Genomic DNA, 230,686 nt, shown 5'->3' with positions numbered 1-230,686 from the left:
AGAACGATCGACGGACCGAGCGCCACCTCACCGCGGAATATCACTGCGACGGCACTGATGAACGCGATGAACGTGAAGAAGCCCAAGAATCCGAGCATGAGTTCGAGACGTTGTTGAAGTCCCAGCGGATGCATCAGCTCTTCACCCCTCCTGCGGTCAGGCCAGACACGATGCGCCGCTGGAAGACAAGCACCATGATGACAAGGGGAATCGTGACGATCGTTCCGGCAGCCATGATCGCCGCGTACGGCTGGGCGAATGGGTTGTCTCCCGCGAAACGCGCAATCGCCACCGTCACTGGCTCGGTGGAACGGTTCGACAGCAGGCTCGCCAACAGGAATTCGTTCCACGTGAAGATGAAAGCGAGAATCGCCGTGGTGAAGAGTGCTGGCGCTGCCAGCGGAAGGATCACGATCCGGAAGGCCTGCGCCCGCGTCGCGCCATCGACTCGGGCCGCCTCCTCTAATTCCCACGGCAGATCACCAAAAAACGACGTCAAAGTGTAGACGGTCAAGGGCAGCACGAACGAGATGTTCGGGATGACTAGCGCCTGATACGTGCCGATCCAATTGATATCAGTGAAAAGCTGGAACAAGGGGGTCACCAGCGACACGGTGGGGAACATCGCTGCGGCAAGTATCACACCAGTGACGACATACTTCCCCCGGAAATCAAGCCGGGCGAGTGCGTACGCGGTGAATATTCCTAGCAACAGCGCAATGAGGGTGGTGGCTGCACCGATAATCAAGCTGTTGATGATCGCGGCCATGAAGTCATTACCCGCGCGGGGTGTCAGAGCGTTGCGGAAGTTCTCCAGTGTGACATGGGTTGGCCACGGTGTCGTACTGAACGTATGCCGCCGGTCCCGAAGTGCGGTGACGACCATCCAGTAGAACGGCGCGAGCCCCCAAACGAGTATCAGCCCGACGCCGCCGTATGTCCGCAGTATCTGCACGCGCCGTTTTCGGGCGGCAATCGCACGTGCGGAAGCGACGCTGCGTGAACGGTCTGCGGGGCGTCGCTCCGCGACCGCCACGGCTGGCTTAGTCACGTTACGCTCCCTTCCCCTGTGCATCCTGTGTGCGGATCGCGTTGGCGCCCAGCCACTTCACCATGATGAAGGCAACCGCGAAGATCATCAGGAACACGAGCGTGGAAAGTGCGGAGGCACTATTGAAGTTTCCTTGCCGAATGTCTGCGACGACAAGGATCGACACAGTAGTCGTGGGTGATGCACCTGATACACCATGCAGAATTGCCGGCAGGTCGTACATACGGAGCACATCCAGCGTGCGAAACAGGATCGCTACCATCAGCGCGGGTTTGACGAGCGGCAACGTGATCTGGGTAAAACGCTGCCACGCGGTAGCCCCGTCGACTTTCGCTGCTTCGTACACGTCCTGCGGAATCATCTGCAGGCCTGCCAGGATGAGGAGCGCAACGAAGGGCGTGGTTTTCCACACGTCGGAGATGATGACGGCAAATCGCGCGGGCCATTCCTCCGTCAGCCACCCAATCTGACGGCCCAGGAGGCTATTAGCGATGCCCTGATCTGCGAAGATGAAGTACCACAGCTTTGCGGTGACGGCGGTGGGAATCGCCCATGGGATCAAAACGCTCGCCCGCAGCGCGGAGCGGCCCACGAAGGATCGGCTCATGATGATCGCCATCCAGAACCCAAGAACCACTTCGACTGTCACGGTGACGGCGGCGAAGAAGAACGTCACCCCCACGGATTCCCAAAAGTTGGAGCAGAGCGTGCCGGGTGGACACGCGATGGTCTCCCCCAATGAGGTGGTGGTTTGCTGGAAGACCCACTTGCTGTAGTGCGTGAGGCCAGCGAATCCGCCGGGTACGAATCGGCCGGTTTCTTGGTCGAAACCCTGATCACTGCGAAAGGACAGGTATACCGCTCGTAACACGGGGTACGCGATCACGACCGCAAGAATCGTCATCGCCGGAGCGACCAGGTACACCGGGCGCCAGTCACGTTTCTTGCGTGTGGCGGCCCCGGGACCCGTCCGCTCACGCAGCGAGGGGCCAGAGGCTTCGCCTCCGGCCCCAGCTGTTTCAGCCAAGTGAGTCTCCTTCAGTCCCCCAGGGCATTACCGTCCCGCGGCATCAATTGCCGACTGCATGTCCGTGATCGCCTGATCGACGGACTTATCACCGCGGATCGCCGCATAAGCGTTGTCGCGGATGGCAGTCGAAATCGCCTCGTAGAACGGCGTCACCGGGCGTGGTTCCGCGTTCTGCAGCGACTCCTTCAGCACCTGCAGGTATGGGTACTCAGCAAGGAGTTCCTCGTCATCGTAGACGGACTCGAGCACGGGCGGGAACGCAGCCTCCATGAAGGACCGCTGGTTCTCCTCGCTTTGCACGAATTCGATGAAATCGCGTGCGGTGGCTTTGTTTTCAGAGAACACACTGATCCCATTGTTGTATCCGCCCAGCGTCGAAGCACCGACACCATCCTTGCCAGGCAGTGGGGCGACACCGAAGTTGTCTGCTACCTCGGACTCGTCCCCCTCGGCGATCGCATACATGTAAGGCCAGTTGCGCGCATACATGGCGTCGCCGCCGGTGAACGTGAGGTGCGTTTCTTCCTCGGTGAAGCCGGTGGCGGCCCGGGGAATCACGCCGTCTGCGAACGCATCGACGAGCGTCTGGAGGGCTTCGCGAACCTCCGGCGAATCCACCTCAGGGGTCTGGCCGTCGTCGCCTACGATCGCGCCGCCGAAGGCGTTGACGGCCTCAGACACATTGACGGTGAGGCCTTCGTAGTTGCGGAACTGGCCGATGTAGCAAGCAATTCCCTCGTCGAACGCTTCCGGGCAGCTTTCGATCAGTTCGTCCCACGTGGTCGGAGCCTCCTCTACGAGGTCCGTCCGGTAGAACAGCAAGGCGCCATTGGTATTTTGCGGAGCCGCGTACAACGTGTCGCGGTAGGTGGCGCTGTCCACCGTGGCCGGGAGGATCCCCGTCGTCTCGACCGCCATCTCACCTTCGAGCGGCTGCAGCCACCCGTTCGCGGCAAACTCAGCCGTCCAGACAACATCGAGGGCCATGACGTCATACTGTCCGTCTTGCGCCTGCAGTGACTGGACGAGGGCATTTCGCTGCTCGTCCGCTTCACCTGGGAGTTCAATGAACTCGACCTGCTCCTCTGGATTAGCTTCATTCCAGCGGTCGATCACCTGCATCATCACGGCGGCGTCATTACGCCCCATCGCGAAGGTGATCGGGCCGCGGCCGTCGAGGTTCTCCTCTGCCGCCTGGTCGGCGCTGAGTGGGTTGGAGCACCCAGTCAGCAAGAGCGCCGTGGCAGCGCCCGCAGCGAGCAGCGCTCGAGGAATCAAAGACATCGTCACTCCAGTTCTGTGCGGTCTCAATGCGTTTCACTACGCGAAACTCCGGCCGGCGCACCGTGTTCAGTAAGGTTCATGCGGCCACACGCAGCAAATACCATCGGCAACAGTGTGCACTGCCACAATCCCAAATAACGGCATTTAGGTCTCGACACCGCATCGATCGATCACCGCCTCCTGGTCACGCCCGATTTACGACGTATCGGCGTCGTGTTCCCCCGCTAGACTTCCCGCGGTAACCGAACACCCCCCTGACGCTTACTTCGCCTCCCTACTGTCCGGTGCAACTCGCAGCCCGAGATCCCGTACAGGAGCGCTAGTGATACTGCAGCCCCTCTCGCTTTTCGTCGCGCACGACGGGACCTCGTCCCGGTCGCATTTGACATGCAGGTACCGATGCGGCGATGCGTGCGCACAACCAATTCCCAACACCTCCGAGAACCCCTATTTCCGCGACGTCGCCCGGCGTACGCTGGATCGGCGCACTGTGCTGCGCGGCGGAGCCCTCACGATGCTGAGTGCCGGCGCGCTATTCGCGCACAGTACCGGCACGGCTGCCGCCCAGCCGGGGTCTGGCGGGGCAGCTGGGGGTTCGTCACTGGACCACATTCCCCCGCCGCGCGGCCTCGATTATGAAGCCGTCCCGCCAAACACTGAAGACGCCGTCGTAGTGCCCCGGGGTTACAGCAGCGACGTGGTGATTCGCTGGGGCGATCCGGTACTGCCCGGAGCGCCAGAGTTCGACTTCGCGAACCACACCGCCGCCGCGCAAGAGAAGCAGTTCGGTTACAACAACGACTTCGCAGCACTACTGCCGATCCCAGGCGCGGCGAGTGAGTACTTGCTCGTCGTCAACCACGAGTACACCACTGAACCAGCAATGTTCTACGGTTACGACGAAGCAGCACCCACTGAAGAACAAGTGCGAATCGCATGGGCAGCACACGGTCTTTCGGTGCTGAAGGTGCGCGGTGAGGCGGGATCCGGAAAGCTCACGCCAGTCATCTCCGAATTCAGCCGCCGGATCACCGCGACGACCGAGTTCACCCTTACCGGTCCCGCCGCGGGCAGCGACTTTGTCCGGACCTCCGCGGACCCGGCCGGAACAACCGTGCGAGGCACGCTCAACAATTGTGCGGGCGGTGTGACACCGTGGGGAACGATCCTGTCCGGCGAGGAGAACTTCAACCAATACTTCGCGAACGGTGACACCATCAGCGGGGACGCTGCCCGCGCACGCGTCAAACGGTACGGCATCACGGGAGCCGCTTCCGAGCGCCGCTGGGAAAACTACGATCCGCGCTTCGACCAGGCCAAAGAGCCGAACGAACCGAATCGGTTTGGCTACATCGTCGAAATCAACCCGTGGGACGCCACTTCCACTCCGGTCAAGCACACCGCCCTGGGGCGATTCAAACATGAAGGCGCGACCATCCACGTAACCGCCGACGGGACCGTTGTCGCGTACATGGGTGATGACGAACGCTTTGACTACATCTACAAGTTCGTTTCCTCACGAAAGATAATGCGCGGTGATGGCGCGTCCGCGCTGCGGCATAACATGGCGATCCTCGACGAGGGCACCCTCTATGTCGCACGATTTCTGGGCAACTCGCCCAGCGCAGAGATCGATGGCTCCGGCGAATTGCCCTCGGATGGCGCGTTCGATGGGACCGGTGAGTGGATTCCGCTGCTCCGGGCTTCCGCAGATTCCGCGGAATCCCTCGTCGATGGATTCTCGGTGCAAGAGGTCGCCGTGTTCACTCGGCTCGCCGCGGACACGGTCGGCGCGACGAAGATGGATCGGCCGGAAGACATCGAAGCGAATCCCCGGACCGGAAAGGTTTACGCGGCCCTCACGAACAACACCAGGCGGGGTACCGATAACTATCCATCGGCCGACGAGGCGAACCCGCGCCACAACAACAAAAACGGGCACATACTCGAAATCACTGATGACCACGCGGGCACTGCGTTCAGATGGAACCTGCTGCTTGTCTGTGGTGATCCAGCGGCGGCAGATACGTACTTCGGCGGCTTCGATAAGTCCCGAGTCAGTCCCATCTCATGCCCGGACAACGTCGCGTTCGATCCCTACGGAAACCTCTGGATATCCACCGACGGGAACGCACTTGGCGCGAACGATGGCCTGTTCTCGGTGGTGCTGCAAGGCCCGCGGCGCGGTGAGACCAAACAGTTTTTGAGCGTCCCCGTCGGCGCGGAAACCTGTGGGCCTATCGTCACTGAAGACAGGGTGGTTGTCTGCGTGCAGCACCCCGGTGAAAGTGACGACTACACCGCCGAATCCCCCGGATCACATTGGCCGGACGGCGGCGATGCGCAACCCCGGCCCGCCGTCGTGGTGGCGTGGAAGGGCTAGCGCCGCTCCACCCACAGAGTCTGGGTGATCGGGAGCATGCCGCCCTCGCCCAAGCACGTTGCGAATGAGGGCTGGCCCACTGGCATCCAAGGGCCAGTCACTCGCATCGTGGTGAAGCCGTGGCTGCTGCCCCCAATCTGGGGGAACACGCGGTCGACGCAGTCCATCACAATGCGATGTTCACCGACGCCATCGAGGCATAGCGACAGGCCCGCGACACCCATGGGAAGCGAAGGACAATCCGCTGGCTGTTGAGCCTGTCCCGCTGCGGCCGCGGAAAACAATCCGCCCAGTGTCAGCGCCGCAACGCTTGCCCCCGCAGCAGCCATTCGCCGAATCTTCATGCCCTAAGCCCCCTCAATACATTCCTGTAGCAGGACGTTTCGTTGGGCACATGCTAGCCCGTCGGGATGCATCCGGTTGGGCATACGCAATCCCCTTCTCCTGATCGCTCCCGTTTCTCCCCCTCCGCTGGGCCGGTCGTCTGCCCCGCTCCCAACCTCCGGGCAGGCGACCGGATCTGGACGTGAGCATCCGTTTCAACTGGGGTTATCTGGGTCGATCACCTGACCGGGCACCGACCAAAAATGATTCGGGCATGCCCGCGGGCAGGGTGACCCGGGAGCAGGCCGAGGCGCCTCACTCCCAGAATTATTCCGAACGGCGATCGCAAACGCGTCACACTTCGATACCCGTCGCATCCCACGACTAGCCTGAGCCTTATGCCTCTCGCACTCATCACTGGAGCAAGCCGCGGACTCGGCGCGGCGATCGCGCAGGAACTCGAATCTACGCACCGATTGCTGCTAGGGGGGCGTCACGCGGAGGCGCTCAAACCTCTTGCCGGACACCTTCCCGATGCCACGCCCTGGCCGGTTGATCTGACGGATTTTAGTGCCGTTACAGCGGCGTGCGAGGGAATCGATGAACTCGACGTTCTAGTTCACAATGCCGGCTATGCGGAAATTGGGAGCATCGCCGACACCGCACTTGACACGTGGCGCGACACGATGGAACTCAATGTGTTTGCCGTTGTCCACCTCACGCGAATGCTTTTGCCGGCGCTACTCAGGGCGGGCGGCCACGTCGTCTTCATCAACTCCGGCGCCGGGCTCAGGGTCCGCCCCGATTGGAGTGCTTACGCCGCTTCCAAATTCGCGCTTCGTGCGTTCGCGGAAGGACTGCGCGCGGAGGAGCCCCGACTGCGCGTCACGTCAATTCATCCGGGACGCATCGATACCGACATGCAGCGCGCGATCGTCGCCGCCGAAGGGAAAAGTGAGTACACGCCTGACGACTTTCTCAAGCCGTCAACTGTGGCCCTCGCTGTCGGCAACGCGATCCGAACGCCCGCTGACTGCCATCCCACGGAGATCGTCTTGCGGCCGATCAAGCGGTAATCCGCTGTCAGAGGATGGGTGTGTAGCCAATGCCAGAATGTACATCCGCAGGCCCAGCTGCCCCCGGCGCGCACACCACGGTCACACCACCGACCTCACCGAGGACTGGTGGCACCAGAACTTTCGGGATGATCGTGTATGGGCCGACCGGCACACCTTGCGGGGCAGTAATACACAGCTGTCCCGGAGAGTGGATTTCGACCGCGGTCGCGATACCGAGGTCCCATGCAGTGACGGACGGTGCCGCCGCTGCTGCACCAGCGAATCCCAGGCCGATACCCGCTGACAGCGACAGTCCCGCGGCTGCTCGAACGACAACCCTCTTCATGGCCGGACTCCTCGCGCTGAGTGAGACGGTGCAGGTGATCAAATGGTAACGCTGCACCTTCTCAAACGGGACGGTTCCGGCGAGGTTACAGCACCACGTTCACCATTTTTCCCGGGACAACAATCACCTTGCGCGGCGTCCGTCCCTCAATGAACCCCGCAATCTTGCTGTCCTCCAGAGCCGCAGCTTCGACTTGCTCACGGGACGCATCGGCAGGCACGGTAACGCGGCCGCGAACCTTTCCGTTGATCTGGATTGGGTATTCGACGGAGTCTTCTGTCAGCCAGTTCTCGTCCGCGATCGGGAAGGGTCCGTGGGCAAGAGGGCTTTCGTGCCCCAACCGCGACCACAATTCCTCGGCGGTGTGCGGAGCTAGCGGAGCCATCATCAAGACCAGCGGTTCCACAGCGGTACGAGGCGCACCATTGGGAAACGCTTTGGTGAGGTGGTTCGTCAACTCAATGAGTTTCGCGCCTGCGGTGTTCATTCGCAGCGACGCGTACTCCTCGTCAACCCCAGCGATGGTCTTGTGCAGAATCCGCAGCGTGCGCTCGTCTAAGTCCTCGCTGGTTACGCGAAGCTGTCCGCTGCTTTCGTCCACCACGAGCCGCCATGCTCGTTGTAAGAAGCGATGCGCACCGACCACGTCTTTAGTGGCCCAGGGACGCGACGCGTCGAGCGGACCCATCGACATCTCATAGACACGGAGCGTGTCCGCACCGTAGTTCTCCGCAATTTCGTCAGGAGTGACGGAATTCTTGAGGCTCTTTCCCATCTTGCCGTACTCCTGATAAACCTCGACCTCATCACCGTCGACGTTTCTCCAGAAGAATGCGCCTTCGCGTTCCTCGACCTCGTCCGCAGCCACATAAACGCCACGAGAATCGGTGTAGGCGAAAGCCTGGATATACCCCTGGTTGAAGAGCCGACGATAAGGCTCGCTCGACGTTACGTGCCCGAGGTCGTGGAGCACCTTGTGCCAGAAGCGCGCGTAGAGCAGATGCAGCACCGCATGTTCGACACCCCCGACGTACAAGTCAACGCCACCTGGATCGCGTGGCCCATGTATCTCTGGGCGCGGACCAACCCAGTACGCCTCGTTCTCCTTTGCGCACAGTTCGTCCGAGTTTGTGGGGTCGATATAGCGCAACTGGTACCAGGAACTACCAGCCCATTGCGGCATCACGTTGGTGTCCCGCCGGTACTTCTTTAGCCCGTCACCCAGATCGAGTTCGACGTTGACCCAATCCGCAGCCTTGGCCAGCGGCGGAGACGGCTCCGAACTCGCATCGTCGGGATCGAACGTCACCGGGGCGTAGTCACTCAGAGCCGGGAGCTCCACTGGCAGCATTGACTCTGGAAGCGCATGTGCCACACCGTCCTCGTCATAAACGATCGGGAATGGCTCACCCCAGTATCGCTGCCGCGCGAAAAGCCAGTCGCGCAGTTTGTACTGCACTGTCCCCTTGCCCCGGCCACGCTGCTCGAGCCAGGCGATCATGTGGGATTTCGCCGCCTCGACTGCTAAGCCATTGATATCGAGACCTTCAGCGTTAGCGGAGTTCACCGCCACACCGTCACCCGCATACGCCGCCTCGAGCGGGGCGTTCGGGTCAACTCCCGGCTGCGAAACGACGCGCACGATTTCGAGGCCGAATGCCGTCGCGAACTCGAAGTCACGCTCGTCGTGGCCGGGAACAGCCATGATGGCACCCGTCCCATAGCCCGTGAGGACATAGTCCGCGATGAATACCGGGATCTCATGACCGTTGACTGGGTTCGTCGCATACGTCCCCAGAAATACGCCGGTCTTGTCCCTGTTCTCTTGACGTTCGAGATCCGATTTCGACGCGATCGCCGCACGGTACGCGGATACCGCGGCCGAGGGCGTGCGCGCTCCCCCCGTCCACCGTGAATCCACGTCGTCGGGCCACCTGTCAGCGACTAGTGCGTCCACCATGTCGTGCTCCGGAGCGAGGACCATATAGGTAGCGCCAAAAAGCGTGTCCGGCCGAGTCGTGAAGACTTCGATGTCGCGGCCAAGCGGTGTGGCGAATTCCACGTTCGCTCCCCGCGAGCGACCTATCCAGTTACGCTGCATTGTCTTGACCTTGTCCGGCCAGTCAAGCAAATCGAGATCGTCGAGCAACCGGTCCGCATACGTGGTGATACGCATCATCCACTGCTGCAGATGTTTCCGGAAAACGGGGAAGTTCCCGCGCTCGCTGCGGCCATCAGCTGTCACTTCCTCATTTGCCAGCACTGTGCCCAAGCCCGGGCACCAGTTGACAAGCGCATTCGAATGGTAGACCAGCCGATAGTCCTCTAAGACCGCATGCTGCTCGGCCGCCGTGAGCACTGCCCACGGCCGCCCCCCGGGCACTGCCCGGGCACCTGACTCGAACTGACCGATCAGGGTATCGATATGGCGTGCCCGACCAAGGTCGTGGTCGTACCATGCGTTATAAATCTGCAGGAAGATCCACTGTGTCCAGTGGTAGAACTCCGTGTCCGTGGTCGCAACGCGGCGACGTTCATCGTGACCCAGCCCCAACCTTCGGATCTGTGCGAGGTAGCGCTCGATATTGGCTTCGGTCGTCGTTCTGGGATGCGTACCCGTCTGCACGGCGTACTGCTCGGCTGGCAGCCCGAAACTGTCGAACCCCATTGTGTGCAGCACGTTGTGGCCACGCATGCGGTGGTACCGCGCGTAGACATCCGTCGCGATGAAACCAAGCGGATGCCCAACGTGCAGTCCAGCACCCGACGGATACGGGAACATGTCAAGTACAAAGAGCTTGTCGTCCGGCACCTCCCCCGCCAGCGGGCCGGCTGGGTTGGGTGCGTGAAAAGAACCCAGTTCGTTCCACCGGGCCTGCCAGCGGCGTTCTATCTCGCCTGCCAATTCAGCTGTGTAGCGGAACGGCGGCGTGAGATCGCGCGCGGCTTCATTAGTGCCCGCCCTGGTGTCTGTCCCTGTATCACTCACTGTGACTGTCTACCTACCGAGTCGTTACGCCGATGCGTCCGCCTGAATGCGAACACGATGCCCCGCTAAGCCTACTGGCATGTCTCCCCAGATTCCGACTCTGGCCGCATCCACCGTATGCTGGTGCGGTGCTAGTCGCTGCAATCGTGCTGTTCCTCTTTGCTGCCTACCTACTGACGTCAGGTATTGCGGGCGCACTTCAGCGTCTCCCGCGCAACCGATTCTTCGGCGTCCGGGCCCCAGAAACGATGCGTGACGACGCCACTTTCAGCCTCGCCAACAAGGTTGCCGCGCCCACCATGATTGGCGCCGCGACCATCCTCACGTTCGGTGGCGTAACCGGTCTGATTTTGCGTGGGTGGGTTGGGGCGATCGTGGTAGTTGTCACCGTGGTCGCCGCCGTTGTGGTGGCTGGTGCGGGTGCGAACATGGGTATCAGCGCCGCACGGCGGATGCCGCAGCCATCCTCGTCTGGCTGCTCAACGTGCGGCGGGTGCTCGCTCGCTGCGGCGTGCTCCCCCGGCGATCAGTGCTCCGACCAGAGCTAATTCAGATCCGGACATGACCGGACAGCGCTCGGAGGCGCCACGGGCATGCTCGCGGGCAGCCACATCCCGCCCGCAACGGTTGTGTCACACGCAGGTCGCGATGGAATCACGCGATTCAGTCTCAGCTGCGGCAACAGAGCGGACACCTCGCACAGCCTTTAGATTCGTCACGTGACTCATCTGCTATACGGCCACAGTGACGAATTTCGCACGACATACCACTAACGCTGGCACTAGGTTTGTTGAAGTGAACAGACTCGCCCGCTACGGAATTGATGGATTCATCCTCGCGATATTCGCAGCTGTCGTAGTCGCGAGCATATTTCCCGCGACCGGCGTGTGGGAAACAATCACGCTATGGACGATGCGCGCCTGTATCGCCCTCCTGTTCTTCTTATACGGCACCCGGATAGCGCCGAGCGATGCACTGAAGGGCCTAGGCCATTGGCGATTGCATTTGGTTGTTCTGTTCACGACTTTTGCGATTTTCCCGTTTATAGGAATCAGTCTGCAGTTTCTCGAACCTGCTGTCCTGACCCCTGGCTTATACGCGGGATTTCTCTTTCTTTGCCTGCTGCCGTCGACTGTTCAGTCGTCCATTGCTTTCACGTCGATCGCCCGCGGCAATGTCGCCGGCGCAATTGTCAGCGCGTCGGCCTCGAATCTTCTCGGCGTTCTCCTGACCCCGCTGCTGGTCATAGCGCTAATGAATACCACCGGGCATGCCCAAGTCAGTCCGAGTGCCATCGTCAACATCGTTCTTCAAATTCTCCTGCCCTTCATCGTCGGTCAGTTTGCACGCCCGTACGTCGGTGGCTTTCTTATAAAACACGCGCGCCCCACTAGGCTGGTGGATCGTGCGTCGATTGTTCTGGTGGTTTATGCCGCGTTCAGCGAGAGCATGCGCGAAGGAATCTGGCAGATTGTGAATGCCCAGCAGGTGATCGTGGTCGTGTTTCTCTCCTCTATTGTCCTCAGCGTTGTGCTCATCCTTACGGCTCTCGCCGGCCGGTTCCTCGGCTTCACGCGCGCGGATCAGATAGTCATCCTGTTCTGCGGTTCCAAAAAGTCGCTCGCGAGCGGTCTGCCGATGGCCACAGTTCTCTTCTCCGGACAAGCTGTCGGGCTGATTGTCCTGCCGTTGATGATCTTCCACCAGATACAGCTCGTCGTCTGTGCGATTCTGGCTTCACGGCTCGGTCGGGCCGCGGAGTCCCCCGGTCATCCGGCCTGACCAGGAATTTCCGTTTCTATGGGGCGCTCGATCAAGGCCCAGGAACGTGACCGGTCATGCACACGGGCACCCTGCCGACCGGCACCTGCCCGCAGCGGGCACCCTCAGGCGGCTAGCGCATGTCCGGTCACCCGACCACGGGCGGGGGTGCCCGGTCTGCCGCCCGATCTGGTGCCCGGGCGTTCCATGAGCAGTGCCCGGCGGGCGACCGGCTCTAGTTTGCATAACGGGGGAGGGGAGGGGCGCCGCCGCACTACCATGGGTAGATGGTCCCGGAAGCGCACGACGTCCACGGCATCATTTCCAAATGGATGCTCGCCGACGGTTTTGACTTCGTCCTCGATCTCGATCGATCACACGGATCGTGGCTCGTGGATGCACGAGATGGCACTGAATACCTGGATATGTTCACCTTTTTCGCATCGTCGGCCCTCGGCATGAACCATCCGGCACTCGCGAATGATGCCGGCTTCCGGGAGGAATTACTTCAAGCGGCCATGAATAAGCCCTCGAATTCGGATATGTACAGCATTCCGATGGCGCATTTCGTGGCGACTTTCGCCCGGGTTGTCGGTGACACCCGATTACCGCATCTGTTCTTTATTGACGGTGGCGCGAATGCAGTGGAAAACGCACTCAAGGCGGCCTTCGACTGGAAGAGCCGGCGTAATGAATCGCGCGGTCAGAACCGGGCCTTTGGTTCCCGCGTTTTGCATCTCACGGATGCCTTCCATGGACGATCCGGCTATACGCTCTCGCTAACTAATACCGAACCAGTCAAAACGGATCGCTTCCCCAAATTCGAATGGCCACGAATTCTGTCCCCCTATCCAGGTACCGATCGCAACGGGCACCTGCGTGACGTGGCCAAACTCGAAGAGCAGGCGCTCGGGCAGGCCCGGGCGGCGTTCGCGCAACACCCTTATGACATCGCCTGTTTCATTGCCGAGCCAATACAGGGCGAGGGGGGTGATCACCACCTGAGCGCCCGTTTTCTCAAGGGAATGCAGGCACTGTGCCACCAGTACGACGCATTGTTTGTTCTCGACGAGGTCCAGACGGGGTGCGGCCTCACCGGCACGCCGTGGGCCTATCAGCAACTCGGGCTCGAACCCGATATCGTTGTATTTGGTAAGAAGGCTCATGTCAGCGGAATCATGGCCGGGGGCCGCATCGATGACGAACCCGATAACGTCTTCACGGTCAGTTCACGCATCAACTCCACCTTCGGAGCGAACCTTACCGACATGGTGCGGTGCCGACGCATTCTCGAGGTCATCGAAGCCGACGGGCTCATCGAGAAAGCAGCAGAACTCGGCGCCCATCTCCAGCGGTCCCTCGCCGGTCTCGCCCGCAAGCACGCTGTACTTTCCGACCCGCGCGGACGGGGCTTGATGTGTGCGGTCACGCTCGCGAGCAGGGGTGTGCGTGACCGTGTTCTCGCTGATGTTCAGCGCCGAGAGCGCGTCTTCCTCCTCGGCTGTGGCGAACGCAGTATCCGCTTCCGCCCGTCGCTCGCCGTCACTGCCGACGAGCTCGATGCAGCGGTTTCTGCACTTGACCGCGCGGTCGCGAGGTGTGCGTGACTAATTGCGATCGAGCTCAATCGGGTGGGTGGCGAGCATCGACAGCGGGGCTGATTGGCGTCGGAGTACCCGGCCCCACAAATCCGCCCGGGCAGGGGAGAGCACGTCCGCGGGCAGGCTGGGCATGACCATCCAATCGTCACGTGCCAGCTCCGAATCGAGCTGACCCGTCGTCCAGCCAGCGTAGCCAACGAAGACGCGTACGCCCTCAACGATTGGCGCGATGTGCTCTGGTTCCGCATCAAGATCAACCATCACCGTGCGGCCTTCTATTGCACGTATCCCGTCCACGCCACGCAGCAGCGCACCTGGTTTCAAGATCCCGAGACACATCGCAGAATCGCGTTTCACCGGGCCTCCGATAAACAGTGCCTTCGGCCGCGCCGACAGCCCGCTCCATTGGGGCAGCACGTTATGCACTGCCGTCTCACTGGGACGGTTCAGCACCACGCCAAGGCTGCCCGATTCGTTGTGCTCGATGATGTATATGACCGTGCGCCGAAAGGTCGGCTCTAGCAATTCGGTTGACGCCAGCAGGAGACTTCCCGGCGTCACGGTCCGATCAAGTCTTGCCCGATAGTCCTCGGGATCCTCCCAGCTCGACACATCCCTATCATGGCACCGGAGGGCGGCGCGTTCGTAACGAACGCGGTGTCTGTAGGAGAATTCGCTGACCGAAACCGCTCGCCGTACTGGATGAGACAATCGGGCCCGATACCAGGGCGGGAGGCAGGAAGCGCGTGACAAGTCGGCTATCCGAGTTTGCTGACGCGCTGCGTCACTCGCCGGGATTGCTCCGGCTCGCCTTCGTACGCTGGGTAAACCAGTTTGGCGATGGGTTTTTCCAGGCCGCTCTGGGCGGCGCGATCCTGTTTAACCCGGAACGCCAGACGGAGCCCGCAGCGATCGCGGTGGGTTTCGTTGTCCTCTTGCTGCCCTACTCGGCCATTGGGCCGTTCATTGGCACAATGCTCGATCGGTGGGACCGCCGCAATGTGCTCATCTGGGCAGCTGTGGTTCGATGTGTGCTCGTCCTGGCGGCCAGCGCGGTCCTGTTCGCGTCACTCAACGGACCGACGCTGCTTCTGATCGCACTCGGCGCGATCGGCGTTAGCCGATTCGTTCTGGCCGGGCTCTCGGCGTCGCTGCCAAATGTGGTCGCCGCACGATATCTCGTCCCGACGAATGCTGTCCTCGTCACCCTCGGCGCCGGGTTCGCGGGGCTTGGGGCGGCAGCTTCGATTGCCGTTGTCGCGGTGGTGGGGGAGGGGGACTTTGGGTCCGGAATCGCGACGGCCACTTCGGTAGTCGCACCCGTCGCGGCAGGCGTCGCTGCCTGGGGGTTCCGCGCAGGCGCACTGGGTCCAGGACGCGTCACCCTGATCCTCGCCCGCTCGGCGCGAGCCTGGCGAACTGAGGCCGCCGCCGTCGCCAGAGGACTCGTGACGGGCGCCCGCGCGGTATGGGACGCGCCAGGCGTCACCACGGCCCTTTCGGCACTGGGGGCACACCGCATCGTATTCGGCATCAACACGCTGATTATGGTGCTAATCCTGCAAGACCCGGAGGGTTCACTCGTCCTTCCTGGTGGCCTCGCGGGATTCGGTCTGGCGATCGCAGCAGCGGCCAGCGGCATGGTGCTCGCGGCCGTTCTCGTCCCCTTCCTGATTCCCTTGCTCGGCCGGACCCGCACCATTGTGTTCGGTGTCGCCCTCGCACTGACCACGCAACTTGCCTTCGTCCGCATACTCGAGCAGGACGCCCTGATCCTTGCAGCGTTTCTGTTAGGGATCGCTGGTCAGTCGATCAAACTCTGCAGCGATGCCGCGATGCAGATCGAGATCACCGATGACAAACGGGGCCGGGTCTTCGCACTGCAGGACATGGTGTTCAACGCCGCGTTCGTCGCCGCGATAGCGGTGGCGGCCGCATTCGTCGCCCCAGACGGAAGGTCTGTGTCACTGGTATACGGCGGCGCCGTCATTTATTGCCTCGCCCTTGTGGGGATCGCTCTCAATGCGCGGCGACGTCCACCCGCCCGAAGATGGTGGCGGCGCAGCTAACAGATGTCAGTCCGCCCGCGGTTTGCTGTGCCACCAATCGAGCAAGGCTTCCTCCGCCTCCTCCCGGCTGAGGGGTCCCCGCTCGAGTCGCAACTCCTTGAGGAACTTCCACGCCATACCCACCTCAGGGCCGGGGGAAAGACCGAGGAGCTCCATGATCGCGTTGCCGTCAAGGTCAGGCCGGATCCGGGCCAGATCCTCGCGCTCCTGAATAACGGAAATGCGCTGCTCTAAGTCATCGTACGCACGCTGCAAGGCCATAGCGCGCCGCTTGTTACGAGTGGTGCAATCCGCCCGAACGAGTTTATTCAAGCGGCTGAGGAGCGGGCCGGCGTCAGTGACGTAGCGGCGCACAGCAGAATCCGTCCACTGGCCCCGTCCATAACCATGGAACCGCAGATGCAAGTACACCAGCCTCGAAACATCTTCGATTAGCTGTTTTGGGTATTTCAGCGCGCGCATGCGCTTGCGCGTCATCTTTGCTCCAACCACCTCGTGATGGTGGAAACTGACACCGCCTCCTGGCTCGTGCTTTCGCGTCGCCGGTTTACCGATGTCGTGCAAGAGCGCTGCCCAGCGCAGCACCAGGTCCGGGCCATCGTCCTCCCGCTCCATAGCCTGCCGCAGCACTGTCAGCGAATGCGCGTAGACGTCCTTGTGCTGATGGTGTTCGTCTATCTCCAGCTTCATTGCCGGTACTTCCGGCAGGACACGATCGGCGATGCCAGTGTTAACAAGGACCTCGATGCCGGCAATAGGGTCAGCGCCGAGCATAAGCTTGTCGAGCTCAGCCCGAATGCGCTCCGCCGTCACCCGGTTGATCTGCTCCGACATATCCCTGATCGCGGCGTCGACACGTGCGGACAGCGTAAACCCGAGCTGAGCCACGAATCGCGCCGCACGCAGCATGCGCAGCGGATCATCGTGAAACGAATCCTCCGGCGCGCCAGGTGTGTCGAGAACACCAGCGGCCAGGTCGTTCAAACCACCCAGCGGATCGGCGAATTCACCAATGCCAGCCACTGTGATTTCGACCGCCATCGCATTGACGCGGAAGTCGCGGCGAACCAGGTCATCGCGCAGCGAACTCCCATAGTTGACGTCCGGTTTGCGCCCGATTCGGTCGTACGAATCCGCACGGTAGGTGGTGATCTCGATCTGCACGCCCCCCTTGTGGGCGCTGACCGTGCCGAACGCGATACCGGTATCCCAGACGGCGTCCGCCCAGCCGAGAAGAGTCTCGCGGACAGCCTCCGGCAGTGCGTCCGTGGTGAAGTCCAGGTCCGTGCCCAGGCGGCCCAGGAGGGCATCACGCACCGAGCCGCCCACGAGGTGCAGTTCGCTACCCATCGCACCGAAACGTGCGCCGAGTTCGGCAAGCAGCGAATCATACTTGCGCAGCGCGACGGCCGCCGCCGCCAGCCTTTCTGACGCAGCGTTTCCGGGGTATGTGCCATCGTTCGCCAGTGGAACCACGCCAAGACACCCTACCGTTACTTGTGATGCTGGCTATTGTTGGCCGTGGTGGGTTGATCGACAGGCACCCACGTTCACGCGCCGCGGAACGTGATTTACGCAGATCACTATGCTGCGCACGCCAGGCATACGCTACTTGACCGGGTGAACGCATGCTTCCGGCTACCATGACAAAGTGTCCCCCGATGAACGAGCCGCGCACCCGCAGTCGCGCCGCCGCCGGCCCAGGCGCCGGGGCGGGCGCGGGCAGCGCCACGCGGCTCAGGAACAGCCGGGCACGCCCTCCACGAGTAGTTCTGAGTCGACCGTCGACAGAGACAAGCACCCTGGCCTGTCGGCGCATTCAGCCGAACGCAAGTCTGACAGTACACAGGCAGGCGCTAAGAACGGCTCCGTCCCCACGCCTAAGCCTCGCCCAAAGCCTCCGGCTCCCGCCACAGCGGGCCAGCACCGCAGTAATCGGGGCCGCCGCCTCCGCACAGTGCGCGAAACTTCCGCTGGAGGCCTCGTCATCACTGGATGGGAAGGGGGGCGCGACAAGCTGCGCGCCGCTTTGATCGGACGGCTCGACCGGCGGGGCCGCTTACTCTGGTCGCTGCCGAAAGGGCATATCGAACGAGGTGAAACCGCGGAGCAAACCGCGATGCGGGAAGTCGCTGAAGAAACCGGCATTCAGGGCCGGGTACTTGCATCGCTCGGAAGTATCGATTACTGGTTCGTCACCGAGGGGCGGCGCGTCCATAAGACAGTGCACCACTTCCTCATGCGGTTCCTCGGCGGGGAGCTATCCGACGCCGATCTCGAGGTTTCTGAGGTCGCATGGGTCCCGCTCTCAGAACTCGATTCCCGCCTCGCATACGCAGACGAGCGCAAGCTGGCGCGCCTTGCCGCAGAACTCATCGCCAGCATGGCATCATCTCTCGACGGCCTGCGCACGCTGGCAGCAGACGCTGCGAACGCCGTCATGCCTGATCACGACGATGCGAGCGGCGCAGCAAATACCGATCCTGCTGAGCACGCCCGGCCACGCAAACCACCAGCAGGTCGCCCAGCAGCGCAGCTCCCGGAAAAGCCGGATCAACCATCGACATGACATCACTGGATACACCGCTGCCCGGCACCGCGAGGCTCCCAGGCAGCTCCCGTCGAAACGCGTGCCGGACGCTCTGCGCGTTTCTGGCTGGTTTGGTCATCCTCCTCGCCGGCGCGCCGATAACTGCCGGCGCGCAACCCGACGGAGTAATCGACACGGACGGAGCTGCTCTCGCACCGCTCAGCGTCACTCTCGATTCGATCTCACCCGCGGTGGTTACAGTGGATTCGGCCCCCACCCTGGTAGTTACGGGCACCATCACGAACACCACTTCGGGCACCTTACGCACCGTTGCTGTCCGGCTGCAGCGCGCCGCTGCAGTGAGCTCCCAGCCAGAGCTCCGGCGCACAGCGAACCTGACAGAGGCGGACTACCGCATAATAACGCCGACTGTTCCTGTTGCCACCGAGCTTGAACCTGGGGAGTCTGCGCGTTTCACGATCACCTTTCCTTACCGCTCCGAAGCAGGCAACGCGCTGCACATCGCTCAGCCCGGCGTGTATCCGCTTCTCGTTAGCACCACTGCTGCGACCGTTACGGGTGCGGGCCTGCGCTCGGACGAGGCCCGGTTCCTGCTTCCCGTGCTGGGCCTTCCCCGATCCGACAGCGAGTCCGCGGCCCCGGATACCGACTCGCCCAACACGGCGAGCGGAGCAGCTGCGGTCTCCGAGGCACCGGTCGCGCCGACGGCGCGTGACCCGTTGCCTCTAACGATGCTCTGGCCGCTCGCCGAAACGCCCCGGATCGCCCCGGGCGGCACCGGTGATGTGCGCAATACACGGCTGCTCGATGATTCCCTCGCCGATTCAATACGGGCCGGGGGGCGGCTCGACACCGCACTGCGATCCGTAGAAGAGGCCACCGCGCGGGGAGCGCCTTCTGCCGCGCAAGTCGCCGACGCGCTGTGCCTCGCGATCGATCCTGATCTCCTTATTGCTGTGGACGCGATGCAGCGGGGCTACCAGGTACTCATGGATCCGAACGACCCGATCGGACCGACGCGGCCGGGGACGGGCACTGAAGCTGCAGCGGAGTGGCTCGAACGCCTCCGTGCCCTCGCGGGTGAAATCTGCACGGTCTCGCTGCCGTATGCGCAAGTCGACCTCGAAGCCATCGCACGGCTCGGCAATGCAGGCTTCTCCGCCCAGGCGCTCGTGGCGCCCGACGACATTCTCGCGGCTGTACTCGGCGCAGAGCCGGTTCGGTCAGTGACACTGCCCGAGGCGGGGCTGCTCAGCGAGCGGAGCGCGGGCATGCTCGCGAGCACCATCGGTGGCACCGTGCTGCTGGCGCGCAACCAAGTGGTCCAGACTACTTCTGACGAGCAACGAAGGGCATTTGCGCGGATCAGTTTGCCGACTGCCAGCCAGCCCGATCGGGCACTGTCCGCCGCGCTGTTCGACCCCGTCACAGCCAGCGCAATGGCCGCGGTGGGCGGGGCACCACAGGTGCCTTCGTTCGTGACGGGTGACGCCCGGGCTGCCGCCGAGGTGCCACGAATCCAGCGAATGCATGATGGCCTCGGCGCCCTTGTTTGGCCCGCGCTTGCTCCTGCCGTCGCGGACGATCCGCAAAACGGTACTGAAGTCCCTGAACCCCTGCTCGTCGTGCCGCCACAGAACTGGGAGCTCGATCCAACCGAGGGTTCAGCCCTGTTGCGAACCCTGGCGGATCTGATCGGCGCCGGCCTGATCGCACCTGCGTTTCTCGGTGACATCGCGGCCGAAGCCGCGCGCGGGGACAACCCGGACGCGATCGTGCAGTATCCCACCCAAAACGATGCCGACCGGATCGCCGACGACGTGCTCGAGCCTCTTAGCGCTACCACCAGCAAGCTCGAGCATCTGCGCTCCGCATTGGTCGCCGATCCGGCAAACCCGTTGACTCCGGAGGCTTACCTAGCGCCGCTGTGGGGGGACCTACTGCGCGCGCTCAGTGCGGCGGATCGTCGGGTGATAGATGCTGACGGCAGTACGAGTCATGCCGCCGCTGACAGTGCCGCGCGCTTGCGGCTTACCGCGGTGCAAGAGACGCTGAACTACCTGCACACTCAAGTCACGGTGCTGAATCCGGGGGGTGTGTACACACTGGCTTCAGGGCAGAGCCCGTTATTGCTGGTCGCTCGTAACGACCTGCCAGTTCCTGTGCAGGTGCGACTACTGACTTCAGCCCCGCCCGGGGTGAATATCGTCGACCTCGGCGTCGAGCAATTGCCGGCCCGCAGTCATCGCCAACTCTCTATCCCCACGGAGGTGAGTCACACGCGACAGTTCGCGGTCGATATTCAACTCACCACACCGGACCACCATGTACTCGGAGAAGCCATCCGCATATCGGTACGCTCCACCGCGTACGGACAAATAATGACGATCCTGACCGCATGCGCCGGGGCGCTGCTGCTGGCGCTCGCTGGACGCCGGCTGTGGCATCGCTTCCGCGGTCAGCCCGATCCTGCTGATGAAGGTCACGAACACCCATGACGGATGGCACGCCGTACGACGGCTCCGTTTCGCGCAGCGAAGACGGCGTCAGCGATGACACTACCGAGTCCGGCTCGGCGCCACCGGTGCCATCGGCAACCTCGCGCGCCCCGTGGGAACGGTACCCGGAATCCCTCTACCGTCGGAGTGCGCGCGTTACCCACCGTCACGAGCGCGGCCACACCCTCCCGCAGTCACGAGCACGGGACGCACGGCCAACCGCTCTGGGTACGCCGGCGCCCGTGCCGCAGGCGCACGCATCTGCCAGTAAGACCACCCCGAAACCCATGACCGCGGACATGCCCGCTGCCCCGACCGCGCCCGTGACCGGGCCTGGTAAAAACGGCCTTACCGCTGGTCCGCAGCTGCCCGGCGACATGCCCGCAGCTCCGGGAGGCCCGCCCGCGAACAGGAATGATGATCGGACGCTGCTTCGGTCGACCGGCTCCATGGCGATCCCCACGTTCATCAGCCGTGTGACCGGACTCATCCGTACGGTGCTGCTTGTTGGCGTTCTTGGTGCCATCGCAGGAGACGCATTCAGCGTCGCGAATCAGTTACCGAACATGGTCGCGGAACTTGTACTTGGTGCGGTTCTCGCGGCGATCGTCGTGCCGGTACTCGTGCGTGCCGAACGCGAGGACGCGGACGGCGGTGAACGCTTCACTCGCCAGCTGATCACACTGGCAGGCACAATCCTGCTGGGTGCGACTGTCGTGGCAACCCTGTGCGCGCCGCTGCTGGTGAGGCTGATCCTCAACAAAACCGAGTCTGTGGTACACGAAGGTCTGGCCACGGCTTTCGCGTACCTCTTGCTGCCGCAAATCATGTTCTATGGGCTAACGGCCGTTTTCGCGGCCGTACTCAACACTCGCGGCGTGTTCGGGCCCGGCGCCTGGGCCCCCGTCGTCAATAACATCATCGCGATCGCGACGCTCGCCGGCTACTACGTCATCTGGAACCAGCCCGACGACCTCTCTGCGCAAGAAGTTCTCTTCCTTGGGGTTGGGACGACGCTCGGCGTCGTCGCACAAGTGCTCGTGTTGTGGCCGGCCCTACGGCGTGCCAACGTCCCGTTGCGGCCGCTTTGGGGTCTCGACGACCGCCTCAAGAAGTTCGGCAATATGGCGCTCGCGATCATCGTGTACGTGGCGATCAGCCAGCTTGGGCTTATCGTCACAATGAATGTCGCGTCCGGATCCTCCGAGGGCGCAGCTTTGATCTACACGACCGTATGGCTATTTCTACAGGTGCCATACGGCGTGTTGGGCGTCGCGATCCTCACCGCAATCATGCCGCGGATGAGCCGCAATGCGGCCGCTGGTGACAATAGAGCCGTCGTCAACGATCTGACGACGGCGACTCGCATCACGATGGTCGCGCTCATTCCGGTGATCATCTTCCTGATGGTGGCCGCGCACCCGATCGCGCAGGGCGTGTTCGCGGTCAACAACTTCACTCCCGAAGAAGCCTCCGTTCTGGGCGATACCCTGGCATTATCTGCGTTCACCCTCGTCCCTTATGCTCTGGTGCTGCTGCACCTCCGCGTCTTCTACGCACGTCATCAAGCATGGATCCCGAACCTGATCATCGTCGGTATCACGAGCGTCAAAATTGTCCTGTCGCTACTGGCCCCGCAGATCGCGAATGACCCCTCTCAAGTAGTGGCGTTGCTGCACTTCGCCAACGGTGCTGGCTTCGTGGCGGGCGCCGTTGTAGGCGCTTTCCTGCTGCGGCGCAGTCTCGGGCCACTGCAGCTTCGCTACACCTTCAGCTCGATGTTCGTCGTCTTCGCGGCTGCGGTCAGCGGCGCGGCGGTCTGGCTGGTGCTAACGCTGCTGTTCAGCACGAACGAGGTCTTCCAGAGTTGGGGACGACTGGGAGACTTCGCGGCCGTGTTCTACGCAGCCGTCATCATTTTCGGTGTCACCTTCACGATCCTCCACAAACTGGGGGTACCCGAGGTAAAGCTCGTGTGGGGGCTCGTCGTTCGCATCGTGGGACGGGTGCGCCGAAAGCCGGCTAAGCCGCTCGCGCACGGTAGCGGAAACAACGAATCCGTAGACGCTCCGCAACAGCACCCTCATTCCCGGCCCAACCTGCCGTACGCTGGGCCGGAACACACGAAGCAAAGCGAACAAAGCAACTCCGACACCCGTGCGAACGTGTCACCCGGTGTGGCTGAAGGAATAAACATGAAGGACTCAACTGACGCCCCGACAGAGCTGGAGAACGCTCCGGCCCCACAACAGCAGGGTGACAAGCACGCGGGAGAGTCCCACGCCCCGGAAAGTGCAGGTCATCACGAGGAAGATCATGGTCTGACGAGCTCTGCGGGCACGCGGCGGCCACGTTTGATTCCGGGCACGATCGTGGCCGGGGGTCGCTACCGGCTGGTGGAAGAACATGGCCGCGCGCGCGGGTTGCGCTTCTGGCAGGCCTGGGATCTCAAGCTGGAGCGCGATGTGGCGCTGACATTCGTCACCGCCGCCACGACTGCGGAGTCTGAACACGGTGGGGAGCGCCACGATGTTCTGCTTGCGCGCACTCTGCGTTTGGCAAAGCTAGATTCACCAGGCCTTGCGCGTGTTCTCGATGTCGTCAAAGGCCGTGCTGGCGGCATCGTCATTGCTGAGTGGACGCCTGGACAGTCGCTCGGTGAGATAGCGCGGACGAACCCGTCACCGGCCGGAGCCGCACGGGCAATCCGGACGCTGGCCGGCGCGGCTGAAGCGGCCCACCGCTCCGGTACCGCACTGTCGATTGACCATCCTGACCGAATCAGAATCAATTCGGCGGGTGACGCTGTCCTCGCATTCCCAGGTACCGCCGCTGATGCTGATCAGTACTCCGATGTGCACGGGCTCGGTGCCGCGCTGTACACGCTCGTAACCGGGCACTGGCCGCTGGCCGATCCCGGACCGGTTCTCGCGCATGCGCGCGCGGATCGCAGCCATTCCGGCGCCTCCTTCGCGCAAGCTGGGGAAACGGTGGGCGGCCTGCCTGCCGCAGAACTCGGAAGTGACGGCGCACCGGTTGATCCGCGTCGTATTCGCCCGGAGGTGCCCTACGAGATTTCGGCTGTCGCGTTGCGGGCACTACAGCCGAGCAGTGGCATTCGTACTGCTGCGACGGTGCAGCAAATCCTCGACCAGGCGACCATGGCGGATCAGGCGACCGACATGATCCCGGTAATCCGTGCGAGCCAGGCCAAAGTGCGGCCCCGCGCCGTCCGCATCAAGCCGCAGGCCGTCCTGATGACACCGGAGGAGCGGCGGCGCCGGTCAATCCGCGTCGTTGCTGTGCTTACGCTACTTGCGATCGGCACCGTATTGATCTTGACCATAGCGATCAGTCAGCTGACACAGCTACTCATGGGTTCGGGTCCGAATACGCCGATCTCGCGACAGCCTCTAGGCTTCACCACGGAGGAAGGTGCACCTGATGCGCAGGGACAAGCACGTCAAGTCACGTTCTCTGTGTTTCCCTCGAATGTGACGGTGTTTTCTCCTGAGCAGCAGCCTGACAACCCAGGAAGTGCTGGTCTAGCCATCGACGGTGACCCTGACACCGCCTGGACGACTTCCCAGTACTTCCAGCAGTTCCCGGCGTTCAAGAGCGGTGTCGGACTCATCGTGTCGTTCGATGACGCCTTCGAGATCTCACAGGTGGAGGTTCGGACTGATCGGGTGGGGTCGAATGTCGAAATTCGCAGCGCCGACAGCACCGACCCCACGCTGAATTCCACGGATGTTCTCGGTACCGCTGTTCTTGAGGATGAGGTCACTCGGATTCCACTGAGCGCCACAGAGGCAAGTCGATATTTGCTGATCTGGATCGACGAACTCAGTGAAGCCGATGGACGGATGCAATCAAGCATCAACGAACTGAGATTCACAGCGCGACGCTGACTTTGCGTAAACGGGCCGCTTGTACTGCACAGCGGCCCGTTTTGCTCGTCTTGAGCGACTCATCCCTTATTTCCGTTTCGATTCGTATTCTGGGTCACTTTCGGGTTATTCTTCGCAAGTGCGACACACAAGGGGGGTCGCCACAGGTGAGATGTCGGACTCGGAATTGCTGGCCGCGCATGTGTCGGGGGACTCGCGCGCCTTCACTGAACTCGTCCAGCGGCATCGTCGCTACCTGTGGCGAATAGCGAAACGAACAAGTTATAGCGCTGATGACGCTGCCGATGCGCTGCAGGACGCGTTACTGTCAGCCCATCGCATGGCAGGCACCTACCGGGCCGATGCGGCGGTGCGCAGCTGGCTGCATCGCATTGTCGTCAACGCATGCCTTGATCGCATCCGGCGCAATCGCGTGCGAGCCACGGTCCCACTCGACGACGAGCTGTCTGCGCATATCCGCAGGCGCGACGATCCCATTGGGGAGTTGGAACTCACTCTCGACATCGAGGCCGCGCTGTTTCAATTGCCGCCCGAGCAGCGCGCCGCGATCGTAGCGGTCGACGTCGAAGGCTTTTCCGTAGCCGAGGCCGCTACCAGGCTTGGCGTACCCGTTGGCACGATCAAGAGCCGATGCGCGCGTGCCAGACTGAAGCTCGCACAATCGCTTAATTATTTGCGCATGGAAGGGAACCAAGCGGTCAGCCAGATCGTCTATCCCTAATGTGCCTAATGGAAAACACGCCCAGAGTGCGAGCAGTCACTGGGCGGCAGGGGAGCGGAGTGGCCAGTGAACTCGGGTGACCAGGTTCGGCGTGCCGCCTCTCAGGGCGTTCCGGAGCCGCCTTTCAGCTGCGAAGAGCTAGCATCCTATGCCGGCGATGTGTACGACAGCGCCGTCTCAGCGCACATGGAAGCGCATATTCACGCTGACCCACTGTCTGGTCCTACTCTCGAAGCTATAGGTCGTGTACAGGGCGCTCTGGCCGCTATTCGCGTACCAGAGGACGGGGATGAGATGCCACCGTCGGTTGCGCACCGCATCGAGGTGACGCTTGCAGGCATTGCGCGAGACGCCGACACACCGTGCAATGTAGACGTCACCACAGATTCCACGTCAGTAGTGCGCATGCAGGCGCGGCATACTCGGGCGCGGCGCGCACTCGCCATCGTGGGAACCGTCGCGGCTGCCGGCATCGCGATCATCGGCGGGACGGGCATCCTGGGGGACCGGGTCAGTGACGACCGTCTCGGCCCACCGGCGAATGCTCAGTCTCAATCCCCGCTGAGTGTCGAAGCGGACCATTCAGTCGCTGGTAACCCGCCGGGAATAACGACCAGCGTTTCTGGCGGCATGCTATCCGCACTGAGCCAGCGGGAGCCTGGCCTTCTTGACCACTCAGCGGTAGCCGAGTGTGTAGCCGCGCATGGGTTCACTGGGAATGTGCAGGTTATCGGGACCCGACACGAAGTCATAGATGGCGCGGATGCTGTCGTTCTGCTCCTGCCCGATACTGAGAGCTCGCGAATCGTCGCGCTTACCGTGCGGCCCGACTGTGCCTCGGATAATCCTGCGCTGGTGAGCCGGGTTCTCCTGGGGTCATAGTTTCAGGTTGTCCGTCCTGACGTGGGAATTTTTGGGGTTAGTTGAAATTAGTTAGAAGCTGTCCGAAAGCGGTAACGTGTTATTTGTGACACGTTCTGGAGACCTCGAAGCAGACCTCTCCGCGTCTGAATCGAAGGGTGAAGCTCCCCCAGCGAAACGCAAGCGCGGCAGACCCGCGATCGTGACTGGCGAGCAAATCTGTGAGACGGCGCTAGAAATGGGAGTCGCTACCATCACAATGACGTCGGTGGCCAGTCAGCTCGGAGTCAACCACGCCACTTTGTATCGCTACGTGACAAGCCGTGATGATCTCGTTCGTCAGGCGATCGACCTTGCAGTATCCCGGACAGACTTCCCGGAGCCAAGCGACGATGGCTGGCAAGACTTTCTCTACAAGACAGCAAACGCCCTCTGCGGCTTGCTCGATCAGTATCCAGGTATCGCAACCGAACTGGCGGGGGGGACTTTCACCCATCAGGTGCTGCATCGCGGCGCCGAGATGATGGCCGGTCTCGTGCAGATGGGATTCACGCCAACAAATGCAGTTCTGGCGATGGATCTGATCACAGACCTCGTTGTCGATCATGTCCGCAAGTCTGAGCAACTCGACGGCCGGGTACCTTCCCAATCCATGCCGTCACGTGACGAATTAGCCAAGGAGTGGACGGGACCAACCGACACATCAGAGGAAGAAGCGTCACTGGGAGATATCATTGCAGCCGGACGCGCGGCTATCGGTATCGAGCCGCACGAGTGGCTCGATAACAAGCTGCGTATCCTTCTCGCCGGAATCGGTGCGGAGATAGCTCCCCGCTAAGTGGCGCCGCACCGCGCCACCGGGAACATCGCAGACTACCCTGTTGTTGACCACGTTACGAGTGTCAAGCACCTCGATGAGCGAATTTGCAACGACCGGAAGGCCTGTATGACTACCGCCGCGCACAGCACCAGCGACACCAGCGCTGAAGTGCAAGACGTCATCATCATTGGGTCAGGACCCGCTGGCTACACGGCTGGCATCTATACGTCACGCGCCCAACTCAGCCCGCTGATGTTCGAAGGAACCCAATTCGGCGGAGCTTTGATGACAACTACCGAGGTCGAGAATTTTCCCGGCTTCCGCGAGGGAATCATGGGTCCCGCCCTCATGGATGAAATGCGCGAACAAGCGCTGCGGTTCGGCACCGATATCCGAACTGAAGACGTTGAGTCGGTCCAGCTTGACGGTGACATCAAGATAGTCAACGCCGGCGGAGTCGAGTACCGTGCACGCGCAGTGATCCTTGCGATGGGTGCGGCAGCGCGCTATCTGGGAGTCCCCGGTGAGGAACGCCTACTAGGACGCGGTGTCAGCGCTTGTGCAACATGCGACGGATTCTTTTTCCGCGATCAAGACATAGCCGTAGTCGGTGGCGGCGACTCCGCAATGGAGGAGGCGACATTCCTGACGCGCTTCGCGCGCAGTGTCACGGTCGTGCACCGCCGCGAAGAGTTCCGCGCGTCGAGAATCATGCTTGAACGCGCCAAAGCCAACGACAAGATCACTTTCGTCACGAACGCGAGAGTTGAGGAGGTGCTCGGTGAAAGCAGTGTCAGCGGGCTGCGCCTCGTGGACACAGTGACTGGTGACCAACGCGACCTCAGTGTCACGGGAATGTTCGTCGCGGTAGGCCATGATCCCCGGAGCGAACTCGTGCGTGGTCAAATCGACCTAGATGACGAGGGATACGTGCTCGTCCAGACGCCAACCACATACACGTCGCTGCCCGGCGTTTTCGCGGCAGGAGATCTTGTCGACCGCACCTACCGGCAGGCGATCACCGCTGCGGGGACCGGGTGTGCCGCCGCGATCGATGCCGAACGCTGGCTCGCAGAACACTCGAGCAGCGACGTTCGCCACGGTGAGAATGCTGAGCACACTGACAGCGCTGACTCGGCAATGGCTCTCACCTAAGCTCGCCCCAGAACACATCCAAGGAGTTGTCCACAATGTCCACCATCAACGTCACTGATGCCACGTTCGCCAGTGATGTCCTCCAGAGCGAGAAGCCGGTCCTGGTTGATTTCTGGGCGACATGGTGCGGGCCGTGCCGCATGGTTGCACCTGTGCTCGAGGAGATTTCGAAGGAGAAGGCCGACCAGCTAACGGTCGCTAAACTCGACATCGACGCGAATCCTTCAGTGCCGCGCGACTTTCAGATCCTGTCGATTCCCACGATGATTCTGTTCAAAGGTGGTGAGGCCGTGAAGCAGATCGTTGGTGCCAAATCAAAGGCCGCGCTGCTCAAGGAAATCGAAGACCTGATTTAGTCGTCACCTGCGCGGGTCAGAACCCTTTAAGATAGGAATGCCGCAGACCGATCGCTGGCGTGCCGGCAGGGGGCAGTCGTCCCACAGAAATCGCGAGGCATGTACGCCAGACCCGATCACGAGAGTGAGGCCCGCAGGATGCCATTTCTACAGCTCGGAGACTCTGGCTTAGATGTCGCCGAGGTGCGGGCGAAACTGATCAGCCTTGGCTTCCTTCACGACGACGATGATCTTGCGGAAGCCCGTACCGTCTTCGATTCAGCACTCGACACGGCGGTGCGCGGCTTCCAGCAAGAACGTGGACTTTTAGTCGACGGAATCGTCGGAAAGGCCACTCTGCGGGCGCTCCAGGAAGCCGGGTACCGCCTCGGCGCCCGCATCCTCGCCTACCACGTCTCAGCACCCCAATACGGTGATGACGTCGCAGCACTGCAAACGCGGCTTCAGGATCTCGGGTTCTACACGGGGCTGATTGACGGCTATTTCGGTCCCGAACTCCATACGGCGCTGAGCAGCTACCAGCGTGAGTTCGGTCTTGTTGTCGACGGGATCTGCGGCCCCGAAACACTACGCTCGCTAGAAATGCTGGGTGCACGGGTGACAGGCGGCTCACCTCACGCCATCCTGGCCGAAGAGGTAGTGCGGCAGTCCGGCCCTCAGCTACGCAACAAGCGCATCATTCTGGATCCTGCCCTGGGGGGTCGCAACCACGGGCTCACAGTGGCTGGTCCCTACGGCCAGATCACCGAAGCAGAGATCCTTTGGGACCTCGCTAATCGCCTCGAGGGCCGGATGGGCGCAACCGGCATGGAGACCTTCCTCTCCCGGCCGAAGCATAAGGACCCCTCGGTCGCGGACCGTGCCGCCATGGCGAACACTCTCAACGCTGATCTCATGATCTCGCTCCAATGTGGTCACAGCGATTCGCCGCTAGCCAGTGGTGTCGCCACTTTTCATTTCGGTGTACCGGATGGTTCGGAATCGATGATCGGTGCCGTGCTGGCTGGCTACGTGCAGCGCGAAATCGTTGCTCGCACTCAGCTTTTGGACTGCCGCTCACACGGCCGCACGTGGGACCTCTTGCGCATGACGAAGATGCCTACCGTTCAGATCGATGTTGGTTACATCACGAATGGCAGCGACGCTGCCCTATTGGCTGACCCCAAAATGCGCGACGTACTCGCAGAATCGATTGTCGTGGCTGTGAAGCGTCTCTACTTGCTTGGCAAGGATGATCAGCCGACAGGCACGTTCACATTCGCTGAACTTCTCGCGCATGAACTTGCGGTAGAAGGCAAACGCGACTGAAGACGTCGTAGGCCTCTACGGTGCGCCTGGTGGGGGAGGACCCGCCATCGACAGCGTCGAGGTTTCGAGCAATCGCATGAGGGCTGCCTCAACATCTGCCTTCCATCCGTGCGCACTATCGAGTTCGAGGCGGAACCGCGGATACTCGTGGTGCGGCGCAACAACAGTGAAATCCGCATCGAGCAACCTATCCGCTGAAATCATGCACGTCTCAGCGCGACAGTCGCCTGGATGATTGTGTACCTCCCCAGAGGCATGGGTACTACTCGGCTCGTCTCTGATATGTCCGAAGGCCTCAATCGCACGTACCCCGCGGCGGACTAGATCGGTGACCACTCCCCGGATGAGGAGCTCATCAAAGCCTTCCAATGCCGCTATACCGTCCAGGTACAGCGTCGTCAGAAGAACGGCGTCTGGACTGACAGGAGACGTGGGAAAGAGGCGTGCGCGGGGTACCACACCTGGAGGTGCGTAGACTGCACAGCCTGAAACTCGTGCCAGCGGTGCGTCGCCGCGATCGAGGTAAAGCAACTGCCCGCATGATCCCCAATTGAGTAGTACAGAGGAGACCCACGCTTCCTTTTCGAACTCCGCGTCGCAGAACGACTTCGATTCCAGAACAGCATCGGGATCCATCTCCCAGAAGATGCACCTGCGGGTATGGGGCGGCAGCTCCTTCAACGTGTCGAGCGTGAGGGGGACAACCCGTGTGGACACAGCGCTCGCTTTCTTCGATGTCCTCGCCCGACCGTTGGGTGGGTCGCGTTATAGCGGCGGCCCAGCGGGGGAGACTCGCTCTCCCGAACTAAGAATACCTGTCCCGAGGCTGCGGTTTTGCGAGCTTTCGCAGCCAAGAGCTGCATAATGTCGAAAGATCGCAGCTGTTGCACGCACTAAACAGGTCTGTAGACCCGGCAACGTCTAGGGACGAAGTTGTACACCCCTGGTTGGGGGAGGGGAGCCGGAAGTGGCCTCGCTCATGAGCGAGCGGATGATGGCTCTAATCCTCTGCCTGCATCAAGCTGACGATGCGCTGCAGGTCGTCGACCGACCCGAACTCGACCACGATCTTTCCCTTACGCTTCCCGAGGCTAACCGTCACCTTTGTGTCGAAGCTGTCTGACAGCCGATGTGCGAGGTCAGAAAGTTCCGGGGGCTGCTGGACTTTAGGACGCGGCGTTACCGCGTCCGGTGTGCCATTGCGTCTGTTCATGAGGGTCACGGCTTCTTCGGTGGCCCGCACAGACATCCCTTCAGCCACAATCCGCGCAGCGAGTTCCTCTTGGGCCTGGGCGCCGCCGTCGAGCCCTAGCAGCGCTCGCGCATGCCCCGCGGACAGGACACCCGCAGCGACGCGGCGCTGTACCGCAATTGGCAGCCGCAGAAGCCGGATCATATTCGTGACGACTGGCCGGGAGCGGCCCAGCTTCCCCGCAAGCTGATCGTGCGTTACACCGAACTCGTCGAGGAGCTGCTGATACGCCGCGGCCTCTTCAAGTGGATTCAGTTGAACCCGATGGATGTTCTCGAGCAACGCGTCTCGCAGCAGCGCGTCGTCTGCTGTTGCGCGAACAATCGCCGGTACGGTGGCCATCCCGAGTGAAATACTCGCGCGCCAACGGCGTTCGCCCATCACGAGCTGGTATCGACCGTGAAGCTCCCGAACGACGATCGGTTGCATCATGCCGAATTCCCGTACTGAGTGAATCAGCTCCTGCTGGGCCTCGTCGTCAAAGACCTGCCGCGGCTGTCGGGGGTTAGGATCGATCAGCGCCGGATTGATCTCGCGATATGTGGCAGCTGGTTCGCCATCTGCTGTTTCACGTGAAACTAGCCTGCGGTCGTGAGGGACCAATCTAGCGTTATCTGGCGATTGCCCAGTGAGAGCCGGGCGCGGGGACCGGTTGTCGCCGCCGATGATCACGTCTGCTGCGGCGTTACCCAGCTGAGGAGCGTTGGTTGGTCCGGTGGGGATCAACGCTGCGAGCCCACGGCCCAATCCGCCTTTGCGATTCTGGCTCATGCTTCCTCACTCATCCTCGCGGAGGTACTCATGATGGTGCGCGTTGCGAGTTCGCGACCGGCATCCAGATAGCTCATCGCTCCGCGCGATCCCGGGTCATACTCAATCACGGTCATGCCGTAACCGGGCGCTTCTGACACCTTGACACTGCGTGGAATCGCAGTCTTGAGAACGACATCACCGAAATGTTGCTTCACCTCAGTGGCGACTTGTTCCGCAAGTTTGGTGCGAGCGTCATACATGGTGAGGAGTATGGACGATACATGAAGCGCCGGGTTCAGATGCGCGCTAACGAGTTCGATGTTCCTCAGCAGCTGGCCTACACCCTCCAGCGCGTAATATTCGCACTGGATTGGAATGATGACCTCGGTAGCGCCGACCATTGCATTCAGGGTCAGGAGGCCGAGGGATGGCGGGCAGTCTATGAGGATATAGTCGAAAGCGAGGTCGGCAGCGTTAGCCTCATTTAGGGCCTCCTTTAAGCGCGATTCACGCCGTTCGATTGAGACGAGTTCAATTTCTGCGCCTGCGAGATCGATGGTGGCGGGCACACAAAAGAGGTTGGCGTTCAGAGGACAGGTCTGCATGGCGTCGCCAACAGAGATTTCCCCAATCAGCACCTCATAACTCGATGGCACTCCAGCGCGGTGGTCGACTCCCAACGCTGTACTCGCGTTGCCCTGCGGGTCAAGATCGATTACCAGCACCTTGAGACCGTGAACTGACAGTGCAGCCGCCAGATTTACGGTCGTGGTCGTTTTTCCTACGCCACCTTTCTGGTTAGCGACTGTCAGAATGCGCTGTGCGGCAGGGCGGGGGAGGTCGCCGGATGCGCCGTGGAGGACCCTGGTAGCTCGTTGCGCCGCGGCCGCAATTGGGCTGTCAGCAAGGATGTCGTCGATGGCGCTAGTCGACGTCGCACTTGTGAAGGTTGTATCCGCGAGGTTCAAACCGCCCCCGGTTTCACGTGAAACACTGCCAACGTGGTCAGTGGACATACTGACTACTTTCCCTTCCGACGTGATGGACGCTTACGGTGTCCGGACTTCTTGACGCGAACCACTGTTGTGGGAACTTCGAGGACATGTTCTCCGCAGCGCACGACATCGACGTCATCCGCACCAAGTGCTTTCAGACCGCGCATGTCACGAGCCACCTCGTCACCGGCGCTCTCACCCTTGATCGCGAGAGCGGTGCCCTCATCATGGAGTAGCGGCAACGACCATTTCATAAGCTGGAGGAGGGGTGCTACTGCTCGGGACGTCACCACGTCGGCGCCGCCAACCTCGGTGACAACCTCCTTCTGTTCCGCCCGGCCGCGAACCACGACGATGTCTAACTCAGTTTCTTCCAAGAAATCCAGCAAAAACTGGGTTCGGCGTAGCATCGGCTCGACAAGGTTGACCTTCAGGTCTGGACGCGCAATCGCGAGCGGGATGCCAGGCAGGCCGCCACCGCTACCGATGTCTATGGTCACGCTGTCTTCAGGTATCAACTCACCGATCGCCGCACTATTCAACAGGTGGCGGTCCCACAACCGATCAACCTCACGTGGGCCGATTACTCCGCGTACGACACCTTCTGTTGCGAGAAAATCATGGTATTTGACAGCAAGAGCTGTTCGTTCGCCGAAGATCGTGGCCACAGCAGCCTGGAGCTGTTCGGGGATTGGTTTCACGTGAAACATCCAGTGTCGGGTTAATGGGACGGGAACTACAACTGTGTAGTTCGAACCCAGTGTATGTGACGAGCAAGTGCCGTGCGAGACGCACCGCGCAAAGCCGCCACAGCCTGGCACCGGCCTTCGACGTCCGGATCACCTTTCGATCAGCAATATAGCCTGCGGGCCACAAGAAGCGGAGCGATCTGCCGTCACGTGACGAATTGTGGCCGGTGTGCGGGAACCGATCTATATCAGACAACGGGGACCGGTCTCATTCGACCGGTCCCCGTTGATTTCACCTAGAGGTGGATGTCAAGTTTAGTCCTTCAGTACAACCACCCGACGATTCGGTTCCTCGCCCTCGCTCTCGCTCTTGACCCCTTCCACCTGAGCGACCGCATCATGAACGATCTTCCGCTCAAATGGCGTCATCGGTTTGAGCGCTTCCTTAACTCCAGTGTTCTGAACCCTGCGAGCGACGGTCGCGCCTAGCGAGGCCAAATCACTGCGTCGGCGCGCGCGCCAGCCAGCCACGTCCAGCATTAACCGACTACGCCCGCCTGTGGACTGCTGTACTGCAAGTCGTGTGAGTTCCTGGAGCGCATCGAGCACTTCGCCATGACGACCGACGAGTTTGTTCAGATCCTCGCCGCCATCAATCGCGACAACAGCCCTGTCACCCTCGACGTCTAGGTCGATATCTCCGTCGTAATCAAGAATGTCGAGGAACTGTTCCAGATAGTCTCCGGCGATTTCGCCTTCCTCGACCAGTCGTTCTTCTAGATCGTCGCTGACCCCACCAGCGACCGCTGATTCGGCGTTAGTCACGTCGCCATCTCCTGACTTCTGCGGAGTCCACGCCTCCGCTCCCTACTACGTTGAGAAATTCAGCCCACGCTTAAGCCACGTGAAAGCATCAAAATTAGCGTCGGCGTTTACGCTTCCGCGCCTTAGGATTGCGTGCCCGATTCGGAGTGTTCGGTCGAGCCCCGGCTTGCGGCTTGCGGCGGTCAGCAGTGGGGGAGGAGCTTCCTTCTTCTACAGCAGATGCTCCGTCCTCCGATTCAGAGTCCGCGCCGTCGTTATCGGAGGCCGCCTTACGTCCAGCAGCGCCAGGTTTGGCTCCGGGGCGAGGTGCGTAACTGTCGCGGCGCTCGATAGCTTCTTGACGCTTTTGTTCTTCCTCAGCGTCGATCGCCTTATACACAATCTTCTGCTGCAGCAAGGTCCACGCGTTGTTTGCTACCCAGTAGAGAAGAATCGCAACAGGAAGAAATGGACCACCAACCAGCACACCGATCGGGAATACATAGAGCGCGAGGCGATTCATGATCGCGGTCTGCGGCTGATCTGCGACAGCAGCCGACTGTCGCGACACCGAGTGCTTCGCGTTCAGGTGAGTAGCAATCGACGCGACGATCATCAAAGGAACCGCGACGAATCCGATGGCGACACGGCTCGGCGGGGATGCCGTCAGGGTCGAGGCCTCGAACGCGCTGAATACGTCGTCTCCGTGCGCAATCGCCGCGGAGAGCGGGGCACCGAACAGCCGCGCGTCAAGGAATGACCGCACATCGTCAACGCTAAAGACATAGTTTCCGAGATTCGCATTCAACTCGGGATCGAGGTGGAGCCGGCCCGGGCCGTACCCGCCCGTTCTATTGAATGACATCAGCACGTGATACAGGCCGATGAAGACAGGGACCTGGGCCAGCATCGGAAGACAGCCCAGCAGCGGGTTAAAACCGTGCTCTTTCTGCAGTTTCTGCATCTCGAGCGCCATCCGCTGGCGATCTTTACCGTACTTCTTACGGAGTGCTTTGATCTGCGGTTGCAGCTCCTGCATCTTCCGCGTCGTACGCACCTGCTTCACGAAAGGCTTGTACAACAGAGCACGAATCGTGAAGACGAGGAAGATTACCGACAGTGCCCACGTAATACCGTTGTCCGGACCGAGCCCTGGAATGAAGCCGAAGACTGTGTGCCAGAACCAGAGAATTCCGGATACGGGATAGTAGATGAAATTGAGCACTGGTCTAGGCACTCCTCGTCACTTCGTCACGCGCCGCCGCATCGCGGGCAGTGGCATGACCATCGGTCGTCTCACGTTCCGGCACAGGATCCCATCCACCCGGATGCCAAGGGCCACATTTCCCAAGCCGGAAAACTGCTAACGCGCCGCCTTTGAAGGCGCCATGCTGCAGCACGGCCTCGGCCGCGTATTCACTACATGTCGGTGTGAACCGGCATGAGGGGAGTCGATAAGGGGAAATCCACTTTTGATAGAAGCGCACCAAACGTAGCAAAAGGCGGGCGGGCAGTGCGCGCATGCGGCCCAAAAGTTTTGTTGCTGCAGCCGGTTCGCAATCAGAAGTGGTCACCGGGCACCTGCCAGCGCGTTCACTTTCGTCAACGCGCGCTCGGCTTGCCGGGATATTTCGCGCACCGAGGCTCTCTTCGCGCCCGGGAGTGCGCGTACCACGACATCCACGTCCGGATCCACATCGCGGCAAACACAACTCATCGCGTGCCGCAATACGCGCGACACGCGATGCCTCTCGACTGCGTTTCCGACCGACTTACTCACTATGAGTCCGAATCGTGGCCCCCCGGTGCGCACAAGTTGGTTGTCGCCGACCCGGAAGATGTATAGCACGATATCTCGCTGGCCGACCTTAGTCCCTCGGCGAACTGTTTCTGTGAACTCACGATGCGATCGCAGCCGGTTCGCCGGTGGCAACACCTGAGCTACTCGCGGAAGTTACACCGCTAGTTCAGCGCGACCCTTGCGGCGACGTGACGAGATAATCGCCCGGCCAGCACGCGTGCGCATCCGGAGCCGGAAGCCGTGAACACGCGCGCGACGCCGGTTGTTCGGCTGAAACGTCCGCTTGCCCTTCGCCACGGTCAACACTCCTAAAAATCGTGATTGCATCGCTCGATGCAACAAGTCTTGTAACGTCTGGTGACTGCACGAGACTACTCACCTCGCGAGCGCCGGTCAAACTGAGCATCCGCTCACATACCGAGGCAAGCACAATTGTCGAGCACGGTCGGCGACTCTTGTCCAATCTATCGCGGCTGAGCAGCAAGTATTTGGAAAACGTTGCAAGGGCGCGCTTGATGTTGTTAGCGTCTCGGATCACATGCTCTTTGCGGCCAGTGGTCCAACAGATGACAACTGCCCAACGGGCCCGGAAACTGAACACACGTGGACCTCGACAACCAGGCGCGCGCAGAGCAAGCTGCTGCGTGTAGGGTCGGGGTTCATCTATAGTTCTCCACACCTGTGGATAACTGTGTGGACAGTTGGGCTCCCCAATGTTTGGGGAGCAGTTTCGGTCAGTCGTTCGGACGTTGAAGCCAGTGCAGTCAGGACGGCGGGGGACGGACAACGAACGAACGTACGCGGGCAGTCGACGGAGCAGCGGAGGGGTTACGCGGTGGAGAATGATCCACGTGCTCTCGCGGACATCTGGATGAAGGTGGTTGAGGAGCTCGCCACCGGAGCATCCACAGAAGGTCCCGCACGAATTCTCAGCCGGAAAGATCGAGCACTCCTGCCACTGGTTAAGCCCCTAGACATCTCTAACGGCTTCGCACTCCTCGCCGCACCAACAGCGTTCGCGAAAAAAGCAATCGAAAGCAGCTTGCGCGAGCCGATCACCGATTCACTGAGCCGGCACCTAGGCGAACCAGTTGAACTCGCCGTGCGCATCGCAGCATCATCGGACATAGCTCCGGTGTTGACTGAGCCCGCAGCTGCAACTGACGGAAGCGGTTTCACGGCGCCAGACACAGACTTTGACTTCCGTGAGACTGTTGCTGGCAATGGATTTGCGGAAAGTGCCCAAACAGAACACAACCCAGATGACTCCTCGCTGGGTTTTGGAAACGACACGTTCGATACTGACACCATCGATAGCGCCTCCGCCGGCTGGCCGAATTACTTCAGCCAGACGCCGCGGCCGCCGCGGACAGTGTCAGCGAAATCCAGCCTCAATCCGAAATACACCTTCGACACATTCGTCATCGGTGCGTCCAACAGATTCGCGCATGCGGCGGCTGTTGCAATCGCCGAAGCTCCCGCGCGGGCTTACAACCCACTGTTCATATGGGGTGAGTCAGGGCTGGGAAAGACGCATCTCCTGCACGCGACCGGGCACTATGCTCAGCGGTTGTTTCCCGGCATGCGTGTGAAGTACGTGTCCACCGAAGAGTTCACCAACGACTTCATCAATAGCTTGCGTGACGACCGTCGCGTCGCTTTTAAGCGCCGCTACCGCGAAATTGATCTCCTGCTCATCGATGACATCCAGTTCATCGAGAACAAAGAGGGTATCCAGGAGGAGTTCTTCCACACCTTCAATACTCTCCACAACGCGAACAAACAGATCCTCATCTCTTCAGACCGGCCACCGAAGCAACTTGCGACGCTTGAGGAGCGGCTTCGCACACGCTTCGAGTGGGGCCTCATCACTGATGTTCAACCACCTGAACTTGAGACGCGAATTGCTATTCTCAGCAAAAAAGCCCAGATGGACCGCCTCGATGTACCCGACGATGTGCTCGCGTTCATCGCTAGCCGGGTTGAACGCAACATCCGGGAGCTCGAAGGTGCGCTGATCCGCGTGACCGCATTCGCATCGCTTAATCGGCAGGCAATCGATCTGCATCTCGCTGAGGTCGTACTGCGCGATCTTGCACCAGATTCGCGGACGCTTGAAATCACCGCGGCCACGATCATGTCTACAGTCGCCGAATATCTCAGTATCAGCGTGGATGAACTCTGCGGACCCGGCCGAACTCGTTCGGTCGCCCAGGCCCGGCAAATCGCCATGTATCTGTGTCGCGAACTGACTGATCTGTCGCTGCCCAAAATCGGCCAGGCCTTCGGGCGCGACCACACAACCGTAATGCACGCCGACCGCAAGGTCCGGGCGGATATGGCCAACAGCCGGCGCGTGTACGAACAGGTTCAAGAACTCACCGCTCGCATCAGGCAGCGGTCGAAGATTTGATCTGCATTTTATCGCTACGCCCCGGGCGCTTTTGAAGCCCTTTTGTGCAGCTCACAGTGACGGCAAGCCGGCACCGCGTGCCCTTGTGGATTAATTCGGCATCCCTGGTCACCTCCAAGCCACACAGAACCTCACTTCGTCGCAATACTGACGGCGTATTTGCGGCCCACCCGTTCGGGATATGTCGTTGAGCACGACACACCTGGGCGACACGCCGGCGTAAAGTAGTACTCTCGTACCAGAATGTTGCCTGATACTGTCCGCATATGGCTGTGGATAGCCGTGTGGATAACTCAAAACTCTTGTGTGTAAGCCGGCCTTTTGTCCCCAAGCTCCCCAGCAATCCACAGCCGCGCTCGAGTTGTGCACCAGTCATCAACGTGTTAGTCCCCAGCAAGCGATGCGGCGCTAGCTGGGCGCTTGCGTGAGTATCCACAGAATCCACACCACCTACTACTACTGCTTTGATCTCTTAAGAGAGAAAAGATAAAAAGCAGGGTCTGTGGAAGAGTCCGTTGTGCATGCCTCGACGGCGCTACAGACCACTCCGATGAGCATCGGTACACCCACCGGACAGCGACGAGGTAACCCGTTACAGTGGGGATCCGATGCTCTACTGTTGTGGGGCATCGCCTGCGCCGGCCGGCTTTCGCTGGCTGCCTGGCAGTTGCGAGTGCACCACAATTGCGGTGGCCCTTCTTGAGCGGTGAGAGGACACGTCGAGCCCATGGAGCTTGCGAACCTGAAGTTTCGCGTCGCCCGCGACGATTTCGCTGATGCAGTCAGCTGGGTTGCCCGAAACCTTCCGAGCCGGCCCGCGGTGCCTGTCCTGGGTGGTGTGCTGCTCGATGCGTCAGAGTCCGGTTTGACGATATCCGGATTCGATTACGAAACTTCCGCTCAGATCACCATTCCGGCTGAAATCGCAGGTGCGGGCCGGGCCCTGGTGTCGGGCCGGCTCCTCGCCGACATCACTAAAGCGCTACCCGCCCGGCCTGTCGATGTTGATGCCGACGGCGCGCGTGTTCACATTGTTTGTGGGAATGCCAAGTTCAGCTTGCCCACGATGCCAGTTGAAGACTATCCGCAGCTTCCTGTGGTGCCGGAGCTGACGGGTTCACTTACCGCAGATGTTTTCACCGAGTCCATCAGCCAGGTTGCAGTCGCTGCCGGCCGGGATGACACGTTGCCAATGCTCACGGGTATTCGTGTCGAAATCTCAGGTGACACGGTGGTTCTTGCGGCGACAGACCGGTTCCGGCTGGCGGTCCGAACTATCACATGGCAGCCCGAACAAGCGAGCACTGAAACGGCAGTCCTCGTGCCGGCAAAGACACTTTCGGAGGCCGGAAAAACGCTCGGAAGCGGGAATTCGCAGGTGCAACTTGCACTAGGCGCCGGCTCTACGCTTGCCGCAGAGGGATTGATCGGAGTGCTGGGCTCCGGCCGTCAAACAACGTCTCGGCTGCTTGACGCAGAGTTTCCGAAATTCCGCCAGTTGCTGCCGGCATCACACACCGCTCTTGCGGTGGTTGAGATCGCACCGCTGGTCGACGCCATCAAGCGTGTGGCTCTGCTCGCTGAACGCGGCGCCCAGGTCCGGCTGGACTTTTCTGAAGACGGCGTCCAGCTTTCTGCGGGCGGTGATGACGCGGGTAAGGCTGAGGAATCCTTGCCGGTCGAGTTCATCGGAACACCGCTCGTCATTGCCTTTAATCCGGCTTACCTGCTCGATGGGCTGAACGCGCTCCACACAGAAAAGGCAGTTCTGGGATTTACACTCCCAAGTCGACCGGCCGTTCTGAAGCCGGCGCCGGCTGATTTCGAGCCACCGGCCGAGGCTGATGGTGCGTACCCAGCTGTAGAGAGCGACTACACGTACTTGCTGATGCCAGTCCGTTTGCCGGGGTGACAGCCTCTTGTTCGTTCGCCATCTCGCGCTGCGCAGCTTTCGGTCGTGGTATGACGTCACCCTTGACCTGACGCCGGGATGCACGGTATTCCTCGGCCCGAACGGTCACGGTAAGACGAACCTGCTCGAAGCTATCCACTATTTGTCAGCGCTTGGTTCGCACCGGGTCGCCACCGATCAGCCCCTGATTCAGGAGGGATGTGACGCGGCCCGGATAACGGGCATCGCCGTGAATGCGGGCCGTGAGTTGCGTGTCGACGTCGAACTGCACGCCGGGCGGGCGAACAAGGCAAAGGTTAATCAGGCGCCGGTGCGCCGGCCCCGGGAGATCCTGGGCATCGTGCAATCGGTACTGTTCGCGCCGGAGGACTTGAGTCTGGTAAAGGGCGATCCCGGGGAGCGCCGGCGATTCATCGATGAGCTTCTCGTGACCCGCCGGCCGCAGCTCGCCGCCGTGCGCGCTGACTATGACCGGATCCTCCGACAACGCTCAGCGTTGCTGAAAAGCCTGGGCGCCAGCCGCGGTCGCAAGTTAGATTCCAGTGCCCTCACCACGCTTGAGGTGTGGGACGGCCACCTCGCTGAAACAGGATCAGAACTCCTGGAGGCCAGGCTGGCATTGATCCACGAACTTCAGCCCTTCGTCACCGATTCGTATGCGGGTATCGCGCCCGGATCTCGGCCAGCGATAATCGAGTATCGATGCAGCCTCGGTGACGAAGCTCTTGGTCAGGTGGCCGGTGATCGGGCTGGGTTGGCAGATAAGATTGTCGCGGTGTTGCGCGCGAATCGCGACCGTGAGCTCGACCGCGGCGTGTGCTTGGTAGGCCCGCACCGAGATGATCTCGAATTGCGGTTGGGGGAGCAGCCGGCCAAGGGGTATGCGAGCCACGGTGAAAGTTGGTCATTTGCCCTTGCACTCCGATTGGGCTCGTTCGGCCTCCTGCGCGCGGATGGTACTGATCCAGTGCTTCTTCTCGATGACGTTTTCGCGGAACTCGACACCAAACGACGTGAGGCGCTGGCGCGCCATGCTGCCGGAGCGGAGCAAGTGCTGATCACGGCAGCGGTCGAAGATGATGTCCCGGCCGTGCTCGCGGCCAGTGTCCGTGGTGTCCGTGCTGAAATGTCAGACCCTGGCGATAACGTCGTGCGTCGGGTATCACGACTCTCAGATTGGAGCCGTAGTGAGCGAGTCTGAGTCGCAGCCGGAGGCGGGTCAGCTGCGCGGGATTGACCTGGTCAAGAAGGTCCTCGAGGATGCGAGGGCACGTTCAGGAAGTACCCGCGCGGTTGCCCAGTTCGGTGGATCGAGCCGTGCCCAGGCTCCTGTCCCGCGGCGACGTTCGGCTCGCCGCAGCTGGTCAGGACCACGACCTGATGAACGAGATCCGCAACTTTTCGGCCAGTTGGCTGGTTCGATCGCGAAGCGCCGGGGCTGGACTGAGCGGGTTTCCTCCGGAACTGTACTCGGGCGCTGGGAGGCTGTCGTTGGCTCAGACATCGCGAGTCACGCCACTCCGCGTGCCCTCGAACACGGTGTTCTCACCGTCCAGGCGGAGTCCACAGCATGGGCGACGCAATTGCGCTATATGCAAGGGCAAATTCTGGCCCGGATTGCCGCAGCAGTGGGCGACGGAGTTGTCACGAAGCTGAAGATCCTCGCTCCGGCTGCGCCTAGCTGGCGTAAGGGGGAATTGCATATCCGTGGCCGCGGGCCGCGCGATACCTACGGCTAGAACCGTGTCAACTCGGCTGAATCATAAGTTAGTGCTGTTGGCAGCACGCCGCTTCAGCACAGGAACAGGGCTTTTCCGCTCTGACCGACTAAGATAGTTAATTGATCATCCGCCACTCCCGGCCCGCTTGCGGGGCGGTACTGATTCTGTAGAAGGAGAGCTACCAACCCGTGGCTGCTCAGAAGTCCGGAAAGAGAAGTGGCGCCCAGACAGATTATGGTGCGTCGTCCATTACCGTCCTCGAGGGCCTCGAGGCGGTACGCAAGCGCCCCGGTATGTATATCGGGTCGACTGGTGAGCGCGGGCTGCACCATCTGATATGGGAGGTCGTAGACAACTCCGTCGATGAGGCGATGGCCGGTCACGCGACGGAAGTCCACGTTCGGCTCCTAGAAGACGGTGGCGTGGAAGTGCGCGACGACGGTCGCGGTATTCCCGTCGAGATGCACGCCATGGGCCGGCCCACGGTGGAGGTTGTCCTTACTCAGCTGCATGCCGGTGGAAAGTTCGATTCCGACGCGTACGCTGTTTCCGGCGGTCTGCATGGCGTCGGCATTTCTGTCGTCAACGCTCTGTCCACACGCCTCGAAGTCGAGATCGACCGCGATGGCAACCACTGGACACAGGACTACAACTATTCGGTACCTAGTCCGCTGGACAACGCTGGAGCGTCCACTCGCACGGGCACGGTCGTCCGCTTTTGGGCGGATCCGGACATCTTTGAAACGACGGAGTACAACTTCGAAACGGTGTCGCGCCGGCTTCAGGAAATGGCCTTCCTGAATAAGGGCCTGACAATCGTTCTTGTCGACGAACGTGTTAGTGCTTCTGAAGTGACGGACGAAGTCGTGAGTGAGACGGCTGAACCCGTGAAGCACCATGAGGAGGGCGAACCGCCGCCGCAGCCTGAGCACAAAGTCAAGAAGCGGGTGTACCACTATCCCGGTGGGCTGCAGGACTTTGTCAAGCACCTGAATCGTACGAAGCAGCCAATCCACGGCACCGTAATCGGCTTCAGTGCCTCCGGGTCTGGACACGAGCTTGAAGTAGCCATGCAGTGGAACAACGGCTATTCGGAATCGGTGCACACCTTCGCGAACACGATCAACACGCATGAAGGCGGCACCCACGAAGAAGGGTTCCGGGCGGCACTCACCACGGTGGTGAACAAGTATGCGCGTGACAAGAAGCTGTTGAAAGAGAAGGAAAACAACCTGACCGGCGACGATATCCGGGAAGGTCTCGCAGCAATCGTCAGCGTGAAGGTCGGGGAACCACAGTTCGAGGGTCAAACAAAGACCAAACTCGGCAACACCGAGGTTCGATCGTTCGTTCAGAAGACCTGCAACGAGCACCTTGCGCACTGGCTTGAGGCGAATCCGACTGAGGCGAAGATCATCGTGTCGAAGGCGGTTTCCTCCGCACAGGCGCGGATGGCTGCCCGGAAAGCGCGCGAGCTGGTACGACGGAAGAGCGCAACTGATCTTGGCGGGTTGCCAGGAAAGCTTGCTGATTGCCGTTCTAAGGATCCCGGTAAGTCGGAAATCTACATCGTGGAAGGTGACTCCGCCGGCGGCTCTGCGAAGTCGGGCCGTGACTCGATGTACCAGGCAATCTTGCCGATCCGGGGCAAGATCATCAACGTCGAGAAGTCGCGCATCGACAAGGTGTTGAAGAACAACGAAGTGCAAGCGATCATCACTGCGTTCGGCACAGGCATCCACGATGAGTTCGACATCGCGAAGCTGCGGTACCACAAGATTGTGCTGATGGCCGATGCAGATGTCGATGGGCAGCACATCTCCACGTTGCTGTTGACCTTGCTATTCAGGTTTATGCGGCCGCTCGTTGAGCAGGGCCACGTTTATCTCGCGCAACCACCGCTGTACAAGCTGAAATGGCAGCGTAGCGAGCCTGAGTTCGCCTATTCGGACCGGGAACGGGATGGTTTGCTGAAAGCCGGCCTCGAAGCGGGCAAGAAGATCAACAAGGACGACGGCATCCAGCGCTACAAGGGTCTGGGTGAGATGAATCCAAAGGAACTGTGGGAGACCACAATGGACCCGACAGTCCGGGTGTTGCGGCAGGTCACCCTTGATGACGCTGCTGCTGCGGACGAACTGTTCTCGATCCTGATGGGTGAGGATGTCGCGGCGCGCCGCAGCTTTATCACCCGAAATGCGAAGGATGTCCGCTTCTTGGACGTTTAGCTGTAGCTGGTCGGCTCGGGGCGCCTCCGCCGCCAATCTGACCAGCGCCGATACGCTAACGTCAGCACCTGTGAGCTGGCCCTGCGCAGCACAGTGAAGTGCAGCGCTATGCGCAAGGCGGCTCCAAGAAACAAAGAAGGATTTGATGACCGACACCACGTTGCCACCGGATAGCGGCGCCGGCGATCGCATTGAGCCTGTCGATATCCAGCAGGAAATGCAGCGCAGCTACATCGACTACGCGATGAGCGTGATCGTCGGGCGTGCATTGCCAGAGGTGCGTGACGGACTCAAACCGGTGCACCGCCGCATCCTTTATGCGATGTACGACAATGGCTACCGGCCCGAACGCAGCTACGTGAAGTCAGCACGTCCCGTGTCTGACACGATGGGCAACTATCACCCACACGGCGACGCCGCGATCTACGACACGCTCGTCCGAATGGCACAACCGTGGTCAATGCGGTATCCGTTGGTGGACGGCCAGGGTAACTTCGGCAGCCGCGGTAATGACGGTGCAGCAGCCATGCGGTACACGGAGTGCAAACTCACTCCGCTCGCTATGGAAATGCTCCGCGATATCGACAAGGAAACTGTCGATTTTGCGCCGAACTACGACGGTAAGTCCCAGGAACCGACGGTACTGCCAAGCCGGATACCGAACCTGCTGATGAATGGTTCAGGCGGCATCGCGGTCGGTATGGCGACGAACATTCCGCCGCACAATCTGCGTGAACTGGCCGATGCCATCTTTTGGTGCCTTGAGCACCACGAAGCGGATGAGGAATCGACCCTCGAAGCCGCTATGGAACGGGTCAAGGGGCCGGACTTCCCCACGTCTGGTCTCATCGTCGGCACGCAAGGAATCAAGGATGCGTACACGACAGGTCGCGGATCGATCCGGATGCGCGGTGTCACGGAAATCGAAGAAGATAACCGCGGCCGGACAACAATCGTCATCACTGAGCTGCCATATCAGGTCAATACCGACAACTTCATCAACGCGATCGCCGAACAGGTCAAAGATGGAAAGCTTGCCGGCATCGCCGATATCCATGATGAGTCGTCTGACCGGGTTGGGCTGAGAATCGTCGTCACAGTCAAGCGTGACGCAGTTGCCAAGGTCGTACTCAACAACCTGTACAAGCACACTCAACTTCAAACCAGCTTCGGCGCGAACATGCTATCGATCGTTGAGGGTGTACCGCGCACATTGCGCCTGGATCAGATGCTCCGGCTCTACGTCGCACACCAGATCGACGTTATTGTCCGCCGCACCCAATATCTGTTGCGTAAGGCCGAAGAGCGTGCGCACATACTGCGTGGCCTGGTCAAGGCACTCGACGCGCTAGATGAGGTCATCGCCCTCATCCGGCGATCACAGACGGTGGACATCGCGCGCGAAGGCTTGATGGAGCTACTCGACGTCGATGAGATTCAGGCCGATGCCATTCTCGCGATGCAGTTGCGCCGGCTCGCAGCGCTCGAGCGCCAGAAGATTGTCGACGAACTCGCGGAAATTGAACGTGAGATCGAAGACCTCAAAGACATTCTGGCGAAGCCGGAGCGTCAGCGCAGAATTGTGCATGACGAACTCGCTGAGGTTGTCGAAAAGTTCGGTGATGACCGCAGAACCCAGATCATCGCCGGTGACGGCGGTGATGTTTCCGATGAGGACCTCATTGCCCGTGAGGATGTAGTCGTCACCATCACGGAGACCGGTTACGCGAAACGGACCAAAACGGATCTTTATCGTTCGCAGCGCCGCGGGGGAAAGGGCGTCAAGGGCGCGGACCTCAAACAAGACGACATGGTCCGGCATTTCTTCGTCACGTCAACCCACGACTGGATCTTGTTCTTCACGACAAAAGGCAGGGTTTACCGGGTCAAGGCGTACGAACTGCCGGAAATGAGCAGAACTGCGCGCGGCCAGCACGTGGCAAACTTGCTCGCCTTCCAGCCGGGTGAGCACATCGCTTCGATCATCGTCATTAAGGGTTATGAAGACGCGCCGTATCTTGTTCTCGCGACCCGTAACGGATTGGTGAAAAAGTCGCGCCTCGCAGACTTTGATTCCAACCGTAGCGGCGGCATAGTTGCCATCAACCTGCGTGAAAACGACGAACTCGTCGGCGCGGTGCTGTGCTCCTCCGAGGACGATTTGATTCTTGTGTCCAGCAAAGGCCAAGCGATTCGCTTCGCCGCGACGGACGAGGCTCTGCGGCCGATGGGCCGCGCTACCTCGGGTGTACAAGGTATGCGCTTTAACACCGACGATCAGCTGTTGTCACTCAATCTGGTGCAGGACGACATGTTCCTACTGGTGGCGACATCCGGCGGATACGCGAAGCGCACTCCCCTCGACGAATACCCAACGCAAAACCGCGGCGGTAAAGGCGTTCTGACAATTCAGTTTGACGCCCGGCGCGGACACCTAGTCGGGGCGATCATCGTTGACATGAAGGACGAGTTGTACGCCATCACTTCCGGGGGTGGCATCATTCGAACCGCTGCCAGCCAAGTGCGCAAAGCTGGACGTCAAACCAAGGGCGTGCGCTTGATGAATCTGGGTGAGGGTGACAGTCTGCTTGCCATCGCCCGGAACGCGGACGAGCCAGAAGAAACCAACCCATCAGAGGAGTCCTGAGTGGCAGCCTCAGACCACACCACCGAGAACAAGCCTGACAGCACCGCAACCAAGAGTGGACAGTCAGCGTCAACGGAGAAGGCGAAGACGGCGCCGCCCCGGCGGCGTCCGCCAGTGACGGTCACAGCGAAGCCCACCCAGGCTGGTTTGCGCGCTAGCGTGCAAATCCGGGAGATTGATCCATGGTCGACACTGAAACTCTCCGCCATCATTTCGGCGGCTCTGTTCTTGGTGTGGATGATTGCGGTCGGCACCCTCTACCTGGTGCTCGAGTTCATGAATGTCTGGGACCGTCTCAACAGCGCGTTCCTGGACCTCGTGGATGAGGGCTCGACGGGCGAGATCATCAGTGCTGGCCAAGTGTTCGGCTGGACGGCGGCGATCGGGTTCATCAATATGATCCTTTTCACCGCCCTGCTGACACTGGCATCGTTCATCTACAACCTGTCATCCGACCTGGTCGGTGGCGTCGAGGTGACGCTCGCCGACCGCGACTGACGACCTACCCTCGACTCGGGATGAGAGATCGCTGAACTGCTGTTTTGGTACTTTGCGGCGCAGTAGGGTAGTCTCGCTTCTCGGTTCAAGGGCCTATAGCTCAGGCGGTTAGAGCGCTTCCCTGATAAGGAAGAGGTCGGAGGTTCAAGTCCTCCTAGGCCCACTCCCGGTAAGGTTCTCGATATGCGTATTATCAAGATCCTCGCCGCGGCAGGCATCGGAATAGCCGTGGGGCTTGGCATCGTTAAGCTTGTCAAAACCCGCACCGGTGAATTCGAGTCTGAAACTTGGCACACCCTGCCTTTCGGGGGGGTCGCCAGCAACAATGAGGGGCCTTAGCTCAATTGGTAGAGCACCGCCTTTGCAAGGCGGGGGTTAGGGGTTCGATTCCCCTAGGCTCCACAACATCTTTTTTGACGCCCCGGCCATTCGCCGGGGCGTTTTTCGTTGAGCGGTTGACAGATGCCCGCACGCTGGGAATCTGTCCCAGCCGTGCACTGGGCAAATTCCCAAAAGAGGGCGGATTTGATCGTCAGATGCGCCACTCGCGCGGTGGACACTTGGGCCCGATTAGGCGGTGGGGTAACAGGGTAGCCACCTGAGACTTATCTCAGCAGACTTACCAGGAGGTCGCCGCCCATGACCACCGCTCGACTATTTGACACTCACCCTGGACTCACCCAAGCAGCGGGCTCGCGTGACGTGTTTGCCGCGTGTATCGAAGCATGTGAACAGTGCGCAGCCGCATGTACATCGTGTGCCGACGCCTGTCTCGCCGAGCCAGGTATTGCGCACCTCGCTGACTGTATCGGTTCCAACCTCAATTGTGCGGATATATGTGCGACAACCGCTCGCATAGTGGCCCGGCAGCAGGGGGCAAGCAAAACCGTGACGCTTTCGCTGGCCGAGCTGTGTGCTGAGGTCTGCCGTTCGTGCGCTGACCATTGCGAGCAGCATGCCGATTCATACGAGCATTGCAGGATCTGCGCAGAGATATGCCGACGCTGCGAAAACGCTTGTCGCGAACTGGCCCGAGAGCTGGGTTAAACGCGCAACACCGGCCACAAGGTGACTGGGCTCCCGCGTGTGGAACGATATCGTGAACGGAACGACGCTGGGAGTTGTCACCTGTGAAGTCACGTTCTGCGGTGCTATCCGCGATGGGGTTGCCGCGCCCATTCGGTGAATCGGAGCCACTGCACATTATGAGTCTCGACCTCGCAGAGCCGGGGCCCGATGAGGTGCTCGTACGTATCGATGCTGCTGGGGTCTGTCACTCGGATCTATCCGTCCTCACCGGTCAGCGACCGCGCCCCATGCCTATGGCTATCGGCCACGAGGCAGCCGGCAGCGTTCTACGTACTGGTAACAACGTCGACGAGATCTTGCCGGGAGATCACGTCGTTCTGGCGTTTATGCCGCATTGCGGGGCCTGTACCAACTGTCGAGCTGGCCGGACCACCCTGTGCACGCCGGGGGCTGTTGCGAACCGGGATGGCTGTCTTCTTGGTGGAAACCGCCGCCTAAGCACCTCGGACGGGCCTGTCAATCACCACCTTGGCGTCTCGGCATTCAGTGAGTACGCGGTCGTTCACCGGTCATCCGCGGTAGTGATCGACCGTGACATACCGTTTGATATCGCTGCAGTGTTCGGTTGCGCGATGCTGACGGGGGCCGGCGCGGTGTGGAACACAGCCGGCATGCAACCCGGTGATAGTGCGTGCGTCATTGGCCTCGGCGGCGTAGGGCTCGCCGCAGTGATGGGAGGCGTGGTGGCAGGCGCCAGCACGCTGGTTGCAATCGACCCCGTTGAATCGAAACGTGAGTTGGCGCTGCAACTCGGCGCGACGCATGCATGCCACCCGGAGGATGCCGCTGAGGTTGTCAGTCGAGCGACCGAAGGTGGTGTCCGGTGGGCGATAGAAGCTGCCGGCGTGGTATCCGCCATAGAGCAGGCCTTTTCGCTGCTGGCTCGCGGTGGTGCCGTCGTATCCGTGGGACTGCCCGCGCCAGATGCTGTCCTCTCGTTACCAGCCGTCGCATTCGTAGCCGATGCCAAGAGTCTCATAGGGTCCTATATGGGGTCTTGCGAGCCGCAGCGCGATATCCCGAAGATGGTGGCGCTCTGGCGAGAAGGGAAGCTGCCCGTGGAGAAACTTGTTGACGGCCGCTACCCGCTGCGCGAGGTCAACGCGGCAATGGATCGTCTCGCGGAGGGCGTTGCAGTGCGACAGATCCTGCTTCCACATGGGGAGGAACGGGCGTGACCCTGCCAGATCCCGCGCACTACCGTGTGCTGTGGCCAATGGACACGCGCTGGTCAGACAATGATCACTACGGTCACGTTAACAACGTTGTGTACTACTCCTACTTCGACACTGCGGTGAACGCCTGGCTCATCGATGCCACTGGTGAGGACATCCGAAGGCTGTCGGCGATTGGTATTGTGGCGGAAACGTCTTGCCGGTACCACGCGGAACTGTCGTTCCCCGACCGGATTCAGGTGGGGATTGCCTGTGAGCGTCTCGGTAACCGCAGCATCACCTATCACCTGGCAATTTTTCGGATGAGCGGCGCCGGGCTCATCCCGGCGGCAGCGGGCCGCTTCGTCCACGTCTACGTTGACTCGGATACGCGCAAAGCCGTTGCGATCCCGGATGTCATACGCGCGGCGGTGGCAGAGCAGCTGACCAGCTGACGTTTCACGTGGAACGATGCGCCTGATCGTGGGCATGACCGGGCGGACAACGATCATCTGCCCGAGCCATGCCCACTGCGCTTTTACGCGTCTTTGCCCTGCGTAGCGGGCTGGGTTTCAATAATCTCGTCGGCTTCGATCACCGTCGCCCCGGCGTGCGCCGATGCGGGCTCTTGGGGGCCTGATGATTGGGGCTCCGGGGCAGCGCTCCCTGCGGCTTCAGGACTCTCAGCAGTGTCAGCTTTGCGGTCCGCCCACCATTCACGGAAGGTGCGGCGGCGTTCTCGGCGCCGATGCCGTGGGGCAGCGATCACCACGGTGGAGGTTTGCATAGGCGCAGCGGCGGTGCCTCCCGCCGCTGGTTGCGGCTGGGCTGCGGCGGCGGGTTTGGCGGTCTCGAGCATGCGGAGCGCCGTGCGCAGATCGGATACCCGTTCGAGCCGTTCCTGAGCAAGCTGTTCCGCAGCCGCCCTGCGCGCTGCTTCACTTTCTGCCCGTGTCTTCGCCACGACTAGTTCGGTCTCGAGCTCATGCACTCGGGCCGTGAGTTTGACCACGTTCGGCGAATTGCCTGCGGGATCCTTGTTGTCGTCGTTGTCGTCTTTGGCTGGTTCGTCAGGCGGGGCAGGGCGGTCGGGCTTGAACCCAGCGGCGAGAAGATCCTCGAGCGGAATTTGCCAACCATCTTCGGTCTTGACTGCACCCGGCAGTTTGCCGCCGTCTAGCGCACGCTGAATGGTTGCTCGGCCCACTCCGCATCGGCGCGCGGCTTCGGAAGCTGACCAGCGCGGACGAGTTCCAATCGTGGAGTTTTCGGTCATGCTCGTAATGGTGCCCGGTCGGGTGTCCGGTCGCCGCTCGGACACGCCCAGAGGCAACAAGATTGTAGTTTTCGCGCCAAACTGGTAGCGCGAAGTGATGATAAAAGGGTTACGTCCGTAACTACTGCGTTGCGCTCTCGATGTCCGGTCGCGGACAATGCGTGGACGGGATGATCACAGTTAAGCAGAGGAGAGTGAGTGTCGCAGCTGCACACTGCCGTGAACACGGCAAAGGTTCGCCGCCGCGAGGGTCATGTCGTCCTCGGCGGTGTCCGTCTCGGGATCACCGAGTTCGGCTCGGGCGGACGGCTCGTGATTCTCGCGCCCTCGCTGCTGATGTCCCGTCGAATGCAGGAACCGTTCGCGCGGACACTCGCGGAAAAAGGCTTCCACGTCGTGTGCATGGATTCAGCCCTCACATCGGCTAAACGCCCCGGCGATCCGGAAAACTACAGTTCAGAGGCGATCGGCCGGCGTATGGTTGCACTACTCGACGCTATGGGTGGCGAAGTAGCAGTCTTCGGCGGAACCTCGCTTGGTGCGAATGCGGCGCTGGAAGCTGCTCTGCAGGAACCACACCGTACGGTAGCAGTCATTGCGGAATCCCCGATGCTAGACAAGTCGACAGTGAAGTTCGCGCCTCTGCTCCTCATCGCACACGAAGTGGTCACCCTCGGCAAGCCTGCGATCTGGCTAGGACGCCAGTTTGCTGAGCTTTTGCCAGCACGCAGCCTTGCCGCGCGTTTGGTTAAAGACTTCCTCGCAGTCCCGCCTCAGGAACACGGCGCGATGATCAAAGGGCTCTTCCTGGGCAGGATCGCGCCGCCGCGGCGGCGCCGCCGCACGATCTCGCGCCCCGCACTGGTCATTGGGCCGGAACGGGCGTTTTTGCACTCGCGTTTTGACGCACTACAACTAGCCCGTGAGCTACCGGATGCGCACCTGCAGCCCGTGCCGAGTTCATGGACGCTGCGAACTCGCCCGCAGAGTGCAGCGCCCGCCGTCGTCAGTTTTCTCACTGAAGCGTTTGCGTCGCCTTGGGTGATCGCCAGAACCGCGTACACGCCAAATATCGGTGATTCACACCTCAATTGAGCGACGTCGCGGCCGCCGCCGGCAGAGTTGAGCGTTAGGGTGGCTGAGTGGCAGCCGCAAGCGTGACGATCCACGGTGATACGGACGATCGTATGGGCTCGGTCATCGACGAATTCCGGACGAATTTCGAGCGTCACGGCGACGTCGGTGCGTCCCTCGCTGTTTACCAGCATGGGCGGCCGCTGATTGACATTTGGGCTGGGGTTCGGGACAGACGCAGCAGCGCGCCGTGGGAACGAGACACTTGTGTGCCTGTGTTCTCGACAACGAAAGGCATCGCTGCGCTCGTCGTCGCGGTGGGGGTTTCGCGAGGCTTTCTCTCCTACGACGCGCCGGTCATCCAGTATTGGCCCGAGTTCGGTACGCACGGAAAAGACGACGTGACGGTGCGGCAGTTGCTCGATCACCAGGCTGGCCTCGCTGCCCTGACGCCGCCTTTACGCACCGCGGACCTGCTCGATCTCGATCAGCTCGCCGTGATCCTCGCGAACGAGGTGCCTCGCTGGACCCCAGGCACCCGACTAGGAGAGATGGTTATCACGCGATTTCGCTGGGCTTTTTCCTCAACGAGATCTTCCGCAGAGCCGAACCGCAAGGCCGTACGATCGGGCAGTTCCTAGCCGATGAAATCGCGAAGCCGCACGATGTGCAATTCATGATCGGTCTCCGCGAGGACGCGAACATCGATGAGTTCGCGGTGCTCGAGCGCGCACACCGGCGGCTGGTGATCAACAACATTACGGAAGTGCCGTGGCGGGTAGCCTTCGACGTGGCTATGCACGCGGGAGCACGACGGCCACAGCTGTCGGTACTCGCACTAACGAACCCGAAGGTAGGTTTCCCGCATTTCGCGACTCGGCGGTCCTTTCTCGCGCCGGAGATCCCGTCTTCGAACGGCGCTGGGACCGCCCGGGGGGTGGCGAAGCTGTACTCCGCGGCGGTATCGGATGATGGGGATGCGCTTTTCAGCGCGGACGTCCGTGAGGCGCTCGCCGCGCCGTCGAAGCGCGGTGCTGTGCCAGACAGCGACCTGGTGTTGCATGTACCGAGCCGATATCACCTCGGTTTCCGGAAGCCGCACCCAACGTTCGTCTTTGGCGCGACTCCTGGGCCCGGCGATGGGGACGGGCGCGCGTTCGGGACTACCGGTATTGGTGGGTCGATGGGTTTCGCGGATCCCGCAACGGGAATCGGATTCGGGTACGTGATGAATCAGCTTGGGGTAGCGATGCTCGATGAACCCCGCAATCGGCGCATCCGTGCGGCGCTCAACCGTGTCCTGGGTGTGTGAGGCACTCGAGACCGCCCCACACACCGGCGGCTCAGGCGGCGAAGTACTTCTCAGTGTCGGATACGAGCGACTTGAAGGCGAATCTGACGATCGGGTTGGCGAGAGCCAGGCCAGGACGCAGCGGGAACTGAGGCTCGATCCCAAACGTCCACGTCAGCCGAGTTCCGGTGGCCGACTTTTCGAGGAGCGTTGCCTCGCCGAAACGCTTTAGCCCGGGCGCGGATGCGGTGACGACGGAAAATGCGTGCTCGTACCGTTCGCCGGGGTTCTCCTCCCACAGGAAGAACCGTTCGTTCACGGTCGCCAGCCCGGGCTGGAGGGTAAGCCTGCGCATTGTGCCTGGACCGAACGGGCGTTCTGTCAGGTAACGGGCATCTTTGACGAGCGTGCACCACGACAGGGGCGCATCACCGGCCAGCCCAGCCCATACTTCATCAATTTCGGCCGGCAACTCCGTGACGAACTCATAACGGTATGGCGCATTCCGGAGAAAGTCGTCGTCGACTTCCTCCAGCTTGAACAGTGTCATCATGCACGACAGTCTATGGCGCCGGTTCGGACTACCGGGCCAGGGTTCTGCACTTCCGCTCGTGTTAGGACGCTGGTGCGTCGTAGTCCTTCAGCGTGGGAGGCGTGGGCGCGGGCTCGTCATATGCCTCGCCGCGGCGCATGAACATCCGGACTCCGCCGGCGACCCCGGCGACGGCCGCGGCGGCCACAATCGATTTTCCGAGCGTGCCACCGAGTGGCGTTGATTTCTTGCGACGCTTTCCACCCATGGTGTCCTCCGTGTCGTGTTGTGTCGTACGGCCGGATCGTGCGGTGCCCGAGCACATGCTCTGAGTAAACGGTTCTGTGCCGACCACAGTAATCATCGTTGATCACGATGGCTCGCGTGGAGTCAGCGGGGCGCGCGTCACGAACCGCACGGAGATGGCACGATGGAGACCGTGACTTCACCACATCAGACCGCTAGCGCGACGTTGCATACGAACCGCGGCGACATCACCATCTCCCTGTTCGGCAATCACGCTCCCAAAACGGTGGCCAATTTTGTTGGCCTTGCGAAGGGCTCCGCAGAATACGGCTCAGCGAACGCGTCGGGCGGGAGCAGCGGCCCGTTTTACGACGGTTCAGTGTTCCACCGGATCATCGATGGGTTCATGATCCAGGGTGGCGATCCGACTGGCACCGGCCGCGGCGGACCGGGGTATCAGTTCGGTGACGAGTTCCACCCGGAACTTCGTTTCGACCGGCCGTACCTGCTGGCGATGGCGAACGCCGGGCCGGGCACCAACGGCTCGCAGTTCTTCATCACGGTGACGAAGACTCCGCACCTCAACATGCGCCACACCATTTTCGGGGAGGTGACTGACGCGGATTCTCGTGCAGTCGTCGACGCGATCGCCACAACCGCAACCGATCGAGCGGACCGGCCGCTCGAGCCCGTGGTGATCAACAGCATCACGATTTCGGAGTAAAAGAACCATGTCTCACCCCGGCCGGGGAGGAGGACCAGTGCCCCAGCCGGGGTGCGTGCGTCACCCAGATCGACCAACCGGTTTGCAATGCAACCGATGCCATCGGCCTTACTGCCCTGAGTGCTTGCGGGAAGCGCCGGTGGGCTACCAGTGTGTGAACTGCGTCGCAGAAGCCGCTCGGACGGTACCTCGTGCGCGCACGATAGCCGGCGCACCGATGCCGACGCGTGAGCAGCGTCCGGTTGTCACCTACGCCCTGATCGCAGTCAACATTCTTGTGTATGCCATCACGGTCGCGCAGTCCGGCAACCTGATGGCCAATTACCGTGGCTCAAGCATCTTCGAGATGTTCGCGTTATTCCCGCCGCTGGTTGCGGCTGGTGAGTATGAGCGGTTAGTTGGCTCTGGATTTCTGCATTACGGATCGGTCCACCTGCTCGTTAACATGTTCGCGCTCTTTATTGTTGGGCGCGAGGTGGAGTTCGTTCTGGGGCGCGGTCGTTACCTCGCCGTCTATGCAATCGCTCTCCTCAGCGGTTCAGCCGCGGTGATGTGGATGCAGGTTGAGGCTGTGACTGCCGGTGCCTCGGGTGCGGTGTTCGGGCTTTTCGGTGCGCTCGCTGTTATCCTTACCAGGCTCCGGCAGAACCCGACCGGGATTCTTGTCATCATCGGTCTCAACGTGTTCATCAGTGTGACCATCCCGGCGATCTCGTTGTGGGGTCACATGGGTGGTCTCGTCGCTGGCGCAGTGAGCGCAGCAGCTTTGCTGTACCTGCCGAAGGTGGTGGCGAGCGGCAAGCAGACGACTGCTCAGAGAGCGAGCCGGCTCGGGCTGATAGGCCTCGTTGTCGTCACCGTCGCGGTCCTCGCAAGTATCGCGGTGCGCGTAGTGGTGCTGCGCGAGGCGCTCTGGGGTCTTTAGGGGGCCGTTAGGGCCTGCTATGTATGGTTCCCTCAGTCGGCGGGCAGTTCCACAGCTGAGACCCCATGCTGTGCCAGCGCGTGAATCACAGTGTGCGGTTCGGTGCCCAGATCCCAGCGGCTGAGGATGATCAACCGGTCTGCGGGCGCGCGCAGCTCGATTTCAAGCATCGGTACGCGCCGGCCCCACCGGGGATAGTGCACGAGCCGCACCCGCTCGATTTCGTCGTCGGACAGCGCATATCTCTTGCCGAGAAAACTGTGAAACTGCACGATTGGCTTCGCGGAGGCAGTGTCGCTGCGGTGCCCTGATCGCACCGCGAGGCGCGGGCGCGCGAGAAAACCCGCGGTCGCGACCCCAAGAAGCAATGCCGCGGCAAGGCCGGTGAGAAAGATCCCAGCGGGTTCAGAGCGCAGGATGACAGCGAGTACGGCCATCACACAACCGCCCGCGGCGGCGGCTATGAGTGCCGCCCGCTGCGGGGCCCATTCTGTTTGTTCCACACCCTGTGGAGAACTTGGCCTGTTATCCACAGGGATTATCCACAGGTGGGGATAATTACACAGATGTAATTTCTGCAGGTCAGCATCGTTATCGCCAGCGCAATGTCATTACTAGGCCAACAATCCACAGGCCGAAGCCGATTAGGAAGTTCCACGGCCCCAAGCGGTCGAGCCAAGCGATCTCACTGCTGGCGAGGTAGTACACGACCAGCCACACGAGGCCGGCGAGCATAAAACCAAGCATCACAGACACGTACAGCGTGCTGGACGGTCCCTTGACCTTCACCGGTGTGCGGGTCGCTGGACTCGACAGGCGGGGGCCTGGCTGATGGTGATTGTCGTTCTTCTTGCGAACGCGTGACTTCGGCATTTTGTCCTCGGTTTGTTCTCCAGGGGAGATTTTCGTGCGGTGTTCTGAGCGGTAATCCGGGCGAACCGGTCCGCGCGCCTCGTAAGAGGCCTATACAACACGCTAACCTAGCCGGAAGAACAACGGCATCATCGACGGGACTAGTTGTGCGGTGGAACTGGCGATACGTGGTGCCGCTGGTATGTGTGGCAGCGGGTTTCCTTCTCGCAACCACGCATGCTGTGTCGCAGGGCAGCGAACTACGCGGACAGCCCGGTTCGCGCCTTTCCGACCTTGTTCGCGACGTCCAGGGGGCGGCACAACAGGCGGAACAGCAGCGTGCCATTCTCGTCGAGCGCCTTGCTGGCGCGCAGGACCAGGCTGCAGCCGCTGATGATCAGGTGGCCGCGGCTTTGGACCTGATCGAGCCGCTGGCAGGCCCTGGCGCCCTCACTGAAGTCACCGGGGCTGGAGTTGTTGTCACGCTGACCGACGCACCACGCGACCAGCACGGAAATTATCCTGCTGGTGCTTCGCCCGATGATCTGGTGGTGCATCAGCAGGACCTCCAGAGTGTCCTCAACGCGCTGTGGTCCGGTGGGGCACGGGCAATCGCTGTCCAGGATCAGCGCATCACTGCTTGGAGTGCACCGCGCTGCATTGGGAATACGCTACTGTTGCACGGCCGCGCATACAGCCCTCCATACGTCATCACCGCCATAGGTGACCCGCGCTTGCTCGAAGAATCCCTGGAACGGGAGCCCGGAGTTCGGCTCTTCCGACAGTACGCGGCGCGTTACGGCCTTGGTTACCACGTTGACCTGGCTGACGGCCCCGACGAACTCACGGTGGGAGCCTTCGAGGGCCGCGACGTCCTTCGGCACGCGCAACCGCTCCAATAGGAAGCGTCCGCAGCGCGGCGGTTGTCACCTTCCCACCGGGTACCCTGCTTCTATGCGGATTCTCGTCGTCGACAACTATGACAGCTTTGTCTTCAACCTGGTGCAGTACCTCGGCCAGCTTGGAGTTGAGGCTGATGTGTGGCGCAATGACGACGACAGGTTCGAGGGCGCCGAGCGCCTGCGCGAGCATGCCCGCACCTACGATGGAATCTTGCTGAGCCCCGGCCCAGGCACACCTCAGCGAGCGGGTGTGACCATGCCGTTTGTCGAGGCAGCTGCGGCTGAAGGGACGCCGCTGCTCGGGGTGTGCCTGGGGCATCAAGCGATCGGGGCCGTGTTCGGCGGGGTGGTCGACCGTGCCCCGGAGCTGCTGCATGGGAAGACATCGATCGTGCACCACTCCGGCAAGGGCGTGCTCGCGGGCCTGCCTGATCCCTTCACCGCGACGCGATACCACTCACTGTCGATTCGTCCCGAGACAATGCCCGACGTGCTTGAAGTCACAGGGGAAACGGATAGCGGCGTGATCATGGCGCTGCAACACAAATCACTGCCGATACACGGTGTGCAGTTCCATCCCGAGTCGGTGCTGACGGAAGGGGGGCACCGCATGCTCGCGAACTGGCTCGAGATGTGCGGTGATCGGCCAGAAGAGCAGCTTGTGGGCCGGCTGGAGCAAGAGATGGCTGCCGCGCTGGGTACTGCACTCACTCACTGAAGCCCCCGCAGACGGGTAACCACTCGCTATTGCGGGATGCCGAGTTCGCCCACCTCGACCGCGATGGTGTCATTACGCCCAATCGTCGAACCTGCTGGCTGCTGCTGAGAAACGATACGGCCCACTTCTGCTGGGTTGAGCGTGGCGCGAGGGCTGTCGGAGAGCCCATCGCCTGCCCAGCCCGCCGCGCGGAGGGTATCGAGCGCTTCGGAGGGCCTGCGACCGACGAGATTAGGCATGGTAAGCCGCGCCCCGTTCGACACCCGTATCGTGACGACGCTGCCGCCGACGGCTTGCGTTCCGCCCTGCGGGGACATATTGGCGACGGTGCCGGCTGGCTCATTGGAATCGATCTCTTCAATATCGACTGCGAAGCCGGCGCCACTGAGGTTGGCTTCCGCGATCACGACATTCTGGCCGGTCACATCGGGAATGCGGACTAACGCCGGCCCGGTCCCGATTGTGAGCTGCACGGTGGTACCGACGGTTACGGAGACGCCGGATGAAGGATTCTGCCGCACCACGAGGTCCCGGTCAGCGGACGGGGAAGCTACCCGTTCGATGTCCTCGTCGATGGCGAGCCCCGCATCCTCTAATGTGTCGCGCGCCTCGTCAAGCGTCATTTGGACGAGGTCGGGCACGGGCACCCGCCCGGGCCCGCTCGACACGTAGACAGTAACGCGGCTGCCGCGTTCGACCTGCGCACCCGACGCTGGTTCAGTACCGATGACGTTGCCTTCAGGCACCGTTGAGTCGGGCCGGAACTCGGTGATCACATCGAAGCCGAGTCGCTGCAACTGGCTCTGCGCCTCTGCGGAGGAAAGCCGAACCACCGACGGCACCATCACGGTCGTTACCGGTTCGTCACGTTGCATCCAACGCACCGCAAATGCGGTGGACGCGAGCAGTACGAGCACGAGTGCCGCAAGGACCGTGCGGCGAACCCAGCGGCGGCCACGCGGGACGAGGTCCTGCGTCGGGAGCGGTGATTCAGCGGAGACCGCTCCGATACCGATGATGGTGGTTCGCTCTTCATCCGTCATGACAGCCGGTGCGCTCGGCTTTTGTCCTTCAATGGCACGCAGCAGATCGCTTCGCATCTCGCCTGCTGTTTGATAGCGGTTAGCGGGGTTTTTGCTGATGGCTTTGAGAATGATCGCGTCCAGCTCACGTGGCACTGTAGACAGCACCCGCGACGGTGGCAGCGGATCCTCCTTCACGTGCTGGTAGGCAACCGCCACGGGCGAGTCACCCGTGAATGGGGGCTGTCCTGTCACGAGCTCGTAGAGAACGCACCCGAGCGAGTAGATATCAGAACGCGGGTCGACCTTCTCCCCACGCGCCTGCTCCGGCGACAGGTAGTGGGCGGTCCCGATGACAGTGGCGGTCTGCGTGACCGTATTCGTGCTGTCTGAGATCGCGCGCGCGATGCCAAAATCCATGACTTTCACAGAACCGCTCCGTGAAATCATGACGTTCGCTGGCTTGACATCCCGGTGAATGATGCCTTTGTTGTGACTGAAATCCAGCGCTGTACACACATCAGCGATGACGCGCATTGCGCGGCCGGGCTCCATAGGGCCCCCGAGGCGGATGAGGTCTCGCAGCGTATCGCCGTCCACGTATTCCATGACGATGTAGGGGACGGGACCCGCATCAGTGCGGGCTTCGCCTGTGTCGTACACGGCAACAATGGTTGGATTGTTCAGCGCAGCGGCGTTCTGCGCCTCCCGGCGAAATCGCAGATAGAAACTCGGATCACGGGCCAGGTCAGCGCGCAGCACTTTGATCGCCACGTCGCGCTGCAAACGGTGATCGCGCGCTAAGTGCACCTCGGACATCCCGCCGAACCCGATCGTGTCGCCGAGTTCGTAGCGTCCCGACAACTGTCGCGGCGTAATCATGGTCCGGCGTCCTCGGACATGTCCGGCGCAGCTGCGTCCCCAGCGGTCTCGGTCGAACCGGTCGTCCCGTCGAGCTCAGCGGGCGCGGCCCCGGCGCTGTTCCCCCGGCCCGGGATGATGCGCGGAATCAAGCCTTCCGGAGTCTCGATCACGGTGCCAGGGTCTTCAGGCTCTGGCGTTTCTTCCGGGGTAGGTGTCGGGCTGGGTGTTGTCGGTTCCGGTGTCGTGGTCTCCGGGGGTGTGGTCTCTGGCGTCGTTTCGGGTGGAGTTGTGGGCACAATCGGCTCAGGTTCCGGCTGGATCGGAACCTCCGTGGGGACGACCGGCGGCGTCACCGGGTCACGCGTATCGGTGATGCGGCTCATCATCCAAATACCTGTGGTGATGAGTGCCAGCATCAGGAGCGCAGCGGCTCCCCACGCAACAGCTTTCTGCCCGGTAGAGAGGCCCGCGGGCGGGGGAGTCGCGTAGCCGTGGGCAGCGCTCGCTGGCGCGTACTGGTACGCCGTGGGCGACCGCGGATCGTCGGCTCCCCCCGGCGGCATGATGCGTGTCTGACTCGCTGCGGCCGCAGCGCCGGCACCACCAGCGGCGGCCCCCGCTGCGGCGACCCCGCGCGGATGAGGCGGTTGTTTACCGGCCCGAACTTGGGCAACTGCCGAAGCGAACGCGCCACCGTTGGGATACCGCGCAGCAGGATCCTTCGCGAGTGCGACATCGATGAGCTTGCGTACCTCAGCGGGGACGTCCGAGGGCAGGGGAGCGGGCGCCTCATGGAGATGTTTCATCGCAACGGTGAGCACGCCCTCACCCACGAAGGGCCGCTTGCCCGCGATGGCCTCGTACCCCACCACTCCGAGCGAGTAGACGTCGCTGGCGGCGGTTGCTTTCTGACCCGAAGCTTGCTCAGGCGAGATGTACTGGGCTGTGCCCATCACCAGTCCAGTTCGCGTTACGGGTGCGGCGTCGATGGCTTTCGCGATGCCGAAATCGGTGATCTTCACCTGTCCGCTGGGCGTAATCAGGATGTTCCCGGGCTTGACGTCGCGGTGCACGAGCCCTGCTTCGTGCGCCACCTGAAGTGCGGTGCCTGTCTGCTCGAGCATATCGAGCACCAGTGGGATAGGGATCTTCCCCATGCGTGAAATCACGGCATTGAGGGGTTCACCGCTAATCAGTTCCATGACAAGGAACGCAGTGGAGCGCCCAGCTTCGTCGCTAGTTTCGCCGTAATCAAAAACACTGGCGATTCCGGGATGGTGTAGCTGCGCTGTCGTGCGCGCCTCGATCCGGAAGCGCGACAGAAATTCAGTATCTGAGGAAAGCTCGCTTTTCAGCACCTTGATAGCGACACGGCGATCGAGGACGGTATCGAGCGCTTCCCATACCTCTCCCATGCCGCCACTGGCGATGAATCGCTGTAACCGGTAGCGATCCTTGATAACAGCTCCGCTGTTCAGCGTCACTTCTAGCCCCCCTGCAGTGCCGCCTGGATGACAGCACGGCCGATCGGTGCGGCGACGGAGCCACCGGTTGCTGCCAGTGCCCGGTCACCGCCGTCTTCGACAATCACAGCGATAGCGACCTGCGGGTTGTCCGCCGGTGCGAATGCGATGTACCACGCATGTGGCGGAGTGTTGCGCGGGTCGGTTCCATGCTCAGCAGTCCCTGTTTTGGACGCTATTTGCACACCAGGAACGCTCCCCGCACCGGCTGTGTTGAGCTCTGACGCAATCATGAGCTGCCTGAGAGTCTCCGCCACAGCGGGAGAAACCGCGCGCCCCGCTTCTTGAGGCTCGCTAGATTCCAGCACGGAAAGGTCGGGACCCTGTAGCTGATGAACTAGCTGAGGCTCCATACGCATACCGCCGTTAGCGATTGTGGCGGCAAGGACCGCATTTTGCAAAGGCGTCACCGCGACATCGCGCTGGCCGATGCTTGATTGACCGAGGGATGCGTCATCCGGAATTTCACCCACTGTGGACCCCGCTACTGTGAGCGGAATCTGTGTTTGCCCCGAGTCGAAGCCGAAGGCTTCCGCTGTGGTGCGTAGTGCGCTCGCTCCCGTGTCGATGCCCATTTCGACGAAGGCCGTATTACAAGAGAGCCGGAAGGCCTCGAGCAGCGTCGCTGTCTCGCCGCTCCCGCAGCGTGCACCCCCGTAGTTCTGCAGCGTCGTCGTGGTGCCAGGAAGGGTGTACTGGGGCGCCGCCGTGAACTGATCGTTTGGTGTCACGCCACCGGCCAGCGCCGCCGCGGTAGTGATGACCTTGAATGTTGAGCCCGGCGGGTAAGTGCTCTGAATCGCACGGTTGAGAAGGGGGTTTCCGGGATCGCTTTGGAGCGCTTGCCACGCCGCGCTGCTCTCTGCCGGGTCGTGGCTTGCGAGCGGATTCGGGTCGTAACTCGGTGTGCTTGCCATCGCGAGCACTTCACCGGTCGACGGGCGCAGCGCCACTACCGATCCCGTGTAGCCGCGACTTGCGAGTGCGTCGTATGCGACTTGCTGGACAAACGGGTCCAGAGTCGTGACGACGTTGCCGCCGCGTGGGTCCCGGCCGGTGATGAGATCGACTAGCCGCCGGCCGAAGAGGCGGTCGTCGGAGCCGTTGAGCAGCGCATCTTCGGCGTTCTCCAAACCAAAAGACCGGTACTGCATCGAGTAGAAGCCCGTCGCGGGCGCGAACGCGCGGGGGTTGGTCGCATCATCCGGATAAACCCGCTGGTACCGGAAGCGAGTGTCTGTCGGTACCGAGGAGGCAAGTACCTGGCCAGCGGCGGAAATTTGGCCGCGGTGGCGCGAGAACTCGTCTATGAGCACGCGGGAGTTGAACGGGTTGTTGCGCAATTCGTCTGCGCGGAAGACCTGTACGTATGCCGAATTGGCGATGAGTGCTAGCACCATCACCATGACCGCGAGCGACACTCGGCGAAGCGACGTGTTCACGTTCGCTTCACCATCGTGGTGGGCGCGTCAGCGATAGGTCCGGGACCGGCGCGGCGAGCCGGTTCATGCGGGTTGCGGGCCTCGTGTGAGATGACAAGAAGTATCGCTACGAGGATGTAGTTCGCGAGCAGCGACGAACCTCCGTATGACATGAAAGGCGTGGTTAGCCCGGTGAGGGGGATCAGCTTCGTCACCCCGCCGATTACGACGAACACCTGCATCGCAAGGATGAAGGACAACCCCGCCGCGAGCAACTTTCCGAAGCTGTCGCGCACCGCGATGGCCGCACGCATACCGCGGATCATCACTATCAGGTACAGGAGCAGAATAGTCGTGAGTCCGACGAGGCCGAGTTCTTCGCCGATCGTCGCGACGATGAAGTCTGTCTTCGCGAAGGGGACCTCCGACGGGCGGCCGCTGCCCAGCCCGGTTCCGAACAATCCCCCGGTCGCGAGGCTGAACAGTGACTGGCCGATCTGATACCCGGTACCGAAGTAATCGTCGAATGGGTCACGCCATACGTTGACGCGGACGCGGACATGCCCGAAGAGTGCATAGGCGACTGTGGCGCCTGTAAGGAAGATCGCAGCGCCGATGATGATCCAGCCCACGCGCTCTGTCGCGATGTACATGAGCACCAGCACGGTGGTGTAGAGGAGAAGCGACATGCCGAGGTCGGTCTGAAAGACCAGGATGCCGAGCGCGATACCGGCGGCGGCGAGGATCGGCCCGAGGTCGCGCAGGCGCGGGAAATCCATTCCAAGGACATGTTTGCCGGCGGTGGTGAACAAGTCGCGCTTCGCCACGAGTAGCCCGGAAATGAAGATGAGCAGCAGAATCTTAGAGAATTCCGCGGGCTGGATACTGATGAAGGGGAGCCGGATCCAGATCTTCGCCCCGTTGACTTCAGAAATGCTTGCCGGCAGGAACGCGGGGATTGCAAGAAAAACAAGCCCGACTAGTCCCACCGTGTAGCTGTAGCGGGCAAGCCGCCGGTGATCCCGCAGGAAATAGAGCACCGTGATGAACACCATGATGCTGACTGCCGACCACAGGATCTGTTTGGACGCATCCGGCGCTGGGATAGCCCGTCCAGCCGTGCGGGCGGCCTGCTGCTCAGCGAGGTCAAGGCGATGAATGAGAACGATTCCCAAACCGTTGAGCAGCGCGACGATGGGCAGAATGACCGGATCGGCGTACGGAGTGAACTGCCGGATCGCGACATGCGAAATAGCGATCAGCGCCACGAAGGCGCCCATATACCGGGCGAACTCGCCGGTGACGGCCTGTTGCAGGCTGGCCTGAACGAGGATGAACGCCACGCTGACGATCACGGCGACGAAACCGAGAAGAATCAACTCGGAGTTGCGGGTGCCGGACAGCCCGAGCCGCGCGAACGGCTGGGGAGCCGCAGCCTGAGGTGCGCTGCCCGGGGACTGAGGGGATAGTGGTTGCGACATCAGCGGCCCGTCCTGCAGGTAAATCCTGGTATCTGCAGCTGGCTTCGGCCCGGCGCTGGTGGAGTGGCCTCGTCGGGAGGTTCTGCGCCACCTGGAACTTCCGTGCTTGGTGTTCCCTCCTCCCCGGCCTCGGCTGCTGGGTCCGCGTTGTCGGTATCACCGGCAGCGGGCGGCTCTGCCGTCGCTGGGCCCCCGGGCGTTTGGCATACGGGAAGCAGTTCGCTGACAGCGAGTTGTGCCAGCTGGTTCTGCGCATAGGTGAGGGTGCCGACCGGAAGGCCCATTCGCACCTGTTCACGCGCGGAAGGCACAAGGTCATTGACGGTGAGGATCGCGCAATCCGAACCAGCGGGCGGTGCTTCGTCCGCGCCGAGCAGCGTCAAGGTGCCTGCATCATCAACACAGCTCAGGTTGTTCACCTCCTGGAGCGGTATGCCCAGAAAGGAACCGGTGAGGCCGCGCATGATCGCAACGTTTCCGCCGGATTCGCCGACGTAATAGTTGTTGCGCACGACTGTTCGCGCCACGAGCGCACCTGCGACGAGAAGCACTAGTACGGCGGCGAGGGCGATCCACCGGAACGGATGCTTCTTCTTAGGGGCCTCCTGCTGATGCCGGGCTGGCACACGCCGTGGTTTCGCGCGAGGCGGGCGCATCGCGGCGGCGCGGCCCGCGGCTGTGTTGGGCAGGGGAGCGTCATCTTCTTCCCCGGACACCGCACCCGCAACGATCGGCCGAGTCTGGCCGTAGTCCACATCGATGACGTCAGCAACAATGACGGTGACGTTGTCAGGTCCACCACTGCGCAGTGCGAGTTCGATCAGCCGGTCCGCAGCATGTGCCTGATCGCCCTCGAGCAGTGTGGTAGCGATTGTCTCGTCACTCACGACGTCCGACAGCCCGTCAGAGCACAGCAGATACCGGTCCCCGACGCGCACCTCCCTGACCGTCAGTGTCATTTCGACATCGTTGCCGGTGAGCGCGCGCATGATGAGAGACCGCTGCGGATGCGTATGGGCCTGTTCGGCCGTGATTTTGCCCTGATCGACGAGTGATTGCACGAACGTGTCATCGCGGGTGATCTGTGTGAGTTGCCCGTCCCGCATGAGGTAAGCCCGCGAGTCACCGACGTGCACAAGGCCAAGCTTGGTTCCGCCGAAGAGAATCGCGGTAAGTGTGGTCCCCATGCCCTCGAGGTCGGGTTCCTCTTCGACTTGGTGCGCGATCTCTTCATTTCCTGCCCGAGTCGCCGCGGCGAGCTTACTGAGCAAGTCTCCCCCGGGCTCGTCCTCGTCGAGCGGGGCCAGGGCACTAATCATCAGCTGGGAGGCAATTTCCCCGGCGGCGTGACCACCCATGCCGTCGGCGAGCGCGAGCAGGCGTGCGCCAGCGTAGACGGAGTCCTCGTTATTTGCCCGGACCAGGCCCCGGTCGCTGCGTGCCGCGTAGCGCAGAACGAGGGTCACGGCCGGAGCTCAATTACAGTCTTGCCCACGCGGATGGGCGTACCCAGCGGGACGCGCGCGGCTGTTGTCACTTTCGCGCGGTCCAGGTAAGTGCCGTTTGTGGAGCCAAGGTCCTCTAGGTACCAGTCGTTTCCTCGCGGAGATAATCGGGCGTGCCGGTTGGACGCGTAGTCGTCGGTCAGCACCAGTGTCGAGTCATCGGCGCGGCCGAGCAGGATCGGCTGCTGGCTGAGTGAGATGCGGGTGCCAGCGAGGGCGCCTTGGGTCACGACCAGCGTCCGGGCGACTTTGTTACGGGAAAAGATCCCGAGCCTTGACCGGCTGGGCGTGCTCCGTGAAGGGATGCGCAACCCCGTGCCGGCATAGATGTCCGCGCGCAGCACCCGCAGCACTGCCCAAACGAACAGCACAAGGAGAAGGAGGAATCCGCCGCGCGTGAGTTGCAGCACTATACCCTGCATTGGTGCGCACCTCCTCTTCCGTGCGGTCCGGACTGCTGACTGTCAGTTAGTGCATCACATCGGCGTCCGCGCCGCTGTGGCACGCCACATGTGGCCGGGATGATTCTGGCAGGGACCCACCCTACCGTTCTGTCCGAGACAATCTCACCGCCTATTGTCCACAGAAAACGTGTCGGGGTGGGTCCCCCTCAAGAATTCAGTTGATACGTACGATGATCTCGGAATGGCCTACCCGAATAACGTCGCCATCCGCAAGCTGCCACACCGTGATCGGAGAGCCGTTTACGGTTGTGCCGTTGGTTGATTTCAGGTCGGACAGCAATGCGAGTTGCCCGTCCCAGCGAATTTCCGCATGCCGCCGTGACACGCCGGTGTCAGGGACCCGGAACTGCGCGTCCTGGCCTCGCCCGATGACAGTGGCGCCGCGCCGGAGCGTGAGGCTTCTGCCACTGCCGTCACCGAGTTCAAGGACGGCAGTGAGCGCGTGGTGCGACCACTGCGTGGTCCTGCGGTGTATCGGAGGGGCAGGCGGGACCGGTGCTTCTGCCGGATCGGCTTTTTCAGACGCGAAGTCAAGATCGTCGTAAACCGGTTCCCCGTAATCGGGGTCGTAATAGGTGGACTCGCCCTGTGGTTCGGATGTTGCCCGCCCCCGTGAGCCGGATCGGTAGGCGGCCGGATAGCCCGTTTCTTCGTGGCTGCGTCCGCGCCGTGAACCGAACAGGTGCCGGCCAATGCTGCGGACGGCATCGCGCTGTGGGGTCATAGAGGCAGCTCCTGACTGTTGGTTTTCCTCAAGCTCCGGGGCGGGCTGGGGGTGTGCGTCTGCGCTGTGTTTTGCCTGGTCCGGCTGGCCGGTGCGGGCAACGGGCCACACGGCGCCTGATTGCGGGGCTACGTCAGGGTCGACTGTGCCGCGGGCACGGAACTGGCCCGTGTGTAGTTCATCTGACATGTCGAAGTGCACGCGCACCGCGGCATACGTCTGCCAGCCCTGCTCGGTGATGTACTCCGCGAGGTGCCGGGCGAAGACCCGTTCGGTTAGTTCACGGTCATTGGTGAGGCGTTCGTGGTCGGACGCACCGATCGTGACCACAAAGTTATTGGGTGCGAGAAGGTAACCGCCGTCAAGCTTCTGGATGCCGTCGGTGGCGGCGCGTTTCAGCGCGGCCTCGATTTCCTGTGGGACGACCTCGCTGCGGAACAATCGGGCGAACGCGTCCCCAACGGCCCCTTCGAGTTTCCGCTCGAAGCGGTCGAGCATCCCCACGGGGGCCTCCTCTCTGGCGTCCGTCCGTCGACATGGCGAAAGCGACCGGGCGGCAGATGACGTCACCGCTGCCTCCAGGTCGCGGGATTGCTGCCTTCAATGGTAAGTCGAATACCCCTGGATAGGAGCTGTCGCGACGGCGTCTTAGCCGAGCCGTAATCGGATAGGACACACCTGTGACCTGCTGTTTATCGTTTGGTGGTGATTCGTGCTACTGTTTCCCGGTCACTCCGGGCGAGTGGCGGAATTGGCAGACGCGCTGGCTTCAGGTGCCAGTGTCCGTAAGGACGTGGGGGTTCAAGTCCCCCCTCGCCCACCACGCTGGTCGCAGCTGATAATGCTTCGCTGCGGCCAGCGAAGCACGTTCTACGCCCGGGAGCCGGTTCATTGGTGTACTCTCATCAGGCTCATCTCATCTTTACACTTTGTGCTGTTGTCACTGTTGACGAGATCACGATTCAGAAATAAATCGCCTGGTCAGAGCATCGGTAACGTACCCTAATTTGCTCAGACTGTAGCTCCCTGCCTTATCGTGGAGGCTTGAGTTGAGCGCAACGAGGCGCCAGCTCGCATGGACGACTGTATCCGGGACGGCGCGGGCATAACCGTGCGCCGTCTTATACGGGCACTTCATCACCGTAACGCCCTCGTCCGAGAAACTCACGTACTTCGATCCAAACAGGATTGAATTGCGCGGAGGACAGACCGAAGACCCCAGCCGCGAAAGCGACCCATGAAGCAGATGCCCGGCCGCTACGGCCTTTACGATCCCGCCAACGAGCATGACTCGTGTGGTGTGGCCTTCGTCGTCGACATGCACGGTCGGCGAAGCCGCGACATCGTCGATAAGGCGATCCTCGCGCTGCTGAACCTCGAGCACCGTGGAGCCGCGGGTTCCGAACCGAACAGCGGCGACGGTGCAGGCATCCTGATTCAGGTGCCGGATCGGTTCTACCGCGAAGTTGTCGACTTCGAACTTCCAGAGCCGGGCGCGTACGCGACTGGTATCGGTTTCTTCCCGCAAGGCGCATGGGCTGCGAAGAATGCGCGCAGTGCATTCGAAAAGCTCGCCAAGGCTGAAAACCTCAAGGTTCTCGGCTGGCGCGAGGTGCCCGTTGATGCATCCTCACTCGGCCGCATGGCGCGTGACGCTATGCCGACGTTCTGGCAGCCGTTCATCACCGGCGCGGATGCTCCGCTGACTGGTTTGGACCTCGAGCGCCGCGTCTACGTCCTCCGCAAGCGAGCTGAGCACGAACTCGGCAAGGAAGGCCCCGGGCAGGACGGCCCCGGCCGCGAAACGGTGTACTTCCCGTCGCTCTCCGGGCGCACCATCGTCTACAAGGGCATGCTGACCACGCCGCAGCTGAAGGTGCTGTACCTCGATCTGCAGGATGATCGTGTGGAGAGCGCGCTCGGTATTGTCCACTCGCGCTTCTCGACGAACACGTTCCCGTCCTGGCCGCTCGCGCACCCCTTCCGCCTCGTGGCGCACAACGGTGAGATCAACACCGTCAACGGCAATGAGAACTGGATGCGCGCCCGTGAGGCACTGATTGAGTCGGACGTGTTCGGTGCCGATGCGCTCGAGAAGATCTTCCCGGTGGTGACACCGGGGGCGTCGGATACCGCCCGATTCGATGAGGTGCTGGAGCTGCTGCACCTCGGTGGCCGCCCCCTCCCGCACGCCGTCCTCATGATGATTCCGGAAGCCTGGGAGCGTCACGAGTCGATGGATCCGGCCCGCCGGGCGTTTTACCAGTACCACGCGTCCCTGATGGAGGCGTGGGACGGTCCCGCCTCGGTGTGCTTTACCGACGGTAGCCTCGTGGGCGCGGTGCTTGACCGTAATGGTCTGCGCCCGTCGCGAATCTGGGTGACCGACGATGGCCTTGTTGTCATGGCGTCCGAGGTTGGTGTGCTCGACATCGAGCCGTCCCGCGTTGTGCAGAGGATGCGTCTGCAGCCCGGCCGGATGTTCCTGGTGGACACCACAGAGGGCCGCATCGTCAGCGACGACGAGATCAAGGCGGAACTCGCGGCCGAGCAGCCGTATCAGGAGTGGCTCGATCAGGGCCTCCTGCCGCTCGACAAGCTTCCCAAGCGTGTCCACGTGCATATGCCGCACAAGCGAGTGTTGTTGCGCCAGCGCGTTTTTGGCTACACGCAGGAAGAAGTCAACCTGCTTATCTCACCGATGGCGCGTACCGGCGCTGAGGCGATCGGTTCGATGGGTACCGATACACCGGTCGCCGTGCTTTCGGCCCGCCCGCGGTTGTTATACGACTACTTCCAGCAGTTGTTCGCGCAGGTCACCAACCCGCCGCTCGATGCAATCCGTGAGGAGCTGGTTACGAGCCTGTTCGGGACCATCGGCCCTGAGGGTGACGTACTGAACCCCACGCCACAGTCGTGCCGGCAGATCGTGCTGCCGCAGCCAATCCTCGACAATGACGATCTCGCACGCCTCATTCACGCGAACGACGACGGGCATCTGCCGGAGTTCCGCTCCGTGGTGGTCTCCGGGCTGTTCAAGGTGGCCGACGGTGGCGATGGGCTGCGCAAAGCGCTCGCCGAGATGAAGCGTCAGGTGTCTGACGCCATCGAAGGCGGCGCCCGCATTATCGTCCTCTCGGACCGGAATTCGAACGAGCATTTCGCACCGATCCCGGCGCTGCTCATGACCTCGGCGATCCACCACCACCTCGTCCGCGAGAAGACGCGCACGAAGGTTGGTCTCATCATCGAGACGGGTGATGCGCGTGAGGTTCACCACATGGCCGTGCTGCTCGGCTATGGTGCCGCCGCGATCAACCCCTACATGGCCTTCGAAACGATCGAAGATTTGGTCGAGCGTGGCCAGCTCAACGGCTTCGGTTTCGAGGAAGCGGTTGCGAACTACATCAAGGCGGCGGGTAAGGGCGTCTTGAAGGTGATGTCCAAGATGGGCATCTCGACGCTGTCCTCCTACACCGGTGCGCAACTGTTCGACTGCATTGGTTTGTCGCAGGGGCTGCTCGACGAGCACTTCACCGGTACGCGCTGCGCTATCGAAGGTATCGGGCTCGACGAGATCGCGAAGGACGTTGTTGCGCGTCATAAACTTGCGTACCTCGAGCGCAAGGAAGAACGTGCACACCGTGAGCTCGAAGTGGGCGGTGAATACCAGTGGCGTCGTGAGGGCGAATACCACCTGTTCAACCCCGACACCGTCTTCAAGCTGCAGCATGCGACCCGCTCCGGCCAGTATGAGGTCTTCAAGCAGTACACGAAGCTCGTTGACGACCAGTCCCAACGGCTGGCATCGCTGCGTGGCCTGTTCAAGCTGCGCGAAGGCATCCGTCCGCCGGTACCGCTGGACGAAGTCGAGCCAGCCAGCGACATCGTGAAGCGTTTCTCCACAGGCGCTATGAGCTACGGCTCCATCTCCGCGGAGGCGCACGAGACGCTCGCGATCGCGATGAACCGCATCGGCGGCCGTTCGAACTCGGGCGAGGGCGGTGAGGATGTCAGCCGTTTCACTCCGGATGAGAATGGTGACTGGCGGCGATCCGCGATCAAGCAGGTCGCGTCGGGCCGGTTCGGTGTCACGTCGAACTACTTGACAAACTGCACCGACATCCAGATCAAGATGGCACAGGGCGCGAAGCCCGGCGAGGGTGGCCAGCTGCCCGGACACAAGGTGTACCCATGGGTGGCCGAGGTGCGGCACTCCACCCCGGGTGTCGGCCTGATTTCGCCGCCACCGCACCACGACATTTACTCGATCGAGGATCTGGCGCAGCTGATCCACGACCTGAAGAACGCCAACCCGCAGGCCCGCATCCACGTCAAGCTGGTCGCCGAAGTGGGCGTCGGGACGATCGCCGCAGGTGTTTCCAAGGCACACGCGGACGTGGTTCTCATTTCCGGTCACGACGGAGGCACGGGTGCCTCCCCGCTGACATCACTGAAGCACGCGGGTGCGCCGTGGGAGCTCGGTCTCGCGGAAACGCAGCAGACACTGCTCATGAACGGTCTGCGTGACCGCATCGTCGTCCAGGTTGATGGCCAGATGAAGACGGGCCGTGACGTCGTGGTGGCCGCTCTGCTCGGTGCTGAAGAGTATGGGTTTGCTACCGCGCCGCTCGTGGTGTCCGGCTGCATCATGATGCGTGTCTGCCACCTCGATACCTGCCCAGTCGGCATCGCGACCCAGAACCCGGCCCTGCGTGAGAAGTTCAACGGCAAACCGGAGTTCGTCGAGAACTTCTTCTTCTACATCGCTGAAGAGGTCCGGGAATACCTAGCGGCCCTCGGGTTCCGTTCGATCGATGAGGCCGTCGGACAGGTACAGATGCTCGACGTCACGCCGGCGGTCGATCATTACAAGGCATCGAAGCTTGATCTGAGCCCGATCCTCGTCCAGGGAGACTCGTACTTCGAAGACCAGGATCTGTTCTGCACGAAAACGCAGGATCACGGCCTGGAGAAGGCACTCGATAACCAGCTCATCGAGCAGTCGCGTGACGCGCTGGAAAACGGCACACCGGTGACGATCGAAACGAAAATCACCAACGTCAACCGCACGGTGGGCACCATGCTCGGCCACGAGGTGAGCAAGCGGTACGGCGGGGAGGGTCTGCCGGACGGGACTATCTCGATCAAGCTCACCGGTTCGGCTGGCAACAGCTTCGGTGCCTTCCTTCCAGCCGGTGTCACGCTCGAGCTGACCGGTGACGCCAACGACTACATCGGCAAGGGGCTCTCCGGCGGCCGCATCATCGTGCGCCCACCGCTCAACGCACCTGCTGGTTTCGTCGCGGAAGAGAACATCATCGGCGGCAACGTGATTCTCTACGGTGCTACCAAGGGCGAGGTTTTCCTGCGCGGTGTCGTAGGCGAGCGTTTCTGCGTGCGGAACTCCGGCGCTGTTGCGGTCGTTGAAGGTGTCGGCGACCACGGTTGTGAGTACATGACTGGCGGCAAGGCGATCATCCTTGGAAAGACCGGCCGGAATTTCGGTGCCGGGATGTCCGGTGGCGTCGCCTACGTGTACAACCCCGACAACACGTTCGATGCGAACGTGAACCCTGAAATGGTGGACGTCGAGGACCTGGACACCGATGACGTTCGCTGGCTGTACGACACGGTCGAACGGCACCGTGATCTCACAGACTCGGCGGTTGCTGCGCGGATCATGTCGAACTGGTCGCAGGAAGTGAATCACTTCGTCAAGGTGATGCCACGCGACTACAAGAAGGTGCTCCAGGCGATCGCCACCGCCAAGAGAATGGGAACAGACGTGAACGAAGCAATCATGGAGGCCGCTCGTGGGTGATCCAAGAGGCTTCCTCAAGCACGGCCGGGAGCTCCCCGTCCGGCGTCCAGTTGCACTGCGACTGCTGGATTGGCACGAGGTTTACGAGCCGTTCGACCGCACACTGCTCCAGACGCAGGCGAGCCGTTGCATGGACTGCGGTATCCCGTTCTGCCACGAGGGCTGCCCACTTGGGAACCTCATTCCCGAATGGAATGACCTCGTGCACAAGAACCGGTGGCGGGAGTCAATCGACAGGCTGCACGCGACCAACAACTTCCCGGAGTTCACCGGTCGCTTGTGCCCGGCTCCGTGTGAGGCTGCATGTGTGCTTGGCATCAACGAAGACCCCGTCACAATCAAGCAGGTCGAGGTTGAGATCATCGACCACGCTTTCGACCAGGGCTGGGTCGAGCCGGTGCACCCCACCCGTACTACCGGTAAATATGTCGCTGTGGTCGGTTCCGGTCCCGCGGGTCTTGCCGCCGCGCAGCAACTGACTCGGGCTGGTCATGCGGTGACCGTGTTCGAGCGCGCTGATCGCATCGGCGGGCTCCTGCGCTACGGCATTCCGGAATTCAAGATGGAGAAGCGGCACATCGATCGCCGTCTGGCCCAGATGGAAGCCGAAGGCACCATTTTCCGGCCCGGCGTCAACGTGGGTGTCGACCTTCCGGTCGCGCAGCTGACCACTGATTTCGATGCTGTCGTGCTCGCTGGCGGCGCCACGAAGTGGCGGGACCTGCCCATCCCAGGCCGTGACCTCGAGGGCATCTACCAGGCGATGGAATACTTGCCGCCCGCGAACCGCGTGCAGCTCGGCGACATCGCGGACGTCCCGATCAGCGCGAAAGGCAAGAAGGTCGTCATCATCGGTGGCGGTGACACCGGTGCCGACTGCCTCGGTACGGCTCTTCGCCAGGGTGCCGAGGTCGTGCACCAATTTGAGATCATGCCGCGGCCACCGGAAGAGCGTCCGTCGGCGAACCCGTGGCCGACCTACCCGATGATCTACCGGGTATCGTCAGCGCACGAAGAGGGCGGCGAGCGAGTCTACTCGGTGAACACCGAAGAGTTCATTGGTACGGACGGCAAGCTCACCGGTCTGCGTGCGCATGAGGTCGAGATGGTCGACGGCCGGTTCCAGAAGGTTGAGGGCAGCGACTTCGAACTCGAAGCCGACCTCGTATTCCTCGCCATGGGGTTTGTTGGCCCAGAAAAGGAAGACCTTCTCGACAAGCTCGGCGTGGATTACACCGACCGCGGCAATGTTGCCCGCGACGACAACTGGGGAACCAGCGTGCCAGGTGTCTTCGTAGCCGGTGACATGGGCCGTGGCCAGTCGCTGATCGTGTGGGCGATTGCGGAAGGCCGTGCCTGCGCGGCGTCCGTCGACAAGTATCTCGAAGGCGATACAGCACTCCCGGCCCCGGTGAAGACCACCACGGTGCCAATTCGCTAACGGATTATCAAGGTCCTGCGAACGAAGCTCGACGGTCCCGAACAGAAGCGATTCTGTTCGGGACCGTTCGTCGTTCGGTGCCGGTGTGCAGGACACAGGCGGTTACTCACACGGCAGTTACCGCGTCTCGGGTGATGTCAGCAACTGACCGCAATCCGCTCAGTCCCAGTGTGAGATCAAACTCGCCAATGATATTGCGGATGACATCCTCCGCGCCGTGTTCCCCTTCGAGCGCGAGACCCCACACGTAGGGCCGGCCGAGCAACACCAGATCGGCGCCAAGCGCGAGCGCTTTGAACATGTCCGCACCGGTGCGGACACCACTGTCGAAAATGACGGTGAGGCCGCCGGCCGCTTCCGCGACGGACGGCAGCGCTGACAGCGATGCGATAGCGCCGTCGACTTGACGGCCGCCATGGTTGCTCACCACGATGCCGTCAACACCTATATCGGCGGCGTGCCGCGCATCGTCTGGATGCAAAACGCCCTTGAGGACGATCGGCAGTTCTGTTCGCGCACGCAGGCTCTCGATGTTGTCCCACGTCAGGGAGGGGCGAGAGTACGTCTGCAGAAATGTTTCCACTGCTGTACGCGGCTGCGCGGAGAGCAGGTTGGGGATGAATTTGCCCGGATAGTGGTGCGTCATATTCAGCAGGGTCTTCACGGTGCTTCGCGTGATCTTGACGTCCGGGCGCCCAACAGGCTCAGTCACAATGCGCTGCTTGACCATTTGTACGAACACGGGATCACTCGTGTATTGCGCTATGCCTTGTCCCTGCGAGAAAGGCAGCGAGCCCAGATTCAGGTCCCGTGGCCGCCAGCCAAGCATCGTCGTGTCGAGTGTGACGACGATCGCTTCGGCACCACAGTTTTCCGCCCGCTCCACGAAGCTCCACACGAGCTCGTCATTTGTGCTCCAGTACAGCTGAAACCATCGGGGCGAGTTGCCCATGACGTCGGCACAGTCCTCCATCGGGAAAGACGCTTGGTTGGAAAAGATGAACGGAACGCCAGTTGCTGCGGCTGCCCGAGCCACCGCAAGATCGCCCTCTTCATGCGCGAGTTCAAGCACACCAATCGGAGCGAGCGCGAGGGGGGCAGGCAGTGTGCGCCCGAAAACCTCGGTGGTGAGGTTACGCTCGGACACGTCACGGAGCATGCGCGGAACGATCGCCCACCGGGTGAAGGCGTGACGGTTGGCTTGCATCGTGAGTTCAGCGCCGGCGCCGCCGGCGAGATATGCGAATGCGCTCGCTGAAAGCGCGTCGGACGCAGCTTTTTCTAGCGTGGCAGGGTCCGTGGGGATATTGGGCGCCAGGCCACTGACACCGTCGCGGTAGATCCGATTTTGGCGTTCACGTCCGGCGCCGTGCGGCGGTGTAGCTTCGTGTGCGGTCACAGCAGCGAGTCTAGGCAAGTGACTCGGCGTTATCGCCCGAAACGCCGCTCGTAATCTTCGCGTTCGCGGCGGCGCCGCTGAGTCTCGCGCTGGCTGAGCAGAGCTGGGTCGAGACCGTGGCTGAGCAGGCGGTGCCTGCGGTAGACATAGGTCAGCGCGACGAGAAAGTACACGTAGGGGATGAGAAGCAAGAGCATCATCGCAAAGATGATCCAGCGCGGGCCCGGAATGAGCAGAAACAACGTTAGCAGTGGTACGAGCGGAATGACTCCCCGAATGAGGTAGCGGCGCGTGGCCCCAGGCCCGACGAGGTCCGCGCGCACCCAATCCTGCAGCGACGGCGGCAGCGTACCGCCACAGACGTACTTAACGTGCTGAACGACATTCGGTTTCATTGCGGTGCCGTCCTTCATTGCGCGCGAACCGGCCCGAGCAGCCGCTGCACATAGTCGCTGGAGAAAATGGCCTCGGGGTCGAGGTGGGATCGTGCTTCAGCAAACCGATCCCAGCCCGCGACACGCGGCGCGAAGTCACGTGCGGTAAGCGAATGACGTTTCCCCCAGTGCGGCAGGCCGCCGAGTTCGAGGAGAATCGACTCCGCGGCGGCGAAATAGTCCTCCCACGGAAGTCCCACGTATTGATGTACAGCAACGTACGCCACCGGGCCTGCAGCTGCAGGGGAAAGCAGTGCGGTGTCGGAGCCGGCGAAGCGCACCTCGATCGGTGAAGCGACGGGCAGCCGTCGTGCCTGGATTACCGCGAGAATTCGCTCAATCGCGTCGATCGCCCGCGTGACCGGCACCGCGTATTCCATTTCGGTGTAACGGACCCGGCTGGACGGCGTGGAGAGGCGGTCGCTGTCGTCGATACGCTCGCCCGAGTTAGCTAGCGCCGCGATGCCCTGCGACACCAGCGGCGCCACTTTGGGTTTCGTTGCGGCAATCCGAAGCATTGAGCCGAGGGCGGTGGACTCGAGAATGTCTCGCTCAAACCACAGGCGGAGCGGGTTCTCGCGCTGCGCTGGGGCGTCGGTGCGAGTGGATTCGAGCAGCAGTGCGCGGCGCGTGTAAGGGAACAGGAACAGTTCTGTGTGGTCGGTAGCGGCTACCCGGTCGAGCAGTTCAGGCAGCAGCGAATCGAGGATGCGCGGTGTTTGTACCCGATGCAGACGGAAGGCGGGCACCGTTTGCAGCTCTACCTCGGTGACCAGGCCTAGCGCACCGAGATTCAGCAGCACAGCGTTGAACATCGTGCCGGAGCCGGTGTCGGCCGCGGGAGCTTCGATCTCACGGACTGTGCCGTCAGCGGTAACGAGCCGCACTGCCCGCACCTGAGACGCCAGCGCAGCGAAGTGGGTGCCGCTGCCGTGGGTACCGGTCGCGAGCGATCCACCAAGTTGTTGTTCGTACGCGCCGCCGCAGTGCGCGAGAGCCAGTTCCGTCCGCGCGAGTGATTCCGTGAGTTCGCGCAGTGTGATCCCGGCCTGCACACGCACGCGGCCGGACGCCGGGTCAACGTCGAGAACCCGGTTCATCCGGCCTGCGTCGATGAGTGTTCCGGTCGTCGCGCACAAATCATTGAACGAGTGGCCCGCGCCGGTTGGGCGGATCGGAGCGTTTCCCTGCTCCCGCAGCGCTACGATGAGCTCGGCCGCGGCGTTCTCTGACTCGGGATACTCGATCGCCGCAGGAGTGCAGGAAACCTGACCGCTCCAGTTTTGCCAGGTACCTGACACGAGTTCCTCCCTTGCCGGGCCGCGCTATGGCGTGCTAGCGCCGTACGCGTTGCCCCAATCGATTGTCACGCAGGAACCACGACTACGCCATCGTCATCGCTGTGCACCACATGGCCGGGGACGAAACGAATGCCGCCGATGTCTACTGGCACATCACGCTCGCCTGCACCGGTTTTCGTGGACTTGCGTGGATTGGTACCCAGAGCCTTGATTCCGATATCGAGTGTGCGCAGCACCGCCGCGTCGCGGACCGCACCGTTGATGATGAGGCCGGACCACCCGTTGCTGCGCCCGAGCTCCGCGATGAGGTCCCCGACCAGCGCGGTGTGGACGCTGCCGTCGCCGTCGATAACGAGCACCCCACCGTTGCCGGGCTCACCGAGTATTGACTTGAGCAAAGCGTTGTCTTGGAAGCACTTGACGGTCGAGATGCGCCCGGCGAACTCCGTGCGGCCACCGAACTGCGTGAACTGGGTGTCGCAACTCTGGATCTCGGGGCCGATCTGATCGGCGAGGTCAGCGGTTGCGGTGAACTCAGTTCCAGTCACGGAAATCATCCATCCTTCATTGGTTGGTGACGGTCTTTGCGCCCAAACTAGCCGATTCCGCGTTCGTGTGGCTGCCCGAGTCACCATGTCCGAGTCAGCCAAGCTCGAATGTGGTCACCCCAAAGATCCGATCGGCGGGAAGGCCAGGCTCGGGTCCGCGGTACATTCGTGCAGTTTCGAACATTGGTTCCATCCTGTATTTGCGCGCGAGGCGCGTTGCTGCGGCGTTGGTCTCGGGCACGTCGAGGAAGATGGTGCTGCCCGGGCCGGCGCGGTGCGCGAGACTCAGCAGGAGCTCTTCTGCGGCAACGAGCTCCCGCGCGAACAGGGGACCGATCTTCCAGCCGGTGCGGCACTGCCGGATCGTTCCGTACGCGTTGAGACCACCGCTGTCAGCGAGCACTCGTGTCTGTCCGTGCAGCTGGCTCCGCCATAGCTCGACAAAGCGCGGACGCGGAACGGGGAAGTGCTGGGCATCAAAGTCGGCGAGCACGTCGAGTGGGACCGTGGAAGCGTCCGCGGTTGATTCTGATGTGCGTCCGGGCAGGGTCCCCGCGAAGCGAATGTTGCGGTGTGCCAGGACGAAACCAGACTTGCGGTAGTTCGGTTGCTGGTCGACAACGCCATCGAGGCCGACAACGGGAATGTTGTCGAGGTGGCGCATCCCGTGCTGCCACAGTTGGTAACCGAAGCCGCGCCCGCGCTGCTCCGGCTCCACAATGTAGAAGCCGATGAAACCGAATCCGCCGCTAGACCCGGGGTATGTCACCGCCGAAATAGTGGCGATAAGCCTTCCCTCCAGGTAGCCGCCAAAGAATCCGGCCGGATCGGCCGTGCCGAATGTGTCAGCATCGTCAAGACCAGGATTCCAGCCCTCAGCCGCCGCCCAGTCAACCGCATGCGCTATGCCGGTGCGGTCGAGCGGGCGTATCTCGAGGCTGCGAGCGCCTGTCACAGTGTCTCAATTTACTCGCTTGCATTCTCGGTGAGCATGTCAATCGCATTGGCGGTAAGACTATTGAGGATGTGCTCGCGGGTGAGTGCGACGATCCCCGGCCCGTCCTGAGCGATGATCAGTTCTACCATCTTGTGGTGTTCCTGATGATCCACGGTGCGTGGCCCGCTGCCGACAGGGAGTGCGAGTCCGAGCCGGCGATAGCGGTCGGACTTGTCCCAGAGGTTATCGAGTAGGCCGATGAGCAGGTCGTTGTGGCTGGCGGCGTAGAGAGTGCGATGGAACTCCCGGTGGGCCGATAGTGCTTCTTCGCCCCACTGCTGGGTTACCGGCAGCAGCCGTGCCGCCGTTACCCGCAATGCGGTGATGTCGTCTTCGGTGCGGCGCTGACTGGCTAGTTCAGCTGCGGCAGGTTCGAGGGCGAGCCTGACCTCGAATAGCTGACGAGCCTCAGCGACACTAATCGGTGCGACGCGCACGTCTCGGTGCGTTACCAGTTCGACGAGGCCTTCGCTGAGCAATCGGCGAACAGCCTCGCGAATCGGCGTAATGCTCATGTTCAGGCTGTCGGCGATGTCGTACTGGGCCAGTCGCGAACCGGCTGGCAATTCACCCGTGAGGATCCGGCTGCGTATTTCGTTGTAGGCCACATCTCCTTTGCTGGAGAAAACGTTGAGTGACCTCGTCATCGCTACCTCCGCGGCGGCGAGGATGGAACCTCGCCTTGTACTGAACTTGCAACTGAGTCTACTATGTTTCTCGTAATTTATAAGATATGAGACTGGCGTGGGAGGAGCAGACCGATGGCGAGTGTCCTCATAACCACCGACTACCTTGTGCCGGGCGATGATGTCTACTCGCGGCTCACTGCAGGTGGTCACAGCGTTACCTTCGCCCCACACGCTGGTCCCCGCGGCCGCGCCGGTGAACTCGCGCTGTTCGGCGGGTTCGATGCGGCCATCGTTGCGAACGAGCCGGTGACGTCTGCCATGCTCGATGCGGCGCCGACCTTGCGCGTCATTGCACGCAGCGGGGTGGGGTACGACGCGATCGACACAGTCGCCGCCGCTGAGCGGGGGATATGGGTGTGCAACGCGCCTAACGTCAATCACCATGCCGTCGCGGAGATGACGATCGCCCTCATGCTCGCCATTGCGCGTCGCTTGCCGGACGTCATATTCGGCGTGCGAGAGGGCGAATGGCCGCGCCAGGGAGGCACTGAACTCCGTGGCCGCACGCTTGGCGTCGTTGGATTCGGGCCGAGTGGCCGGGCGGTAGCTGACCTGGGGCGAGCGTTTGGGATGCGCGTGCTCGTTACGACATCGCACCCGCACAGCGACGGGGATGGGGTCGAGTTCGTTGATCTTGACCACCTGTGCCGCCAGTCGGACTACGTGTCGTTGCACTGCAAAGCTGACGCAACCAACATTCGTTTGATCAATCGGGGCAGGCTGGCCACGATGAAGCCGACCGCGGTGCTCATCAACACTGCCCGCGGATCACTGGTCGATGAGACCGCGCTCTGTGACGCGCTGGAAAGCGGCGGGCTCGCCGGCGCGGCACTCGACGTACTCGAAAACGAACCGCCCCCGCCCGATTCTCGTCTCCGCCGGCGCAGCGACGTCATCGTCACCTCGCACCTGGCGGGACAAACCGCTGAAGCCCGCAAACGCGCCGGCATCAGCGCCGCGGAGAACGTGCTGGACGTACTGGATGGCCGCCCGCCACGTTCCCCGGTCAACGCCCCACTGCTGGATTCGCGGTCCTGAAACCGCCCACACAACAGAGGAACAGCCACATGGCACACAGATACCGCATCGCCGTCATTCCAGGAGACGGGATCGGCACCGAGGTGGTACCGGAGGGGATCCGGGTGGTTGACGCGGCAGCTGAACGGTTTGGCTTCCGCGTTGATTGGGAATTCTTCGACTTCGCCAGCGCGGACTACTACATGCGCCATGGCACGATGCTGCCACAAAACTGGTTCAACCAGCTGGTCACCCACGATGCGTTGTTCTTCGGTGCAGTCGGGTGGCCAGAAATCGTCCCTGACCACGTCTCGCTGTGGGGCAGCCTCCTGCAATTCCGTCGTCACTTCGACCAGTACGTCAGCCTCCGGCCAGTCAAGCTGCTTCCCGGCGTGCCCAGCCCCCTGAATGGCCGCAAGCCTGGTGACGTCGACTTCCTGGTCGTGCGGGAGAACACAGAAGGCGAATACTCCAGCATTGGCGGCAAGATTTTCGAGGGCACGGATCGTGAAACCGTGATTCAGGAAACCGTAATGACACGGACGGGGGTAGACCGGATTCTGAAGTATGCGTTCGAACTCGCACAGCGCCGGCCCCGTAAGCGGTTGACATCCGCGACGAAAAGCAACGGAATCTCCATTACGATGCCTTACTGGGATGAGCGTGTGGAAGCGATGTCCGCGTCATACCCGCAGGTAACCGTCGATAAGTACCACATCGATATTCTCGCCGCGAATTTCGTTATGCATCCCGACTGGTTCGACGTGGTGGTGGCGAGCAACCTTTTCGGAGACATCCTTTCCGATCTCGGCCCTGCCTGCACGGGGACGATTGGGATCGCGCCCAGTGCCAACATCAACCCGGAACGCCGATTCCCCAGCTTGTTCGAGCCGGTACACGGCTCGGCACCGGACATCGCGGGACAAGGAATCGCCAATCCAGTGGGTCAGATCTGGAGTGCCAGCATGATGCTCGAGCATCTCGGTGAAGCCGGCGCCGCGGCCGCGGTGCTCAACGCCATCGAATCCACGCTCGCGGGTGCTGAACGCACTCCCGACATGGGGGGAAGCGCCAGCACCGAGAGTGTCGGGAAAGCGGTTGCCGCCGCGGTGATGACGTCCACTTCGTAGCGTGACGGGCGCATCGGCATGGGACGGGACACACTTTTCGGGCATGCGAGTAACCTGAAGGCGATTTCCGACCACTCTCCCAGCAAGGAGAAGACATGGCTGCACCGTCTGCCGAGACGTTTGCGCGTCTGGCTGACCTCGCCGCGATCACCGATCCGGCGGCGCGCTCGTCCCGAACCGTGTACGAAGTATTCACCGGTAAGGAACTCGCGAACGTCCCCATCGCCACAGCGGAGGATGCCACGGCCGCTGTGGAGCGTGCGCGAGTCGCGCAGAAGGAATGGGCGAAGGTTCGCGTCGCGGAGCGCGCGAAGATCTTTAACAAATATCACGACCTCATCCTGGCCCGCCGGGAATCGCTGCTCGATCTGGCTCAGGCCGAGACTGGGAAGGCGCGAACCTCCGCACTCGAAGAGGTCATCGACATTGCGATGACGTCGCGCTATTATGCGCGGACCGCGGCGAAGACGCTGGAGAAGAAGACAGTCCAGGGCCTCTTCCCGGTACTGACGAAGACGACCGTCAACTACCGGCCAAAGGGCGTCGTCGGTGTCATCGCGCCGTGGAACTATCCGATGACACTCGCAGTGTCAGACGCGATCCCGGCCTTGCTCGCAGGCAATGCGGTGGTCGTCAAACCAGACAGCCAGACCCCCTTCTGTGCGCTTGGTGTGGCCGAACTCTTGTACGAGGCAGGTCTTCCGCGCGATTTGTTCGCTGTGGTTCCAGGGCCCGGGTCGGTCGTCGGGACAGAACTGGTGAACACCTGTGACTACGTCATGTTCACGGGCTCGACGGAGACGGGCCGGACGCTGGCTGAGGCATGCGGCCGCCGGCTGATCGGTTTCTCCGCCGAACTGGGCGGCAAGAACCCCATGATCATCACCAAGGGTGCCGACCTCAACCACGTTGCGGACGCCGCAGTGCGTGCGTGTTACTCCAACTCCGGGCAGTTGTGCATTTCGATCGAACGTATCTACGTGGAAGAGGATGTTGCCGACGAGTTCATCACGCTTTTCGGTGACCGCGTCCGCAATATGGTGCTTTCCGCCGACTATGACCTGGGCGGTGAGATGGGCAGCATCATTTCGCAATCACACCTCGACACGGTCAAGAAGTTCGTCGACGACGCAGTCGAGAAAGGCGCCACCGTCGTGGCGGGCGGCAATGCGCGGCCAGACGTCGGTCCCCTGTTCTTCGAGCCCACTCTACTGACGGATATCACCCCCGACATGATGGTGTATCGCACCGAAACGTTCGGTCCCGTGGTGTCCATTTACCCCGTCAAGGACGTGGACGAAGCGATCGCACAGGCCAACGACACCGAATACGGATTGAACGCCAGTGTCTGGGCCGCCAATGAGGCGGACGGTGAAGCCATCGCAGAACGTATCAATTCTGGTACGGCTAACGTCAACGAAGGCTACGGTCCCGCATGGGCGAGTTACGGTGCGCCGATGGGTGGCATGGGAGTGTCAGGTGTTGGGCGGCGGCACGGTGCAGAAGGCCTCACCAAGTTCACGGAAGTGCAGACGGTAGCGACGCAACGACTGCTTGACCTGGGAGGTCCAAGCTGGCTGGACCAGAAGTATTTCTCCGCAGCACTGCCGTGGGCGGTGCGGGCAATGAAGTATCTGCCCGGCCGGTGATCGGCACCCGCTAACAGCCGGGCCGGCCCGCGGGGACTTAGCGTCGCCGCGGGCCGGCCCGTTTCGCCTTCAGATGCGTGCCGGATCAGCGGTTGCGGATTGCGCGAACAATGAAGAACAACACAATCGCAGCGATCACCGCGGCGACGGCAGTGCCTGCCTTGCGGCCATCGCTCTCATCGAGATCCGAGAGGGAATCGAACGTCGCTTGCCGTAGCTCCGCCACGCGGTCCTCAACCGTGGCGCGCGCCTCGGCGGCAGCCGAACGTCCTGAGTTCACCGCTTCAGCAGTCTTCTCCTTCACCGCGGCAGCCTTGTCTGTCACAGTGTCCGCCGCATCCGAGGCTGCGGATTTTGCGGACTCCGCAGCGTTGGCTGCCGCGTCCTTCGCGTTCGCCGCCGCTTGGTCACCCTGACCCTCAGCTTCGAGCGAAGCGTCGTCGGTGACAGCTCCAGCAGCTTCCTTCGCTGTACCTTTCACCTTGTCCGCAGTGTTCTCGAGGTCTGCCATTAACCGCTCCTTCGCGCCAATTGGGATGCCCGTCCGGGCACCTCGCCGTCTGACTGGCTGCAACCCGACCTTACCCGTGTTGCTGCTCGTGCGTCGGCCGCACGGCCACAGGCGGCGGGTACCCACTGAGATGCAAACGTAATCCTAATGAGACCTGGCGACTACAGTGACTCCATGCCGAAACAACCGGGTGACGCACCGGATGTCGTATCGATCCGGATCGAAGCAGCCACAGAAGCTGTGTGGGACGCCGTGAGCGACCTCCCCCGTATGGGCCGTTACAGCCCGGAGAACCGGGGTGGCTGGTGGATCAAGGGTGTGCCGCGTGCCACCGGATCCTGGTTCCAGGGCCTCAACCGGCACGGGCTGGTGCCGTGGCTCACTCATGCACGCGTCATCGAGGCGTCGCGCCCGTCGGTGTTCGCTTTTGATGTGCTGGAATCCCGTGCCCGGTGGACCTACCGGATCGTTGCGGAGCAGACGGAAGACGGCCGGCCCGCGTGCATCGTCACCGAAACGCGGGAAATCACGAAGCGCCCAGCCTGGCTGGTTCGGGTGTTCTCCGGCTCTGGCCTTATCGGCAAAGACCGCGACAGACTCATGGTGTCGGGTATGCAAGCGACGCTGGACGCCGTCAAAGCCGCGCTCGAAACTGATGCGCCGCCGCGGCAGTCCGGCTCAGGCTGACGAGGCGAGCGTCGCGGCCAGCCCGAACGCTACGGCCATCATTGCGACCTCGATAGCCGCGCGCCGCACCGACACGGCAGTGTCACCGCGGTGCCGCCGAGCGTCAGCCACCCATACTCGCCGCCACAAGTAGCCTAGGCTGAGCAAAACTGCCAGCAGGCCTGCTTTGGCGAGGATGATCCGGCCGTACCCGCTCGTCACAAGCTCCGCCGGTGTGCTGAGAAGCAGGGTGGAGGCGATCCCGCTGACGCCCACCGTCGCGACGAACACTAACGCCCAGCGCGAGAACGCGGGCAGCGAGACTGACCATTCCGTCCTCGACCGCAGCAGCAAAGCCTGCCCGCACAGCAGGCCGCACCACAGTCCGGCCGCAGCCGTGTGACCTGTGATGAGCAGGGCTGTGAGCGCCTCATGCGAAGCGTGACCAGCCAGTGGCATCGCTACAAGCCCGAGCAGTGCGATCGCGGCAGCAGGCATCGTCCACTGCGCCGGATCCGGTATCCGGCCGTGGCTGAGAACAGCGCCGACCAGCGTGAGCAGAGCCGTGCACACCAGGACGAGCACCACGATCCGGCCGGCGACGACGTGCGTCACATACGTTTGAAAATCGCCGATATCCAACTGCGCGACACTCACCCCGGCCAGTTCCGCCGCGTCTGCTGCTGCGAATGCGAGAGTGGCGCCGCACCATCCCGCGCTGCTGACGGCGATCATCCGCCAGCGGCGAATTTCGCGCTGAGCGGCTCGCTGGCGCTGGATGTGCTCACCGCGAAGCAGCCACGGCAGTGCACACAACCCCACCGTCACGACACCGCCAATCACAGCGAGCGTACGTGCCGCACTTGCCGTCATCGCATCGTGCCCGGTGATCAGCGCGGCGGCGAGGCTGCCGCCGATCGCGAGGGGGATCGCGAACCACAATAGGTGCCGGGTATCCCTGCCAGTGTTCGCCGCCGTCGCTGCCACGGGTACGCCAGCTTTCGTTATCGGTCAGACCGGGAGGACCGCAATATCACAGCGACGCCACCGGCGAGAACAACGACCGCGCCGATGATGAACGGCCATACGGGCAGTGGTGAGTCGTCGTCGGCGGCGGCTGGTTCTGCCATCTCACTGCCGGCATCGGGTGTAGTGCCTGGCTCCGGTGGCAGAGAAGTGCCGTCACCAGCCTCGGTCACGACGAATTCGACCGTTCCGCTAACTGGGTGGCTGTCCGCAGAGATGACGCGGTACGCGATGGTGTAAGTGCCGGCAGGGCCAGCACCCGCAACGCCGACACTGACAGTGTCACCGCGTACCTCGACGTCCTCGCCGGACCACCGATTTCCCTCAGAATCAGTGAGAGTGACGGCGGCAAAGGACTCCTGCAGGGGTTCGTTGAACTGAAGTGATACACGGTCGGGCAGGCTCGCGACGGCCGTGTCTGCTTCGGGGTCGCTGCCAATCAGCACGGAATGGGCACCCGCTGGTGCCGCGAGGGCGACGGTGGCAATGAGGCTGAGGGCCGCTATTCGCAGCATGGTGGATGGGGCAAAGACACGTTTGATCATGTGTTCTCACTGGGAAGTCGGGAATGGACCGGGCTGCGCGTCAGGCCGACAGCGGCGGGCCCCGCAGTGAAACAGATGACCGGAGGAATATTAGCGCGCAGCCAGATGGCTGAACCCAGTGCGGCACCAGTGATGTGCGCGGCACGGCAGGGGCGCCAATGAGCACCGCGATGAGGATGCGCATCGTCGCGGAGGCAACGCCTGCCAGGTGATCGGCCCACATCATGAGCCCGGCACACGCGAGAGTTGCGATGACGTGAGCGGCTAGCATCGCCGGCGACAAGAGTTGCGGTCCGGCACCAGCCTCGTGGTGGTGGCTGACCAGGTGCAACGCGGCATGACCAGCGAACTGCCCAGCCAGCAGCACCAGACTCAGCAGTGACCAGCAGCCCGCACGAATCGCGGCGACCGCATGATGGCCCGCGATCGCCGCGATGAGAAGCAGCACAACGAGTCCGGCAACGGTGAGCACGCCGCCGGCCGCGCCGTGTGCAGCGACGGTGACCCCCGCGCACACAAGCGCGGCCAATGCCGACCGGACGCTCGTCATGCGGAGATCATCGCAGCCAGGCGGGCGCGTACGCCAATCGCTGTCAGCGCACCCCTAGCCGTGCGAGGAGGTCTGCCTCGATACCGTCAAGCTCGGTTGAGATTGCCTGATGAGCGGCGCGCCGGCGCGGCGGTGCCATTCGTTCAGCAGCACGCACAGCGGTGTTCAGCTCACCAAGCCGACCGGAGATGGCGTCTGAGAACTGCTTCACTTCAGCGTTTTTGGGCTCGCGGTCAAGCACTTCGCGGGTGGAGGCTTCGGCACCCGCGATGCGGGCACTGAGCTTCGCGCCATGGCCGGTGAACTTGCCCAGTTCATCGAGGGGGACACCGAAAGCACGCGCGCGGCGTTCGTCGAGATACCCGCGGACAGCTGTCACACCCCGATAGACAACGGGGACGAGTACTGGCGCCAGCACCCGGGTGACCCCGACGAAACGCCTGGCCCTGCTCACCGTCACTTTTCCTTCCGCTGCCGCCCGAGCTTGCTGCTCTGCAGCTTTGACTTGCTTGTCGGCGAGTTGCAGCTGAACCTTCTCGGAACGTCGTTGCGCACGCTCCTGCTGCTTCGCGAGTTTGCGTTCCTGCTTCAGCGCCTTATTCCACTTCCTGGACTCGTTCTTCGCCGCAAGCTTCGCTTCAGTCTTCGCTTTTGCTTTGAGGGCCTTCGCCTCTGCTTTGCGCGCAGCGCGACTGGGTTTCTTGCTGAACAAACCCATCCGAGTGTCCTCCCTAGTGGCGGCCGAATCCGTGACGATCGCATCCAGCGGCGACCGCGTGTATTCGCTACTACCCTAAGGCAGCTAATATGGTTCGTCATCGTGAACCCGAACTCTGGTGTCCGCATTTTGCTCGATGCGAACCTTCTGACGCGCTGCCGTCATCGAGTGCACCTCGATGCAGAGGCTGCCAGAGGACGGCTGCCCGCTGAACCCCGCCGGCCAGTACCACCAGGGGTGCGCCAACGGCAGGAAGCAGCGGCTTTGCACCGCAAAGCGGTGCATGAGGCGATGCACGCGCTGCACCATGGAAGCTGGGTAAGCATCGATATGGACCAGTCGGCGCGCAGCCGGGAGGAAGACACGCTGCGTGCGTGCGCAGCGGGCGTGTCATGGATCTGGGGTGGGACGCTGCCGTTAGGCCCAGATGGCCAGCGTGGCCAGTCCGAACTGCTGATGCGTCAACCCGACAGTGAACGCTACGTTCCCATCATCGTTGTCAATCACAAAGTCACGGATCCCGGCCAGGGTGCTGTCACATCACCGCTCGACATGTTCGCGCCCGAAGTGGACCCGGCGCGAAAAGTCCGCCCCCAGCTCCGAGATCAGCTGCGCCTCGCCCACATCTACCGCCTACTGCAAAACGCCGGTCTCGCAGCGTCTGATGCGATCGGTGGCGCGATCGGCTACGACGCCGACTGCATTGTCGTGCATGATCTGTTGCGCGAAATTCCATCGTTCGGCCACAGCCTGCTCGCCGAGTACGACGCTCGGGTCACCGACCGTATCGCCGTCATCAACGGAACCAGCGAGACTGCGCCCACTCGAATCGGCGAGTGCGGCCTGTGTGAATGGTGGCCGCAATGCAGCGCGGAATTGACGCGCCAGCATGATGTTTCGCTCGTCGTCAATGGTGCGCAAGCGGATTCGCTGCGCACCGCCGGTGTCAGTACCATCGACCAGCTCGCGCGCTGGGCCGGGGAACCGCCGGAAGAGTGGCCCGGCGGCGGGTTCCCGGAGGCGCAGATTTTCGCGCAAGCCTGGCTGCATGATGTGACACTCGTCCGCAAGGTTGACCGCGTTGCGGCGACTCGCGCCGACGTCGAGGTCGACATAGACATGGAGAGCTACCAGGATCACGGCGCATATCTGTGGGGAACGCTGCTCTCTGAGCCGGGACGGCCGCCTGTGTACCGGGCATTCGCCACGTGGGAGGCGCTGCCGACGCATGACGAGGGCCGCAACTTCGCTGAATTCTGGGATTGGCTGACCAAGATCAGACTATCCGCCGCTCGGCGCGGCCTGACTTTCGCGGCGTACTGCTATTCCAAGGCTGCGGAAAACCGGTGGCTCCTGGATTCTGCGCACCGATTCCGTGGCATGAATGACGTTCCTTCCACCGCGGAAATCACCCATTTCATCGAATCCGACGAGTGGATCGATATGTTCGAGGCGGTATCGAACCAGTTCCATTGCCCGCAGGGCCGCGGCCTAAAGAAGATTGCACCCAACGCCGGCTTCGCATGGCGTGATCCCGAAGCGGGCGGTGAAGCGTCGATGATCTGGTACCGCGACGCGGTGGGATACGAGGGCGAGGCAGTCGTCGGCCAACGGGAACGAATTCTCCGATACAACGAAGACGATGTATGGGCAACGCGGGTTCTCCGAGAATGGATGACCAGCGGTGCGGCGGCCGCGGTCCCGAGTGTTGCTGACCTTGCGGAACAAATGCGGCTGCTCCCTCCCGCGCCGGGGGACAGCACTCAGGTCACCTGAGCGAGCTGCGCCCCGGGGTATTCTGTCTGCATGGCAACAGGTGGGGGCTGGATTGAGCGCTGTGGCGCGTCCCGGCTGTTGCCGCTGTTCGCAATAGTCGGTACCGCGCTGCTGCTCGCGCAGAGCCCCACAGCAGCGATGAGTGCGGCTGCTGTTGCGTTGCTGGTCGCAGCGTCGGCTCCCGGAATGACACGTGACCTGGTGGTTGTGTCCGCAGCGGCCGGTGTGGTCGCGCTGCGCGTGCGCAAAGTGCGGCACACTCTCAGTCGTCAGTGCTCGGCCGACTCACCGGGACGTCCCGGGAAGCCGCGCGCACCCGGCGCCTGCCCTGCCGCTGTGCTGCCGTGATTTTCCTGGCCGAGCCCTGTGGGGCGTCCGGCTAAGAATCCCTGCAGCCAGCCCGGTTTCGCATCGTCACCGCTGAACGCGCCCTCAGTTGCGCGCGGCGGGAAATTCACCTGCGGCAGGGGTTTTATATGTTCGATTTCATTTACTATCCCATTTCGGGAATCCTGTGGCTGTGGCATTATGCGTTCGAGCAGGCAGCTGGCTTGAGTAGCGGCCCTGCATGGGCGCTTTCCATCGTTTTTCTGGTCTTCACGATCCGGGCGCTGCTCTATCGTCCGGTGGCGGCGCAGATGCGGATGAGCCTGAAAATGCAAGAGCTGCGCCCGCAAATGAAGGCGCTGCAAAAGAGGTATGGAAAAGACCGCCAGCGCTATATGGAGGAGGTCCAGAAACTACAAAAGGAGCATGGGCTCAACCCCCTGATGGGGTGTGTGCCCGTGGTTGTGCAAGCTATTGCCTTCCTGGGGATTTTTCATGTCCTCCGGTCGTTCAACCGCACGGGTTCTGGTTTCGGCCAGATCGGGATGACGCCTGAACTCAACGCCACGACACCGAACTACTTCTTCAGCGTTGATCAGGTGCACTCGTTTCTTAGCGCGCACGTGTTCGGTGCCCCGCTCGGTGTGTCGGCTTTCGGCCCGCTAAGCGCACCGGATGCGTTCGCGGTGTTTGGGCTCACGCCCGCCGCGAGTGTTGTCGCTGCGGTTGCGCTGCCACTTGGATTGGCGATCGCGGTGATGACGCACGTCAACGCGCGTGCGTCAATTGCACGTCAAAGCCCGGAACTCGCAGCGAGCCCCCAGACGGCCATCATGAACCGCATCATGCTCTGGGTGTTTCCTGCGGGCGCCCTCATTGGCGCGCCGTTTATGCCCGTAGCGATCCTGATTTACTTGCTCAGCAATAACATCTGGACGTACGGGCAGCAGCATGTCGTGTATCGCCACCGGCGCTGACAGCGTGGCGGGGTTAGCCGCAGACGGCTCCGTTGGATGCGGAACCGACCAGTTTCGAGTACTTCGCGAGCACCCCGCGGGTGTAGCGCGGGGGCAGCGGCGCCCAGCCGGCTTTACGCTGCTCCAGCTCGTCAGGGTCGACGAGCAGGTCGAGCGAGCCGTTTCCGACGTCGAGCCGGATCTGATCGCCATCCTGCACAAATGCGACCGGGCCGCCGTCGACTGCCTCGGGCGCGATGTGCCCCACACACAGCCCAGTGGTGCCGCCTGAGAAGCGCCCGTCCGTGATGAGGAGCACATCTTTGCCCAGGCCAGCGCCTTTGATCGCACCTGTGATTGCGAGCATTTCCCGCATGCCGGGGCCGCCCTTGGGCCCTTCATAGCGAATCACCACCACATCGCCCGCGGTGATCGTGCCGTCTTCGAGCGCGTCGAGAGCGGCACGTTCTCGCTCAAACACCCGCGCGGTGCCGGTGAAGATGTCGGCATCGAACCCGGCTGATTTCACGACCGCACCACCCGGCGCGAGCGAACCCTGCAAAATGGTGATGCCGCCCGTCGGGTGGATTGGTTCGCTGAGGTAGCGCAGCACCTTTCCATCCGGGTCGGGCGGATTGATACCAGCCAGGTTCTCCGCCATCGTTTTGCCGGTGACCGTCAGACAGTCACCATGCAGCAATCCCGCGTCGAGCAGTGTCTTCATGACTACCGGCACGCCGCCGAGTTTGTCGACGTCCGTCATGACGTATTGACCGAACGGTTTCACGTCCGCGAGGTGCGGGACGCGCGACCCGACCTTCCGGAAATCGTCGAGCGTGAGGTCGACCTGTGCTTCGTGTGCGATCGCCAGCAGGTGCAGCACCGCGTTTGTCGAACCGCCGAGCGCCATGACAACCGCGATCGCGTTCTCGAACGCCTCTTTTGTCATGATGTCTGAAGCGGTGATGCCGCGGCGAAGCAGGTTCACTACTGCTTCACCCGAGCGGCGCGCGTAGCCGTCACGGCGACGATCAGTCGCTGGGGGCGCCGCACTGCCGGGCAGCGACATGCCCAGCGCTTCAGCGGCGCTCGCCATTGTGTTCGCCGTGTACATACCGCCGCATGCACCCTCGCCGGGACAGATGGCTCGTTCGATCGCGTCGACGTCTTCGCGGCTCATGAGTCCCCGTGCGCACGCGCCGACCGCTTCGAACGCGTCGATGATGGTGACTTCCTTCTCTGTCCCATCCGACAACTTGGCCCAGCCGGGCAAGATCGAACCGGCGTAGAGGAAGACGGCGGAGAGTTCGAGGCGCGCCGCCGCCATCAGCATTCCGGGCAGTGACTTGTCACAGCCCGCGAGAAGCACCGACCCGTCGAGGCGTTCCGCGTTCATCACCGTCTCGACGCTGTCAGCGATGATCTCGCGCGATACGAGGGAAAAGTGCATGCCTTCGTGGCCCATCGAGATGCCGTCGGACACCGAGATTGTCCCGAACTCCATCGGAAAACCACCCGCCGCGTGCACACCGTCTTTGACGGCCTTCGCGAGCCGATCCAGCGACAGGTTGCACGGTGTGATCTCGTTCCACGACGAGGCGACACCAATCTGGGGTTTGGCGAAATCATCGTCGGTCATGCCGACGGCACGCAGCATCCCGCGGGCGGCTGCCCGTTCCAGTCCGTCGGTAACGTCGCGGCTGCGCGGTTTGATGTCGACGGTGTTTTCGGAGGTGGTCATCACTGCTCCTGTGAGTCGCTGTGGGGGCTGAGTTGCGTGGACTATCGCGGCGCCATCCGAAGTGCGCCGTCCATGCGAACAGTTTCACCGTTCAGGTAGTCATGTTCAACGATCATGCCTGCCAGCTGGGCGAACTCGTCCGGGCGCGCGAGGCGGCGCGGGAACGGAACGCCTGAGGAAAGGCTCTTGCGGAAATCCTCACTTACACCAGCCAGCATGGGGGTATCGACGATTCCTGGTGCGATCGTGTTCACGCGGATGCCGAACTGCGCAAGATCACGCGCGGCAGGAACCGTCATGCCGTGCACCCCGCCCTTAGATGCGCTGTACGCGATCTGCCCGATTTGCCCTTCGAATGCGGCAACAGAGGCGGTGTTCACGATGACGCCGCGCTGCCCGAACTCGTCGACCGGCGTGGTATCCGCTATCGCCTGCGCCGCCAGTCGCATGACGTTGAAAGTGCCAAGCAGGTTGACCGTAATGACCGTGCGGAACAGCTCAAGATCATGGGGCCCTTGTTTGGAGAGGATGCGGCCTGCCCAGCCGACTCCCGCACAGTTGACGACGATCCGCAGTGGTTTATCGCCGCCCGCTACCTGATCGACCGCAGCCGTCACGTCGCTGTCGCTGGTGACGTCGGTGGGGATCATGGCCACACCCGCCGGTGCGGAATCGCCTGCCCGATCAATGGAATTGGCGAGGTCTAGGCCGTAGACGGTGGCGCCTTTTGTGGACAGCAGCGCAGCGGTAGCTGCGCCGAGTCCCGAAGCGGCACCTGTCACGATGGCGGCGGTACCTGAGATTTCCAAAGCGAACCCCTCCCTGCAGGTCTGAAAGATACTTCAGACGCTGTGAACAACTCTCGGAACCAACTCTAGGCCGCGCCGAAAACGAAGCCCGCCAGTATCCGGAAATCTGTGGATACTGGCGGGTTCTGCGGGAGGCGCCGGGTGATCAGCCTTGGGTGGCACGGCGGCGCAGGACGTACGTGCCACCGGCCGCAGCCCCAGCGACACCGACGGCCCCGGCGACGATCAAGCCGACGGGGATTCCGCCGCCCGATTCACTGCTCGCGCCGAGCAGCAAGCTAGCGGGGGGAAGTTCGCCCGCGAGTGTGCCGTCGCTCGCGAGGTAGTCGACCACCTCAAACGTCCCTTCGGGTGTGTACAGACCCGCGAGTACGACATTTGTGGAGGTGGTAACCGCGATGGTGTCGGAGACGGCGACGATGTCGATGCTGGTTAGTGTCTCCTCGCCGAGGTCGATATCGACGCGCTCAGTGGGGCCGTCACTGACCTTCTTCCGGGCCTCCGCCTCTGCTTCACGGGCGAGTTCGAGCTCGGCTTCCGCTTCGGCAAGCGCAGCAGCTGCAGCTTCAGCCTCTTCCTGTGCCCGTGCTGCCGCTTCTTCGGCAGCCTCGAACGCCTCGTAGGCCGCAGTTGCTTCTTGCTGTGCCTTCTCCGCAGCGGCACGCTTCTCCTGTGCTGCTTGCCGCTTCTCACGAAGTTCCGCCTGGGCAGCATCGGACTCGTCGGCGGCCACAGCGAGACGTGCGGCGGCGTCGTCGTACTCCTGCTGAGCGGCGTCAGCGGCCTGTTGTGCAGCGTCTCGGGCTTGCTGTGCGGCGTCGCGTTCCTGCTCGGCAGCGGACAGCGCCGCGGTCGCCGCTTCGGCGGTGGCTTGCTTTTCTGCTGCGACCGTCAGTGCTGCTGCGTGCTCAGTTTCGGCGGCCTTGAGTTCAGCTTCCGCTGCTGCCTGTGCCTGCTTCTTGGCCCTCAGTTCTGCTTGCGCTGCCTTGCGCTCTTGGCCGCGCAGGTCCTTGAGCGCGTCCTGAGCGGCCGCGACCTCGTCCTCTGCCGACTTCAGCTTGTCGGCGGCGGCCGCGACATTGTCCTCCGCTGCGCGGACGGCGGCCTGCGCGTTGCTGAGTTCCTCCTCTGCGGCCGTGTCTGCGGTAGCTGCTTCTTCGACCTTCTCTTCGGCTGCTTCGAGGCGTTCGGTCGCCTCGTCGAGTTCATCCTGCGCTTGGTCGAGTTCCGTTTTCGCCGCCGCGACTTTCACCTCGGCGTCGGCTGCTTGTTTTGCGGCCTCCTCGGCCTTTTTGCGGGCCTCTTTACGCTCAGCGATCGCGCGTTCAGCCTCAACTGTCGCGCGCGTGTATTCGACGCTTTTCTCGGCGAGTTTCTTTTCGGCCTCGGTGGCGGCGGCGCCGGCCTCTTCCGCAGTTTGCTGCGTTTCCGATGCTTTTTCCCGTGCTTCGGAAACGGCTTGTTCTTTTTCAGCGGTGTTTTTTTCCGCGTCAGCAACCGGGTCGGTCACCGTGGCTGGCGGGTTGCTTGTGGTGGCGGCGGGCGCTGGCACGGTGGTGTCGGGGGAAGGCTCAGGTACGACTGTGGGCTCGGGTGCGGGATCGTTGGCGGCGGGTGACGCACTGGGGCTGGGGTCTTGAGGTGCATGTGTACTGCCCACGCCGGAATCTTCTTCGTCAGCGAGCGCGATGCCCGGAGCGGCAATGCCCATCGTGCCCACCGATACCGCTATTGCGGCCGCAATGCTCACGGTACGTAGCCGGCGTGAGATCTTTGTGGGCAAGGGGGCCTCCTCGGTTGTCAGCGATGTCGAGCGAATTGACTATCGCATGAGTGTCGCGGAGGAATTGGTCGGTGTTACCTAATTCGTAACGGTTCGAAATGTAAGTGATCCATATCACCTAAAATTGTCAGTCGAATAGTCGACATTTCCCTTTTTTTGCGGTCGTATTTGTCGTCAAAACAGCCCACACCGTTCTACGCTGCCAGCAGCATCGCTAGCACTGCGGTGTCGGGGTGTTCGTTCGGATCCACACCGATTCGGGTGACAAGGGAGGTCACTGTGCCGTCCGCTTCGGCTTCCGCCCAGGTGGCTCGGTGCCCCAGCCCCAAGTGAGGCAGCCCGGGCAGCAGTAGGCAGCCGGACGCGGCGCCACTGCATTCCGGCAGCGTCGGCGTCGTTTCCGACGGCGGGTGCAGCATCAGCAGTGCGGGCGGCTGTTCGGTGGCGAACGTACCCGGCGCCAGCGCATGTTCCCCGAGCACGGTTCCCGCCGCGAACAGCAGCCCCACGACGTCAGGCACGGAACTTTCGGGGTGGTCTTCGCGCGCTCCGAACACCGTTGAGGTCGGCAGCAGTCCAGGCAGGGACGCCACGCGCACCGCGAGGATCAGCAGCTGCGCCCACTCCTTCGTCGTCTCGGGCCAGCGCCCGCTGAGCAAGAAACCTTTGAGAGTGCCGCCTTGCTCAAACGGTGACATCTCTACCGTGTCCCGGTCCATGGTTACCTCCCGACCGTCCGCTTGGGGTGGGTGTGGATCAGGTGAATAGGACTATGAACAATTATCCCGCTGTCACACAAGGCCATGCGAGTGCTAACCCTGTTCGGCGGCTGTACATGCCCAGGCAATGTTTTTCTGTCAGAGTGGGAAGGCTGGGTTCAGATGGTGGGCAGGGGCGAGCAGGAGAGGATGGCGCGTGATCACTGAAGATCTCGATGCAGTGGTAGACGAATGGCCTGACCGGATCCGTGAGGGGTCTTTATCTGCTGTTGCTCGACAGGCCGCCGATTTATCGCTTCCAGACCTGGTGTGGGTGCTGGAGCGATTACGCGTGCGTGACCGCGCGATCGTGTTCCGCGTGTTGCCCAAAGGACTTGCGCACGAGGTCTTCGAACGCTTCGATGACGGTCTGCGAGGCGAGTTGTTTTCTAGCCTGCGTGACGACCAAGTGGTCTCCCTGTTCGCGGATCTCGACCCCGACGACCGCGTCCACGTCATGGACGAATTGCCTGCTAGCGTCGCAAAAAAGCTGCTGCAGGGGCTGTCCAAACACGAGCGGGAACTGACCGCGCCGATACTCGGTTACGAGCGCGGATCGATCGGCCGGTGGATGAGCACCGAGTACGTGCGCGTTCTCGAGAACCAGACGGTAGCTCAGGCGCTCACGCAGATCCGCCAGCGCGGGCGTGACGCGGAAACGATCTACACGATTCCCGTCACCGATCCCGCGAAGCGGCTCGCGGGTGTGGTGAGTTTGCGTGAACTGATGCTCGCTGATCCGGAAGTTCACGTCAGTGACGTGATGAGTGAACCGATCAGCGTCGCCGCGACCGAGCCGGAAGAGGATGCTGCGCGCCGGTGTCTCGACGCGCAGGTGCTTGCGATGCCGGTGGTGGACCGGGAACAGCGCCTTGTGGGAATTCTCACAGTTGATGACGCCGTCCGAATCACCACCGTCGCGGAAGAGGAAGACGCGGCCCGCGCGGGTGCTATGGAACCGCTCGGCCGCCCGTACCTCTCGACACCTGTTCGATCGATCGTGCGTGCCCGCGTCGTCTGGTTGCTGCTGCTCGCAGTATCGGCTGTGGCCACCGTTGGTGTGCTCGACCACTTCGAGGACGACCTCGCGGCCGTGGTGACTCTTGCGGTGTTCATTCCGCTGCTCATCGGTACTGGCGGTAACACTGGATCGCAAGCTGCGGTGACGATTACACGCGCGCTCGCCCTCGGCGATGTGCGGCCGCGTGACGTCGGCGTGGTGCTGTTCCGGGAGATCCGGACGGGTGCGTTGCTCGGTGCGATGCTCGGCGCTTTGGCGTTCGGGGCGATCGCCTTGGTTGCGCTGGCGGTTGACGGCTACACGATGGAGATCGGCACCGTGGTGGCTGTTTCAATGCTCGCGATCTGTACCCTGGCTGCCTCGGTCGGCGGCGTCATCCCCCTGTTCGCCAAGGCGGTCAAGATCGACCCCGCCGTCATGTCGACGCCGTTTATCGCGACATTTGTCGACGCGACAGGCCTGATTCTGTACTTCGTCATTGCCAAGGCAGTGCTGGGTATCTGACATTCACAAACAACTGTGCCCCGGGCAGTTTCGCCCGGGGCACAGTTGTTAGCGCGAGATGTCGTGGCGTGTCAGCCGACGATCAGGCCGTTCGTCTGTGAGCGCGCGCGCTCGAAGCGAGCTGCGACGTCGTTCCAGTTGACGACGTTCCAGAACGCGTTGACGTAGTCACCCTTGACGTTCTTGTACTGCAGGTAGAAAGCGTGCTCCCACATGTCGAGCATCAAGAGGGGCGTGAGACCGATCGGAATGTTGCCCTGCTGGTCATACAGCTGCACGATGACCGGACGCTGACCGATCGAATCGTAGGCCAGGATGGACCAGCCGGAGCCCTGGATCGCGTTCGCATTCGCGCTGAAGTGCGCGCGGAACTTGTCGAACGAGCCGAAGTGTTCGTCTATCGCAGCCGCCAGCTCACCCTCGGGCTTGTCGCCGCCGTCCGGGGACAGGTTCTGCCAAAAGACTGAGTGGTTGGTGTGGCCACCGAGATGGAACGCGAGGTTCTTCTCATGGAGGTTCACAACAGTGGCGAGCGTATCGTTGTCGCGAGCTTCGGCGAGCTTCTCGAGTGCGGTGTTCGCGCCGGTGACGTACGTCTGGTGGTGCTTAGAGTGGTGGAGCTCCATGATCTGGCCCGAGATGTGGGGTTCCAGAGCGGAGTAGTCGTACGGCAGATCCGGAAGCGTGTAGACAGCCACGAGCGTCCTTTCTACGCGAGCGCGCGAGCATCCCTCGATGCCCGCAAGGCGGAGTGTTGAATTTTTCCAATACGGTGCCAACTCTTCTTGATCGACACACTTTCTGCAACAACTTCGCGCTGAGCGAATTTCCGTTTATGCAGAGTTCGTGCCGCCGAATTTTATTTATCCGAGCGTCTAATTTTGTCGGCAGTTTCTGGCGGTCAAAGCTGCTCTGCGGGCGCGGAACGCGTAGCATCGCAGATATGTCGTGGTTCGATGAACTCACAGGCCGTAAGCGAACGACCATGATCACCCCTGAGCAAGCACTGCCCGGCCGGGAGACGCCCCTGCGGCTTTCCGGTATCCACGCCGTCAACGGCACCCGGATCGTTCCGCCGTTCCCCCAGAAGACGGAAACGGCTGTCGTCGGTGAAGGCTGTTTCTGGGGTGCGGAGCGCAGATTCTGGAAGTTGCCAGGCGTCCACGCCACCGCAGTCGGATACGCGGGCGGGTACACGCCGAATCCCACCTACGAGGAAGTGTGCACCGGGACGACCGGCCACACCGAAGTGGTGCTCGTGGTGTTCGATCCCGAGGTCATCAGCTACGAGCAGGTACTGCGCCAGTTCTGGGAAAGTCACGATCCGACGCAAGGCATGCGCCAGGGTAACGACGTGGGCACCCAGTACCGTTCAGCGGTGTACACGGTTGGTGACGAGCAGAACGCCGTGGCCCAGGCGTCAGCGGAGGAGTACCAGAAAGCGCTCACCGCCGCTGGTTACGGGCACATCACTACGGAGATCGCGCCCCTCACGGCGTTCTATTACGCCGAGGAGTATCACCAGCAGTACCTCCACAAGAACCCGGCTGGGTATTGCGGGCTCGGAGGCACGGGAGTCAGCTGCCCAGTCGGCCTGGGGGCCTAGTACCGCCCCCGTTTCGCCGCAAAATCACCAGAAACGGCCCAGATTCACGGGTTGATGCCGTGAATCTGGGCTGTATCTCGTGAGCCTACGCACCGGTCAGGGAAGTGGCTGTGCCCGCATGACGGGTTCCGCAGCACGCGCGGCGTCCAGTTGCGCGTCGCACCGCAGCAACGCTGGGCCGAGACGCAGGGTTCCGGATACGACGACTCCAGCCCGCAAGCCGCCGCGCCCGATGAGCGCCTTGCGCATACCGGGCGCGACCATTGTGTCCATCCAGGAACATGGATGCGCCGGACGTCCACCGTGGAAACGGACCGTCGACTCCCCGCAACTGATCGTGAAGTCCTCGCCCCGCAGCTTGTCGAGTTCCACACCCCGGACGACGACGTTCCGGCGTGCCAGCTCAAACGGCGCCACCGCATTTTCTCCGCCGTGTACGTGCTGCCAGGCGGCCTGCCACGCTTCCGCGGCGAGGAAAGTCACCGCGGCTTCGGTATGCGCGCGCACATTGAAGAACCGGTCGCCGCGGACGCCCTTGCCAGCGACGCAGTCTGCCGACTCCGGCAGCAGCGTTTCAACGTCAGCAGCACCGTCCCGCGCACGGCCAAAGTAGGCGTGCGCGGGAGAGACCAGCAACTGCACAATCTCGATCGGGTATGTCGCCATCAACTACGAGGTTCCCAGCGCCACCGCTTCCGGGCAATCGACACCGCGATCCAGGTCCACAGTGCCGTGATCAGCAGTGCGCTGACCACTGGCGGCAGCGCGGTCAGCGCGCCCTGCGCGATCACGTCCTCCGACGCGCCCATACCGCGTGCGAGCAGACTTGTGAGCGAGGCGAACGGGATGGCACTGACCAGGCGGCCCTGCATCTCCTCGAGTGGTTGCAGCACGAGGTTCGCGCCCACCGCGCCGAGGATGATGAGCGGCATCACGGTCCACTGCACACGCTCGATGCTCGGTGCGATGCTGCCTGTCGCGACGCCTGCGGCGACAGCGAGCACCGCGGTCCCCAGAAGTGCAAGCGCCACATAGCCCGGCTGCTCAGGGAAGGGGGCGCCCAGCGCGAGGCACCCGCCCAGCACGATGAGGCCCTGGATTGTGCCGATGAGAATGAGGGGCCCCGCTATCGCGCTCAACATTTGCGGTGGTGCCAGTTCACTCGTTCGCAGCCGCTTGAACAACTGTGTTTCCCGCCGTGCCGTCACCACCGATGCACTCGTCACATACACCGAAAACAACAGCGCGAGAATGCACATGGGCGCGGCGATCTGTGCCCACTGCTCCGTGGTTTCAGGCTGCGCGAGAATCGGGAATATCATCACGAACGCAGGCGCGAACACCATGGTCAACAGCGTGACGCGCTGGCGCACAATCATTGTCAATTCGAATCGCATCATCCGCAGCGTGCGGGTGGCGGGATGCATCGTTGCGGTTGTTGTCATGAGTTGGCTCCTTCGCTGAGCGACTGGCCGCTGATCTCGAGAAACACTTCTTCAAGCGACGCCGGCGTGGCGCGCAGCGGGCCCAGTTGCACACTGTCCGCGGCGGCTGTGTTCATGAGCCACGTGAGTGCGAGCTGCTGATCGGTGCTTTCAAGCACCAGTACGTCTTTCCCGCGCTGCACGTCGCGGCGCATATCGACGCCATCCGGTGGGCGGTGATGTGCTGGCGGCCAATAGATATCGTCAACCTCCACGGTGACGCGCGCCGGGCGGCTCGCAAGCACCTCGCTGAGGCTGCCCGTGACTGCGATTTCCCCGCCGTGCATGATCGCGACCCGATCCGCGAGCGCCTCTGCCTCCTCCAAATAGTGAGTGGTGAGGACGATCGTGGTGCCGGCGCTGCGCAGATCACCGATCACCGACCACAGAGTGCGCCGCGACTCCGGATCAAGTCCGGTCGTCGGCTCGTCCAGAATGATGAGTTCCGGATCACCCCAAATCGCCAGCGCAAGGTCGAGCCGCCGCCGCTCGCCGCCCGAGAGTGAGGTGACCGAATGGGTGCCACGGTGATCGAGCCCGACTGTATTGAGCACGCGGTCCACGTCGTCCGATCGGGATGACAGGGACTTCCACAGCTTTACGGTGGCGGTCACGCTGATTTCGCCGAAGAAGCCAGCTTCCTGCAGCACTACGCCGGTGCGGGAACGAACCACCTCGGGGCGTTCCCGTGGGTCGGTGCCGAACACCGTCAGTTTGCCGGACTCTCTGGCGCGGAAGCCTTGCAGTATCTCAAGTGTTGTTGTCTTACCGGCGCCGTTGGTACCAAGGAGCGCGAAGATCTCACCACGTCGAACCTGCAGGTCGACGGAGTTCACCGCGCGGTGCGCGCCGTACGAGTAGCAGATGCCGCGGGCATCGATCACGGCGTCGCGTGACATGCCCGTAGCTGATTGGTGTGGAGACGCGAGCTTTTCCATGCATTCAGCGTCGCCCCTGCGATACATAGTCGTTAGTCCCCAGCATCACGGGCTTTCCATGACAAATGTCAGCGCGAACTTGTGACCGCCGCATACGTGCTGGTGGGGTGCCTCTGCAAGAATCGACAGCGTGACCACGCTGATGTCGCGGACGTGGCATTCCCGCTCCCAAGTGGATCGTGTAGCGCTCTACACGATCGGCTCGCTGCACGCCATCGTGTGGATGTTCGTGGTGGTGTTCCTCGCAGGACTCGGGCTGCCCCGGTCGCCCATTGAATTCGCCGCCCTTGCAGTCATTCTCGCGACGGGAGCGACGGCAGCGTACGTCCTTCAGCTCGGGATCCGTCGGTGCAGGTACGGCACGACTGTCCAAGCGTGGCCGGTCGTTATTCTCGGGGCCTTGCTTGCAAGCGCGGTGCTACTTGCCGCCTTCGGCAACGGGGAAGCGGTGAACTGGGAAGTTCAGGTCTCGCATTCGGCGCTCGTGCTGAGTGTCCTCGCGGTGTCACCGCTGGCTTCCGGGCGCCGGGCGGCCGCGATCGCTGTTGGGGCGGCTCTCCTTTCGTACGTGATCGTTGGGGAAGCACCGCTTGCGCTGCTCCTCGGTGGGGCGGCACTGTTTCTGATCGCGACGACGCGCATCTCCCTGTGGATGCTGCGGGTCGTCGACCAGCTGGATGCCGCGCGAGCCAAAGAAGCAGCTCTCTCGGTGGCTGAAGAAAGGCTGCGATTCGCTCGGGACCTGCATGACGTTGTCGGGCGGGCACTGTCCGTCATCAGCGTGAAAAGCGAACTCGCTACCGTGCTGGCGGACCGGGACGCTGAACGGGCCGCCGAGCAGATGCGTGAAGTCCGCGAACTCGCGAATGATTCGCTGCGCGAAATGCGTCAGCTCGTTCGCGGCTATCGTGGACTCGACCTCGCAGCTGAGGTTGACGGTGCGCGTGCCCTGCTGCAGTCAGCGGGCATTGAGGTCACGGTCGTGGGGAACGTCGCGGCCGTTCCGGAACGGTTCCGTGAACCCGCAGCGTGGATGGTGCGCGAAGGGGTGACGAACATCTTGCGGCACTCGGTAGCGCGCACCTGCACGATTACTGTCGCCGCGGACGGTATTTCACTGCACAACGACGGTGCGCCCCAGAAAGAGACAGACGATGCCGACGCGGATTACGGCAACGGACTCGCAGGTCTGGCCGAGCGGATGTCCGCAGCAGGCGCCGCGCTGAGTTCGCGACACAGCGGTATGGAGTTCGAGCTCCGCGCCGAGTTTCCACAGGCGGAAAGGGAGGCGTGATGAACGATGACCGCGGCGTCATCAGTGTTCTCCTCGCTGACGACGAAAACCTCATCCGCGCGGCATTACGGACCATGCTCGACCTCGAACCTGACATCGACGTCGTCGCGGAAGCGTCAACTGGTGAAGAAGCGCTCAGCAAGGCGCGAGCATTCACGCCGGACATCGCGGTGCTCGACCTGCAAATGCCGATACTCGACGGCGTCGAGGTGGCTGAACGGCTCCGCGAACACCTTCCGAACTGCGGCGTTGTTATCGTCACCAGCCACGGTCGGCCCGGTTACCTGAAGCGAGCATTGAGTGTGGGTGCTCGCGGATTCCTGCCCAAGACAACGTCAGCGAGCACCCTCGCCGACGTGATCCGCAAAGTCGCGGCGGGTGGACGTTTCGTCGACCCGGAAATCGCGGCGGAAGCTATCAGTGCGGGTGACAGCCCCCTCACGCCGCGCGAAGCTGACGTCCTCGAACACGCGGCGGAAGGCGCCTCAGTCGACGAGATCGCGCGCCGGGTGTCTCTCTCACCGGGAACGACGCGGAACTACCTGTCGTCCGCGGTGTCGAAACTTGGCGCAGCGAATCGGTATGAGGCGTGCGTGATCGCGCGCCGGTTCGGGTGGATCTGAGGGGCTGGTTGCAGCCCGTCTGTCAGCGACAAGTCGGTGCCCTCGGTTTCGGATTCAGCGCGAAGAGGTCTTGCCTATCCCTAGGGGATCCTTTGGACTTGGGTTGAGCGTGTCCAGTTTCTCGGGAACCGCTGGACTGGCCTACTGGCCAGGGAACGTCTGAACCGTGTGCTGCCTTACGCCGATTAGCTCGAGCAGGGCAGCCCGCAGAGCCGTGGCTGCGATGCAGCTACAAGCTTGCGGGCAGGTACTCGTAGTTCGTCGCGCCGGGACGGGCATGGCCCAATGCGTCAAGAAGGCTCCGCGGTGGTGTGGCGTACACGGACTCGTAGTCGACCTCGCCCAGGTCTGGATCAGCTCTGAAGGCGATGCGCTCGCGGGCCAGATCGAACTGCGCGTCGACACCAGGCTTGTTGCCTCGCGCGTCAATCCGCGACCACTTCCCGTCAACACAGACACCGACGAGTCCGTGGAGAACAAATCCACCCGGGACGTCGTCACGGAGCTTCTGGTAACACAACCCGGCAGGAACGCCCTGTGCCCGAAGCAGTGCAGCCAGCAGATGGGCCTTACCATGGCAGATCGCGTTACGTGCAGCCAACACATCAGTGGACCGGTACGCGGCGCTCCAGGTTCCAGCATCACGCGAGTGCGCGATCTCGTCTCTCACGAACGTGAAGGCAGCTTCCGCGCTCCCCAGCTCCGTGGCCAGGTCACGGATCGGGGTGGACTGGCATGCGATCACATCATCCGCGGCGAGGTAATCGGCGAGGCTGCTTGAGGTTGGCACGGGGATCACAGGCGAACTGTAGCGCGAGATGGTGGCTGCTCCACAAAGGCAGCGATCTCCCGGAGGCTGGGGTCGTAGCCCTGAGAGGTGTCCACTTTCAACGCCGGGACGTCGACAGATATGGGTGCGAAGCCATTGCCGTGCCTTGGTTGATGTCGTCGCGGATGATTGCGGGGCGGCCGCGTCCGCGAGCAAGTGCATGGGCGAGCGTGGTCTTGCCTGTTCCGGGACCTCCGCTGACGACGTCGAGTATGGGCAATGCGCTCCTGCATTAGGTATACCGACTCGGTGACCATGGACAAATGGTTCAGATTGAGGTGAGGTTTGACCAAAACGTACACAGGCTCCGAACAGCATATGGTGGTCCAGCCCGTTTCGGCAGCCTCACGGACGCAGCAAGGCGTCTGGGGATCCGGTCCAGCGGAGTTCGGGCGGCAGGTGACTCAAGTCGTTGTACATGCTGATGCTGGGTGGTCCGCCGGGTCGGTGCTAAATGACAGTCAGTGCGGCGTTGGCGCTGCTGAGTCCGAGCCACCCTTGGCATCGACCGTCACACGGAGGGCGTCAGCGAAACCGGGTAGGACACCACACTGGACGCCGGAGTGTCAGGATCGATCCGGCTGCCGGTGCCGCTGCGGGTCGAGCGGCTCGAACCACGAATTGCCCACGCCGAACATGCCTCGCTGCGGTATCCAGAAGTCGCCGAGCTTGGCCTGCTCAGGCAACGGAGCGTCGTGACCGAGGTCTGCGCCATTCACCGTTGCCGTGATAGTGCGGACAGTCCATACCAGCCGCGGAGTGGCGCGGAACCACTGTCCGTTCGGCACGTCGCCGACCAGCCCAACCTTGCCGACTCCCAGGAACGGCCCCGCGACCGCACTCATGCCGCGCAGCACCCCCGCGTTGCGCCACATGCGCTCCGGCATCACCCTGCCCATGGCGTTCATCATTCGCGTCCGGGTTGTCGGCACAAGTTCAAACTCCCAGTCGATTACGCCTGGCACACTGACGCGCATCGACGAATCACTCAGCCACTCCATCGTCACCGCACACTGGTCGGTCCCGACGAGGGCCGAGCTGAAGTATCGGCCGCAACTGACGGCGGCAGGGGCGTCGCTATAGATGGACCAGTTTCCTTCCGGATCGCGATGCCACACGGACTGATACCCCGGCCCCACCGTGGTCGCGTGGAAGCGGCGGGTGGCGAGCAGATGCCCGGACGAGAACGGTGCCCCCATCACGCCATATCCGGTGAAGCGCTCACCCAGGCCGTCGACAAGCTTCCGCCTGCCTTCTGCAATCTCTCGTGGTGACGGCGTCATGACGGCTCCGTTTCTGCCGCGCACTACACAGCTCGACCTGTGCGTCAATTATGCGCCGGTGAGGCGCCAGGCATAAGTGGCTTCGCCCGGCGCGCGCTTGACATCACGATGCCTCTTGTAAAACGGGTGCGATGTATGTCACTGTGTGTAAACAGCTCCTGCTTGTTGCAGAGGGTCCGGCCATGGTTCAACGAGGCAACGTGGCCACCGCACCCTTCATCGCGCCTCGGTCAACGAAGACAGGGACATGGGAACAATCACTTTCGTTTCGCACGACGGCGAATCCCAAGAGGTTGAGATCGTCGAGGGCAAATCACTGATGCAGATTGCGACCAGCAACGGTGTCGATGGTATTGATGCGGACTGCGGCGGTGAGGCCGCCTGCGGCACGTGTCACGTCATTCTCGACTCCGAGTGGTTCAGCAAGACGGGCGGGCAGAGTGAGGATGAACTGCAGATGCTCGACATGACGCCCGAGCGTGAGCCGACGTCGCGGCTCTCGTGCCAGATCGAGGTCTCCGAGGATATGGACGGTATGACCGTCACGCTTCCCGAATTCCAGATGTAATTCCTGACATTCTCGAACTACAGCGAGGTAGACGAAATGGTTGACGTTATTGGGCAGGTCAAATCTAAGGTCGAGCAGATTGTGCCGATTGACCTCTTGGTGCGTGGGGCGCACATGTACAACCGTGCGCGCCGGGTCGTGGATCCTCGGGAACGGTCACCAAAATTCGTCGAGAGGCCGATCCCGGACGGCGCGGAAATCCCGCTGTCGGAAATCGATATGAGCAACCCGTTCCTGTACCGACAGGGGCAGTGGCTTTCGCACCTCAAGCGTCTGCGTGACGAGTCGCCCGTGCACTACCAGACGAAGGGCCCATTCGGCCCGTTTTGGTCGGTCACTCGCTACGAGGACATCCTTGCGATGGACAAAAACCATCACCTGTTCTCTGCCGAGCCGTACATCATCATCGGCAAAATGCCGGCGGGCTTCGACATCGAGATGTTCATCGCGATGGACCCGCCGAAGCACGACATTCAACGTAACGCGGTGCAGGGCGTCGTGGCACCTAAGAACCTCAAAGAGATGGAAGGCCTTATCCGGTCCCGCGTCCAGGAGGTGCTCGACGAGCTTCCGGTTGGCGAGCCGTTCAACTGGGTGGACCGCGTGTCGATTGAACTGACCAGCCGAATGCTCGCGACGCTGCTCGACTACCCGTATGAGGATCGTCGCGAACTTGTCATGATGTCCGACTTGGCGTCGGGCGTACCGGGGGCGACCGGCGGCACGTCCGACCTCGATGAAACGTTCGATGCCGCGTATCCGCTTATGCGCAAGGTCCTGGATCTGTGGGGCGAGAAGGAAGCGCGCATCGCCGCCGGGGAAACCCCGGGCTTCGACCTCATCAGCCTGATGCTGTCCGACGAGAACACCAAAGACATGATCCATCGTCGTCCGATGGAGTTCCTTGGCAACGCTGTGCTGCTCATCGTGGGTGGCAACGACACCACCCGCAACTCGATGTCCGGTGGCGTGTATGCGCTCAACAAGTTCCCGGACGAGTTCGCCAAGCTCAAGGCCAACCCGAAACTGATTCCCAACATGGTCTCGGAAATCATCCGCTGGCAGACCCCGCTGGCGTACATGGCGCGCCGGGCTAAAGAAGACACCGTTATTCGCGGCAAGCAAATTAAAAAGGGCGACAAACTCATCATGTGGTACGCCTCGGCCAACCGCGACGAGCGCCACTTCGACAATCCCGATCAGCTCATCATCGACCGCAAGAATGCTCGCAACCACATCGCGTTCGGTTTCGGTGTCCATCGCTGCATGGGTAACCGTCTCGCGGAGTTGCAGCTGCGCATTCTGTGGGAGGAACTCCTCGAGCGTTTCGACGACATCAAGGTGCTCGAGGAGCCAGAGATCGTGCAGTCGACATTCGTGCGCGGCTATTCCAAGCTCATGGTCGAACTGACGAGAAAACAGCAGGTATAACAGTGCGCGCTATCATCGTTGGCGCCAGCCACGCCGGAGCCCAGCTTTGCGCGAGCCTGCGTCAGGAAGGCTGGGACGGGGAGATCCTGGTCATCGGCGACGAGCCGACACTGCCGTACCACCGCCCACCCCTGTCCAAGACCTACCTCGCGGGCAAGTCGTCCCTCGACGAACTCCTGATCCGGCCGTCTGATTTCTACTCGAAGAAAGACATCGCGTTTCGCCACGCTCGCGTAGCGAGTATCGATCGTGAGGCACGTTCGCTCACGTTGAGTGACGGCGAAAAGGTCAGCTACGACAAGCTGGCGCTCTGCTTGGGGGCGCGGCCGCGGACTCTGTCGCTTACGGGTACGGAGTTGGAGGGTGTGCACTACCTGCGGGATGCCGCCGACATCGAGGCAATCCGCGGGGGCGTCGAGGGAGCCCGCCACGTCGTCATCATCGGGGCTGGTTACATCGGTTTGGAGGCGGCCGCGTCGCTGCGCAAGCTGGGTATCGGCGTGACTGTTCTGGAGAGTGCTGATCGCGTTCTGCAGCGCGTCACCGCGCCGGAGGTATCGGCGTTCTACACCCGTGTGCATCGCGAAGAAGGCGTTGACATTCGCACTGGCATTGAGATTTCCGCGATCGAGGGCGAGGACAAGGTCCGCGGTGTGCGCCTCGCGGACGGCGAGCTTATCGAAGCCGATCTGGTCATCATCGGCATCGGCATTGTGCCCAACACTGAGCTTGCCGAGGCCGCGGGACTGGCGGTCGACGACGGGATCATCATTGACGACCACGCGCTAACGGACGACCCCGATATTGTCGCTGCCGGTGACTGCACCAGCCACTTCATGCCCCGCTACGAGCGCCGGCTCCGACTGGAGTCGGTGCCAAGTGCAGGTGAACAAGCGAAGGTAGCCGCCGCGACCCTGTGCGGCAAAGACAAGAGTGTCACCGCTCTGCCGTGGTTCTGGTCAGACCAGTACGAACTCAAGCTCCAGATCGCCGGACTGAACGAGGGATACGACAGCGTCGTCTTGCGTGGCGATCCGGAGTCGGGCCGTAGCTTCACCTGCTTCTACTTCAAAGGGGATGAGCTGATCGCCGCAGACTGCGTCAACAGGCCCCAGGAGTTCATGTTCAGCCGAAGGGTCATCGGCGACCGGATACCAGTCGACCCGAACCAACTAGCAGATCCCGAAAACGCGATCAACGAATTGTTGAAGGCAGCGCTAGCCAGCAAGACGTGACGATAGCCGTGGCCCTAATTGGTGGGGTCCTCGCCGACCCGTATCAGAAGTTTCCCGAGGTTGCGCCCGCGCAGCAGGCCCCGGAAAGCCTCTGGTGCGTTGTCGAGCCCGTCGACGATGTCCTCGCGGTAGCGCACTGACACGTCCCGCACCCAACCGGGCATGTCGTTGAGGAATGCGTCCTGGTGAGTGGGGATGAACTCGTCTTGGATGAATCCGCGGACGGTCAGGCTGAGCGTCAGCACCCGGCGCATGAAGCCCGGGAGGCGGTCCACCCCGGTCGGGGTCTCAGTGTCGTTGTAGCCCGCGACCAGCCCGCACACAGGTATCCGCGCGAAGCGGTTAAGTCGTCGGGTGACGGCGCTGGCGACGTGGCCGCCCACATTCTCGAAGTACACGTCGACCCCGTCAGGTGTTGCGCTCGCGAGATCATCCTCGAACGTCTGCGACCGATGATCCACGGCGGCGTCGAAGCCGAACTCGTCGATGAGGATCCGGCATTTCTCCGGACCACCAGCGATGCCCACTGCCCGGGCACCGTGGATCTTCGCGATCTGCCCCACGGCAGAGCCAACTGGGCCCGCTGCCGCTGCGACGGCGACCGTTTCCCCCGGCTTGGGGCGGCCGATTTCGAGGAGCCCCCCGTAGGCGGTGAAACCTGGCATGCCCAGCACGCCGAGCGCAGTGGAGATAGGTGCCGCGGCCGGGTCGAGGCGGCGCGTGTGCTGCGCGTCGGCAACGGCGTGGGTCTGCCAGCCGGTGAATGCGAGCACGATATCGCCAGCGTGTCGCTTGTCCGAACGTGACTCCAGCACTTCACATACGGTGCCGCCGAGCATCACGTCCCCGATACTGAGCGGCTGGGCGTAAGACTTGGCGGTGCTCATCCGGCCGCGCATGTACGGATCCAGCGACAGATAGATCGCGCGTAGAAGGACCTGTCCCTCACCGAGTTCCGGCAGCTCCTCGGTCGTGAATTTGAAGTCGGAATCTTTGGGCTCGCCCACAGGGTAGGCCGCTAACCGGATCTGGTTTGTTCGCATCGTTCGCCTCCTCGTTCAGGCTGGGCCAGGAGTCTGGCGAGTTCTCCCGCGCATCGCCCCCAGCTTAACGGCGAGCTAATTGGACTCCTCTACCGTGGCGGTTAGGGCACCTCATTAGTACTGGACGACATACCTCAGTACCAATTAGAGTTCGATTCTAGGAACGGGCTCGTGCAACTCGTGCCGCTGACCTCTTGATCTCAACCAAGGGCGCCGTTGCTCCTCTCGGTGTGCGGGGCCGTCTTCACTCTCCTTCGAAGGGGCTTTTTCGTGACTAATGCTGTGATCGTCGATGCTGTGCGGCTCGCCTCGGGCAGAGGCAGGCCGGGTGGCGCCCTGTCCGGCACCCACCCTGTTGAACTACTCGCGCACGTGTTGCGAGCAATCATCGACCGCAATGGTCTCGATCCCGTCCTCGTCGACGACGTCATCGGGGGGTGCGTCAGCCAGGCCGGGGAGCAGGCTGTGAATATCTCCCGCACCGCGCTGCTGTCGGCCGGCTTCCCTGAGTCGGTGCCCGCAACCACCGTGGATCGCCAGTGCGGGTCAAGTCAGCAGGCTGCGCACTTCGCCGCTCAAGGCGTGATTGCTGGCGCCTACGACATCGTGATCGCCTGCGGCGTTGAATCCATGAGCCGTGTGCCGCTCGGCAGCGCGACTCTCGGTCAGGACGTCTCCGGCCCCGGCATCGCTGGTCGCTACCCCGAGGGGCTGGTCAACCAAGGCATCTCTGCCGAGTTGATCGCCGCGAAATGGAAGTTCGACCGGGAGAGCCTCGACGTGTTCTCGGCCGAGTCCCATCGCCGGGCCGCCGCTGCAGCCGCGAGTGGCTTCTTCAACGGCGAGGTCGTGCCGATCACGGTGCGCGACAGGGACGGCAACCTCGTCGCCCACACGGTCGACGAGACGGTCCGCGCTACAACCACCACAGAAGGGCTCGCGGGGCTGAAACCGTCGTTCCATACCGAACAGTACGCTCAGCGTTTCCCGGAAGTGCAGTGGCACATCACTCCGGGCAACTCGTCACCGCTGACCGACGGTGCGTCTGCGGTACTGATCATGAGTGAGCACGCCGCGAGCAAGCTCGGCGTGACGCCGAGGGCGCGGTTCCGCTCCTTCGCCATCGCCGGCGACGACCCCCTGTTTATGCTCACCGCGCCCGTACCCGCGACGAAGAAGATCCTGACCCGATCGGGGCTGGGCATCGACGATATCGACGCCTACGAGGTGAACGAGGCCTTCGCGCCGATCCCGCTGATGTGGGCGCACGAGTTTGGTGCCGATCCTGCGAAGCTCAACCCCCGCGGTGGCGCGATCGCCCTCGGTCACGCACTCGGCTCCTCTGGAACCAGGCTGCTGACCACCCTCGTGGGTCACCTCGAGTCGACAAGCGGCCGCTACGGTCTCCAGGTCATGTGCGAAGGCGGCGGCATGGCCAATGCCACCATCATCGAACGCCTCTGATCCCGTCGAGTTGCTGTCAGACCTCGCATCACTACTGTCCACTCGTGAAAGGTACTCTCATGGCCCTGCCCCCGATCCTGCGTGACCGCCTGCGCCTGCCGGTCGTGGCGTCGCCGATGTTCATCGTCTCCGCGCCTGACCTGGTCATCGCTCAATGCACCTCAGGTGTCATCGGCTCGTTCCCCTCGCTCAACGCGCGGCCGCAGGCACTGCTGCGCGAATGGCTCATCTGTATCACCGAGGCGCTTGCAAAACACGACGCCAACCACCCTGAGTCGCCCGCCGCGCCGTACGCGGTTAACCTCATCGTGCACAGATCAAATGACCGCCTCGCCGAGGATCTTGCGACCATCGTCGAGTTCGAGGTACCTGTTGTTATCACCTCCCTCGGTGCCCGTACCGACGTCAACGACGCTATCCATTCGTACGGCGGCATTGTCCTGCATGACGTCATCAACAACACGTTCGCCCGCAAGGCGATAGAGAAGGGCGCTGATGGGCTCATCGCAGTTGCCGCCGGTGCGGGCGGTCACGCCGGGACACAGTCCCCGTTCGCGCTGATCCAGGAAATCCGCGCATGGTTCGATGGCCCACTGCTTCTTTCAGGCTCGATCGCACACGGCCGGTCGATCCTCGCCGCCCAGGCCGCAGGGGCCGATCTTGCCTACGTTGGCTCAGCATTCATCGCAACGGAAGAGGCGAATGCCGACAGCCGCTACAAGCAAATGATCGTCGACTCGAGCGCGTCAGATGTTGTGTATTCCAACCTGTTCACCGGAGTGCACGGCAACTATCTGCGCGGCAGCATTGAAGCGGCCGGCCTAGACCCAGACCACCTTGAGCAGTCCGATCCCTCAGCGATGAACTTCGGTACCGGCGACAGCATGAACTCCGCCCCGAAAGCCAAGCCGTGGCGGGACATCTGGGGGTCCGGCCAGGGTATCGGCGCGGTCGATGCCGTGGTCCCTGCCGCCGAGCTGATCGCGAGACTCACCGACGAGTACGACGAAGCTAAAGCTGCGTTGGCACGACAGTAGTCGAAGTTTCGAGTTGACGAAGGTCTCCGGGCCGCCCCATATCAGGACTGTCCCCCAAAGTGGACTGTGGCACACGACACAGTCGCTAATAGCCTTCGCTTACCCGCTGAAAATGCGCGTTCAAACCAAGCCAAAGCCCATGAAATGGGCGGAATGGAGTAATTGTGAGCGGAGACGTGAAAGAGGTCGGAACTGGTATCAATCTCTTCACTGCGGGTGAGGTGAGTGGAGTCGCACGGTGGTTCAACGATACGGCCGATGTGTTGTCGATCGACGACGATGACCTCGAGGACACCATTGCGTTTGTCAGCAAGGGCGGAATGACCTTCCTGTCGCCGATTCTGCCTGACTTGCGCGCGATCGTCTGTACCGCGGGCAGCCGCGAGTCACACCTTGCGATTCTCTCCCGGGAATCCGACGTGCCCTGTGTGCTCGCAGCCGACCTGACTGGAACGGTTTCTGACGGTGACACCGTCGTGCTAGACCTCGCCGATAGCGAGACGGCACGCGTGTCAGTCGCGGCAGCTGGGGCGGTGACCGCATGACTGCCCAGCTAAGCACTGCACCGTCGAATCTCCAGGCGCTCTATACGGACCCGGATTACGAGCCAACACTTGACGAGTGGAACTGGCTCGTGCAAGTTGCCGGCGCAGCGTACAAGTCCGAGCTCCAGGCCCGTACCGTGTTCGAGTCGGAACTGTTTGGGATGAATACCTACATCCTGATGTCGATGATGGAGGACTACCTCCGCGTTCCCGAGCGTATGCGCATCATCCGACAGCACGCCACGCCCACTGAGCTGGTGCGCAAAGCGCTGCCCATCGGGAACAAGCGGAGCTTCATCAATCTTGCGGCCACTCCGCTGCACTATCTCACCGGCCGTGAGCTGTTCGTCGATCTTGGCGAAGATAGCTTGTCCGACGGGCTTGACGATCAGCTTGAGGTCCTGCGCTTCTGGCGTGAGGCGACGATCGCGATGCGCACCGACGGTGTGCTCTTCAATATGGATGCAGAGCCTCCGAACAGCTCGCACGTCATCAACGACGATTTGCTAGCTGAGATCCGGGCCAGTCTTCTCCCCGCGGACGCAGGAGTGAAAGCAGGCATTCGCAAGTTCGGGGCACGGCTGACGGCCTACGCGTTCCTCGAGAATTGTGATGCGCGTACCGCTGTGTGTGATACCGGGCCGTATCAGCTCGAAGACGGTAGCTTCCTCGCCCTACGTGAGACCTGCGCGGACGGTGATGGAGACTTCCCGTGGGTCGACGGTATCCGAGAAACACTTCCGTACCACCACTTCGTCATCGCCTACCGGTTGCCCGCCACGGTGAAAATGGACAATAACGTCTGGGGCACAGCATGGTTCACGCCCAGTGACTACCAAGCTGAGATTATTGAAACCCGTGTGTTCTGCACTGACGGCGGTGATCTCAGACCGCTTGATGCGGACGAGGTCACGGTCGCTACCAACGCAATTCGGAAGGCACACCGCGCGCTGTACCAGCGGCTAGCCGAAACCGACCCGGAGGAACGCAACCTTTACGCGACGCAAATGTACGCGTGGAAGCTCAAGGCGTGGGCCCGCCTGGCGGGGTGCTACGACGAAATCGATTGGTCAATCACACCGCGGATTGCCGAATCTTACAAAAAGTTCAGCGACCCGGATCTCGCACTGAAATTAATTGGCGGCGTTTTTGTCCCGCAGGACCGAGACGGCTGCTTCCGGCCGCTGGGGGGATGAAATGGCGATTCTCGGAAAAGGGATCCCGTCATACACATTCGACCCGGTGACTGGCACAGTTAAGCACTTCCGTTCGCCTGAAGATGTCATCGCGTCGCTGGATACAGACCTTGAGTCCACCATCGCGCTCGTCGCTTCCGGCGGCACGACATTCCTGTCACCCATCCTGGGGCAGTTGGGCGGGATCGTTTGTCTCGATGGAACGCTCCGCTCACACCTCGCAATCGTGTCACGCGAATTCGAGGTCCCGTGCCTGGTCGGAACTGAGCTATCGGAGGATCTCGCTGACGGCACGGAAATCACACTCAGCATTGAGGAACAAACGGGGGTGATCCTCACACCGGAAACTGACCCCGTGACGTGTCTGGGATCTGGTGTGAGCGAGGCATGGTGGGAGTACATCCGGCGCGTCGGAGATGAGATCGCAGTCAAGGACTTCAACGTTGATGTCTCAGCCGACGCGCTCGGTGAACTCATCGCGGAGCGACTCACCGACGATCGTCTCGACGACCTCGTCACCCACATGGGCCGGGCATTAAAGCCTGAACTGACGCGTCGTTCTGGCTTTACGTCCGAACTCTTTCCCATGCTGCCTTACATGTCATTGTCGGTCATCGAGGACTTCCATAGTTACGCCGACCGTATACGAGTGATCGACGCGGCCATGCCTGCTGAAGAGCTGGGCCGACAACTGCGTCAGGGCCCCAACAAGATCAGCCCACTGTGGATCTGGATGATCGGTTACCACTATCTGTGCGGCCGGGAATGCCTGATCAAAATGGGTAAGGTCGCGCCGGGAGAGCACCGGGAGGACATCCGCACTGTGGTGGACTTCTGGCGCCGACTGACTCTGGCGCACCGTGGTGACGGCACACTGGACTACAAGGACGCCGGATTCACCAACCGCTACCTGCCCTCCCGCGTTGTCAACGAACTATCAAGCGCGGCAATCAAGTTGGACCAAAGTTCCTTGAAAGGCCTCAAGCGGCTCAACGCCACGGTATCGGGATACTCCTTCCTCTACTTCTGCGACTCACGCGTGGGGATCTGCGACTCCGGTCCATATCCGGCTCCAGGGGAAAACCGGCAGACCATCGTCCGGGATTATCTCTCGCTCGGCCCCAGTTCTTGGGCATATCCGTGGGCAGAGGATCTTGATCCGCCCTATGCGGGGCTGACCATGGTCCTGACGTTCGATCGCTCGAAGTTCACCGAGTTCGAAATCAACGACTGGGGAACGACATTCACCGAACCGGATCAGCTCCTCAGTGCGGTCGACGAGGTTGCCGTGTATGGGTACAACACGGATGGCACTCGTGAACTGATTGCGCCGCAACGGTGGGCGAGTATTGCGGCCGAACTGAGCAACTGCCATATGAAGCTGTACCAGCGATTCGCCGCGATGGACCGTAGCGAGCGAATCATGGCCGCCACCACTATGTACACCTCGGGTCTACGTCCTTTTGCAGCCTATGCCGGAGTTACCGACCGCATCGACTGGTCCATGTCCCCACGGACGCTTGCGCTCTATCCCGATCCGCTCGACGACGATGCCGAGGCAGCGGCGATCTTCGGCGGTGCGCTGGTCGCTCACGAGGATCCGAGTTCATTTTCGTCCATCCATTGATTTCCAGCTGAGAGGAGGCGCGGAAATGCGCCAATCCATGCAGAAGCTCGTTCCCGCAGACGAACTGCTGTGTCACCAGACGCCCGAAACATTCGCGACGATAAGCCAGGCTGATGTTGCGTGGACCGAGAAGCTGTGGTCCTCGCTGTTTGCCCGTGACGGTTCGCTGCAGGTCGATATTGGTTTGGGTAAGTACCACAATCGGAATGTGATTGACATGTTCGCGGGCATATCCCGCGGGACAGAGCAACTCACGGTGCGAGCCAGCCGGCAGCTGGATTCCGACCCGGAGCGGGTGGGTGTTGGGCCTCTGGATTACGAAGTGATCGAGCCGCTCCGTAAGGTTCGGTGGGTATTGCAGGAGAACGATGTGGCTCCGTTGCGGTTCGACCTCACAGTCACCGGAGTGATGCCACCCTTCCTCGAGCAGAAGGATGCCCAGCGTGAGCCGCAGGGTTTCCGTGTGCAGAGTGATCTGCTCCGCTACCACCAGGCTTCTACGGTGAGCGGCGAGGTGTGGATCGATGATGAGCGGATAGAGGTACACGACGATCAGTGGTTTGGTTTCCGGGATCATTCCTGGGGCGTGCGGATGGACGTCGGAGAACCTGCACCGGATGTCTTCAAGAAAGAGCGGCTCAAAGGCGATTTTCTCCTTACGTGGAGCCCGATGTGGATGCAGCGTCCCGACGGATCGATGTACGAAATCCATCATTACCTCCAGTGGGTGGATGGCGCCGTGACGTACTTCTCCGGATTCGAGAACCACGCGGACGGCACTCAGACTCCGCTGTACGGGCTGCAGGACGACCTCAAATACGACCCCGTCAACCGCCGTCTCCTTGGTGGCAAGATGACCTTCGACGCAGGCTGGGGCCAGACTCGCACCATCGAGATCGAACCCGTGAGCGACATCGGATTCCATCTTGGAACGGGGCTCTACTTCGGATTCAAGGGCCAGCGCCATGGCAGCTGGCAAGGACCGCTGCACCTGGACGGTGAGCGCTATGCCGACGTGTCGGATCCAAAGACCGCACGTGAGGTGCACCAGCTGCGTGACTGTGTGATCCGTTGCCGCGAGGGCGATGCCGTGGGATACGGCATTTTCGAGTCGATGGTGATCGGTGAACATCCACGCTACGGGCTGACGAAGGAGTCGTCCTTCCTCTAACTGGAGTGGGTGAGTGGGCCGCGGACGAAAGACGTCCGCGGCCCTTTCGGTATTCCCCTCTTTTAGATTCGCTGCGCCCGGGCGAGGAGTGCCAGCTCCATCCGTGACTTGCACCCGGTTGTGGTGAGAATTCGGGTGACGTACTTCTTCACGCTGTCTTCGGCGAGGGAAAGGATCTCGGCGATCTGCGCATTCGACAGACCGTCGGCGACGAGTCGGGCGACCTGCCGCTGCCGTTCGGAAAGCTTCGCCAGCGCAGCTTGCGGCCTCGACGGGGGCAGACCGCGTGCCATGGCTGACATCTGCCGGCTGAGCAGCCGAAGTGCGGCAGCCTCCGCGGGGCCGATCTTGCCCGGTTCCGGGTCGAACATCCCAAGCAAAGCAGTGTGCCCTGAGCTCAGCTCCAGGCGGAGTGCGGCTGCGGTTTGCATCCGCCATGTGGCGGTGAGGAAGTACCTGACATAAGCGTCAGCAGCGCTCGGAAGGCGTCCCATGGACTGGAGCTCATCGAGCGTAGAAACGCCACTGGAGACGAGTTGGCGCATCGCTGCCGGCGTGCCGAAGACGTCGTGGCGGGCCCACCGGTCTTGGTACTCGGGCAGCATCTTGCTGGTCTTACCAGCAGTCAGGGGAGTGGTGTCCTCGAACACTGTGTGAAAGGTCGGCCCCGCGAAAAATGAGACATGCTTCAGCGCAAAGTGCTCGCTGATCGCGTCGACCGCTCGTTCTTTGAAGTCGGGTAGGCAGGCTGCGTCGGCGCACTGTTCGAGGACATCGAAGGCACGCTCGTAGTCCGCTTTGTGGAGGTTGGCTCGAGCCGGGGACCGGGTGTGGGATGTGGGCCTAGCGGTTGGCGATGTCCCAGAAGTGTCCCCCAACGTGGACTGGGTCACATTGCCGATACTAACTAGTTTTGTCTCACAACGACAACTAGCCGGAGATAAATGCCCAGGCAGGGCCCGTTTCCCCGGCGCCAGTGGCACCTTCGCCACCCTTGACACGAGTGAGGTGACATGTCCGACTCTGTGGTTGCACCCCCGAAATGGGGATCTACTGAGATGCTGCCATTGCCCGGCCGCTTCAACACCGCAGTGCGGTTGTTGGCAGCACAAAGACTTGCTGCGGCAGGGGAACAGTGGAAGAACGTCGTATTCGAACGACAGTTTGATCTTTTCTCCCTCGACGACGCACGGGCCATCGAGCAAGAGGCCCTCGACTCCGGATACCGGTTCGAATACTCCGCGACGGTATCGCTTGAATCCGAGCCAGATAAGTACAAGAGCGCCGAACGTGCGGCACGGGCGTTTGCGGAGGGACTGGACTCAGACGGTCGTCGCCAGGTGGGCGTGGGCGACAACGTCATCAAGAAGTCTCAGACGATCACCGGCCCGGTAGCTCTGGTCTCAACCGTCGATCAAGTCATGGAGTTTCTCGCGGATGGAATCCCGCCGGGCACCATCGCGGTGATCGACGACTCGGGCGGAACTCTGACCGCGCCGATTATTGAAGGCTTCGCCGGCGTGATCTGCCTAGGCGGAACGGTGCGCTCTCACCTGGGCATCCTTGCCCGCGAGTACGACGTCCCGACGCTGATGAACTGCAAGATCGACGACTTGAAGAACGGCGACGTTGTCGAGATCGAAGTCACCGCGGCACCACCGGCGGCAGACGCCTACGAGACGGGTGACACCGGGCATGCCCGGATCTGGCTGATCGAGAACGAAGGCTGAGACCATGGCGAACCTGAACTACCGCACTTTGCTGGAAACCAACAACTACCTGCGGAACCTCTCTGACACCACGTACTGGTTGTGCATCACGCGCACCGTGCAGGAGTCGAAGCTTTTCCCGATGAACCCGTACATGCTGGTGAGCTACCTCAACGGCTTCTACCGGCTGCCCACGCTTCTGCGGGAAATCGACGCGGCGACTCCGGCCGAGGAACTCGGCGACCGCGCCCGCGAGGTCAGCCTCAAGGTGGACACTGTGAACGCCGCGTGGGGAATGCCCGCGTTCTACCTCATCGGCCGGGAAATGCTGATGAACTGGGGGCTGCTGCGGCCCGCCGACGCCGTTGAGGATGTCGTCGACGTGCTCGATTTCTCGCGGCGGTTCAACCTCGCATACCACCGCAATGACGGTCACCTCACCAACAAGGAGTTCGGCGATCGCAGCCAGTTCCTTCCCGAGCGAACCCTGCAGGTGTTCGAATCAGATCTGCACGGTGTAGTCCCCGGTGACCGGCTACATACCGCCGCGACCAAACTCGTCGCCCAGTTGTCGCAATATGCGTTTCTCGCGCATTGCGAATGCCGCATCGGTCTGCATAACAGCGGCCCGTACAACTTTGGCAACAACCGCCAGATGATTATGCGGGACTTCTTCGACCTAACCGAGGGTGACTATCCGTGGCTTGACGGCATCGCCACGCGGCTGCCGTTCAACAACCTCTCGATCCCCATCGTCTTTAAGGGAACGAATTTCCACCTCATGGATGACTGGGCCTCGTTCGAGGCAGAACCTGGATACAACGCCGCGAACATCGAAGCCGTCGGAATGTATACCTCGGACGCGCTGACCGACGGCTACATCCCTGTGGGCATGGAGAACGCCGACACCCTGGCTGACACGATGGAGGAGTACCGGGAGATCCTCAATGAGGCGACCACCGATCTGTGGAAGCGGATCGCGAATTGGTCGCGTGAGCAGATGATCGACGCTGGCGCTCTGGTCTATTCGTCGGTAGCGAAGGACTTCGCGCACCTCGCCGGGACTTACCGGCAGAGCGATTGGTTCGAAATCGACGATCGAGTGCAGCGTTTCAAGCCGCTGCTGAATGACGAATACGGGCGCGACAATCTCGGTGAAATGGTCGGTTTGCTCGGTCTGCCCCACCAGACGAGCAACGAGTACACCATGGCCCGATACTCAAGCCAGAACCGAAACATGCTCACCGGCATCCCGTACTCGGTCCTTACAGACAACGATTACGCCCCGACTGCCGGAGACCAGTTCTCTGGCTCATCCAGCTTGCCTGGGAAGACGGGACTATGGACCACCAGCGCAGGGCGGATAGATCTCGACGAATACAACCGGCGAGCAAAGGGATTCACCCCTGCCGTACTCGAAGGCTCCCGCCGCTACCTCGATGAGGAGTGGGTGAAGTGGAACTACGGCACCGCACCGGCAGACGAGTTGTATCGCCTCACCCAGCGGGGGTCACGAAACCTTGAAGGCCGGGGTTCCGGACTGCGACGCGCTGATCTGCCGTCCTCCGGGGCGAAGGAGAACGAGAACGATGCAGATCGGTGACCTGATCCGTCGCGCGGGGCGGCAGTACGGTGCCGCTCCCGCGCTCAATGACGGGGACCGAGTGGTGAGCTTCGCCGAGTTCGACGAACTCACTGACCGGCTCGGCCACGCCCTGCTGGCCCGCGGTCTCACCGCCGGTGACCGTGTCGCGGTACTGATGCCAAACGGCATCGACGGCGTCGTTGTCTACTACGCGCTCGCAAAGGCGGGTCTGGTCCGGGTACCACTCAACGTTCGTGAGACTGCGCACGAACACGCCTACAAAGTGGAGGATTCGCAAGCACGCGCCCTCGTCTACGCCGGCGAGCCACCCGCCCAGGTTGAGGTGATGATTTCCGCAGGCGACCTCCCGCGCCTCATCGAAAGCGCACCACACGGTCCGTGTGACGTGCGGCGCGAGCAGGATGCGCCACTGCGGCTGGCATACACCGGCGGCACCACCGGCAAACCCAAGGCTGTCGTGCTCACGACACGTAGCGAGCTTGCCGAGGTAAGCAACTTCTTGGTCGACCTGCTGCCCAACCTGCGACCAGACTCGGTGATGCTGCATGCCGCACCGATAACCCACGGCAGTGGAGCCTTCTTCCTGCCGCACTTGGTCAAGGGGGCACAGAACGTTATCGTCCCGAAATTCTCGCCCGCCGCGTTCCTCGAGGCCGCACAGAAGTACCGAGCCACATCGACTTTTATGGTGCCGACGATGATCGCCATGCTGCTTGAAGACTCCGCGACAGCGACAGCAGATCTTGCGCTCGAGCGGCTGTGCTACGGGGGCGCACCGATCGCCACAACGGTGCTCCAACGTGGAATCGATGTTCTCGGTCCGGTATTCGCGCAGTTGTACGGTCAGGCAGAGGCTCCACTCGCGATTACCTGCCTGCAGCCATGGGAGCACACCCCCGAACGCCTTACGTCCGCGGGCAAGCCTTACACCTTCGTTGAGGTGCAGGTTCGGTCGACGGACGGCACGGTGCTCGGGCCTGGTGAGGTGGGTGAGGTCCTGACACGGGGCCCGCACACGATGAGCCAGTACTGGCGCCGTCCCGAGGCCACCGCCGAAACGATCGAGCCGGACGGCTGGCTGCACACCGGAGACATCGGCCGCTGGGACGCAGATGGCTACCTGCACCTGCTCGACCGCAGGCACGACGTCATTATCTCAGGAGGCTTCAACGTCTACCCGCGTGAAGTCGAGGATGCGCTGCTGACACACCCCGCCGTGGTTGAAGCCGCAGTGGTCGGCCTTCCCGACGACAAGTGGGGTGAGCGAGTCGCCGCCGCTGTGGTCACTCGGTCCGATGCTCAGCCTGACGAAATTCTCGAGTTCTGCGCTGACCGGCTCGCGGGATTCAAACGCCCCCGTTCCCTAGAGATCTGGCCAAACATCCCCACCAGTCCGGTCGGGAAGTCTCTGCGCCGCCAAGTGCGCGAGCGAATGGTCGCCGCGCGGGCGTGACCCCTACAAACCTTAAGGACCCATCATGCTCGACCCCTACGAACTCACCGTACATACCCTCACCTTGCGGCAGTTAGGTTCTGCCGAGCAGCTCGGCGAGATCAATGGACTGCCGGTTACCGATGTCGAGACGGCGCTAGAAAAGGCCGTAGTCGAAGGTGCTGTCATATCAGCGCGCGGTAGCTACATGATCACACCTGCAGGCCGCGAATTCCTCGACGGTGTCTATCCGCGAGCCTTCGGAGCACTGCGCTCGAACCCCGCCATCACCGACGCGATGGACTCGTTCGAAACCGGCGTGAACAAGCAGGTGCTGGCACTTACCACTGACTGGCAAACCATTGAGGTCGATGGTGAACGGGTCCCCAACGACCACGGTGATCCCGACTACGACGCCAAAATCATCAACAAGCTCGGCCGTGTGCACGAGAAGACTGACAAAGTCCTGCGGCCGCTGGCCGATGCGGATCCGCTGGTTGATCGATTCCTCGACCGGATCGGTGCCGCCCTTACTCGCGCGGAAGGTGGCGAGACGGATTACGTCAGCGGTGTGCGGGTCGACTCGGTGCACACCGTGTGGTTCCAGATGCACGAGCACATTCTCCGTCTGACCGGAAGGGAGCGTCCCGAATGAGCACCGCGACGAGCTTGCGCTGGGTGGTGGTGCCGGATGCCGCCGAAGCCGAGCCGAGCCGTGACCTGGTTGGCGGCAAGGCGTGGAGTCTGTGGCGCATGCGGTCGCTTGGTCTGCGGGTGCCTCCTGCCTTTGTCGTCACCACTGACGCCTGCAAGGCCTACTTCGCCGACGGCCGCCTCCCCGAGGGGCTGGACGAGGAATTGGTGACGGGAATCCGCTTTCTGGAAGCGGAACTGGGCCGTACATTCGGTGGTAGCGAACGCCCATTGCTGGTGTCGGTGCGGTCCGGCGCAGCTGTCAGCATGCCCGGCATGATGGACACGATCCTCGATCTCGGGTGTAACGACGAGGTCGAGGCCGCGTTGGAAGCGGAAAGTGGCGATCTTCACTTCGCCGCAGAGGTGCACCGCCGGTTTGCCGGGTTCTACGGGCGGCTGGTGCTCGGCTGTACCGAAGAGCTCGATGAGCTGACCGACACTGCAGCCGTGCGGGCGGTTATCGCCGATGACGTCGGCATGAGCATTCCGCAGGATCCATGGGAGCAGTTACGCGCGGCGGTAGCGGCGGTATTCCAGTCGAGCCGCTCCCGGCGTGCCCTTGCTTACCGCAAGCACTATGGGATTCCTGACGACCTCGGCACCGCCGTCACCATTCAGGCGATGGTCTTCGGCAACCTCGACGACAAATCCGGTACGGGAGTTCTTTTCACTCGCAACCCGGTCGACGGCACCCGGGAACCCTACGGCGAATACCTCCCCGGAGGGCAGGGAGAGGACGTTGTCTCCGGCCGGGTGACTCCGGAACCGCTGTCCTATCTGGCCGCTCGCTGGCCGACGGTGCACGACGAACTGCTCGAAGCCGCCGAGTGCCTTGATCGTGAGGGCCGAGATGCTCAGGACATTGAGTTCACCGTCCAAAGCGGTGAGCTGTTCCTGCTACAGTCCCGGCCAGCCAAGCGCACAGCTCGCGCTGCGGTGCGCATCGCTGTCGAACTCGTCGACGAGGGTGTCATCGAGCCGGATGAGGCTGTTTCTCGAGTCACCGCTGAGCAGGTCCGCACCCTGTTGCGGCCGGAGATTGCTCCGGGTGCCGCTGACAGCGCAGAAGTCCTCGCGACCGGTGTTCCCGCTAGTCCCGGTGTCGCCTCAGGTCTCGTCGTGGACACCCCAGAGGCAGCGCAAGCCAGCCCAGGCTGCATTCTGGTTCGCAAGTCGACCAGCCCGGAAGACGTGCACGGCATGATCGCGGCTGCCGCGGTGATCACCGAGCAAGGTGGTGCCACCTCGCACGCTGCCGTGGTGAGCCGCGCGCTCGACACACCATGCGTTGTCGGATGCGGTGCGGGCACAGTGACGGGCTTAGTTGGCCGCACCGTGACGGTCGACGCCACCACCGGCCGCGTCTACTCCGGTGAGTTAGCGACCTCGGCAGTCGCGGAAAGCGAGGACGACGATCTGCGACGCCTCACTGAGTGGGCCGAGAGCCGGACGCCGGTGCAGGTAGGCACCAACGTCGCAGTCGAGCCGGTATTCGATGCGGACATGATCCCGGCTGAAGAACTTGGTGAGCAACTGCCCGACATCCCGCCCGGGACAAAAACCGTGCGGGGAGCGCTCTTCTGCGCCCCGGACGGCGTGCGTGCCGCTCTGGACGCGGGTGTCGAGGCAATCGTCACTACTCACCGGTTGCCGGTGCTGCTCGCTGCGATCGCACACCAAAGGAGAACGTCATGACTACACCGGAGCGAGTCACCCATCGCGAGGTGCGGGAGATCCTGCGCACGTTCCAAGAGTCCGGATGGACCGCCATGACCCTCGAACTCGACGGCATGCGCGTAACCGTCGGCAAGGACGGTCCCCCGGCCACCAGAGATCGAGTTGCGGTTTCAGCCCCGGTGGCCAGTTCTCCCGCGCCTAAACCTGCCACCGCAGTCAGCCCGGCGCCCTCAAGCGCGCAGACCGCCCCGGAGGTCCGCCCAGCGAGCCCGGCCACTGCTCCGGCTGCACCGGCGCAGACCCCTGCTGGCGATACCACTGGCTGCATTGAGGTGCGAGCCCAGACGGTGGGCGCTTTCTGGACGGCCCCGAGCCCCGGCGAGCCGCCGTTCGTGGAGGTCGGTCAGACCGTCGAAGCCGGGCAGCAGATCGCGATCGTCGAAGTTATGAAGTTGATGAACCCTGTAGTCACCCCGCAAGGCGGTGAGATCGTGCAGATCTGCGCCGCCAACGCGGAGCTGGTTGAGTTCGACCAGCTGCTATTCCTGATTAGGCCGAACGATGGTTAGCCCGTCCATCCTGACCACCCCATCAGCACCCCACGTGCCCCTGCGGCGAGTCCTTGTCGCTAACCGTGGAGAGATCGCGGTTCGGGTAATCAAGGCCTGCCGAGCCAGCGGCATCGAGACGGTAGCTGTGACCTCGACCGTGGACCGCGATGGACTTGCCGCCCGGATGGCCGATCGCGCCGTGTGCATCGGCCCCGCTCCGGCAGCGAAAAGTTACCTGGCGATCCCCGCGGTGCTCACCGCCGCGCTCGGCACCGGATGCGATGCCGTACACCCGGGTTACGGATTCTTGTCTGAAAGCCCGGAGTTTGCTGCCGCCTGTGTCGCAGAAGGACTCACCTTCGTCGGTCCGCGCCCGGAAGCGGTTGCGCAAGCCGGTGATAAGGCACGTGCGCGTGAGCTAGCTCGCTCAGCCGGCATTCCTGTTCTGGCAGGTTCGCAGGTTCTCAGCTCGACCGAGGCGGCCGTCTCTGCCGCAGCGGACCTCGGCTACCCCGTTTTGGTCAAAGCTGCCGCTGGCGGTGGGGGCCGGGGAATGTCCGTGGTTGAGAATGAGGCGGAACTTCGGGCACGCTTTCCGTCCGCGGCGGCAGAAGCACAATCTGCCTTCGGTGATGGGCGGCTGTACGTCGAACGGTTCATCCGCAACGCCCGCCACATCGAGGTCCAGGTGCTCGGAGACAAGCACGGCTCGGTCATACACCTCGGTGAACGAGATTGCACCTTGCAGCGGCGTCACCAAAAGGTGGTGGAGGAATCTCCGGCCCCTAACCTGCCAGAATCGATTCGCCAGAACATCCGCAGCAGCGGCGTAGCGTTCGCCGAGGCGCTGGGCCTCGACAGCGCGGGAACTGTCGAGTTCATTTACGACGCCGACACCCATGAGTTCGCGTTCCTCGAATTCAATGCGCGAATCCAGGTGGAACACCCGGTCACCGAGATGGTGACCGGTGTGGATCTCGTAGTCGAGCAGCTACGCTCGGCGGCCGGTGAACCGCTGAGGTTCACCCAGGACGACATCACCTTGACCGGGCACGCCATCGAGGTCCGGATCACCACAGAAGACCCGGCTCGGGGGTTCATACCCAACCCCGGCACCGTACAGACCTGGGATCCGCCAAGGGGTGACGGCATTCGCGTCGACACGCACTGCGAACCCGGTTACACCGTCACTCCCTACTACGACTCACTGCTGGCCAAAGTCGTGGCACACGGCCGCGACCGTGACGTCGCGGCGGATCGACTGGCTGCCGCCCTCAGGAGGCTCGGCGTGACTGGTGTTCCGACCACGGCCGACTTCGCCTGCCACGCGTTGAATCATCCGGACTTCCGGGCCGGCATCGTTACCACCGATTGGATTGCCTCTCGGGGCCTCCCCGAATATTTGGAGAAGATCTCATGAGTTACCTCGACAGCGCTCCGCGCAACGCCGACGGCAGCCGGCGCAAGATCGATATCGTCGACCAGACTCTTCGCGACGGGCCACAGAGCTGGTGGGGTATGCGGCTGCGCAAAGATATGGGCCTGCCCATCGCGTCCGAGCTGGACCGCACTGGATTCCACACTATCGACCTCGCCGGCAGCTCGATCTTCGAGGTGCTCGTGCGGCACTGCAAAGAAGATCCGTGGGAGCAGCTGATTTCGCTGTCCAAGGCCATGCCGAAGACGACCGTCCGTGCCGGAACTCGCAGCAACGGAATCGTCACCTTCGGGCTTACCGCCGACAGTGTGATGGACCTGTGGGTGCAGCGGCTGTGCGCCCACGGCATCGGCAGTTTCTGGATCTACGACGGCTTGTTCAATATCGATAAGATCGGTCGACTGGTAAAGACTGTGCAGGCTGAAGGCGCAAAAGCGCTGCCGTGCATTCTCTTCGCCGATACGCCGTATCACACTGACGAGTACTATGCCGACCGCACCCGCGAGCTGGCCGGTCTCGGCGCGGACGGTATCGAGCTCGAAGACGCGGCCGGTTTGCTCACTCCCGAACGGACGCGCTCGCTTATCGCCGCTATCAAGGGAGCCGCGGGAAATCTGCCAGTGGAGGTGCATTTCCACAGCAACAATGCCTTGGCGCCGCTGAACTACCTCGAAGCCGTCTTCGCTGGCGCGGACCGCGTACATACCGCCAGCAGGCCCCTCGCTGCAGGTGTGTCCTTGCCATCGACTGAAAACACGGTGGCGAACCTCCGCTACGCAGGTTTCGACGTCGATCTCGACGAGTCGCGTTTCGCCGCGGTCGAGCAGCACTTGCTGCGTGTCGCGGAGTACGAGGATCTGCCGGTCGGCCAGCCGGCCGAGTACTCACTGTTCCAGTACCGGCACCAGCTCCCTGGCGGGATGGCGGGCACCTTCAAGGCGCAGCTGCGTGACCGTGGCATGGAGCACCGGTTCGAAGAGGTTCTCGATGAGATGTCGAGGGTACGTCAAGAACTGGGGTTCCCGGTCATGGCGACTCCGTTCTCGCAATTGGTTGGCACCCAGGCCGTGCTGAATGTGGTGTCAGGATCGCGCTACTCGGTGGTGCCCGATGAGGTGATGATCTACGCGCACGGTTTCTACGGCAAGCCGGTCGCGCCGATGGATCCCAATGTGCTCGACACCATCATGAGCTCGCCCAAGGCGAAGAGCTACCAGAACTGGGAGCCACCGCAGCCGAGCTTGGCCGAACTGCGGAAGAAGTTCGGTGAGTCGATCAGCGATGACGAGCTGCTCCTGCGGATTCTCGTGCCGGAGAACGACATTGACATTATGCGCGCGACGCCACAACGTAACCGCGACTTCGCCCCGATGAGCAGGCAGATGAAGTACATCAAGGAATTGGTGGAGACATCGGTAGGTGCCTACCTCCATATCGAGGCTGAAGACTTCTCGCTGACGCTCGAAGGGAACCACCGATGAGTGAATTGGGCGTAGGCCGCCCGACCAAGCGGCGTGCAGGCTCCGCGGTGGGCGGTTTGCCCGTCGCGGATCCCCGGCCAGTTCTCGATGGTGATGCGGTGCTTGGGTCGAGATGCACGGTGTGCCGCTACCCGACCGCGCAACAGCATCTTCCGTGGTGCCCGGCATGTTACGGGGCGACCGAACCGGCTCGTTTCACCCGTGCCGGCACGGCATGGTCATCGACGGTGGTCACCATCCCTGTGGGTACTCGGCGGCCACCCTTCGGGCTGGCGTACCTCGACCTTGATGACGGCCCCAGGGTGCTTGTTCACCTCGATAAACCAGCTGCGATCAAACTCGGTGCGCGACTTGAGATCACGGGAACAGACGATGGTGACCTTATCGCTACTGTCGCTGACGCGGAGGTGCAGTAAATGAACCAGGCGATGTTATGGGGAGTTGGTACCTCATCGTACGGCCGCTTCCCGGAACAGCGTGTCGAGTCGCTCGCGTGGACCGCGGTGGCCGAGGCAGTTACGGACGCTGGCATCCGGCCGGACGCAATCGACGCGATCATCGTGGGATCTGTGTTCGGCCCACCCGGGGTGGCTACCCGGGTTCAGCGCGGGCTGGGGATCCCCTCGGTGCCGATGTGGACCGTCGAAAATGCTTGTGCGAGCGGCACAAGTGCCTACCACGAGGCAGTCGAGGCGGTGCGGTACGGCAGATTCAATTGTGTGCTGGTGCTCGGCGTCGATCAGATGTCAACCTTGTTTTCGGGGGCCATAGTGCCTGAAGCGACTGACCCGGAAGGTGCTGCGTCGCTGCCTTTGCCCGGTCTGTACGCGCTGCAAGCGCAGCGGTACGTCGGCGAGTTCGGTGTTACCCCGGAACAGCTCGCCGCCGTCGCGGTGAAGAACAAACGAAACGGGATGGACAATCCCCGTGCGCAGTTGCGTGACTCGGTGCCGACGATTCAGGAAGTGCTCGACTCGCGCATGATTGCTGAGCCGCTGACCTTCCTGCAATGTTGCCCCACCAGTGACGGTGCTGGCGCGGCCATCGTCGGTGGCGACCGCGGCAACCGCAGCGATCTGCGGATTGAAGCTTCCGCCATGGTCTCGGGAGCTCTCTGGGACCAGCGCAGTGAGGACGTCTGGGGATTCGCGAGCGTCAGCAGAGCCGCGCAAAAGGCATTCGACCAGGCTGGTCGTACACCCCAAGAAATCGACGTACTCGAAGTACACGATGCCTTCACTATTGGAGAGATCATCACCCTCGAAGCGCTCGGGCTCGCACCCCGCGGCAAGGGTGCCGAGCTCGCACCCTCCGGGCACACCACCCGCGATGGCGCCCAACCGGTCAACCCGAGCGGTGGCCTGCTCTCACGAGGGCATCCGCTCGGTGCTACGGGTATGGCGCAGCTTGCGGAAATCGCCTGGCAACTCCGTGGACAAGCAGGACCGCGACAGGTTGACCGGCATCGCGTGGGGCTCGTAGAGACGATGGGTGGTGGCGCCGCAGGAATGGATGGCAACGCGTGTGTCGTCACGATCTTGTCGACACAGTCATGACTGCCACCTACGCAGGTCTTCTCGGGTTCCGGGATGTCGGCGGCCTGCGCACCCACGATGGTGGGCGTGTTCGGCGAGGGATCCTCTTCCGCAGCGGGACGCCACAGTTTCTCGATGGTGAGTCGGCACGTGCCTTGATTTCCGATACCGGGCTCCGCTCGACCATCGATCTACGGCTACCTCTTGAGGTAGAGGTGGAAGGGCGAGGACCGCTCGACGAGTTGCGGGTTCGTCATTATTCGCACCCGTTCAGCATTGGCGACCGTGTAGCCGCGGATTCGGCTGTTGCGCCGATGGAGGACGAAGACCCGCTGGTCACCTTGTATATGAATTACCTTTCCAGGGACGCTGCGGGAGTAGTGTCGCTGCTCGCTCGGCTTCTCGAGCCGGACGTGCTGCCGGTCCTGGTCCATTGCACCGTCGGCAAGGATCGGACCGGGGTTGCCGTTGCGCTGCTCCTGGAGACGATCGGGGTGCGTCGGTCTGACATCGTTGCCGACTACGCCGCCGCTCCTGATGACATTGTCGCCTCCATGCGCCGGTTGCGGCAGATGGCGTCCTACGGTGCCGCAGCCGACCTTTACCCATCGGCGGCATGGACCGCGCCCGCTGAGGCGATGGAGCGCTTCCTCGGCAACATCGACCGGCGATACGGCGGTGTCCTTGCACTGCTCCAAGACCACGGCATTGGGGCGCAGGAGGTCCGCCGATTAACTGATCTGCTCATTTCCCACGACTGACAATTAGGAAGGACATCGGCATGCAAGTTGTCGAGACCATCGTCATCAGTGCAGCACCGGACGAGGTGTGGAAAGTCGGCGGGGACACTGCGAACGTCGCGGAATGGATTCCTGCGCTGGAAAACTCCCACCAGCGCGGCGATCTCAGGTACGCCACCTTTGCCAACGGAGGCGGGGAGGCAACGGAGCGGATCGTCGAACACAGCGATTCCCAGCGAAGCTACACATACGAGTATGTCACCGGGCCGCTGCCACTGACGTTCTATACCTCGACTTTCACCGTCAACGGTCACCCCGACGGAACAGAAGTGGTGTGGAGCGCAGAGTTCGCATCCACATCTCCGGAGAGTGAACCCGGCCTCGCGGATGCGATCTCGGACATTTATCGCTCCGCGCTTGTCGAATTGGCTAGCCAGGTAGTCGGCAACTCGACAGCGAACTGAGCCACTGGGACCTCCACCACACCGCGCGACACAATAACGAGGGGAAGCCACCGATTGTGGATTTCGAATACAGTCCCAAGGTACGAGACCTGCAAGAACGCCTGACCACATTTATGCAGGAACGGGTGCTGCCCGCCGAGACGATTGCTGAGCAGCAGCTCGCGGCTAAACCAGATCACTGGGGCGCGCCGCCAATCGTCGCGGATCTGAAAGCCGCGGCGAAGCGCGAAGGTCTGTGGAATCTCTTCCTGCCCACCCGCGAGGGGGCAGGCCTAACAAACCTCGAATACGCGCCGCTCGCGGAATTGACCGGTTGGAGTCCACTGATCGCCCCCGAGGTGTTCAATTGCAATCCGCCGGACACCGGAAATATGGAGCTCCTCCACCAGTACGGCAGTGACGAGCAGAAGCAGGAGTGGCTCGAACCGCTTCTCCAGGGAGAAATCCGGTCATGCTTCTCGATGACCGAACCTGAAGTCGCGAGTTCAGACGCGAACAACGTGCGGCTGGAAATCACCGAGGACGGGGATGACTGGGTGCTGACCGGACGCAAATGGTGGTCCACGGCCGCATTGCGCCACGACTGTCAGGTGGCGCTGGTCATGGGCATCACAGATCCTGACGCTCCCGTCGGTAGCCGACACAGCATCGTCCTCGTTCCCATCGACACTCCGGGACTGACGATCACGCGGTCCACCACCGTGCTCGGCTTCACCGACCGGCACGAAGGTGGTCACGGTGAGGTCGTCTTCGACCGGGTGCGGGTGCCAAAGGCGAACCTTCTCGGACCGAGAGGGAAGGGCTTCGCTGTCGCGCAGGCGCGCCTTGGCCCTGGCCGCATCCACCACTGCATGCGGTTGATAGGTATGGGCGAGCGCGCCATCGCGCTTATGACCGAACGCGCCCGCACCCGTGTCGCATTCGGTAAGCCGCTCGCGGACGAGGGAGTAGTTCAGGCGACCGTCGCCGATGCCCGCATCCACCTCGACGCGGCCCGGTTACTCGTGCTGCGCGCTGCCTGGCGGATGGATACGGAGAGCGCGAAGGCTGCTCGACATGACATCGCTGCCGCGAAAGTGATGGTGCCGCTTACGGTTAAACAGATCGTCGACGACGCAATACAAATCTTCGGCGGTGCGGGCCTGTCGCAGGACACCATCCTCCCCGTGTTGTATGCGCAGGCCCGCTACCTGCAGATCGCCGACGGCCCCGATCAGGTGCACAGGCGCTCGATCGCCCGCGCGGAGTTCGCGGCGACACCGGTGATCAAGGAGCTGTGGAACAGTACCGGTCACGGTACGCGTCGCGGCTGGCCTGGCTGATTTCGCGAACCGCGAGGGGATGCAGCGGTAAACCAGCCTCAGCGCCAGGTGTTTTGTTGTCCGCGCGTCGTAACAAGAAACATGCGGCGCTCAGCCCGAACGCGATGAGCATGGCCGCAGCGGCCCACGGTGTGATCCAGCTGTCGTACGCCAGGGCTGCGACAGAACCTCCGAGGCCGACGAAACCAATTAGCAGCAGGACGTACCCGATTTCAGGTAGGGGCATTCGTCGAAAAGCGGAACGCAAGAGAACTCCTTTCGCAGTAGTGCAACGCTACGCGTAGCGTATCGATACGTTTAGTGTAGCGTTGTTCGTATGGATGCGCACCCAAAGCGGCCCACGGGCACCGACGCGAAGATTGCTGCCGCAGCGCTGAACCTGCTGCGTGAGGCTGGACCCGGCGCGGTGACGATTGAGCGGGTGACCCAGAAATCCGGAGTAGCCAAAACAACGATCTACCGCCGGTACCGCGATCGGTCGGAGCTACTGCGTGACGCTCTGACGTCGCTGACCGCAGAGGGGCCGCCTCGTTCAGGTCTGTCGAAGACCGATCGGCTCGCGGGGGTGGTGACACAGTCGGTCGATGTGATTGACTCCGGCATCGGTCTCGGAGGAGTGGCGGCGCTGCTGACAGAAGAAGATCCAGATTTCGCGGCGTTGTTTCGCGAACTCCTCACTGCCGCACGTGCGCCCATAGCAGCCGAAATCGAAGCGCTGGCAGCCGAAACCGGCAGCGACGCTGACCCAGACACAGTAATCGACATGATCGTCGGCAGCTATGTTGCGGAACGAGCACGAACGGGAACGGTCGAAACCTCATGGACCGCGCGGATCACCACTGCGGTCGCGGTAGTGCTCGGGATACAGGGTGCCGCGCCGACCACCGCACCGTGAGTGCCAAAGCCATTGAGGACGCTGTCAAGGGGTGCCACGGAACTCGGCATACAAGTCCGGCAGAAAACCGGCGAGATGGTTCATCTCGGTCGCGCAATGCTCCAGCAAGGCTCGCCCGAACTGGTCACGCGTCCGGTAGCGCCCAATTGCCGACACCGACGGCCGCAGCATCACCCGTCCCACCGGACTTGTCAGGACACGCGCGGCCAGGGGCTTAGAAAGAGACTGGGCGGGGACGGGGAGTACCTCGGCATGGCCGAGGAAGAAGCGCGACCGCATCTCGCTGCCATGATCGGTGGGCCGGACCTGGTGGACGAGCCATCCGCCCGCGACCGGCAGGTCGCTGGTCCCTACACGCGCACAAATGTGCGTGACGCCAGGTCGCTCGGCAAAGCCAGCCTTGGAAGGGTCAACGAACCGAATAGCCAGGCGTGTGAGCGCCTTCCCCACGTATTCGTCAACGTACGAGACGTTGTTGATGTAGCGCTGTCGGTCGCTGAGCGTGCGGTCGCCGCTGCGGTCCTCCCCTATGGTGGCGAACAGGTGCGCGCGAGGGTGCCAAAGCTTGTACCGAGCACTGTCCGTGGAGTGCCAGCCAAACCACCAGTCCCACATGTCGGCGGTCACGTCAGGCATGTTGGTCAGGCAGCTGACCACGAGCGTGCCGCGTTCCGTACGAGTCCAGCCCGTCTCCATGCGGTGGTAACCCGGTGCAGCGAGCCGGGCCACCGCGTCGTCAATCTCGTAGCCGCAGTCTGCGGGCGAAGGACCGCTGGTCAGCGCGTCACGCACATGTTCCTGAATCGGGCGGGGTTCGGAGTGAAAATAATGGGCGAACGGTCGGCTCGAGTCTTCCCGCGTGAAGCCGAGTTGCCGTCGCTGCGCCGTGTAAGAGCTGGGCAGTGCAAGTCGGTCAGCTGGGGTGATCCGGTAGTCCATGGGCCCTCCTCGCAACGAGAATGAGGCAGAGTGGGCCTCTGGATGTGACTTTATCCCCTGCTCGGCACCCCGCTGAGTCTGTTGGACTGAGATATGGGCACCACGCGTCAGGTCGAGTTTCGGCGGTTCCCGCCTGCGCGGCGGTTTGTGACGGGTGCGATTCGTGCTGGGCGCCGGATGGCGCTCATGCACGGCCTGGTGGATGTTGATGTGACAGCTGCGCGTCGCCTGCTGCATGACTGGGATCCGCCGCTGTCGCTGACCGCGTTCGTCGGCGCGTGCGTTGCTCACGCGGCCGCCGACTTCCCCGAAGTGCACGCATACCGTGACTGGCGCGGCCGTCTTGTCCTCAACCGCGACGTGGATCTCGCTGTGTTGGTCGAACGGAAGACGCCGGAGGGTCCGGTGCCCGTCGGCCATGTTCTGCGAAATGCCAACCACCGCACCGTCGCTGATTTGAGCGCCGAACTCCGATCGGTGCAGAACGCGCCGGAGAGCAGCATCAGCGAGCGCCGATTCGAGCGGCTGGCTGTGCTCGCCCGAATTCCGGGGATGGCGTCCCTGTTTTTCCGCGCGTCTCGCAGGTCAGTGCGATTGCATCAGATGACGGGGACGGTCGCCGTCAGCTCAATCGGAGCATTCGGTGCCGGCAGCGGGTTCGGAATCGGGGTGCCGACGATGCTGACCCTGACTGTCACAGTGGGGGGAATGAGTGAACAGGCACGTGTGGTCGAAGGCCAGATCCGGGTCAGGGATATCCTCGATCTGACGATCAGCATCGATCACAACATCGTGGACGGTGCTCCCGCCGCCCGGTTCGGCGCGGCGCTGCGCGCGCTGCTGGAAAGCGCCGAAATTCTCAACCGGTCGTAGGTCACTCGACCCACACCCTCATTACGCAACTGCGGCGGGAATAGGCTTCGGCATACGCCCCGGCCACGATGCGCCTGACGTGGGCGAGTGTCCGGTTCGTTGCGAAGAGATTCGCGCGCGCCCAGCCAATGGACGGACCGCTGCGCGGTTGATCGCAGCGGGGCACTGCCTGGCACAATGCCCGAAGAGCATTGGGAGGTTGCGGTGGAATGGATCCTGGCGGCGGTGGGTACCGCTGTCATCGTGGCTGCGGGTTTCGGGGCCGCCTACGCTCCGCGGATGCGCGAGCATGCATTGCGTAGGCGCACTGCCTGGTCGGCCGCGCGCTCGGCGGTGGATAGCGCGGCGGTCAGCCGGGACGCCGCCCGTCGCTCAATTGCCGAGGCCGAGGAGTTGTTCCACCGGGCTGAGCTACTGGTTGCCGCTCAGGGGGGCGTCGAGGCCGCATTAGAAGCAAAAGAGTGTGCTGCGCGCGCCGACCGACTGTGGCAGGCAGCCGCTGATGCGTGAGCGGCTGATGTGGGTGCGGTGGGTGTTCCTCGCTATCGCTGTTGCCGTGCTCGTCGTCTTTCTCGTCGCGCAGCGTCAAAGTCAGGGAGTGGACGTCAGCTACGGGCAGTCACCGTCGGATGGGGACAGGGTCATGGAAGGCGACGCGAATGAAGTGACGGATCACGAGATCCCGTCGACCGCTGATATTCAGCAACGTGTTGATAGGGATCGCATTGTGATCTTGCCGGGCTCTGTCGCGCATTGGGACGAACGGCGCGTCTCTGAGGCACTCGGTGACAGTGACCTTCGTATCCTCGTGGCGCCCCCGGGGCTGAGCGAGGACCAGAAGAACCAGATTGACGACGTTGAAGGCGTCCATATCCAGATAGTCGGCACCAGCGTGACCGGCGGCATTCTCGTGGCGGTCAACAACACCATCGCCGGGTGGCGTGCGGAGTACGCAACGGGCGACGTCACCAACCTGCTAGTGACGCTCATCGCGAGGGAGCTAGACGCTGAAGACCCGCAGGATATCGACTTGCTCGATCGACGCGCGATTACCGAATCCGAACTCGCTGCGATCGTCGAGGACCTGAGCGCGGGGCGTCCGCACATCGCCGCCGGCGCGACACTGGAAACAGTGCCCGAAAACGCTAACTGGGCATTCCCCGACGCGCAGCTGCTGGTGGCGGCCTTCCCGCGCCAGGAGTTCGGCGAGTCGATGCCGGACTACGGCGCCGCGCTACATGAGCGTTTCCCAGGTCAGCCAATCGTAGTGATGTACGGCGCCTGGATCGAATACCACGGCCCAGCTGCGGAAGAGTTCGCTGAGATCGCCGCCGCGAGCTACTACGCGCAATTCGGTGGCCGACTGAGTCGCTGGGACTACCCGCAGCAGAATGTGCTCCACGCCTACCTCAACCGGGTCACGGATATCCGCTACTCGGGCATCTTCGACCGCGCGCTCCCGTATCAGCCGTTTGATCCGCTGCGGGTGGCACTGCCCGCTTTGCCGTGGCTTTTCGGGGGCAGCGTGCTGGTCTTCCTCGCGATGTCGCTCCGGCCAATCCTCGGTTCGGGTGCACCGCCGCCACGAACCGCGCCCGCGCGTCTTGCCTTCCTCAACACGCTCGCCGTTGAGATTTCAGGCCTGTCACACGATCCGTCACTCGTCCGGGGCATCAAGAAGCTGCAAGCCGCGTCCTCGGCGATCGATGATGATCTCCCGCGCCCGCACGTCACGCGTCTGATCGGGCAGGCGGAAAACGACCTCGACGAGACCGCACGCAAACTCGGGCGGGAAGACCTGCGCCCCAGGAACTATGTTGCCGGGAGTGACCTATGAGCGCATCACGGGTCATAAAGTTCTTCCGCACGCCGTTCGGCCTCGCTGTTGCGGCGCTAATGGTGCTCGCGGGGTGGTCCTTGTGGACAGCCGGGGCCGCCGACAACGACCTGCAGCGCGCGGCGCGGTCTGGCTCAATCTATGCCGCCGCTGGTGTGGAGCTGAACACTGAGGCCGCCGCTGAGGTCATCGGCAACCGCAGGCTTTTCGTCGCATTCCTTGAGCCGGACGCAGACCTTGCCCGTGCGTGTCGTCAGGTGAGCAGACCGGCGGAGGGCACTCTCGCGCTGCTGTTGAGCAGCAAGGAGGGAAGCGACAGCTATAACTCTTACGGCTGCTCGCTTCTGCCAGGTGAAGGTACTGACGCGTTCGGCCGCGCATTCGTCGCTGAGTCCATGATCCGTCGGGGTATCAACGTGTTCGCCGACCGCCCGCTCGACGCGCTCAAAGTCACCGTAGTGAACTACGACATGCTCGTGAAGGCGGGTACGGTGCCAGACCACGCGCGCACCATCAGCCCGTCGTTGCCGCGTTACCTGATCGCGCTCGCAGCCGTCGCTGCCGTCCTCGCCGGCTCCGCACTCGCGTACCTGGGTGCGCGCCGCGCCGGGAAGCTCGCGGGGCAGCGTGCCCAGAGCCGCGCCGCGGCCGGTGACGCACAGTCGTCGTTGAACGCCAGAGCGGCGGTCCTCGCCAAACACATCATCGAACTGGATCGCCGCTACGAGGGCGCCGCCCACCGGGGCTTTGGCGCCGAGTACCGCGCAATCGTGTCCGAGTACACCGACCTCGTGGAGGAGCTGGCCGAGGAGTCCAGGCCGGCCGACGAGCTCGCAACGTGGGTAGACGACTTGATAGAGCGGTGCCGGAAGGTGAATTAAGGCCGGTGAGCTGGAGCGCTTAGGATCGGCCCTATTCGCCCGCGTCGTCAGCGGGGTCAGTAAGTGAACAACGAAGCGCCCGACAAAATTTCAAATAGGCGAACATTTCGCGTAGTGCGCTTGCGCCAGTGTGTCTCCTGGATCAATGTGAAGCCACCGATTTTGGTGGCCCGCTTCATAAACGACGCGTGAGTGCGTTTCGAAGGACACCCGAGGTCACGAATGGTGTCACGATCATGTCGATCCACGCTTGGAGCAGAAATGACGACTACCAACGTACGGGAAACAGTTCCACCCGCCGATGCAGATTCACTCACACCGAGTGCGCGACGGGGAATTGTTGCAGCCTGTATAGGAAATTTCCTCGAGTGGTACGAATTTGTCCTTTACGGATATTTTGCAGCGGTATTCGCTGTCCTGTTCTTTCCTAATGATGACCCTGCTGTCGCGATGATGATGACCTTCTTGGTCTTTGGCATAAGTTTCTTTGTAAGACCCTTAGGTGGCGTTGTTTTCGGCTACATAGGCGACAGATACGGCCGGAAAGTCACACTCTCCGCTATCATTCTAATGATTTCGCTCGCCACGGCCGCGATGGCACTGGTTCCTCCGTACGCGTCGATTGGGGTTCTGGCACCGATCTGCATTCTCCTGCTTAGGTGCCTTCAAGGGCTGTCCGCCGGAGGGGAGTGGATGGGTGCCGCAGCTTATGTGGTTGAATCGGCACCCGCGGGTCGTAGAGCATTCTTTGGCAGTTGGCAGACAATCACGATCGTGCTGGGAATGGCGGTCGCAGCTTCGACATCGTTCGCCTTGTCCGCATTGCTATCACCTGAGGCATTGTTGTCGTGGGGCTGGCGCATACCGTTTCTTGCCGCTCTGCCGCTAGGGCTGATCGGCTTGTATATCCGGCTCAAGCTGGAAGAAAGCCCCGAGTTTTCGGAGGCTCGTGCGGAGGCCGCAGGCCCAGAGAAGTCACCATTGATGCAGGCGATCAAACAACATTGGCGCTCAATTCTTTTAGTAACCGCCCTGGTGTGTGCGCCCACGATGTGTACTTATGTTCTGCTTATCTACTTGCCAACGCTTTTGACGGAAACCTTGGGTGTCGAGACCGCCGCCGCACGTGGTGCGATTCTCGTCTCGATGCTGATCCTCGTGGCGCTCGTGGTTGTGTTCGCGCGGTTGTGTGACAGGTTTGGCCGTCGTCCGTTTATCCTCGCCGGCGCAATGTGGGTGCTCGTCGCCGCGGTGCCCGGTTTCATTTTGATTCATCAGGGCTCCTTGTTCGCCATCATCGCCGGTGTAGTGCTCATCCTTATTGGTGACGCGATGATGTTGGCGCCGCAACCAGCATTGTTCTGCGAGTTGTTCCCAACCACAAAGCGGTATAGCGGACTAGCGATCGGATACAACCTGGGAGTGATGATTTTCGGCGGGGCTGGACCGTTCGTGGCAGCCACGCTGGTGAGCTTGAGTGGCTCGACATTCGCGCCATCCTGGTACCTCATGGTTGGAGCCGCCATAAGTTTGGCTGGTGCTTGGGTTGTGCACGAGACGCTCGGCGTTTCATTGCGCACTGGGCGTCGCCAGACGAGCTCATTGCTTCATGCACAAGAGCCGTTAGCTAATCCCCAATCAGTTGGAGAATCAGTACGGTGAGCGGCGCGAATGATGGATTCTGCCGATATGCCACACCCCAATCCGTCGCCGCTCCAATCGGGCGGTTCAGTCACCTCGCCATAACCGGTCCTGACGCAAGCCTGGTTTTCGTGTCGGGCCAGATCGGTATGCGGCCCGGTGGCGCGATAGCGGGAGGCATGTTCGACCAGACCATCCAGACCTTTGCCAACATCGAGACGCTGCTAGCTGAGATCGGAGCGTCACCCAGGCAGATCGTCAAAATGACCACGTATCTCGTGGGGCCAGACGAGTTTGCGCAGTTCGCCGCGGCGCGCGCCGAGGTGTATCAGCGGTGGTTCCCGGACGGATTGTATCCGGCACATACAGCCGCGACTGTGGCCGCGCTGGCTGCTCCGGACCTCATGGTTGAGATTGACGCAATTGTGGCGGTGAGTAAGTGAGGCCAGAAGATTTTCGGCTGAAGTTTCCAGCACTGCAGCGATTTACGTGGCTCGACACTCCCGGGGCGCCACCCGGCTCCCAGGACGTCACGCGTTCAATGGAGACGCTAGCTCACGGTTGGCTACACGGCGACTTCTGCTGGACAGACTGGGACGCCGCGGCTGACAAGGCGCGAATTGATTTCGCCAACTACATCGGGGTGCACCGATCGATGGTTGCAACAGTTAGCTCGCTCAGTGAGGCTGCGGCAACGGTGGCCGGCTCGGTGCCAGCAGGGGTGGTTGTGTTGGCTGAGGACGAGTTTCGGAGCAATCTGCTGCCGTGGTGGGGTACGGGCCGGTCAAGCGTGCGTGTGGCTAGGCGTCGCGAAGGTGTCTCGAGAACACAAAGCCTGATTGAGGCCATCGACAGTGATGTGGTTTTAGTCGCAGTCAGCGAGGTGCTGTCTAACGACGGTGAACGAGTGGATCTCGCGAAGGTGCGGCAAGCGTGCGCTGACAAGAATGCACGTCTGTTCGTTAATCTCACTCAGTCGCTCGGCGTGCTCAATACGGATTTAGCTGAGCTAGATGCTGACTACGTAGCGGTGCACGGCTACAAGTGGATGTTGTGTCCTCGCGGTGCTGCGTGGCTGGTAGTGCGTGAGGACCGGATGGATGAGATGACTCCGCTCGTACCGAGCTGGAAAACGACGGGCCCCCCTGTCGGGTACTTCGGCGGGCCATACCGGCAAGCTGATGACATGTCGCGGTGCGACGCTGCGCCAGCCTGGTTCTCGTGGATCGGTGCCCGGTCAGCTCTGAAACTGCTGGCCTCACTTGGGAGAGGCCAGGTAGAGCAGCATTGTCTGCGGTTGGCCGCGGCGTTTGCTGAACGCGCAGATGTATTGGGATTTCGTGACGCCTCCCTAGGGGCGCCGTCCCATATCGTTTCCGTCGAACTGGGTAACCTCGATCCAATCGCCGTCAACTATGCACTAATGCAGAGGAAGATCAAGGCCACGGTGCACAATGGTCGTCTTCGCGTTGGCTTCCACTACTTCAATAGCCCGGACGACGTTGCCTGTGTTACTGACCTTTTGACGGATTTGCGCTCACAGTATTAGGTGCCAGACGCCGCCTCGTACTGGACTAAAACGAGGCGGCGAGCAGGCGGCTGACATCCTATCTAGCGAGCTGGCCATCGCCAATAGTGAACACCGTCTTCCCGAATCCACTCCCAACAGCCATGTCGCGGAATGCATCTGGTGCTTTTTCGAGGGGGCAAACCGCATGAACAATTGGGGCAATGCGGTGGCGTGTGACGAACTCGATCATCTTCTCGAACTCCGGAGCACTGCCCATTGATGTGCCCTGTATGGAAATCTGACGGAAAAACAGATCACGGAGTGACAGGTCTACGTCCGGTGTGCTTGTCGCACCGAAACTCACGACTCTTCCGCCTGGGCGGACACTACTGACAGCGGCAGCGAAGGTATCGGCGCCGACGCTGTCGAGCACAACGTCTGCAGGTGCGTGCAGTTCGGTATGAAAGTCGTTCGTTCCCGCGACAACATGTGCAGCGCCGATCGCCTTCGCTTGAGCTGCCTTGCTTGTATGCCGCGTTATGACCGTCACTTCTGCGCCGACAGCGGCGGCCATTGCCAACGCGATAACCCCTGCTCCGCCGGTCGCTCCGGTGATGACTACGTGGTCTCCGGATTTAACGTGTCCCTGTGTAAATAGCGCTCGGTATGCGGTGAGCGCGGCGAGTGGCAGCGCGGCGGCCTCCGCCAGCGATAGGTGCTGGGGGATTGCGTGGACATTGCGGGCTGGTACGCACACATACTCGGCGAACGTTCCTTGTATTGGCCCACCGAGGATGGTGGGTACTTCGGGTACATCTTCGGTGTTGTCCCACCCCAGACAAGGGTTGATCAGCACCGTGTGGCCCACCACGTCCGGATCAGCGTCAGCGCCTGTCGTGCAGACTGTCCCGACGGCGTCCGCACCGACGATGCGGGGTTGGTCGTCGTCATGGCTGTTGATGACGAAGAGTTCGTGGCGGTTCAGGCCAGCCGCGAGTACTTTGATGAGCACTTCATCAGCTGCCGGTTTAGGTGTTGGGACATTAAGTATCCGGAGTCCGTCTGGCCCTGGAGTGCCTGCGTGGACCAAGGCGCGCATAGTTTGCTCAGGTGGCATGGGGTCTCCTCGATCACCAACTGGGTGTGCCGAAAGTGGGGAAATGTGTGATTTCGTCAAGATATGTGCCGTAGGCGATGTCCAGGCGACCGTGCCCGTAGCGAGCTTTGATGGAAGACTGCGGCGCCAGAAGGTACAATGGGTCGGAAGGCGTTCTAGCCCAATGTAATTGCGCTTCTCCGCAGCTCACCGGAGCTTGCGTTGAGAATTGCCATGGGATACGAACGAGTCGGCTAATGTCGAAGCCGTTTCCCTCCGCGCTGGGGATCGCCTTGATTGTGTAGTGCTGTTCGAACCAGTATGGGGCGACGCTTTCATCCACGGGCCCCGCCGCAGCGAAATGCGCGGTGCCCTCGAGAAGTAGCGTGCTGTCGGAGGTAGTGATCGCGAACTCGACTCGGTTGCTTCGCTCATCCACCCGCACGTGCTGCGCCTGCTTTTTCGGCAAACCAAAGAGTTCTCGGCCGAGAATGCCATGGTTGAGGCCCTCGACGAAGGTTTCAAGCGCGTAGGCGCCTAGCTCACCCGCCTTGGCGCACTGGATAGACACACCACCTTGCATGTAATTAGGCCGCCGCTCGATGGCGCCGCTTTCTCCTCGGAACTCGGCCTCTATGAACTCGGCCAGCCACAGCCCGGCTTCGGGCCGCGGGGGCACGTCAAGGCAGGAAGGGAGAATCTCGCGCGCGAGGTCCGCGTCGATGTCGTATGTGAGGTTGAGCCATCTGACGGTGACGGATTCCGTGCCAGCGGTAAACAGTGGCGCGAATACGGGCATCGCCGTAGCTGAGTCGCGTCTAGTCTGCGGCTCGGTGGCTGTCATACGAAGACCGGCCTCTCCGTCTTGATGGCGGACCGCAGAGTCTGGACTATGTGACCGGTGCTCGGCACGAGATGTGCGACCAGGCTCGGCGCGGCGGGTATGCGCGCGTCGGGGGTGCCGATGCGGAGTGGAGGCTGATGCAAATGGACCCCAGCACAGACGACTGCGGCAACGACCTCGGCACCCAATCCGCCGAAGGTGTGAGCCTCATGGACGACAGCGAGCCGCCCGGTGCGGCTGACCGACTCGATGATTGCTGTGGTGTCAAGGGGACGCAGCCAGCGTGCATCGATGATTTCAAGCTCGATGCCGTGGTTGCTGAGTTCGGTGGCTGCTTCGAACACCTTGTGCTGCAGTGCACCCCAGGTCACGACCGTCATCGTGGTCCCAGGCCGCCGGGTAACCGCGCGCCCGATCGGTTGCGCGGGCCTGTTGAGGACGACCTCGGTTTTTGGGCCGTGGTACAGCGTGCGGTTCTCAATCACGATGGCGGGATCCGGCGAGGATGCGGAGCTGATCAGCAGGTCGTAGGCATCTTGAGCGGTAGCGGGCATACAGACCTGTAACCCGGGGACGTGCGCGAAGAAGGCTTCAAGGCTCTGCGAGTGTTGTGCACAGGCGCCAGGCGCGCTGCCTTGCTGAGTTCGCACTGTCATGGGGGCCTGAAGTCGGCCCTTGGAAACGTACCGGACGTTTGCTGCCTGATTAACGAGTTGGTCGAGCGCGACGAGCGTGAAATCTGCCCACATGATTTCGACGATCGGGCGGAGCCCGAACATCGCTGCTCCGACTGCGCCGCCAAGTATCGCCGATTCGGATATCGGGGTATCAAACACCCTTTCTCCAAACGTGCGTTGCAGTCCTTTGGTTACTCCGAAAACCCCGCCGGGGGCAGCTACGTCTTCTCCAAACACAAGCGTGCGCTCATCCGTCTCGAGGAGTCGCTTCAGCGCTTCGTTAACCGCGCCAGCGTAGGTGAGGTTCTTCGTCGCTTCGGGACGATCAGAGTTCGGCATAGAGATGCTCCAGAACATCGGTGGGATCGGCGAGGGGGTCTGCGAGAGCCTGGCTGGAAGCGGCGCTGATCTCTTCCTCCACCTTCGAGCGGATTTCGTCGAGTCGTGCTTGGCCAAGTAGGCCAGCGAGTCTGCGTTCCGAGCGGGCAATGGGATCGTCTAGTCTGGCCGCGTCAATTTCGCCATCGGGCCGGTAGTGCTGGGCGTCACCGATGTAATGACCCACGAGGCGTTGCGTCATAGCTTCGATGAGGACGGGGCCGCGGCCGGATCTGGCGTGGTGGGCGGCGCGTGCCACAGACTTGTGGACCTCGGCAGGATCGTTTCCGTCAATCCGTGTTCCCGTGAAGCCGTAAATTCCGGCGCGCTTATACAGCACGTCGTTCTTCACCATGTCCCTGATCGGCGTCATTTCTGAGTAGTGATTGTTCTCCACGAGAAAGATCACCGGCAGTCTTCTGATAACCGCGAAATTCATCGCCTCGTGCACCGCGCCCTGATTCAGTGCCCCATCTCCGAAGGACGCGAGGGCGACCCTGTTAGAGCCGTCGAAAGTCGCGGCGAGGGCGGCTCCTGCGGCAATAGGCGCGCCAGCACCGACGATCGAGTTCTCGCCGAACATGTTGTGGTCGGGCGTGGAGAAGTACGCGGACCCGCCGCGCCCCGCGTTACATCCTGTTTGTCGGCCTAGTAGTTCTGCGAGGACCGAATGGGGTGACGCGCCAAGGGCTAACGCCCAACCATGGCCTCGGTAAGTGGGAAACACCGCATCCCTCGAAAGGTCAAGTGCGGCAGCACCGCCGACATAAATCGCTTCTTGCCCTATGCACAGGTGAACGGATCCCACGACGTCACCATTCATTCGTAAACGGAGTATCTCTTCCTCCAGTGCTCTAATTCGAAGCATCTGTTCGAACGCACCGAGGTCATCGAAAACCATTGCTGTCCTTTGCTGGGTGGAGGCGTGGGCGTGCGAAAGCTCACGCAGTATCGGCTGTTCCCGGCGAGATGGGGAGCCGTGTGGCCTCGAGCCGGAGAAACGCGGTAGCTCTGTCCGCAGTGTCGCGGACTCGCGTGCTGAGAAAAGTCATGTCTGTACGAGCTCGGCTCGCGGGGGCCGCCACCGTAAAAGCTCCAGCAGGTGTACCGTCGGCGCCAAAGAATGCTGAGGAGATGCACATGACTCCGGCTTCGAACTCTTCATCATCAACGGCGTAACCCTGTTTCTTCACCCGCATGAGCTCGGACGCATACTCAGGCCAGGTGCAAATCGTGTTGGCCGTTAGCGTTTCGTAGTGGCCGCCTGGCAGCATCGCTTCGGCTTCAGAAGGAGGCAGATGCGCAAGGATCGCTTTGCACGAGGCACGTGCGTGCAGGTTGCCCGTGTAACCGATGTCCAGATTGCCGACGCTCAGCATCCGCGGCCCAGGGATCCACTCTTGAAGCGCGATAATGCCGTGACGCCATCCCGAGATGTACACCGTCTCGCGCGTCACGTGCTGCAGCCGCGCGAGCATCGCAGAGAGGACAGCAGGGTCCGGGCCGGTTCGCTGGACGACCGCTCTGCCTAAGCGTGCTCCCCGGCCACCCACCGCATACGTGCCGTGCGGCAGCCGGACGATGAATCCTTCGTGCTGCAGCGTCCTCAACAAGTGGTAGCAAGTACTCTTCTGCAACCCCAGTGCTCGGCTCAGTGTTTTCGCTGTTGCAGCGCCATCTGCAGCCGCGATCGCCTCCAGCATGGCTAGACCTCGCGACAAGGTCTGCAGCGTCGTCGTCACGTTGGGTTCGCTCATATCGTCCACCTTCGCGCCAAACCGATAAGAGTCCGGGTGAGAACCTTCGATGCGGTAAACAGGTCGCTGTCTGCCAGTGCTTCGTCTGGACTGTGCGCCATCGCCATTTCCCCGGGACCGAAAACTACGGTGGGTATCGATCGCTCCCCGTATTGGGCTGCATCTGAACCGGCGGTAAGTCCGATCAGCCGCGAAGTTCCCGCGACCGCGCTGATCGCTGTGTCGATTGACAAAACCAGGGGATCAGATGAGTCCGTTGCCCATCCGGTGATCGTGCGTTCCCACGTGATTTTCGACGGCCGTTCCCACCCGGCTGATTGATCGGCGCGGTGCACCAGCGCCTCGATCTCATCTCGCACAGCCGAAGGGTCCTCGCCGGGAGCGATACCCCAGCGGCCGGACATCGTCGCGTGGTCGGGTACTGCGGCGCGCCACGTGCCGGCGCGCACCGTTCCCATCGTGAACGGCACTGCTGACGGAACATGCTGGTAGAACGGGGTCCGGAACCTGCGGGCTCGCTCACCCGCCAACTCAGAAAGCGCATCGTGAATGCGCACTAAATGGACAAAAGCATCCTGCCCCCGCCACGGAGCGGAAGTGTGCGCCGAAAGCCCAGCCACTTCGATGGTGAGGAAGAGCAGTCCTGTGCTCACTGGGCTTGCAGCGCCGCCAGTTGGCTCCAGCACAATCGCGCGGCTGGGCTGGGGAATGATCTCGAAGCTCGCTTGCGTGCCGACGCCTGAAGTCTCCTCGCCGGCCACGAGTACGAGTGCGACATCGAACGGCAATTCGGCGCGTGACCTGCGGAGGGCTTCGAGCGCGAACACTGCGGCTGTTATGCCGCCTTTTGTGTCTACGGCTCCGCGACCGATCGTGTGACCTCCGCGGTGTGTGGCCGCAAATGGGGCAGTTGACCAGGCTGATAAATCACCGGGTGGTACGACATCGACATGGCCGTTGATCACAACGATCGGCTTGCCTGTTCGTGCGAGTGGCCACGCAATGATGTTTTGACGCTGGTCTAATCGGTCGACGTCACACAGGGTGCCTTCGGCTGCTGCGGTGGTCTCCTTCAAAGACTGAACATCGAACTCCCAATCAACTCGCCGCATCCAGTCGGTCAGGAACGGCTGTGCGCAGCCCTCCTCACCGCTGATAGTGGGACACCGAATGAAGTTGCGCAAGAAGGTCAGGGCATCGTCTTCCAATCGCGCTGAGGCAGCGTCCAGTTCCGTGAGCTCGGAGGCCTGGAGCACCTCCGGATCAGCGTGATTCTGGATCATCCCGAATCCTCCGTTCGTCCGTGTTCACTTATGCTGGCGGCAATACGATCGCTGGGCCAAGCTCTGCGATACAGCAGTTGCACTATCTGAAAACTGCTCGCTCTGTGCTCGCCCACGCATGAGTTCAGTGCGCGCTGTTTCCATGGTGCGGCCAGTATGTTCATTTAGTAGAACGCACAGTTGCTCGTGCTTCCAGCGTCACCGGTAGCGTCCTTACGCTGACCCTCGAACCGTGAGAGGGAGACACAATGCCTGAACTGGATCTTGTCCATCGCCACAACCAAGTAATGCCGGAGTGGATGGCTCTGTACTACAACGAGCCGCTTGAGCTAGTCAGTGGAAAAGGGCGCCGCGTGGAGGGCGGGGACGGGCGCACGTACCTAGACTTCTTCGGTGGTCTTCTGGCGACAATGATCGGGCACGACATTCCGGAGATTGTTGATGCGATCAAATCGCAGGCAGATCGGATTCTGCACTCCTCGACGCTGTACCTGATACGGCAGCAGATCGAGCTGGCCGAGAAGATCGCAGCGAAGGCTCCCGTCGATGATCCGCGCGTATTCTTTGTAAACTCCGGTTCTGAGGCGGTGGAGACGGCTTTTCTGTTGACGACCGCCGCGACGGGCAGCAACCAGGTTCTCGCGCTGCGCGGCGCATATCATGGACGATCGTTCGGAACGGTCGCCACGACGGGCATCAGAGCCTGGGCGCCCACGTCGCTAAGTCCGCTGCAAGTTACATATACCCACAGCGGATACAAGTACCGAAGCCCGTTCAGGCACCTTGACGATCAGGCGTTCACAGTCGCCTGCGCTGACGAGCTTCGTACCATGATCGAAACGTCGACGTCGGGGCCGGTTGCGTGCTACATCGCTGAACCTGTGCAGGGAGCAGGTGGATTCGCTAATCCGCCGCAGGGTTTCTTCCGGGCTATGAAAGCAGTGCTCGACGAGTACTCGATCCCGTTCGTGTCGGACGAAGTCCAGTCTGGCTGGGGCAGGACCGGCCGGTCCTACTTCGGCATAGAGTATTACGGCGTCCGCCCGCAGGCTATAACCTTCGCGAAGGGACTGGCCAATGGGCTCAGCATCGGTGGTGTGGTTGCGGAAGCGGACCTGATGAACTGCTTATCCGCGAACTCCATCTCCACGGCAGGGGGAAACCCAATCGCCATGGCCGCGGGCAACGCAGTTCTCGACTTGATCGAATCTCAGGATCTGCAGCAGAACGCCGATGCCGTAGGCGGGTATCTGCTGGAGAGCCTGCGGAAGCTCGCCGAGGATCATCCGCTCGTCGGCGAGGTCCGCGGAGCAGGCTTGATGGTCGGCGTTGAACTCGTTGTGCCAGGCACTCGTGAACCGTGCCCGGCCGCCGCGAGTGCGGTGATGGAGGAAGCCCGCCGACTCGGAGTGCTCATCGGAAAGGGCGGGCTCTATGGAAATGTGCTGCGTGTGACGCCTCCGATGACTGTCACCGCAGGCGAAGCGGAGGAGGCCCTCGAGGTGATCTGCAGCTCCATCACGGCGGTTGAGCACCGCATGCAGAGGTGATCTGTCTAGGGCCGGCTGGGCACAGAGGTAGTGCCCAGCCGGCGCCTCGCGAGTCTGCTAGTCCATGCTGTAAGCGCGGTAGCCGTGCGCCGCGGCAACTTGTTCCGACAGCAGACTGCCCTCGTGGGTAGTCGCTCCAGCCCGAAGGGCCGGAGATTTTTCACAGGCTGCTCGCCAACCATGATCGGCGATCTCCAGAGCGAACGGCAGCGTGACATTCGTCAGGGCGACAGTCGACGTTCTCGGAACCGCGCCCGGCATGTTGCTGACGCAATAGAAAATTGAGTCATGTACCCGATAGATCGGGTCGGCGTGCGTGGTAGGACGCGATGCTGCGAAGCAGCCGCCCTGGTCAATAGCGATATCCACAAGCACAGAACCAGGCCTCATCCTGGCAACCAGATCACTCGAAACAACAATCGGGGCTTTTGCTCCCGGGACCAGTACCGCGCCAATAACCAGATCTGCTTCCTCGACCGCACTGTCAATCTCCGAGATATTCGAGACAACGGTATGGACGCGTCCCTGGTAAATCTGGTCGATCTCCCGCAACCGCGCAACGCTGAGGTCGAGCACAGTGACGTCGGCTTGCATTCCCGCAGCCATCGCGACCGCATTGCTCCCGGATACTCCGGCGCCGATAACTACCACCTTTGCGGGACGAACGCCGGGCACGCCACCCATCAATACGCCTGAACCGCCGCTTTGCCGCATGAGATGATATGCGCCGGCTTGCACCGAGAGCCTGCCGGCGACTTCACTCATGGGCGCGAGCAGTGGCAGCGAGCCATCGGCTGCCGTGACGGTCTCGTACGCAATTGACGTCGTTCCCGCGTTGAGGAGCGCGTCTGTACAGCTCTTGGATGCTGCGAGGTGGAGGTACGTGAAAAGCACCTGACCGGAGCAGAGCCGGGCGTATTCCTCTTCGATGGGCTCCTTCACCTTCAGGATGAGTTCGCCTTGCTGCCAGACGTCATCTGCCGCATCTAGGACTTGCGCGCCTGCCCTTTTGTACTCAGCGTCCGTAAATGCGGATCCGTTTCCAGCTCCAGATTCGATGACCACGTCGTGGCCGTGGCTGACAATCTCTCGGACCCCGGCGGGCGTTGCCGCCACGCGGTACTCGTGCCTTTTTGTTTCTTTAGGAATGCCAATTCTCATTGAATCTCCTTTTGTGATCATGGGGCGCGCGGACCGCCATTGGAGTTCTGCAGCTTTTCTCGAGTTGGTGATCGGTGAAAAGCGGATCCGCAACGAACTAGTGGACGTAATGCGCCAAGCGAGGCAGATAGCAAAGTGGCGAGGATTGCTCTTTGGGTATCTGAAAATGAATTAGATACTCGCTAGTCGTGAAATTGCGTATTGCACCGAACAGTGGATTCGGGAGTAATACCGTTGTTCCAGCCGATGAGGTGTTCGCACGCGTGCGCGAAAGAGAGCAGGGCCTGCTCCTGCCATGGGCGTGCTGTGATCATCACTCCAACGGGAAGGCCGTCGTGGGTGCCCAGTGGCAGAGAAATCGCGGGCAATCCCGCGGCATTCGCATGACCGGTGATTGTGAGCACGGACCAGCCGCGGTCAGCCACTGTCTGCGCGTCCTCTGCGCCGCCTACAGGCAACGGAAGTGAGGGGACTGTCGGCTCGACCAGGAAGTCGACGTTGTCGAGTGCGGTGGAGTAAGCAGTGCGAAGGCGCTCGCGCGCGGCCAGAGCTCTGCTGTAGCAGGTGCCCGGGGCTGATCGGTGCAGGTTTTCCGCTGCTCGCAGAGAGGCTACGAATGTTGGGCTGAGCCTATTAACTTCGCGCTCGACTCCCTCACGCAGTGCATCTGTGAATTCCACCCACTCGAAGTGCGTTCCGCCGAAGTTGGTGCGTACGCCTTGGATTGTATGCAGGACACCCTCAAGAAAGAGCCCGGTGGTAATCGGGCCAAAGGCGGACGGATTGAAGTCGCTTCGCGTGACCGATCCGCCCAGCGATTCAATGCTGTCCAGCACCCGCTTAAACGCTTCTTTTACCGGTTTAGATGCGGTGCTGACAGTTGCATCCACTACGCCCAGCCGCCAGCGCCGCAAGTCGACGGCCGCGAAGTCGGACGCTTCAAAATTGCGCATAAGATCTACGGGAATTTTGTGCTGCCGGAGATCCTGGCCGTCTCGGCCTGCGATGGCTGCCAAGACCTGCGCGAGCGTCTGAACGGAGGTTGCGAGCACTCCAACGTGGTCGAGGCTCGGTTCCATCGCGGCCACACCGGTGTAGGGAATCAGTCCGTGAGTAGGCTTAAGCCCAATAACCCCGCACCATGAGGCGGGTACTCGCACTGAGCCTCCTTGATCGGTGCCTATCGCTGCGTCGAAGAGACCGTAGTGCAGCGACGCGGCGGCGCCACCCGATGAACCACCAGACAGCAGTGCTGGGTTGAACGGGTTGCGTGTGGGTCCGTAGTAGCTTGTCTCTCCTGAGCCTGCGAAGGCTAGGTCGTCCATGTTGGTGACAGCGGCGACTTCCGCTCCTTCGTTGAGCACGCGCGCGACGACAGTCGAGTCACCGCTGGGCACAAAACCCTGCAAGGCCGCTGAACCGCAGCTCATGGGGATACCGCCGATGGCGATGGAGTCTTTGACTGTGAGCCGGAGGCCCGTGAGCGAGCCGCGAGTTACTCCTTTGACGCTCGTGCGGCGGACTACTGCGTTCAGCGGGTCCATCTGCGCGTTTCTGCCGAGATCCTCTCGGTGCTGGGCAGCTGCCAGTGGCAGGGGGTCGCCTGATTGCAGCGTATTCGCAGTGGACACGAGGCCGCGAACGACGGATTCTAGGCCGTTTGGTACGAGGCTCATCCGGGTCCTTCAAGGGGAGGGTCAGTCCAGCCGTGCCGGATATCAACTACCTGGTGAAATTGTGCCGTAACCTTGTCGAATTTCCATCGCGTTCCATCATGAATCAGCTCATCGTGGTATGTGGCTGCTGCCAGAATGGGCACTGCGCCCCGCGCGTCGCGTTGCGTAGCGAGCTGCAACAGCTGCCACGTCCCGTGGGCGCGGGTACAATCTGCGCTTAGATCGATGTTCAGACAGTTCATGTAGTGCATCGCCCACGTAAAGTGCTGCTCGCCGATCTGGCTAATGAAAGCGCTCAGCTCGCGCCGCCCGCGTACTGTACCGAAAGTGTTGGATACCCAGACGCCGTCAGGCGTAAATAGCTCCGCGAAGTCATCGCCCTTATAGCCGTTATCGCAGATTTCCGCGTAGCGGTGCTTTAGCCGTCTGATTTCCTCAGTTGCTTCGAGCCTTCGGAGTCGTTCGTGGAGTGCCGTCTCGATTGTGCTCTCAGTCTGCGTCATCGACGGCCTCGTTGGTTACGTGCGGCGAATCGTCCGGTCGTGAATGCAACCGCAGCCAGCAGGATTGCGCCTTTGAGAACGGGCTCAATATAGAAGGGCAACCCGAACTGCTGTAGCCCTGCGACCATGACTGCGAGGATCAAGACGGCCATTACAGTACCGATAACGTTGTAGCGACCAACGTGGAATATCGCCGCACCGAGGAAGACTGCTGCGAACGCCGGCAACAGAAAGCTGGCACCGACCTGGGGGTTTCCCGATCCGAGAATTGCAGCCTGCACCACGCCAGCGAGACCTGCAATGGTGCCGGACGCGACGAATGCAGAGACTGTCAGTCCTGTAACGGGTAAGCCTACGAGCCTGGCGGCTTCCGCGTTATCGCCGATCGAGTAGAGGTAGCGGCCGGTGGGAGTTCGTTCGAGGACCCACCACGCAACAACAGCCAGCAAAGCAGTGAAGACGACTGGAAGCGGAACTGGCCCAAGCCGCTCACCCAGTGCCCGGAAAGACTCGGGCACGTTGAGCGCGAAGATCGAGCCATTTGTCCACCACAACGCAACTCCGAGAGCGCAGCTTCCCGTTGCGAGGGTTGCAACAAGCGATGGAATTCTGAGCCAAGCAACACAGAATCCATTAATCAATCCGATTGCTGCTCCCACAAGTGGTCCGGCAACTACCGCGACCCATACAGGAGCCTCAAAGAACTGAAAAAGTCCGATGGCCATAATCATGGCAAGCGTCAAGATACTGGCCACGGAAAGGTCGAACTGGCCTGCAACGATCGGTATGAGGAGGGCGATCGCCAGCATCATGCCGACAGCCTCGTTGCCGAGAATTGCGCTCGCGTTGGTGGCGGTGGGGAAGGTGTACGGCAGCAGCACGCTGAAGAGAGTGATGAGGGCTGCAAGTGCATAGAAGCCGAGCCAACGGGTTGCCAGCAGCGTCTGCAGCACCGAAGGACGCGCGAGCTGCAGATTACGCCCACCGTCAGGTTTGCGCACGTTCTTCGTTGAGTCAGAGGGCAAAGTGCCGATGCTCATGGGAATATCCGATCTACTTCACGCTGTCCCTGCGAGATGCAGGATGGTTTGTTCGTCAACGGTTCCGCCGCTGATCTCGGTTTTGATTCGTCCGTGCCGAAAAACCAGAATTCGGTCACTCAACTCGGCTAACTCACCAAAGTCAGAGGAGACAACGATTACGCTCATTCCCGCGTCCGACAGCCGCCGGATCGATGCATGTATTTGAGCGCGAGCATGTACATCGACTCCCTGTGTAGGTTCGTCCAGCAGGAGTACGCGCGGCCGGATCCGTGCCCACCGCCCGATAATTGCCTTCTGCTGGTTTCCTCCGCTGAACAACCCGAAGGGTTTATCGGGGTCCCCCGGCCGAACGTCGAATTCGGCCATCGTCTGCTTCGCTGCGTAACGCTCGCCTGTCTGCCTGATGCGCGCGGGCGAGGACACGTCTTTTAGGGACGCCATCATGATGTTGTCCGCCATTGACATCGACGAGAAGGCCGCGTGCTGGCGCCGGTCTTCTGGAACGAGCGCGATGCCTCGGTTTACGGCGGCGTGTGGCTGGCCGGGCGGAACGGCCTCGCCGCCCATAATTGTTGCTCCACTAGCAGGCTGCTGCACACCTGCGATCATGCGCAGGGTTGTACTTCGGCCACTGCCGAGCAGACCAGCGAGCCCCAAGATCTCACCCCGGTGCAGGCGGAGGTCGATACCCGAAACTCGTCCGCCTGAAAGCGCCCTGCATTCAAGTAGCACCTCAGTGGAACGGGGACCCCGCATGGTCGTGGTGAGCTGTTGTTCCGACCCTGCCATGAGTGTCGCGAGTTCGTGCTCCACCAGATCTTCGGTGGTTCGAGTGGCGACCCTGCGCCCGTCACGCAGTACAGTCACGACGTCGGCGAGCGCGATCATGGTCGCCAGGTCGTGTGTGATGTACACGATTGCGACGCCCATCGCAGCAATGGCAGTCACCATGTCTTGAACCTGCCGTGCTTCATTCTCCGGCAGTGAGGCGGTCGGTTCGTCGAGTACCAGGAGCCGCAGGTCGATGCCGCCCCAGAGATCTTGAACTGCTCGCGCTATGGCGACCATAGTCCGTTCGGTCGGCGACAAATCGCGCATAATCGCTTCAGGATTGATATGGGCGACGCCAAGCTTTGCGAGCGCCACCGCCGCTGCGCGCTTCTCACGTGTGTCGCTCACGCGTAAGACGCTGCTGTGCCGGAAACGAGAGCCCGCCGCGATGTTGTCCGCTACCGTCTGGTTACTGAAAAGGCCTGGATCCTGGTGGATGAAACGGAACCCTAAATCATGTGCCTGTCGTGGCGAAATAGATTTGTAAACTGCGCCGCCCACACGGAGCATGCCTGATTCTGGTGTGTGGGCGCCCGCGAGGACTTTGACTAGTGTGGATTTGCCTGACCCGTTCATCCCGGCCAATGCGTGCACGGCTCCTCGCGCGAACGCCACCGATACGGAGTCGACTGCGGTCTGTCCGGCGAACTTCTTCGTGATGGCGTCTAGTTCGATCGTGTCATTACCGCTCATGGCCGATCACCCCACATGCGCAAGTATTCGTCGCGGTAGTCGATGTCGCCCTCCCAGAGTCCGGTGAGATCCTGGGCAACAGACCGATCAATGAGCTTGACCGATAGCACTTCGGCGGCGGGTGCGGGATCCTCACCCGCGAACACGCGATTGAGCGCGTCTACGTTCGACCAGCCGAGCCATCCGAGGGCAAACGCCGTGGTTGCGCTCTGACCCGCATCGTCGCGAATCAGCTTGATTGCTGCAGATGTCCCGTCCGAACCCAGCACGATCTTGTCTTCTGCGCCGACTGAACGCAGGCCTTGAAGCAGAGCGGGGACGGCGTAGTCGTAGTCGATGTAGATGGTGTTGAAGTCCGGATGTCGCTGTGCCATTTGCTGAACCAGCCGAGGAACAGAATTTGCGAGATCGGCGAAAGTGAAGGTCTGATCCTCAAGGATTGTGCATGATGTGCAGGCTTGAAGTTGCTCAACGAACGCGCCATGCCGTGACTTCAGAACCTCAAAACCGGTGTCATGCAATACTAGTGCTTTTACCTGACCCTCAGTTTCACTGATCGCGTAGTCAGCAAGGAGTGTCCCGCTTTGGCGCCAGGCCTCGGTCGACGGGTTGTCTGAAAAGGCTACGAGGTCCGACTGCGTCGCGGAGGACGCAATAACGTCGATTCCTTGTGTGCGCGCCTCCCGGATCGCGCCCTGGACGCTGTCAGGGTCGATGGCAAACGTGATAATGCCATCGGGTTTCAGGGCTATTGCTTGGCGGATCGCCGCATTCTGTGTATCGGCGGTATCTTTGCCGTCGATGGTTTGCGTTCGCCATCCGATCGCCGCGGCTGCCTCGGCCGCGCCTCTGGCCGGCTGCGCGCAACCCTCGGAGGCCTGAGAGCATGGAATCAGGATGACGAACTTGTCGGGCTGGATCGGCGGGCTGGTTTCGGGTGCGCCGAGATGAACCGGTGCCTTAGCAGCATCCACTCGGGCGGCCGCTTCCGTCGCGGCTGCTTTGCTGTCTGCACCTGCGGTTGGGGACGTTGCGGGCGACGATTGGCATGCTGTGAGGGCCGAGCAGCACGCTAGCGCCGCCACCGCAACTTTGATTTTCGTACTCTGAAGCACGGTGTCCTGCCTAGTGGGAATTGTTGATTTGATGGGGGTGTCTGCTGTCGTCCGGCCGACCGGACGGGCCGGAAGCATTAAGCCGAGTTAGGAGATCAAAGCGGTCGCTGGACCAGTCGTTCAGGTGAGGGGTCATCAGCCCGAAAGTGATTCGGAGATGGGAGTACTTCCAGCCATCGTCGGTGGAGACGAAGTCGTTGTCGTACCGTCCCGCTAGCCAGGCGCTGGCCAGCGTGCCAGTGGTGGCGTCGGTGCACGGCATAAGGAGATACCAGCTTCCGCACGCACTCTGGCCATTCGGCGCGACGTCGATCTGCAGTGGAACATTGAGATGCAGTGCCCACGGGTATGAGGCGTCTGCGGACGCAAAGTGATCGCGAATCTGTTGGCGACCAATATATTGCGCGCCCTGTGGGCGTGCTTCCCATATCCCGTTTTCAGTGAAGAGATCGGCTATTTCCTGCGCCGGATACCCAGAATCGCATAGCTGTGCGTACCGGCTGTGGAGGCGCTGGATCTTCCGTTCAGTGATGAGTTCGCGAATCGCGTCACATTGTGCAAGGTCGTTCACAATAGGTGTCCGTCCGAGTAACCCGACCTGTGATTGGGTCAGTTTGTACTTGCAGAGGTCCACAGCTCTTGGTAGGCGGAGCGGTAATCGGTATCCCCGTCCCACATGTCAGCGACAGTTGCTGCCACTTCCGCGTCGATGAGTTTGACGCCGATTCCGTAAGCAGGCTCTGCCGGTTGTTCGTTGGCGAAGACCCTGTTCATGGAGTCGATGCTCGCCCACCCGATTCCGTCGAGAGAGAATGCAGTCGTGGCATGTTGGCCGCATCCCGACCGGATACAGGCGGTGGCGGCTGTGGTGCCATTAGAACCGAGCACGATAATGTCGTCGGCGCCGACGCTGCGGAGGCCTTGCAGAAGTGGCGGAACAGCGTCGTCGTAGTCGACGTAGACGACGTTGAAGTCCGGGTTGCGCTGTGCCATCTGCTGCGTCAGCCGAGGGACGGCGTTCGCCAGATCGGATGACGTGAAGGCCTGCTCTTCCAGGATGGAACAGGAGGAGCACTCCGCGAGCCGGTCGACAAAACCCTGATGACGTGGCTGAAGCACATCAAACCCGGTGTCGTGCAGAACTAGCGCGCGGACGGCCCCGTTCGTTTGAGCGATGGCGAAGTCCGCGAGCAGCGAGCCAGTCTCCGTGTACGTTTCCAGCGTCGGCCCCGCTGATGCGCTGAGAACCTCAGATGGTGACGAAGCAGCAGCGACGAGCGCAATACCGTGTCTGTGTGCTTCCTGCAGAGATCCCTGGACGGTGGCCGGGTCGATGGCGAATGTGATGATTCCATCGGGGTTGAGAGCAATCGCTTGCCGTATGGCCGCGTTCTGCTGGTCGCCAGTGCCCTTCCCATCGATCATCTGCGCACGCCAGCCTGCCGCCTCCGCCGCCTCAAGGGCTCCGAGCGCTGGCTGAGTACAGCCAGGCTGGCTTTGGTCGCACGGTATAACTACGACGAACTTGTCTTGCGCCAAGGGCGGTGACGTGGTCGGCAATGACGCGACCAACGGAGATGTTGCTGCGGCAACCCGGTCCTTTGCTGTTTCGACGGCCTCCAGGTCCTGTTCTGACGCAGGAACCGCCTGCGTGGCGCTGCTTTGGCAAGCACCTACCAGGGCAGCGCTTGCTACTAAGCCGATAGCAGTAAGGAGTAGTTTCCGATTCGTCATTTTGCACCCTTTGGCTAGACCGAGCCGCGTGTCCTGTGCTGCCTGCGCAGAGTCCAATGCGTGGGGATTGGGGCTCATTGCGTGTCACGGCAGTAGGTAAACGGTCCAGCGTAGGGCGCTGTGGCGCACGTCTCCGCGCCAATGATTCCAACTATTTGAAATTTTGGCGCACGCCGCGCCGCCGGAACTCAGACTGCTTTGCGGGAACTCAGCGCGGTGGGGAGTGAGAGGTCGACCCTGGATGAGGATGGTATATACCGCTCCAGCAACCGTGAACAAACTGGTCACATTTGCGGCAGATTTGTCCGATTCGTACGTAGGTGGTGAACAGCATGTATGGGTGGCGAGCCTCGTGGGGTACCACGCCGACGGCTTAGCGCACGACCTCTCACGGAAAACGCGATCTCTCCACAGAAAATCCTGTGAAGAGACCGCGTTTCCGGTGCAAAAGTTCCTGGTCGAGACGCTATTCGACGGTAATCTCCACCGTCATGCCCTGGTCTTGGTGGTTTCCGAAGGGGCAGTACAGCTCGTAGGTGCCAAGTTCAAGGGTGACGGTGAGTTCCGTGGTTTCACCGGGACCGATGGTGTCGCTGGACTCTTCGATCCCTTCACCCTCAATTTCGAGCGCACGTGGCGGATCGCCGTAAGGACGAATGTGTATGTTCCGGCAGCGAAGGTGGTTTCGTCGAGTTCGAATGTGAACCCGGTGCCCCGACACGTTGACGACGGTTGCCTCGTCCTCGTCTTCATCGGCATATGGATCGGTTTCTTCGGCCCTCCGCCTCTCTTGGAACGCGGGCGAGCATTCCGTGGGTCATTCGCCGAACAATGCTTTGGCCACCGCCACCGCGGAAATTGCTTTAGGCCAGCCGGCGTAGAAGGCCAGGTGCGTGATCACTTCCTTGATTTCGCTGTCGCTCACGCCGTTCTCTGATGCCCGTTTCAGGTGATAACGCAGTTGTTCGTGGTTGCCCCCGGAAATGAGTGCGGCCACCGTGATCAGGCTTCGGTCGCGCGGCGAAAGCTCCGGCCGCGCCCAAATGTCGCCGTACAGAATGTCGTCGGTCAGTGACGCTAGCTTGGGGGCGAAGGCTCCCATGAACTGCTGTGCAGGCGTCGTCGTGATCGGCTCGCTCATGGTTGTCATGGCTGCCTCTTTCTGTTTTCAACACCAAGTGGCAAAACCATTGTCCTCGCGTCGGGGACGAAGCGGAAGTGGACGGGGCTACGCTTCCGGATAATCGGGATGGCGCGACGCCAGCCGGTACGCGCCGGAATGAAACACGAGTGGCTCACCGCCGTCAGCGTCATAGCTTTCGACCTCGCCCAAGAAGATGATGTGGTCACCCGCGTCGACGCGCTGAACTGTCCGGCACTGGAAGCGCGCGACCGCATTGTCCAGCAGCGGGACACCACCGCAGCCCTCAGAGATAGGTACACCAGCGAACTTGTCTTCAGCGGGGGTAGCAAACTGCCGGGACAAGTCGTGCTGATCGGCCGCAAGAACATTGACTGCGAAGTGTGTTGCGGCGGTCAGGTCAGGAAGACTGGGCGCCTTCTTGGCGGGGCACCACAAGACCAGCGGTGGATCCATGGAAACGGACGTGAACGAGTTCGCTGTGACACCGATTCGCTTACCGTCGGGGGCTCGGCTTGTGATCACCGTGACGCCTGTGGCGTACTGGCCGAGCGCACGCCGCAGTTCTCTGCCGTCGAACCGGCTCTGCTCGGCCTGCTTCTTTTGCTCGATGATTCGCCGCGCCTCGTCGGCGTCGTACCACCAATTATGGGTTGTGCGCGGGTCGTTGAATGCCTCCGCGACGGTCGCGGCCAGGCCGGGCGTGTGCTCTGCCTGGTCGAAGAGCGAAAGCACATGCTCGGCCGGGGGGCGCAGCATCGTGTTGGTCCACGTCACTGCCCATTGGCCCCAGCCGCGCCAGAACTTGTCGAATGTGCGTTTCATCCACTTCTCATCGAACTCATCGCCCCCACGCGCGAGGATCGCGTCGAAATAGATGCCCGCGGACTGGGCCGCGTTGTTCGCGCCTTGTCCGGTAACAGGATCGTTGAGAACCACCGCGTCTGCCATGCCGAGTACCGTCGCGCCGGAGGGGAGCGTTGCGATGGGGTGGCGAACTGTGGGCGTCAACCTGCCGCGCAGTACAGCACCGGCGTCCGTCAACTCGATGTTGGCGCACCGTTCGAATTCGTGGGGAAACTGCTGCTCAAGGATTTGCAGAGCGCGCGAGAGATGCTGGTCGGGCGTGCGAACGTCGTCCCACAGATCCATCGGACCGCCGGGCACCGCCTCGAAGACGATGATGTGGCAGGGCCCGGTTGTTGTGAGGGCCGGAAGTATGAAGCATTCGCCGACGCCGGGAACCATGTTGATGGACAGGTCGGCGCCGTCAGGATGTGGCGCAAGGCCGTGCACGTACGCAACTGCGAGCGCGCGCTGGGGCCGGTCGAACGGTGACTTCTCCCGGTCTGGGGGAAAGAGCCTCCCGAGGTCCCCTTTTCCAGTGGACACGATGACGAGGTCGTGGTCGTGGGCTAGTTCTTCGAGGTCTGTGATCCCGGCCCTCCGGATAACGAGTTTGCCGCCTGCTGCAGCGAACTCGTCCATCCACGCCGAACATTTGACTCGCTGATCGACGGACTGTGCGTAGTACTCGAGCTGTGCCCCAAACCGGCCCCGGCCGTGGACTGCGATTGCGACGTTTTCGATCGCTGGACACGATTCAGCCCAGTCATCCGCGCCGAGCTCGCGCTCGATGCTGAGGCCGGAGTCGAACATGCACTGACTCGACATAACGGGTCCGGACCGGACCTCTTCGGGCGTACGGTCCGTCATCAACGTGACCTCGTAGTTTTTGCGAAGCAGGCTCAGTGCGAGTAGAGCACCAGACTGACCCGCTCCAACGATCGCAACGCGGCGCATAGTCGTTCCTTACGAGACTGTGACGAGTGAGGGATTGTGGACAGACGAAAGGTAATGATTCGCGGCATCCGGATTCATGAACCAGTGATAGAAATCGCGGGGGTCATCGAACCCGTTTGCGAACCGGCGCGCAATGCGTGGGTCGTTGCCCGCAGCGCCCAGAAGTTCGAGAACGTGCGGGGGTGGCGGGGCCAGCAGGGCGTTGGTCCACCCGGCGACGTATTGCGCGTAGTCCCAGTATCTTTCGAAGGTCGACTGCATGAAGGCGGCATCGAATGGCCGATCGCCGTGCTCAAGAATGCTAGCGAGGTAGGACGCGGCGCATTTGCTCGCGTTGTTTGAGCCCTGACCGGTGATTGGATCGTTCAGTACGACGACATCCGCGAGGCCCAGCACCTGCCTGCCTGAGGGGAGGACGCCTACTGGCTTGCGCACGGTGGGAGGGAAGCGTCCCGCCAGTACGCCGTTGGCGTCGGTGAGCGCTATGTTCGCGCAGCGTTCAGCTTCCCAGGGGAGGAACGTTTCGAGTACGGATTTCGCTGTCGCCAGATGCTCGGCGGGTGTCGTAGCGTTTGCCCAGCAGTCCATCGGGCCACCGGGTACACCCTCGAAGACCATGATCTCGCACGGTCCGGTCGTGGTGAGCGCCGGGAAAACGAAGTACTCCCCGACTCCGGGAATCAAGTTGAACGACACCGCTGAGTGGTCGGGCCGTGGAGTCATGCCAGTGACGTAGGCGAGTGCGAGCGCGCGCTGGGGGCGGTCGTAGGTGGAGCGGGCGTCGTCGCGCTCGAACATCTTCGCGATCTCGCCCTTGCCTGCCGCGACAATCACTAGGTCTGCGCTATCGGCGTACCGTTCGAGTTCGCCGATCCCAGCGTCCTCGTAGACGATCCTCCCGCCGCGCCGTTCAAACTCGGCCATCCACTGTGGCATCTTGACTCGCTGATCGACGGACTGGGCTGCAATATCAAGCCGTGAAGCCCAAGAGATCGCTTTGTCGCCGTCGGGGCCCGCAACGGTGAAAGAAATGCCCTCCACCGGTGGGCATTCGTTGTCCCAGAAGTTGAGCCCGAGTGCCTGCTCGCGGGCAAGAGCGTTGCCGAACATGCACTGACTCGACATGATCTTGCCGGTGCGGATCTGTTCAGGAGTGCGGTTGGACACGACGGTCACGTTGTAGCCTGCGCCGAGCAGACCGTTGCCGAGTTGCAGTCCGGCTTGACCGGCTCCAATGATGATGATGTTGCGCATGGAAAATCCTTCGTGTTATTCAGCAAGTTTTGGAATGGCGGGCACAGCTTGTTCAGGCCCCATTGCGGAGTAGCCGCCGTCGACGGCCCAGTCGGCTCCGGTGACAAATGACGCGCGGTCGCTGCACAGGAACGTGACGACCTCGCCGACCTCCGCTGGGTCACCCACCCGGCCGAGCAGGTGGAAAGACTCGGCGACACGGTCGGTTTTGGCTCGGTCAGAGCCGCTCAATTCGTCCATGACCTTCGACCAGATCCATCCGGGGCTCACCGAGTTGACTCGGATGCGATCGGCTGCGTAATCCATGGCCATCGATCGGCTGAGTTGGACAATTGCCGCCTTGCTGGCGGGATACAGCCACCGGCCAGTCTGGGCGGCTTTGGCTGAAATCGATCCGAAGTTCACGATGGCTCCACCGCCACGCGCTGCGATGTGCGGGCGTACGGCCTCAGCAAATAGTGCGGCGCTGACGAGGTTGACATTGAGCGCTGACAGCCACTGGCTGCGCGTAGAGGAGGATCCTTCGTCGAGGTACGAGCAGGCGAGATTCACAAGGAGGTCGATCGACCCGAACGTCCCGAGTGTGGTGCTCACGCAGCGCGTGATCGCTTCCTCGTCGGTGATGTCGGTGTTGATGTACGCCACGTGTCCATCGGTGTTAGCGACGATCTGCTTGGCGCCGACCTCGTCGATGTCAGCGATCACGACGTTGGCTCCGGCATCGTGCAGCGCGGTGACGACACTGTGACCGATTTTGGTGGAGCCTCCGGTGACAATAGCTGTCTTGCCGACGAGGTCTGGTGGGTGCGATTTCATCGAAGCGGCCTCCTGCTTGTGTGATCGACGCAACAATGTGCTGATCAGCGACAGTATGTGGCGGACTCGGTCGCGACTATCCGCCTGGCGCGAAGATTGTGCGGATAACGCTGGATAGCGCGTCTTTGTGACGGTAGTCTTGAGGGCGATATACCCGCGGGATGGAGGCCACTTGTTGCGCCCGATCGAACGTAATCTTCCATTGGCTCGCTATGAGCGTGTCCACTCACGTGATGTCGACCAGGCTCGCGCGACTGTCGAGGAGGCGTTTTGTTCGCATCGCCTGGTTCCAGCAGCGGGGAATCTTGAAGTCCGATTTCACGCAGTGCAGGTCGGCGGCGTGGGGCTGCACTACCTCGACTACGGCAGCGATGTGCGCATCCAGCCAGACAACCTGACCGACTGCTACCTCGTGCAGATACCCCTGCACGGAACTGCGGAGGTCCGCAGCAGCTCTGCGGAAGTCGTATCGTCGCCCACCGTCGCCTCAATTCTCGGTCCTGACAACCAGTACGACATGCTGTGGCGGGCCGGGAACCGGCAACTCATCGTGAAACTCGACCGGACGGCTGTTGAACAACACCTGCACAAGAGTCTCGGTGTGCCCCTGGGCCGCCAGCTGCGCTTTCAGCTCGATATGGACTTGACCGCACCTTTGATTCGGTCGTGGCGAAGCATTGTCAACCTGCTCAGTACCGAGGTGGAGAACGACGGGACGATACCGGCTGAACCGCTCGCAATGCGCGAGATGGAACGACTGCTACTCACGCAGCTGTTCCTCGCGCAACCGAACAACTACAGCGGCGCGTTGCATTCCCCGCCGGCACGGGTGGTGCCGCGAGTCATTCAGCGAGCCGCGGATTTGATCGAAGCCCATGCTGCGGAGCCATTGACCGTGGAAGACATCGCCGTCGCAGTGAATGTCAGTGTCCGGGCGCTGCAGGACGGTTTCCGGAGCGCATTCGACACGACACCGATGAATTACTTGCGGGAGGTCCGGCTGCGAAAAGCGCACGCGGACCTGATGGCTGCGGACCCGAGCGCGATCACCGTCACCGACGTCGCGGTGCGCTGGGGATTTCTGCATCTCGGACGGTTCTCCGTAATGTACCGGGCGCGTTTTGGAGAGTCTCCCTCACAGACGCTCCGTCACTAAACGCTATCTGTACAACGCTCGCGTCCTGTGGATAGCCCCCTGTCTTAACTGGACATAACGTCTTCCCCCAATAAGCGTTGGGAGAAGCATGGTGGCTACTGAAGTCGATGCGATCGTCATCGGATCTGGAATCAATGGAATGGTTGCCGCAGCCGAACTCGGCCGCGCGGGCTGGTCGGTCGCTCTGCTTGAGCGCAACGAGGAGATCGGTGGCTTCATCGCGAGTAGCGAGCTGACAGCACCGGGCTACATCCACGACACGTACTCGTCGTGGCATCCACTCTTCCTGTCCAGCCCTGCATACGGCGTCCTGGGCGAAGACCTGGCGCGCCACGGCCTAGAATACCGCAACACCGACGAACTGATGACAGCCAGCGTTGCCGACGATGGCGCGGTCTCCCTCGCGTATCGCGATCCAGATCTGACCGCAGGGGAGTTCACTAAGGCCGAGGATGGTCAGGCGTATCTCGAAGCGCTGCAACAGTTCGGCTGCAACGCGAAACACTTCGGCGCACTGATGGGCACTGAACTCCGGCGCCCCGCAGTGGCCGCACTGCTGGCGCGGTTCCTCAAGACAAATGGCAGGCGCGGGGCTGAAGCATGGATGCGGGATATGGCAACCTCGGGCCGCTCCTACTGCTCCAGAACCTTCCAGGGGCATGAAGTCGACCATCTGTGGGCGCCGTGGCTGCTGCACGCCGGCCTCTCGCCAGACCATGCGGCTGGCGGGCTGATGATTCCCGTTTTCGCAGCGACGCTGCACGGGTTCGGGCTGCCCGTCGTCGCGGGCGGATCTGCCAACTTGATTAGGGCGTTCCGCGGCATTTTCGCCGAGACAGGCGTGCAGGTGCACACCGGAGCCGAGGCGGAACGAATCGTTGTCGACTCGGGACGCGCGGTGGCAGTCGAAACCGCAGACCAGCGCATTCGGGCACGCAGAGCGATCCTCGCATCGGTCACTCCCACCGCGCTGTACGGCTCGTTACTGCCGGAAAGGGCAAGTACTCCAGACCTTCGCCGACAGGCGGCTGCGTATCGGTACGGCAGAGCAGAGATGCAAGTACACGTGGCGCTGTCCGCTCCGCCCAAATGGCGCGACCCACGTTTGAATCGGGTCCCGCTCGTGCACATCAGTGATGGGTCAGCCAGCACCGGGATCGCGTGCGCTGAAGCGGAAGCCGGCTTGTTGCCGCAGCGGCCCACCGTGGTGGTCGGGCAGCAGTTTCTGCTCGACCCGAGCCGTGTGCCGCACGGTGCCGGCGCGTTGTGGCTGCAGCTGCAGGAGGTTCCCTTCACTCCGCGCGGTGACGCGCGCGGGCAGCTCGACACCACCGCGGGCTGGACCGCCGATCTCGCGCGCGACTTCGCGCAACGTGCACTGGACCGTGTCGCCGCCCATACGGAGGGTTTGGCGGGGCAAGTCCTCGATGTGCATGTGGTTACACCACGGGATCTCCATGCGTACAACGTGAATGCCGTTGCGGGCGACCCGTACGGCGGCAATTGCGAGCTCGACCAGAGTTTCGTATGGCGGCCGTTGCCGGGATCGGGACGACACCGCACGAACGTCAAGAGTCTGTGGCACATCGGGGCCTCGACTCATCCCGGCGCTGGGCTCGGTGCGGGCTCCGGCCACCTCGTTGCGTCCGCGCTCACCGCGCGGTCGCGGTCCACATTCAACTAAGGAGTCACCCATGTCACTGATCACCGATTTGCTAACCGGCATCAGCAGCGGCCGTATCGAACTGATCGACCTCACCGCGCCGCTCACAGAAAAGACGCCCGTTCTGGCGCTGCCGGAACCCTACAAGAACGCGCAGCCGTTTGAGCTGGAGCTCATCAGCCGCTTCGACGAAAATGGGCCCGGGTGGTACTGGAATAACATCCACACCGGCGAGCACACAGGGACGCACGTGGACGCACCCAATCATTGGATCACCGGCAGGGATGGTCTCGACGTGTCGGAAATCCCGCTTAACGCGCTCTTCGCGCCCGCGGTCGTGCTTGACGTTACTGAACGGGCGAACAAGGATCCCGATTTCCTCCTTCAGATCTCAGATGTCGAAGAATGGCAAGCCGCCAACGGGCCGCTCCCGCGCGGGGGATGGCTGCTCTACCGCACCGGGTGGGGCAGCCGCGCCCACAACGCGGAAGATTTCGCGAATGCCGACGACACCGGACCCCACACCCCTGGTGTCTCCGCTGAATGCGCCAAGTGGCTCGCGGAAGAGACCGAACTGGCCGGGTTCGGCGTCGAAACCGTGGGGACTGACGCTGGGCAAGCGACCGCGCTAGACCCGATCTTCCCGTGTCACCACTACCTGCTTGGTGCAGGAAAAATCGGGCTCACGCAGCTGCAGAACCTAGACCGGCTGCCCGCGACCGGCATTGCACTGGCCGTCCTGCCGCTCCCCATCGTTGGCGGTTCTGGCAGCCCCGCGCGTGTCGTCGCGCTGGTCGAGAACAAGGAGTAGGTATGGCCGAGCGGTCCTTTGTCGCCGAGGTGCAGAAGCTTCGGCGTGGTGCGGGTGAAACCCTGCACGTCGAGGGCATCCTCGCCGTTACCAAAGCGCTCCTGCAGTCAGGGGTCGCCTATGTCGGTGGTTACCAGGGTGCACCGATTTCCCACCTGATGGACGTCCTTGGTGACGCCCAAGAAATCCTCGAAGAGCTGGACGTGTACTTCGAGAACAGCGCATCGGAGGCGACCGCCGCGGCGATGCTGGCCGCGTCGGTGCATTACCCTCTGCGCGGCGCCGTCACCTTCAAGTCGACAGTCGGTTTGAACGTCGCCTCCGATGCCCTCGCTAACTTGGCGAGTGGTGGCGTCAAGGGCGGTGCCCTTGTCATTCTCGGCGAGGACTACGGCGAAGGCTCGAGCATCATGCAAGAACGCTCGCACGCGTTCGCCATGAAGTCGCAGATGTGGCTGCTCGATCCCCGCCCCAACGTGTCGGCGATCGTGGATGCCGTCGAGGCGGGTTTCGAATTGTCGGAGGCCAGCAACACGCCAGTCATGCTTGAGCTACGCCTGCGTTCGTGCCATTTGCACGGCGGGTTCAACGCAAAAGACAACGTACGCCCGGCAATGACCGTTAAGGACGCCCTCGAGAACCCAGTTCGTGACATCGACCGGATTGTGTTGCCTCCAGCGAGCTTCCTGCATGAGCGGGAAAAGATCGAGCAGCGGTGGCCTGCTGCAGTTCGGTTCATCAAAGAGCGCGGAATAAACGAGGTCTTTGCCAACGATCGTGCCGACGTCGGGATCATCGTCCAGGGCGGGCTGTACAACACCCTGAACCGGTCGCTGGAGCTGCTGGGGTGCTCGGATGCCTTCGGTAACAGCGAGATTCCCCTCTATGTCATGAACGTGACGTATCCCGTCGTCGATGACGAAATAATCGATTATTGTGCAGGCAAGCGCGCCGTCCTGCTCGTGGAAGAAGGCCAGCCCGACTATATCGAGCAGAACCTCAACGCGATCCTGCGTCGCGCAGATATCCCGACCGCCCTGCACGGCAAGGACATGCTCGCGGTGGCAGGGGAGTACACCTCCGCCGTCGTCACGCGCGGAGTTCAGACCTTTCTTGAGCGCTACCACCCTGACGCGATTGCCCAAAAGCCGCCCGTGCTGCTCGGACCGGATGACCCGCAGAGTCCCTTCGCCACTCGCGCACCATCCGAGTCGGTCCGGCCACGTCCGCCAGGCCTGTGCACGGGCTGCCCCGAGCGGCCCATCTTCAGCGGACTGAAACTCGCCGAGCGGGAGACCGGCAAACACCACATCAGCGCTGACATCGGATGTCACCTCTTCGCGGTTAACGCACCGTTCGACCTTGGCGCCACGACAATGGGTTATGGGCTTGGCTCCGCCGGCGCCGCAGCGCTGAACTCCAAGGACACCGATCAGCGCAGCATCGCCGTTATGGGCGACGGCGGATTCTGGCACAACGGCCTCACGAGCGGGGTCGGCAACGCCGTATTCAACAAGAGTGACCAGCTGCTCGTCGTCGTCGACAATGCCTACGCCGCAGCGACCGGCGGACAAGACGTGTTGTCCTCACCGGCGGAACTGGAGACGCGGTCGACTCAGCATCCCATCGAGAAGGCGGCGCGCGGCGTCGGTGTCGAGTGGGCGAAGACCATCGACAACACCTATGACGTGGGTGCGGTGCGCGATGCGTTCGTCGAGGCACTGACCACCGAGGAACCCGGCCCCAAAGTGCTCGTGATGCAGAGTGAGTGCCAGCTCAACAAACAGCGGAGGGAAAAGCCCGTCCGCAAGAAAGCGCTGGCGGAAGGCAAACGAGTTGTGCGCGAGCGGTTCGGCGTCGATGCCGAAACATGCACCGGTGATCACGCCTGCATTCGCATTTCCGGGTGCCCGTCCCTCACCATCGCTGACAATCCTGACCCAATGCGCACCGACCCAATCGCGACAGTATTGGACAGTTGCGTCGGCTGCGGAGTGTGCGGCGCCAATGCCCACGCCGCGGTGCTTTGTCCTTCGTTCTATCGGACTGATGTCATTGACAATCCGAATCGCCGTGACCGAGCGCTCGCGGCGGTCCGGTCGTGGTGGATCAAGATAGCTTCGCGCGGGATTGAACGCCGCGCCGCTCGATTCGAGGTAGCAGCATGACCAGCAGTTGGTATGACGGCCGCCGGCCGATCACTCTCGCGATTCTCGCTCTGGGCGGCGAAGGCGGCGGCGTGCTCTCCGACTGGATCGTCGCCGTCGCGGAGCAGGCCGGATACTGGGCGCAAAGCACCTCTGTTGCTGGCGTCGCGCAGCGGACCGGCGCGACTGTCTATTACGTTGAACTCCTGCCACCCGCACCTAAGACTCCGGTGCCGGACGGTTCCGGGCGAGCAGAGCCTGTCCTGAGCCTCTTCCCGACGCCGGGCGAGGTCGACGTCCTCATCGCGTCGGAACTGATGGAGTGCGGACGGGCCATCCAGCGTGGATTTGTCACCCCGGACCGCACGACCCTTATCACGTCGACGAGCCGCACCTACGCGATCGACGAGAAGATGGCGCTGGCCGACGGCCGTGTCGATAGCGACGCCCTGATCGCGTCGGCAGAACACGCGGCGAAACGCTTGGTAGCGGCCGACTTCATGGAGATCTCGGAAAAGGCGAGCAGCGTGATCAGCGCAGCGCTGTTCGGGGCGCTCGCGGGTTCAGGAGCGCTCCCGTTCAGCAGGGAACAGTTCGAAGCCCCAATTCGCGAATTCGGCAAGGGTGTGGAGTCCTCACTGAAGGCCTTCGCGGGCGGATTCGAGGCGGCAGGCCGACCGTCATCAGCAGCGGCGCGCACACCAGCACGCAAGTCGCAACCCGTCGAGCTGACTCTCGTCCCGCGACCGGTCACAGCCGAAGACCGCAAGGCGAAGGAGGAGGCGGAACGAAACAAGGTGGCCGCCACCGACCCGGCAGCGCTCGTCGGCACCGCACTGCGGCCGCTCGCGGAAAAGGTACTGGACCTGCCTGCCGCCGCACGGTCGATGATCCTGCACGGCCTGGTGCGGACCGCGGTGTATCAAAGCCTTGCTTACGCCGAACAATACTTGGCACGGGTGGCCAAATTTGCCCAGATCGATCCTGACCCCGAGGGAGCAGCCAGGCTCACGACAGAGGCAGCACGCCACATCGCGCTGTGGATGTGTTACCAGGACACCATCCAGGTAGCGCTGCAGAAGACCCGAAAAGCTCGCATGGAGCGCATTCGGAAGGAAGCAAAGGCGGAGCCTGCACAGTTGATGCAAGTGCGTGAGTACCTGCACCCACAGATCGACGAAATCACCGACACGATGCCATCACGGCTTGGTGCCCGGCTGCGCCGAACGAAGTGGTTCGAGCGCCTGGTGCAGAAGCTCACCCACAAGGGGATGATCCTGAACACGAGTTCGGTGATCGGCTACACGATGCTATGTGTGATGGCCAGGCTGCGGCCGCTGCGTCCCCGTTCGCTGCGGTTTGTCCGGGAACAGGCTGCCATCGAAACCTGGATCGACACCGCGCTCGCGGCAGCCAACCACGATTTGGCGCGGGAGATCATCGAATGTCAGCGCGTGCTGAAAGGCTATGGCGCGACGTACGAGCACGGAAACAACAGTTTCGAGAAGCTCATGGTGGCGGCGCGTTCCCTGGGCGGGGCACCTGATGGCGCGATCCGGCTCGCGCGGCTGCGGGCGGCGGCACTTGCTGACGAAGACGGGTCTGCGCTTGCGGTGCAGCTTGCCGAACTTGATCTGGCGAGCTAGCGCCCTGCTCGGCGCTTCGCATCGGCATGCGCCTGCCGCAAAAGCCTGTCTGCCAACTCCAGTGTGTTTACGTCTGGGTTGGTGATCGATACCCAACCCTGTGCGCGGTACAGCGGGTGCGGGAGAACCACGTCGGTGGCGGTGTAGTCCCGCGGTGTCGCCTTGGCCCGCGGGTTCTCACCAATGAGTTCGGCGAACACGTCTTTGCCGACGTAAATATTAAGTCTCCAACGATTGGGGTCATCGAGATCGCACATGGTGTCGTCGGGGTAATTCTTCGTGACGATGGTGGCGTAGGGCTGCACGCGGGTCGGCACCTGGCCGTCGGGGGCGTAGTAGAAGAAGTGGTCTCCCCAGGCGATCTCCGGGAACCTCGAAGCGCTGGGCGTGATCCCTGCTGCAGCCAGGTCACGCAACGGGTACCGGCAGTTCTCCGCAACGCACATACGTTACCTTCAGGCGTATCGCGACCTCGCTTACGCCGTGGGGCCGGTCGAGGCTCGCCGAGCGATGCGAGAGATTCGCATACAGCCGCCCGACCAAGGGGCAGCAACGATTTGCGGGTTCCATGCCAGGCTCAACTGCGAGCGAGAGCAGGCACTTGCGGCACGATTCGCGCTGGAGTCCATCCGAACCGAGGTGACGTCTGACGCTGAGCCCGTCGAAGGCGACGTTATGACCATCACCGAGCTGTCACAGGCACTCGGAATCAGGCCATCCACGCTTCGGTTCTGGGAGACGGCCGGTCTCGTAGCGCCCGAGCGAGTCACAACGCGAGCAGGCACAGCGCGCCGCTACACCCTCGCCGCTGTCCGGGAAGCACGCATTACCGCCGCCCTCCGAGCTGGTGGTTACCGCATCCCGGACGTACTGAAGGCGATCACAGCTGTCCGCGACCTCAACGACGTGAGCGACCCGATCGCGGCGCTCGATGAGCAGTTGGAGGCAATCGCCCACCGAGCGCTCGCACTTCTCCGTGCCGGGCCTACGTTGGCAGGGATCATCGAATCAGCCCGGGAAGCGTGACAACACTGTTCTCGTGCCGTTGGCGATCCCGCGAGCGGATCTTCAAACGAAGCAGCACCACTTCCTTTGAAGGTGTGCCGCCGCGGAATTTCCAGAACGGTGCCCGCGGTTCACTTTCGGCCCGGTGCGCTAGTGGCCGCTTTTTCAGCATGTACGAACTGAACGTGTTGTACAACCAATCGTACGATGGTTGGCCGGGCATTTATATGCACTGCGGGATTAGGGGCGCAGCACTACGTGCAACGCAGACGCAGTAATCCCGGCCGGTACGGGAACGCCAACACGAGCCACTTTCCTCACCTCGGGGGAAACATTAGTTGCATATTATGGAACTGTTTCAAACTTTTCCAGGCAAGGGCCCCTGATGGGATCCGGGCGTATCCGCTGCCCTACGAGCAGGAAGAACCTGCGCTGGCCGGTCTCGATAGGGCGTATCCTCGCGGATTAACAAGGTGACGATGGCGTCAAGCGAATGTGACGGCGACTATCGCCGCGATGAGTGCGGCTCCTGTGCCGCCGAGAACTGTCAGTCGAGATTCTGAACTGGTCACCTTCTGCAGAACGAAGGTGAGAAGTCCTACTGCAACGGCTCCCACTGCGACAGCGTTGGTGTTCACCATCGAAAAGACCAGCGCGAGTGCGACGTACAGGACCAGAAAGGTGAGCGCCGCGGAGAAGGGTGCGGCGAACGGTTTGATCGCGTTGTTGTTGCTCAGTGGCCGGGTGGTCATCGGAAGCACTCCCTTGCTACGCCGTTGATGCCGATGATCTCAGCGGCGAGACCACCGGTGATTGCACTGAATTCAACTGCTGTCACTAAAGCGCCGATGCTTCAGCAACAGCGGCTGCGACGGCCGGGGCTACACGCGGATCAAGCGGGCTGGGCACAATCCTGTCCGTAGCGAGATCGTCGCCGAGTACAGACAGGATCGCATGGGCGGCCGCAAGCTTCATCGCTTCCGTTATGCGGCGTGCCCCCGCGTCGAGTGCTCCCTTGAATACACCGGGAAATGCGAGCACATTGTTGATCTGGTTGGGGAAGTCGCTGCGTCCGGTGGCGACGATCGCAGCGTATTGGCTCGCGAGATCAGGGTGAATCTCAGGGTCTGGGTTAGAAAGTGCGAACACAATCGGATCTGCCGCCATAGTAGCGATGTCGTTCGGCGTGATTTTCGCTCCCGACACACCGAGAAAGACATCCGAGCCACGCAGCGCGTCAGCGATGCCACCGCGCCGGTTGGTACGGTTCGTGCGTGCAGCGAGTTCGCGTTTGACTGGGGTCAGATCGTCCCTGCTTGTGGCAAGGATTCCATTGGAGTCCACGACGATGACGTCACCGACGCCCGCGGTCAGCAGGATGTTCGCGCACGCGACTCCGGCAGCACCTGCGCCGTAGACAACGACGCGCAGATCCGCGAGCCGACGGCCCTGCACCCTCGCCGCACCGGTCAGCGCAGCGAGTACGACGATTGCCGTCCCGTGCTGGTCGTCGTGCATGACCGGGCAGTCGAGTGCCTCAATGACGCGTTGTTCGATCTCGAAACACGCGGGGGCAGCGATGTCTTCAAGATTCACCGCACCGAAACTCGGGCGGAGCCGAACCAGCGTTTCCACGATCTCGTCGGGATCACTCGTCGCGAGAACCAGCGGAATTGAGTTGAGACCGGCGAACTTCTTGAACAGCGCGGACTTGCCCTCCATCACGGGAAGTGCGGCGCGGGGACCGATATTGCCGAGTCCCAGCACCGCAGAGCCGTCGGATACGACTGCAACGAGGCGACTGCTCCACGTGTAATCGTCCGCGAGCTTCTCGTCAGTAGCAATCGCTCGGCTGACTTGAGCGACGCCCGGCGTGTACGCGATCGACAGGTCACGCTGGGTTGCGAGCGGTGCGCCCAGGCTGACATTCAATTTGCCACCCAGGTGGCCGGCGAAGATCTCCTCTTCTGTCACGGAAACGCTTGAGGTTGCGGTGAATTCGGATGTTACGGACAAAGGAGAGCTCCTCGAGAAACGTTGAGAGGGCGCGGCAGTTTGAGCGATAGGCTGCCGCGCGGCTGAGAGGTTAGGCGTTGGCGTACGCGCCGGAGAGCAAGCTACCCCCACCGGGGGCGATCGCGGGCAGGTCCAGCGCGCGCATCAGTTGGTGTGCGGTCGATACCGCCGCCGAAATCACCGGCTTGCCGAGTTCGTTCTCGACGATTTCGATGGACGGCAGAGATGGCATCTGGACGCACGCCGATAGGACGACGACGTCAGCGTCCTCATAGTCGAGTCCCTTGGCTATGCCGACCAGGTTCCGCGGGTCATGCGCCGCGACATCGAGATTGTTGGGAATCTCTAGTGCCCGGTAGTCACCGACCTCGAATCCTTGTTCGCCGATGTAGTCGACCACCATGCGGGTGAGCGGCAGCATGTAGGGTGCGATCAGGGCGATCTTTTTAGCCCCCATGATGTTCAGTGCGCTGATCAGCGCGCCCGCGCTGGTGACGACAGGCGCCTTGGCGCCGTTTGCGCTCGTCACTTCGCCCAGCTTCGACTCTGACAGGCAGTGGTAGCCGCTGCCCATACTCATGATTGCGACGAGGCATGCGTAGCCGAGGACGTCGACGTGGGCGTCGGACAGCTCGGCCGCGCACCGCGTGGAGTCAGCGTCCATCGCCTCGAGCTGTGCTTTCGTCACCTCCTGCATGCGCATCCTGCTTGAGTGGAACGTAAACCTCTCGGGCGCAATGGTTTCCCGTGCGCGAAACAGTGCGGGTATCTCAGTCTCCATGGTGACATTGGAGCTGGGGACGATCTGGCCAATGCGGTACACCGACATGCTTAGCGGCCTTCCTGACGAGCGTCGATGACCGGATTACGCAGCGTGCCAATAGATTCAACGGTGCACTCAACAACGTCGCCGGGGAAGAGGAACTGTTGCGGGGTGAAGCTTGCGCCGACACCTGCGGGCGAACCAGTGGCGATGACATCACCGGGTTCCAGCGTCATTCCGGAGGTGATATCGGCAATCAGTTCAGGAATGCGGAAAAGCATGTAGCTGGTATTGGACTTCTGCTTGACCTCTCCGTTGACCCGCAGTGAGAGGTCGAGATCGTGGGGATCGGTGACGCTGTCGCGGGTGCGCACGGCAGGACCGAACGGCGCGTAGGAATCCTGGCCTTTGGAGAAGAACCACTGTCCGCCGCGCCTTTGATCGCGCGCGCTGATGTCGTTGACGATGCTGTAGCCGAACACGTAGTCGTATGCGTCCTGGGCTGCGACGTTCTTGGCGGTCTTGCCGATAATTACGGCGAGTTCACATTCCCAGTCGAGCTGCTGGGTCAGATCGGCATTGTGCTGGATAGGTTCTTCGGGACCAACGACGGCGGTGCCGGGCTTGCTGAAGAGTACCGGCCGCTGCGGCAGTTCCTTGTCGGTGTCCAATGTGCGTGCGGACTCTGCGACGTGCTCGGTGTAATTCAGTCCGACCCCGATGATCTTTCCGGGGCGGAAGGGCGCATGCAGCGTGACGTCCGCAACGGGAAGCGTGAAGTCGGCCGCCTCCCCGGAATCGAGCAGCCGTTGCAGCACATCGATGTCACCCGTGCTCACCACTTCGAGCAGGTTCTGCGGGATCGTGACACCTGCATGTGCAGCGAGCGCGGTGAGATCGACGAGGGAGTCGTTGTCCTGCACGCCAATCCGGCGCTCGTGGCGGGCGGTGGAGAAGTTTACGAGCAGCATGGGGGTTCCTCTGTATCCGTTGGGGTTTAGTTGGTGGGCTGGTAGCCGTCGTTGTCCAAGTAAGGTTCTTCACGCCAGAAGGTCAGGGAGCGCATGACGGGGAAGTCGTTGAACGAGAACAGGCAAGCATCGTCGGTGCTGCTGAGATTGGCGTGTTCGTGCCACGCCCACGAGGGCACGCAGAACACGTCACCCTGCTGCCAGTCGAACCGCTGGCCGGCTATCACCGAGTACCCCTCACCCTTCGCGACGTTGTAGATGACGGAGCCGGTGTGCCGGTGTGCCTGGGTGTGCTGCCCCGGCTGAAGCAGTTGCATGTGCGCGCTCATCGTCGGCATCACGGAACCGCCGGTTCTTGGATTGGAATACTCGAGGATGATGCCGTCGTACGGTGAACCGGCCGATGCTTTGGCAGCGTTGCGCAACGCGGCATAGGTCTCCTCCCAGGGGTACGCGAACAGTGGCGAGTACGGCTTAGTCCAGCTGTCCTCGAACCCATAGGGCCGCAACTGGCCCGCGCCATGCGTGAGGAGCGAGGAGTTCACGACGCCGGTGCGTTCCTGATAGATGTTCGGATGTACTTCGTAGAACCCGGCGTCGAGTGCATTGACCAATGGAATGTCCAGGCCGTCTTGCCAGATCACCGGACCGTCGGTGCCTTCGTTACCGTGCTCGTGCCAGGCGTGATTGGGTGTGATCGCGAAATCGCCTGGCCCTACCTTCAGTTTCTGGCCATCAACGACTGTCCACGCGCCCTGGCCTTCGACAACGAAGCGCAGCGCCGCAGCCATGTGCCGGTGGGCGGTCATCGATTCGCCCGGGCCCATAACCTGCAGCCCGGTGTACAACAGGCCGACAGCCGCGGCAATGTCCTTGCGCTCTGGGTTGACCAGGGCCACAACGCGACGTCCCGCGTCGTCAGCCTTGACCAGATCAAGTGACTCCAGAACCAGCGGCCGCAGGTCTCGGTAGCGCCACAGCATAGGCACCGAAACCGGTTGCGGGAACCACGGTTCGATCTTGTTGGCCACTCGCCACAGCGCAACGGTCTCGTGCTTGTCGAGTTCGTTGTAGAACTCCTCGAGTTTCGCTGTGTCTTTGACTCGCGCCCGGCCGAGGACGTCATCGCTGTACGTCATTGCGCCTGCCCCTCTTGGTAGTAGCTGACCTTCCGACAGCAAATGTACGGCATCTTGACGGTCGTCACAAGTACGCTATATTGATTTCTTGTCGGCGTTCACAGAGAGGACATAGTCATGGCGGAGGTTACGCTGGAGCGGCGAGTGGAGTGGTACGACACCGATGCAGCAGGTCACCAGCACCACTCGTGCATTGTTAGGTTCGTCGAGGCGGCGGAAGCCGAACTCATGCGTCAGCATGGGCTGGCATGGCTATTCGGCCGAACCCCGCGGGTACGGCACGAGATCAACTACCGCAAGAGGCTGTGGTTTGGCGAGGTAGTACAGACAAATCTGCGGCTGCGCCGAGTGGGCACCACGTCGATGACGTTTGAATTTGAGGTCCGGGGCCAGGAGGGTGTTGCCGCTGACGGTGAACTCATCATCGCCCATGCCCCGCCGGACGCTTCGTCGTCATCGCCCTGGCCTGCAGAGGTCGTGACCGCCTTCGTCGGCGAGGCGGTGGCGAAATGAGCCTGAGAATCGCAATCATCGGCGGCGGTCCGGGCGGGCTGTACTTCGCGGCGCTCGCCAAGCAGCTGGATCCGGGTCGTGAGATCGTGGTCTTCGAACGCAACGCAGCTGACACAACGTTCGGCTTCGGCGTCGTGTTCTCCGACGAGACGCTCGACGGCATCACCAGCGCTGACCCCCAGATCTTTGCGCAGATGGAGGATGGCTTCGCTCGCTGGTCGGACCTCGACGTGCGCTATCGAGGAGAGACGCTCACCTCAGGTGGGCACGGATTTGCAGCTATCGAACGCCGAGTGCTGCTGAACATTCTGCAAGATCGGTGTGCAGCTGTTGGCGTCGATGTGCGCTACCGCACAGTGGCGCCGTCGGCGGATCAACTCGCCGCCACGTACGACCTCGTAGTCGGTGCTGACGGCATTAACTCGGTCACGAGAAACGCGCACCCTGAGGTGTACGGACCTAGCTTGGATCAGCGCCACTGCCGCTACATGTGGCTGGCTACCGACAAGGTCTTCGACGCTTTCACCTTCATTGTCGCCGAGACCGAATTTGGGCCAATGCAGGTGCACGCGTATCCCTTCAGTGATCAGCGCAGCACCTTCATTATTGAGATGAATGAAAGCACGTGGCGTGCTGCGGGATTTGACCAGCGAGACGTTCCGGTAGGGGAAAGCGACACCGAAAGCATAGAGGTGTGCGAGCGACTCTTCGCCGATCACCTCGACGGGCACCGGTTGCTGAGCAACAACTCCCGGTGGATTCGGTTCAGCACTGTTCGGAACCAGACCTGGCGCAACGGAAACGTTGTGCTGCTCGGCGACGCTGCGCACACCGCGCACTTCTCGATCGGATCGGGCACGAAGCTGGCCATGGAAGATTCGCTGGCCCTTGCCGCCAGCCTCGAAGTTGACGCCGCCGACGTGCCAGAGGCATTGCGCCGGTATGAGTCCGAGCGCCGCCCGGTAGTGGAGTCGACCCAGCGCGCGGCACAGGCGAGCCTGGAGTGGTTTGAATCAATCGCTCACTCCATCGGCCAAGAGGCCCCACAGTTCGGGTTCAACCTCCTCACCCGAAGCCGTCGTGTCACCTACGAGAACCTGGCCGAACGCGATCCCGAATATCTGAACGGCCTGAACCGGTGGTTCCACGAGCACTGTGCCAGCGCTGCTCAACCGCAACCGCCGCGCCCGATGTTCGAGCAATTCCAGTTGCGCGAGCTCACGCTGAAGAACAGAATCGTCGCGGCGCCCGTCGCGATCTACAGCGCGGAGAAGGGTGTGGTCGCGGAGGCGGAACTGGTCCGGATGGCGAGCCTTGCCCTGGGCGGTGCAGGCCTCGTGATGACCGGCATGACTGCCGTCACCCCAACTGGTCGTGTGACGCCCGCATGCGCTGGACTTTATAACGCGGAACAGGTTTCGGCCTTCCGGCGGATCACCGACCTCATCCACGAGACCAGCAGTGCGGCGGTCGGCGTACAGCTGAACCATGCGGGAAGGAAGGGTGCCACTGCCGTTCCCCGGGCCGGAAGCATCGGAGAACCCCTCGGTGCGGAAGGCTGGGAGACAGTCGCGCCCTCACCGATTGCCTACGGCGCACTCCCCGCACCGCGCGCACTGGACACCGACGAGATGTCGGCTATCATCGCGGATTTTGCAGCTGCCGCACGCGCAGCCCACGAGGCCGGTTTCGACGTTGTGGAACTGCAAGCGGGTCATGGCTTTCTTCTTTCGACGTTCCTCTCGCCGTTGACCAATCATCGAACGGATGAGTACGGCGGCTCACTGCACAACCGCTTGCGGTTCCCCCTCGAGGTGATCGACGCTGTTCGTTCGGCGTGGCCGGTGGGCAAGCCGCTGATCGTTCGTATCTCGGCAACGGACTGGTTCGAAGGCGGCACCACGCTCGATGACGCAGTGGCAATTGCCCGCGGGTTCGCCGAGCACGGCGCTGACGCGATCGATGTGTCAAGCGGTGAGGTTGTCGCCGAAGAGGCTCCTGAGTACGGGCGCGGATATCAGACGCCGTTCGCAGAGCGGATTCGAAATGACGTCGCGATACCCACCATCGCGGTTGGCTCGATATCGACTGCAGACGACGCGAATACGATCCTCCTGGCAGGCCGCGCCGACCTCATCGCGATCGGGCGTGCACACCTGCACGACCCAGCGTGGACGTTGCACGCTGCGGCTGAAATCGGATACCGCGGACCAGGCGCGCACTGGCCGTCACTCTATGCGGCCGGGTCAGCTAAGCCGCCCGCCGGTGGCCGTGCACGTCCGCAACTGACTCTTCGCCCTGAGGACGTCCCCGAAATACACCAACGATGGCAACCCGTACTTGTCCGAAACACTGTGGAGGTCGCGAGCTGATGAAAACCTTCCCGAAATTCACGGCCGCGGCGGTCCAGGCGGCGCCCGTATTTCTTGACCCCGACAAGACGGTGGAGAAGGCCGTCGCGCTGATCCATGAAGCAGCTGCGGGTGGTGCAAGCCTGATTGCGTTCCCCGAGGTTTTCGTGCCCGGATATCCGTACTGGAACTGGACGATGAATCCAGTAAAGGGCGGCGAATGGTTCGAGCGGCTCTATCGTGCAGCAATTGATGTGCCAGGACCGCATCTGGATTCCCTCCGCGCTGCCGCCGCAGCCACCCGCACCACGGTGGTTATCGGAGTCAACGAACGTGGTCGGCATAGCCTTGGCGTGCTGTACAACAGTGTGCTGACCATCGGTCCGGACGGTGCGCTGATAGGTATTCACCGCAAGCTAGTGCCTACCTGGGCGGAGAAGCTGACCTGGACAAACGGTGATGGTTCGACACTTCGGGTGCACCAAACTGAGGTCGGCCCGCTCGGGGTGCTCGCTTGCGGCGAGAACACCAACACGCTGGCGCGCTTCGCGCTCCTCGCGCAGGGTGAATTGGTGCACGTCGCCAATTACATTGCCCTGCCGGTGGCGCCGAAGGATTACGACATGGCCGACGCTATCGCGATCCGGACCGCCGCCCATGCATTCGAGGGCAAGCTCTTCTCCGTCGTCGCGTGTTCCACGGTCTCGGACGAGATCATCGAGACCGTGGCGGGCGACGATGCGGAAGCGCGGGAACTGCTGCAGCGCAAACGAAGTGCGCTGTCAGGCATCTTCGGCCCTGATGGCCGCCCAGTTACCGAGCCGCTGATCGACGAGGAGGGCATCGTGTATGGCGAGATCGATCTGAGCCGCTGCATCGCTCCGAAACAAATGCACGACATCATCGGGCACTACAACCGGTTCGACGTATTCACCCTGCACGTGAACGGAAAACCGTTGCAGCCCCTTGTGTTTGGTGGTTCAGCTGAGGAGCAGGCGGACGTGGTCATGGGCGGGCTCGGCGAGGACCTGCTGCAGCCGATTGAAAATGGTGGCGGCCGTGGCGCCGTTCCAGTCGCCGGGGAGCAATTCCAGAGGTAGGCCGGGGTCCAGGTAAGGGAGGCGCCGCCACGTGGTCAGCATCTGCACGTACGCGACGAAAGCGTCGCGCGGGCTGATCTCTGGCCGATCGGTGACCCGATGGTACAAAGGCTGGAATTGATCGATGAACTCCGCATAGAGCTCGTGGAGTTGGTCGAGATTCCACCACTGCGCCACTTTCTCCCGCAGATCAGCGAACGCGATGTGTTCGGCACGGAAAAGATCGACAAACTGGTCAAGTCCCGCCGCGCGGAGCGCGTCTGCTGTGCCTTGTTGCAGGTGCGCGGGCGCGATCCACACGCCGGGTGCGGTGGTGCCGAAGCCTTTGCTGGTGAGAATGGTGCGTATCGCGTGACGCTTACCGCGTTCTGACTCCGGAATCGAAAAGACGGCCATCAGCCACCCATCACTGACGCTTGCGCGTGATGTGTGAAAAATGCGCTGGTCGCCCTCGTGAATGATGTCAAGTGCCGACTCCGACAGCGCGTATCCGACCACGCCGTCCTTCCGGTGGCTGACGAGTATGCCCCGCCGCTTTAGCCGGCTAATCGAAGAGCGGACGGACGGTTCGTCGACGCCGAGGTCACCGAGCAGCCGCACGAGTGAGGACACCGAGAGCCAGTTCTGAGTTTCACGGGCATACAGCGCGTATATCGTGACGATCAGTCTGCGTGGCGGGTTGACCGCCGATTCTGTTGCACCGAGGTCATCTGTGACTGTGTCAGGAGGCGTTGGCCATTGCACGTGAGTCAGCATACTGACTGCCTTCCGCCCGCTGCTTGTATCGAATCAATGATGTTCGTCATCGTAACGCTATACTACAAAGCTGAGTCTAGCTCAGCGTGAAAATGAGGTAACGATGAACCTGTTGAATGTGGTGCACGATGCCACGGCTGGGCGCGCGCCTGCGGCCTCCACGGTGATCTGATGCCAGGCACTCGTACCGCATTTGATCCCGCGGTGATGCGTCCCGCTCAGTTCTATCGCGTACTCGCCGCGGCTGTCGTGCCGCGCCCGATCGCATGGGTCTCTACGGTATCCGCCGACGGCGTCCCGAATCTCGCCCCGTACAGCTTCTTTACGGTCGCGTCGACTGATCCACCGATTCTGCAGATCAACTCGATCGGGCATAAGGATACGTGGCGAAACGTCGTCGATACCGGTCAGTTCGTTGTCAATATCGGCACCGAAGCGCTGATCACCAACATGAATGCCTCATCGGAGGCTGTTCACTCGGGGATCGACGAGTTTCAGCTCAGCGGTGTAACGCCGCGGCTGAGTGAGACAGTCGCAGCGCCGGGAGTTGCAGAGGCGCCAATCGCATTCGAATGCACCAAGCATCTGATTATTGATGTCGGTAACAGCTCGCTGATTCTCGGACAGGTACGCCGGATCGAGATCGCAAATCACATTCTGGCGGCCGACGGACTTCCTGATTTCGCCAAACTCTCAGCACCTAGCAGGCTCGGCCGTTCAGATTGGGGACTCACACCGGAGACGGTCTCGCACCCGCGGCCGTGAACTGCCTTCAAACAATCCCGAGCACCTCGGCCAGGAACTCACGATGCTGTGACAACTGAGGGAACTCAGTGTGCGCGTCGAGGATGTGGCGCACCAGGGACGCCATACCCGGTCCACTGTCGAGCAGGAATTGTGGTAGCGCGAGTTCGGCGCAGCGTGCAATCGCGGGAGCGGCGGCCTCGGTCGCCGCACGGTCCCGGCCCGCAGCATGCAGGGACGCCGCGAGCAAGCCTGCGGCCTGCAGACGCGCTCGCGGCCGGTCATCACCGATTCGATTTCGCCGATTCCTCGCCATGGTGCATGCCGATTCGATGTCGGCCGCGTCGCCACGAAGCAGCTCACGGATCCGGGACTCTTCGATCAGCTCTTGCGTCGCAACCGCGATGCCGTCGACACGCGTGGTGCTGTCAGCGGCAAAATCGGTGGTAGTGACAACACAATGTGGTTGCAGGGCGCACCGAACCCGTTCGTTATCGATGCGTGCCGCCAATCTCGGCAGTTTCAGCTGTGCTGCGATCTGGGCACCTTCATCCAGGCGTTGCAGCGCAGCCTCGCGCTGACCTGTTGCGGCCTTGATGCGGGCGCCGGTGCCGTAGGTGATCAACATGAAGTCGACCACCCCGCCCTCTGCACCCAGCTGATGGCACTCATCGAGTAGCTGCTCTGCCTCAGCAGTGCAGCTACGCTCGTATAGCAACTCGCCCAGCACTGCTCCGGCGAGTCGCGCAGCGTAGGCGCGCCGCCCGCCCGACCGAATGGCCAAGTGCTGGGCGCGGCGGACCAGCTCTTCGGCCGCCTCGATAGCGAGTTGTTCGTGGGCGGCCATACCGGCGAACAGGTAGCCGTACAAGGTAGCGAATGGTCCGCCAGTCTTCTGGTGATACGGATAAGCCCATTCGATCCATCGGCGGGCATCAGAGAACTCGAATCGGTGCAAGGCGTCGAAAGCAGCAACGTTGGCCGCGCCCGACACGACAAACGGGTGCAGTGCTTCCGCTCTAACCAGGCATTTCTCGGCAGCGTCGAACAGGCCCTCGATACGGTCGGCGAACAGGTTTCCGACAGACTGCACCAAGGAAGATTCAAGAGCCCAATCGCTCACGTCGACACCAGATTCCGCGAGGGTCGACAGCATCGACTTCGTTCGCTCCATCTGTCTCTGAGTCGGTTCGGGGGCATGGTGCAACAAGACATGTGCCCAGCCGAGTGCAATCTGCAGCCGCGGCCGATCCGCAACTTGCTCTGGGGGCAGCTTGGAGATCAGTCCGAGAAGCGTCGACATCTGGGAGTTCTCTAGCAGGCTCATCCCGTCTCGTTCGACGAGGTCGGTCGCACGATCCGAATCGCCCGCAGCGAGAGCGTGGTCGACTGCGTCACTGACCATTCCCCGGGAGGCGAACCATTGCGACGCCTCGCGGTGCAACGAAATTAACCGACCGGGATGATCACGGTCTAGTCGGCGGCGCAGGAAGTCGGCGAATAGGTGGTGGTAGCGGAACCATTGCCGATCATCATCGAGCGCTCGAAGGAAAAGATCCTGATGTTCGATGCTCTCGAGAAGGTCCTGTGCGTCTTTTCGTCCGGACAGGGTTGTCGCTAGTTCTGCGCAGGTTCGTTCGGAAACCGATGTCGCCAGCATGAAATTGAGGAGCGAAGGATCGAGCGTGCTCAGCACGTTGTCTGCCAGGTACTCGGCGATCGCGCGATGCCGACCGGAAAGATGGTTGATGAACTCGCCAGGATCTTCGTGGTTGCGCAGCGATAGTGACGCCAGCTGTAGCGCAGCGACCCATCCGTCGGTTGTCTCGCGGAGATTCGCAACATCTTGTACCTCGAGCGGTAACTGGCCCAATTCAACGAGCAACGCACGTGCCTCGTCGAGATCGAAACGCAAATCAGCCGAATCGATCTCGACGAGCTCATCAGCGACCCGCATACGACTCAACGGAAGTCCCTGCCGCGACCTGCTCGTCACGACGAGTTGCAGGTGGTGGCACCCCTTCTCCAGAAGGAAGTCGATGGCACCGGTCGTGGCCGGGTTGGTGGCCCGGTGCCAGTCGTCGATAACGATGACCAGCCGCTCATGAGCTTCGTGGATCTCATTGATGAGGGAGGTCAATACGAAGCGTTCGGCCTCGTCGCCGTTTTGCTCCAGCACCTGCCGGAGTTCAGACGCGAGTTCCGGCCGCACGTGCTGGATCGCTTGGATGAGGTGCTCGAGGAACCAGGTCAGGTTATTGTCGTCCGGGTCTATGCTCAGCCACGCGACGGAAACGCCCTCGGAAAGCAGATGCTCTCGCCATTGTGCTGCGAGCGTGCTCTTGCCGAATCCTGCAGGGGCGTGAATGATAACGAGTTGCCTGCGCCCGGCGGCTGTGATTCGATCGATCAGCCTGGCGCGCTTGACGAGCGTGCGTGCTGCTAATGGCGGGCGAAACTTTGTGGCTGCGCTCGGTGGCCTCGAGTTCGCCGACGACTGTCGCATGGTGTCGGCGGGCCGCCCGGTGCGTAGCGTGTCCTGAGTCGCGACGGCGGGCGAGATTGCCATATCCACGATTCGCTGCCCGTGACTGCGCTGGATAACGCGGAGACGTTCGCCGAACTCTGCCGCCGATGCGGGGCGGTCCGAGGGCGAAATCGCCATGGTGTGTCCGATCACATCGGAGAGGTCGCGTGGAAATTGCTGACCGAGTCTGGGCACGGGCGCTGACGCGATACGCAAAAAATGTGCAACAACTTCTTCTCCAGTTCGGCGCGCAACTGCGGCATGACCGGTCACTAAGCAGAATAGAGTCGCGCCGAGCCCGTACACGTCGCTGGCAACGCTTGGCGCTTCTCCTGCGACTATTTCCGGGGCGGTGTACGCCGGTGAACCGAGGATCTCGCCAGCTGTCGTCTCGAAGCCGCCGTGCACTCGTGCGATGCCGAAGTCGGAGAGCTGCGGTTCACCGTAGTCGGTAATCAGGATGTTCGCAGGCTTCACATCACGATGCAGAATGCCGACACGGTGTCCGGACTCCAGTGCGCCCGCCACCTTCACCATGATGCTCACAGCATCGGGCCACGCAAACGGACCGTGCCGCGTGAGATAAGTTCCCAATGAATTACGAGAGTGATATGGCATCACAATGTAGGGTCGGCCGCTCATCGTCACGTCGGCGTGGAGCACCTCGACGACGTGCGGGTGACCCGACAGCTGCGCCATCGCACGTTGCTCACGCACGAAACGCGCGCGGTTGTTGGGATCGACATCAGCCGAGAGGACCTTAACCGCAACTTCGCGACCAAGCGCCGACTGGAAACACCGGAAGACTGTCCCGAAACCGCCGCGCCCAATGATTTCCGCGCGCTCCAAGCCCTCGGCCGCTAACTCCGCTTCAAGCGAGGACACACGCCCTGTGCTCCGGGTGTCGTCAGGTTCTAGCCTGGTCATCGCTCTACCGACTCATCGTAGTTCGCCGGGCCCAGATTCCCTCGAGGGAACATCGCTCAAGCGCACCGGCCTATTCGGAGTTTACGGCAGATTCGATATGCAGTGTTGGGAGCCGCGCCTTACACCCTTGCCGCTGAGGTTGCCGCCTTCCCCGCACCATTCCCAGCGGGCTGATCAGCGAACTGGGTGCGATAGAGCTCACCGTAGCGGCCACCTCGTGCGAGGAGGTCGCTGTGGGTACCGCGCTCGATGATTCGTCCGTCTTCGACGACGAGTATCTGATCGGCGGCCCGGATAGTGGAGAGCCGGTGCGCGATGACGAGCGCGGTGCGGCCCTCGAGAGCTTCGCTCAGTGCCTCTTGGACCGCCGCTTCGGACGTCGAGTCGAGGTGGGCGGTGGCTTCGTCCAGTATCACGATGCGAGGCTGCGCGAGCAGCAGCCGGGCGATGGTGAGGCGCTGACGTTCACCCCCCGACAACCGGTAGCCGCGCTCTCCGATGACTGTCTCGAGTCCGTCGGGGAGGTTGCCGATAAGGGTATCGAGCCGAGCCCGCCGGAGCACGTCCCACAACTGGTCTTCCGTCGCGTCGGGATTGGCGAGGAGGAGGTTGTCCCGCACGGATTCGTGGAAGAGATGGCCGTCCTGGGTAACCATACCGACGGTTTCCCGAATGGAGGTCGTTGCGAGGTCGCGCACGTCGACGCCGCCGAGCAGCACGCTGCCGCTGTCGACGTCGTACAGGCGCGGCACCAACTGGGCGATGGTCGATTTGCCTGCGCCGGAAGAGCCGACTAAAGCCACCATGTGGCCCGGTTCCACGTGAAACGAGATGTCGTGCAGCACATCCTTACCGGCACGGGAATCGAGCTGCGCTACCTCCTCGAGAGAGGCGAGTGAGATCTTGTCGGCGGCTGGATAGGCGAAGGAGACGTTCTTGAACTCGATCGCGGCCGGGCCCGCTGGAACCTTCATCGCGCCCGGCTTTTCCTTGATCAAGGGTTCGAGGTCGAGGACTTCGAAAACGCGTTCGAAGCTGACGAGCGCGCTCATCACGTCAACTCGTGCACTGGCAAGTGCGGTCAGCGGCGAGTAGAGCCGGGTAAGGAGCAGCGCGAGGGCCACCACCGTGCCGGGATCAAGCTGCCCGCGGAGCGCATAGAAGCCGCCGACGCCGTAGACGAGTGCGAGGGCAAGCGCGGAGACAAGCGTTAGCGCGGTGACGAAGACCCACTGCACCATTGCTGACCGGACGCCGATGTCGCGGACGCGGCTGGCGCGAATAGCGAACTCGGCGGATTCACGCTGCGGTCGCCCGAAGAGCTTCACGAGTGTCGCGCCGGGCGCTGAGAAACGCTCTGTCATCTGGGTGCTCATCGCGGAGTTGTGATTCGCTGCCTCGCGTTCGAGCCGGGCGAGCCGTGACCCCACTCGGCGGGCGGGCAGGATGAAAACTGGCAGCAAAAGCAGCGTGAGCAGTGTGATCTGCCACGAGAGGGTGATCATCACCGCGAGGGTGAGCGCGAGGGTCACCACGTTGCTGACAACGCCAGCGAGGGTGTCGCTGAATGCGCGCTGCGCTCCGATCACGTCGTTGTTGAGACGACTAACGAGCGCACCAGTGCGCGTCCGGGTGAAAAACGCAATCGGCATCCGCTGGACGTGATCGAAAACGGCGGTGCGGAGGTCGAGAATCAGCGCTTCCCCAATGCGGGCGGAGAGCCAGCGGTGGATGATGCCGAACGCGGCTTCCACGATTGCGATGGCCGCGATGATGATCGCGAGCCACGCAACGGTGGAGACACTCGCCCCGTCGACGATCGCATTGACGACACGGCCCGCGAGCAGCGGCGTCAACACAGCGAGCACTGCGAGGGCAATACCGAAGAAGAGGAAGATCCAGAGTTCACGCCGGTGCGGTTTGGCGAAATCCCAGATGCGTTTGACGGTTTCCCTGGAGAACGGCCGCCGGTCCTGCTGCGCGTACATCGCGTTGTACATGGCGTTCCATGCCGTGACTTCCATACTCATGATGCGCTCCTCGTCCCCCGGCACGTCGCCTGTGAGCTATGACATCAGTGGGCGGCGAGGTATTCCCTACGCAATTACTCTGGCGGCATGTCGAAACTGAAGACGTTCCCCAAGCCGCTGGCCGCGAAGCTCTCCCCGGTGTTCGGTGGAGATGGGCGCGGTGGTGTGGTCGCTGTGGTGCGGCTGCACGGCATCATCGCGCCGGCGACCGGCGGATTCCCCCGGCACGTCGTATCCGCGGAAGCGATCGAGGAACAGCTGGTTCGGGCCTTTGAATGGGATCGGCTGAAAGCCGTGGCGCTGCTGATCAACTCACCCGGTGGTTCGCCGACGCAAAGCGAACTGATTGCTTCGCGGGTGCGACAGCTTGCGTCGAAACACAAGGTGCCTGTACTTGCGTTCTGCGAGGATGTGGCGGCTTCTGGGGGCTATTGGGTGGCGTGCGCGGCGGACGAAATCTTCGCGTCAGCGACGTCAGTGGTGGGTTCCGTCGGGGTGATCTCTGCGGGGTTTGGTTTCCAGGATCTGCTCAGCAAGGTCGGAGTTGAGCGCCGCGTGTACACCTCGGGCGACGAGAAGGCCAGGCTTGATCCTTTCGTTCCGGAACGGGCTGACGACGTCGAATGGCTCGCGGGACTGCAAGGCGAGTTGCACGCGATGTTCCGTGACTGGGTCATGGAGCGGCGTGGCGAGCGCCTAGCCGGCACCACAGGTGAGCAGAACCTGTTCAACGGTGACGTCTGGCTGGGCCGGGAGGCTGCGCGAATGGGGCTCATTGATGGTGTCGGATCTCTGCGCGATGTCGTCGAGAGAAAGTACCCGGGTGCTGACATCGAGTTCGTCGCTCCAAAGAAGCCCTTCTTCGCCCGACTGGGGATGCCGTTCCCTGATCCGTTCGGTTTTGATGCGGAACGTGGCGACGTTTCAGCGTGGTGCGCCGCTGCCCTCAACGGGGCTATTGATGCTCTTGAGGCCCGAGTGGCATGGGGGAGATTCGGGCGCTGAGCGCGACACGCCAAAAGCGTGCATTTTGGGTGAACCGTGCGCAACACACAGTTCACAGGCTGGTGACAACTCGCGGTGTGGACAGCGGTGAAGATGTGGATAAGTTTCGATCTTCCCAGGCCAAAGGCCCGAAAATCACTGAGTTATCCACCGAATCTGTGGACATCCCTGTGGATATTGTGGATAACTTTGCTAACTAATGTAAGCGGCATCACAATCCCGCGCCCGGGCGTGTTGTTTTGTTTAGGGCCGCTAGAGCGACGAGCGGTTTGTGGAAGGGAACGCGAGCACGTGTCAATATCGAAGTGTGGGTGAATCAGTGCGTTCGGTGCCGGTCGAAAGCGTCCCGGAAGAGTTGACGGAGTCCGTCGTGCTGCTCGATGTGCGCGAGCCAGACGAGTGGAACCAGGGTCACGCGCCCGGCGCGATCCACATCCCGCTTGCCGACGTGCCCGCCCGTGTCGACGAAGTCGACCCCGACGCGGAACTGTTCGTCATCTGTCGCAGCGGAGGCCGAAGCTACCGCGTTATCGAATGGCTGAGTCAGATCGGCTACGAGGCAACGAACGTCAGCGGGGGAATGGTCGCGTGGCAGAAGGCGGGCCGTCCGGTCGTGAGTGGAGATGGCTCCCCAGGCTGGGTGTACTGACAGGTGGGTCCGCAATGAGCTGGGAGCAGGCGTGTACCCGCTGCGGTGCGGTCTGGCCCATAGGTGACGTAGCTGCCATGTGGTGCCCGAGGTGCAACGGACGGCTCGCGGCGCCGCAGCGCACGGTTCCGGAGCACACCCAAGCTCGACCAGCGAGGCCTGCACCAGCCCCGCCGCTGGATCCCGTGCTGCGGCGCCCCGTGACGCACCGGTGGACCGCCGCATCTCCCGAGCCAGCGAGGCCGCCTGCGCCCACCCCGAGCAAAGTGGTGGCCAGCACGCCCACGCCGCGGATGGATGCGCACCCGACGTGGACGCTGTATGCGCAACCGCAGCGCGAAGAACCCAGGGAACCTCGTTTGCGTGTGTGGGGCAGCTACGCGGCCTCCTTCCTGACCGTCGCCGTCGGTCTGTACGCCGCAGCGGGGCTCGCCGAACTGTTCCGGTACGGCCTACTCGTCTACAACCGATCGCGGCTCGTGCCCGCGCCGCTTGTCTATGCATCCGATTTCGTCGTTGCTGTCACTGCGCTCGCTGCGCTCATCTGTGCCGTCATGGCAGCGGTGAGCGCCGCCTGCTGGCTAGTTGACTTCCGCCGCGAATGGTTCGCCAGCCTGGAGAAACGAGAGACCAGGACGATCCGTGAGCAGCTTGCCGGTTGCCTGGTGCCGGTAGTGACGCTCTGGTATCCGGGCACTTTGCTCAGCGAGATGCTCACCGATCAGCGAGCGCGAGCACTCTTCGGTGAGCGGAGCGGCCCGGTGCTGTTGCGCGTCCGGATATGGTGGGGACTCTGGGTTGCGACGTGGGTATGTCAAGGGTTGTCACTCGTGTGGCGGATATCGGCTGACACGATTCAAGCGCAAGCCAACGGTGTCGAGTTCGCCGCGTTTACCCACTTCTTGGCGGCAGCGTGCGCGGTGATGACCCTTGTCGTGATGCGCGAAATGGTGGCGCTTCGCACAAGCGGCCGCGCTCGTTCACGTAAACGCTGGGTCATCGCCGCCTCGCCGTAACCTCTGGCTGTTGCTCCGGTTGCATTGACCGGCGACGATGTTGGTGTGAAGACAGCTTTGCCCGGACGGCGCGGCGATCGTCCGGAAGTGGTGGCGCATCGCGGTGCGTCGGGTGAACGCCCGGAACACACACTCGCGGCTTACGAGCTGGCGCTTGAGCAGGGCGCCGACGGTCTTGAGTGCGACGTCCGCCTCACGAGAGACGGCCAGCTGATCTGTATGCACGATCGCCGGATCGATCGAACCTCGTCGGGCCGCGGTGTGGTCAGCACGCTGACGCTGGATGCCCTGCGCGCTCACGACTACGGCAGCTGGCATGCAGCCACCGCTGCGGCGCAGCGGACGTCGGCGGCGTACGGCGACCCGGACGTGGCCAACAGCCAGGTCGAACGATACGCCGAGCCTGCCGAGCCCCACTCCGTCCTGACACTGCGTGAGTTGCTGGCGCTGGTCGTGGATTTCCCGGCGCAGAAGACGCTCTTCATCGAAACAAAACACCCGGTACGGTTCGGCGGCCTGGTGGAAATCAAACTGATCGCCGAACTCCAGCGCTTCGGACTCGCCGATCCGGCGCACCCGGAGGCTCCCACCGTGGTGATCATGTCGTTCGCGCCCTCAGCGGTGTTTCGTATCCGGCGTGCTGCCCCCCGGTTGCCCTCGGTGCTGCTCGGTGAGAACTCGCGGTACCTCGGGGTCGCGCCGAGCGGCAGCGGCACGCCCACTGCGATCGGCCCAGCGATAAAGACGCTGCGCGAGCGTCCAGGCATCGTGGAGCGTGCACGGAAGGCTGGCCGCGCTACGTACTGCTGGACCGTCGACGATCCTGCCGACGTAGAGCTTTGCCGAGGCCTCGGCGTCCGGTGGCTGGCCACCAACTACCCGATGCGTACCATCGCGCAACTCGAAGCTGCTGAGCGGACCTCCGCGACACCCACGGGCAGTGGGAAGTAAAACTCTTACTGCGACCGGTAGGTTTGCGGTGTGGCAAAGAGAAGTAAGCGCAATTCAGCACCCAAAGAAGGCGGCAGCAGGCGAGCGGAAAAGCTCGCCCAGCGCCAGGCGCGGTTAGCGGAACTCCCCGCGCGGCGTCCATTCGAGGGGCTCGCGATGGAGTGTGACCTCGTGGCGCTGCGCGAGTTCGTGCCCTCCGCGGTGGCGGCCCTGCCGCTCGCGTCCAGCGTGGCGGAGCAGGCCGCGGGCAGACAGGTGTCTCTTGCGACCGTCCTGCCTGGTGCGGTCGCGTCCCTCGTGCGGAAGGTGGCAGCCGCGGGCGGCAGCGGTGAAGAAACTGAAGAAGCATTCGTTGCGCTGCAGCTTGCGGTCGCCAGCGATAACCCCGCTCGCGACCTCGCGGCCGCGACGCAATGGGTCCTCGACGCCGCGCCAGGGGCTTCGTTGCCCCGAGCGTCGGCCAGCGCCGAGACACCGCCTCTCAAGGAGATTATCGATGCGGATCGCCCGCTCGACATAACGGTGCACAACGATTTCAACTGGTGGATCCCGGAAGGCTCTGAGCCCGCTGCCGAGGTCGCCGCGGCGGTGAAGCGTGCAAATGAAGTGATCATGCCGTCAGCCCGGCTCGGCGTCGAGGGTATGTCCGCCGCATGGTGGGTGGATGCAGGTGAGAAGGCCCACCTGCGCTGGGTGCGCCCAGAAGCTGAGGAAGCACTGATGCGCGCACTAGCACGCCTCCACGCTCGCGGTGAACTCACTCTGGGAGAGGGTTCCCGTTTCGCTGGTTCGTTCCGCGCGCATGGGGTTCTGGTCCCGGTATTCGACCTCGATCCGGAGCCGCACCACGAGGAGTGGCTGGCGCCTACAGTGACGCTTCAGGAGCGGCTGCTGGACGCACTCGCTGACGAAACGCCACTCGATTCGGCGGAACGCCGTTCACGCGACGGCATTATTGGCCGGCAGGTCACGCTGCGCTGACGGCAATAGACGTCAAGAGCCCGGCACGAAATCGTGCCGGGCTCTCGTGCTTCAGGTAGCGAGCTGCCTCAGATGGCTCCGCCAGCAGCTCGCGGCGCGGTCGAATCCCCGCCGGAGGCGCCCATCTCCCGGTCGACGAAAGTCTCCAGGTCGAACAAGTTGCTGCCAGCGCGCTTCGCAACCGTGACGAGCGTGTCCATCGTGGCGACTTCCTCGACCTGTTCCTTCAGGAACCACTGCATGAACTGCTCGCCGACGTAGTCGCTTTCATCACGAGCGCTACTCGCGAGCTTCACGATCTGATCGGTGACTTCCTTTTCTTGAGCCAGCGCGAGTTCAAGCGCATCCAGGGCGCTGACGAAGTCATTTCGTACTGGCGCTACACCAGGAATATCGACGTGCTTACTCCGGTCGAGGAAGTATTGCACAATCATCAACGCATGATTGCGCTCTTCGTTAGCTTGCTGATAGAAGTGCTTGGCAAGTTGCGGAAGATCCTCATTGTCAAAGTAGACTGCGATAGCGATATACTGCTGCGAAGCGGTGAACTCGTGACCGATTTGCTCCCGCAGCAGTGCATTGAACTTGGTGTCGTCCATGTTTACCCCGTTTTCTGGCATGGTTCCAGAATAGCGATGCCGTAAAGCTCTGTCATCTCAGCCAGCCCTAATTTAGGCTAGTGTCCCCTCACTTGGGCGCAATTGTCGACCGCCTTTTTAATTAAGCCATTCCTTACTGCGGGAAATTATCCCGTAGTGATGAGCTCGGGCGGCAACGGCTCCCCGCGCGAGATGGCGCTCCAGAACCGGGGCGCATCCGTCACGTCCCAGTAGAGGACATTGCCAATCCCCGCGATATCTCCGAATCCGCCTACAGGAACGGTGGTGGTGACGGTTTCACCCCGTAGCGCGAGGCCTAGCCGGATCGCGTCGATAAGAGTGTCCCGTTCGTCGATCACCACGGCACCGGCCATTGCGCGTGCCAGCGGTATGCTCCGGAAGGGGTTGAGCAAGGTGGCTGGACTGGCCATTTTCTCAGAGAGCGCTGACATGAATTGCCGCTGATTGTTCATGCGGTCAAGGTCGGCGAGCGGGGTAGCCCGGCTCCGCACAAACCCGAGGGCTTCGCGGCCCGATAGTTTCTGGCAGCCAGCTGGTAAGTCAATTCCAGCTAAGGGGTCACTCATCGGATTTTCCAGACACATGTCCACGCCGCCGACTGCGTCCGTGATCCCCGCGAAACCGGCAAAACCGATTTCTACATAGTGATCAATGTGCACACCCGTTGATTCCTCCAGCGTCCGGACGAGCAAAGGTGCGCCACCGAAAGCGTACGCGGCATTGATTTTCTCGTAGCCATAGCCTGGAATTGGCACATAAGAATCGCGCGGAACGCTCACAAGTATCGCGTCACCACCGCGTGGTTTATGTACGAGGAGGATTGTGTCGGTGCGGTCCGGACCCGTATCCCCGCCAGTCGCCAATTCGGCTTCCTGTTCTGGGGTGAGACCGAGCCGACTGTCAGAACCGACGATGAGGAAGTTTGTTCCCGGCGTGTCACCGATCCGCCCTTCGTAGTCACTGAGAGCGTCGATGCGCGGCAGCGAGCGGTCGAGGAGCACACCGCCGAGGCCCGCGACGAATACCAGAAGCAGAAGGACGATGAGGACTGTGCGAAATGGCCGGCGGCGACGACTCCACTTGCGGCGTTGCGGCGGGGGTGGGGGCGCCACTCGGCGCTGCGGGGGAACGGCCGCCCACTGTCCTGCATGCTGGCGAGTGCGTGGCGGCTTGTTCGGAGGTGGTGGCGGCTGCTGGACGCGGCCGGGCTGTGCCGGGTAGGGCCGAGTGTGCGAACCTGGGGAATTTTGTGGCGCTTGCCAGGGGCCTGCCTGACCGCGTGGCGGTACTGCCGACCATGCCTGCTGCTCCGGCGGCACAGGTGCGGTGCGGCCGGGTTGCGGATACCGCTGAGGGGCGGGCCGACGACGCGGTGGGCGCTGTGAGTCGTCACTTCCCCGATTCGGGTATCCGCGGTGGTCGTCTGGCATGACACGACTCTACGCATCCTAAACACGTGAAAGATGTGATTCTTGATACTGCATTAATGGCGTCGCCGGGGCTTACGCCACCGAGCCCCATCCCTGTGCCGGGCGGTCGCGTTCGTGTGTTTCCGGCCACGTGACCGGGCCTCCGTTGCATGCTCGCCGGAGTCTGCGGCCCCGAGCCCCCGGCTTGACGTTGCGCGCCGGCCCTTCACAATGCCGACTATTTCTTCGAGCAGCGGATCGGAATCGGTGGTACGGGTCGCCAGCCAGGCGATTCCAACGCGCGCCACCGGACCATCATGGAGCGGGCGAACCGCGAGGTCTGGATCGCTGTACAGCCGCGCCAGCGAGTGGGGCAGCACGGTCACGCCCGTCCCTGTCGCCACCAGATCGAGCGCAGCGCGGGCGGTTTCCGGATGGTGTTCCTGCAGGGAACCTGGTGTGCCACCGGCCGCAGCCCAATCAAGCAGGTCGTCAAGTGGCAGCCATAGAGGTTCCGCCGATACGTCTTCCAGGGCCAGCGTCTCGGCTGCGGTGAGATAGTGGCCGCGTGCGACGACAGCGACGGGGGCTTCCTCATACAAGGGCACGACACTCAGTGACTGCCAGGCGGCCGTGCGCCGGAGCGAACTCGCAGTGGGAGGAATGCGGATCAGCGCCGCGTCGAGTGCGCCACCGATAACACCGTCGAACTGGTGCGCAGTCTGAACCGGCACGAGTTCGAGCGGAATACTGGGCAGGCGCTCCGACCAGCGCCGCGCCCACTTCGCTGGCGTCGCGCCGGGAACGTAGCCGAGCGAGAACGAAGCCGCCACAGTCATCGTCACGCACCCGGCTTCGGCGATTGGTCGCTATGACCAAGACTTCGTGTTGGTGCCACGACATCGCGAACACGTTGCTTCAGTACGGTGATCTCCGGAAAGCCACCATTATTGGCTCTATCCCATACGCGCTCCGTGCCCACGTCGATGGTGAACGTCCCGCTCGGGCCAGGGCGTAAAGCGACCTCGCTGACATCCCCATGAAAGGTCGTTAGCAGTTCTTGGGACATCCATGCAGCACGCAGCAGCCAGCCGCACCGGACGCAATAGGTGATCACGATGCGCGGCCGGGCCACAGCGCGCGGCTGCGGTGTCGATTCGCTCATGGGTCCAGTATCGGTCAGCGTCATCGCGAGGTGATAAGGCTGTAGCCGACGAATGCCACGATGTCGATCACAGCGTGCGCGAGAAACAGCGGCCACACCCGGCCCGCTGTCTGGAAGTAACGGGCGAACACAATCCCCATCACGATATTTCCGCCGAACGATCCCACGCCCTGGTACAGGTGATAACTGCCCCGGAGGAGTGCTGAGACGGCGAGGGCGATGTTCGGGCCGACACCAAGCTGACGCAGGCGGATCAGCAAGTATGCGACGACGATGAGTTCTTCCGCTGCCGAGTTCGCGATTGCGGAAGCGATCAGCATAGGCATTTGCCACCAGCTGTCCTGCAGTGCGCTGGGAACGACCTCGAGGGTGATGCCGAGGGCGCGTCCGGCGGCGTAGAGGCCGAGGCCCGGCAGGCCAATCAGCGCAGCGAGAGCGATACCGAGCCACACGTCCGACACGCGCAGCCGCCATTGCCTGCGCAGCCATGTGGCTGCACCCGTTCGCCACAGCAGGAATATGGCGAGCCCGGCCCACGCGAGCAATCGCAACACCAGCAGTGTGTTGCGGGCGAAATCGACAAGTGCGGAGTCGGAGCGCGTGGCGTTGAGCGCGACGGATTGTTCAGCGATCGGCGTTGGCGCCAACAGCGCCTCGATTAAAGTGAGGAAGCTGAATAACCCCTGGATGCCCAGCGTGATGAAGACGACGAGGCCCACTTCGATCCATAGCAGCCGTCGCGCGCGAGGGTCGGGTTCCGGCGCGGGCAGGTGGCTCTGGTCAGGTTTGAGCCAGCGGGTGATGCTCACTCTGTCCCAAGCTAGCAGCAGTGCTCTAACCGGCAGCGGATTGCCTGCTGCAGGGGTGCGTTATTGCCGGCGTGCGCGAAGCCCATTGAGAAATGGACAGCCCATAAGGGCCCGCAGGGCCTGATTGAGTTGCTCTGGGGTACTAACAGGGGCCGGGAATGCGATCCGGATGTCTTTGTCCTCTATGTTCCCCGTGGCGTCACTCGTCTCGAAGCAACCGTGCTCCACGCGCAGCCGCAGACCGAAGCGGTCGAGTCCGAGCGGTTTGATAGTCCCGGCCCGAACGGACGGCGGCAGCTTCCGCGTGATCATTTCCAGCATCTCGGAATGGTCGCTGTCGAGGTGCCGCAGCCAGCACGTTTCAACCTGGCAGAAGGGATCGGGTCGCGCGGCGGCGAGGGCATCGGAGGCCACGGCCTCGGCGCCGGAATGATCGGCGACGACAGTCGACACTATCGCCAGGTGCAGCAGGGTCATTGTGTGGCCGACATCGAGAAGCGCGACGGCTGGTTCGGTTTCAGCGATACGTGCCGCTGTCGAAATCATGGAATCTGGGTCGACTGCGGTGAGTTGACCACGAATCCACACGAGTGCCCTGACGGGTTCACGCAACTGAATGGGAGCTTCGTCGATGAGTTCGAGAACCGCGGGGGTTCCGCTGACGCCAGACTGCCATGCCAGAGCAGTCGCCGCGCTTTCGTCGGGCAAGGCGAGGATCATGCCGCCGCTGCCGTCGAAATGATGGACGGAGGTCGCGACGGGATCAGCACCGTCGATCGCGAGAACAGCGTTGCGTGCGCGCGCGAACGCGGACCGCACTCGTTCGGCGGCATCAGGACCAAAGGTGACGGGTGGACGTTGGATCATTGAGCGAACCCTCCTCGCTAGGTGAGGTAAGGCTAACCAATTTAGCGCAGGGTGTGCAATGGGAGGCCCAAAAACACGCGGGAAGCGCTCCGTCCCCCATGCGACCGGCCCCGAGTGCGACTGGTGCCCATCTTTCCTGCCGGAACCCCAGCCGCAACGTACGCTCTATTGCGTGCAGCGAATCTCCTACTTCGGACCAGCCGGAACGTTTACCGAGGCAGCGCTAGTGCAGATGGAAGCGCTAGGCACGGTACATGGAGAGGCAGAGCACATCTCGGCCGCAAGCCCGCCCGCCGCGCTCGACATGGTGCGGTCTGGCCAGGCAGATATGGCTTGTGTGCCCATAGAAAGCTCTGTTGAAGGCCCGGTGGTGCCGACATTGGACGCGCTTGCCCGTGGAGATCGCCTGCAGATCATCGCAGACACCGAACTCGCGATCGCGTTCGCAGTAGCCGCCAGGCCCGGCACAGTACTTGCCGACGTTCGGACGGTGGCGGCATATCCGGTCGCGGCAGCGCAGGTGTCCGCGTGGCTGGACACAAAGATGGGGCAGGCCAAGCTCGTCCCGGCAGCTTCCAATGCGGCTGCAGCCGATGATGTCGCGGCGGGCCGCGCCGACGCGGCAGTGTCTACGACGCTAGCTGCCCGGCAGCGCGGCCTCGAGGTACTTGCGGATGAGGTGGCGGACGTCGAAGGTGCCCGGACAAGCTTCGTCCTCGTGTCCGCGCCCGTGCCGCCGCCTCCGCGCACCGGCCGCGACCGCACGTCGATCGTGCTCAGTCTGCCGAATGAGCCCGGTTCGCTGGCGAAAGCGATGAATGAGTTCGCACTGCGCGGTATCGATTTGAGCCGGCTTCAGTCGCGCCCTACCCGCACCGGCATGGGTACATATCGTTTCTACCTCGACTGCATCGGCCATATCGACGATCCGGCTGTGGGTGAAGCATTGAAAGCTCTCCATCGCGGTGGCGGGGACGTGAGGTTTCTGGGATCCTGGCCGACAGTAGTGGCAGGAGGGTGTCCGCCTCCTGATGACAGCGCAGCATCGGCGTGGCTCGAGCGGGTACGCCGGGGAGATAGGACGCTATGAGTGGGCGCTTGGTACTGGTCCGGCATGCGGAGTCGGAATCGAACATCCTCCAAAAACTTGATACCCGGCCGCCGGGAGCCGCGCTGACAGCACGTGGCAAGGAGCAGGCCAGCGCGCTCGCGAGGACCGCTCGCTCCTGGCAGGCGGACGTGCTGATCAGTTCCATCGCACTCCGCGCGCAGCAGACGGCCGAGCCGCTCGTGCGAGCAACCGGCCGGGAACTGCAGATTGTGGAAGGTATCCACGAAATCCAAGCGGGCGAACTCGAGGATCGGGCGGATCGCGAAGCGCACGAGCGATACCTTGAGGCCTATGCTGCCTGGCTGCATGGTGACCCCTCGGTGCGCATCCCGGGCGGTGAATCAGGTGAGGAAGTGCTGCAGCGATACCTCCCGATTGTCGGCGAACTCCGCGACCGTTACGTATCTCAGGGTGGGACAGTCGTTGTTGTGAGTCACGGTGCGGTGATCCGGTATGTCGCTGCCCAGCTGTCGGGCGTGACACCAATGTTTGCGATCATGAACCGCCTGAGGAACACCGGAGCCGTCGAACTGCAGACCACGAGCGATGGCTGGGAACTCGCGCGCTGGGGTGAGCTTCAGGCGCCCTTCACCGACGTTGCGGAACAGGTCCGTGACGTTATGGGCTGAACAGCAGCCAAGAGTCCGCATCACCCGCACATTCGCCGCAAGAGCGAAGTGATGCGCGCTTCGTCGCTCCCGCACAGCGTGAGCCAGGCCGAGCCGCCCTGTCCGGAAGGCACCGTCATGAAGCGGCCAAAGCTGCTATCGAAAATTCCAGCGACTAGCTGATCGGCGTGCGGCGGGCCCGCGGTGACTTCGGTCATCGCGGTGATGCGTGTGAGGCCCGCGCTGTACGTGCGTGCGTCACGTGGTGCCGCGCCGATCTGCCGCAGCGCCGACTCCGCCGGCAAGACAGCAGTGCCCGAACCCAGCGCGTTTACTAGGGCTTCGCGGGGCGCTCGCACGTCACCAGCTCGTATTGAAGGTGCCCGTCCAAGGTAGCGGCGCAGAGGAGCAATTACTGAACCAGTTAGCTCCGAGATTCGAACCACGTCGCCTGTGCGCACCGCAGCAACCGGCACCACCTGTAGCCGGTCACTGCGGGCCAGTACGAAGCGCTCCGGCTGCAGCGCGGTTACGCGCCGCACCGACACTAAGTGGCTGGCTGCCCCCAGCGTCCGAAGCCACCCGGCGAGCTGTGGGTGAGCGTAGCCGTCCACAATCAGCCCTCGCTCCATGAGCGCGCTGATGTGATATTCGCTAGCGCTCGCGAGTGGTATTTGCAGGGCGACGGGAAGCTCGTCGAGGCCAGTATAGGTTTGCAGCGCCGCCAGTTCAGAGACAGTCAGGGTGACGTCAGTGAGCTGATCAGCGAGTCGGTTCGTCAGTATCATCGATCACCCTCGTGGGCGCCGATAACAGGTGGACAGACGAGGCGACCGCTTGCGCCGGAATCGAACGGATCCACAGGCCGGCGCGCGGGCGTGACACGAACCTCATCGTCATCGTGCGGCGCAAACCTGCCCGCAACTGGTGGAGCCCCGGGGAAAACGGCGGGTTCACGGCCGATCGCATGTGCCGACAGTCGCGCCAGTGAAGCCTGAGCCGCAGCTGTCCTGGAGCGGTCAGCACTACCCGCTTCGCCGCGCGGCACCATTGCTGAATCTGGTGACGCGCCGCTCGTACTCCCGACCGCGCGCAGGCCCGCCGCTGTGCCCGCTGGGACATTCGCGGCGGTGACCGCTGTCGCTGTCGCCGGTTGCGGTGCACGTAGGACCGGGCTCGCCGAACTCGCCGTCACCACGCCGGTCGGCGCAGAAAGCACCCCGGCGCTCGTCGGTCCCGCCGCACGCACGACGAGGCCAGCTAACCCAGCGGCGCCGTGAGCGGCGTGTGAGAACTGAACCGTTCCCTGCGCCGTCGCAGCGAGTTGTGCCGGACTTACGGGTAGTGACACGGTCCCGCCGCCCGCACCGGGGACAGCGGTTACTGCTTGGGCTTGAACGACGCGAAGTGCATCACCGCTGTGGAGCCCGGAATGGGATGGTGTTCCGGACAGGGCTGGACCGCTGGGCGCGTTCGCCGCGCGGATTTCCCCCTCGGAATTGAGCGCCACGACAGGCGGCTGTGCGAACTCGACCTCAACTGCAACCGGGCTGCACGCCGCCTCGTAGGCGTGCATCGCGGCGGCTGCTCTGATATCGAGTGCACGCTCCATCGTCTCGCCGGCGGCGGTAAGTCCACCCGCCACACCTGGAGCCGCCGCCCCGGCAGCCTTCATCGCGTGCGCGGCGGCAATTTCAGCCTCAGTGGGCATCGCGACATCGGTGACACTATATGCGGTCGCGCACACGCGAGCCTGGGTTGCCGTAGCAGTCGATGCGGTACTCACCGCCAGCAGCCACGCGTTCATTTCCCCGATGCTCGTCAGGGCACGCTGAGCGGCTGCGCCGCTCCAGTTCTCGCTCAGCAGCGCCATCACCTTGGCTGTCTCATCAGCTGCCTCAGCGAAAGAACCACCTAGATCGGCCCAAGCGGTCGACGCAGCCAACATTGGCGCCGAGCGTGCGCCGCTGCGCAGCTCGGTGGCGAGGCGCACCACCCGGCGCAATATCCAGGCAACACCAGTGAATCCCATTGTGTTCTCCCCCTGGGAACGTCGTTACGAATGTGCGTTGAGCGCGCTGCTGAAGCCGTGATCTTCTTCCGCATACGCTGCTGCTATGCGCGTCAGCGCGTCCGCGGTAGCACGCATTTCAGTGGCCGCGGCTTCGGTGCGCTGCGCGATGCGTCCCGCGGCCGAGCTGCTCCAGCGGGCGGCTGCGGCGGATACCTCATCAATGCCCGCGGGCAGCGGACGCAGCGCAGACGCGTTTCGCGATAAGGCAGATGTGAGAAAGCAGGCCAGGGATGTGAGGCGCTGTGCAGCCTCGCGGAGCGTTTCTGGGTTCACGTATAACTCATCAGACACGGGCCCCTCCCTGGGCATTCTCTTGAGCATGTCGCACAGCGCTCGGTGACGCTGGCAACACTCGACAACGGCGACAGCCCGAGAGGGACGAACCGTCGATCACAGGCTTACTGAAGACCGACGCAGCAGCGGCTCATTCGGTTCCAGCCGTGCGGAAAAATTCTCAGGAGGATTCCAGGTGCTGATGGCGGCCGAGATCCGACCGATCAGGCCCAGCCCAGTTCGTGCAGGCGGTCGTCGTCGATACCGAAATGATGAGCGATCTCGTGGATCACCGTCACCGCGACTTCGTGCACAACCTCATCCTCTGAGGAGCACATGGTGAGTAGCGCGTCACGGTAGATCGTAATCGTGTCAGGCAGGTTGCCTGCATAAAAAGAATCCCGCTCCGTGAGCGCGACGCCGTGGTACAAACCCAACAGATCGGGTTCCTCATCGTTGCGCGCCTCGACGAGCACGACCACGTTATCTACCGCCCGCGCGAGTTCCTCGGGGACAAGATCGAGTGCGTCGGAAACAAGCTCCTCAAACCGCGACGCGGTCATCGATACAGGCATCCAGTATCTCCTCGTGCGGGTCAGTTCCCGGGACTAGGCTCCGCATCTGCCGGGGGATTGTCATCACCTGGTGCATCGATCTCACCAGGCGGACGACCGTTGATTGTGATCTCTTCCCGCGCGGAACCAATAATTGTGGCAAACCCGGCGCCGTCTACCTGCGCTCCAACCGCGCAATTCACCGTTCGGCTACCCGCGAGCCAGCTCGACAGAGGACGGGTATCCCAGAACGCGGTGAGACGAAGCTCGTCCAGCCGCTCGGGCGCACCCAGATACTCTGCGGCGAGCTGGCGGCAGCGCTCGTCGAGGAAACGGTCCTGATCCTCTGTAGAGGGGTAGTTGTCTCCGAACTCGTCGGCCAAGTTCACCACACCGACAACCTCGAACGCGTGCGGATCAGCGCAATCAACTGGATCGGTCGGGATGTCATGATCAATCCCGATACACACGCCAGGTTCCCAAGTCACCGACTGGTCCTGGTCGGCAGCATGTCCACGCACGGCAAACACCTGCCCGGTCGTTCCCACGTTCTGAACGCCGCAGCGGATCGTTCGCTCACCAGCGTTCCATCCGGCCTCACCCGGGTTGATCAAGTTGACGCTGAATTTGCCCCGCGGGTCGAAACGCTCGCCGAGGTAAGTGGCCACCGCGGGTTCGCACACGTGGGTGCGCAACTCCGCAAACCGAAGCTCATTAGGAAACTCGGCGTCAGGTCCGAACTCGCGGCCGGGGAACTGCGCCAAGTCGATCGCGGCGGCGACCTCAAAGCGGTGCTCTTCAGAACACTCGACGAGCGTCAAGTCGCTAACGTCGCCCTCGTCCCACGTGAGGCAGTCCCCAGCCTGGGCTGCACCGAAATCCTCACCGGCAACAGCGCCGGTCTCAGGCGCGGCGACCGTAGTCAAAGACGGCTCATCCTCCTGATCGGCAGCTTCACGGGTGAGGACATAACTCGTCACACCACCAGCGATGAGAATCAGCAGCACGACAAGGGCGGCGATCCGGGGACCCTTCTTCGACCGATTCGGCGTCACCGGCTCGACAATGGGCCCCGGCGGCGGATCAGGTTCGCCCGCCGGAGGCGTATCACCGGGCTCTGAGCCCGCGCCCGTGGCTGGCGCCTGTTCGCTCGCGGCCTCGTCGCCACTCTGCTCGTCACGCTCATCCTTGTCGTTGCTCATCGGCATCTATGATGCACGCATTTGTCGCTGGGGACGAGTGCGCCGCCGCCGTGGCTGTCCGCACACGCTCAATTCAGGGATTCACCTGCCGCACGTTAGTGTTGAGAGCTGTGATCGACCTCAAGTTCCTCCGTGAAAATCCAGAAGCGGTGCGCGCTTCCCAGCAGGCGCGTGGTGAAGACGCACACCTCGTCGATGCGCTCCTGCAAGCAGATGCGGAGCGGCGCGCAGCAGTCGCGTCGGCAGACACGCTGCGTGCCGAACACAAAGCTCTCGGCAGGAAAATCGGAAAAGCTGCCCTGGAGGAACGCGCCGAACTGCTCGCGGAAGCATCCAAGCTCGCACAGCAAGTGAAGGACGCCGAAGCTGCGGAAAGTGCCGCTAACGAGGAGATGCACACCGCGCACCGCGCGATCTCGAACATCGTGCACGCCCAGGTGCCAGTCGGTGGAGAAGACGACTTCACCGTGCTTGAAACGGTGGGGCAACCAGCAGAGATTGAGAACCCGAAAGACCATCTCGAGCTCGGCGAAGCACTCGGCCTCATCGACATGGAACGCGGCGCGAAGGTTTCGGGTTCGAGATTCTACTTTCTCACCGGAAACGGGGCGCTGCTCCAGCTCGGACTGCTGCAGCTCGCGGTTCAGAAGGCAGTCACCGCCGGTTTTACCCCGATGATTCCCCCAGTGCTCGTACGGCCCGAAGTGATGGCTGGCACCGGTTTTCTCGGCGCACACGCTGCAGAGGTGTACCACCTCGCCGATGACGATCTATACCTAGTCGGCACCTCCGAGGTTCCGCTTGCTGGCTACCACTCAGGCGAAATTCTCGACCTCTCCCAAGGCCCGCGCAGATACGCAGGGTGGTCCTCGTGCTTCCGGCGCGAGGCTGGCAGCTACGGCAAGGACACCCGCGGGATCATCAGGGTCCATCAGTTCGACAAAGTCGAAATGTTCACCTACTGCCGGCCCGACGAGGCCGAAGCTGAACATGCACGGCTGTTGAACTGGGAAAAAGAAATGCTCGCCGCCATCGAGGTCCCGTACCGGGTGATCGATGTCGCCTCCGGTGACCTCGGTTCCTCCGCCACACGCAAGTTCGACTGTGAAGCCTGGATCCCCACGCAGCAGACGTACCGCGAACTCACCTCGACCTCTAACTGCACGACCTTCCAGGCGCGCCGACTCAGCATCCGCTACCGGGATGACAACGGCAAACCCCAGATTGCCGCGACACTCAACGGCACGCTCGCTACCACGCGCTGGATCGTTGCTCTGCTCGAGAACCACCAGCAGCCCGATGGCAGCGTCAAAGTCCCAGCAGCGCTCGTTCCGTTCGTCGGCCGGGAAGTTCTCGAGCCCCGGTCATAACGGCAGTTCAGCTACCGTCCGGTCGCAGAATCATGCACCGGGCGGTAGCGCTCGCGAGCAGACGGCCGTCCGCATCGGTGATCTCCGCCCGCGCCGTCGCCGTTGTTCGCCCAGTGTGCTCCGCGAACCCGACAGCATTGATGGTTCCTGTTTCCTCAGTGACAGGCCGCAAGAACCTGATGTTCAAATCCAGCGTCGTGTAGCCCACTGCCGCCGGCAGGGTCGTGCTGATCGCGAAACCCATCGCCGAATCGGCGATCGCGCCGATAGCGCCACCATGAACTGACCCCACCGCGTTGTAGAGAAACTCAGCGGGCGCTAATTCGATCGTCGCCGAACCCTCGCGCGCTTCCGTCACCCGAAAGCCCAAGGTGTGTGCAATCGGAGAATGCTCGATGTCGCCCGATGCGAGGGCCGAAACAAACTCCAGGCCACTCAATTCCCAATGCTGATTCCGCACCGCGAGCGGATCGATCCAGGAGTACTCGCGGTCGCGTCTCTTCTCGGCGCTCTCTGACGTCATAATGCAACATTGTTCCCCACATGCCCCAGCCGCGGGCTCTCCTCCTCCGAAGGACTCGCACCAAGACGTCCTCCTCCGAAGGACTCGCACCAAAACGTCCTCCTCCGAAGGACAGTGCCCGAGTTGACCGTTAGGCTAGTGCCGTGGAACTCGTTTACGGCCCAGTCGTTGCCTTCGCGAAAAGCCTCTTCCGTTTCCAGGGACTTGACTTCACAGTCACCGGATCCGAGAACATGCCGGAAAAAGGGGGAGCTGTGATCGCGCTCAACCACACCGGCTACCTCGACTTCGCTTATGCGGGCTGGGCGATGCTGCCCGCCAAGCGATACATCCGCTACATGGCGAAGAAGGAAGTTTTCGACAATCGCATCACCGGGCCAATCATGCGCGGCTGCAAACACATCCCCGTAGATCGTGTGGAAGGCGCTGGTGCGTACCAAGCTGCGGTCCGCGCGCTGCAGGATGGCGAACTGGTTGGCGTCTACCCAGAAGCGACGATCAGCCGCAGCTTCGAACTAAAAGAGTTCAAGTCAGGCGCCGCGCGAATGAGTATCGAAGCCGGAGTGCCGATCATCCCCATCGTCGTGTGGGGCGCCCAACGTGTGTGGACCAAAGGCCACCCCAAGCGACTGGGCCGCACCAAGACGCCCATTCTTGTCTCCGTAGGAAAGCCAATCGAGCCGTTCGAGCCCGCAGCGGAACTCACTGCCCAGCTCAAAACTGTTATGCAGGAAATGCTGCTGGAGGCGCAAGAACAGTACGGCCCCCACCCCGAGGGTGAATACTGGGTGCCGAAACGATTGGGCGGTTCAGCGCCAAGCCTGGAAGAGGCTACCGAAATGGACCGGCGTGACGCGGAGGCTCGCCTGGCGGCCAGAAAGGCGCGGGACGAAGCGGGCCAGCAATGATCAGAAAGGCCCGCGGACTTCTCGCGGATTTGGCCTACATTCTCGCGTACGGTTTCTTCGTCGTCCTGGCGTACAGCATCCGCGCTTACCAGGGTGTACGGCTTACGATGGTGGGGATTGAGAACATTCCCCGCACCGGCGGCGCGGTCTACGCCATCAACCACACCGGGTACATGGATCCGATGTATGCAGGGTTCGGGCCGCTGCGTGCTCGCAGGGCCATTCGCTACATGGCGAAAGACGAGCTGTGGAGCACCCGCGTGACGCGCTCCATGGTTACGCTGACCAGGACAATCCCCGTAGATCGTGAAGCCGGGTCGGCCTCCTACCAGGCCGCGGTCGACGCGCTTCGCGACGGTGCTTTCGTGGGCGTTTTTCCCGAAGCGACGATCAGCCGCAGCTTCGAACTCAAGGAATTCAAGAGCGGGCTTGCGCGAATGGCAATTGAGGCCGGCGTTCCAATTATCCCGGCTGTCCTCTGGGGCAGCCAGCGCATCGCGACGAAAGGGAAGCCAAAAAACCTGCACCGGTCCCGTACGCCGGTCCGGCTCCACGTCGGGAAGCCCATTTCTCCTGGTCAGACACCTGAGGAGCTGATGGCCGAGGTTCGCGAGAGCATGCAAGCTCTGCTCGACGAAGCACAAACACAGTATGGCGACCACCCTGCAGGGGAGTGGTGGGTGCCGAAACGGCTCGGTGGCGGCGCGCCGACACTGGAGGAAGCAACCCAGTTGGATAACGAGGAAATCGCCGCTCGGAGAGCACGCAGAGAGCGTAATCCCGGCGCCTGAATACGTACCGGCTCGCAGTACCGGGCAGGATGGTACCGTGACTTCTCTTCCGCACCGGCCCACGGAGCCACCTCGCCTCATTGGTTCAGACGTTGACGGCACCCTCGTCGACGATGACGAGCGCATTAGTGCGCGCACGAAGAACACCCTCGCTTCGGTCGTTGCAGACGGTGCGGACTTCGTGCTGGCGACGGGGCGGCCACCCCGGTGGATCGCGCCGATTGTCGATCAGCTAGGGTTCGCGCCGCTAGCTGTGTGCGCCAACGGGGCGGTCATCTACGACAGCGCCACCGATCGCATCCTCACCGCGAACACACTTGACGTCGACACGTTGATGTGGCTGGCCGACTGCGCGCTCAAAGCTATTCCAGGATGCGGGCTGGCTGCGGAGCGTGTCGGCCGCAGCGCGCATGACGCCGCGAGCCCGCAATTCGTCAGTGCCCCCGGATACGAACATGCCTGGCTCAATCCCGACAACGTCGAGCTATCGACACACGAGGTGCTCTCCGCCCCGGCCATCAAGCTGCTTGTCCGCAAAGTGGGAACAGCCAGTGCCGACTTGCGGGCAGCCCTGCTGCCGCTCGTCGGCGATCGAGCGCACGTTACTTACTCAACGAATCACGGGCTCATCGAGCTGTCTGCGCCCGGCGTAACGAAGGCTTTGGGGCTGTCATGGGTCGCCAATCGGCTGGGCAGGTCGCCGGCCGAAACAATAACCTTCGGTGACATGCCGAATGATGTCCCGATGCTCACGTGGGCGAGCTACGGCGTTGCGATGGGCAACGCTCACCAAGACGCCATAGGCGCCGCGAACGAAACGACGAAGAATAACAACGACGACGGGGTCGCGGTCGTGCTCGAGCACTGGTGGGGCTGACCCGGAACTGCAGGGCGCATACGAAAGGGATGGCTGCGCGTTATCGCACAGCCACCCCTTACGCGTTACTCCGCGAGATCAATCAGGATGCATCATCCCTCCGCGGGTGCCTCACCGGTTTCGGTGGCGGCAAGGTGGACGTCTACCGTTCCAGCAGCGGCATCGAATACCAGGTAGCCGTTCTGGAAATTCGTCCGGATACCTTCGGGAACTGTGAACTCCTCAGTGATGGGGAGTCCCAGTTCGGACTCTTCGGCACCCAGCGCCGCCCACTTCTCACCGATCGCACCCCAGACTGCCCGTGCACCGGTGTCCTCGGACCAATAGATGGTGCCGTTCTCGAAGCGGGCGTGGCGGACGCCCTCGGATGAATCACTGATGCCATCAACGACCCGACCGAGAAGGCCTTCCACACCGCCTAGTGTGTACCAGCGCCGCGCGATCTCTTCGCCGACCGTGTCGTTCGCCTGGGCACGCAGCTGCGCCAGCAGATTAGGGAGCTGCGTGTCAATTGAACTCAGCAGTTCGCTGGAACTCCAGCCATCGTTCGCCCGGACCGGGGGAGCGACCGAGCCGCCACCGTTTGACGGGGGCGTGGTGGGTGGAGTGGTGGGGGGTGTGGTCGGAGGTGTGGTCGGGGGTGTCCCGTTGTCTCCGTCGCCTGGTGGGTTCGGATTCACGCCGCCTGCACTCTGCTGATACTGCGACGCTATGCTCCGGATCGTATCCATCTGCTGGTAGCCGAGGTTGCCTGGGCATTCGGTGTAACCGACGTCGCGGTGGGCGAAGATGTTAGGCAGCCGAACTGACTGGCCGTAAGGGATCCACGTAAACGAAGTGCCCTCGGAGTAGTGCAGCGAGTTTCCGGTCGCGCTGAGGTTCTCCAAAGCGAGCCGCCAGCCAGCCAGTTTCGCGAGCGCTTCCACCTGGGCGCGCGGCGGCGAAACGTTGCTGTAGTGACCGATCATCGAGTACCCAGCAGTGTTGATGTTGAAGCCACCGGTGTGTGCGCCCTGCAGGTCGCGGTCCAGGCCCCCGAAGCGGCCTTCGAAGATGCGGCCGTACTTGTCGACAAGAGCGTGATAGCCCACGTCGCACCAGCCGAGAGTCTGTGCGTGGTACGCATAGATGCCACGAACGATCTGAGCTGACTGATCTTGCGTGTAGTTGTTGTTACCCGCGGTGTGGTGGACTACGACGGCTCCGAGCCCGCCGTTGACGCGCGGTGATCCGCAACGAATGTTCTCATTCGCACCCCACTGCGCGCGGCTGATCACAGTCGGCCGCGGAGGCACGCCGGCGATGTCGACCGGTTCCGCCACGTCTGAGGGGGCGTCCGCAATGGGGGCCCGGCTCGGGCGGACAAGGATGGCTGTCAGGTTTTCCGCGGTGCCATTGCGCTCCGGCGCAGGGGGCTGCGCGATGAGCGGACGGGAGATGTCCGCTGGCTCATCCAGAGGGGCCTCCTCCTCGGCGGGCGCTGCTTCCTCGGCCGGTACCTCAGCGTCGGGCGCTTCGCCAGGAGCTGCCTCCTCCGCGGGTGCTTCCTCAGGTGCTGCTTCTTGGGGCAGTTGTTCAGCTGCTGACTCGTCACTCGGCGCAGCGTCTTCGGGCGCGATCGGCTCGCTGGGCTCCGTGTCCCCGTTCAGCACAGGGTTGACTTTGCCGCCGATACTGATCTGGATGCGGGTGGTGTCGCCAACGAAGACGACCTCACTGGCGTTGCCAGAGTTGTCTTCCTCGGCGGTGTCAATGTTGACGGCATCGACGGGATCGATCTCGAACCACTCGGTCCAGGATTCGTCTTCGAGCTGGGCGCGGACCCATGCGTCAGGGTCGCCGGCTCCCTCCCACGTCAGGCCGAACATGTTGAACGGAGTCTCTTGAGCGATCTCACGCACAATGGGTTCGCCATCAGAGATGTGGCCCGGGGCACCACCGATACCGGTGATCGCTGACGTCGTCGCCGGCGTGATCGGCACCTCTTCGATCGAGGTGGGCTCGTATTCGGTCTCATCAGCAGTATTGATAACGCTGGGACTGTTGCTCGTGTATCCGATACCTGCTAGCGAGCCAGCAGCAGCGACACCGGCGGCAACACTCAGCGATAGCCATCGTTTCGGGTGGTGTTTCGGCAACGCAGTGACTCCCTTGATCTGCGGTCTGGTCGCTTTGCGTGACGTCGTGTCGGCTCCATCGCGTATACCGGAACACCCGGTTTCACAACAGACCCATTTGTCACTGCAAAGACGATAGGCACTCCAGCAACACAGCCAACGCACTGAAGCGTCTCTATGTGATTAAGATCCGGACTACCCGGTCGTGACATGAGCCTGATTTCGCTATGTGCGGCCGCCCACACACGCCGATCGGAGTGGGCAATTCCGCGCGCCTTCAGGGGGGTAGTCCGGGGGTGGTCCGTTACCCTGAACCCCGGTACCGGGGCATGTGGATATCGACAGGGGTAAACGTGACATCAGAATCTGGCGGGCAGACTGACGCCAACAATGCGTTCGACCTGATCGTCGTGGGTTCCGGTTTCTTCGGGCTGACAATCGCCGAACGTGCCGCCACGCAACTCGGTAAACGCGTGCTCGTCCTTGACCGCCGCCCGCACATTGGCGGCAACGCCTACTCCGAGCCGGAGCCAGAGACGGGTATCGAGGTACACAAATACGGCGCACATCTCTTCCATACTTCAAACGAACGCGTGTGGAACTACGTCAACCAGTTCACTAGCTTCACTGGATACCAGCACCGCGTCTTCACGATCCACAACGGACAGGTGTATCAATTCCCGATGGGGCTCGGGCTCGTCGCGCAGTTCTTCGGCCGCTACTTCGCGCCGGACGAGGCCCGTGCACTCATCGCGGATCAAGCCAGCGAAATCGACACCAAAGACGCGCAGAACCTCGAAGAAAAAGCGATTTCGCTCATCGGGCGCCCCCTCTACGAGGCGTTCGTCAAGCACTACACGGCGAAGCAATGGCAGACGGACCCGAAAGAACTGCCAGCGAGCACCATCACGCGCCTGCCCGTGCGGTACACCTTCGATAACCGGTACTTCAACGACACGTACGAGGGGTTGCCGGTCGAGGGGTACACCGCGTGGCTTGAAAACATGGCTAAGGATCCGCGCATCGAGGTTCGATTGGCTGTCGACTACTTCGACGTCCGGGACGAGGTGCGTAATGCGTCGCCAGATGCGCCAGTCGTATACACCGGCCCGATCGATCGGTACTTCGATTACAGCGACGGAGAGCTGGGCTGGCGGACGCTGGACTTCGAACTGCAGGTCCTCGACACTGGTGATTTCCAGGGCACGCCCGTCATGAATTACCCCGACCCGGACGTCCCCTACACCAGAATCCACGAGTTCAGGCATTTTCACCCGGAACGGGAGTACCCAGGTGACAAAACTGTCATCATGCGCGAGTTTTCCCGCTTCGCTGATTCGGGTGACGAGCCGTACTACCCAATAAACACGGCGGACGATCGCGCGCGGCTGACCGCGTACCGCGAGCGTGCGAAAGCTGAAACCGCCAGCAGTAAGGTCCTCTTCGGCGGTCGGCTTGGCACCTATCAGTACCTCGACATGCACATGGCGATCGCGAGTGCGCTCAGCATGTTCGATAACGTGCTCGCACCGCACTTCACCGATGGAGCACCGCTTGTCCGCAACGGCGAAGGCGAGTAACGCGCAATGACCACGAAGCCGGCGGCAGGTCGCACAACGAGAAAGGCGCAATCAGTGCAGGAGCAGAAGGCAGCGGAGGGCACAACGTCGCAGGCGGTGTCGCTGCTCCAGCGGATCCTGCTGCCTCGCCCGGGCGAACCGCTCGATGTGCGGCGCCTGTACCTTGAGGAGGCTGCGTCCAATCCGAAGCGCGCACACGCAACGTCACGGACCTCAGTGCGAATCGCTGACGAATCTGAAGTGTCGTTTTGCACATACTTCAATGCTTTCCCGGCAAGTTACTGGCGGCGCTGGAGCGTTCTGTCCTCCGTTGTGCTGCGGCTCGAGGTTAGCGGCGACTGCCGCGCTGACATCTATCGGTCGAAGGCGGACGGCACCCGCATCCATGTCACGAGCGTGCAGACAGCCGATACTGGCCAGGGAAACCACATCATTGAAGCTGCAGTCGACCTCATTCCATTCGAAGATGGTGGCTGGATCTGGTTCGACCTGAGCACTGAGGCTGATATCGAGCTGCTCGCGGGCGGCTGGTATGCACCGGTCGAAGCTCCGGGAGAAGCGCGCGTCGCAGTCGGAATCCCGACCTTCAACCGTCCCCACGATTGTGTGAAGGCACTCACGGCGCTCGCGTCCGACCCGCTTGTGCTCGAAGTCATCGACGCCGTGATCATCCCTGATCAGGGCACCAAAAAGGTCCGCGATCAAGAGGGCTTTGAGGAGGCAGCCGCAGCGCTGGGTGATCGGCTGCGCATCCACGACCAGGGGAATATCGGCGGCTCCGGCGGATACTCCCGCGTGATGTACGAGGCTCTTAGGACAACTGACAGTCCGTTCATTCTTTTCATGGACGACGATATCGAGATCGAACCCGACTCGATCCTGCGTGCTATCGCTTTCTCTCGCTTTGCCCGGTCAACAGTGCTGGTCGGCGGGCAGATGCTGAATCTGCAGAATCGCTCGCATTTGCATGTCATGGGTGAAGTCGTGCGGTTCGGTGAGTTCGTGTGGGGACCCGCCCCGCATACCGAATACGATCATGACTTTGCCGCCGAGCCGCTCTCTGAATCACCCGACCTGCATCGCAGAATCGACGTCACGTACAACGCCTGGTGGATGTGCCTGATACCACGCAAGGTGGCAGAAGAGCTTGGGCAGCCACTCCCGCTTTTCATCAAATGGGACGACGCCGAATACGGATTGCGAGCTGCAGCGGCCGGATACCCGACTGTCACACTGCCGGGCACCGCGATCTGGCACATGGCGTGGTCCGACAAGGATGACGTGATTGACTGGCAGGCGTATTACCACATGCGCAACCGTTTGATCGTGGCCGCTCTTCACAACCCCGGGGGTGCGCGGGCGCTGGTGAAGAGCACGGTGAAGCCGCTGTTCAAACATTTATTATGCCTGGAGTACTCGACTGTCGCGCTCCAGAATGCCGCGATCGAAGACTTTCTTGCGGGACCTGGCGAGCTGTTCGACGTGCTGCCCACGTCACTGGCCAAAGTCCAGAAGATTCGCGCCGAATACCCCGATGCCGTCGTGGCGGGTTCCGCGACAGATCTGCCGTTGCCATCCGGGGCCGACGTTGGCGACGTCAGCTTGCCAGTCGGCATGCCAGCGAAGGTGAAACGCCTCGGCCGCGCGATCCTGCACAACATGCGGCCTGCGAAGACTGAACACCTTGAGCGTCCGCAATTAAACGTGGCGACAATGGACGCCCGCTGGTTCTTGCTGTCTCAGATCGATGGCGCCACGGTCACGACAGCTGACGGCCGCGGTGTCGTTTACCGTAAGCGCGACAAACAACTCGCAGCGCAACTCTTCAAAGATGCGGTACGGCTGCGGCGTGAGCTTGATCGCCGCTTCCCTGAGCTGCAATCGGCGTATCGGCGTGCCATGCCGGAACTGACAAGCAGGGAACGCTGGGGTCAGTTCTTCGCCCAGTACAAATGAGAGGCAGCATGAGCGAATACGCGAGCGACGGTGCCGTTGAGGTTCCGCCGTTGTCGGGAGAGGGCGCGGTGCTCGCCGCAGTTCAGCGCGCACTGGCCGATCGACCAGGCGTCCTGCCTGCGACGCGAGCAATGTCGCACTTTGGCGAACACGCCCTCGGGTGGGTGGGTATCGCCGCGGTGGGCGCGCTCGCTGATCCGGGCCGCCGCAAGCGCTGGATGGGTGTCGCGGTTGGTGCGGTCGGTGCACACGCTGCGTCAATCGCTATCAAGCGGGTAGTGCGGCGGCGACGCCCTAGCCATCCGGACATCGTGATCAATGTCGGGACACCCAGCAAACTGAGTTTTCCGTCATCTCATGCAACGTCGACGACCGCTGCGACGATTCTTCTCGGGAGGCTGACAGGGCTGCCATTGGCAGCCGTGATCGTCCCGCCGATGCTGCTTTCGCGCCTCGTGCTTGGTGTGCACTATCCCACCGACGTCCTGGCCGGGGCCGCAGTGGGCGCGGCGTCCGCCGCGGCCGTGGGGTTAGCCGAGGAAAAGCTCGGATGGGCATAAGCTGTGCCTGCTAGCGCGGCACCTGGACTAGTTGTGACCACATGCGGTCGAGAGGGGTAAGGATGAGCGATCTGGTCGAGCCTGAGGACCCGACTCGCGCCAGAACGCGGAAGCCGCCGTCATCATTGGCGGAGGGACTGATCAAAGCGATCCGTCCGCGGCAATGGGTCAAGAACGGACTCGTCATCGCCGCGCCTCTCGCGGACGGTTCGATCGGCCAGGGCCCAGTACTCACAAGTGTCGTCATCGCGTTCGTTGTCTTTTGTCTCGCGGCGTCGGGCATTTACCTAGTGAACGACGCCCGAGACGTCGAAGCCGACCGCGCGCACCCGACGAAACGTTTCCGGCCCATCGCGGCAGGCGTGGTGCCTGTCTCGCTGGCGTACTCGCTGTCGGTGGTGCTGTTTGCCGCATCGATTGCGCTGTCCTTCCTTGCGAGCAGCGGTCTGGCGGTAGTGATCGCGGTGTACATCGTGATCCAGCTCGCCTACTGCTTCGGCCTCAAGCACCAGGCCGTGCTCGATATCTTCATCGTGTCTTCCGGGTTTCTGCTGCGCGCTGTGGCAGGCGGTGTAGCTGCGGGCATTCCGCTATCACAGTGGTTCTTGCTGGTGGCTGCGTTCGGATCGTTGTTCATGGCGGCCGGAAAGCGGTACGCGGAACTGCGGATTGCGGAAGAAACCGGCGCGAAGATCCGGAAAGCGCTTGAGAACTACACGTCCACTTACCTGCGATTTGTGTGGACACTGTCTGCGACAGCCGTAATCATCTTTTATGGGCTGTGGGCGTTCGAGCAGGACGCGGGCGGGCCCGGTGCGCCACGCGGCGACGGCAGCAGTCTCGGATTGTTCGTTTTGTCGATGATTCCGTTTACAATCGCGATCTTGCGCTATGCCGTCGACATTGACGGTGGGCAAGCTGGTGAGCCTGAAGAAATCGCGCTCGGCGATCGGGTTCTGCAGTTCCTCGCGATTGCATGGATTGGAGTCGTCGGTGTCGCGGTCTACGTCGCGTGACGCAGTGTCCCCTCGTTACGCGGCACCTCGTGCTGCCCTAGGAGCAGGTGTCGTACTCGCCGCAGTGCTCTTCGCGTACGGCGCGTGGCAGCGGCGATGGATCTCTGACGACGGATTGATCGTCTTACGGACCGTCCGCAACATCCTCGCGGGCAATGGCCCGGTATTCAATGCGGACGAACGCGTCGAGGCCAACACCTCGACACTGTGGACGTACATCGTGACGTTCGTGGGCTGGGTGACTGGTGCGCAACTCGAGTACGTCGTGTTGACGCTCGCGCTGGCATTCAGCGTGCTAGCAGTCGTTCTTGCCATGCTGGGAACCGCCAGGCTGTACGGGCAGACACTTTTCGGGCGCCCGGCCTCCGCGGTTCTGCTGGTGCCGGCGGGTGTCATCGCCTACCTCGCTGTGCCGCCGGCCCGCGACTTTGCCACCTCAGGTCTGGAATCGGGACTGGTTCTCGCCTGGATAGCGCTGATGTGGTGGCTGCTCGTGCGCTGGTCGTTCGCGGAGCGGCATGGCAGCGGGCTCACCCTCGCAATCGCGTTCGTCGCAGGCCTCGGCCCACTCGTGCGTCCGGAACTCGCGATGCTCGGTGGTCTAGCGCTCATCCTGCTGCTTGTGCTTCCTTCGAGGCTGCGGCTGCGGGTCGCGATCGTTGTGGTCGCCGGGGCCGTGCCCGTCGCGTACCAGGTTTTCCGGATGGGCTATTACGCCTTGCCGTATCCCAGTACTGCCGTGGCGAAGGACGCCGGCGGCGCTCGGTGGGACAAGGGCTGGATGTACCTGGGTGATCTCGCGGGGCCCTACTGGTTGTGGCTGCCGCTGGTGCTTCTCGCCGTTCTCGCGCTGGCGGCGCTGGTCCTGTTCCGTGGGGCGGACGGTAACTCGCGCGACACTGAGACTGCCGCCGATCCGGACCACGGGGATCCGAGCGGTATTACCGCAGCGGCCCGCCGCCGTTCGTGGCGGTCGCGTTTGCAGTCGCCGGCCGTCGTCGTTGGCTTCTTTCTTTTCAACGGCGTGCTTCTCGGCCTGTACGTAGTGCGTGTCGGCGGTGACTTCATGCACGGGCGCACCCTGCTGCCGGTGCTATTCACTCTGCTCCTGCCGGTCGCCGTGGTCCCGCTGACGGCACCGCGCCGCGTGCGCACGCGTACTGGCGGATCGCGGCGGCATTACGGGTACCGCGTCAGCGGCGTACTTGGTGCGCTGTGGCTCGCCGTGATGGTGTGGTCAGGCGTGATCGTTGTGGTGAGCGATCCGGGCGTCGTCGATGGCGTTCCAGATCACGGGATTGTGGACGAACGCCAGTTCTACCGTTACTGGACGAACGTGGCACACCCAATCCTTGCGGAGGACTACATCGAGTACCCGCGGATGGAATCAATGCTCGACGCGCTGACCAGGGCTCCGCATGGAGCGCTGCTGCTCCCGACCGCGGATATGAACTACTGGGCGATAGTGCCGCCTGCTAGCCGTCCTGGCAACAGCCGAATCGCTGCGGCGCCCGAATCGACTGTGTATTTCCTGCAGCTCGGGATGACAAGCATGTTGACATCGCTGGACGTGCGGATTCTCGACCCTGTGGGTCTCGCGTATCCGCTCGCGGGTCACACGGAGCGAATTCCGGGGGGCCGGATTGGTCACGACAAGTACTTGCTGCCAGACTGGGTCGTTGTAGACACGGGCGCAGCGACGACCCGTGAGGCCGGTTTGCCGGGATTTCTAGACCCGGAGTGGGTCGCAGATTCTCAGGAAGCTCTCACCTGTCCTCAGACTCAGAGGCTGTTAAGCGGCTATCGCAACGAGTTGAATGCCGGTCAGTTTGTCCGTAACTTCCGAGATGCGCTATGGCGTTCGTCATACCGAATCGAACGTCTGCCGCAGGACGAGATTGAGCGCTGCTCCGCGCGTAACGGCGCATAACAGCCAGGTCACCTGCGCCTTTCGTGACGTCAGGGTTTCGTGATGCAATTGTGACCACCTTTTGTTGTGTCATTCCGGCAGTCCCAGGTGGGCCGACTGCGGTACTGTGTTCGTCACTGGGCGGTGTTGGAAATGTGATACTGCCGACGTGTAACGGTTATGGTGTCCGAGTCGATCTACACATCGAGCTCTCAGGTGATTGCCAGGGTCGCATATCCGGCGTCAGGGAGGGCACCGTGTGAGTCGCAGCGGCCCCCGACGCTGTCGCGACAACACGGTGGTGCACACGAGAAGAGGGAGATTTATCCATGCGTTTCGCCAAACCGCGCCTGTCCCAGAAATGGAGACAGCGAACAGTCGCAGCGTTTGTGCTGGGCATAATGCTGCCGCTGATTGCGGGACTTACCGGTGGCGCTGTGGCCTCCGCGCAGCCAGGCGGGATCGAACGCCACAACGTTTACTCGGCGGCTATGGACCGTCACATCCCGGTCGACATCGTTCGTGCGTCTCGCGGCGGCAACGCTGCGCTGTTCCTGCTGGACGGTCTTCGTGCTCGCGACGACCTCAGCGGCTGGCGAATCGAGACCAACGCCGTCGACATGTTCCGCGACTCCAACGTCAACCTGGTGATGCCGGTTGGCGGGCGTGCGAGCTTCTACGCCGACTGGTACGGCCCGAGCACAACGAACGCTCAGACGTTTACCTACAAGTGGGAGACCTTCCTCGCGCAGGAGCTTCCGAACTACCTGGGCACGATTGGCATCCGCACCACGAACAACGCGGTGGCAGGCCTGTCGATGGCTGGCAGTGCAGCGCTCAAGCTGGCCGCTGATCACGGCAACCGGTTCACGTATGCCGCGTCGTTCTCGGGTTACCTGAACCTTTCGGCGCCGGGGATGCCGTCGCTGATCCGTCTTGCTCTCCTTGACGAGGGCGGCTACAACGTCGACGACATGTGGGGCCCGCCGTGGGATCCAGCCTGGGCCGCACATGACCCGACCCGCTTCGCTGAGCGCCTGCAGGGCAAGACCCTCTACATCTCGGCTGGCAACGGCATCCCTGGTGTGCACACGCGCATCAACGAGCCGATCGATTACTTCCACACCGCCAACGCGATGGGCCTCGAGGTTGTCTCGCTGCTGAACACGCGTGCTTTCCAGGGTCGTGCTGACGCCCTTGGCCTGAATGCCACCTACAGCTACCCGCCAACAGGCGTTCACGCGTGGGGTTACTGGCAGGAAGAACTGTCCAACGCCAAGCCAGGCATTCTCCGCGCGCTGGGTGCATGATCCGGAGCGACTGAAGCAAAGCAACCCCCTGCCTTCGGGCAGGGGGTTTTGCTTTTGCGCCACTCGTATCCGCGGGAGACCCGATTCGGGCCCCCGCGCCGGTTTCGATAACCACCAAGCGCACATCTAGTAACAATTGCCTCACGCATGGCATGGCGCATCTCGTGCAACAACGGGGTTGGCGGGTATGAAAGGACTGTGCACTGATTCGGACGGGTTCGCCCGGATCGGCCCGACAGTCTTAGCAGCTCGACACCACCACGAAACGAGGAGTGCCTCATGCGGCTTTCGTTGCAGCACGGCGATCGCGGATCAGGCCGCCGGAGCCGAGGCGCCGGACGCCGTCAGATCGCGGCGTGCGCGGCAATGCTCATCGCGCCGCTCGCCATCTCGTCCGGCATCGCGCCCGCAGCGCTTGCCGCGCCGCCGGCTATTGCAGCGCAGTCCCCTGCCCTGCATCCGATGTCGCCAACGCCGATGCCGGGCGTACGTGTTGACCGGGTGGACCAGATTTCGGAGCGTCAGCTCGCCGTGTGGGTGTACTCGCCTGCGATGAACGAAGTGATCCAGGTGCAAATGTTGCTGGCCAAGGATTACCACTCGCAGCCCGATTGGACGTTCCCCGCGCTCTACTTGCTTGACGGACTTCGGGCCCGCGATGACCAATCGGGGTGGATGCTCGAAACGGATGTACGGGACTTCTTCGCCGACAAGAACGTGAACGTGGTCATGCCTGTCGGCGGGCAGTCCAGCTTCTACGCCGACTGGCTGTATCCCGATAACGACAAGAACTACCAGTGGGAGACCTTCCTTACGAAGGAACTGCCGCCGATCCTGCACGGTGACTATCGGGTCAACGACAACAAGGGCGTTCTCGGTTTGTCGATGGGTGGTACCGCCGCGATGTTCCTCCCCGCACGCAACCGGGGAATGTTCCAGTTCGCTGGCTCACTCTCCGGGTACCTGAGCACCACCTCGTACGGCATGCAGCGTGCGATCAGAGCGGCGATGCTCGATGCCGGTGGCTTCAACTCGGACGCTATGTGGGGTCCGCCCGACAACTCGGCTTGGAAAGAGCACGACCCCATGCAGCTGGCGCGCAACCTGCAGGGCGTGAGTCTTTACATCTCGGCAGGCACCGGCGCACAGGGTAGTCACGACCGTCCTGGACTGGTCCCCGGTATTCCAGAAAACTCCGCGGGCATGGCACTCGAAGTGCTTTCGCGGCTGACGACACAAAACTTCGATGCCCGGCTCAAGGATCTCAACATCCCGGCCACAGTTCGCTACCGGAACACGGGTACCCATTCGTGGCCGTACTGGCAGTCAGAACTGCACGCCGCGTGGCCGCAGATCGCGGAAGCCCTCAATGTGGATTCGGTTGGGCTCGCGACGGCCGCTCCGAGTGCGAGGGAGGCCGATCAGCCGACCTGTGAGGTCGGGGGCGCTATCGGCGAGCTTGCGGGTGCGCGTGGCGACCTCGGAGCCTGCGTTACTGATGAGCGGACGCTGCGCGGCGGCGCACGGAGCCAGGAGTTTGAAAACGGCACCGTGTACTGGTCAGCCGACTCGGGTGCGCACATGGTGAAGGGCAAAATCGCGGAACTGTACAACGCGGCGAGTGGGCCGCGCGGACAACTCGGCTTGCCGACAACGAGTGAAACTCCGACCCCGGATGGTCGCGGCTACTTCAATCAGTTCGAAGAAGGCGCGATTTACTGGACGCCCGAAACCGGTGCGCAAATGGTGCACTCGGGCTTCCTCGAAGAGTGGGCGGCAACCGGCTGGGAAGCCGGTGACATGGGTTATCCCGTTTCTGGCGTCGAGAACACCGATGACCGGCGGGCCCGCCTTCAGAAGTTTGAGCGGGGTGCCGTGTACGCGGCAACGAGGTCGGGAACCCTCCCGGTTTACGGCAAAATCTGGGATCACTACAACCAACTTGGCCGGGAAACAGGCGTCCTGGGCTACCCGCAGTCTGGTGAGCACAAGATCGGCGCCGGACGGTTCAGTGAATTCGCAAACGGGAACATCTACTGGTCGCCAGACTCCGGAGCCTGGGCAGTGATGAAGGGCGCGATCATGGACGCTTGGGCGGAGCACGAGTACGAGACCGGCCCCCTGGGCTATCCGGTGGGCGACGCTCACGAGACGCCAGAAGGCCTCAGGCAGGACTTCCAGCGCGGGCACATCCTTGTGACAGACGACGAAACGAAGGTAATCACAGGCTGACGGCGTACTTCCCCAGCAGCGCCGTTAGGGGCGGGTTGTGACGTGCATTGTGCGTGTGCCTCACAACCCGCCCTCGCTCTGTAACCTGGTGCGGTAGTCGGGGGATGCCGGATTGGGGGAATGGTCAGCATGCAGGATGAGAAGGTGGCTGGGCCCGGGTCAGGACGGCGCCGCGTACGAGGCAGTGCCCTCAGCCTTGTGGCCGGATTGGCGGTTGCGTTGTCCGTCGCGTGTGGCAACGAGTCAGTTGTGAGTGGGGGTGTACCCGATTTGGCGCCGACGGTGACTGAAACCACCCAGCCGCCGGAAGAAAATGACTCCGATGTGGATGACTCTGCCAGCACCACAACCGCCACGACGACGCCGGAACCTGCGGAACCCCAGGAAGACACGGCAGACGAACCGCAGCTCAGTGAGCACGAGGCAAATTTCGTGGCCGAACTGCGCGCAGCGGGTGCCGAGCCGTTTGGGCAGGGCGAGCACGCGGTCGCCACCGCCGAATACGTGTGCGCGGCACTTGCGGATGGGGTCGCCCGCGAGGACATATTGATTAACGTCACGGCAATGGTCGGGCTGGAGATGCAATTGAACGGCGCCGCCGGGACAGTGGACGACATGGCCGCCACATATGTAGATGTCGCCGAGCAGCAGTACTGCGGGTGAGAGACACATGGCTTGGGCTCAGCAATCGACGACTCGCCGGCGCGGCAAGAAACAGAAGCGCCGCGTGCTGCGCCGTGTGCTTTTCCTCCTTGCGCTGCTCGCGCTGATTGTCGCGCTAGTGGTACTCGCGCTGCGTCTTGCGGAACGTGCGGACATTCCGATCCCAGGGATCCCTGAACCGGAACCGACGGAGGAGCTCACCCAGCCGGCACACTGCCCTGACGTGCAGGTACTGTCCATACCGGGCACCTGGGAGTCATCGCCGGACGACGACCCTTACAACCCGTGGTTCAACCCCAACGCGCTCCTTCTCAACGTCACCAACCCGCTTTCGCAGCAATTTAGCGGGGATCGCGCGGAGGTGTACACGCTGCCATACCCGGCGCAGTTCCAGCGTCCCGGCGGCCCGCCTGAGCTGACTTACGATGACAGCCGCAGCGCGGGGGCAGTCAAAGCGCGCGAAGTTCTGAGTGCCATGCACAGCGAGTGCTGGCTCACAAGCTACGTGCTGATGGGTTTCTCGCAGGGCGCGGTCATCGCTGGCGACATCGCGTCCGAGATCGGCAACGGGAACGGTCCGGTGCCGAGTGACAACGTACTGGGTGTCGCGCTGATCGCCGACGGGCGCCGCGATCCTGACGCGGCTCCCACGGTTGGCCCGCAAGTACAGGGAGTCGGACTGGAGGTTTCGCTGGCAGGTTTTCCATTCATTCCTGGAGCCACGCTAACCGGCAAACGGAATGGCGGCTTCGGTGATCTTGCTGACCGAACAGTTCAATTCTGTGCACCGAATGATGGAATATGTGATGCGCCGCTGCTCACGGACATACTGGGGGCGATACACCGCTTGTTCCATGACTACATTCAGAATCCAGTTCATGCGATGTATCACACCTACACTGTGGATGAGAATGGCACCACAACGACGCAGTGGCTCACCGGGTGGGCGTCGGATCTCATCAACGAAGCGCCGGAACCAGCGCATCCATGATGTAATGCCAGGTAGCGGGGGTGACCGTTTCGTGTCATTCGTGACATTGGCGAGTCACAGCCCTGTCACGAATGATGCATTCGTCTCACTGGAGGCTTCCGGATATGGTCCCCTCTAACACACGTGAATACGCAGGTAGATGGGACTTTAGTAGCAGTAGTGGATGGCGGCGAATGAACTAGTGAGCTTCGCGCCGGGATCGGTGCGGATTCTCGCGGATCGCGAACGCGTCTGTAACATACAGAGGGCTTAATGCGAGACGTTACGGGAAGAGTGACGCCGTAGCGGCACAAAAAGCGGTACATCGGTCACATGGGGTGTGGTGTTAGTGCATTTAGGCTGCGCCCGGAACTGGATGCTGGATTGGCCAGTTCACACCTGCATAATTAGGGAGAGGCATGGACGAGTTCTTCAACGAAGCGGGTGAGGTAATCCTCACTCCAGAGGCAACTCTCGTGAACTTCGTTGAGCAGCATTCCCGAAGCAACGCAGGTGAACTTGCTTACCGCTACGTTGACTACTCGACCGACCGTGACGGTGTTGCCCACGAACTAACCTGGGAACGTTTCGGGGCCCGGGTCCGCGCTGTGGCAGGCCGGTTGCAGCAGATCGCGAAAAAGGGTGACCGGGTCGCGATTCTCGCTCCGCAGGGGCTCGATTACGTCGTCGCGTTTTTCGCAGCGGTTCATGCCGGTACCATCGCCGTGCCGCTCTTTGATCCCGATGAGCCTGGCCACACGGACCGGCTCCACGCTGTGCTGGGCGACTGTGAACCCGTCGCGATCCTCACCGGTACGAAGTCAGCTGCAGGAGTGCGCCAGTTCTTTCGTTCCCGGCCCGCGAGCGAGCGGCCCCGGATCATCGCGGTCGACGCCATACCTGACTCGGTCGAGAATTCATGGACACTGCCACATCCGTCCCTTGATGACATTGCGTACCTTCAGTACACCTCCGGCTCGACGCGAGTACCAGCAGGTGTAGAGATTACCCACCGCGCCGTGAGCACGAACGTACTGCAAATGTGCTGGTCCCTCGGGCTGAATGAGCATTCACGCGGCGTCACCTGGCTCCCGCTGTTCCACGACATGGGTTTGCTGACGGTCATTCTGCCGGCCTTCGGCGGAAAGTACATCACGATCATGTCGCCGCGGGCCTTTGTTCAGCGTCCTTACCGGTGGATCAAAGAACTCGCGTCCGAAAGTGACGGCGAAGGCACGTTCGCTGCGGCCCCCAACTTCGCGTTCGAGCACGCCGCGCTCCGCGGCCTGCCGAAAGCGGGCGAGTCGCTGGACCTCAGCCACGTGATCGGTCTCATCAACGGCAGCGAACCGGTGACACCGTCGTCGATGCGCAAGTTCAACGAGGCGTTCGGCCCCTATGGTCTGCCCAAGACTGCTATCAAGCCGTCATACGGTATGGCAGAGGCAACGCTGTTCGTGTCGACGCCGGAACGTGACGAGGAAGCACGTGTCGTCTATGTCGACCGTGACGAACTCAATGCTGGCAAGATCATGCGCGTTGACTCAACGCATCCGCGTTCCGTGCCGCAAGTGTCCTGCGGTTACGTGTCGACGAGTCAGTGGGCGGTGATCGTTGACGGTGACTCAGGTGAAGAATTGCCCGACGAACATGTCGGTGAGATCTGGCTGCACGGTGACAACGTCGGTCAGGGGTACTGGGGCCGTGAACAGGAAACCTCCGAGACTTTCCACAACAAGCTGAAGGTCCGCCTCGATGTGGGCAGCCACGCAGGCGAAGTGGCCGAGGACGCCAACTGGATGCGAACCGGTGACTACGGCGTGTATATCGACGGCGAACTATATATAACGGGCCGCGTCAAGGATCTTGTCATCGTCGATGGCCGTAACCACTACCCGCAGGACCTGGAGTTCTCGGCTCAGGAAGCAAGCGCCGCGCTGCGCCCGGGTTTCATCGCCGCGTTCTCTGTGCCAGCTAATCAGCTTCCGCGAGCCGTGTTTGACAACCCACATAGTGGCCTCGCCGGGGGTGACTTTGACCCGGATGACTCTTCCGAACAACTCGTCATCGTTGCTGAACGGGCACCTGGGGCAGGTAAGGCTGACCCTGTGCCGGTAGCTGACGCGGTCCGGTCCGCGATCGCGGCTCGTCACGGCGTGACAGCACGCGACATTCTTTTGGTGCCCGCCGGTTCAATCCCACGGACATCAAGCGGGAAGATTGCCCGGCGCGCGTGCAAGACCAGTTACATTGATGGCACCCTTCGCGGGGGTCATACCCAGACCGCGTTTCCTGACAGTGTGAGCGAGTAGTTTTGACCGCACAGCAGATGACTGTTGCCCAGTTGACCGATTGGCTGCGAGATTGGGTGGCGGCGTCGGCCGGTCTCCCGCGTGAGCAGGTTTCAGCTGACCGGCCAATGGAGGAGTTCGGGCTTTCCTCCCGTGATGCGGTGGCATTGAGCGGTGAGATCGAGGAACTGCTCGGTATCGCGCTCAGCGCGACCATCGCCTACGAAAACCCCACCATCGCGGCGCTGGCCAAGCGCATTATCGACGGTCCTGAGGAGACAGCGGCTAGCGACGCCGCGGCAGAGGCTCTTGATCGGCCCGCGCCTGCCACGCACGCGGACATCGCGATCGTGGGTATTGCCGCGCGCTTCCCGGGTGGCGTCAGCACACCCGAAGACATGTGGAATCTCCTCGCGGAAGGGCGCGACGCGATCAGTGAGCTGCCCGCGGGCAGGTGGGACGAATACGCGGGCGACCCGGTGATCGCCGCTGCGATGGCGTCCACACCGACGCTCGGCGGTTACCTCGATGACGTCAAAGGCTTCGATCACGAGTTCTTCGGCATGTCACCGCTCGAGGCGGAGAACGTCGACCCGCAGCAGCGACTTGCTCTCGAACTCGCGTGGGAAGCTCTCGAAAACGCTTACATTCCCGCCAGTGAACTGCGCGGGAAACAGGTGGGTGTTTTCATCGGCAGCTCGACGAACGACTACAGCCTTCTGACCGCCAGCGACCCATCGACAGCGCATTACTATGCGCTGACTGGTACCGCATCGAGCGTGATTCCGAATCGGGTGTCTTATACCTTCGACTTCCGCGGGCCCTCGATTTCGGTGGACACGGCGTGCTCCTCGTCTCTCGTCGCAGTGCATCAGGCGGTGCAGAGTCTGCGCACCGGGGAGTCGGAGATCGCGCTTGCGGGCGGTGTGAACATGTTACTCAGCCCTGCTGCGACGCTCGGTTTCGGCGCTGCGGGCGTGCTGGCGCCGGATGGCCGAATCAAAGCGTTCTCGAAGGACGCGGACGGAATCGCCCGGGGTGAAGGGGGCGGGCTGCTAGTCCTCAAGCGACTCGACGACGCGGTCGGTGCCGGTGACACAGTCCTTGCCGTGATCAAAGGGTCAGCGGTGAACTCAGACGGCCGCTCCAACGGGCTGACGGCCCCCAATCCCGACGCGCAGGTGGCGGTGCTGCGTGCCGCGTACCGCGACGCTGGCATCGATCCCGCGACCGTCGACTACATCGAGGCGCACGGCACGGGGACCCTCCTCGGCGACCCCATCGAAGCTGAAGCATTGCACCGGGTGCTCGGCAAGGGACGCGACGCGCTGTTGCCGACGCTGCTCGGATCAGCCAAAACCAACTTTGGGCACCTTGAATCAGCGGCCGGGGCCGCCGGCCTCATCAAGGTCATCCTCTCGATGCAGCATGATCTGCTTCCCGCAACGATCAACTTCGCCGGCCCCAACCCGTACATCCCCTTCGATGAGGCGAAACTTGAAGTTGTCGACGATATCCGCGAATGGCCGCGGTATTCGGGTACTGCGACAGCCGGGGTTTCCGGGTTCGGCTTCGGCGGCACCAACGCGCACGTTGTTGTGCAGGAGTACACGCCGCCGGCGGATGAGCAGGCGCACCCGCTGCCCGCTCCGGAAGCGCTGTTCGCCGCTGGTCCATATATTTTCCCCGTCTCGGCAGGCGTGCCATCTCGACGTCGCCTGGCTGCCCGTCAGCTCGCCGAATGGCTGGAAACGGGCGAGGGCCAGCAGGCGTCGCTCGATGCTGTCGCGCGTACGCTCGCGAAACGCAATCATGGCCGGTCCCGGGCCGCGGTGGTAGCGAGTACACGTGCAGACCTCGTCGCAGGGCTGCAAGCGATCGCTGCAGGTAAACCAGGGCCAGGCGTGTTTTCCGCGAATGCCCCGGCGGCCAACGCGCCCGTGTGGGTATTTTCAGGATTCGGATCCCAGTTCCGCGGTATGGGCCGCGCACTCTATGAAGCAGTCCCCGTGTTCGCGGCGCATGTCGACGAGATCGACGCGCTGATGATCGACGAGTCGGGGCACAGCATCAAGGAGCTGTTCTTCGACGACGACGTCAGGTACGGCGTTGAACTGGCACAGCTCGGCATCTTCACCATTCAGGTCGCGCTCGGGGCGACACTCCGCTACTACGGAGCCCAGCCCGGCGCGGTGCTTGGGCACTCGGTTGGTGAGGTTGCCGCCGCCGCTGTGTCTGGTGGCCTGCCCCTCGACGATGCGGTGCGCGTGATCTGTGCCCGCGCGCGATTAATGGGGGAAGCGGAGGCAGGGCTGAGCGGCGACGACATCCGGCGGATGGCGATCGTCGAGTTCTCCGCCGATGAACTCGCAGCCATGCGTGACCAGTACCCGGGCATCGAGATCTGTGTGTATGCGGCACCTACTCAGACAGTGATCGGCGGGCCGGACGCTGAAGTGCGGGCCATTGTCGATATGGCGGAGGCGCAGCAGAAACTGGGCCGGATCCTCGAGACGAAGGGCGCCGGCCACACCGAGCAAATGGATCCGATACTCGGTGAACTTGCCGCCGAGCTCGGCGGTATTGACGCCCGGCCGCCAGAGTGCGCGGTGTTCTCCTCCGTTCACGAGGGGAAGAAATTCGCGCGGCGCAGCGCGCCTCTCCACGCAGAGGATTACTGGACGAAGAACGTCCGTCGCACCGTGTGGTTCACCCATGCGGTGAACAATGCGGTAGCCGATGGTTACTCGACCTTTGTTGAGCTAGCCCCGCACCCGATTGCACTCATGTCGGTGGCAGCGACAACCTTCGCGGCGGGGCTGCACGAGCCGCAGCTCGTCTACACGCAGAACCGCAAGGAAGATGCTGCTGCCACATTGATGGGTGCCATCGCGCAGCTTTACGTCTACGGCCATGCGGTCGACCTAGCCCGAGTCGCCGGGCCAGGAGAGCTGACCGCGCCGCCCGCCACCCCGTGGATCAAACGTCCGCACTGGACGCAGGCGCGTGCGGCGTCGGGCGGGGGAACTCAGCGCGTGCCCGGCGCGCACGTCTCGCTCCCCGATGGACAACACGCGTGGGAGGTGCAGGCTCAGGCAGTATCCGACTTGGACAGCCTGGTGCTCGGCGCGGCCGGTCAAGTGCTGTCAGACGTGCACCTGGGTGCTGTCATTTACCACGGTCAGCTGCCTGACAAAGGGTCGCTAACGACGATGCTGCATCCGCACCCCGGTGGTGCTTCGCTGCGCGTATACGCCCAGTCCGGGGATGGTTTCGCGCTGATCGCGGACGCGGTGGTGACTGCGGGCGGCCCCCTCAATGCGCCCGAAGCGTCGAATCCGTCTGTCGCTGCGAGTGCTGCCGCAGCGCCGGCCAGCGCCGTCAGCAGAAATGCTGACGACACGGCGGATGGCAGCACCCGGAATGGAGATAAATGGGATCCGGAATCTGGCGAGCCCGCCACGGAACGGCTCACGCGGATCGTCGCTGAGGCGATGGGGTATGCGCCCGAGGATTTGCCGCCGGAGATTCCGCTCATCGAGCTTGGTCTCGACTCGCTGATGGCGGTGCGGATCAAGAACCGGGTCGAGTACGAATTCAGCATCCCGCAAGTTCAGGTGCAGGTGCTGCGCAACGCGAGCCTGAACGATGTCGAAAAGTACGTCACCTTCGCGCTCGAGAACCCCGACCAAGTCGAAGAGCTTGCCCAACAGCAGCAAGCGGAGCGTGCCGCAACCACTGGTCAGGGTCCGTCAGTGCCGTCCGTGCCGTCCGGTGCCACGGAACCGGCGCCCGCACCTGCCGATGCGGTCGCCGCGAACGCGGCTGATGCGCTCGATCAGCGCAGCGTCACCGAATCAGCAGGTCTCGAAGTGCCCCCGCGCGATGCTGCCGAACGACTTGTGTTCGCGCAGTGGGCTACCGTCACGGGCGTCTCGGCCGGTGGCATCTTCAGTCCACTGCCCGCAATTTCCGCTGCGTCCGCGGCTGCCCTCGCGGAAAAACTGTCGGAACGCACCGGTGGCACGATCACCGTTGACGATGTCCGCTCCGCTTCGACGATCGAGAAGCTGGCCGACGTCGTGCGCGAACACCTCGAAGGCGACGTTGGACTGGTGCGCACCCTGCGGGCGCGTACGGAGGGCTCCGACCGGGTCCCCGTGTTCGTTTTCCATCCCGCGGGTGGTTCCACGGTCGTTTACGAGCCGCTGACGAAACGGCTCCCAGCGGATGTGCCGGTTTACGGGTTCGAACGGGTCGAGGGGAAGCTCAGCGACCGCGTCGCCGAGTACCTCCCTGCGCTGCGCGACATTCAGCCGCACGGACCGTATGTGCTCGTGGGCTGGTCATTCGGTGGAGCACTTGCCTACGCGATGGCGCAGCGATTGCGAGCCGAGGGTGAAGATGTCGCGCTACTCGGCCTTCTGGATACGGTGTTCCCGTCCGAGCCTATTCCGGATACGCCCGAAGAGATTGCGCTGCGCTGGCAGCGGTTCAACGATTTCGCGGCTGTGAACTATGGGTTCCAGTTCCCCCTGCCGATTGATGAGCTCGTCAAGCGTGATGATCAGGGGCAGATTCAGCTGCTGCTGGGCATGCTCAAGGACGCCGACCATACGATTAGTGGTGGCATTATTGAGCATCAGCGTGCGTCGTTCCTGGACAACCGGGCCGTGCAAATGCTGCAGCCCGATCCGTACGCCGGGCCGGTCGTTTTGTACAAAGCCGAGCGCATGCACGACGGTGCGGTGCAGCTTGAGCCACGGTTCGGGAACATCGCTGCAGACGGCGGCTGGGGTGACGTGGCACCAGATCTAGAGATCGTTCAGGTGACCGGTGACCACCTCGGTGTCGTCGACGAGCCGGTGATAGCGCGTGTCGCGGCTCACCTTGCTGGCAGACTTGAACAGATCGAAGTCAAACGACGTTCTGCATAGTAAGGAGCACCAGCGCGTGAGCACCACAGCAGCGAAGCTGGCGGACCTTCGAGAAAAACTCGAGAAGGCCAAGGAACCCGGCAGCCCGAGCGCTATCGAGAAGCGCAAAGAGCGCGGACTCCCCTCACCGCGTGAGCGGATCAACATGTTGCTCGACCCGGGCAGTTTCGTTGAAATCGGGGCGCTTGTGCGTGCCCCGGGTTCACCGGACAATCCCTATGGGGATGGTGTGGTCGTTGGGCACGGCACTGTTGAAGGACGCCCCGTCGTGGTGTTCTCGCACGACCTCACCGTATTCGGCGGCAGCCTCGGCGAAATGTTCGGGCGCAAAGTGTGCGCCGCACTGGACTTCGCGCTGAAAATCGGTTGCCCCGTAGTGGGAATTAACGACTCCGGTGGCGCGCGGGTACAGGAGGCCGTCACCTCGCTGGCCTTTTACGCGGAGATTGGAAAGCGCCAAATCAAGCTTTCGGGCATGGTGCCGCAGATTTCCGTCATGCTGGGCAAATGCGCAGGCGGTGCGGTTTATGGTCCGGCGATCACCGATTATGTCGTGGCGGTGGATGATCAGGCGTACATGTTCATCACGGGCCCCGAGGTCCTCAAGGCGGTGACGGGGGAGTCCATCTCCGCGGAAGACCTCGGTGGGGCGCGTAAACAAGCCGAATATGGCACTGTGCACCATGTCGCGGTGACGGAAGGTGACGCGTTCGCATGGGTGCGGAACCTGCTCAGTTACCTGCCGTCGAACTGCAACGAGCAGCCCCCGGTGATCAATCCAGGCCTAGAGCCCGAAATCACGGAGTCAGATAAGTCGCTTGACACGTTCATGCCTGATGCGGACAACTCCGCGTACGACATGCACGAGGTTCTCCGTAAAGTCTTCGACGATGGGGACTTCTTCGAGATTTCACCGGACTACGCGCGCAGCATCATTGTGGGTTTCAGTCGTGTCGATGGCCGCCCGGTCGGCGTCCTCGCGAATCAGCCGCTGTTTTTGAGTGGTGCGCTGGACATCGATTCGTCCGAGAAAGCGTCGCGCTTTATTCGGTTCTGCAACGCGTTCGAGATACCAATCGTCTGTGTCGTTGACGTGCCCGGCTTCCTGCCAGGTCTCGAGCAGGAGCGCAACGGCATCATCCGCCGCGGCGCGAAGATCCTCAACTCGTATCTGGAAGCGGATGTGCCGAAGGTGACGGTCGTCGTGCGTAAAGCGTATGGCGGTGGTTACGCGGTGATGGGGTCGAAGAACCTTGGCGCCGACCTGAACTTCGCGTGGCCCACCGCGCGTATCGCAGTGATGGGTGCGGAGGGTGCAATCGCGCTGCTCAAGCGTAAAGAACTCGCTGCCGCTGGGGACAAGGCACCCGAACTGCGGCGCAAGTTCATCGACTACTACAACGAGCACGTCGCCACCCCGTATATCGCTGCGGAGCGGGGCTACATTGACGCCGTCATCGAACCGTCCGCGACTCGGCTGGAGCTCCGCCGGGCTCTGCGTGCCCTGCGCGACAAGACGACGGAGCGGATGCCGAAGAAGTACGTGCTGCACCCCGGCTGAGGCTGCGGGCCGTCTGGCAACCGAAAGGGAAGGTTCACGGATTCACTCCGTGAACCTTCCCTTTTTTGTTTTGATGACTGTGGTGGACCGATCTACCAGCTGATCTCGCCCGGCGCCCAGGTGCCAGACCGGCGGACGGTGTCGAGCTGCAATTCAGCAGGAACGGCGTCGTCGACGTAGCGGTTGTAGCGGATCAGCTCACCCCAATCCCGGCGCCAATCGCCAGCAAGGTATGACGCGAGAGTTGTCGGGGTGTTCAGTGTGTTAGTCAGGCCCAGCGACCCTCCCGCGGGATGACTCTGCCACGTGTTCGCACCTGAGATGACGCCACGGTCCGGAGTGATGCGGAACTCGGGGTTTTCGGTAACACCATTACGGTGCAGGTAAGGCTGCTGGCACGGGAAGTGCAATCCGACGGTCCAGTCGAGCAGCACCGGCGTTTCCGTGCCGACGACGTCGTGCAGCGTCTCCAATTGAGGAACTCGTGGCGGGGTGATCCCAATCCACTGGCGGGGCTCCAGGTCGGCGTCGCGCGCAACCACACGGATCACGTCAGCATCGGGCGGTATGTCCGCCATCGGCACCCGCAGGTTCCGCCACATGGGTGTCGGCCCCGGATCGATCGGCTGGATGCGGCCCAGCGCCTCGTAATCACCGCCGTTGCTGCGGCCGAACTCGAGTTCCACGCGCTGGCCGTACGCCTCAATTCCATCGCTATCAACCGAGGCGATGCGTCCCGCGGCCGTGATCACGACGAGCGGAGTGGCATCAGAACGTTCCGGCAGTTCATACCAATCGGTGACGAGTTCGGCGATGTCGGTCTGCGCATCCCGGTAGGTACCGGCTGCGGGTACCCGAGCGGGATCCAGACCGAACGGCAACGGCACGAAACTTCCGTTGATGCCGGGCTCTTCGAGTACGCGGGCATCAAGGGATCCGCCCGTCACGAACGGGCCGTCCGGATTGATTGTGCTCGGGCCATTCGCGCGGACTTCGATGTCTTCTGGGGCGAGATCGAGCCGGAACCCGTTGGGGTCAAATCCTTCGCTGAATTGACCGGTGAACGCTTCAACCGGATCGTCGGTGCTGACGGCTGGAAGGAATCCGTTGTTGGGGTCGGTCTCGACCAGGACGTCGCGGGCAAGGGCGCACGGCTGGCCGAGTACCGCATCGATGTTGGCCCGGCCGATCGAGTAGGACGGGTACTGCGAGAGCATGGCTTTACCGAGCGACGCTAGCTGGAAAAGCACCACAAGACCGGTAACCACGGCAATCGGAGCGGCCAGGGGCACGAGGAAGTACTTCCGTTTGCCCTTCGCTTCCGTATAACGCAGATACAGGAATGCGCCGATAAGCAGCAGCAGGAGGCCAATCGCGAGAACAACGGTCGCAAGGGTGTATCCCTCGATGGACGGGCGCTTATCCCACCACGGCACACCGAAACTGCCGACATACCAGTAGGCGTTCGGACCGGTACCGGCGTACGCGGCGATGATCACCACGATCCCGGTGTAGATCACCCGGTTGCGCGGTGACTGGAACAGTGGTGTTGTGAGCGCCACGGCGGCGAGTGCCGCGATGGCTGCGCCGATTCCTGCGAACGCCCCGAAGTGGTGCACCCACTTCGTCGGCGTCATCGCGAGGAAACCGAACGACATGATCGACACCGCGAGCAAGCGCAGTGTTGGGCCCTTCGCGAGCTTGCTGTGCGAGGCGGCGTGAATGATCGCGGCGGCAGCCGTGAAAATGCACACGATCATGATCAGTACCGGGAACCGGCGGGCGATCGAGCCGTCTGCCGTCATGCTGAAGAGCTCGCTGTACCGGAAGAACTCGTTATACCAGCTATTTGACGGTCCGATGACGGTGCGGAGGCGGCTGGCTTCTTGGACGGCGGCGAGGG

Annotated in this window: 203 protein-coding genes, 3 tRNA genes and 2 pseudogenes (1 of these 208 cut by a window edge); 111 read left to right on the top strand and 97 right to left on the bottom strand. The window is 62.2% G+C overall.

Annotated elements, in window-relative coordinates; genetic code table 11:
- From ONR57_RS16065 to ONR57_RS16050, 4 genes are all read right to left on the bottom strand, one after another.
- On the bottom strand, positions 1 to 134 hold the 5' portion of the coding sequence (locus ONR57_RS16065) for a hypothetical protein (protein ID WP_265124520.1). The gene continues 73 nt to the left of window position 1, outside the view; the window shows 134 of its 207 coding nt (coding positions 1-134); its start codon is at positions 132 to 134; the stop codon falls past the left edge of the window.
- Complete coding sequence (locus ONR57_RS16060; RefSeq protein ID WP_374116467.1) at positions 134 to 976, bottom strand: carbohydrate ABC transporter permease; 843 nt, start codon at positions 974 to 976, stop codon at positions 134 to 136. The genes ONR57_RS16065 and ONR57_RS16060 overlap by 1 nt, the downstream gene beginning before the upstream one ends.
- 76 nt (positions 977 to 1,052) lie before the next feature.
- A complete protein-coding gene (locus tag ONR57_RS16055) occupies positions 1,053 to 2,078 on the bottom strand; it encodes a carbohydrate ABC transporter permease (RefSeq protein ID WP_374116462.1) in 1,026 nt (341 codons plus the stop codon).
- Positions 2,079 to 2,105: 27 nt separating this feature from the next.
- Complete coding sequence (locus tag ONR57_RS16050) at positions 2,106 to 3,365, bottom strand: ABC transporter substrate-binding protein (RefSeq protein ID WP_265124519.1); 1,260 nt, start codon at positions 3,363 to 3,365, stop codon at positions 2,106 to 2,108.
- A gap of 322 nt (positions 3,366 to 3,687) precedes the next feature.
- Between ONR57_RS16050 and ONR57_RS16045 the strand changes: the two genes are divergently transcribed.
- Entirely contained in the window at positions 3,688 to 5,748 is a 2,061-nt protein-coding gene (locus tag ONR57_RS16045) for a PhoX family phosphatase (RefSeq protein ID WP_265124518.1), read from the top strand.
- On the opposite strand, the gene ONR57_RS16040 is transcribed toward ONR57_RS16045, so the two are convergent.
- Positions 5,745 to 6,092: a hypothetical protein gene (locus ONR57_RS16040; RefSeq protein WP_265124517.1), complete on the bottom strand. Its 348-nt coding sequence runs from the start codon at positions 6,090 to 6,092 to the stop codon at positions 5,745 to 5,747. The two genes, ONR57_RS16045 and ONR57_RS16040, sit on opposite strands and share 4 nt — an antisense overlap.
- Positions 6,093 to 6,470: 378 nt before the next feature.
- Between ONR57_RS16040 and ONR57_RS16035 the strand changes: the two genes are divergently transcribed.
- A complete protein-coding gene (locus tag ONR57_RS16035; protein WP_265124516.1) occupies positions 6,471 to 7,148 on the top strand; it encodes an SDR family oxidoreductase in 678 nt (225 codons plus the stop codon).
- A 7-nt stretch (positions 7,149 to 7,155) separates the two neighbouring features.
- Here ONR57_RS16035 and ONR57_RS16030 read toward each other — a convergent pair whose 3' ends face one another.
- Positions 7,156 to 7,476, bottom strand: coding sequence for a hypothetical protein (locus ONR57_RS16030; RefSeq protein ID WP_265124515.1), 321 nt, complete (start codon positions 7,474 to 7,476; stop codon positions 7,156 to 7,158).
- Between the two features lie 85 nt (positions 7,477 to 7,561).
- On the bottom strand, positions 7,562 to 10,465 hold the full coding sequence (gene leuS, locus ONR57_RS16025) for a leucine--tRNA ligase (RefSeq protein ID WP_374116461.1): 2,904 nt from the start codon (positions 10,463 to 10,465) through the stop codon (positions 7,562 to 7,564).
- A 128-nt stretch (positions 10,466 to 10,593) separates the two neighbouring features.
- On the opposite strand from leuS, the gene ONR57_RS16020 reads away from it, so the two are divergent.
- The 3 genes from ONR57_RS16020 (at position 10,594) to lat (ending at position 13,833) form a co-directional block, all read left to right on the top strand.
- Positions 10,594 to 11,013, top strand: coding sequence for an SdpI family protein (locus ONR57_RS16020; RefSeq protein WP_265124514.1), 420 nt, complete (start codon positions 10,594 to 10,596; stop codon positions 11,011 to 11,013).
- A gap of 247 nt (positions 11,014 to 11,260) precedes the next feature.
- On the top strand, positions 11,261 to 12,247 hold the full coding sequence (locus tag ONR57_RS16015; RefSeq protein WP_265124513.1) for a bile acid:sodium symporter family protein: 987 nt from the start codon (positions 11,261 to 11,263) through the stop codon (positions 12,245 to 12,247).
- Between the two features lie 266 nt (positions 12,248 to 12,513).
- Positions 12,514 to 13,833, top strand: a complete 1,320-nt coding sequence (gene lat, locus ONR57_RS16010) for an L-lysine 6-transaminase (RefSeq protein WP_265124512.1) — start codon at positions 12,514 to 12,516, stop codon at positions 13,831 to 13,833.
- On the opposite strand, the gene ONR57_RS16005 is transcribed toward lat, so the two are convergent.
- Positions 13,834 to 14,439 (bottom strand): YqgE/AlgH family protein, encoded by a 606-nt coding sequence (locus ONR57_RS16005; RefSeq protein ID WP_265124511.1) that lies wholly within the window; start codon positions 14,437 to 14,439, stop codon positions 13,834 to 13,836.
- 134 nt (positions 14,440 to 14,573) lie between these two features.
- Between ONR57_RS16005 and ONR57_RS16000 the strand changes: the two genes are divergently transcribed.
- A complete protein-coding gene (locus tag ONR57_RS16000; RefSeq protein WP_265124510.1) occupies positions 14,574 to 15,896 on the top strand; it encodes a hypothetical protein in 1,323 nt (440 codons plus the stop codon).
- 6 nt (positions 15,897 to 15,902) lie between these two features.
- On the opposite strand, the gene ONR57_RS15995 is transcribed toward ONR57_RS16000, so the two are convergent.
- Entirely contained in the window at positions 15,903 to 17,372 is a 1,470-nt protein-coding gene (locus tag ONR57_RS15995; protein WP_374116460.1) for a CCA tRNA nucleotidyltransferase, read from the bottom strand.
- Between the two features lie 175 nt (positions 17,373 to 17,547).
- Between ONR57_RS15995 and ONR57_RS15990 the strand changes: the two genes are divergently transcribed.
- The 9 genes and pseudogenes from ONR57_RS15990 (at position 17,548) to ONR57_RS15950 (ending at position 30,077) form a co-directional block, all read left to right on the top strand.
- Positions 17,548 to 18,465, top strand: coding sequence for an NUDIX hydrolase (locus tag ONR57_RS15990; RefSeq protein ID WP_374116459.1), 918 nt, complete (start codon positions 17,548 to 17,550; stop codon positions 18,463 to 18,465).
- Positions 18,462 to 20,945: a DUF2393 domain-containing protein gene (locus ONR57_RS15985; protein WP_265124509.1), complete on the top strand. Its 2,484-nt coding sequence runs from the start codon at positions 18,462 to 18,464 to the stop codon at positions 20,943 to 20,945. Before ONR57_RS15990 ends, ONR57_RS15985 begins: the two co-directional genes overlap by 4 nt.
- Complete coding sequence (gene murJ / locus ONR57_RS15980; RefSeq protein WP_265124508.1) at positions 20,942 to 24,856, top strand: murein biosynthesis integral membrane protein MurJ; 3,915 nt, start codon at positions 20,942 to 20,944, stop codon at positions 24,854 to 24,856. The genes ONR57_RS15985 and murJ overlap by 4 nt, the downstream gene beginning before the upstream one ends.
- 151 nt (positions 24,857 to 25,007) lie before the next feature.
- Entirely contained in the window at positions 25,008 to 25,577 is a 570-nt protein-coding gene (sigM, locus tag ONR57_RS15975) for an RNA polymerase sigma factor SigM (RefSeq protein WP_374116466.1), read from the top strand.
- A gap of 66 nt (positions 25,578 to 25,643) precedes the next feature.
- Positions 25,644 to 26,459: a hypothetical protein gene (locus ONR57_RS15970; protein WP_265124506.1), complete on the top strand. Its 816-nt coding sequence runs from the start codon at positions 25,644 to 25,646 to the stop codon at positions 26,457 to 26,459.
- 85 nt (positions 26,460 to 26,544) lie between these two features.
- Positions 26,545 to 27,276: a TetR/AcrR family transcriptional regulator gene (locus ONR57_RS15965; protein WP_265124505.1), complete on the top strand. Its 732-nt coding sequence runs from the start codon at positions 26,545 to 26,547 to the stop codon at positions 27,274 to 27,276.
- Between the two features lie 108 nt (positions 27,277 to 27,384).
- Positions 27,385 to 28,413 carry a thioredoxin-disulfide reductase gene (trxB, locus tag ONR57_RS15960; protein ID WP_265124504.1) on the top strand — a complete coding sequence of 343 codons (1,029 nt, stop codon included), beginning with the start codon at positions 27,385 to 27,387 and terminating at the stop codon, positions 28,411 to 28,413.
- A gap of 23 nt (positions 28,414 to 28,436) precedes the next feature.
- A pseudogene (gene trxA, locus ONR57_RS15955) lies at positions 28,437 to 28,769 on the top strand (thioredoxin); the annotation flags it as partial.
- Between the two features lie 138 nt (positions 28,770 to 28,907).
- The gene (locus ONR57_RS15950) at positions 28,908 to 30,077 is read left to right on the top strand and encodes an N-acetylmuramoyl-L-alanine amidase (RefSeq protein WP_265124502.1); all 1,170 of its coding nucleotides are present in this window, start codon (positions 28,908 to 28,910) and stop codon (positions 30,075 to 30,077) included.
- 15 nt (positions 30,078 to 30,092) lie between these two features.
- On the opposite strand, the gene ONR57_RS15945 is transcribed toward ONR57_RS15950, so the two are convergent.
- From ONR57_RS15945 to rpmH, 9 genes are all read right to left on the bottom strand, one after another.
- The gene (locus ONR57_RS15945) at positions 30,093 to 30,794 is read right to left on the bottom strand and encodes a GNAT family N-acetyltransferase (RefSeq protein ID WP_265124501.1); all 702 of its coding nucleotides are present in this window, start codon (positions 30,792 to 30,794) and stop codon (positions 30,093 to 30,095) included.
- Between the two features lie 283 nt (positions 30,795 to 31,077).
- Complete coding sequence (locus tag ONR57_RS15940) at positions 31,078 to 32,100, bottom strand: ParB/RepB/Spo0J family partition protein (RefSeq protein ID WP_265124500.1); 1,023 nt, start codon at positions 32,098 to 32,100, stop codon at positions 31,078 to 31,080.
- Positions 32,097 to 33,098, bottom strand: a complete 1,002-nt coding sequence (locus tag ONR57_RS15935; protein ID WP_265124499.1) for a ParA family protein — start codon at positions 33,096 to 33,098, stop codon at positions 32,097 to 32,099. Before ONR57_RS15935 ends, ONR57_RS15940 begins: the two co-directional genes overlap by 4 nt.
- 5 nt (positions 33,099 to 33,103) lie before the next feature.
- Complete coding sequence (gene rsmG / locus ONR57_RS15930) at positions 33,104 to 33,787, bottom strand: 16S rRNA (guanine(527)-N(7))-methyltransferase RsmG (protein ID WP_265124498.1); 684 nt, start codon at positions 33,785 to 33,787, stop codon at positions 33,104 to 33,106.
- A 294-nt stretch (positions 33,788 to 34,081) separates the two neighbouring features.
- The gene (locus tag ONR57_RS15925) at positions 34,082 to 34,591 is read right to left on the bottom strand and encodes a protein jag (RefSeq protein ID WP_265124497.1); all 510 of its coding nucleotides are present in this window, start codon (positions 34,589 to 34,591) and stop codon (positions 34,082 to 34,084) included.
- Between the two features lie 94 nt (positions 34,592 to 34,685).
- The gene (gene yidC / locus ONR57_RS15920; protein WP_265124496.1) at positions 34,686 to 35,795 is read right to left on the bottom strand and encodes a membrane protein insertase YidC; all 1,110 of its coding nucleotides are present in this window, start codon (positions 35,793 to 35,795) and stop codon (positions 34,686 to 34,688) included.
- A 4-nt stretch (positions 35,796 to 35,799) separates the two neighbouring features.
- Positions 35,800 to 36,093, bottom strand: a complete 294-nt coding sequence (gene yidD, locus ONR57_RS15915) for a membrane protein insertion efficiency factor YidD (RefSeq protein WP_265124580.1) — start codon at positions 36,091 to 36,093, stop codon at positions 35,800 to 35,802.
- 47 nt (positions 36,094 to 36,140) lie between these two features.
- Positions 36,141 to 36,506: a ribonuclease P protein component gene (rnpA, locus tag ONR57_RS15910; protein WP_265124495.1), complete on the bottom strand. Its 366-nt coding sequence runs from the start codon at positions 36,504 to 36,506 to the stop codon at positions 36,141 to 36,143.
- Positions 36,507 to 36,524: 18 nt separating this feature from the next.
- A complete protein-coding gene (gene rpmH, locus ONR57_RS15905) occupies positions 36,525 to 36,668 on the bottom strand; it encodes a 50S ribosomal protein L34 (protein ID WP_265124494.1) in 144 nt (47 codons plus the stop codon).
- A 538-nt stretch (positions 36,669 to 37,206) separates the two neighbouring features.
- Between rpmH and dnaA the strand changes: the two genes are divergently transcribed.
- The 12 genes from dnaA (at position 37,207) to ONR57_RS15845 (ending at position 50,488) form a co-directional block, all read left to right on the top strand.
- Positions 37,207 to 38,784 (top strand): chromosomal replication initiator protein DnaA, encoded by a 1,578-nt coding sequence (gene dnaA, locus ONR57_RS15900; protein ID WP_265124493.1) that lies wholly within the window; start codon positions 37,207 to 37,209, stop codon positions 38,782 to 38,784.
- Positions 38,785 to 39,511: 727 nt separating this feature from the next.
- Positions 39,512 to 40,696 carry a DNA polymerase III subunit beta gene (dnaN, locus tag ONR57_RS15895; protein WP_265124492.1) on the top strand — a complete coding sequence of 395 codons (1,185 nt, stop codon included), beginning with the start codon at positions 39,512 to 39,514 and terminating at the stop codon, positions 40,694 to 40,696.
- Between the two features lie 7 nt (positions 40,697 to 40,703).
- Positions 40,704 to 41,897, top strand: coding sequence for a DNA replication/repair protein RecF (gene recF, locus ONR57_RS15890; protein WP_265124491.1), 1,194 nt, complete (start codon positions 40,704 to 40,706; stop codon positions 41,895 to 41,897).
- Positions 41,884 to 42,435: a DUF721 family protein gene (locus ONR57_RS15885; protein WP_265124490.1), complete on the top strand. Its 552-nt coding sequence runs from the start codon at positions 41,884 to 41,886 to the stop codon at positions 42,433 to 42,435. The genes recF and ONR57_RS15885 overlap by 14 nt, the downstream gene beginning before the upstream one ends.
- Before the next feature lie 170 nt (positions 42,436 to 42,605).
- The gene (gene gyrB, locus ONR57_RS15880; protein WP_265124489.1) at positions 42,606 to 44,645 is read left to right on the top strand and encodes a DNA topoisomerase (ATP-hydrolyzing) subunit B; all 2,040 of its coding nucleotides are present in this window, start codon (positions 42,606 to 42,608) and stop codon (positions 44,643 to 44,645) included.
- A gap of 145 nt (positions 44,646 to 44,790) precedes the next feature.
- Positions 44,791 to 47,292, top strand: coding sequence for a DNA gyrase subunit A (gene gyrA / locus ONR57_RS15875; protein WP_265124488.1), 2,502 nt, complete (start codon positions 44,791 to 44,793; stop codon positions 47,290 to 47,292).
- The gene (locus tag ONR57_RS15870) at positions 47,293 to 47,790 is read left to right on the top strand and encodes a DUF3566 domain-containing protein (protein WP_374116458.1); all 498 of its coding nucleotides are present in this window, start codon (positions 47,293 to 47,295) and stop codon (positions 47,788 to 47,790) included.
- 89 nt (positions 47,791 to 47,879) lie between these two features.
- A tRNA-Ile gene (locus ONR57_RS15865) sits at positions 47,880 to 47,953 on the top strand.
- A gap of 20 nt (positions 47,954 to 47,973) precedes the next feature.
- Positions 47,974 to 48,129, top strand: a complete 156-nt coding sequence (locus ONR57_RS15860; protein ID WP_265124487.1) for a hypothetical protein — start codon at positions 47,974 to 47,976, stop codon at positions 48,127 to 48,129.
- A tRNA-Ala gene (locus ONR57_RS15855) sits at positions 48,120 to 48,192 on the top strand. Before ONR57_RS15860 ends, ONR57_RS15855 begins: the two co-directional genes overlap by 10 nt.
- Before the next feature lie 728 nt (positions 48,193 to 48,920).
- Positions 48,921 to 50,057 carry an alcohol dehydrogenase catalytic domain-containing protein gene (locus ONR57_RS15850; RefSeq protein ID WP_265124486.1) on the top strand — a complete coding sequence of 379 codons (1,137 nt, stop codon included), beginning with the start codon at positions 48,921 to 48,923 and terminating at the stop codon, positions 50,055 to 50,057.
- A 38-nt stretch (positions 50,058 to 50,095) separates the two neighbouring features.
- Positions 50,096 to 50,488 (top strand): thioesterase family protein, encoded by a 393-nt coding sequence (locus tag ONR57_RS15845; RefSeq protein ID WP_265124579.1) that lies wholly within the window; start codon positions 50,096 to 50,098, stop codon positions 50,486 to 50,488.
- An 83-nt stretch (positions 50,489 to 50,571) separates the two neighbouring features.
- On the opposite strand, the gene ONR57_RS15840 is transcribed toward ONR57_RS15845, so the two are convergent.
- A complete protein-coding gene (locus ONR57_RS15840; RefSeq protein ID WP_265124485.1) occupies positions 50,572 to 51,309 on the bottom strand; it encodes a helix-turn-helix domain-containing protein in 738 nt (245 codons plus the stop codon).
- 198 nt (positions 51,310 to 51,507) lie between these two features.
- On the opposite strand from ONR57_RS15840, the gene ONR57_RS15835 reads away from it, so the two are divergent.
- Entirely contained in the window at positions 51,508 to 52,404 is an 897-nt protein-coding gene (locus ONR57_RS15835) for an alpha/beta fold hydrolase (RefSeq protein ID WP_265124484.1), read from the top strand.
- A 92-nt stretch (positions 52,405 to 52,496) separates the two neighbouring features.
- A pseudogene (locus ONR57_RS15825) lies at positions 52,497 to 53,695 on the top strand (serine hydrolase domain-containing protein).
- A gap of 31 nt (positions 53,696 to 53,726) precedes the next feature.
- Here the strand turns inward: ONR57_RS15825 and ONR57_RS15820 are convergent.
- Both ONR57_RS15820 and ONR57_RS15815 read right to left on the bottom strand, forming a co-directional pair.
- Positions 53,727 to 54,227 carry an SRPBCC family protein gene (locus ONR57_RS15820; protein WP_265124482.1) on the bottom strand — a complete coding sequence of 167 codons (501 nt, stop codon included), beginning with the start codon at positions 54,225 to 54,227 and terminating at the stop codon, positions 53,727 to 53,729.
- A 61-nt stretch (positions 54,228 to 54,288) separates the two neighbouring features.
- Positions 54,289 to 54,474: a hypothetical protein gene (locus ONR57_RS15815; RefSeq protein ID WP_265124481.1), complete on the bottom strand. Its 186-nt coding sequence runs from the start codon at positions 54,472 to 54,474 to the stop codon at positions 54,289 to 54,291.
- A 162-nt stretch (positions 54,475 to 54,636) separates the two neighbouring features.
- Between ONR57_RS15815 and ONR57_RS15810 the strand changes: the two genes are divergently transcribed.
- Together ONR57_RS15810 and ONR57_RS15805 are read left to right on the top strand one after the other, a co-directional pair.
- The gene (locus tag ONR57_RS15810) at positions 54,637 to 55,176 is read left to right on the top strand and encodes a peptidylprolyl isomerase (protein ID WP_265124480.1); all 540 of its coding nucleotides are present in this window, start codon (positions 54,637 to 54,639) and stop codon (positions 55,174 to 55,176) included.
- Positions 55,177 to 55,183: 7 nt separating this feature from the next.
- The gene (locus tag ONR57_RS15805) at positions 55,184 to 56,101 is read left to right on the top strand and encodes a rhomboid family intramembrane serine protease (protein WP_265124479.1); all 918 of its coding nucleotides are present in this window, start codon (positions 55,184 to 55,186) and stop codon (positions 56,099 to 56,101) included.
- A gap of 32 nt (positions 56,102 to 56,133) precedes the next feature.
- Here ONR57_RS15805 and ONR57_RS15800 read toward each other — a convergent pair whose 3' ends face one another.
- Both ONR57_RS15800 and crgA read right to left on the bottom strand, forming a co-directional pair.
- A complete protein-coding gene (locus ONR57_RS15800; RefSeq protein ID WP_265124478.1) occupies positions 56,134 to 56,604 on the bottom strand; it encodes a PH domain-containing protein in 471 nt (156 codons plus the stop codon).
- An 88-nt stretch (positions 56,605 to 56,692) separates the two neighbouring features.
- Positions 56,693 to 56,974: a cell division protein CrgA gene (crgA, locus tag ONR57_RS15795; protein WP_265124477.1), complete on the bottom strand. Its 282-nt coding sequence runs from the start codon at positions 56,972 to 56,974 to the stop codon at positions 56,693 to 56,695.
- A 185-nt stretch (positions 56,975 to 57,159) separates the two neighbouring features.
- Here crgA and ONR57_RS15790 point away from each other — a divergent pair, with 185 nt between their 5' ends.
- Entirely contained in the window at positions 57,160 to 57,855 is a 696-nt protein-coding gene (locus ONR57_RS15790) for a DUF881 domain-containing protein (protein ID WP_374116457.1), read from the top strand.
- A gap of 52 nt (positions 57,856 to 57,907) precedes the next feature.
- Positions 57,908 to 58,573, top strand: a complete 666-nt coding sequence (locus ONR57_RS15785; RefSeq protein WP_265124476.1) for an aminodeoxychorismate/anthranilate synthase component II — start codon at positions 57,908 to 57,910, stop codon at positions 58,571 to 58,573.
- 26 nt (positions 58,574 to 58,599) lie between these two features.
- Here ONR57_RS15785 and pknB read toward each other — a convergent pair whose 3' ends face one another.
- The 7 genes from pknB to ONR57_RS15750 all read right to left on the bottom strand — a co-directional run bounded on the left by pknB (position 58,600) and on the right by ONR57_RS15750 (position 68,081).
- The gene (gene pknB, locus ONR57_RS15780) at positions 58,600 to 60,477 is read right to left on the bottom strand and encodes a Stk1 family PASTA domain-containing Ser/Thr kinase (RefSeq protein WP_265124475.1); all 1,878 of its coding nucleotides are present in this window, start codon (positions 60,475 to 60,477) and stop codon (positions 58,600 to 58,602) included.
- Positions 60,474 to 61,943, bottom strand: coding sequence for a serine/threonine-protein kinase (locus tag ONR57_RS15775; RefSeq protein ID WP_265124474.1), 1,470 nt, complete (start codon positions 61,941 to 61,943; stop codon positions 60,474 to 60,476). The genes pknB and ONR57_RS15775 overlap by 4 nt, the downstream gene beginning before the upstream one ends.
- Positions 61,944 to 61,945: 2 nt before the next feature.
- Entirely contained in the window at positions 61,946 to 63,424 is a 1,479-nt protein-coding gene (locus ONR57_RS15770; protein WP_265124473.1) for a penicillin-binding protein 2, read from the bottom strand.
- The gene (locus ONR57_RS15765) at positions 63,421 to 64,884 is read right to left on the bottom strand and encodes an FtsW/RodA/SpoVE family cell cycle protein (protein ID WP_374116456.1); all 1,464 of its coding nucleotides are present in this window, start codon (positions 64,882 to 64,884) and stop codon (positions 63,421 to 63,423) included. The genes ONR57_RS15770 and ONR57_RS15765 overlap by 4 nt, the downstream gene beginning before the upstream one ends.
- On the bottom strand, positions 64,884 to 66,350 hold the full coding sequence (locus ONR57_RS15760) for a PP2C family serine/threonine-protein phosphatase (RefSeq protein WP_265124472.1): 1,467 nt from the start codon (positions 66,348 to 66,350) through the stop codon (positions 64,884 to 64,886). The genes ONR57_RS15765 and ONR57_RS15760 overlap by 1 nt, the downstream gene beginning before the upstream one ends.
- Positions 66,347 to 66,811, bottom strand: coding sequence for an FHA domain-containing protein (locus ONR57_RS15755; RefSeq protein WP_265124471.1), 465 nt, complete (start codon positions 66,809 to 66,811; stop codon positions 66,347 to 66,349). Before ONR57_RS15755 ends, ONR57_RS15760 begins: the two co-directional genes overlap by 4 nt.
- A gap of 196 nt (positions 66,812 to 67,007) precedes the next feature.
- Complete coding sequence (locus tag ONR57_RS15750) at positions 67,008 to 68,081, bottom strand: DUF3662 and FHA domain-containing protein (RefSeq protein ID WP_374116455.1); 1,074 nt, start codon at positions 68,079 to 68,081, stop codon at positions 67,008 to 67,010.
- A 232-nt stretch (positions 68,082 to 68,313) separates the two neighbouring features.
- Here ONR57_RS15750 and ONR57_RS15745 point away from each other — a divergent pair.
- The 3 genes from ONR57_RS15745 to ONR57_RS15735 all read left to right on the top strand — a co-directional run bounded on the left by ONR57_RS15745 (position 68,314) and on the right by ONR57_RS15735 (position 74,842).
- Positions 68,314 to 68,400: transfer RNA gene (locus tag ONR57_RS15745), tRNA-Leu, on the top strand.
- A 414-nt stretch (positions 68,401 to 68,814) separates the two neighbouring features.
- Complete coding sequence (gltB, locus tag ONR57_RS15740) at positions 68,815 to 73,401, top strand: glutamate synthase large subunit (protein WP_265124470.1); 4,587 nt, start codon at positions 68,815 to 68,817, stop codon at positions 73,399 to 73,401.
- Positions 73,394 to 74,842 (top strand): glutamate synthase subunit beta, encoded by a 1,449-nt coding sequence (locus tag ONR57_RS15735; protein ID WP_265124469.1) that lies wholly within the window; start codon positions 73,394 to 73,396, stop codon positions 74,840 to 74,842. Before gltB ends, ONR57_RS15735 begins: the two co-directional genes overlap by 8 nt.
- 106 nt (positions 74,843 to 74,948) lie before the next feature.
- Here the strand turns inward: ONR57_RS15735 and ONR57_RS15730 are convergent, their stop codons facing one another.
- The 6 genes from ONR57_RS15730 to ONR57_RS15705 all read right to left on the bottom strand — a co-directional run bounded on the left by ONR57_RS15730 (position 74,949) and on the right by ONR57_RS15705 (position 80,168).
- Positions 74,949 to 76,241: an alpha-hydroxy-acid oxidizing protein gene (locus tag ONR57_RS15730; RefSeq protein ID WP_265124468.1), complete on the bottom strand. Its 1,293-nt coding sequence runs from the start codon at positions 76,239 to 76,241 to the stop codon at positions 74,949 to 74,951.
- A gap of 29 nt (positions 76,242 to 76,270) precedes the next feature.
- Positions 76,271 to 76,636 carry a DUF5313 family protein gene (locus tag ONR57_RS15725; protein ID WP_374116454.1) on the bottom strand — a complete coding sequence of 122 codons (366 nt, stop codon included), beginning with the start codon at positions 76,634 to 76,636 and terminating at the stop codon, positions 76,271 to 76,273.
- A 14-nt stretch (positions 76,637 to 76,650) separates the two neighbouring features.
- Positions 76,651 to 77,976, bottom strand: a complete 1,326-nt coding sequence (locus ONR57_RS15720; RefSeq protein WP_265124466.1) for a D-arabinono-1,4-lactone oxidase — start codon at positions 77,974 to 77,976, stop codon at positions 76,651 to 76,653.
- A gap of 65 nt (positions 77,977 to 78,041) precedes the next feature.
- The gene (gene rraA / locus ONR57_RS15715) at positions 78,042 to 78,533 is read right to left on the bottom strand and encodes a ribonuclease E activity regulator RraA (protein WP_265124465.1); all 492 of its coding nucleotides are present in this window, start codon (positions 78,531 to 78,533) and stop codon (positions 78,042 to 78,044) included.
- A gap of 85 nt (positions 78,534 to 78,618) precedes the next feature.
- Positions 78,619 to 79,479 carry a GNAT family N-acetyltransferase gene (locus ONR57_RS15710; RefSeq protein WP_265124464.1) on the bottom strand — a complete coding sequence of 287 codons (861 nt, stop codon included), beginning with the start codon at positions 79,477 to 79,479 and terminating at the stop codon, positions 78,619 to 78,621.
- A gap of 11 nt (positions 79,480 to 79,490) precedes the next feature.
- Positions 79,491 to 80,168, bottom strand: a complete 678-nt coding sequence (locus ONR57_RS15705) for a GntR family transcriptional regulator (RefSeq protein ID WP_265124463.1) — start codon at positions 80,166 to 80,168, stop codon at positions 79,491 to 79,493.
- 114 nt (positions 80,169 to 80,282) lie between these two features.
- On the opposite strand from ONR57_RS15705, the gene ONR57_RS15700 reads away from it, so the two are divergent.
- The 3 genes from ONR57_RS15700 (at position 80,283) to ONR57_RS15690 (ending at position 84,006) form a co-directional block, all read left to right on the top strand.
- Positions 80,283 to 81,248, top strand: coding sequence for a phosphoglycerate dehydrogenase (locus ONR57_RS15700; RefSeq protein WP_265124462.1), 966 nt, complete (start codon positions 80,283 to 80,285; stop codon positions 81,246 to 81,248).
- Positions 81,249 to 81,277: 29 nt separating this feature from the next.
- Complete coding sequence (locus tag ONR57_RS15695; RefSeq protein ID WP_265124461.1) at positions 81,278 to 82,357, top strand: tartrate dehydrogenase; 1,080 nt, start codon at positions 81,278 to 81,280, stop codon at positions 82,355 to 82,357.
- Between the two features lie 95 nt (positions 82,358 to 82,452).
- Positions 82,453 to 84,006: a succinic semialdehyde dehydrogenase gene (locus ONR57_RS15690; RefSeq protein WP_265124460.1), complete on the top strand. Its 1,554-nt coding sequence runs from the start codon at positions 82,453 to 82,455 to the stop codon at positions 84,004 to 84,006.
- 85 nt (positions 84,007 to 84,091) lie between these two features.
- Here the strand turns inward: ONR57_RS15690 and ONR57_RS23525 are convergent, their stop codons facing one another.
- Entirely contained in the window at positions 84,092 to 84,517 is a 426-nt protein-coding gene (locus ONR57_RS23525; protein WP_265124459.1) for a CsbD family protein, read from the bottom strand.
- A gap of 174 nt (positions 84,518 to 84,691) precedes the next feature.
- Between ONR57_RS23525 and ONR57_RS15680 the strand changes: the two genes are divergently transcribed.
- On the top strand, positions 84,692 to 85,204 hold the full coding sequence (locus ONR57_RS15680; protein ID WP_265124458.1) for an SRPBCC family protein: 513 nt from the start codon (positions 84,692 to 84,694) through the stop codon (positions 85,202 to 85,204).
- Here ONR57_RS15680 and ONR57_RS23370 read toward each other — a convergent pair.
- Genes ONR57_RS23370 through ONR57_RS15660 form a run of 4 tightly spaced genes read right to left on the bottom strand, consistent with a single transcriptional unit; the run spans position 85,196 to position 88,022 of the window.
- Positions 85,196 to 86,170, bottom strand: coding sequence for a copper resistance D family protein (locus tag ONR57_RS23370; RefSeq protein ID WP_265124457.1), 975 nt, complete (start codon positions 86,168 to 86,170; stop codon positions 85,196 to 85,198). The genes ONR57_RS15680 and ONR57_RS23370 overlap by 9 nt on opposite strands.
- Positions 86,171 to 86,187: 17 nt before the next feature.
- On the bottom strand, positions 86,188 to 86,754 hold the full coding sequence (locus tag ONR57_RS15670) for a copper resistance CopC family protein (RefSeq protein WP_265124456.1): 567 nt from the start codon (positions 86,752 to 86,754) through the stop codon (positions 86,188 to 86,190).
- Between the two features lie 40 nt (positions 86,755 to 86,794).
- Positions 86,795 to 87,304, bottom strand: a complete 510-nt coding sequence (locus tag ONR57_RS15665; RefSeq protein WP_265124455.1) for a hypothetical protein — start codon at positions 87,302 to 87,304, stop codon at positions 86,795 to 86,797.
- Between the two features lie 43 nt (positions 87,305 to 87,347).
- On the bottom strand, positions 87,348 to 88,022 hold the full coding sequence (locus ONR57_RS15660; protein ID WP_265124454.1) for a DUF6474 family protein: 675 nt from the start codon (positions 88,020 to 88,022) through the stop codon (positions 87,348 to 87,350).
- A 102-nt stretch (positions 88,023 to 88,124) separates the two neighbouring features.
- Here ONR57_RS15660 and ONR57_RS15655 point away from each other — a divergent pair, with 102 nt between their 5' ends.
- The 3 genes from ONR57_RS15655 (at position 88,125) to yidC (ONR57_RS15645) (ending at position 91,102) form a co-directional block, all read left to right on the top strand.
- Positions 88,125 to 89,798, top strand: coding sequence for a TM0106 family RecB-like putative nuclease (locus ONR57_RS15655; protein WP_265124453.1), 1,674 nt, complete (start codon positions 88,125 to 88,127; stop codon positions 89,796 to 89,798).
- Between the two features lie 30 nt (positions 89,799 to 89,828).
- Positions 89,829 to 90,146 carry a hypothetical protein gene (locus ONR57_RS15650; RefSeq protein ID WP_265124452.1) on the top strand — a complete coding sequence of 106 codons (318 nt, stop codon included), beginning with the start codon at positions 89,829 to 89,831 and terminating at the stop codon, positions 90,144 to 90,146.
- 128 nt (positions 90,147 to 90,274) lie between these two features.
- A complete protein-coding gene (gene yidC, locus ONR57_RS15645) occupies positions 90,275 to 91,102 on the top strand; it encodes a membrane protein insertase YidC (RefSeq protein ID WP_265124451.1) in 828 nt (275 codons plus the stop codon).
- A 13-nt stretch (positions 91,103 to 91,115) separates the two neighbouring features.
- On the opposite strand, the gene ilvD is transcribed toward yidC (ONR57_RS15645), so the two are convergent.
- From ilvD to ONR57_RS15625, 4 genes are all read right to left on the bottom strand, one after another.
- Positions 91,116 to 92,822, bottom strand: coding sequence for a dihydroxy-acid dehydratase (ilvD, locus tag ONR57_RS15640; protein ID WP_265124450.1), 1,707 nt, complete (start codon positions 92,820 to 92,822; stop codon positions 91,116 to 91,118).
- A 41-nt stretch (positions 92,823 to 92,863) separates the two neighbouring features.
- Positions 92,864 to 93,631 (bottom strand): SDR family NAD(P)-dependent oxidoreductase, encoded by a 768-nt coding sequence (locus ONR57_RS15635; RefSeq protein ID WP_265124449.1) that lies wholly within the window; start codon positions 93,629 to 93,631, stop codon positions 92,864 to 92,866.
- A 145-nt stretch (positions 93,632 to 93,776) separates the two neighbouring features.
- Entirely contained in the window at positions 93,777 to 95,414 is a 1,638-nt protein-coding gene (locus ONR57_RS15630; RefSeq protein ID WP_265124448.1) for a hypothetical protein, read from the bottom strand.
- A 194-nt stretch (positions 95,415 to 95,608) separates the two neighbouring features.
- Complete coding sequence (locus ONR57_RS15625) at positions 95,609 to 96,133, bottom strand: peptidase (RefSeq protein ID WP_265124447.1); 525 nt, start codon at positions 96,131 to 96,133, stop codon at positions 95,609 to 95,611.
- Positions 96,134 to 96,332: 199 nt separating this feature from the next.
- Between ONR57_RS15625 and mgtE the strand changes: the two genes are divergently transcribed.
- Positions 96,333 to 97,697, top strand: a complete 1,365-nt coding sequence (gene mgtE, locus ONR57_RS15620; protein ID WP_374116465.1) for a magnesium transporter — start codon at positions 96,333 to 96,335, stop codon at positions 97,695 to 97,697.
- A gap of 71 nt (positions 97,698 to 97,768) precedes the next feature.
- On the opposite strand, the gene ONR57_RS15615 is transcribed toward mgtE, so the two are convergent.
- The gene (locus tag ONR57_RS15615; protein WP_265124445.1) at positions 97,769 to 98,395 is read right to left on the bottom strand and encodes a superoxide dismutase; all 627 of its coding nucleotides are present in this window, start codon (positions 98,393 to 98,395) and stop codon (positions 97,769 to 97,771) included.
- Positions 98,396 to 98,640: 245 nt separating this feature from the next.
- Between ONR57_RS15615 and msrA the strand changes: the two genes are divergently transcribed.
- A complete protein-coding gene (gene msrA, locus ONR57_RS15610) occupies positions 98,641 to 99,303 on the top strand; it encodes a peptide-methionine (S)-S-oxide reductase MsrA (protein ID WP_265124444.1) in 663 nt (220 codons plus the stop codon).
- A 96-nt stretch (positions 99,304 to 99,399) separates the two neighbouring features.
- Here msrA and ONR57_RS15605 read toward each other — a convergent pair whose 3' ends face one another.
- The 3 genes from ONR57_RS15605 to ONR57_RS15595 are packed head-to-tail and all read right to left on the bottom strand — an operon-like array spanning position 99,400 to position 101,725.
- Entirely contained in the window at positions 99,400 to 99,969 is a 570-nt protein-coding gene (locus ONR57_RS15605) for a molybdenum cofactor biosysynthesis protein (RefSeq protein WP_374116453.1), read from the bottom strand.
- The gene (locus ONR57_RS15600) at positions 99,969 to 100,748 is read right to left on the bottom strand and encodes an ABC transporter permease (RefSeq protein WP_265124442.1); all 780 of its coding nucleotides are present in this window, start codon (positions 100,746 to 100,748) and stop codon (positions 99,969 to 99,971) included. The genes ONR57_RS15605 and ONR57_RS15600 overlap by 1 nt, the downstream gene beginning before the upstream one ends.
- Positions 100,745 to 101,725, bottom strand: coding sequence for an ABC transporter ATP-binding protein (locus ONR57_RS15595; RefSeq protein WP_265124441.1), 981 nt, complete (start codon positions 101,723 to 101,725; stop codon positions 100,745 to 100,747). The genes ONR57_RS15600 and ONR57_RS15595 overlap by 4 nt, the downstream gene beginning before the upstream one ends.
- 130 nt (positions 101,726 to 101,855) lie before the next feature.
- Between ONR57_RS15595 and ONR57_RS15590 the strand changes: the two genes are divergently transcribed.
- The gene (locus ONR57_RS15590; RefSeq protein ID WP_265124440.1) at positions 101,856 to 103,019 is read left to right on the top strand and encodes a sensor histidine kinase; all 1,164 of its coding nucleotides are present in this window, start codon (positions 101,856 to 101,858) and stop codon (positions 103,017 to 103,019) included.
- A complete protein-coding gene (locus ONR57_RS15585) occupies positions 103,019 to 103,642 on the top strand; it encodes a response regulator transcription factor (protein ID WP_265124439.1) in 624 nt (207 codons plus the stop codon). The genes ONR57_RS15590 and ONR57_RS15585 overlap by 1 nt, the downstream gene beginning before the upstream one ends.
- Positions 103,643 to 103,871: 229 nt before the next feature.
- On the opposite strand, the gene ONR57_RS15580 is transcribed toward ONR57_RS15585, so the two are convergent.
- The 3 genes from ONR57_RS15580 to ONR57_RS15570 all read right to left on the bottom strand — a co-directional run bounded on the left by ONR57_RS15580 (position 103,872) and on the right by ONR57_RS15570 (position 105,754).
- Complete coding sequence (locus ONR57_RS15580) at positions 103,872 to 104,441, bottom strand: transglutaminase domain-containing protein (protein ID WP_265124438.1); 570 nt, start codon at positions 104,439 to 104,441, stop codon at positions 103,872 to 103,874.
- A gap of 88 nt (positions 104,442 to 104,529) precedes the next feature.
- Entirely contained in the window at positions 104,530 to 104,691 is a 162-nt protein-coding gene (locus ONR57_RS15575; RefSeq protein WP_265124437.1) for an ATP-binding protein, read from the bottom strand.
- 346 nt (positions 104,692 to 105,037) lie between these two features.
- Positions 105,038 to 105,754 carry a hypothetical protein gene (locus tag ONR57_RS15570; protein ID WP_265124436.1) on the bottom strand — a complete coding sequence of 239 codons (717 nt, stop codon included), beginning with the start codon at positions 105,752 to 105,754 and terminating at the stop codon, positions 105,038 to 105,040.
- A 247-nt stretch (positions 105,755 to 106,001) separates the two neighbouring features.
- Here ONR57_RS15570 and ONR57_RS15565 point away from each other — a divergent pair, with 247 nt between their 5' ends.
- The 3 genes from ONR57_RS15565 to ONR57_RS15555 are packed head-to-tail and all read left to right on the top strand — an operon-like array spanning position 106,002 to position 108,988.
- A complete protein-coding gene (locus tag ONR57_RS15565) occupies positions 106,002 to 106,322 on the top strand; it encodes a 2Fe-2S iron-sulfur cluster-binding protein (protein WP_265124435.1) in 321 nt (106 codons plus the stop codon).
- A gap of 36 nt (positions 106,323 to 106,358) precedes the next feature.
- Entirely contained in the window at positions 106,359 to 107,753 is a 1,395-nt protein-coding gene (locus ONR57_RS15560) for a cytochrome P450 (RefSeq protein ID WP_265124434.1), read from the top strand.
- Positions 107,754 to 107,755: 2 nt separating this feature from the next.
- Positions 107,756 to 108,988: an NAD(P)/FAD-dependent oxidoreductase gene (locus ONR57_RS15555; protein WP_374116452.1), complete on the top strand. Its 1,233-nt coding sequence runs from the start codon at positions 107,756 to 107,758 to the stop codon at positions 108,986 to 108,988.
- 14 nt (positions 108,989 to 109,002) lie between these two features.
- On the opposite strand, the gene ONR57_RS15550 is transcribed toward ONR57_RS15555, so the two are convergent.
- Positions 109,003 to 110,031, bottom strand: coding sequence for an NADP-dependent oxidoreductase (locus ONR57_RS15550; RefSeq protein ID WP_265124433.1), 1,029 nt, complete (start codon positions 110,029 to 110,031; stop codon positions 109,003 to 109,005).
- A gap of 270 nt (positions 110,032 to 110,301) precedes the next feature.
- Here ONR57_RS15550 and ONR57_RS15545 point away from each other — a divergent pair, with 270 nt between their 5' ends.
- From ONR57_RS15545 to ONR57_RS15520, 6 genes are all read left to right on the top strand, one after another.
- Positions 110,302 to 111,495 (top strand): acetyl-CoA C-acyltransferase, encoded by a 1,194-nt coding sequence (locus tag ONR57_RS15545; protein WP_265124432.1) that lies wholly within the window; start codon positions 110,302 to 110,304, stop codon positions 111,493 to 111,495.
- Between the two features lie 59 nt (positions 111,496 to 111,554).
- Positions 111,555 to 112,532, top strand: coding sequence for a nitronate monooxygenase family protein (locus tag ONR57_RS15540; protein WP_265124573.1), 978 nt, complete (start codon positions 111,555 to 111,557; stop codon positions 112,530 to 112,532).
- A gap of 164 nt (positions 112,533 to 112,696) precedes the next feature.
- On the top strand, positions 112,697 to 113,077 hold the full coding sequence (locus ONR57_RS23365; protein ID WP_265124431.1) for a PEP-utilizing enzyme: 381 nt from the start codon (positions 112,697 to 112,699) through the stop codon (positions 113,075 to 113,077).
- Positions 113,074 to 114,273, top strand: a complete 1,200-nt coding sequence (locus tag ONR57_RS15530) for a hypothetical protein (RefSeq protein WP_265124430.1) — start codon at positions 113,074 to 113,076, stop codon at positions 114,271 to 114,273. The genes ONR57_RS23365 and ONR57_RS15530 overlap by 4 nt, the downstream gene beginning before the upstream one ends.
- Before the next feature lies 1 nt (position 114,274).
- A complete protein-coding gene (locus tag ONR57_RS15525; protein WP_265124429.1) occupies positions 114,275 to 115,900 on the top strand; it encodes a PEP-utilizing enzyme in 1,626 nt (541 codons plus the stop codon).
- 25 nt (positions 115,901 to 115,925) lie between these two features.
- Positions 115,926 to 117,071 carry a hypothetical protein gene (locus ONR57_RS15520; protein ID WP_265124428.1) on the top strand — a complete coding sequence of 382 codons (1,146 nt, stop codon included), beginning with the start codon at positions 115,926 to 115,928 and terminating at the stop codon, positions 117,069 to 117,071.
- Positions 117,072 to 117,133: 62 nt separating this feature from the next.
- Here ONR57_RS15520 and ONR57_RS15515 read toward each other — a convergent pair whose 3' ends face one another.
- Complete coding sequence (locus tag ONR57_RS15515; RefSeq protein WP_265124427.1) at positions 117,134 to 117,964, bottom strand: LuxR C-terminal-related transcriptional regulator; 831 nt, start codon at positions 117,962 to 117,964, stop codon at positions 117,134 to 117,136.
- Positions 117,965 to 118,084: 120 nt separating this feature from the next.
- On the opposite strand from ONR57_RS15515, the gene ONR57_RS15510 reads away from it, so the two are divergent.
- From ONR57_RS15510 to ONR57_RS15445, 14 genes are all read left to right on the top strand, one after another.
- Positions 118,085 to 118,801 (top strand): PEP-utilizing enzyme, encoded by a 717-nt coding sequence (locus tag ONR57_RS15510; RefSeq protein WP_265124426.1) that lies wholly within the window; start codon positions 118,085 to 118,087, stop codon positions 118,799 to 118,801.
- A 4-nt stretch (positions 118,802 to 118,805) separates the two neighbouring features.
- The gene (locus tag ONR57_RS15505; protein WP_265124425.1) at positions 118,806 to 120,383 is read left to right on the top strand and encodes a hypothetical protein; all 1,578 of its coding nucleotides are present in this window, start codon (positions 118,806 to 118,808) and stop codon (positions 120,381 to 120,383) included.
- Positions 120,370 to 121,839 carry an AMP-binding protein gene (locus ONR57_RS15500; protein WP_265124424.1) on the top strand — a complete coding sequence of 490 codons (1,470 nt, stop codon included), beginning with the start codon at positions 120,370 to 120,372 and terminating at the stop codon, positions 121,837 to 121,839. The genes ONR57_RS15505 and ONR57_RS15500 overlap by 14 nt, the downstream gene beginning before the upstream one ends.
- Positions 121,840 to 121,864: 25 nt before the next feature.
- Positions 121,865 to 122,473 carry a hypothetical protein gene (locus ONR57_RS15495; RefSeq protein WP_265124423.1) on the top strand — a complete coding sequence of 203 codons (609 nt, stop codon included), beginning with the start codon at positions 121,865 to 121,867 and terminating at the stop codon, positions 122,471 to 122,473.
- Positions 122,470 to 124,209: a pyruvate, phosphate dikinase gene (locus tag ONR57_RS15490; RefSeq protein WP_265124422.1), complete on the top strand. Its 1,740-nt coding sequence runs from the start codon at positions 122,470 to 122,472 to the stop codon at positions 124,207 to 124,209. Before ONR57_RS15495 ends, ONR57_RS15490 begins: the two co-directional genes overlap by 4 nt.
- A complete protein-coding gene (locus ONR57_RS15485; RefSeq protein ID WP_265124421.1) occupies positions 124,206 to 124,760 on the top strand; it encodes a biotin/lipoyl-containing protein in 555 nt (184 codons plus the stop codon). Before ONR57_RS15490 ends, ONR57_RS15485 begins: the two co-directional genes overlap by 4 nt.
- Positions 124,753 to 126,162, top strand: a complete 1,410-nt coding sequence (locus ONR57_RS15480; protein WP_265124420.1) for an acetyl/propionyl/methylcrotonyl-CoA carboxylase subunit alpha — start codon at positions 124,753 to 124,755, stop codon at positions 126,160 to 126,162. The genes ONR57_RS15485 and ONR57_RS15480 overlap by 8 nt, the downstream gene beginning before the upstream one ends.
- Entirely contained in the window at positions 126,159 to 127,661 is a 1,503-nt protein-coding gene (locus ONR57_RS15475) for a carboxyltransferase (RefSeq protein WP_265124419.1), read from the top strand. The genes ONR57_RS15480 and ONR57_RS15475 overlap by 4 nt, the downstream gene beginning before the upstream one ends.
- On the top strand, positions 127,658 to 128,077 hold the full coding sequence (locus tag ONR57_RS15470; RefSeq protein ID WP_265124418.1) for a Zn-ribbon domain-containing OB-fold protein: 420 nt from the start codon (positions 127,658 to 127,660) through the stop codon (positions 128,075 to 128,077). Before ONR57_RS15475 ends, ONR57_RS15470 begins: the two co-directional genes overlap by 4 nt.
- The gene (locus ONR57_RS15465) at positions 128,078 to 129,217 is read left to right on the top strand and encodes a thiolase family protein (RefSeq protein WP_265124417.1); all 1,140 of its coding nucleotides are present in this window, start codon (positions 128,078 to 128,080) and stop codon (positions 129,215 to 129,217) included. It abuts the gene before it with no gap.
- Positions 129,214 to 129,957: a tyrosine-protein phosphatase gene (locus tag ONR57_RS15460; protein ID WP_265124416.1), complete on the top strand. Its 744-nt coding sequence runs from the start codon at positions 129,214 to 129,216 to the stop codon at positions 129,955 to 129,957. The genes ONR57_RS15465 and ONR57_RS15460 overlap by 4 nt, the downstream gene beginning before the upstream one ends.
- Before the next feature lie 20 nt (positions 129,958 to 129,977).
- Complete coding sequence (locus ONR57_RS15455; RefSeq protein ID WP_265124415.1) at positions 129,978 to 130,400, top strand: SRPBCC family protein; 423 nt, start codon at positions 129,978 to 129,980, stop codon at positions 130,398 to 130,400.
- A gap of 56 nt (positions 130,401 to 130,456) precedes the next feature.
- Positions 130,457 to 131,722, top strand: a complete 1,266-nt coding sequence (locus tag ONR57_RS15450) for an acyl-CoA dehydrogenase family protein (protein ID WP_265124414.1) — start codon at positions 130,457 to 130,459, stop codon at positions 131,720 to 131,722.
- Positions 131,723 to 132,038: 316 nt separating this feature from the next.
- The gene (locus ONR57_RS15445) at positions 132,039 to 132,617 is read left to right on the top strand and encodes a TetR/AcrR family transcriptional regulator (RefSeq protein WP_265124413.1); all 579 of its coding nucleotides are present in this window, start codon (positions 132,039 to 132,041) and stop codon (positions 132,615 to 132,617) included.
- Between the two features lie 24 nt (positions 132,618 to 132,641).
- Here ONR57_RS15445 and ONR57_RS15440 read toward each other — a convergent pair whose 3' ends face one another.
- Positions 132,642 to 133,556, bottom strand: a complete 915-nt coding sequence (locus ONR57_RS15440; protein ID WP_265124412.1) for a DAPG hydrolase family protein — start codon at positions 133,554 to 133,556, stop codon at positions 132,642 to 132,644.
- A 93-nt stretch (positions 133,557 to 133,649) separates the two neighbouring features.
- On the opposite strand from ONR57_RS15440, the gene ONR57_RS15435 reads away from it, so the two are divergent.
- From ONR57_RS15435 to ONR57_RS15405, 7 genes are all read left to right on the top strand, one after another.
- Complete coding sequence (locus ONR57_RS15435; protein WP_265124411.1) at positions 133,650 to 134,429, top strand: 2-oxo acid dehydrogenase subunit E2; 780 nt, start codon at positions 133,650 to 133,652, stop codon at positions 134,427 to 134,429.
- 177 nt (positions 134,430 to 134,606) lie between these two features.
- Positions 134,607 to 134,939 carry a DUF6403 family protein gene (locus tag ONR57_RS15430; RefSeq protein ID WP_265124410.1) on the top strand — a complete coding sequence of 111 codons (333 nt, stop codon included), beginning with the start codon at positions 134,607 to 134,609 and terminating at the stop codon, positions 134,937 to 134,939.
- On the top strand, positions 134,932 to 136,266 hold the full coding sequence (locus ONR57_RS15425) for a hypothetical protein (protein WP_265124409.1): 1,335 nt from the start codon (positions 134,932 to 134,934) through the stop codon (positions 136,264 to 136,266). Before ONR57_RS15430 ends, ONR57_RS15425 begins: the two co-directional genes overlap by 8 nt.
- Entirely contained in the window at positions 136,263 to 137,147 is an 885-nt protein-coding gene (locus ONR57_RS15420) for an adhesion protein FadA (protein ID WP_265124408.1), read from the top strand. The genes ONR57_RS15425 and ONR57_RS15420 overlap by 4 nt, the downstream gene beginning before the upstream one ends.
- Positions 137,148 to 137,408: 261 nt before the next feature.
- A complete protein-coding gene (locus tag ONR57_RS15415) occupies positions 137,409 to 138,809 on the top strand; it encodes an MFS transporter (protein WP_265124407.1) in 1,401 nt (466 codons plus the stop codon).
- Entirely contained in the window at positions 138,806 to 139,231 is a 426-nt protein-coding gene (locus ONR57_RS15410) for a RidA family protein (protein ID WP_265124406.1), read from the top strand. Before ONR57_RS15415 ends, ONR57_RS15410 begins: the two co-directional genes overlap by 4 nt.
- A 98-nt stretch (positions 139,232 to 139,329) precedes the next feature.
- Positions 139,330 to 140,337: an aminotransferase class V-fold PLP-dependent enzyme gene (locus tag ONR57_RS15405; protein ID WP_265124405.1), complete on the top strand. Its 1,008-nt coding sequence runs from the start codon at positions 139,330 to 139,332 to the stop codon at positions 140,335 to 140,337.
- A 58-nt stretch (positions 140,338 to 140,395) separates the two neighbouring features.
- Here the strand turns inward: ONR57_RS15405 and ONR57_RS15400 are convergent, their stop codons facing one another.
- From ONR57_RS15400 to ONR57_RS15375, 6 genes are read right to left on the bottom strand one after another with little or no spacing between them, the layout of a single operon-like run.
- The gene (locus ONR57_RS15400; RefSeq protein WP_265124404.1) at positions 140,396 to 141,415 is read right to left on the bottom strand and encodes a zinc-binding dehydrogenase; all 1,020 of its coding nucleotides are present in this window, start codon (positions 141,413 to 141,415) and stop codon (positions 140,396 to 140,398) included.
- Between the two features lie 13 nt (positions 141,416 to 141,428).
- Complete coding sequence (locus tag ONR57_RS15395; RefSeq protein ID WP_265124403.1) at positions 141,429 to 142,238, bottom strand: acetoacetate decarboxylase family protein; 810 nt, start codon at positions 142,236 to 142,238, stop codon at positions 141,429 to 141,431.
- The gene (locus ONR57_RS15390; RefSeq protein WP_265124402.1) at positions 142,235 to 143,254 is read right to left on the bottom strand and encodes an alpha-ketoacid dehydrogenase subunit beta; all 1,020 of its coding nucleotides are present in this window, start codon (positions 143,252 to 143,254) and stop codon (positions 142,235 to 142,237) included. The genes ONR57_RS15395 and ONR57_RS15390 overlap by 4 nt, the downstream gene beginning before the upstream one ends.
- Positions 143,241 to 144,194 carry a thiamine pyrophosphate-dependent dehydrogenase E1 component subunit alpha gene (locus ONR57_RS15385; RefSeq protein WP_265124401.1) on the bottom strand — a complete coding sequence of 318 codons (954 nt, stop codon included), beginning with the start codon at positions 144,192 to 144,194 and terminating at the stop codon, positions 143,241 to 143,243. Before ONR57_RS15385 ends, ONR57_RS15390 begins: the two co-directional genes overlap by 14 nt.
- A gap of 40 nt (positions 144,195 to 144,234) precedes the next feature.
- Entirely contained in the window at positions 144,235 to 145,050 is an 816-nt protein-coding gene (locus ONR57_RS15380) for an IclR family transcriptional regulator (RefSeq protein ID WP_265124400.1), read from the bottom strand.
- Positions 145,047 to 146,333, bottom strand: coding sequence for a M20 family metallopeptidase (locus ONR57_RS15375; protein ID WP_265124399.1), 1,287 nt, complete (start codon positions 146,331 to 146,333; stop codon positions 145,047 to 145,049). The genes ONR57_RS15380 and ONR57_RS15375 overlap by 4 nt, the downstream gene beginning before the upstream one ends.
- A gap of 248 nt (positions 146,334 to 146,581) precedes the next feature.
- Between ONR57_RS15375 and ONR57_RS15370 the strand changes: the two genes are divergently transcribed.
- Positions 146,582 to 147,883, top strand: coding sequence for an aspartate aminotransferase family protein (locus ONR57_RS15370; RefSeq protein ID WP_265124398.1), 1,302 nt, complete (start codon positions 146,582 to 146,584; stop codon positions 147,881 to 147,883).
- A gap of 57 nt (positions 147,884 to 147,940) precedes the next feature.
- On the opposite strand, the gene ald is transcribed toward ONR57_RS15370, so the two are convergent.
- From ald to ONR57_RS15305, 13 genes are all read right to left on the bottom strand, one after another.
- Positions 147,941 to 149,044 carry an alanine dehydrogenase gene (ald, locus tag ONR57_RS15365; RefSeq protein ID WP_265124397.1) on the bottom strand — a complete coding sequence of 368 codons (1,104 nt, stop codon included), beginning with the start codon at positions 149,042 to 149,044 and terminating at the stop codon, positions 147,941 to 147,943.
- A gap of 182 nt (positions 149,045 to 149,226) precedes the next feature.
- Positions 149,227 to 150,720, bottom strand: a complete 1,494-nt coding sequence (locus ONR57_RS15360) for an amidase (RefSeq protein WP_265124396.1) — start codon at positions 150,718 to 150,720, stop codon at positions 149,227 to 149,229.
- Positions 150,717 to 151,223, bottom strand: coding sequence for a nuclear transport factor 2 family protein (locus ONR57_RS15355; protein WP_265124395.1), 507 nt, complete (start codon positions 151,221 to 151,223; stop codon positions 150,717 to 150,719). Before ONR57_RS15355 ends, ONR57_RS15360 begins: the two co-directional genes overlap by 4 nt.
- Complete coding sequence (locus ONR57_RS15350) at positions 151,220 to 152,263, bottom strand: ABC transporter permease (RefSeq protein WP_265124394.1); 1,044 nt, start codon at positions 152,261 to 152,263, stop codon at positions 151,220 to 151,222. The genes ONR57_RS15355 and ONR57_RS15350 overlap by 4 nt, the downstream gene beginning before the upstream one ends.
- 18 nt (positions 152,264 to 152,281) lie before the next feature.
- Positions 152,282 to 153,790: a sugar ABC transporter ATP-binding protein gene (locus ONR57_RS15345; RefSeq protein ID WP_265124393.1), complete on the bottom strand. Its 1,509-nt coding sequence runs from the start codon at positions 153,788 to 153,790 to the stop codon at positions 152,282 to 152,284.
- Positions 153,787 to 154,905: a substrate-binding domain-containing protein gene (locus tag ONR57_RS15340; protein WP_265124392.1), complete on the bottom strand. Its 1,119-nt coding sequence runs from the start codon at positions 154,903 to 154,905 to the stop codon at positions 153,787 to 153,789. Before ONR57_RS15340 ends, ONR57_RS15345 begins: the two co-directional genes overlap by 4 nt.
- 10 nt (positions 154,906 to 154,915) lie before the next feature.
- Positions 154,916 to 155,476: a nuclear transport factor 2 family protein gene (locus tag ONR57_RS15335; RefSeq protein ID WP_265124391.1), complete on the bottom strand. Its 561-nt coding sequence runs from the start codon at positions 155,474 to 155,476 to the stop codon at positions 154,916 to 154,918.
- Between the two features lie 38 nt (positions 155,477 to 155,514).
- Positions 155,515 to 156,639 (bottom strand): substrate-binding domain-containing protein, encoded by a 1,125-nt coding sequence (locus ONR57_RS15330; protein ID WP_265124390.1) that lies wholly within the window; start codon positions 156,637 to 156,639, stop codon positions 155,515 to 155,517.
- A gap of 466 nt (positions 156,640 to 157,105) precedes the next feature.
- Positions 157,106 to 157,360, bottom strand: a complete 255-nt coding sequence (locus ONR57_RS15325) for a plastocyanin/azurin family copper-binding protein (protein ID WP_265124389.1) — start codon at positions 157,358 to 157,360, stop codon at positions 157,106 to 157,108.
- Positions 157,361 to 157,456: 96 nt separating this feature from the next.
- Positions 157,457 to 157,789: a carboxymuconolactone decarboxylase family protein gene (locus ONR57_RS15320; protein ID WP_265124388.1), complete on the bottom strand. Its 333-nt coding sequence runs from the start codon at positions 157,787 to 157,789 to the stop codon at positions 157,457 to 157,459.
- A 78-nt stretch (positions 157,790 to 157,867) separates the two neighbouring features.
- Complete coding sequence (locus ONR57_RS15315; protein WP_265124387.1) at positions 157,868 to 159,583, bottom strand: flavin reductase; 1,716 nt, start codon at positions 159,581 to 159,583, stop codon at positions 157,868 to 157,870.
- A 9-nt stretch (positions 159,584 to 159,592) separates the two neighbouring features.
- Positions 159,593 to 160,837 (bottom strand): styrene monooxygenase/indole monooxygenase family protein, encoded by a 1,245-nt coding sequence (locus tag ONR57_RS15310; RefSeq protein WP_265124386.1) that lies wholly within the window; start codon positions 160,835 to 160,837, stop codon positions 159,593 to 159,595.
- Positions 160,838 to 160,852: 15 nt separating this feature from the next.
- Positions 160,853 to 161,653 (bottom strand): SDR family oxidoreductase, encoded by an 801-nt coding sequence (locus ONR57_RS15305; protein WP_265124385.1) that lies wholly within the window; start codon positions 161,651 to 161,653, stop codon positions 160,853 to 160,855.
- Between the two features lie 172 nt (positions 161,654 to 161,825).
- Between ONR57_RS15305 and ONR57_RS15300 the strand changes: the two genes are divergently transcribed.
- The 5 genes from ONR57_RS15300 to ONR57_RS15280 all read left to right on the top strand — a co-directional run bounded on the left by ONR57_RS15300 (position 161,826) and on the right by ONR57_RS15280 (position 169,076).
- Positions 161,826 to 162,809, top strand: a complete 984-nt coding sequence (locus ONR57_RS15300; RefSeq protein ID WP_265124384.1) for an AraC family transcriptional regulator — start codon at positions 161,826 to 161,828, stop codon at positions 162,807 to 162,809.
- Positions 162,810 to 162,897: 88 nt separating this feature from the next.
- A complete protein-coding gene (locus ONR57_RS15295) occupies positions 162,898 to 164,493 on the top strand; it encodes an NAD(P)/FAD-dependent oxidoreductase (RefSeq protein ID WP_265124383.1) in 1,596 nt (531 codons plus the stop codon).
- A gap of 10 nt (positions 164,494 to 164,503) precedes the next feature.
- Positions 164,504 to 165,283 carry a cyclase family protein gene (locus tag ONR57_RS15290; RefSeq protein ID WP_265124382.1) on the top strand — a complete coding sequence of 260 codons (780 nt, stop codon included), beginning with the start codon at positions 164,504 to 164,506 and terminating at the stop codon, positions 165,281 to 165,283.
- Positions 165,284 to 165,285: 2 nt separating this feature from the next.
- Positions 165,286 to 167,451, top strand: a complete 2,166-nt coding sequence (locus ONR57_RS15285) for an indolepyruvate ferredoxin oxidoreductase subunit alpha (protein ID WP_265124381.1) — start codon at positions 165,286 to 165,288, stop codon at positions 167,449 to 167,451.
- Positions 167,448 to 169,076 (top strand): indolepyruvate oxidoreductase subunit beta family protein, encoded by a 1,629-nt coding sequence (locus ONR57_RS15280; RefSeq protein WP_265124380.1) that lies wholly within the window; start codon positions 167,448 to 167,450, stop codon positions 169,074 to 169,076. Before ONR57_RS15285 ends, ONR57_RS15280 begins: the two co-directional genes overlap by 4 nt.
- Here the strand turns inward: ONR57_RS15280 and ONR57_RS15275 are convergent.
- Positions 169,073 to 169,522 carry a DUF6194 family protein gene (locus tag ONR57_RS15275; RefSeq protein ID WP_265124379.1) on the bottom strand — a complete coding sequence of 150 codons (450 nt, stop codon included), beginning with the start codon at positions 169,520 to 169,522 and terminating at the stop codon, positions 169,073 to 169,075. The genes ONR57_RS15280 and ONR57_RS15275 overlap by 4 nt on opposite strands.
- A 64-nt stretch (positions 169,523 to 169,586) precedes the next feature.
- On the opposite strand from ONR57_RS15275, the gene ONR57_RS15270 reads away from it, so the two are divergent.
- On the top strand, positions 169,587 to 170,102 hold the full coding sequence (locus tag ONR57_RS15270; RefSeq protein WP_265124378.1) for a MerR family transcriptional regulator: 516 nt from the start codon (positions 169,587 to 169,589) through the stop codon (positions 170,100 to 170,102).
- Positions 170,103 to 170,566: 464 nt separating this feature from the next.
- Here the strand turns inward: ONR57_RS15270 and ONR57_RS15265 are convergent, their stop codons facing one another.
- The 5 genes from ONR57_RS15265 to ONR57_RS15245 form a co-directional block, all read right to left on the bottom strand.
- On the bottom strand, positions 170,567 to 170,833 hold the full coding sequence (locus ONR57_RS15265; protein WP_265124377.1) for a hypothetical protein: 267 nt from the start codon (positions 170,831 to 170,833) through the stop codon (positions 170,567 to 170,569).
- 85 nt (positions 170,834 to 170,918) lie between these two features.
- The gene (locus tag ONR57_RS15260) at positions 170,919 to 172,097 is read right to left on the bottom strand and encodes an NADP-dependent malic enzyme (protein ID WP_265124376.1); all 1,179 of its coding nucleotides are present in this window, start codon (positions 172,095 to 172,097) and stop codon (positions 170,919 to 170,921) included.
- Positions 172,098 to 172,167: 70 nt separating this feature from the next.
- A complete protein-coding gene (locus ONR57_RS15255; protein WP_279347862.1) occupies positions 172,168 to 172,926 on the bottom strand; it encodes an Asp/Glu racemase in 759 nt (252 codons plus the stop codon).
- A gap of 2 nt (positions 172,927 to 172,928) precedes the next feature.
- Positions 172,929 to 173,831: a fumarylacetoacetate hydrolase family protein gene (locus tag ONR57_RS15250; RefSeq protein WP_265124375.1), complete on the bottom strand. Its 903-nt coding sequence runs from the start codon at positions 173,829 to 173,831 to the stop codon at positions 172,929 to 172,931.
- Between the two features lie 26 nt (positions 173,832 to 173,857).
- Positions 173,858 to 174,970, bottom strand: a complete 1,113-nt coding sequence (locus ONR57_RS15245; RefSeq protein ID WP_265124374.1) for a cupin domain-containing protein — start codon at positions 174,968 to 174,970, stop codon at positions 173,858 to 173,860.
- A 117-nt stretch (positions 174,971 to 175,087) separates the two neighbouring features.
- Here ONR57_RS15245 and ONR57_RS15240 point away from each other — a divergent pair, with 117 nt between their 5' ends.
- The 3 genes from ONR57_RS15240 to ONR57_RS15230 are packed head-to-tail and all read left to right on the top strand — an operon-like array spanning position 175,088 to position 178,934.
- Positions 175,088 to 175,483, top strand: a complete 396-nt coding sequence (locus ONR57_RS15240; RefSeq protein ID WP_265124373.1) for a thioesterase family protein — start codon at positions 175,088 to 175,090, stop codon at positions 175,481 to 175,483.
- Positions 175,480 to 177,855 (top strand): bifunctional salicylyl-CoA 5-hydroxylase/oxidoreductase, encoded by a 2,376-nt coding sequence (locus ONR57_RS15235; protein WP_265124372.1) that lies wholly within the window; start codon positions 175,480 to 175,482, stop codon positions 177,853 to 177,855. Before ONR57_RS15240 ends, ONR57_RS15235 begins: the two co-directional genes overlap by 4 nt.
- The gene (locus ONR57_RS15230; protein ID WP_265124371.1) at positions 177,855 to 178,934 is read left to right on the top strand and encodes a carbon-nitrogen hydrolase family protein; all 1,080 of its coding nucleotides are present in this window, start codon (positions 177,855 to 177,857) and stop codon (positions 178,932 to 178,934) included. Before ONR57_RS15235 ends, ONR57_RS15230 begins: the two co-directional genes overlap by 1 nt.
- Here the strand turns inward: ONR57_RS15230 and ONR57_RS15225 are convergent.
- Complete coding sequence (locus ONR57_RS15225; RefSeq protein ID WP_265124370.1) at positions 178,815 to 179,678, bottom strand: PaaX family transcriptional regulator C-terminal domain-containing protein; 864 nt, start codon at positions 179,676 to 179,678, stop codon at positions 178,815 to 178,817. The genes ONR57_RS15230 and ONR57_RS15225 overlap by 120 nt on opposite strands.
- Before the next feature lie 183 nt (positions 179,679 to 179,861).
- Here ONR57_RS15225 and ONR57_RS15220 point away from each other — a divergent pair, with 183 nt between their 5' ends.
- A complete protein-coding gene (locus ONR57_RS15220) occupies positions 179,862 to 180,455 on the top strand; it encodes a flavin reductase family protein (protein ID WP_265124369.1) in 594 nt (197 codons plus the stop codon).
- Positions 180,456 to 180,462: 7 nt separating this feature from the next.
- Here ONR57_RS15220 and ONR57_RS15215 read toward each other — a convergent pair whose 3' ends face one another.
- Positions 180,463 to 183,888 carry a serine/threonine-protein kinase gene (locus tag ONR57_RS15215; RefSeq protein ID WP_265124368.1) on the bottom strand — a complete coding sequence of 1,142 codons (3,426 nt, stop codon included), beginning with the start codon at positions 183,886 to 183,888 and terminating at the stop codon, positions 180,463 to 180,465.
- A gap of 119 nt (positions 183,889 to 184,007) precedes the next feature.
- The gene (locus ONR57_RS15210) at positions 184,008 to 185,918 is read right to left on the bottom strand and encodes an ABC transporter ATP-binding protein (protein ID WP_265124367.1); all 1,911 of its coding nucleotides are present in this window, start codon (positions 185,916 to 185,918) and stop codon (positions 184,008 to 184,010) included.
- A gap of 87 nt (positions 185,919 to 186,005) precedes the next feature.
- On the opposite strand from ONR57_RS15210, the gene ONR57_RS15205 reads away from it, so the two are divergent.
- The 5 genes from ONR57_RS15205 (at position 186,006) to ONR57_RS15185 (ending at position 190,520) form a co-directional block, all read left to right on the top strand.
- Positions 186,006 to 186,923 (top strand): S49 family peptidase, encoded by a 918-nt coding sequence (locus ONR57_RS15205; protein WP_265124366.1) that lies wholly within the window; start codon positions 186,006 to 186,008, stop codon positions 186,921 to 186,923.
- A 319-nt stretch (positions 186,924 to 187,242) separates the two neighbouring features.
- Positions 187,243 to 187,572, top strand: coding sequence for a rhodanese-like domain-containing protein (locus ONR57_RS15200; RefSeq protein WP_265124571.1), 330 nt, complete (start codon positions 187,243 to 187,245; stop codon positions 187,570 to 187,572).
- 269 nt (positions 187,573 to 187,841) lie between these two features.
- Positions 187,842 to 188,588, top strand: a complete 747-nt coding sequence (locus tag ONR57_RS15195) for a DUF4328 domain-containing protein (protein ID WP_265124365.1) — start codon at positions 187,842 to 187,844, stop codon at positions 188,586 to 188,588.
- A gap of 45 nt (positions 188,589 to 188,633) precedes the next feature.
- Complete coding sequence (locus tag ONR57_RS15190) at positions 188,634 to 189,539, top strand: glycerophosphodiester phosphodiesterase family protein (RefSeq protein WP_265124364.1); 906 nt, start codon at positions 188,634 to 188,636, stop codon at positions 189,537 to 189,539.
- Between the two features lie 30 nt (positions 189,540 to 189,569).
- Entirely contained in the window at positions 189,570 to 190,520 is a 951-nt protein-coding gene (locus ONR57_RS15185; RefSeq protein WP_265124363.1) for a DUF5926 family protein, read from the top strand.
- Positions 190,521 to 190,588: 68 nt separating this feature from the next.
- Here ONR57_RS15185 and ONR57_RS15180 read toward each other — a convergent pair whose 3' ends face one another.
- From ONR57_RS15180 to ONR57_RS15155, 6 genes are all read right to left on the bottom strand, one after another.
- Positions 190,589 to 191,140 (bottom strand): ferritin, encoded by a 552-nt coding sequence (locus ONR57_RS15180; RefSeq protein ID WP_279347861.1) that lies wholly within the window; start codon positions 191,138 to 191,140, stop codon positions 190,589 to 190,591.
- Between the two features lie 125 nt (positions 191,141 to 191,265).
- A complete protein-coding gene (locus ONR57_RS15175) occupies positions 191,266 to 192,570 on the bottom strand; it encodes an LCP family protein (RefSeq protein ID WP_265124362.1) in 1,305 nt (434 codons plus the stop codon).
- A gap of 53 nt (positions 192,571 to 192,623) precedes the next feature.
- Positions 192,624 to 193,388 carry a LysR substrate-binding domain-containing protein gene (locus ONR57_RS15170; RefSeq protein WP_265124361.1) on the bottom strand — a complete coding sequence of 255 codons (765 nt, stop codon included), beginning with the start codon at positions 193,386 to 193,388 and terminating at the stop codon, positions 192,624 to 192,626.
- Between the two features lie 2 nt (positions 193,389 to 193,390).
- On the bottom strand, positions 193,391 to 193,714 hold the full coding sequence (locus tag ONR57_RS15165) for a SelT/SelW/SelH family protein (protein ID WP_265124360.1): 324 nt from the start codon (positions 193,712 to 193,714) through the stop codon (positions 193,391 to 193,393).
- 20 nt (positions 193,715 to 193,734) lie between these two features.
- Positions 193,735 to 194,523 (bottom strand): CPBP family intramembrane glutamic endopeptidase, encoded by a 789-nt coding sequence (locus ONR57_RS15160; RefSeq protein ID WP_265124359.1) that lies wholly within the window; start codon positions 194,521 to 194,523, stop codon positions 193,735 to 193,737.
- 60 nt (positions 194,524 to 194,583) lie between these two features.
- On the bottom strand, positions 194,584 to 195,390 hold the full coding sequence (locus ONR57_RS15155) for a DUF2470 domain-containing protein (RefSeq protein ID WP_265124358.1): 807 nt from the start codon (positions 195,388 to 195,390) through the stop codon (positions 194,584 to 194,586).
- Between the two features lie 172 nt (positions 195,391 to 195,562).
- Here ONR57_RS15155 and pheA point away from each other — a divergent pair, with 172 nt between their 5' ends.
- Positions 195,563 to 196,480: a prephenate dehydratase gene (pheA, locus tag ONR57_RS15150; protein ID WP_265124357.1), complete on the top strand. Its 918-nt coding sequence runs from the start codon at positions 195,563 to 195,565 to the stop codon at positions 196,478 to 196,480.
- On the top strand, positions 196,477 to 197,130 hold the full coding sequence (locus ONR57_RS15145) for a histidine phosphatase family protein (RefSeq protein WP_265124356.1): 654 nt from the start codon (positions 196,477 to 196,479) through the stop codon (positions 197,128 to 197,130). Before pheA ends, ONR57_RS15145 begins: the two co-directional genes overlap by 4 nt.
- A gap of 20 nt (positions 197,131 to 197,150) precedes the next feature.
- Here ONR57_RS15145 and ONR57_RS15140 read toward each other — a convergent pair whose 3' ends face one another.
- The 5 genes from ONR57_RS15140 to ONR57_RS15120 form a co-directional block, all read right to left on the bottom strand.
- Complete coding sequence (locus tag ONR57_RS15140) at positions 197,151 to 197,897, bottom strand: ESX secretion-associated protein EspG (protein ID WP_265124355.1); 747 nt, start codon at positions 197,895 to 197,897, stop codon at positions 197,151 to 197,153.
- Positions 197,894 to 199,141 carry a PPE family protein gene (locus tag ONR57_RS15135; protein ID WP_265124354.1) on the bottom strand — a complete coding sequence of 416 codons (1,248 nt, stop codon included), beginning with the start codon at positions 199,139 to 199,141 and terminating at the stop codon, positions 197,894 to 197,896. Before ONR57_RS15135 ends, ONR57_RS15140 begins: the two co-directional genes overlap by 4 nt.
- A gap of 24 nt (positions 199,142 to 199,165) precedes the next feature.
- On the bottom strand, positions 199,166 to 199,474 hold the full coding sequence (locus ONR57_RS15130) for a PE domain-containing protein (protein WP_265124353.1): 309 nt from the start codon (positions 199,472 to 199,474) through the stop codon (positions 199,166 to 199,168).
- A 206-nt stretch (positions 199,475 to 199,680) separates the two neighbouring features.
- Entirely contained in the window at positions 199,681 to 200,031 is a 351-nt protein-coding gene (locus ONR57_RS15125; protein ID WP_265124352.1) for a metallopeptidase family protein, read from the bottom strand.
- A gap of 20 nt (positions 200,032 to 200,051) precedes the next feature.
- The gene (locus ONR57_RS15120; RefSeq protein ID WP_265124351.1) at positions 200,052 to 201,212 is read right to left on the bottom strand and encodes a septum formation family protein; all 1,161 of its coding nucleotides are present in this window, start codon (positions 201,210 to 201,212) and stop codon (positions 200,052 to 200,054) included.
- A 110-nt stretch (positions 201,213 to 201,322) separates the two neighbouring features.
- Between ONR57_RS15120 and serS the strand changes: the two genes are divergently transcribed.
- Positions 201,323 to 202,582 (top strand): serine--tRNA ligase, encoded by a 1,260-nt coding sequence (serS, locus tag ONR57_RS15115; RefSeq protein ID WP_265124350.1) that lies wholly within the window; start codon positions 201,323 to 201,325, stop codon positions 202,580 to 202,582.
- 7 nt (positions 202,583 to 202,589) lie between these two features.
- Here serS and ONR57_RS15110 read toward each other — a convergent pair whose 3' ends face one another.
- Complete coding sequence (locus ONR57_RS15110) at positions 202,590 to 203,105, bottom strand: PaaI family thioesterase (RefSeq protein ID WP_265124349.1); 516 nt, start codon at positions 203,103 to 203,105, stop codon at positions 202,590 to 202,592.
- A 143-nt stretch (positions 203,106 to 203,248) separates the two neighbouring features.
- Between ONR57_RS15110 and ONR57_RS15105 the strand changes: the two genes are divergently transcribed.
- The 3 genes from ONR57_RS15105 to ONR57_RS15095 are packed head-to-tail and all read left to right on the top strand — an operon-like array spanning position 203,249 to position 205,681.
- Entirely contained in the window at positions 203,249 to 204,013 is a 765-nt protein-coding gene (locus ONR57_RS15105; RefSeq protein WP_265124348.1) for a 1-acyl-sn-glycerol-3-phosphate acyltransferase, read from the top strand.
- Positions 204,010 to 204,804, top strand: a complete 795-nt coding sequence (locus tag ONR57_RS15100) for a 1-acyl-sn-glycerol-3-phosphate acyltransferase (RefSeq protein WP_265124347.1) — start codon at positions 204,010 to 204,012, stop codon at positions 204,802 to 204,804. Before ONR57_RS15105 ends, ONR57_RS15100 begins: the two co-directional genes overlap by 4 nt.
- A gap of 37 nt (positions 204,805 to 204,841) precedes the next feature.
- Positions 204,842 to 205,681 carry an HAD family hydrolase gene (locus ONR57_RS15095; protein WP_265124346.1) on the top strand — a complete coding sequence of 280 codons (840 nt, stop codon included), beginning with the start codon at positions 204,842 to 204,844 and terminating at the stop codon, positions 205,679 to 205,681.
- 92 nt (positions 205,682 to 205,773) lie between these two features.
- On the opposite strand, the gene ONR57_RS15090 is transcribed toward ONR57_RS15095, so the two are convergent.
- A complete protein-coding gene (locus ONR57_RS15090) occupies positions 205,774 to 207,819 on the bottom strand; it encodes an N-acetylmuramoyl-L-alanine amidase (protein WP_265124345.1) in 2,046 nt (681 codons plus the stop codon).
- Positions 207,820 to 208,127: 308 nt separating this feature from the next.
- On the opposite strand from ONR57_RS15090, the gene glf reads away from it, so the two are divergent.
- The 12 genes from glf (at position 208,128) to ONR57_RS15030 (ending at position 228,783) form a co-directional block, all read left to right on the top strand.
- Positions 208,128 to 209,378, top strand: coding sequence for a UDP-galactopyranose mutase (gene glf, locus ONR57_RS15085; protein WP_374116464.1), 1,251 nt, complete (start codon positions 208,128 to 208,130; stop codon positions 209,376 to 209,378).
- A 6-nt stretch (positions 209,379 to 209,384) separates the two neighbouring features.
- Positions 209,385 to 211,334 (top strand): glycosyltransferase, encoded by a 1,950-nt coding sequence (locus tag ONR57_RS15080; RefSeq protein WP_265124343.1) that lies wholly within the window; start codon positions 209,385 to 209,387, stop codon positions 211,332 to 211,334.
- Between the two features lie 8 nt (positions 211,335 to 211,342).
- The gene (locus ONR57_RS15075; RefSeq protein WP_265124342.1) at positions 211,343 to 211,894 is read left to right on the top strand and encodes a phosphatase PAP2 family protein; all 552 of its coding nucleotides are present in this window, start codon (positions 211,343 to 211,345) and stop codon (positions 211,892 to 211,894) included.
- Positions 211,895 to 211,956: 62 nt separating this feature from the next.
- Positions 211,957 to 212,910, top strand: coding sequence for a decaprenyl-phosphate phosphoribosyltransferase (locus ONR57_RS15070; protein WP_265124341.1), 954 nt, complete (start codon positions 211,957 to 211,959; stop codon positions 212,908 to 212,910).
- A gap of 4 nt (positions 212,911 to 212,914) precedes the next feature.
- Complete coding sequence (zomB, locus tag ONR57_RS15065) at positions 212,915 to 214,840, top strand: flagellar motor control protein ZomB (RefSeq protein WP_265124340.1); 1,926 nt, start codon at positions 212,915 to 212,917, stop codon at positions 214,838 to 214,840.
- Between the two features lie 308 nt (positions 214,841 to 215,148).
- Positions 215,149 to 216,129, top strand: coding sequence for an alpha/beta hydrolase family protein (locus ONR57_RS15060; protein ID WP_265124339.1), 981 nt, complete (start codon positions 215,149 to 215,151; stop codon positions 216,127 to 216,129).
- 279 nt (positions 216,130 to 216,408) lie between these two features.
- Positions 216,409 to 218,361, top strand: a complete 1,953-nt coding sequence (locus ONR57_RS15055) for an alpha/beta hydrolase-fold protein (RefSeq protein ID WP_265124338.1) — start codon at positions 216,409 to 216,411, stop codon at positions 218,359 to 218,361.
- A gap of 129 nt (positions 218,362 to 218,490) precedes the next feature.
- Positions 218,491 to 219,024, top strand: a complete 534-nt coding sequence (locus ONR57_RS15050) for a DUF732 domain-containing protein (protein WP_265124337.1) — start codon at positions 218,491 to 218,493, stop codon at positions 219,022 to 219,024.
- A gap of 7 nt (positions 219,025 to 219,031) precedes the next feature.
- Entirely contained in the window at positions 219,032 to 220,015 is a 984-nt protein-coding gene (locus ONR57_RS15045) for a cutinase family protein (RefSeq protein WP_265124336.1), read from the top strand.
- A 398-nt stretch (positions 220,016 to 220,413) separates the two neighbouring features.
- On the top strand, positions 220,414 to 222,306 hold the full coding sequence (gene fadD32 / locus ONR57_RS15040) for a long-chain-fatty-acid--AMP ligase FadD32 (RefSeq protein WP_265124335.1): 1,893 nt from the start codon (positions 220,414 to 220,416) through the stop codon (positions 222,304 to 222,306).
- A 17-nt stretch (positions 222,307 to 222,323) separates the two neighbouring features.
- Positions 222,324 to 227,222 (top strand): polyketide synthase Pks13, encoded by a 4,899-nt coding sequence (gene pks13, locus ONR57_RS15035; RefSeq protein WP_265124569.1) that lies wholly within the window; start codon positions 222,324 to 222,326, stop codon positions 227,220 to 227,222.
- A 16-nt stretch (positions 227,223 to 227,238) separates the two neighbouring features.
- Positions 227,239 to 228,783, top strand: coding sequence for an acyl-CoA carboxylase subunit beta (locus ONR57_RS15030; RefSeq protein WP_265124334.1), 1,545 nt, complete (start codon positions 227,239 to 227,241; stop codon positions 228,781 to 228,783).
- A gap of 92 nt (positions 228,784 to 228,875) precedes the next feature.
- Here ONR57_RS15030 and ONR57_RS15025 read toward each other — a convergent pair.
- On the bottom strand, positions 228,876 to 230,686 hold a 1,811-nt coding region (locus tag ONR57_RS15025), incomplete at its 5' end, for an arabinosyltransferase (protein WP_265124333.1).

The sequence above is a fragment of the Hoyosella sp. YIM 151337 genome (assembly GCF_026041215.1).
GTDB lineage: Bacteria > Actinomycetota > Actinomycetes > Mycobacteriales > Mycobacteriaceae > Hoyosella.
This window is presented reverse-complemented; position numbering and strand designations above follow the sequence as displayed.

Excerpts from the sequence above, each read along its gene's own strand:
- ONR57_RS16050 (WP_265124519.1), bottom strand. The coding sequence starts at position 3,365 with ATGTCTTTGATTCCTCGAGCGCTGCTCGCTGCGGGCGCTGCCACGGCG.
- ONR57_RS16040 (WP_265124517.1), bottom strand. The coding sequence starts at position 6,092 with ATGAAGATTCGGCGAATGGCTGCTGCGGGGGCAAGCGTTGCGGCGCTG.
- ONR57_RS16035 (WP_265124516.1), top strand. The coding sequence starts at position 6,471 with ATGCCTCTCGCACTCATCACTGGAGCAAGCCGCGGACTCGGCGCGGCG.
- ONR57_RS16030 (WP_265124515.1), bottom strand. The coding sequence starts at position 7,476 with ATGAAGAGGGTTGTCGTTCGAGCAGCCGCGGGACTGTCGCTGTCAGCG.
- lat (WP_265124512.1), top strand. The coding sequence starts at position 12,514 with ATGGTCCCGGAAGCGCACGACGTCCACGGCATCATTTCCAAATGGATG.
- ONR57_RS15985 (WP_265124509.1), top strand. The coding sequence starts at position 18,462 with ATGACATCACTGGATACACCGCTGCCCGGCACCGCGAGGCTCCCAGGC.
- murJ (WP_265124508.1), top strand. The coding sequence starts at position 20,942 with ATGACGGATGGCACGCCGTACGACGGCTCCGTTTCGCGCAGCGAAGAC.
- sigM (WP_374116466.1), top strand. The coding sequence starts at position 25,008 with ATGTCGGACTCGGAATTGCTGGCCGCGCATGTGTCGGGGGACTCGCGC.
- trxB (WP_265124504.1), top strand. The coding sequence starts at position 27,385 with ATGACTACCGCCGCGCACAGCACCAGCGACACCAGCGCTGAAGTGCAA.
- ONR57_RS15950 (WP_265124502.1), top strand. The coding sequence starts at position 28,908 with ATGCCATTTCTACAGCTCGGAGACTCTGGCTTAGATGTCGCCGAGGTG.
- ONR57_RS15940 (WP_265124500.1), bottom strand. The coding sequence starts at position 32,100 with ATGAGCCAGAATCGCAAAGGCGGATTGGGCCGTGGGCTCGCAGCGTTG.
- ONR57_RS15935 (WP_265124499.1), bottom strand. The coding sequence starts at position 33,098 with ATGTCCACTGACCACGTTGGCAGTGTTTCACGTGAAACCGGGGGCGGT.
- rsmG (WP_265124498.1), bottom strand. The coding sequence starts at position 33,787 with ATGTTTCACGTGAAACCAATCCCCGAACAGCTCCAGGCTGCTGTGGCC.
- yidD (WP_265124580.1), bottom strand. The coding sequence starts at position 36,093 with ATGCGCGCACTGCCCGCCCGCCTTTTGCTACGTTTGGTGCGCTTCTAT.
- dnaN (WP_265124492.1), top strand. The coding sequence starts at position 39,512 with ATGGAGCTTGCGAACCTGAAGTTTCGCGTCGCCCGCGACGATTTCGCT.
- gyrA (WP_265124488.1), top strand. The coding sequence starts at position 44,791 with ATGACCGACACCACGTTGCCACCGGATAGCGGCGCCGGCGATCGCATT.
- ONR57_RS15860 (WP_265124487.1), top strand. The coding sequence starts at position 47,974 with ATGCGTATTATCAAGATCCTCGCCGCGGCAGGCATCGGAATAGCCGTG.
- ONR57_RS15845 (WP_265124579.1), top strand. The coding sequence starts at position 50,096 with ATGGACACGCGCTGGTCAGACAATGATCACTACGGTCACGTTAACAAC.
- ONR57_RS15840 (WP_265124485.1), bottom strand. The coding sequence starts at position 51,309 with ATGACCGAAAACTCCACGATTGGAACTCGTCCGCGCTGGTCAGCTTCC.
- ONR57_RS15820 (WP_265124482.1), bottom strand. The coding sequence starts at position 54,227 with ATGATGACACTGTTCAAGCTGGAGGAAGTCGACGACGACTTTCTCCGG.
- ONR57_RS15815 (WP_265124481.1), bottom strand. The coding sequence starts at position 54,474 with ATGGGTGGAAAGCGTCGCAAGAAATCAACGCCACTCGGTGGCACGCTC.
- ONR57_RS15810 (WP_265124480.1), top strand. The coding sequence starts at position 54,637 with ATGGAGACCGTGACTTCACCACATCAGACCGCTAGCGCGACGTTGCAT.
- ONR57_RS15805 (WP_265124479.1), top strand. The coding sequence starts at position 55,184 with ATGTCTCACCCCGGCCGGGGAGGAGGACCAGTGCCCCAGCCGGGGTGC.
- crgA (WP_265124477.1), bottom strand. The coding sequence starts at position 56,974 with ATGCCGAAGTCACGCGTTCGCAAGAAGAACGACAATCACCATCAGCCA.
- ONR57_RS15785 (WP_265124476.1), top strand. The coding sequence starts at position 57,908 with ATGCGGATTCTCGTCGTCGACAACTATGACAGCTTTGTCTTCAACCTG.
- pknB (WP_265124475.1), bottom strand. The coding sequence starts at position 60,477 with ATGATTACGCCGCGACAGTTGTCGGGACGCTACGAACTCGGCGACACG.
- ONR57_RS15765 (WP_374116456.1), bottom strand. The coding sequence starts at position 64,884 with ATGTCGCAACCACTATCCCCTCAGTCCCCGGGCAGCGCACCTCAGGCT.
- ONR57_RS15755 (WP_265124471.1), bottom strand. The coding sequence starts at position 66,811 with ATGCAGGGTATAGTGCTGCAACTCACGCGCGGCGGATTCCTCCTTCTC.
- gltB (WP_265124470.1), top strand. The coding sequence starts at position 68,815 with ATGAAGCAGATGCCCGGCCGCTACGGCCTTTACGATCCCGCCAACGAG.
- ONR57_RS15725 (WP_374116454.1), bottom strand. The coding sequence starts at position 76,636 with ATGAAACCGAATGTCGTTCAGCACGTTAAGTACGTCTGTGGCGGTACG.
- rraA (WP_265124465.1), bottom strand. The coding sequence starts at position 78,533 with ATGATTTCCGTGACTGGAACTGAGTTCACCGCAACCGCTGACCTCGCC.
- ONR57_RS15705 (WP_265124463.1), bottom strand. The coding sequence starts at position 80,168 with ATGACGAGGTCACTCAACGTTTTCTCCAGCAAAGGAGATGTGGCCTAC.
- ONR57_RS15700 (WP_265124462.1), top strand. The coding sequence starts at position 80,283 with ATGGCGAGTGTCCTCATAACCACCGACTACCTTGTGCCGGGCGATGAT.
- ONR57_RS15695 (WP_265124461.1), top strand. The coding sequence starts at position 81,278 with ATGGCACACAGATACCGCATCGCCGTCATTCCAGGAGACGGGATCGGC.
- ONR57_RS15690 (WP_265124460.1), top strand. The coding sequence starts at position 82,453 with ATGGCTGCACCGTCTGCCGAGACGTTTGCGCGTCTGGCTGACCTCGCC.
- ONR57_RS23525 (WP_265124459.1), bottom strand. The coding sequence starts at position 84,517 with ATGGCAGACCTCGAGAACACTGCGGACAAGGTGAAAGGTACAGCGAAG.
- ONR57_RS15680 (WP_265124458.1), top strand. The coding sequence starts at position 84,692 with ATGCCGAAACAACCGGGTGACGCACCGGATGTCGTATCGATCCGGATC.
- ONR57_RS15670 (WP_265124456.1), bottom strand. The coding sequence starts at position 86,754 with ATGATCAAACGTGTCTTTGCCCCATCCACCATGCTGCGAATAGCGGCC.
- ONR57_RS15665 (WP_265124455.1), bottom strand. The coding sequence starts at position 87,304 with ATGACGAGCGTCCGGTCGGCATTGGCCGCGCTTGTGTGCGCGGGGGTC.
- ONR57_RS15660 (WP_265124454.1), bottom strand. The coding sequence starts at position 88,022 with ATGGGTTTGTTCAGCAAGAAACCCAGTCGCGCTGCGCGCAAAGCAGAG.
- ONR57_RS15650 (WP_265124452.1), top strand. The coding sequence starts at position 89,829 with ATGGCAACAGGTGGGGGCTGGATTGAGCGCTGTGGCGCGTCCCGGCTG.
- yidC (WP_265124451.1), top strand. The coding sequence starts at position 90,275 with ATGTTCGATTTCATTTACTATCCCATTTCGGGAATCCTGTGGCTGTGG.
- ilvD (WP_265124450.1), bottom strand. The coding sequence starts at position 92,822 with ATGACCACCTCCGAAAACACCGTCGACATCAAACCGCGCAGCCGCGAC.
- ONR57_RS15625 (WP_265124447.1), bottom strand. The coding sequence starts at position 96,133 with ATGGACCGGGACACGGTAGAGATGTCACCGTTTGAGCAAGGCGGCACT.
- msrA (WP_265124444.1), top strand. The coding sequence starts at position 98,641 with ATGTCGTGGTTCGATGAACTCACAGGCCGTAAGCGAACGACCATGATC.
- ONR57_RS15605 (WP_374116453.1), bottom strand. The coding sequence starts at position 99,969 with ATGGCGACATACCCGATCGAGATTGTGCAGTTGCTGGTCTCTCCCGCG.
- ONR57_RS15600 (WP_265124442.1), bottom strand. The coding sequence starts at position 100,748 with ATGACAACAACCGCAACGATGCATCCCGCCACCCGCACGCTGCGGATG.
- ONR57_RS15595 (WP_265124441.1), bottom strand. The coding sequence starts at position 101,725 with ATGGAAAAGCTCGCGTCTCCACACCAATCAGCTACGGGCATGTCACGC.
- ONR57_RS15585 (WP_265124439.1), top strand. The coding sequence starts at position 103,019 with ATGAACGATGACCGCGGCGTCATCAGTGTTCTCCTCGCTGACGACGAA.
- ONR57_RS15570 (WP_265124436.1), bottom strand. The coding sequence starts at position 105,754 with ATGACGCCGTCACCACGAGAGATTGCAGAAGGCAGGCGGAAGCTTGTC.
- ONR57_RS15565 (WP_265124435.1), top strand. The coding sequence starts at position 106,002 with ATGGGAACAATCACTTTCGTTTCGCACGACGGCGAATCCCAAGAGGTT.
- ONR57_RS15560 (WP_265124434.1), top strand. The coding sequence starts at position 106,359 with ATGGTTGACGTTATTGGGCAGGTCAAATCTAAGGTCGAGCAGATTGTG.
- ONR57_RS15550 (WP_265124433.1), bottom strand. The coding sequence starts at position 110,031 with ATGCGAACAAACCAGATCCGGTTAGCGGCCTACCCTGTGGGCGAGCCC.
- ONR57_RS15540 (WP_265124573.1), top strand. The coding sequence starts at position 111,555 with ATGGCCCTGCCCCCGATCCTGCGTGACCGCCTGCGCCTGCCGGTCGTG.
- ONR57_RS15530 (WP_265124430.1), top strand. The coding sequence starts at position 113,074 with ATGACTGCCCAGCTAAGCACTGCACCGTCGAATCTCCAGGCGCTCTAT.
- ONR57_RS15525 (WP_265124429.1), top strand. The coding sequence starts at position 114,275 with ATGGCGATTCTCGGAAAAGGGATCCCGTCATACACATTCGACCCGGTG.
- ONR57_RS15520 (WP_265124428.1), top strand. The coding sequence starts at position 115,926 with ATGCGCCAATCCATGCAGAAGCTCGTTCCCGCAGACGAACTGCTGTGT.
- ONR57_RS15510 (WP_265124426.1), top strand. The coding sequence starts at position 118,085 with ATGTCCGACTCTGTGGTTGCACCCCCGAAATGGGGATCTACTGAGATG.
- ONR57_RS15505 (WP_265124425.1), top strand. The coding sequence starts at position 118,806 with ATGGCGAACCTGAACTACCGCACTTTGCTGGAAACCAACAACTACCTG.
- ONR57_RS15500 (WP_265124424.1), top strand. The coding sequence starts at position 120,370 with ATGCAGATCGGTGACCTGATCCGTCGCGCGGGGCGGCAGTACGGTGCC.
- ONR57_RS15495 (WP_265124423.1), top strand. The coding sequence starts at position 121,865 with ATGCTCGACCCCTACGAACTCACCGTACATACCCTCACCTTGCGGCAG.
- ONR57_RS15490 (WP_265124422.1), top strand. The coding sequence starts at position 122,470 with ATGAGCACCGCGACGAGCTTGCGCTGGGTGGTGGTGCCGGATGCCGCC.
- ONR57_RS15485 (WP_265124421.1), top strand. The coding sequence starts at position 124,206 with ATGACTACACCGGAGCGAGTCACCCATCGCGAGGTGCGGGAGATCCTG.
- ONR57_RS15480 (WP_265124420.1), top strand. The coding sequence starts at position 124,753 with ATGGTTAGCCCGTCCATCCTGACCACCCCATCAGCACCCCACGTGCCC.
- ONR57_RS15475 (WP_265124419.1), top strand. The coding sequence starts at position 126,159 with ATGAGTTACCTCGACAGCGCTCCGCGCAACGCCGACGGCAGCCGGCGC.
- ONR57_RS15470 (WP_265124418.1), top strand. The coding sequence starts at position 127,658 with ATGAGTGAATTGGGCGTAGGCCGCCCGACCAAGCGGCGTGCAGGCTCC.
- ONR57_RS15465 (WP_265124417.1), top strand. The coding sequence starts at position 128,078 with ATGAACCAGGCGATGTTATGGGGAGTTGGTACCTCATCGTACGGCCGC.
- ONR57_RS15460 (WP_265124416.1), top strand. The coding sequence starts at position 129,214 with ATGACTGCCACCTACGCAGGTCTTCTCGGGTTCCGGGATGTCGGCGGC.
- ONR57_RS15455 (WP_265124415.1), top strand. The coding sequence starts at position 129,978 with ATGCAAGTTGTCGAGACCATCGTCATCAGTGCAGCACCGGACGAGGTG.
- ONR57_RS15445 (WP_265124413.1), top strand. The coding sequence starts at position 132,039 with ATGGATGCGCACCCAAAGCGGCCCACGGGCACCGACGCGAAGATTGCT.
- ONR57_RS15440 (WP_265124412.1), bottom strand. The coding sequence starts at position 133,556 with ATGGACTACCGGATCACCCCAGCTGACCGACTTGCACTGCCCAGCTCT.
- ONR57_RS15435 (WP_265124411.1), top strand. The coding sequence starts at position 133,650 with ATGGGCACCACGCGTCAGGTCGAGTTTCGGCGGTTCCCGCCTGCGCGG.
- ONR57_RS15430 (WP_265124410.1), top strand. The coding sequence starts at position 134,607 with ATGCCCGAAGAGCATTGGGAGGTTGCGGTGGAATGGATCCTGGCGGCG.
- ONR57_RS15425 (WP_265124409.1), top strand. The coding sequence starts at position 134,932 with ATGCGTGAGCGGCTGATGTGGGTGCGGTGGGTGTTCCTCGCTATCGCT.
- ONR57_RS15420 (WP_265124408.1), top strand. The coding sequence starts at position 136,263 with ATGAGCGCATCACGGGTCATAAAGTTCTTCCGCACGCCGTTCGGCCTC.
- ONR57_RS15415 (WP_265124407.1), top strand. The coding sequence starts at position 137,409 with ATGACGACTACCAACGTACGGGAAACAGTTCCACCCGCCGATGCAGAT.
- ONR57_RS15405 (WP_265124405.1), top strand. The coding sequence starts at position 139,330 with ATGGAGACGCTAGCTCACGGTTGGCTACACGGCGACTTCTGCTGGACA.
- ONR57_RS15400 (WP_265124404.1), bottom strand. The coding sequence starts at position 141,415 with ATGCCACCTGAGCAAACTATGCGCGCCTTGGTCCACGCAGGCACTCCA.
- ONR57_RS15395 (WP_265124403.1), bottom strand. The coding sequence starts at position 142,238 with ATGACAGCCACCGAGCCGCAGACTAGACGCGACTCAGCTACGGCGATG.
- ONR57_RS15390 (WP_265124402.1), bottom strand. The coding sequence starts at position 143,254 with ATGCCGAACTCTGATCGTCCCGAAGCGACGAAGAACCTCACCTACGCT.
- ONR57_RS15385 (WP_265124401.1), bottom strand. The coding sequence starts at position 144,194 with ATGGTTTTCGATGACCTCGGTGCGTTCGAACAGATGCTTCGAATTAGA.
- ONR57_RS15380 (WP_265124400.1), bottom strand. The coding sequence starts at position 145,050 with ATGAGCGAACCCAACGTGACGACGACGCTGCAGACCTTGTCGCGAGGT.
- ONR57_RS15375 (WP_265124399.1), bottom strand. The coding sequence starts at position 146,333 with ATGATCCAGAATCACGCTGATCCGGAGGTGCTCCAGGCCTCCGAGCTC.
- ONR57_RS15370 (WP_265124398.1), top strand. The coding sequence starts at position 146,582 with ATGCCTGAACTGGATCTTGTCCATCGCCACAACCAAGTAATGCCGGAG.
- ald (WP_265124397.1), bottom strand. The coding sequence starts at position 149,044 with ATGAGAATTGGCATTCCTAAAGAAACAAAAAGGCACGAGTACCGCGTG.
- ONR57_RS15360 (WP_265124396.1), bottom strand. The coding sequence starts at position 150,720 with ATGAGCCTCGTACCAAACGGCCTAGAATCCGTCGTTCGCGGCCTCGTG.
- ONR57_RS15355 (WP_265124395.1), bottom strand. The coding sequence starts at position 151,223 with ATGACGCAGACTGAGAGCACAATCGAGACGGCACTCCACGAACGACTC.
- ONR57_RS15350 (WP_265124394.1), bottom strand. The coding sequence starts at position 152,263 with ATGAGCATCGGCACTTTGCCCTCTGACTCAACGAAGAACGTGCGCAAA.
- ONR57_RS15345 (WP_265124393.1), bottom strand. The coding sequence starts at position 153,790 with ATGAGCGGTAATGACACGATCGAACTAGACGCCATCACGAAGAAGTTC.
- ONR57_RS15330 (WP_265124390.1), bottom strand. The coding sequence starts at position 156,639 with ATGACGAATCGGAAACTACTCCTTACTGCTATCGGCTTAGTAGCAAGC.
- ONR57_RS15320 (WP_265124388.1), bottom strand. The coding sequence starts at position 157,789 with ATGACAACCATGAGCGAGCCGATCACGACGACGCCTGCACAGCAGTTC.
- ONR57_RS15315 (WP_265124387.1), bottom strand. The coding sequence starts at position 159,583 with ATGCGCCGCGTTGCGATCGTTGGAGCGGGTCAGTCTGGTGCTCTACTC.
- ONR57_RS15310 (WP_265124386.1), bottom strand. The coding sequence starts at position 160,837 with ATGCGCAACATCATCATCATTGGAGCCGGTCAAGCCGGACTGCAACTC.
- ONR57_RS15305 (WP_265124385.1), bottom strand. The coding sequence starts at position 161,653 with ATGAAATCGCACCCACCAGACCTCGTCGGCAAGACAGCTATTGTCACC.
- ONR57_RS15295 (WP_265124383.1), top strand. The coding sequence starts at position 162,898 with ATGGTGGCTACTGAAGTCGATGCGATCGTCATCGGATCTGGAATCAAT.
- ONR57_RS15290 (WP_265124382.1), top strand. The coding sequence starts at position 164,504 with ATGTCACTGATCACCGATTTGCTAACCGGCATCAGCAGCGGCCGTATC.
- ONR57_RS15285 (WP_265124381.1), top strand. The coding sequence starts at position 165,286 with ATGGCCGAGCGGTCCTTTGTCGCCGAGGTGCAGAAGCTTCGGCGTGGT.
- ONR57_RS15280 (WP_265124380.1), top strand. The coding sequence starts at position 167,448 with ATGACCAGCAGTTGGTATGACGGCCGCCGGCCGATCACTCTCGCGATT.
- ONR57_RS15275 (WP_265124379.1), bottom strand. The coding sequence starts at position 169,522 with ATGTGCGTTGCGGAGAACTGCCGGTACCCGTTGCGTGACCTGGCTGCA.
- ONR57_RS15270 (WP_265124378.1), top strand. The coding sequence starts at position 169,587 with ATGCGAGAGATTCGCATACAGCCGCCCGACCAAGGGGCAGCAACGATT.
- ONR57_RS15265 (WP_265124377.1), bottom strand. The coding sequence starts at position 170,833 with ATGACCACCCGGCCACTGAGCAACAACAACGCGATCAAACCGTTCGCC.
- ONR57_RS15255 (WP_279347862.1), bottom strand. The coding sequence starts at position 172,926 with ATGTCGGTGTACCGCATTGGCCAGATCGTCCCCAGCTCCAATGTCACC.
- ONR57_RS15250 (WP_265124375.1), bottom strand. The coding sequence starts at position 173,831 with ATGCTGCTCGTAAACTTCTCCACCGCCCGCCACGAGCGCCGGATTGGC.
- ONR57_RS15245 (WP_265124374.1), bottom strand. The coding sequence starts at position 174,970 with ATGACGTACAGCGATGACGTCCTCGGCCGGGCGCGAGTCAAAGACACA.
- ONR57_RS15240 (WP_265124373.1), top strand. The coding sequence starts at position 175,088 with ATGGCGGAGGTTACGCTGGAGCGGCGAGTGGAGTGGTACGACACCGAT.
- ONR57_RS15235 (WP_265124372.1), top strand. The coding sequence starts at position 175,480 with ATGAGCCTGAGAATCGCAATCATCGGCGGCGGTCCGGGCGGGCTGTAC.
- ONR57_RS15230 (WP_265124371.1), top strand. The coding sequence starts at position 177,855 with ATGAAAACCTTCCCGAAATTCACGGCCGCGGCGGTCCAGGCGGCGCCC.
- ONR57_RS15220 (WP_265124369.1), top strand. The coding sequence starts at position 179,862 with ATGCCAGGCACTCGTACCGCATTTGATCCCGCGGTGATGCGTCCCGCT.
- ONR57_RS15215 (WP_265124368.1), bottom strand. The coding sequence starts at position 183,888 with ATGACCAGGCTAGAACCTGACGACACCCGGAGCACAGGGCGTGTGTCC.
- ONR57_RS15210 (WP_265124367.1), bottom strand. The coding sequence starts at position 185,918 with ATGAGTATGGAAGTCACGGCATGGAACGCCATGTACAACGCGATGTAC.
- ONR57_RS15205 (WP_265124366.1), top strand. The coding sequence starts at position 186,006 with ATGTCGAAACTGAAGACGTTCCCCAAGCCGCTGGCCGCGAAGCTCTCC.
- ONR57_RS15180 (WP_279347861.1), bottom strand. The coding sequence starts at position 191,140 with ATGCCAGAAAACGGGGTAAACATGGACGACACCAAGTTCAATGCACTG.
- ONR57_RS15175 (WP_265124362.1), bottom strand. The coding sequence starts at position 192,570 with ATGCCAGACGACCACCGCGGATACCCGAATCGGGGAAGTGACGACTCA.
- ONR57_RS15170 (WP_265124361.1), bottom strand. The coding sequence starts at position 193,388 with ATGACTGTGGCGGCTTCGTTCTCGCTCGGCTACGTTCCCGGCGCGACG.
- ONR57_RS15165 (WP_265124360.1), bottom strand. The coding sequence starts at position 193,714 with ATGAGCGAATCGACACCGCAGCCGCGCGCTGTGGCCCGGCCGCGCATC.
- ONR57_RS15155 (WP_265124358.1), bottom strand. The coding sequence starts at position 195,390 with ATGATCCAACGTCCACCCGTCACCTTTGGTCCTGATGCCGCCGAACGA.
- ONR57_RS15145 (WP_265124356.1), top strand. The coding sequence starts at position 196,477 with ATGAGTGGGCGCTTGGTACTGGTCCGGCATGCGGAGTCGGAATCGAAC.
- ONR57_RS15140 (WP_265124355.1), bottom strand. The coding sequence starts at position 197,897 with ATGATACTGACGAACCGACTCGCTGATCAGCTCACTGACGTCACCCTG.
- ONR57_RS15135 (WP_265124354.1), bottom strand. The coding sequence starts at position 199,141 with ATGGGATTCACTGGTGTTGCCTGGATATTGCGCCGGGTGGTGCGCCTC.
- ONR57_RS15125 (WP_265124352.1), bottom strand. The coding sequence starts at position 200,031 with ATGCCTGTATCGATGACCGCGTCGCGGTTTGAGGAGCTTGTTTCCGAC.
- ONR57_RS15120 (WP_265124351.1), bottom strand. The coding sequence starts at position 201,212 with ATGAGCAACGACAAGGATGAGCGTGACGAGCAGAGTGGCGACGAGGCC.
- ONR57_RS15110 (WP_265124349.1), bottom strand. The coding sequence starts at position 203,105 with ATGACGTCAGAGAGCGCCGAGAAGAGACGCGACCGCGAGTACTCCTGG.
- ONR57_RS15100 (WP_265124347.1), top strand. The coding sequence starts at position 204,010 with ATGATCAGAAAGGCCCGCGGACTTCTCGCGGATTTGGCCTACATTCTC.
- glf (WP_374116464.1), top strand. The coding sequence starts at position 208,128 with ATGTGGATATCGACAGGGGTAAACGTGACATCAGAATCTGGCGGGCAG.
- ONR57_RS15080 (WP_265124343.1), top strand. The coding sequence starts at position 209,385 with ATGACCACGAAGCCGGCGGCAGGTCGCACAACGAGAAAGGCGCAATCA.
- ONR57_RS15075 (WP_265124342.1), top strand. The coding sequence starts at position 211,343 with ATGAGCGAATACGCGAGCGACGGTGCCGTTGAGGTTCCGCCGTTGTCG.
- ONR57_RS15070 (WP_265124341.1), top strand. The coding sequence starts at position 211,957 with ATGAGCGATCTGGTCGAGCCTGAGGACCCGACTCGCGCCAGAACGCGG.
- ONR57_RS15060 (WP_265124339.1), top strand. The coding sequence starts at position 215,149 with ATGCGTTTCGCCAAACCGCGCCTGTCCCAGAAATGGAGACAGCGAACA.
- ONR57_RS15055 (WP_265124338.1), top strand. The coding sequence starts at position 216,409 with ATGCGGCTTTCGTTGCAGCACGGCGATCGCGGATCAGGCCGCCGGAGC.
- ONR57_RS15050 (WP_265124337.1), top strand. The coding sequence starts at position 218,491 with ATGCAGGATGAGAAGGTGGCTGGGCCCGGGTCAGGACGGCGCCGCGTA.
- ONR57_RS15045 (WP_265124336.1), top strand. The coding sequence starts at position 219,032 with ATGGCTTGGGCTCAGCAATCGACGACTCGCCGGCGCGGCAAGAAACAG.
- fadD32 (WP_265124335.1), top strand. The coding sequence starts at position 220,414 with ATGGACGAGTTCTTCAACGAAGCGGGTGAGGTAATCCTCACTCCAGAG.
- pks13 (WP_265124569.1), top strand. The coding sequence starts at position 222,324 with ATGACTGTTGCCCAGTTGACCGATTGGCTGCGAGATTGGGTGGCGGCG.